The organism is Aquabacterium sp. T101 (assembly GCF_057219775.1).
Map to the genome: position 1 here is coordinate 278,177 of NZ_JBXVVZ010000002.1, position 222,923 is coordinate 501,099.

Consider the following 222,923-nt stretch of genomic DNA (forward strand, 5'->3'; position numbering starts at 1 on the left):
GCGCTGGCCGCACCGGCGCTGCAGGCTGCGGTGGCGCAGGCGATCGACAAGCCGGCGCTCTACCTCAGCGCCGGTGCCACGGTCGCCAACCGGGCGCAGGCCGAGGTGACCACGCTGGCCCTGGTGCGCATGGCCGCCGCCGAGCCCGACGTGGCCGCGGCGCAGCTGTCGGAGCGCTGGCAGCAGCGCCTGCCGCGCGACCTCGCCGCGTGGGCCTGGGCCCAGGCCGGCCGCACCGCCGCGCTGCGGCTGTCGGCCGACGCCGCCACCTACTACCGCGAGGCCTGGGCCCTGGCCGCCCAGGCCGGCGAGACCCCCGCCTGGAGCGACGAGACGCTGGCCTGGGCCGTGCGCTCGTCCCTGCGCTTGCCGCCCGGCACCGAACGCTGGCGCGCGGTGCAGCAGGCGGTGGACCACATGAGCGACGCCGAGCAACGCGACCCGGCGTGGCGCTACTGGCGCGCGCGGGCGCAGCGCGAGTCCGCCGCCGCGGGCGCGGCCGGCGACCGCCTGCGCACGCAGGCGCTGGCGGCGCTGCGCCAGCTCGGCGGCGAACTCCACTTCTACGGCAAGCTCGCGTCGGAAGACCTCGGCCGCGCCTTTGCCGTGCCGCCGCGTCCGCAGCCGCTGACCGAGACCGAGCGCGAGGCCGCCGCCGCCCACCCGGGGCTGACGCGGGCGCTGCAGCTCATCGCGCTCGGGCTGCGCGGCGAGGGCGTGCGCGAGTGGAACTTCTCCCTGCGCGGCATGAGCGACCGCGCGCTGCTGGCCGCGGCCGAGCGCGCCTGCGCGCGCGAGGTGTGGGACCGCTGCATCAACACCAGCGACCGCACTCGCCAGGAGATCGATCTGGAGCAGCGCTTCCCGACGCCGTTCCGCGCCGAGGTGGTGGCCGCGTCGCGCGAGATCGGGCTCGACCCGGCCTACGTGTACGGCCTGATCCGCCAGGAGTCGCGCTTCATCCTCGACGCCCGCTCGAGCGTCGGCGCGTCGGGCCTGATGCAGCTGATGCCGGCCACCGCGCGCTGGACCGCGAAGAAGATCGGCCTGCCCTTCACCCCCGAGCAGGTCACCGACCGCACGGTCAACCTCAAGCTCGGCACCACCTACCTCAAGCTGGTGCTCGACGACTTCGACGGCTCGCAGGCCATGGCCGCGGCGGCCTACAACGCCGGGCCGAGCCGGCCGCGCCGCTGGCGCGAAGGCGCCACGGTCGAGGCCGCGATCTGGGCCGAGAACATCCCGTTCAACGAGACCCGCGACTACGTCAAGAAGGTGCTGTCCAACGCCACCGTGTATGCGGCGATGCTGGCCGGCCAGCGCCAGAGCGCGCCGCCGCCCGTGCCCGCCACGGCGCCGGTGCCGGCCACCCCGCCTGCCACGGCACCCGCGGCAACGCCGGACGGCGCCACGGCCCCCAGGGCTGCGTCCGGCGCGTCCGGCGCGTCGGTGGCGCCCCCGTCGTCGCCGCCGTCATCGACGACGGCCCTGTCCCCGGCCTCCCCGCCGGCCTCCCCTGCGGCGCCGACGGCCCCGGCCGCCTCGGCGCCGGCCCCCGCACCGCTGCTGCTGCCGTCGCTGAAGCAGCGGCTGGGCGGCGCGATCGGCCCGCGCGACGCTGGCGCGGCCCCACCCGACAAGGAACTGCCATGAACGCCCCGTTTCCCATGCGCATCGCGGTACTGGGCGGTACCGGCTTCGTCGGCCGGTCGCTGTGCGAGCACCTCGTGCGCACGGCCGGCGCCCGGCTGCAGATCGTGGTGCCCACGCGCCGCGCCGCGCACGCCAACGCCGTGCGCCCGCTGCCGGGCCTGGAAGTGGCGATCGCCGACGTGCACGACGACCGCGCCCTGCTGCGCCTGCTGGCGGGCTGCGACGCGGTGGTCAACCTGGTGGCGATCCTGCACGGCAGCGAGGCCGAGTTCGAGCGTGTCCATGTGACGCTGCCGCAGCGCCTGGCGCGCACCTGCGCCGCCGTCGGCCTGCGCCGCGTGGTGCATGTCAGCGCGCTGGGCGTGGGCAACACGCCGCTGCCGTCGCGCTATCTGCGCAGCAAGGCCGCAGGCGAAGCGGCGCTGACGGCCGCCGCGGGCCTGGACCTGACGCTGCTGCGGCCGTCGGTGATCTTCGGCGCGCAGGACCGCTTCCTCAACCTGTTCGCCGCGATGCAGGCGCTGGCGTGGGTGGTGCCGCTGGCCGGGGCCGACGCGCGCTTCCAGCCGGTGTGGGTGGACGACGTGGCGCGCGCGATCGTGCAGTGCCTGCAGCGCCCGGACACGATCGGCCGCACCTACGAATGCGCCGGCCCTCAGGTGCTGACGCTGGCCGACCTGGTTCGCGCGGCGGGCCGCTGGTCCGGCCATCCGCGCCCGGTGCTGCCGCTGCCCGACGCGCTGGGCCAGCTGCAGGCGCTGTTGCTGGAATGCCTGCCAGGGCCGCCGCTGATGTCGCGCGACAACCTCGACTCGATGCGCGTGCCCAACGTGGCCAGCGGCACCCTCCCCGGGCTGGCCGATCTGGGCATCGCCGCCACCGCCCTGGACGCGGTGGCGCCCGGCTACCTGGGCCGCACCGACGGCCGGGCCCGGCTGGAAGCGTTGCGCGCACGCGCCGGTCGCGACGCCGGCTGACCCCCGCGAATGGGGGTGTGCCCCCCGGCCGCGGGGCAGTCAAGGTCGACCCCGGCCGATAAATTTCTCCCACGGGACGCTCCGCGCGGCCCACCGCAGATCAGAACGATCCTCAGGGAGAAAGAATGAAGAAGCTGGTCGCCGCCGCGCTCCTGGCCTTTGCATCGGCCGCCAATGCCGGCATCGCGTTCCTCGACGGGGTGCTGCAGTCCGGCAACGGTTCCGCCGCCAGCGCCTACGACTTCGGCACGCTGGACGCGTCGCCCTCGACGCTGGCGGTCACCACCTTCGGCCGGGCCGGCTCCACGTTCGAGGAGTACGCCAACTTCACGATCGCCCAACCGTCGGACCTGTCCGGCGCGGCCAACACCTACGCCCTGACTTTCATGGGCATCAACCTGCTGGACATCCACGACCTGGTGATCGACGTGTGGAACCACACGCACCCGGGCGGCAGCACCCTGCTCGGCTCGTTCTCGGGCAACAACCTGACGGCGTCGCTGGGCACCTTCGCGGCCGGCCAGTACCACCTGGACATCAGCGGCACCTTCGGCCGCAGCGCGCTGGGTGGCCAGTACTCGGTGTCGCTGGCCGCCGTGCCGGCCGTGCCCGAGCCCGGCACCTACGCGATGATGCTCGCCGGCCTGGGCGCGCTGATGTTCATGGCGCGCCGCCGCCGCCAGGACGCCTGAGCGCCAGGGCGCTACTCGCCAGGACAGGGCGGCCGACAGGCCGCCCTTTTTCATTGCGCCCCGCACGCATGGCCGCCCCCCACCGCGGCCGGCGCCCGTGCGGCGCCTGCTCCTACACTCGGGCGCATGAAGGTCTACCAGGTCGGCGGTGCGGTGCGCGACCGCCTGCTGGGCGTGGCGCCGGGCGACCGCGACTGGGTGGTGGTCGGCGCCACGGTGCCGCAGATGCTGGCCCTGGGCTACACGCCGGTGGGGCGCGACTTCCCGGTCTTCCTGCATCCGGTGACGCGCGAGGAGCACGCGCTGGCGCGCACCGAGCGCAAGTCGGCGCCGGGATATCGCGGCTTCACGGTGCATGCCGACCCGTCGGTCACGCTCGAGGACGACCTGCGCCGGCGCGACCTCACCGTCAACGCCATCGCCGAGGACGAGCACGGCACGCTGATCGACCCGTTCGGCGGCGTGGCCGACCTGCGCGACGGCGTGCTTCGCCATGTGTCGGAGGCCTTCGCCGAGGACCCGGTGCGCATCCTGCGCCTGGCGCGTTTCGCGGCGCGCTGGCCGCAGTTCCGCATCGCACCCGCGACCCAGGCGCTGTGCCGCGACATGGTGGCCGCCGGCGAGGTGGACGCGCTGGTGCCCGAGCGCGTGTGGCAGGAACTGTCGCGCGGGCTGATGGAGGCCCGGCCCAGCCGGATGCTCGACGCGCTGCGCGGCTGCGGAGCGCTGGCCCGCCTGCTGCCCGAGGTGGACGCGCTGTACGGCGTGCCGCAGCCCCCCGAGCACCACCCGGAGGTGGACACCGGCGTGCACCTGGAGATGGTGCTGGACATGGCGGCCCGGATTCAGGCGCCGCTGCCGGTGCGCTATGCGGCCCTGGTGCACGACCTGGGCAAGGGCAGCACGCCGCGCGACCAATGGCCGCGCCACGTGGCGCACGAGGCGCGCAGCGTGAAGCTGGCGCAGGCGGTGTCGCAGCGCTGGCGCGTGCCGGCCGACTGCCGCGATCTCGGCGAGATCGTCGCGCGCGAGCACGGCAACATCCACCGCAGCGCCGGCTTCGGCGCTGCGGCGGTGATGCGCCTGCTGGAGCGCTGCGACGCGCTGCGCCGGCCGGATCGCTTCGGCCAGGCGCTGCTGGCCTGCGAGTGCGACGCGCGGGGCCGCACCGGGCTGCAGGCGCAGCCCTACGCGCCGCGCCCGCGGCTGGCTGGCGCGCTGGCCGCCGTGCTGGCGGTGGACGCCCAGGCCGCCGCGGCGCAGGCCGCCGCCGCGGGTGCGCAGGGCCCGGCATTGGGCGCGGCCGTGCGCGAGGCGCGGCTGGCGGCACTGGAGCGGCACCTCGCAGCGCCCGCCGCCGCGGGCTGAGCCGTGGCGGCGCGGGAAGCCTTGTGCCACGATGCGCGTACGCATCAAGGCAGTACGCGCCAGGCAGGACGATCCCGATGAAGCTCGCCGACGGCATCCGCAAGCATGGTTTTCGCAAGTGGTACGAGCGCGAGCTGCTGCAGAGCCACGCGCATCTGGTGCTCACCTTCTTCTGCATGATCGGCGTGTTCGCCGCGGTGGAGGCCGTCCGCGACAGCGTGAACGCCGCGGACCGGCTGTTCGACGTGGCGGCCATCGTCGTGTGCACCGTCATCGGCGTGTGGGCGCTGCGCCGCTACCTGTACTTCCTGCACCATGCCGAGGCCACGGCCAACCAGGCCGACTGCCCGCAGTGCGAGACCTACGGCCGCTTCAAGCTCGAGACCGAGGACGCACGCGAGGGATCGATGCAGGTGTGCTGCAGCAAGTGCAGCCACCGCTGGACCATCTTCGACTGAGCACCGGGCACCCCGCCCGCAGTGCTCAGATCAGCGCGCCGACCCCCATCGCGATCACGCTCAGCACCACGCTGCTGGCCAGCGGCACGAAGACCTCGCGGCCGCGCCAGCGGAAGCTGAAGTCGCCCGGCAGCCGCCCGAGACCGATGCGGCGCAGCCAGCCCGCCAGCCCGTTGAAGATGACGAAGGCGAGCAGGAAGACGATGAGCCAGCGCATGCCCGATCATCGCCGCTGCCGCGCGGCGCTCACAGACGGTGGCTGCGGTCGCCCCGCACGAACCCGAGGGCATCGAAAGCCGGCGCGCCGCGCACCAGCCCCAGCACCTTGAACAGCTCGCCCATTTCGTGCTCGGCCACGAGCTTCTGCGCCGCGCCCAGCGCGGCCCAGTCGCCGCGCTGCTGCGCCGCCTGCATCGCGTCGGCCAGGCCGCAGTTGAGCAGGAAGCGCGCCTGGCTGGTGTAGCCCAGCACCTCGAAACCGGCGTCCTGCGCCGCCAGCGCGATGCCGCTGAAGTCCACATGCGCGGTGATGTCCTTGGTGCCCACGTCGACCAGCGGGTCCGGGTCGGCGCGGTGGGCCCGGTGGCACATCAGCGTGCCCTCGCGCCGCGCCGGCAGGTAGTACTCGGCGTCGGGGAAGCCGTAGTCGATGAAGAAGGCCACCCCCACGCGCAGCCGCTCGGCCAGGCTGCGCACGAAGGCCTGCGCCTGCGGGTGGATCTCGGTGGTCGTGCCGGGCACGAAGGGCGCGTCCACCGGCGGGCGCAGCGCGGTGGGCCGGTCGGCGAACACGAAGCGGCCGTCCGCCCAGGCCACGCCGCGCTCGAACCACTGCGCGCCGTCGAAGTGCAGCAGCTGCACCGGCATCGCGTCGAGCACCTCGTTGCCCACCACCACGCCGGCCATCGCGTCCGGCCACGCGTCGAGCCAGCGCACGCGGTCGCCGAAGGGTGCGAGGCGCTCGCGCTGGCGCAGCCGCAGCGTGCCCGACAGGTCGACGATCGAGTAGCGCCGCACCGTGCCGTCCAGGGCCTGCAGCAGTTGCGCGGCCAGCGCCCCGCTGCCGGCGCCGAACTCCCACACCTCGTCGGTGCCGGTGGCGGCCAGCGCCTGCGCCACCTGGCGCGCCAGCGCGGCGCCGAACAGCGGGCTCATCTCGGGTGCGGTGGTGAAGTCGCTGCCGTCGCCGGGCATCGCGCCCAGCACCGGCGTGCCGCGGGCGTAGTAGCCCAGGCCGGGCGCGTACAGCGCGAAGGCCATGAAGCGGTCGAAGGGCATCCAGCCGGGGGTGTCGGTGCCCCGGCTGCCGGGCGCGGGCCGGCCTTGGCCCTCGAGGGCCCGCCGGATCACCCCGGCCAATACACTGTCACCCTCGTCTGGCGCCTGCATGCGCCGATTGTAGGAATGCCCCTCTCCCCGACCGCTCCCACCCTGCGACCGACGGTGCTCGTCACCGGCGCGGCGCGGCGCATCGGCCGCGCCATCGCGCTGGAGCTGGCGCGCGCCGGCTTCGACCTGGCGCTGCACTACCGCCGTTCGGCCGACGAGGCGCAGGCGCTCGCTGCCGAGCTGCGCGAGCTGGGCGCGCGCGCCGAGTGCTTCGGCGCCGACCTGGCCGACGAGGCCGCCTGCCGCGCCCTGGTGCCGGCGGTGGCGCAGCGCATGAAGCGCCTCGACGCGGTGGTGAACAACGCGTCGCACTTCGCCTACGACGATGCGCGCGGCTTCAGCGTGGCGGCGATGGAAACGCACTGGCGTGCCAACACCGCGCCGGCGGTGCTGCTGGCCACCGCGCTGGCGGCGCACCTGGACGGCTGCAGCGAGGTGGGCTGCGTGGTGAACCTGTCGGACCAGAAGCTCTGGAACCCGAACCCCGACTACTTCTCGTACACGCTGTCCAAGGCGGCGCTGGACGCCGCCACCACGATGCTGGCGATGGCGCTGGCGCCGCAGGTGCGCGTGGCCGGCGTGGCGCCCGGCGTCACGCTGGTCTCCGGCGAGGCGATGGACGACGCCGGCTTCGCCGCCGCGCACCGCATGACGCCGCTGGGCCGGTCGTCCACCCCCGAGGACGTGGCACGCGCGGTGCGCTACGTGATCGAGTCTCCCGCCGTCACCGGCACCACGCTGCTGGTCGACGGCGGCCAGCACCTCGCGCGCCAGCCGCGCGACGTGGCCTTCCTCACCCCCAAGGCATAACGATGCACTCCCTTCTCGTCCACCCCGCGCTGATGAGCTGCCGGCGCCTGTTCCTGCGCGACTACGAGGTGTGGATCAACATCGGCGTGCACGACTTCGAGAAGAAGGGCGAGCAGCGCGTGCTGATCAACGTCGACCTGTTCGTGCCGCTGGCGCTGTCCACGCCGCAGGCCGACAAGCTCGACGAGGTGCTCGACTACGACTTCATCCGGCGCTCGATCGCCGAGCGCGTGTCGCGCGGGCACATCCACCTGCAGGAGACGCTGGCCGACGACGTGCTGCGACTGATGCTGGCGCATCCGCAGGTGCGCGCGGCCCGCGTGTCCACCGAAAAACCCGACGTCTACCCCGACTGCGACGCCGTGGGCGTGGAAGTGTTCGGCATCAAGGACGGCGCATGAACGCGATGAACGAACCGGTGGCCGCGGGCGCGGCCGAGCGCAAGGCGGCCTTCGAGGCCAACAAGCTGTCCAAGCGGCTGCACCGTCAGGTGGGCCAGGCCATCGCCGACTTCAACATGATCGAGGACGGCGACAAGGTCATGGTCTGCGTGTCCGGCGGCAAGGACAGCTACGCCCTGCTGGACATCCTGCGCACGATGCAGCAGCGCGCGCCGATCCGCTTCGAGCTGGTGGCGGTGAACCTGGACCAGAAGCAGCCCGGCTTTCCGGCCCATGTGCTGCCCGAGTACCTGTCGGGTCTGGGCGTGCCCTTCCACATCGAGACCCAGGACACCTACTCGATCGTCAAGCGCCTGATCCCCGAGGGCCAGACGATGTGCAGCCTGTGCTCGCGGCTGCGCCGCGGCATCCTGTACCGCGTGGCCTCGGAACTCGGCGCCACCAAGATCGCGCTCGGCCACCACCGCGACGACATCGTCGTGACGATGCTGATGAACATGTTCTTCGGCGGCCGCCTGAAGGGCATGCCGCCCAAGCTGGTCAGCGACGACGGGCGCCACGTGGTGATCCGCCCGCTGGCCTACGTGGCCGAGGCCGACCTGCAGCGCTGGGCCGACGTGCAGCGCTTCCCGATCATCCCGTGCACGCTGTGCGGCAGCCAGGAGAACCTGCAGCGCGCCCAGACCAAGGCCATGATCCACGACTGGGAGCGCCGCACCCCCGGTCGCATCGACAACATGCTTCGCGCGATGGCGCATGTGGTGCCCTCGCACCTGCTGGACCGGAACCTGCATCCCTTCGCCACGCTCCAACCCAGTGGCGTGCCCGACCCGATGGGCGACAAGGCCTTCGACGAGGACGACGCCGAGGCCTGTGGCACGCCGGCCGCGGCGGTGGTGGCGATGCCGCCATCCATCGCCCTGGCTGCCGCCCCCACCGAACCGACCCGGGAGACGTCATGACCGCATCGATCCTGCGCACCGCCGCCGTGCTGCTGGCCGGCGCCGTGCTCGCCGGCTGCGCCGCGCTCAACACCGTGACCAGCGAGGTGACCACCTTCAGCGAATGGCCTGCCGAGCGCAAGCCGGGCCGCTATGCCTTCGAGCGGCTGCCCTCGCAGAAGGCCGACGCACAGCGCCAGGCCGCGCTGGAGTCGGCCGCCGCAAGGGCGCTGGAGAAGGCCGGCTTCACGCCCGCGCCCGACGCCGCACAGGCCGACGTGATCGTGCAGATCGGCGCGCGGCTGACACGCATCGAGGTTTCGCCGTGGGATGACCCGCTGTGGTGGCGCTGGGGCACGGGCTACTGGCGCGCGCCGGCCTGGCGCTCGTCGCGCTCGGCGTTCTACGCCGGCGTGCACGCGGACTGGTCCACCCGCTTCGAGCGCAACGTGGCCTTGCTGCTGCGCGATCGCGCCGCCGGCACGCCGCTGTACGAGGCCCACGCGCAGACCTCGGGCGGCACGGTGGGCGACGCCGCGCTGCTGGGCGCGATGTTCGAGGCCGCGTTGAAGGACTTCCCCGCCACCGGCGCGAAGAACCCGCGCTCGGTGCAGGTGCAGATGCCCTGAACGGGCTGCGCGGTCGGCGGACCGTGCGCGCCGCTAGCGCGACGCCGCGGCGCCGGCTGCCCCCGCCAGCGCCCTCAGGTCGTCCTCCCACCCCTTGAGCTTGCCGCGCGCATGCTGGCGCTGCGCCGGCGTGGTCAGGTTGTGCATCGTGGCCGCCAGGGCGCAGTTCTCCTGCACCAGCCGCTCCTGGTAGGCGCGGTACTCGAGGCGCGGCGAGCGCAGCGCGCGCTCGGCGATCACGAACACCGCGGCCTGGGCCTGGGCGACGTCGCCGCCCGCGGCAGCCGCGGCCAGCGTGCGCATCATGTCGGCATTGCGCTGCTCGCGCTCGGCCAGCCAGCGGTCGGCGTCGAACGGCGACGCCTCCAGCAGCTGCGCCAGCCGCGCACGCTGCGCCTCGTCGAGTCGGCCGTACAGGTTCTCGTAGCGCTCGAGCGCACGCTTGAACGACGCGCGGGCACGCTCGGCGCGGTCGGCCTGGGCGAAGTCGGCCCGCAGCTCGGCGCCGTCCTTGGCCAGCTTGCGCTCCATGTGGCGGATCTGCTCGGGGCGCAGCGTCACGATCAGGCGGCCCAGCGACGGGGCGGCGCGTTCGAGCGCGGCGTCGACGCGACGCAGCGCCAGGTCGCGCCAGGCGCACATGGCCTGCGGGCTGATCGGCTCGGTGACCTCGCGCTGGGCGCGCACCAGCAGCGCGGCGTAGTCGGGCAGCTGCTGGCGCCGGTGCCAGTCGAACCATTGATCGAGATCGTCGCGCAGGCGCTGCGACTGGGCGTCGTCCAGGTCGACGTAGCCGTCGAGCCACCAGTGGGCCAGCGTGGGCGCCTGGCCGTAGCCCAGCCGCACCAGGCTGCCGCAGCCGGCCAGCAGCAGCGCCGCCACCACGGCGCCGATAATCGCCAGCAGCCTGGGCCGCCACCGGCCGTCGACACGGGACCTCATGAACGACAAGACTTCCCCACTTTCGGTGCTGATCATGGCTGCCGGCAAGGGCACGCGGATGAAGTCCGCGCGCCCCAAGGTACTGCATCCGCTGGCCGGCCGCAGCCTGCTGCAGCATGTGCTCAACGCGGCGGCCGGCCTGGGCGCCGACCGCACGCTGGTGATCGTAGGGCATGGCGCCGACGCCGTCCGCGCCAGCATGGCCGCGCAGGAGCATGTCCGGTGCGTGCTGCAGGCGCCGCAGCTGGGCACCGGCCACGCCGTGCAGCAGGCCGTGCCGCACCTGCCCGAAGGCGGCACCACGCTGGTGCTCAACGGCGACGTGCCGCTGATCGACCCGGCCACGGTGGCCGCGCTGGTGGCCGCCTGCGGCGGCGAGCGTCTGGCGCTGCTGACAGTGGAGCTGGCCGACCCCACGGGCTACGGCCGCATCGTGCGCGACGGCGCCGGCCAGGTGCAGGCGATCGTCGAGCACAAGGACGCCACGCCCGCGCAGCGCGGCATCCGCGAGATCTACAGCGGCATCCTGGCCGCGCCGACCGCGTGGCTCAAGCGCGCGGTGGCGGCCTTGCGCAACGACAACGCGCAGAAGGAGTACTACCTCACCGACATCGTGGCCGTCGCGGTGGCCGAGGGGCTGCCGGTGCAGGCCACGCTGGCGCGCGACGAGACCGAGGTGCTGGGCGTGAACAGCCCGGCGCAGCTGGCCGACCTGGAGCGCCGCTTCCAGCGCCGCCAGGCCGACGCGCTGATGGACGCCGGCGTGCGGCTGGCCGACCCGGCGCGGCTGGACGTGCGCGGCACGCTGCAGTGCGGCAGCGACGTCGCCATCGACGTGGGCTGCGTGTTCGAGGGCGAGGTCACGCTGGGCAGCGACGTGAGCATCGGCGCGCACTGCGTGATCCGCGACGCGCGCATCGACGACGGTGCGGTGATCCACCCGTTCACCCACATCGAGGGCGCGCATGTGGGTCCGGGCGCACTGGTGGGGCCCTACGCGCGGCTGCGCCCCGGCGCCGATCTCGGGCGCGAGGTGCACATCGGCAACTTCGTCGAGGTGAAGAACAGCACGCTGGCCGCCGGCGCCAAGGCCAACCACCTGGCCTACCTGGGCGACAGCAGCGTCGGCGAGCGGGTCAACTACGGCGCCGGCAGCATCACCGCCAACTACGACGGGGCCAACAAGCTGCGCACCGTGATCGGCGCCGACGCGCACATCGGCAGCAACTGCGTGCTGATCGCGCCGGTGAACGTGGGCGAAGGCGCCACCATCGGCGGCGGCTCCACCATCACCAAGGACGCCCCCGCGGGGCAGCTCACCGTGGCGCGCGCGCGCCAGGTGTCGATCGACGGCTGGCAGCGGCCGAAGAAGGGCGCGCGCAAGTAGCGCAGGGGCGGCGCCGCAGGGGGGCGCCGCGCGCCGGTCAGTCCGGCTTGATGCCGGCGCGCTTGATGATCACGCTCCAGGTCTTCTGCTGCTGGGCGATGAAGGCCGCGAACTCCTCCGGCGGGCCGCCGCCGCCGAACGCGCCGTCGTTGGTGAAGCGCGCCGTGACCGAGCTGCTCTTCAGCGCCTTGAGAGATTCCTCCTGCAGACGCTTGACGATGTCGCGCGGCGTACCCGCGGGCGCGAGGATGCCGTACCACTGCGAGGTCTCGAAGTCCTTGTAGCCCATCTCGGCGACCGTGGGCACGTCGGGCAGCATCGGCAGGCGCTGCGCGGTGCCCACCGCGATCGCGCGCAGCTTGCCGCTCTTGACGTGCGGGATCAGCGCCGGCAGCCCGGCCGAGCAGCACTGGGTGCGGCCGGCCAGCAGGTCGGTGAGCTGCGGCCCGGTGCCGCGATAGGGGATGTGGGTCATGAACATCCCGGTGACGAGCTTCAGATACTCCATCGCCAGGTGGCCAGCGCTGGCGTTGCCGGCCGAGCCGTAGTCGAGCTTGCCCGGGTTCCTGCGCACGTGGGCCACGAACTCCTTGAAGTCCTTGGCCGGCACGTCGGGGTGGATGACGAACATGTTCGGTACCCGCGCCAGCATCGTCACCGGGATGAAGTCGCGGTTCACGTCGTACTGCAGGTTGTCGAAGATGTACGGGTGCACGGCCAGCGAGCCGACGTGGCCGAGGATCAGCGTGTGCCCGTCCGGCGTGGCCTTGGCCACCTCGGTCATCGCGGGGATGCCGGCGCCGCCCCCCTTGTTGTCGACAAACACCGTCTGCCCGAGCTGGCGCGACAGCTCCTGCGCCACGGTGCGCGCGACGATCTCGCTGGTGCCGCCGGGCGCGAAGGGCACCACGAAGCGGATGGACTGGCGTGGCCAGGCGGTCTGGGCGCGGGCCTGCAGCGCAGGCACGGCCAGGGCGGAAGCGGCCAGGACGGCACGCCGCGTGATTCGAGCCATGTCGGTCTCCTCGTTCTCGTCGGGACGGATCACGGCGCCAGCCACTGCGTCGGCAGCTGGCGCCCTTTCGTGCCGACACACGCCCGCGCCGGCTCTCGGAGCATACGGGCCGGGCGCGGCCGCGCATCGGGCCGATCCCGGCCCTGCACGGCCAGCGGCCGGGGCGCGGGTCTACGCCGGGCTCGCGGCTCCTGCCGTGCGCAGCGCCGACAGCAGCTCGTAGGAGCGCAGCCGCGCGCGGTGGTCGTGCACCGCACCGGCCACGATCAGTTCGTCGGCGCCGGTGCGCGCCACCAGCGCGGCCAGCTGGCGCCGCACCGAGTCCGGCGAGCCGACGGCCGACGCCACCAGCATGCGCTCGACCTGGGCCTTCTCGTGCGGCGCCCACATCGCTTCCAGTTCGGCCGGGTCCACCGGGCGCGGCAGCGGGCCGCGGCGGCCGCGCTGCATGCCCAGGAAGCGCTGCTGGATCGACGTGAACAGCCGCGCCGCCTGCGCGTCGGTGTCGGCGGCCACCACGTTGACGCCCACCATGGCATGCGGCCGCGGCCATGCCGCCGACGGCTGGAAGCCGGCGCGATACAGCTCCAGCGCGTGCAGCAGCAGGTCGGGCGCGAAGTGCGACGCGAACGCGAACGGCAGGCCCAGGTGCGCGGCCAGTTGCGCGCTGTACAGGCTGGAACCCAGCAGCCACACCGGCACGTGGGTGCCCATGCCGGGAATTGCCCGCACCGCCTGGCCGGGTTGCGGCTCGCCCAGGTAGGCCATCAGCTCCATCACGTCGCGCGGGAAGCCCTCCTCCTCGCCGCTCGCGTCGAGATGGCGCCGCAGCGCGCGCATCGTGGTGCGGTCGGTGCCCGGGGCGCGCCCGAGCCCGAGGTCGATGCGCCCCGGGTACAGCGTGGCCAGGGTGCCGAACTGCTCGGCCACCACCAGCGGCGCATGGTTGGGCAGCATCACCCCGCCCGAGCCGACGCGGATCGTGCGAGTGCCGCCGGCGAGGTGGCCCACCAGCACCGCGGTGGCCGAGCTGGCCACGCCGTCCATGTTGTGGTGCTCGGCCACCCAGTAGCGCCGGTAGCCCCAGGCCTCGGCGTGGCGCGCCAGGTCCAGGCTGTTGGCCAGGGCGTCGGCGGCGCTGGCGCCCTCGACGATGGGCGACAGGTCGAGCACCGACAGCGGCGGCAGGGCGGAAACGGCTTCGGCAGCGGGCGTGGACATGGCCCGCATCATGCCGTGCAAAGCCGCACCGGCCGGGCCCCGGGGCTGTCACACTCGCCCATGCTCCAGCCCCTCCTGCAAGCGGCCGACCTGCGCGGCGCCGCACAGCTGACCACCGACGCCGTCGTCGGCCTGACCTCGCTGGTGGAGGCCCTGCACGCGCGCATCGCCTCCCTGCCCGGCGCGGCGCCCGCGCCCGACGAGCGCACGCGCGGCCTGACCGGGCTGGTCTACAAGTCGGTGCGCGGCGTCACGCGCGTGGTGGGCGGCAGCGTCGACGCGCTGTTCGGCTGGCTCGGCCCGGCGCTCGCGTCCCAGGCCGGCCCCGGGCGCCTGCCGCATGCCGAGCGCGAGGCCATCGTCGCGGCCCTGAACGGCGTGCTGGGCGACCACCTCGCCGCCACCGGCAACCCGCTGGCGATCCCGATGGCCTTCCGGTGCGGCGGCCGGCCGCTGGTGCTGGACCGCTCGGCGATGCGGGTGGCGCTGCCCGATGCGACGCCGCGCCTGCTGGTGCTGCTGCACGGGCTGTGCATGAACGACCTGCAATGGCAGCGCGACGGTCACGACCACGGTGCCGCGCTGGCGCGCGACCTCGGCTACACGCCGGTCTACCTGCACTACAACACCGGCCTGTCGCTGTCCACCAACGGCCGCGTGCTGGCGCAGCAGCTCGAACGCCTGCTCGACGCCTGGCCGATGCCGCTGGAACGGCTGGTGCTGCTGGGCCACAGCATGGGCGGGCTGGTGGCGCGCAGCGCGCTGTTCCACGGCGTGCAGGCGCAGCGCGGCGGACCGCGCTGGCCGCACCGGGTGAACGACCTCGTCTGCCTGGGCACGCCGCACCAGGGCGCGCCGCTGGAACGCGCCGGCCAGGGGGTGGACGTGCTGCTGGCGGCCACGCCCTACGCGGCGCCGCTGGCGCGGCTGGGCCGCCTGCGCAGCGCCGGCATCAACGACCTGCGCCACGGCGACATCGTCAGCCCCGACGTGGCCGGCCGCGGCACGCACAAGCGGGCCCAGGTGCCGCTGCCGGCGTCGGTGCGCTGCTACGCGCTGGCGGGTGCGCTCGGCCCGGCCGGGAGCGGCGTCAAGGCGGCCCTGCTCGGCGACGGCCTCGTGCCGGTGGCCAGCGCGCTGGGCCAGCACCGCGAGCCGCCGCGGCGGCTCGCGTTCGACGCCGACCGGCAGGCGGTGGTGGCCGACACAGGCCACCTGGCGCTGCTGGGCAGCCCGGCCGTCTACGAGCACCTGCAGCGCTGGCTGCGCTGAGGCCCGCGCGCGCCGCGGCTCAGCGCCGCGTGGACAGCCAGATGCCGCCGAGGATCGAGGCCGCCCCGACGAGGTGGAACGGCTCGACGCGCTCGCCCAGCACCAGCCACGCGATGCCCGCGCTGTAGATCGGCCCGAGGTACAGCACCATGGCCACGCGCGCGGCGCCGAGCACGCGCTGCATGAACGAGTACGCCGCATAGGCGGCGGCCCCGGGCAGCAGCGCCGCGGCCAGCACCAGGCCGACGCTGCGCCACGACAGCGTCGACGGCAGCCAGTACAGCGCCTCCCACACCGTGAACGGCACCAGCACCACCACGCCGCCGGCGGCGATCAGGGTCAGCCGCGCCAGGCCGCCGAAGGCCGAGGGCCAGGCGCGCAGCAGCAGCGAGTAGAAGGTCCAGGCGACCGCCGCGACGGCGATCCACAGGTCGCCCGGGTTGACACGCACGTCGGCCAGCGCCTGCCAGTGGCCGCGGATCAGGATGTGCACCACGCCGCCCACCGCCAGTGCCACGCCCAGCCATTGCAGCGGCCCGAAGCGCTCGCCGAGCCACCACGACGAGGCCAGCGCGATCAGCACCGGCGACATGGCGTAGATGAGCCCGATGTTCACCGCCGTCGTGTGGCGGCCGCCGATGTAGACGAAGGCGCCGCAGATCCACATGCCCAGTGCACCCAGCACGAGGAAACGCCAGCCCTCGGCGGCGATGGCCGAGCGCTTGGCATGCAGCTCGCGCCAGCAGAAGGCCCCCAGCAGCAGCGCGGCCACGCCCCAGCGCGCCAGCGCCAGCATGTGCGGCGCAATCACGCCCGGCGCCCAGCGCGCCACGAGGTAGTTCACGCTCCACAGCGCGGGGGCGAGGAAGATCAGCGCGAAGGCGAGCTGACGCTCGCCCGGCGAGGGGGCGGCCGGCGTCGTCATCGATGCGGCAGCGCGCCCGGCGTCACGGCACGGGCGCGAACGGCGCACCCTCGGTCGGGGCGCCGAACAGCAGTCCCTGCAGCTGGTGGCAGCCCAGCGCGACCAGGAAGCCGCGCTGCGCGTCGGTCTCGACACCCTCGGCCACCACCTCGCGGCCGAGGCTGGCGGCCAGCGTGATGATGGCGCGCGCGATGGCGGCATTGCCGGCGTGGTCGGGCAGGCCGTGCACGAAGCTGCGGTCGATCTTGATGCGGTCGATCGGCAGCTGGTTCAGGTGCCCGAGTGACGAGTAGCCGGTGCCGAAGTCGTCGATCGCCACGCGCACGCCCATCGCCTTCAGTCGCGCCAGCGTGTCGCGCACCGCGTCCAGGTCGTCCATCAGCATGCGCTCGGTGATCTCGACTTCCAGCGAGGTGCCGGGGATGCCGGCCTCGGCCAGCACCGCCGCCACGTTGTCGGCGAAGGCGGTGTCGCGGAACTGCAGCGACGACAGGTTCACCGACACCGGCAGCGGCCGGCCCGCGTCGCGCCAGCGCCGCGCCGCGAACGCGGCCTCGCGCAGCACCCACTGGCCGATCGGCAGGATCAGGCGCTGCTGCTCGGCCAAAGGCACGAACTGGTCGGGCTCGACCAGGCCGCGCACCGGGTGGCGCCAGCGGATCAGCGCCTCGCAGCCGGCCAGCCGGCCGTCGGCGGCGCGCACCTGCGGCTGGTAGTGCAGCACGAACTCGTTGCGCTCGATCGCGCGCGTGAGCTGGGTCTCGAGCTCCAGCGCCTCCAGCGCACGGCGGCTCATCTCGGGGTCGTACAGGTGGTGCGTGGCGCGGCCCTGGCGCTTGGCCTGGTACATCGCCGCGTCGGCATTGCGCAGCAAGTCGGCCGGCGTGTCGGCGTGCTGCGGGTACAGCGCGATGCCCAGCGACGGCGTGACCGAGATCGCGCGGCCCTCCAGCACCACGGGCGCGCTCACGGCGCCCAGCAGCTTGCGCGCCACCTCCTCCACGTCGGACAGCGGCATGGCCCCGGGCAGCAGCACCATGAACTCGTCGCCGCCGAAGCGCGCCACGATGTCGCTGGCGCGCAGCAGCGAGGTCAGGCGCTGGGCCAGGGTCTGCAGCAGCACGTCGCCGGCCAGATGGCCCAGCGAGTCGTTGACGCGCTTGAAGTGGTCGAGGTCGATGAACAGCAGCGCGCCCTGCGCGTCGCCGGCGCGGCCGCTGCCCATCAGCGCGTCCAGCCGCTCCATGAAGGCGGTGCGGTTGTACAGGCCGGTCAGCGCGTCGTGGTGCGCCAGGTGGTGGATGCGGGCGCGCGCGGCCTGCGTGGCGCGCAGGTCGCGCACCACCGTCATGCGCAGCTGCTCGCCGCCGCGCTCGATGCTGCGCACGATGAACTCCACCGGGATGCGCGTGCCGTCGCGGTGCAGGATCGCGCTCTCGTAGGCGATCTCGGCGCGCGAGGTCATCACCTCCACCACCTTGGGCACGTGCTCGGGCGCGATGAACTCCAGCGTCTTGCGCCCGCGCATCTCGTCCAGCGTGTAGCCGCTGAGTTCGAGCGCGGGCTGGTTGGCGTCGGTGACGAGGCCGTCCTTGTGGAACACGATGCCCTCGACACTGGCGTCCATGAACTTGGCCAGCCGCTCCTCGGACTCGCGCAGCGCGCGCTCGCCCTCGCGGTGGCGCGTGATGTCGTTGATGAGCACGAACGCGCCCGACAGCTCGCCGGTAGCGTCGAAGTGCGGCAGCAGCTGCACCTCGATCCAGCGCACGCCCTGCGGCGACGGCAGCTGGCGCTCGTAGCGCTGCGGCTGGTGCGTGCGCCGGATCTCGCGCACGTAAGGGTCGATCGAGCGCGCCGCGTCCGGGCCGATGATCTCCTCGAGCGTGCGCCCGAGCACGCTCTGCTCGTCGAAGCCGAAGGTGCGCGCGTAGCCCGCGTTGGCGAACAGGCAGCGCAGCGTCTCGTTGTCGTAGAACGCCATCAGCGCTGGCACGCTGTTGGCCACCAGGCGCAGCAGGCTCGCATGCTCGCGCACGCTCGGCTCGGTGCCGGAGCCGGTGCCGGGGGCGATGCGTCCGGACAGGGTGCTGTTCATTCGGTGCTCTCGAGGGTGGCGGCCGCCAGGCACAGATCGTCCCATGCCCGGGCCTTGTCGGCCAGCGTGCGTAACAGATAGGCCGGGTGATACGTCACGACCACCGGAGTGTCGCGCCAGCGATGCACCTTGCCGCGCAGCTTGCCCACCGGCTCCTCGGTGGCCAGCAGCGACTGGGCGGCGAAGCGCCCCATCGCCAGCAGCAGCCGCGGCTGCACCAGCTCGATCTGGCGCGCCAGGAAGGGCGCGCAGCGGGCAGTCTCCGACGGGTCGGGGTTGCGGTTGCGCGGCGGCCGGCACTTCAGCGTGTTGGTGATGAAAACGCGCTGCGCGGGGGGCACGTCGTCATGCCGCGACAGGCCCAGCGGCCGCAGCATGTTGTCCAGCAGCTTGCCGGCCTGGCCGACGAAGGGCTCGCCCTGCAGGTCCTCGTGCTCGCCCGGTGCCTCGCCGACGATCATCAGCCGCGCCTGCGCGTGGCCGGCGCCGAACACAGTGCGCGTGCGCGACTCGCACAGGCCGCAGGCCCTGCAGCCCGCCACCGCTTCGCGCAGCGCGTCCCAGCCCATCCCGGCGGTGCCGACCGCTGCCGCGGGTACCGGGGCCACCCGCGGCGCGGACCGCGCGGTCGGCGCGGACGGCTCGGTCTGCACGCTCTGCGCGGGGAGCACGGCCTTCGCTGACGGCGCGGCGGGCCGGCCGTCCGGCACCGGGGCCGGGCGCGGCTCGGCCTTCGCCACGGGCAGCACCGACGGCTCGCGCGCCGGCCCGTCCGACGCAGCCGGCGGCGGCTCGAGCAGCCGGATGCCCATCGCGTCGAGCATCGCGCGCTGGCGCTCAGTCCAGCGCATCTTGGCCCCCGCCGTACACCGCCAGGCGCATCACGATCGCATCCTCGCGCCGCACGGCGGCCGGGTAATAGCCGCGGCGCAGGCCGACCTCGTCGAAGCCGTAGCGCTGGTAGATGGCGCGCGCGCGCTGGTTGCTCTCGCGCACCTCGAGCCAGAGCCAGGCACGGCGCTCGTCGCGGCAGCGCGCCACCAGCGCGTCGAGCAGGCCGCGCGCCAGGCCACGCCCCTCGGCCCCGGGCGCCACCGTCAGGTTCAGCAGGTGCATCTCGTCCACGCCCGGCAGCGCCACGCTGTAGCCCAGCAGCGCACCATCGTCGCCGAACAGCACGCGGGTCACGTGTCCTGCCGCCAGCGAGTCGACGAAGTTGCCGCGGGTCCACGGGAACGGATACACCGCCTGCTCCACCGCCATCACCGCGTCCAGGTCGGCCACGGCCATGGCCCTCGCACGCACGGGCAGCGCCTGCGGACGGGGCACCGCGTTCATCGGGCCGCCCCGCGCGCCGCACGCTCGGCGGTCGTCAGCGCCACCTTGTCGCGCAGATACAGCGGCAGCGCCTGCGCGGCGTCGACGGCATTGCCGCGTGCCCAGGCGGCACGCGCCAGGCGCGCCAGCGCGTCGCCGCGGCTGGCGCAGGCGTCCATGCGGCGCGCCGTGCCGGCGTGCAGCCGGCCCTCGTAGGCCGCCAGCGCGGTGCCGGCCACGCAGCGCGGCGGCGCGTCGTCCCAGGCCGCCTGCAGCGCAGGCAGGGTCCACAGGGCGGGCTCGCGCAGCGGCTGCCAGTCGTCGGCCAGCGCCCGGTAGTGCGCGGCATAGACCTCGTCCATGCGCGCGTCCATCGCGACCCACAGCGTCGGATCGGCCGCGGTCAGCGCGACCCGCGCGTCCTCGGCCACCAGCGCCAGGCTGTCCAGCGCCAGCACCGGGCACGACCAGCCGAAGGCGAGGCCCTGCGCCACGGCACAGGCGGTGCGCAGCCCGGTGAACGCGCCGGGACCGCGCCCGAAGGCCACGGCCTGCACCGCGCGGCCGTCGATGCCGGCCTGCGCGAGGAGCCCGAAGGCCATCGGCAGCAGGCGCTCGGACGCCCGCGCGCCGCCCGGCTCCTCAGCGCACCAGTGGCGCTCGCCGAGCACCAGCGCGACCGCGACACGCTCGGTCGCGCTGTCGAGCGCGAGCAGGCAGGGGGCGTCGGACGGGGGCATGCAGCCAGTGTATCGGCGCACCCATGCGATCATTCCCGCCGATGCGACGCGCCCTGTTCCTGCTGCTGATGTGTCTGGCCGCGCCCGTGGCGGCCCAGCGCAACCTCCCGCCCGAGGTGGAGCAGGCGCTGGTCAGGGAACGCGTGCCGCAGGACGCGCTGGCGGTGGTGGTGCAGGAGGTGGGCAGCGGCACGACCCATGTGTCGCTGAACGCGCAACGGCCGATGAACCCGGCGTCGGTGGTCAAGCTGCTCACCACGTATGCCGCGCTCGACGAGCTGGGCCCGGCCTTCACCTGGAAGACGCCGGTGTGGTTCGGGGCGCCGCTGGTGGCCGGCGTGATCGACGGCCCGCTGCACCTGCAGGGCCGCGGCGACCCGAAGCTGACGCTCGAGCGGATGTGGCTGGCGATGCAGAAGCTGCGCCAGATGGGCGTCCAGGAGATCCGCGGCGACATCGTCGTCGACCAGTCGGCCTTCGTGCTGCCCGAGGGTTCGCCGGGGGACTTCGACAACGAGCCGCTGCGCCCCTACAACGTGCGGCCGCAGGCCCTGCTGCTCAATCTCGGCGCGGTGGTCTACACCTTCACGCCCGACCCGGCGCGTGGCGTGGCCACGGTGACCGCCGAGCCCGCGCTCGACGGCATCGCGGTCGACGCGACGGTGCCGCTGTCCACCGACGCCTGCGGCGACTGGCGCGGCGCGCTCAAGGCCAACCTGACCGACCCGGCACGGCTGCGCTTCGCAGGCAGCTACCCCGCCGCCTGCGGCGAGCGCGCCTGGCCGCTGGCGCATGTGGACGCGCGCACCTACACGCGGGGCCTGCTGGCCACGCTGTGGCGCGCCAGCGGCGGCAAGCTCGGCGGCGTCGTGCGCGAGGGCGCCGCCCCATCGGGCCCGCCGCTGTTCGAGCTGGTGTCGCCGCCGCTGGCCGAGGTGGTGCGCGACATCAACAAGTTCAGCAACAACGTGATGTCGCAGCAGCTCTTCCTGACGCTGGCACTGCAGCGCAGCGGCAACCTGCGCGCGTCGCCCGAGGACGCGCGCGAGGCGCTGAGGCGCTGGCTGGCCGAGCGCCTGGGCGAGTCGCTGGACGGCGTGGTGATCGACAACGGCTCGGGCCTGTCGCGCGAGACGCGCATGCCGGCTCGGCTGCTGGCGCACCTGCTGCAGCGCGCCTGGTCGAGCCCGGTGATGTCGGAGCTGATGTCCTCGCTGCCGGTGACCGGGCTGGACGGCACGCTGCGGCGCTCGCGCGCGGTGCCCGGCCGCGCGCACCTGAAGACCGGTTCGCTGCGCGACGTGGCCGCGGTCGCGGGCTACGTGCTGGGGGCCAGCGGCCGGCGCTATGTGCTGGTCGCGGTGATCAACCATCCCAACGCCAACGCGGCACGCCCGGCGCTGGACGCGCTGGTGCAGTGGACGATGAATGACCTCAACCCGCGCGCCGCCGGCGCGCGCCCCTGAACGAAGCGCCCATGATCGAGACCATCGGCTACGTGGCAGCGGCGCTCACCACGCTGAGCTTCGCGCCTCAGGCCTGGCTGGTGTTCCGCACGCGCGACGTCAGCGGGGTGTCGCTGGGCATGTACGCGGCCATGGTGTCGGGCGTGGCGCTGTGGCTGGTGTACGGCGTGCTGATCCGGTCGTGGCCGCTGGTGGTGGCCAACCTGGTGACGCTGACGCTGTCCGGCGCGATCCTGCTGATGAAGCTGCGCCTGTCGCGGCGGCACCGCCGCGACCCCTGAAGTGCAAAGGCCGGCCGTCTTGCGACGGGCCGGCCCTGGCGGCAAAGCGGCCCGCAGGCCGCCGGCAGGCAATGATCAGAGGTTCTCAGGCACCCAGCCGAAGCCCTTGATCGCGTTGATGACCTGGTCGGCCAGGACGCGATGACCACCGGTGGTGGGGTGCACGCCGTCGGCGAACAGCCAGGTGCTGGCGCTGGCGCCGGTGCGCAGGGTGTTCAGGTTGGGCACCGGGGCCACGAAGGCCGAGGCCGCCGCGGCATTGCAGAACAGCGACGAACCGTCGGTGATGCGGCCGCCGGTGACCGCGCTGACGCGGGTCGGGTCGCAGGCCGACTGGGTGACGTTGGTCAGGCCGAAGCTCGAGGGGTTGGCCATCACGGCGGCATTGAGCGCACGCACGTCGATGATGCGGGCCCCGGAACCGTCGAGCGCCGAGACCAGCGTGGTGTTGAACGCCGCCGACAGCGAGCTCAGCAGGCCGCGGCTGGTGGCGTCCAAGCCACTGAAGCCGGGTGCCACCGAGGCGTCGGGCAGCGTCATCACGGCCACGCGGCTGGCGCCGCGCCCGATGATCTGGTTGCGCACCAGCGTGGCCAGCTCGGTGGCGGCGGCCTGCACCGCCGTGGTCGCCTGCGCGGGCGTGATGGCCGCGGCGCCGACGAGGCCGAACTGCACGAAGATGTCGTTGTTGCCGCCGAACACGAACACCAGGTCGTCGCCCGTGAAGCCGTTGAAGCGGGTGTGGTGGTCGGCCACCTGCTGCACCATCGGGATCGTCATCGGCGCGGGGCTCGTGCCGTTGATGCCGTTGCCGTTGGGGTTGCCGATGCCGGCCGGGCTGGTGACGCGCGAGCCGCCCTGGGCGTAGCCCGTGCAGCTGCCGGCCAGGGCCGGGTTGCTCGCCGCCGCCGGGCACTTGACGCGGTTGGGCGTGGGACCGAAGCCCACCTCGTGCGGCGTGATCGGCACGCCCACGCGAGCGGCCACCCACTCGACCCAGGTGTTGGCCGTGCTGCTGTTGCTGGTGGCGGTATAGCCGGTATGGCTGTTGGTGGTGAACTTGCCGCCAAAGAAGGGCGGCACGCCCGCAGCCTGGCCGAGCGGGATCTGCGTGGCCGGCGTGTAGGCGCCGATGTCGCTCAGGCTGTCGCCGAACGCGATGACTCGCGAGGCAACCGGCGCATCGGCGCTGCCGCCGCCGCAACCGGCAACGACGAGCGCGGCAACCGCGGCGAGGGCGGACAGGTGCCAACGGCGACGGGTGGACATGGTGCTAGCTCCTTCGGTACGTTCTGCTTGGTGTGTGGACGGGCCGAGGTGGTCGCCGATGACGGCGGCCCAGGCCTGTGCCGAGGAACTATACGGGGGCCCGCCAGCCGCCCCGAGCCGGGTTAACCCCGTCGAATGCCCGTTTGGGGGGCGCTCTCCAGGAACGCGCTCGGCTGGTGGATGCCGCGAAGGTTCAGAAGGGGTTGGAGCGCGCGCGGGACGCTGCCACGGCGCCAAGCCGGGCCTGCCCGGTGGGCCCGAGTTGCAGCGGCCCCGCCCACAGGTACCCGGCCGAGGTGGCGCCCGTGACCAGCGTCGCGGTGGTGCACGCCGGCGGCAGCGCAGTGCCCAGGCAGGCCGAGTCGACCACGTTGGTCAGGCTGAACGTGCCGGGAAAACGCACCATGTTCTGGGTCTCGATGTCCGCGTAGACGAGGCCGATCAGCCGGCCGTCGTTGATCAGCGTCACGCTCATGCGGTTGTTGAACGCCGAGGTCAGCGCCGTCAGCAGGGCCGAGCGGGTGGCATCGCCGGTGGAGGTGTTCTGCTCCCGCGCATAGGGCGTCAGGCCCAGATCGGGCACCGTCAGCACGACCACCGCCGGGCCCGACTGGGCCAGGGCGTTGATCTGGTTGCCCAGGCTGGTGGCGCGGGCCCGCGCCTCGTCGATGAGCGTGTCGCGCGAACTGGTCGGGTAGCGCGCGTACAGCTCGAGGATGTCGTTCATGCCGATCATGACCACGGCCAGGTCGGACTCGCCGAGCGCGGCGCCCTGCACGGCCGCGATCTGGGCCGGCAGGTCGGCCACCTTGTGCCCCGGCTGCGCCAGCACCTGGCCGGACGCGGTGGTCGCGCTGCCCAGGCAGCGGTCGAAGGCTAGGCCGAAGGTGGTGGCCACGGTCTGGATCCAGATCGGGTTGCGCGTGCAGTCGGTCTCGGTCGTGCTTTCGGTGGGCGGCGTGGTGGTCGAGTCGGTGATCCGGAACGCGTTGATCGAGTACTTGTTGCCGTCGGTGCGGATCACGGACAGCTCGTCGCCGAAGGCCAGGATGCGGTCCGGGTCGAACGGCACGACCTGCCCGCCGCCGCCGCAGGAGGCGAGGCCGGCCAGCACGAACAGGGTCGCCACGGCCGCGAGGCCCTTGCGCAACGGAAGACGGAAACTCATGAGGACTCCAGTGTCAGGCAGGTCGGGCGGCGGCTGCCGCGCGCTCGAGTCGGTCGCGCACGCCGTCCCAGTCGCTGCCGGCGGGCGGCTGCTCGACCCAGATCAGGCCGACGCCCCGGGCGTCGAAATCGCGCAGCACGCCGAACAGCTCGAATGCCGCCGCGCGGGCCGTGTCGGGCATGGTGTGCCACACCAGTCCCGCGGCGGCGGCGCCGCGCGGCACGCGTACCGTGCGCGAATATACCGCCAGGGGCGACGGCGCCCCGGCGCGCTGCCCGGCCGCGGCCCGGGCCTCGACCCACAGGGCCACCGCGTCCTCCAGCGCGCGCGGCGGCATCAGACGCACCGTGGCGCGCGGCGCGTAGTGCGCCGGCAGCGTGCCCGAGGCCCGCGGCGCCTGCCCGTCCGGGTCGCCCACGGCCTCGCCGGCGGCGGCCGACAGCGCCTCGCGCGGGATCGCGCCGGGGCGCAGCAGCACCGGTCGGCCGCGCGTGCAGTCGACGATGGCCGATTCGATGCCCACCTCGCACGGGCCGCCGTCGAGCACGGCCAGTGCATCGCCGAACTCGTCGACCACGTGGGCCGCGGTGGTCGGGCTGACCCGGCCGAATCGGTTGGCGCTCGGCCCGGCCACGCCGGACACGCCGCGCTGCGCGCATTCGCGCAGCAGCGCCTGCGCCAGCGGATGCGCGGGGCAGCGCAGGCCGATGCTGCCCTGGCCGCCGGCCGCCACGCCGGCCAGGCCCTCGCGGCGCGGCACGATCAGCGTCAGCGGGCCGGGCCAGAACGCGGCGGCCAGGCGATCGGCCAGCGGCGTCCAGCCGGACTCGGCAGCGAACCGCTTGGCCTGGACCGCGTCGGCCACGTGGACGATGAGCGGGTGGTCCGCCGGCCGGCCCTTGGCCGCGAAGATGCGAGCCGCGGCCGCGTCGTCGTCGGCCCGGGCGCCCAGGCCATAGACCGTCTCGGTCGGAAACGCCACCAGCTCGCCGCCGGCCAGCAGGTCGGCGGCGCGGGCGACGGCCCCGGGGTCGCTGCCGTCCAGGCGCATGGTCAGAACGCGGGCAGGCCCAGCAGCGCCGCCGCCTGCAGCGCCACCGCGCGCGCGCCGGCCGTGTCGGCGCCGGTGACGGTGAGATGGCCCATCTTGCGGCCGCGACGGGCGCTGGCCTTGCCGTACAGGTGCAGGTGCACGCCGGGCAGCGCGAGCACCGCGGCCCAGTCGGGCGAGCGCTCGCGGCCGTCGGCACCGAACCACAGGTCGCCCAGCAGGTTGAGCATCACCGCCGGCGAATGCAGCCGCGGCACGGGCAGCGGCAGGCCGGCCAGGCAGCGCACCTGCAGCCCGAACTGCGACACGTCGCAGGCGTCGACGCTGTAGTGGCCCGAGTTGTGCGGCCGCGGCGCCATCTCGTTGGCCACCAGCGACAGTCGGCCGCCACCGGCGTCGACGACGAAGAACTCGACGCACAGCACGCCCACGTAGCCCATGCCGTCGGCAAGGCGCCGGGCCGACGCCACCGCCACGGCCTGCAGCTCGGCGTCGATGCCGGGCGCGGGCACCTCGGTCACGGCGAGGATGCCGTCGCGATGCAGGTTGCGTTGCACCGGCAGCTCGACCATGGCGCCGTCGGCGCCGCGCGCCACGATCACCGACAGCTCGGCGGCCAGCGCGAGGCGCTGCTCCAGAACGCAGGGCACCCGCCGCAGCTCGCCCCAGGCAGCGGCCAGCGCGGCCCGGTCGGCGACGCGCACCTGGCCCTTGCCGTCGTAGCCCAGGCGCGCCGTCTTCAGGATGCCGGGCAGCAGCGCGTCGGGCACCGCCGCCAGGTCGGCCTCGGTCTCGACGACGGCGAACGGCGCGCAGGGCACGCCGCTGCGCACGAAGTGGCGCTTCTCGGCGGCACGGTCCTGGCACACGGCCACGCACTCGCCGGCCGGCGCCACCGGGCGGTGCGCGCCCAGCGTCATCAGCGCAGGCGCGGGCACGTTCTCGAACTCGGTGGTGATCGCGGCGCAGCGCTGCATCAGCTGCGCCAGGCCCTGCTCGTCGGTGTAGTCGGCGTCGATGTGGTAGTGCGCCACCAGGCCCGCGGGGCTGGTCTTGTCCGGGTCGAGCACGGCGGTGAAGTAGCCCATGGCCTGCGCCGCCTGCACGAACATGCGGCCGAGCTGGCCGCCGCCCATCACGCCAAGCGTGACCGGACGGCCGTCGGGGCCGGTGGCGCCCGGCAGCAGCGGCTTCACTTGAGCTGGGCCGACATCGCCCGCGCCGCCTCGGTCTGGCGCGCGCGGAAGGCGTCGAGCTGCCCGGCCAGGGCCGGGTCGTTGACGGCCAGCATCGCCACCGCGAAAAGGGCCGCGTTGGCCGCGCCCGACTCGCCGATGGCGAAGGTGGCCACGGGCACGCCCTTGGGCATCTGCACGATGGAATGCAGCGAGTCCACGCCCTGAAGGTGCCGGCTGGCGATGGGCACGCCCAGCACCGGCACCGGCGTCTTGGCCGCCAGCATGCCCGGCAGGTGCGCCGCGCCGCCGGCGCCGGCGATGATGGCCACGAGGCCGCGCCCGCGCGCCGCCTCGGCATAGGCGAACATGTCGTCCGGCATGCGGTGGGCCGACACCACCTTGCATTCGTGCGGCACGCCGAACTCGGCGAGAATCGCCGACGCGTGCTGCAGGGTCGGCCAGTCGCTGGCCGAACCCATCACCACACCCACCCGCGGTTGCGCCTCGTTCATGGCTTGAATTGTAGGTGGCACGCTTCATCTGACCGTTTTGCCCGAAGCGCCCATGATCGACGTCACCATCCAGAACTTCCAGGACGAACTCATCGCCGCGTCGATGCAGCAGCCGGTGCTGCTGGACATCTGGGCGCCGTGGTGCGGCCCGTGCAAGGTGCTCGGCCCGGTGCTGGAAAAGCTCGAGGTCGCCTACGCCGGCCGCTTCAGGCTGGCCAAGCTCAACAGCGACGAGCAGCCCGAGATCGCCGGCCAGCTGAGCCAGGCCTTCGGCGTGCGCTCGATCCCGTTCTGCGTGCTGTTCGACCAGGGCCAGCCGGTCGACGGCTTCGTCGGCGCGCTGCCCGAGAGCCAGGTGCGCGCCTTCCTCGACAAGCACGTGCCCACCGCCGACGAAATGGAGGCCGAGGCCGAGGTCGGCGAAGCCGAGGCGCTGATCGCCGAGGGCGACGCCGACGCCGCGCTGGCCAAGCTGCAGCAGGCGGTGGCGATCGACCCGGCCAACGACGACGCCCGCTACGACTACGTGAAGCTGCTGCTCGAGCGCGGCGCGCTGGACCAGGCGCAGGCCGCGTTCGAACCCGTGGCGCGCAAGGCCGCCACCGAGGCCCGGCTCGAGGCGCTGGCGCTGTGGATCGCCGCGCAGCGCGCCGCGGCCGGCGCGCGCACGCCGCAGGCGCTGGCCGCCGCCATCGCCGCCAACAAGCGCGACTTCGACGCCCGCCACGAGCTGGCGCAGTGCCACTTCGCCGCCGGCCGCTTCACCGAGGCGATGGACGAGCTGCTCGAGATCGTGATGCGCGACAAGGCCTGGAACGACAACCTGGCGCGGCGCACCTACGTGGCCATCCTCACCGTGATGGCCAAGCCGGCGCCCAAGCCGGCCGCGGGCGACGCCAAGAGCACGCTCGAACTCACCGGCAAGGCCGCGGCGCCGGCCGGCGACCCGGTGGTCGACGCGTACCGGCGCAAGTTGAGCATGGCGTTGTTCTGACGTCCCCCCCGTTGCGCCTTCGGCGCTCCCCCCCAGGGGGGCGGCGCTGGCGGACCGGCGGAGCCGGATCCGCAGCGCCTGCTGGTTGGGGGGCCGGCTTCGCGGCCCTCGCACGCCGCGGTGCCTCGTGAGATTGGCGCGTATGCGAGCCTTGCTCGCCGACGCCTACACCTTTGTCGGATCGATGCCGGCGAGGGCTTCGTCGAGGACAGCGACGATGCGCTGCTGCTGCTCGCGGTGGGAGGCGTGCAGGCGCTGGGCTTCGGCCTGGTGCTGGGCGGCGAGGCCGGCTTCGCCGAGGGCTTCGCGCACCTGGGCCAGGCGGGCCAGGGCCATGGCGCGGTCGTCGGTGTCGCAGGGGTCGGCCAGGGCCTGCTCGGCGGCGCCGGCCAGGGCGCGCGCGCGCTCGGGCTGGCCGCGGTTGAGCTCGCACCAGGCGCGGTCGGCCAGCAGGCAGGGCGCGATGCGCTTCAGGCCCTCGGCCATCGCGGCGTCGAAGTTGGCGTCGAACAGCGCCAGCGCGTCGGCCCAGCGGCACTGCGCGGTGAGCACCTGCGCGCGCAGGATCGGCACCAGCGAGCCGAGCGACGCGGTGCCGATGCCGGCGTCGTAGTGGCCGATCGACTCGGCGCCCATCAGCGCCTGCGTCACCGAGCCCGGGTCGCGCTTCTCGCCCTCGAACAGCAGCGCCATGCGCGCGAGGCTGGCGCGCATCCAGGCCTGGTTGTGCATCAGCGCCGACAGGTGGGCCTCGTCGCCCTCGGCGATGGCATGCCGGCGCGACGCCTCGTACCAGCGCTGCGCGGCGTCGGGCTGGCCGCCGAAGTGGTAGGCGTAGCCGGCCACCAGCGCGGCGCGGGCGCGCGCGCCGTGATGGTCGGGCGCGGCACCGTCGAGCGCCTCGCGCACCAGCTCGGCCACGCGCGTGGTGCCGCCATTGGCGAACGCCATGTTGGCCAGCCACGCCGCCGCAGTGGCACGCAGCCGCGCCGCGGCCGGGCCGCCGTTGCCGGCCAGCGAGTAGGCCAGCTCGATGGTGTCCTGCGCGTCGCGGCCGATCACGCTGTAGTAGCCGTGCAGGCCCTCGGCCAGCGCGACCCAGCCGCGCAGCATGTGGTTGGCCGGCTGCCAGGCGAGCTGGGCGTTGAGCTCGTCGATCGCGCCGCGCGCGCGCTCGAGCTGCCCCTGGCGCGCCAGCAGCGCCGCGCGCTCGGCGCGCAGGCACTGCGCCTCGATCGGGTTGGCGGCGCTCTTGATGGCCGCTTCCAGGGTGGCCAGCAGGCGCGAGCGCGGGACGGTGGCCATGGCGCGGTGCGGCCTCAGCCGGTCAGGCGCTCGAGCGCCTCGCGGTACTTGGCCGCGGTGCGTGCCACCACGTCGGCGGGCAGGGCCGGCGCGGGCGCGCGCTTGTCCCAGGGCTGGCCGTCCACGCGTGCAGCCTCGAGCCAGTCGCGCACGAACTGCTTGTCGTAGCTGGGCGGGTTGCCACCCTCGCGGTAGCTTTCTACCGGCCAGTAGCGCGACGAGTCGGGCGTGAGCACCTCGTCCATCAGCGTCAGCGTCCCGTCGGCGTCCAGGCCGAACTCGAACTTGGTGTCGGCGATGACGATGCCCTTGGTCAGCGCATAGGCCGCGGCCTCGCTGTAGAGGCGGATCGACACCGCGCGCACGCGCTCGGCCAGGTCGCGGCCGATCAGCGCCGCCGCCTGCTCGAAGCTGATGTTCTCGTCGTGGGCGCCGGCCTCGGCCTTGGTGGCCGGCGTGAAGATCGGCTCGGGCAGCTTGCTCGCGTTGACCAGGCCCGGCGGCAGCGCCACGCCGCATACCGACTGCGACTGCTGGTACTCCTTCCAGCCGCTGCCGGCGAGGTAGCCGCGCACCACGGCCTCGATCGGCAGTGGCTTCAGGCGCTTGACCAGCATCGAGCGGCCGCGCACCTGGGCGCGCTCGTCGGGGGCGACCACGCTCTCGGGGTCGTCGCCGGTGAGGTGGTTGGGCACCACGTGCGCCAGGCGGCCGAACCAGAACAGCGCCATGCGCGTGAGCAGCTCGCCCTTGCCGGGGATCGGCTCGCCCATGACGACGTCGAACGCCGACAGGCGGTCGCTGGCCACCATCAGCAGCCGGTCGTCGCCGACAGCATAGTTGTCGCGCACCTTGCCGCGCGCCAGCAGCGGCAAGGACTTCAGGTTCGACTGCAGCAGGGCCTCGGGCATGGCGCCGATTCTAGTCAGCGCCCCTCGGCCCGGCCCTTGCGCGTCAGACCACCGTCTGGGCCAACGCGCCGCTGGCGTAGCGCTGTGCCACGTCGTCCAGCGACAGCGGCTTGATCTTGCCGGCCTGGCCCTCGCAGCCGAACTGCAGGTAGCGCTCCTTGCAGATGCGGTAGGCGGCCTCGCGCGCCGGCTTGAGCCATTCGCGGGCGTCGAACTTCTCCGGGTTCTCGGCCATGAACTTGCGCACCGCGCCGGTCATCGCCAGCCGGATGTCGGTGTCGATGTTGATCTTGCGCACGCCGTACTTGATGGCCTCCTGGATCTCCTCGACCGGCACGCCGTAGGTCTCCTTCATGCGGCCGCCGTACTGGCGGATCTGCTCGAGCAGGTCCTGCGGCACGCTGGAGCTGCCGTGCATCACCAGGTGGGTGTTGGGGATGCGGCGGTTGATCTCCTTGATGCGGTCGATCGCCAGGATGTCGCCGGTGGGCTTGCGGGTGAACTTGTAGGCGCCGTGGCTGGTGCCGATGGCGATCGCCAGCGCGTCGAGCTGCGTGCGCTTGACGAAGTCGGCCGCCTGCTCGGGGTCGGTCAGCAGCTGCTCGCGGGTCATCGTCGAGTCGGTGCCGTGGCCGTCCTCCTTGTCGCCCTTCATCGTCTCGAGCGAGCCCAGGCAGCCGAGCTCGCCCTCGACGGTGATGCCCAGCCGGTGCGCCATGTCCACCACCTTGCGGGTGACATCGACGTTGTAGTCGTAGCTGGCGATGGTCTTGCCGTCGGCTTCCAGGCTGCCGTCCATCATCACCGACGAGAAGCCGAGCTTGATCGCTCCGGCGCACACGTCCGGGCTCTGGCCGTGGTCCTGGTGCATCACCAGCGGCACCTGCGGGTACTGCTCCACGGCGGCCAGGATCAGGTGCTTGATGAAGGCCTCGCCGGCGTACTTGCGCGCCCCGGCGCTGGCCTGCAGGATCACCGGCGCACCCACTTCGGCGGCGGCGGTCATCACGGCCTGCACCTGCTCCAGGTTGTTGACGTTGAACGCCGGGATGCCGTAGCCCTGCTCGGCGGCGTGATCGAGCAGCTGGCGCATGGAAACGAGAGGCATGGAGGACTCCGGGAAGGGGCGGTTACGGGCCGGTTACGGATCAGGGTTTTCGAGGCCGGAGTTTAGGCGCCGGGCATCGCCTTTCACCGGAAATGGCAGGCCCTTGCCCGTGTATTCCCACTCAAGCAGGGGCCCCACGATCGCACACTGGACCCTGCATCGACCCCTGCTGCCGGGAGTTCCCATGACCGCCGCCCCCCTTGCCGACCGCTCGCCTGCCACGCTGCCCGCGCTGACGGCCTGGATCACCCGTGCCGCGCTCGACCACCCGGCCGACCTCGACCGCGTGGTCGCGCAGCGCCTTGGATGCTCGCTGCGCACCGCCCGGCAGTGGCTGGCGCGCCTGGCCGGCCTGGGCTGGCTGGAGCGCTCGGGCACGCCGCGCCGGCCGCACTGGCGCCCGGGCGTGCTGCGCCAGGTGATGCAGCGCTACCGCCTCGACGGCCTGCAGGAGGACCGGCCCTGGACGCGCGACTTCGCGCCCGCCTTCGACCTGCGGCCCAACGTGGCCCGGCTGGCCCAGCACGCCTTCATGGAACTGCTCAACAACGCCGTCGACCACAGCGGGGGCACCTGCGTGGCGGTGTCGATGCGCCAGACCGCACTGCACCTGCAGCTGCTGGTGTCCGACGACGGCGTGGGCCTGTTCCAGCGCATCGAGCAGGCGCACGGCATCGACGACGCCGCGCTGGCGATGCTGGAGCTGGCCAAGGGCCGGCTGACGAGCCAGCCCGAGCGCCATGCCGGCCGCGGCCTGTTCTACACCGCCCGCCTGGCCGACATGCTCGACCTGCATGCCAACCAGCACGGCTTCCGCCATGCGGCCGCGGCCGGCTGGCAGCCCGCCCGCGCCGCGGCCGACCGCGGCACCGCCGTGTTCGTGGGCCTGGCGCTGGACACGCCGCGCACGCTCGACGAGGTGCTGCGCTCGGCCAGCGCCGACGGCCAGGGCTATGGCCTGGAGCGCACGCGCGTGCCGCTGCGGCTGCTGTGCGACGCCGGCACCGCGCTGGACTCGCGGGCGCAGGCGCGCCGCGTGGCCGCCCGGCTGGGCAGCTTCGGCATTGCCGAACTGGACTTCGCCGGCGTGGACGCCGTGGGCCACAGCTTCGCCGACGAGCTGTTCCGCGTGCTGCCCGCGCAGCAGCCGGGCTGGAGCGCACAGGTCTGCGGCGCCGCGGCGCCGGTGGTGCGCATGATCGACGCGGTGCGCGCCGCCTGACACCCGGCTCCCCGGCCGGGGCCCACGGTCAGGCCACCCGGCAGACCTTGAGCATGTTGGTGCCGCCGGGGTAGCCCATCGGCTCGCCGCAGGTGATGGCATAGGTGTCGCCGGGCATCAGCACGCCGCGCGACACCAGGATCTTCTCGGCCGCGGCCAGCGCCTGGTCGCGGTCGCCGAAGTTGGGCATCAGCATCGGCCGCACGTTGCGGTACAGCGCCATGCGGCGCTGCGTCACCACCTGCGAGGTCAGGCCGAAGATCGGCGTGTGGCTGTTGTAGCGGCTCATCCACAGCGCGGTGGAGCCGCTCTCGGTGAGCGCGATGATGGCCTTGCAGCCCAGGTGGTAGGCGGTGAACAGCGCGCCCATCGCGATGCTCTGGTCGATGCGGCCGAACTGCTTGTTGCTGAAGTCGGCGTCCAGCCGCACCTCGTCGGCACCCTCGGCCTCGAGGCAGATCTGGGCCATGGCCTCCACCGTCTCCACCGGGTACTTGCCGGCGGCGGACTCAGCCGACAGCATCACTGCGTCGGTGCCGTCGAGCACGGCGTTGGCCACGTCGCTGACCTCGGCGCGCGTGGGCACCGGGTTGACGATCATCGACTCCATCATCTGCGTGGCGGTGATGGTGGTCTTGTCCAGCGCGCGCGCCATCTTGATCATGCGCTTCTGCAGCGCCGGCACGGCCGCGTTGCCGACCTCGATGGCGAGGTCGCCGCGCGCAACCATGATGCTGTCGCTGGCGCGCAGGATCTGCTCCAGCGCGGGGATCGCCTCGCTGCGCTCGATCTTGGCGATCAGGCCCGGCTTGTGGCGCCAGGGCTCGCCGGCCACGTTGCACAGCTGACGCGCCATCTCCATGTCGGTGGCGCTCTTGGGGAAGCTCACCGCCACGTACTCGGCCTGGAAGCTCATCGCGACCTTGATGTCCTCCATGTCCTTGGCAGTGAGCGCGGGCGCGGTCAGGCCGCCGCCCTGCTTGTTGATGCCCTTGTTGTTGGACAGCGTGCCGCCGACCTTGACGACGGTCTGCACCTTGTCGCCGGCCACGTCCTCCACCGTCAGCACCAGCAGCCCGTCGTTGAGCAGCAGCGTGTCGCCGGGCTTCACGTCGCGCGGCAGTTCCTTGTAGTCCAGACCCACGGCCTCGTTGTTGCCGAGCTCGGTGCGGTTGGCGTCGAGCGTGAAGCGCTGGCCCTGCCGCAGCATCGTCTTGTCGCCCTCGAACTTGCCGACGCGGATCTTCGGGCCCTGCAGGTCGGCCATGATGGCCACCGCCTTGCCGGCCTGGTCGGCCGCCGCGCGCACCATGGCCGCGCGGTCGATGTGGTCCTGTGCGGTGCCGTGCGAGAAGTTCAGCCGCACCACGTCCACCCCCGCGGCGATGAGTCTTTGCATCACCTCCGGCGAGGACGACGCGGGGCCGAGGGTGGCGACGATCTTGGTGTGGCGTGGCATGGCGGGCTCGTGTGGAGGACGGCCGATTATCGGCGCCGCTTCGGCCGCTGTCAGTTTCGGCTCAGTTTCATGTCAGTCGCGGTTGGTTTCGCGTCAGAGCAGGGTCAGAGCGCCGGCCAATCATGCCGCCTCGCGACGGAGTCCCCGCCGCACCGACAGGAGACGACATGAACGAAGACCTGGCAACCCGGATCGCCAGCCACCCGAAATACCAGGAACTGCGCGCCAAGCGCACCGGCTTCGGCTGGTGGCTCACGCTGGCCATGATGGTCGTGTACTACGGCTTCATCCTGCTGGTGGCCTTCAACAAGCCCTTCCTCGCGCAGCGCCTGGGCGACGGCGTGATGACCGTGGGCATCCCTCTCGGCTTCGGCGTCATCGTCTTCACCGTGCTGATCACCGCGTTCTACGTGCGCCGCGCCAACAGCGAGTTCGACGACCTGACCGAAGCCATCACGAAGGCGGTGCTGAAATGAGCCGGATCCATTCCCTGTCGCGTCAGCTGCTGACGCTGGGCACCCTGGCGGGCGTGTCCGTGGCCGCGTGGTCGGCCGGTGCCGACCTCGGACAGGCCGACAAGCAGGCCACCAACTGGACGGCCATCGGCATGTTCGGCGTGTTCGTCGCGTTCACGCTGTTCATCACCAAGTGGGCCGCCGCGCGCACCAAGAGCGCCGCGGACTTCTACACCGCCGGCGGCGGCATCACCGGCTTCCAGAACGGCCTGGCGATCGCCGGCGACTACATGTCGGCGGCGTCCTTCCTGGGCATCTCGGCGGCGGTGATGGCCTCCGGCTTCGACGGCCTGATCTACTCGATCGGCTTCCTGGTCGGCTGGCCGGTGATCACCTTCCTGATGGCCGAGCGGCTGCGCAACCTGGGCAAGTTCACCTTCGCCGACGTGGCCGCCTTCCGCTTCGAGCAGACGCCGGTGCGCATGTTCGCCGCATCGGGCACGCTGGTCGTGGTGGCGTTCTACCTGATCGCGCAGATGGTGGGCGCGGGCCAGCTGATCAAGCTGCTGTTCGGCCTGGAGTACTGGATCGCCGTGGTGCTGGTCGGCGGCCTGATGATGGTCTACGTGCTGTTCGGCGGCATGACCGCCACCACCTGGGTGCAGATCATCAAGGCGATCATGCTGCTGGGCGGCGCCTCGTTCATGGCCTTCATGGTGCTGCTGAAGTTCGGCTTCTCGCCCGAGGCGATGTTCGCCGAGGCGGTGAAGATCAAGACCGACCTCGCCACCAAGGGCGGCAAGCCCGCCGAGGAGGCGGCCACGCTCGGCCAGTCGATCATGGGCCCCGGCGGCTTCGTCAAGGACCCGATCTCGGCCATCAGCTTCGGCATGGCGCTGATGTTCGGCACCGCCGGCCTGCCGCACATCCTGATGCGCTTCTTCACCGTGCCCAGCGCCAAGGAAGCGCGCAAGTCGGTGATGTGGGCCACGGGCTGGATCGGCTACTTCTACATCCTGACCTTCATCATCGGCTTCGGCGCCATCAGCTTCGTGCTGACCAACCCGCAGTTCCTGGACTCCAAGGGCGCGCTGCTCGGCGGCGGCAACATGGCCGCCATCCACCTGGCCAACGCGGTGGGCGGCAACGTGTTCCTCGGCTTCATCTCGGCGGTGGCCTTCGCGACCATCCTCGCGGTTGTGGCCGGCCTCACGCTGTCCGGCGCGTCGGCGGTGTCGCACGACCTCTACGCCACGGTGATCAAGAAGGGCAAGGCCGACAGCAAGGCCGAACTGGGCGTGTCGCGCATCACGACCGTGGTGCTGGGCATCGTCGCCGTGGTGCTGGGCATCGCGTTCGAGAAGCAAAACATCGCCTTCATGGTGTCGCTGGCCTTCGCGATCGCCGCGTCGGCCAACTTCCCGGTGCTCTTCATGAGCGTGCTGTGGAAGGACTGCACCACCAAGGGTGCGGTGGTCGGCGGCTTCCTGGGCCTGATCAGCTCGGTGGTGCTCACGGTGGTGTCGCCGTCGGTGTGGGAAGCCACGCTCGGCAACCCCAAGGGCTCGGCGCTGTTCCCCTACACCTCGCCGGCGCTGTTCTCGATGACGATCGCCTTCGTCACCATCTGGGTGGTGTCGCTGATGGACCGCAGCGGCCGCGCCGCCAAGGACCGCGCCGGCTTCATGGCCCAGCAGGTGCGCTCGGAGACCGGCATCGGCGCCGACGGCGCGTCGGGGCACTGAGTCCCGACCCCGAACTGCATCAAGTCCGCGCACGGGACTGCAGGCACACTGCCTGCAGTCCCTTCTTGCTTGAAGAACCGCCCGACGGCCCCGCCATGTCCGAACCCACCGCACAGGATCCGCAGCGCGAGATGCTGTCGCTGGCCACGGCGCGCGTGCGCGACGCCTTCGTGCGCGCCCCCTGCTATGTCGACGGTGCGCTGGACCTGGTGTCGGTGTGCCGCGAGCTGTCGGCGCGCGGCCTGACCAACGCGCTGGTGCGCGACACCCGCGACGGCCGCGAGCGGCTGGGCATGTTCACCACCACCGACCTGCGCGACGCGCTGCTGCGCGACGTGTCGCCCGCGGCGCTGCCGGTGCGCGACGTGGCGCGCTTCGACCTGGTGGAGGTGTCGCCCGACGCGCCGCTGTACGAGGCGCTTTGGCTGATGGTGCGCCACCGCGTGCACCGCCTGCTGGTGCGCGACGGCGACCAGGTGCTGGGCGTGCTCGGCCAGCTCGACCTGGTCAGCCTGGTGGCCAACCACTCGCACCTGATCGCACTGCAGATCGACGACGCAGCCGGCCTGCCCGAGCTCAAGGCCGCCGCGGCGCGCATCGACGCCATGCTGGCCCTGATGCACGACGGCGGCATTCGCATCGAGCGCATCGCGCGCCTGGTGGGCGACCTGAACCGCCGCCTGTTCGCGCGCACCTGGTCGCTCGTCGCGCCGCCCGAGCTGGTGGCCGCGAGCTGCCTGCTGGTGATGGGCAGCGAGGGCCGCGGCGAGCAGCTGCTCAAGACCGACCAGGACAACGCGCTGCTGCTGCGCGACGGGTTCGAGGTGCCGGGGCTCGACGCCATCGCCGCGCGCTTCAACGGCGCCCTGGCCGAGCTGGGCTACCCGCCCTGCCCCGGCGGCATCATGCTGACCCACCCCCTGTGGTGCGCGCCGCTGGCGCGCTTTCGCGAGACGCTGCGCGGCTGGGTCCATGGCGCCGACCCGCAGGGGCCGATGCACCTGGCGATCTTCTTCGACGCCGCCGCCGTGGCCGGCGACGCCTCCCTGCTGGCGCAGGCACGCGACCACCTCGACCAGGTGCTCACCGGCAGCGACGCCTTCCTTGCGCGCTTCGCCGCTGCGGCGGACCAGTTCGACGAGGCCCCGAGCTGGTGGACCCGGCTGACCACGCGCGCCGAAGACCAGCCGCTGGACCTGAAGAAGCTCGGCACCTTCCCCATCGTGCACGGCATGCGCGCCCTGGCGCTGCGCCACCATGTTCGCGAGAGCGGCACCGCCGAGCGCATCCGTGCGCTGGTGGCGCTGCAGCAGCTCGACGAGCCGCTCGGGCGCGACCTGCTCGAGGCGCTGCACTACCTGATGGGCCTGAAGCTGCGCCAGCAGATGCGCCAGCGCGCGGCCGGCCAGGCGCCCGGCAATCTGGTGCGGCCGGCCGACCTGAGCACGATGGACCGCGACCAGCTCAAGGACGCGATGGCCATCGTCGGCCGCCTGCGCGCGCTGCTGCGCCAGCGCTTCCACCTCGCCTCGCTCTAGCCCCGGCCGACGGTCATGAAACCCTCCGCGCGCACGCCCCGGCTGGTGGCCCTGTTCGCGGCGGGCTGGCTGCTGCTGAACTTCCCGCTGCTGGCGCTGTGGGACCGCGGCCTGGCCGTGGGCGGCTGGCCGCTGCTGCCCACGGCGGTGTTCGTCGGCTGGGCCGTGCTGATCGCCGCCGCCGCCTGGGTCTGCGAGTCCGACGATCCCGAGGACTGACATGTCCCCCGCGCTCGTCCTGGCCGCGTCGTTCGCCTACCTGCTGCTGCTGTTCGCGGTGGCGCGCTTCGCCGACGCCCGTGCCGCGGCCGGGCGTTCGGTGATCGGCAACCCCTGGGTCTACACGCTCAGCCTGGGCGTGTACTGCACCGCCTGGACCTACTTCGGCAGCGTCGGCCGCGCCGCCACGTCGGGGCTGTGGTTCCTGCCGATCTACCTCGGGCCGACGCTGGCGATGCTGCTGGCCTGGCCGGTGCTGCGCAAGATGATCCGCATCGCGCGCCAGTACCGCATCACGTCGATCGCGGACTTCATCGCCAGCCGCTACGGCAAGAGCCGCAGCCTCGCCGCGCTGGTGACGCTGATCGCGCTGGTGGGCATCCTGCCCTACCTGGCGCTGCAGCTCAAGGCGATCGCCAGCGGCTTCGCGCTGCTGACCACCGAGCCCGGCGCGCCGCACCCGGTGCTGCCGTGGTGGCGCGACACGACGCTGTACTTCGCGCTGGCGCTGGCCGGCTTCACGGTGGCCTTCGGCACGCGCCACCTCGACACCAGCGAGCGCCACGAGGGCATGGTGGCGGCCATCGCGCTGGAGTCGGTGGTCAAGCTGGCGGCCTTCCTGGCCGTGGGCGCCTTCGTGTGCTGGGGCCTGTTCGACGGGCCGGGCGACATCTTCGCGCGCGCCGCGGCGCGCGACGACCTGCGCCCGCTGCTCGGCCTGGGCGGCGAGCAGCGCTTCGCCGGCGGCCAGTGGTTCGCGCTCACGCTGCTGGCGATGCTGTCGCTGCTGTTCCTGCCGCGCCAGTTCCAGGTGATGGTGGTCGAGAACGTCGATGAGCGCCACGTACGCCGTGCCAGCTGGGCCTTCCCGCTGTACCTACTGCTGATCAACCTGTTCGTGCTGCCGATCGCGCTCGGCGGCCTGCTGCACTTCGGCCCCGGCGGCGCCGACCCCGAGACCTTCGTGCTGTCGCTGCCGCTGGCGCAGGGCTGGCAGGCGCTGGCGCTGGCGGCCTTCATCGGCGGCCTGTCGGCGGCCACCGGGATGATCATCGTCGAGGCCATCGCCGTGGCCACGATGGTCAGCAACGACCTCGTGATGCCGCTGCTGCTGCGCAGCCGGCGCCGCGACGACCCGCGCGACCTCAGCCGCACGCCGCTGGCGGTGCGGCGCATCGTGATCGTGGCGCTGCTGCTGCTGGGCTGGCTGTACTTCCGCATCGCGGGCGAGGCCTACGCGCTGGTCAGCATCGGCCTGATCAGCTTCGCCGCGGTGGCGCAGTTCGCGCCCGCGCTGCTGGGCGGCATGTTCTGGAAGGGCGGCACGCGCGCCGGTGCGCTGGCCGGCCTGGGCGCCGGCTTCGCGCTGTGGGCCTACACGCTGATGCTGCCGTCGATCGCCAAGTCGGGCTGGATCGACGCCGGCTTCATGCACCAGGGGCCCTTCGGCATCGCCCTGCTGCGCCCGGAGCAGCTGCTCGGCCTGACCGGGCTGGACAGCCTGACCCACGCGCTGCTGTGGAGCCTGCTGGCCAACGTCGGGCTTTACGTCGCGGTGTCGCTGGCGCGGGCGCCCGACGCGCTGCAGGCGGCGCAGGCGCTGCGCTTCGTGGATGCGATGCAGCGCACGCCCGGCACCGACGCCGCAGCCGGGCCGGTGCTGTGGCGCGGCCGCGCCAGCGTGGACGCGCTGCGCCGCGTGGCGGTGCGCTTCCTCGGCGCGCCCGCCGCCGAGCGGCTGCTGGCCGACTACGCCCAGGCCAGCGGCGCCGCGCGCGTCGACCGCATCGTGCCCGACGCGCGCCTGGTACAGCATGTGGAGACGCAGCTCGCCGGCGCCATCGGCAGCGCGTCGGCGCGCGCGGTGGTGGCCTCGGTGGTCGAGGAGGAGCCGCTGGCGCCCGACGACGTGCTGCGCCTGCTGGACGAAGCGTCGCAGGTGCGCGCGCTGAACCGCCAGCTCGAGAGCCTGGACCGGCTCAAGGACGACTTCATGTCCTCGGTGACGCACGAGCTGCGCACGCCGCTGACGTCGATCCGCGCCTTCGCCGAGCTGATGCGCGACGACCCGCAGATGGACAGCGCCCAGCGCCAGCAGTTCCTCGGGCTGGTGGTGGCCGAGAGCGAGCGCCTGTCGCGCCTGGTCAACCAGGTGCTGGACATGGCCAAGATCGAGTCCGGCCAGGGCGACTGGCGCAACGACGAGATCGACCTGCGCGAACTGGTCGCGCAGGCGGTGCAGACCACGGCGCGGCTGTTCGCGGAGCGCGGCGCGCAGGTGGACGTGGACACGCCCGCGGCCGACGCGCCGCTGCCGCGCCTGCGCGCCGACCGCGACCGCCTGCTGCAGGTGCTGATCAACCTGCTGTCCAACGCGGCCAAGTTCGTGCCCGAGGGCCGCGGCCGGGTCTCGGTGACGCTGCGCACCGACGCCCGCGCGGCCACGGTGGAAGTGGCCGACAACGGCCCCGGCGTGCCGCCGGAGCAGCAGCAACTCGTGTTCGAGAAGTTCCGCCAGGGCGGGCCTTCGACGCAGCGGCCGCAGGGCACCGGCCTGGGGCTGCCGATCAGCCGCCGCATCGTCGAGCACTTCGGCGGGCGCCTGTGGCTGCGCAGCGAGCCCGGCCGGGGCGCCACGTTCGGCTTCGACCTGCCCTGGACGCCAGACCCCGAGGAGACCGCCGCATGAAGCATGTGCTGATCGCCGACGACGAGGCGAACATCGTCGTGTCGCTGGAGTTCCTGATGAAGCGCGAGGGCTACCGCGTCAGCGTGGCGCGCGACGGCGACGCCGCGCTGGCCGCGATCCGCGAGCTGCGGCCCGACCTGGTGCTGCTCGACGTGATGATGCCGGGGCGCAGCGGCTTCGACGTCTGCCAGGCGGTGCGCGCCGACGAGTCGCTGGCCGGCGTGAGAATCCTGATGCTGTCGGCCAAGGGGCGCGACACCGACCTGGCCAAGGGCAGCGCGCTCGGCGCCGACGCCTACATGACCAAGCCCTTCGCCACGCGCGAGCTGGCCGACAAGGTGCGCGAGATGCTGGGCACGCCGTGAAGATCGACCGCCGCGAATGGGCCGCCGCGCTCGCCCCGGGCGCGCTGCTGGCCGTCGTCGGCGCGGCCGGCGGCGCCGGCTTCGCGGCCACGCTGTCGGCAGGCGAGCGTGCCGCGCTGATGGCCCTGCTCGAGCCCCGCGCGGCGCTGCTGCTGCTGGGCTGGCTGCTGCTGTCGGGCGCGCTCGGTGCCGCGCTGCGATGGGCCTACCTGCGCTGGGTGGCCAGCGCCGCGCGCCTGGCCGAGCAGGCCGGCGTGGTCGTCGCCGGGTCGGGCGGCGCACTCGCCGTGGAGCCCACGGCCGGCGCCGAGACGCAGGCCCTGGCCGAGGCCTTGCGCCAGCTCGCCGGCCAGCGCGACGCGCTGCGCGCCGACATCGCAGCCCAGGTGCGCGAGGCCAGCCGGGGCGTCGAGCAGGAGCGCAACCGCCTGGCCGCGCTGATGGCCGAGCTGACACAGAGCGTGGTGGTGTGCAACCTCGACGGCCGCGTGCTGCTCTACAACAGCCGCGCGCGCACGCAGTTCCGCGCCCTGTCCAGCGCGCCGGCGCTGGCCGACGGTGCCGAGCTGCTCGGCCTGGGCCGGTCCATCTACGCCGTGCTCGACCGCGCGCTGGTGGCGCATGCGCTGGAAAGCGTGCAGCAGCGGCTGGCGCGCGGCGCGGCGCACCCGTCGGCGCAGTTCGTCACCGGCACCCGCGCCGGGCAGCTGCTGCGGGTGCAGATGGCGCCGGTGCGCGACATCGACGCCGGCAGCGACGGCGCCGCGCTGGCCGGCTTCGTGCTGATGCTGGAGAACATCACGCGCGACTTCGCCGACGAGGCCGAGCGCGACCGCCTGCTGCACGGCCTGACCGAAGGCAGCCGCGCCTCGCTGGGCAACCTGCAGGCGGCGGTGGAGATGCTCGACTACGACGACCTCGATGCCCCCACGCGCGAACGCTTCCTGGGCGTGATCCGCGACGAGGTGGGCACGATGAGCCGGCGCATCCAGCAGCTCGACAGCCACACCGCGCAGACGCTGAAGACACGCTGGCCGCTGGAGGACATGCTCGGCGCCGATCTGGTGGCCGCCGCCTGCCGCCGCATCGAGGCCGAGCACGGCTGCCGCGCCGCGCCGGCCGAGGTCGACGCCGGGCTGTGGCTGCGGGTGGACAGCTTCTCGCTGCTGCAGGCGCTGGTGCACCTGGCCGGCCGGCTGGCGCAGGAGTACGAGGTGAAGCTGGTGCAGCTGCGCCTGGCGCGCGCCGAGGGCCGCGCGCGGCTGGATCTCGTCTGGAGCGGCCCGTCGATGAGCACCGAGACGGTGATGGGCTGGGAGAACGACCCGATGCGCAGCGGCGACGCCGGCGTGACGCTGACGGTGCGCGACGTGGTCGAGCGCCACGACGGCGCGTTCTGGTTCGAGCGCGAGCGGGTGCGCCACCAGTCGCTGTTCCGTCTGCTGCTGCCGCTGGCGGCCAGCAGCGAGCAGCTCGACGCCGCGCAGTTCGTGCGCGGCGACAGCCGCCCCGAGGTGTACGACTTCGACCTCTTCGCCGCCAGCGACAGCGCGCGCGCGCTGGCCGACCGCCGCCTCGCGGACCTCGCCTACACCGTGTTCGACACCGAGACCACCGGCCTGGAGCCGTCGGCCGGCGACCAGATCCTGCAGATCGGCGCGGCGCGCATCGTGGCGGGCAAGCTGCGCCGCGAGGACCGCTTCGAGCAGCTGGTGAACCCGCAGCGCGACATCCCCGCCGCGGGCATTCCGATCCACGGCATCCGCCCCGAGATGGTGGCCGACGCGCCGACGATCGACCGCGTGCTGCCGGCCTTCCACGCCTTCGCGCAGGACACCGTGCTGGTGGCGCACAACGCCGCGTTCGACATGCGCTTCCTGCAGCTCCAGGAGGCGCGCACCGGCGTCGTCTTCGACCAGCCGGTGCTCGACACGCTGCTGCTGTCGGCCGTGGTGCATCCGCAGCAGGCCTCGCACGGCCTGGAGGCGATCGCCGAGCGGCTCGGCGTGACGGTGCTGGGCCGCCACACGGCGCTCGGCGACGCGCTGGTCACCGCCGAGGTGTTCCTGAAGCTCGTGCCGCTGCTGGCCGAGCGCGGCATCCACACGCTGGAGCAGGCGCGAGAGGCGGCGCAGAAGACCTACTACGCGCGCGTCACGTACTAGTTCGGTGGGACGCTGACGACCAAGCCCTTCGCCGGGCATCTGCGGTCGTCGGTGGTGGGTTGCGGGCCGGCGACGGCGCAAGCTCGGCCGTGCGGGGGAGGCTCCGACCTCCATGTCCCCCGCCGTCGGCCTGCGGCCGCCGGCTCCTCCTTGACTTGCGGTCGAAGCCTCCCCCGCACACCCGAGCCGGCACCACGGTGGCACGCGGATGGCGCATGCCGCCTGCCGCATGCCGCGGTGGTGGCAGGGCCGAGGGCGGCGGGTGCCCTGCCCCGCAAGTCAAGGAGGAGGCCCGGACGCCGTCCGGGCCGGGGGACATGGAGGGGCAGGGCACCCGCCGGCCTCGGCCTCCAGCGAGCGTTCGCAGGTACTGCGCAGCGGCAGCAGCGGTGGCGAGCGAAGGCTCAGACCCGCGAGTCCTGCCAGCCCGGCCCGCCCTGCTCGCCCAGCGCGATGTCGACCATCAGCGATCGCGCCAGCTCGCCCAGTTCGGCGCGCAGCGCGTCGGGGTCGAGCCGGGCCGGCACCAGCAGGTGTGCGGCCACCTTGAAGCGGGCCTTGGCCGCGCCCTCGGCACGCAGCGTCTCGGTGGCCAGGCGCTCGATGCTGATGCCGCGCTCGGCCAGCAGTCGCGTCAGGTCGGCCACGATGCCCACGCGGTCGTCGCCCACCAGCTCGAGGAAGAACGCGCGCCAGCCGGCCGGCGCCGAGGCCGCGCCCTCGCTGGTGGCCACGGCCACCTTCAGGCCGGTGGGTTCCAGGCCGCGCAGCGCGTCGGCCAGCGCCGCCGCGTTCTCGCGCGGCACTTCGAAGTGCACCATGCCGGCGAACTCGCCCGCGATGCGCGCCATCTGGCTCACGGTCCAGTTGGCGCCGTGGCGCTGCGCGCGGTCGGACAGCGAACGCACGATGCCCGGCCGGTCCGGGCCCATCACGGTGGCCACCAGCGACGCGGTGGTCGACGCCGCGTCCTCGGTCAGCACCACCGCCTTGCGCAGCATCGGCGCCTTGGTGGCGAAGCGCTGGTCCTGCATGCGCGCCGGCAGCGCGCCGTGCTCGGCGGCGTGACGCACCACCTGCGCCAGCAGACGCAGGCCCATCGGCGCCAGTTCGCGCTCCCACAGCGTGCGCGCGGTGTCGCCGCGCGCCACGAAGCACCAGTCCTGCGCTGCCACCGCGCCGGCGTCCCAGCCGTCGGCCAGGTGATAGACCGAGCCGCCGGCGATCGGGTCGCCTTCGAGGATGGTCCATTCCACCGCCGCGATGCCGCGGTGGCGCGGCAGCAGCGACGGGTGGTAGCCCACGCCGCCCAGGCGCGCGCGCGCCAGCGCCTCGTTGGTCACGCGGGCATGGGTGTGCGCGGCCACCACGAGGTCGATGCCCTCGGGCACGGCCTCTGCCGGCACGATCTTCGGATTGGCCAGCACGTGCAGCGGCACGCCCGCGGCGCGCGCGGCATTGGCCAGGCGGTCGTCCTCCTCGGGCGCGACCACGCCCGCGATCTGCACGCCCGGTTCCTTGCGCAGCGCTTCGAATACCGTCGCGCCGAAATAGCGCGACCCCACGATGGCCAGCTTCATGCGTTCCGCCTCCTCGGCGCACCCCGCGCCGGCGCGGCCATTGTCGGGCAAGCGAAGGCCGGCCCGGCCAGCCGGGATCAGCCGAGGTCGAAGCGGTGGCTGGCGAGGATGCGGCGGTGCCGCTCCACCCATTGCACCAGCGGCGCCGCATCGGCACGACCGAACTGCGCGTCCAGAAAGGCCAGCGTCAGCTCGCGCGTGGCCTGCTTGACGAGCGGATTCAGCTCCGCGCCGCCGGTGCCGGCGCGGTCGGTGAACATGCTGTGCGAGCCGCCCTCGAACACCGCCAGCGCCTTGCGGCGGCTGCCGACGGCCTCGTAGACCGCGATGCGGTCCTCGGCGCCGGACCAGTAGCCCGGAATGCGGATCACGTCGCCGGTGGCGGTGACGTGCAGCATGGGCAGGCGCACCGGCGACAGGATGCGCGCCGGGTCGGCCTCGCCGTAGAACGGCGGCGCCGACAGCACCACGGCGGCGGCGATGCGTTCGTCGTGCAGGTCCACCGTGCGGCCGTCGCGCTCGACCCGCGCGCCCGCGGCCAGCAGCGTGGTGTTGGCGCCATAGCTGTGGCCGGCCGCCGCGATGCGCTGGCGGTCGATGCGCTCGCCCAGCGGGCCGGCCAGCAGCGTGTCGAGCGCGAAGCGCAGGTCGCGCGGCCGCTCCACGGCCTCGCGCTCCTGCGCCGCGTCCTGCAGGCGGCCGACCAGGCCCAGCGGATTGCCCATCCACAGGGCGCGGTCGCTGCCCACGTGCTGCAGGTGCAGGCTGGCGATGCCATGCGACGACCAGTGCTGGCCGAGGTAGCTGTAGCCGCGCCGCGAACCGCCGATGCCGTGCGAGAACACCACCAGCGGCACCGGGCCGCCCGCGGCGGCGGCGCCGGGCCAGTACAGCCGCACCGGCACCGCGCGCTGGCGCTTCATGTCGACCCAGTCGAATTCCTGCACCTCGAACGGTGCGCCCTGCTGGGCGTAGGCGCGCCAGGAGGCGAGCGCGAGAGCGCCGCCGGCCAGCAGCGCGGAGGCAAAGGCGCGGCGCTTCATGCCCGGCCCTCCGTGCCTGCCTCGACCGCAGGCGCTGGCCGCGTGCCGCGCAGCGCATGCCAGCGCCGCACGAACCACTGCACCATGTCGTCGACGTAGGTGAACACCACCGGCACCACCAGCAGGCTGAGGAAGGTGGACGTGATCAGACCGCCGATCACGACGATGGCCATCGGCGCGCGGAAGCTCGGGTCGGTGCCCAGGCCGATGGCGATGGGCAGCATGCCCGCACCCATCGCGATGGTGGTCATGACGATCGGCCGTGCCCGCTTGTGGCAGGCGTCGAGCAGCGCGTCCCAGCGGCTCATGCCACGCTCGCGGCGCGCCATCACCGCGTACTCCACCAGCAGGATCGAGTTCTTGGTGGCGATGCCCATCAGCATGATCATGCCGATCATCGCCGGCATCGACAGGTCGGTGCGCGTGATGAACAGCGCCAGCATCGCGCCGGGGATCGACAGCACCAGCGCCGCCAGGATCGTCACCGGCTGGACCCAGGCGTGGAACAGCAGCACCAGCACGATGTAGATGCAGGCCACCCCGGTGAGCATGGCCAGCAGGAAGCTGGTGAACAGCTCGGCGAAGGCCTCGGCGTCGCCCACCACCGTCTGGCGCACGCCCGGCGGCAGGTTGGCCACCGACGGCAGCTTCTCGGCGGCGGCCTGCACCGCACCCAGCGCCTGGCCGTTGAGCTCGATCTCGAAGTTGACGTTGCGCGCGCGGTCGTAGCGGTCGATCTGCGCCGGCCCGCTCGCCAGCTCGATGCGCGCCACGTTGCCCAGCGGCACCGGCCCGTGCGCGCCGGGCACGCCCAGGCGCTCGATCAGGGCGAGGTCCTGCCGCGCGGCGTCGGCCAGCTTCACCACCACCGGCACCTGACGCTGCGACAGGTTGAGCTTGGACAGCGCCTGCTCGTAGTCGCCGGCCGTGGCGATGCGCAGCGTGTCGGCGATGGCGGCCGAGGTGACGCCCAGGTCGGCGGCGCGCGCGGCGTCGGGCCGCACCACCAGTTCCGGCCGCTGCAGGCTCGACGTGCTGGTCACCTGGCCGATGCCGGGGATGGTGCGCAGTTCCTGCTCGACGACGCGGGCATGGGCGTTGAGCACGTCGCCGTCGTCGCCGGCCAGCACCAGGATGAACTTCTCGGCCGAGCCGCCGAAGCCGACGTTGAAGCGCGCACCGGGCAGCGGCTCGAGCGCCTTGCGCAGGTCGGCCTCGATGGCCTGCTTGGTGATGCCGCGGCGCTCGCTGCGCGGCGTGAGGTTGATGGTCAGGGTGGCCTTGCGCGCCTCGGCGGCGCCGGCGGGCATGAAGGGGTCGCTGCCCGCCCGGCCGCCGCCCACCGCGGTGTAGACGAGCTTGACATGGGGATGCCGCGCCACCGCCTCGCGCGCGGCCTCGGCCACGGCCAGGGTCTGCGAGAACGTGCTGCCCGGCGGCAGCGAGATGTAGACCTGCGTCTGCGACAGGTCGTCTGGCGGGATGAAGGCACCCGCGATCTGGCCGGTGAAGACCGGCGTGCACGAGGCCACCGAGAACACGGTGGTGGCCAGCAGCGTCTTGACCCGGTGCTTCAGGCACCAGCTCACCAGCCGCATGTAGCCGGGCATCCACGACGGCTCCGGATGATCCTTGGCCGGCCGGCGCAGCAGGTAGGCCGCCATCATCGGCGTCAGCATGCGCGCCACCACGAGCGAGAAGAACACGGCGATCGCCGCCGTCCAGCCGAACTGGACGAAGAACTTGCCCGGCACGCCGCTCATGAACGCGGTGGGCAGGAACACCGCGATCAGCGTGAAGGTGGTCGCGATGACCGCCATGCCGATCTCGTCGGCGGCCTCCATCGCGGCGTCGAACGGCTTCTTGCCCTGCGCCAGGTGGCGCATGATGTTCTCGATCTCGACGATGGCGTCGTCCACCAGGATCCCCACCACCAGCGACAGCGACAGCAGGGTCACCACGTTGAGCGTGAAGCCCATCCAGTGCATGACCATGAAGGTGGGGATCGCCGACAGCGGCAGCGCCACCGCCGACACGAAGGTGGCGCGCCAGTCGCGCAGGAAGAACCACACCACGACGATGGCGAGGAAGGCGCCCTCGAGCAGCAGCGCCATCGAGCCGTCGAAGTTCTCGACCACCGGGTCGACGAAGTTGAACGCTTCGGTCACCTCCACGTCCGGGTGGGCCGCGCGCAGCTCGGCCAGGCCGACGCGCACGCCCTCGGCCACGTCGACCTCGCCGGCGCCGCGGGCGCGCGTGATCTCGAAGCCCACCACCGGCTTGCCGTTGAGCAGCGCGGTCGAGCGCTGCTCGGCCACGGTGTCGGTCACGCGGGCCACCTGGTCCAGGCGGATGCGGCGGCCGTCGGCCAGCGCGACTTCCATTGCGCCCAGCTCGGCGGCCGTCTGCACGGTGGCGATGGTGCGCACCGACTGCTCGACGCCGCCCAGGTCGGTGCGGCCGCCCGAGGCTTCCTGCTGCACGTCGCGCAGGCGGCGCGAGATCTCGGCGGCGGTGACGTTGAGCGCCATCAGGCGCGCCGGGTCGAGCTCGACATGCACCTCGCGCGTGACGCCGCCCACGCGGCTGACCGCGCCGACGCCGCGCACCGCGAGCATGCGCTTGGTGACCTCGTTGTCGACGAACCAGGACAGCGCCTCCGCGTCCATCCGCGTCGACGCCACGGTGTAGGTGAGGATCGGCGCGCCGGCCAGGTCCATCTTGGCGATGACCGGATCGCGCAGGTCGGCCGGCAGGTCGGAGCGCACGCGCGACACCGCGTCGCGCACGTCGTCCAGCGCCTCCTGCGTGGGCTTCTCAAGCCGGAACTCGGCGGTGACGGTGGCGGTGCCGTCCTGCACCTTGGTGTAGAGGTGCTTCAGACCCTGCACCGTGGCGATCGAGTTCTCGATCTTGCGCGCGACCTCGGTCTCCATCTGCGCCGGTGCGGTGCCCGGCAGCGACGCGGTGACGGTGATCGTGGGCAGGTCGATGTCCGGGAACTGCTGGATCTTCATCGCCCGGAAGCCGATCACGCCGGCCACCGTGAGCATGATGAACAGCAGGATCGACGGGACCGGGTTGCGGATCGACCAGGAAGAGACGTTCATGGTGCGTGCTCCCGGCTCAGGGCTTGGCCGGTGCGGCCTGGGCCGCGGGCGCCGCCTTGTCGACCACGCGCACGACGTCGCCGTCGGCGAGGAAGCCCGCGCCCTGCGCCACCACGCGCGCCGTGGCCGGCAGGCCGCCCGTGATCTCGATGCGCTCGCCGAAGCGGCTGCCGACGCTGACCTTGCGCTGCTGCACGCGGTTGCCGGCGCCCAGTTCGAACACCCAGTGGAAGCCGTCGCGCAGCACCACGGCGCTCTGCGGCAGGGTCAGACCCTCGCGCTCGCCGACGGCGAACTCGCCGCGCGCGAACATGCCCGCACGGGCACTGCCCGGGCGCGGCAGGTCCACATACACGAGGCCGTTGCGGGTGGCCGCGTCGACCAGCGGCGCGACCATGCGCACGGTGCCGGCGACTGCCGTGCCGCCGGCCGGCGTCACCTGCACCTTCTGCCCCGGCTGGATGCGGGCCAGCTCGGTGGCGGCCACCTCGGCACGCCACTCCAGGCGGTCCTTGCGGATCAGGCGGAACAGTTCCTGCCCCGGCTGCACCACCGCGCCGACGGTGGCGGCGCGGGCCGAGATCACGCCGTCGTCGGGCGCCACGATGCGGGTCTGGGACAGGCGCACCTCGTCGGCGGCCAGGCGGGCCTTCAGCGACGCGACACGGGCGCGCGCCGTGGCCTCGGCGGTGACGTACTGCTGGATCTGCTGCGCGCTGATGGCACCGCTGGCCTGCAGCTGGCGCGCGCGCTCGGCGTTGGCGGCGGCCTCGGCCTGCGTGGCCTCGGCCTCGGCCACGCCGGCGCGCGTGGCAGCCACGTCGGCGGCGAGGGTCTGCGCCGACAGCAGGGCCAGCACCTGGCCGCGCTTGACGCGGTCGCCGACCTGGGCCCGCACCTCGGTGATGCGCAGGCCCTGCGCCTCGGCGCCGACGCTGGCTTCCTGCCAGGCGGCCACGTTGCCGTTGGCGGCCACGGTGAGCGGCCAGCGGCCGGCGCTGGGCTGCACCGCCGTGACGGTGAGCGACGGCTTCGGCGCCGCGGCGGACGCGGCGGGTTCGCCGGCGGCGTGCACGGCGAAGGCCACGCCGAGCGCGGCGACGATGGCCGCCGAGGCGGCGATCAGGGACGGGGTCTTGGGAATGCGCATCAGGAACTCTTGGCGTTGTCCGCCGCGGCGGCGGCGGGTTTCACGGTGGTGTCGGGCGCGGGCTGCGTGGCGGACCAGCCGCCTCCGAGCGCGCGGTAAAGCGAGATCCAGGCCGCGACGCGCTCGCGCTGGGCATTGACGAGCGCATTGCTCGCGGCCAGTGCGGTGCGGCGCGCCTCCTCGCGGTCGATCAGGCTGCCGGCGCCGATGCGCCAGCGCTGCTCGGCGGCGGCGAAGTAGTCGCGAAAGCCCTGTGCCGCGCGCAACGCCTCGCCCTCGCGGCGCGTGGCGGCGTCCAGCCGCACCAGCGCCTCCTCCACGTCGGCCACGGCGCGGCGCACGCGCTCGTCCAGTGCGGCGCGGGCGGCGTCGTAGCGGGCACGGGCCGCGTCCTCGCGGCTGGCGCGGGCACCGGCGTCGAACAGCGGCAGCACGAGCGTGGGGCCGAAGCCCCAGGCGGTGCCGTCGAGCGTCGCGCCGCCCGAGCGCAGCGCCGCCGCGGCGAGGTTGCCGCTGAAGGTCAGGCGCGGATAGCGCGCCGCTTCGGCCACGCCGACGTCGGCCGCGGCGGCGACGAGCGCGCGCTCGGCCGCGGCCACGTCGGGCCGCTGCGCCAGCAACTGCGCCGGCAGCACGCCCACCGCGAAGGCCGCGGGCTGCGGCAGCGTGGCGGTGCGCGGCGCCAGTCGCGTGCGCAGGTCGGCCGCCGGCAGGCCGGTCAGCACCACCAGCCCCTGCAGCAGCACCTCGCAGTCGGCGCGCTGCGCGATGGCGCGGTTGGCGGCGTCGGCCGCGGCGCCGTCGGCCAGCGCGCCGTTGGCGGGCGCCTCGAAGCCCACGCGCACCTTCTCGCGCGTCAGTTCGGCGGTCTGGCGCTGCGATGCGGCGTCCTGCTCGGCCACCTGCCGCTGCGCCTCGCAGGCGCGCAGGCCCACGTAGGTGGCCGCCACGTCGGCCGCAAGGCTGACGCGGGCGTCATGCCAGCCGGCCGCGGCCTGCTCGCTGCGCGCCTGGGCCGCGGCCACCTGGGCCTGCGTGGCACCGAACAGGTCGATCTCCCAGGCGGCATCGAGGCCGGCACTGCCCTGGGTGGCGGGCGCGAAGGCGCTGCTGGTGCCGGCCCCGCGCGTGACCTGGGCGGCCGCATTGACCGTCGGCCGCCTGGCCGCGTCCGCGCTGCGCACGCCGGCGCGGGCTTCGGCCAGCCGTGCCAGGGCCTGTGCCAGGCCCGGGTTGCCGGCCTGGGCCGTGGCCACCAGTTCGCCCAGCAGCGGGTCGTCGAAGCGCTTCCACCAGTCGGCCAGGGCCTGCGCGTCGCCGCCATGCGGCAGCGTGGCCTGCCAGCGCGCCGGCGCGCTCTCGCGCGCGGCGGTCTCCAGCCGCGGCGTGGCGCAACCGGCCAGCAGCAGTGCCGACAGCACCAGCGCGGGCAGCCGCGCGCCAAACGCCATCGCGGGCAGCCGCGCGTCAACACCCAGCGCGGGCAGCCGCGTGTTCGCTGCCGGCGCGGGCCGGCGCGCGGGGGCTGCGGCCGTGTGGGGGGCTCGAATCGAAGGTCTCGTCATCGTCGTCATTCCTGGGCCGGCGTGGCCAGGCCGGTACGGCGTCGGCGCTCGTGCTCGACCAGGGCCACGCTCCACTGCACCAGCCGCGTGCGGGCGCGGTCCAGCGGGTCGGTGCCGGCGAACAAGCCCGGTGCCACCAGGCACATGAACTCGCGCGACATGCAGTAGTCGTTGGCCATGGCCATCAGGGCGAACGCCAGGCGGTGGATGTCCTCGTCGGGCTCGCGGTCCGGGCCCAGGCCGACGTGGCGGGCCAGCAGGCCGGAGATCGCCCGATGCACCGGGAGGATGTGCTGCGCCACGGCTGCGGCGAACATCGGCGTGGGCTCGATCATCTCGCGCAGGAACAGCCGCGCCCCTACGTCGTGGTCGGGGTGGCCGTCGCGACCGGAACCGACGAAGCCGCCGAGCAGGCGCTGCAGCGACTCTTCCAGCGTCAGGCCGGGCGCGTCGAAGCCCGCGACCTGCGAGGCCAGGGCCTCGATCGGCCCGACCAGGGCGGCCCGGTACAGCCCCTCCTTGCCACCGAAGTGATAGTGGATGGCGGCGACGTTCAGGCCGGCCGCCTGGCAGATCTCACGGGTCGAGGTGGTGGCGTAGCCCTTCTCGGCAAAGATGCGCGAGGCCTCGGCCAGCAGCCGAGTGCGCGCACGCTCACCTCGCTCGGTGACGGCTTCGGGGGGCTGCTCTCGGCGCTGGTCGGGCTGCATGGGACCCGGATCCTACGCCCCAATCAAGCGCTTGATTGAATTTCAGCCGAAAGCCCCTCGGCCTTGATGGGCCGTTGCCGACCGCGCCCGACGCGGGTTCTAGAACAGCTCGACGTCGCCCATCTGCTGGCCGTCGTCGAGTTGGCCGCCGTGCACCAGGGCTTCGTGACAGCGCACCTGGTTGCGGCCGTTGCCCTTGGCGAAGTACACCGCGCGGTCGGCGCGCTCGAAGGCGCCTGCCGGGGTGTCGTTGGCGCGGATGCGCGAGAAGCCGGCGCTGATCGTGATGTGGCCCACCTGCGGGAACGGGTACTGCTCGACGTTGGCGCGCAGGCGCTCGAAGGCAATGCCGGCGCTGTCCTCGTCGCGGCAGCGCAGCAACACGACGAACTCCTCGCCGCCGAAGCGGTAGAGCCGGTCGTGGTAGCGGAAGGTGGCGCGCATCAGGCGCGCCATCAGCAGCAGCACCTCGTCGCCGATCAGGTGGCCGTAGGTGTCGTTGACGCGCTTGAAGTGATCGATGTCGATCACGCCCATGAAGTGCAGCGAGCCGCCCGAGGCGCGGCGCTCCTCGGGCAGCGGCCCGGAGATCAGCGACGGCGCCAGGGCCAGCTTCAGGAACGCGGCGTCGAAGGTCTTGCGGTTGAGCAGGCCGGTGAGCGTGTCGCGCTCGGAATAGTCCAGCAACGACTCGAAGTTGCGGCAGATGCGCAGGATGCTGCCCACGGCGCGGCGCTCGCTGGGCAGCAGCGGGCGGTCGGTGCGCAGTTCCACCACGCCGATCGGGCCGGCGTCGGTGGCCAGCGGGAACAGCGTGGTGCACTGCAGGCCGCCGCCGTCGATCGCGATCACCTGCTGGCCCACGAGGCAGTTGCGCCACTCCGGCCGCGACTCCAGCGGCTGCAGATGCTCGATGTCGGCCAGGGTGTCGTCGGCCTGCGCGGCCACGTCGGCCTGTGCCATGCGGGCACGGGTCAGCCAGCGCTCGCCGCCGGTGTCGCCCACCGCCCGATGCACCGCCACCTGCTGCGGCAGCAGCATGTCGTGCAGCGCCGTCACCAGCGCCACGTCGAGCACGTCGCGGTCGCGGTGCGCCGTCAGCTCGGCCAGGCGGTCAACCAGCTCCGACACGTTGCCGCCCTTCCGCTGCCGTCAGGCGGCGCTCATCGACGCGGCCGACGCGGCATAGCGCGCGACCAGGCCGACGAGGTCGTCCTCGGAGTAGGGCTTGCCCAGGTAGTGGTCGACGCCGAGCTCGGCCGCGTGCTCGCGATGCTTCTGGGCAATGCGCGAGGTGATCATGATCACCGGCAGGTCGGCCAGGCGCGGGTCGGCGCGCAGGTTGCGGACCAGGTCGAAGCCGTCCATGCGGGGCATCTCGATGTCCGACAGCACCACCACGGGCAGCTCGTCGGCCAGCTTCTCGAGCGCGTCCAGGCCGTCCTTGGCCACCACCACGCGATAGCCCTCGCGCACCAGCAGGCGCTGCGTGACGCGGCGCACCGTGAGCGAGTCGTCCACCACCAGCACCAGCGGCGCCTTCTCCGCCTCGGTCACCACGGCCTGCGGCTGCTCGGGCTGCTGCTGCGTCAGGGCCTGGCGCATCGCGGCGCGGGCGCCGTCGCCGTACAGCGTGGCCAGCGCCACCGGGTTGTAGATCAGCGCCGGCGCGCCGGACGCCAGCAGCGTCACGCCGGCCAGGCCGGGCAGGCGCGCGAGCTGCGGACCCAGGTTCTTGACCACCACTTCCTGGTTGCCGACCACTTCGTCGACGTGCAGCGCCACCCGCTGGGCCGCGCTGCGCACGATGAGGATCGGCAGGTTCTTGCCCGGCGCCTCGGCGCTGCGGCCGCTGCCCTGCATCAGCGCGCCAAGCCAGAAGAACGCCACCGGGTGGCCGGCTTCCGCCTCGAACTGGCCGCTGGCATAGGCGCGCTCGACATCGGCAGCCGGCACGCGGCGCACGATCTCGATCAGCGTGGCCGGCACCGCCACCGTGACCGCTCCCGCGCGCACCATCACCACCTGCGTCACCGCGGTGGTCAGCGGCAGCACGAGCCGGAAGCTGGTGCCCTGCCCCGGCGCGCTGGCGGTCTCGATGCGGCCGCCCAGCGCGATGACCTCGCTGCGCACCACGTCCATGCCGATGCCGCGGCCGGCCAGCTCGGTCACCGTGGAGGCGGTGGAGAAGCCCGGCGTGAAGATCAGGTTGGCCAGCTCGCCGTCGCCCGGCCGGGCATCGGGCGCCAGCAGGCCCATGGCGACACCGCGTTCGCGGATGCGCGCGAAGTCCAGCCCGGCACCGTCGTCGCGGAATTCCACCGCCACTTCGTTGCCTTCCTGGCCGACGCTGACAGTGATCTGCCCCGTGGCGTCCTTGCCCTGCGACTCGCGCACCGCCGGCAGCTCGATGCCGTGCGCCACGCAGTTGCGCAGCAGGTGCTCGAAGGCGCCGGCCATGCGCTCGAGCACGCCGCGGTCGACTTCGATCGAGCCGCCGACGATGTCCAGGCGCACCTGCTTCTGCAGTTCCTTGGCGGCCTGCCGCGCAACCCGGTACAGGCGGTCGGACAGGCTCTCGAACTCCACCATGCGCGTGCGCAGCAGGTCGTCCTGCATGTCGCGCGTGAGCCGCGCCTGCGCGGCCAGGTCGTCTTCCGTGGCCTGCAGCGTGCGCTGCAGGCTGCGCTGCACGGTGGCCACGTCGTTGACCGACTCGGCCATCATGCGCGTGAGTTCCTGGAAGCGCGTGAAGCGGTCCATCTCCAGCGGATCGAAGCTCTCGCCCACGGCCTTGGCCGCTTCCATGCGCGAACTGATCTGCGACTCGGCCTGCAGCTCGATGTCGCGCAGCTGCGAGCGCAGACGCTCCAGGTTTTCCGTCAGGTCCGACAGCGAGCCCTTGAGCTGCACCACCTCGGACTCGATGCGCGAGCGTGCGATCGACACCTCGCCGGCATGGTTGACCAGGCGGTCGAGCAGCGGCGCGCGCACGCGCACCGAGCCGGCGCTCGCGGCCACGCGGTCCGGCACGGCGGCCGCGGCCTGGGCCGTGGCGGGCGCGAAGCGGCGCCAGTCGATCGAAGCCGCCTCGGCCGACCGGGACGGCGCCGGCGCCGCTGGCGGCTCGACAGGCCGCACGGCCGGCGCGCCGGCCGGCACCACCGGAGCCAGTTCGGCCAGCTCGGCAGGCACGGTCTCGGCCACGACTTCGGCGGCCGGCTCCTGTGGCGGGGCCACGGGTTCGGGCAGAGGCTCGGGCTCGACCGGGGCGGGCACCACAGGCGCAGCGGCTTGCATCACCACGGCCGGCTCGGCCGGTGCGGCCAGCGGCGCAGGCGCGGCACCGCCGCCCTGCGTGAGCGCCTCGAACGCGGCGCCGATGGCGTCGACGCGGCCGAACAGGGCCTCGACATCGGCCTCGGTGCGGTGTTCGTGCGCCGACAGGTGCTCGATCGCGGTTTCCAGGCGGTGCGCCAGTTCGCCCAGGCGCATCGCGCCGGCCAGGCGGGCACCGCCCTTGAGCGTGTGCAGCGTGCGCATGCACGCGGACGCGCCGGCCGGGTCGGACGGACGCGCGGCCCAGTCGCGCATGCGGCTGGCCAGCTGCGGCAGCAGCTCCTGCGCCTCTTCCTCGAAGATCGGGAACAGCTCGGCGTCGACGGCGTCGACGGCGTCGATGTCGTCGTCGTCCGTGGCGGCATCGGCCCGGGCCGTCACCGCGGCCAGCGGCGTCAGCGGCGCCAGCGCCGACAGCGCATGGAACTCGGCCTGGCCCAGCGGCAGCAGCAGGCTGGGCGCGGTGTCGGCGGCCTCGGCCGGCGGCGGCGCGACGTCGGGCACAGGCTCGGCCACGGGCTCGACCGGCAGCGCCGCCGCGATGGCGATCTCGGCCGGCGTCGTGACCTCGGGCTCGGGCACGGGCTCGGGCACGGGCTCCGGTTCGGGTTCGGACAGTCGCAGGGGCTCGACGACCGCAGGCTCGGCGGGTGCCGGCTCGTCCAGCCCCATCGAGGCGGTGTCGCCGGGCAGGTCGCCGCGCATCGACGCGGCGAGCAGGCGGTCGGCGGCCACGCGTTCGTGGTCGGCCAGGCGGGCCATCAGCTCCGGCGGGGCGGACTTCAGGAACCCGGCGGCGAACTGGTGCAGCAGGCGGCGGATCTCGTCGGCACTGTCGTTGAACAGCGCGGCCTCGGCCAGGTCGCCGGCACCGATGGCCTGCGAGCGCATCAGCGCATGCTCGAGCGCGCGCGCCAGGGCCGACAGGTCGGCGAAGCCGACCGTGGCCGAGTTGCCGGCCAGCGAGTGCGCCAGCGCGATGGCGGTGTCGCCCACCGGCTGCGTCACGTCGTGCGACCACTCGGCCAGCTCGGTGCCCAGGCGGCGCGACTGCTCGTCGGCCTCGTTGAGGTAGATATTGAACAGCGGGATCGGCACGCGCAGCGGGCCGATCTGGCGGAAGGCTTCGGGCTCGGGCTCGGGCACCGGCTCGGGTTGCGGCTGCGGCGCGCGTGTGGCCGCGGGCTCCGATTCGGCCGGGGCCTCGGCGAAGCTCATCGGGCCGCGCACCTGCGCCGGCTCGAGTGCCGGCGGGGCCTGCATCGATTCCTCGAACTCGAGCGACATCAGCCCCGAAGACAGGTCGGGCGCCGGCGCGTCGGCCTCGCGCTCAGGCAGGGCCAGCGCCTGCAGCGCGTCGCGGCCGCCGGTGGGCATGGCCGCGGCCTCGCCGAGGTCGAGCTCGAAGCTCATGCCCTCGTCGGCCGCCAGCATCTGCTCCAGCGGCAGCACGGCACCGGCCGGCGCGGCCGGCACAAGGTCGAGATCGGCCTCGCTGGGCAGGTCGGGCAGCGCATCGAGCGACATCGGGCGGCTGATCGACTCCAGCGCCGGCATCGCCGACGGGGCGCCGCGGCGTGCCGCGGGCGTGCTGCCGGGCAGCGGCAGGCCGTCATGGGCACCCTGCTGGCGGAACTGCTCGATCGCGCGCTGCACGTCGCGGTGCGTGTGGCCACCGTCGCGGCGCGCGCCGATGGCTTCCGTCCAGTCGGCCAGGTAGGTCAGGATGTCGCGGGTGAGCGCGATCAGGCCCGGATCAGCCGACTGCTGCTCGGCCAGGCGCGAGTTGTAGAGCTGCTCGCAAGCCCAGCCGGCCTCGCCGAAGTCGGTCAGGCCGACCATGCGGGAGCTGCCCTTGAGGGTGTGGAAGGCGCGCCGCACCGTGGTCATCTCGCCCAGGTCGTCGCTGGCACCGGCCAGCGAGGCCAGCGCCTGGTTGGCGTTGTCGATCACCTCGCGCGCTTCCTCGAGGAAGATCTCGCGCATCTCGGCGTCTTCCTCGAGACCGGTCTGGCCGGCCGGCGTGGGCGCGGCCGACAGCACCGGCATCGGGCGCGTGGCCGGGTACTCGTCGAGCGCGGCCGGCTCGGACGAGGTGTGGACGAAGTCGGCCATGGCCTGCGCCAACTCGTCGCGCACGGCCTTGCGCTCGTCGTCGTTGGAGGCGACGTCGAACGCGCTCTTGACCTGGTGCATGGTCTCGGCCAGCTCGGGCTGGTCCGCCACCATCGCCTCCTGCGACAGTCGCTCCAGTTCGTGGCGCACCTCCACCAGCGGCACCTCGGGGTGCGCGGCGGCCAGGGCCAGCGACTGGGCCTGCTCGATCAGACGCGGCTCCACCGGCGAGGCCTGCGCGTCGAGGTGGCCGAAGCCGGACGCGCGATGGCTGCCACCCGCCGCGACGGCGCGCAGCTGGCCGGTGCGCGCGTCGAAGGCGAACAGCGACTTGGCCATCGCCGGCTGCACGTTGAGCATGTCGATCAGGAAGCCCAGCGCGCCCAGGTTGCTGGCCAGGCGGTCCGTCGCCGCACCGTCCGGCGCGGGGCTGGTGGACGCGGCGAGCATGTCGACGTCGTCGCGCATGCGCACCACCGCATGCGAGGCCTGCTCGATGCCCAGCACCGAGAACACGCCGCGCATCGAATTGAGCTGGCCCGGCACCGGGTGCAGCAGCTCGCGACGCGACGGTTCGCGGAAGTACTGGTCGATCGCCTTCTCGACCTCGGCCAGCGAGCCCTTGAGCTCCTGCACCACGCTGCCCATCGTCTGGCGGTCGGACACGCGGCGGTACAGGTCCTCCATCCACGCGTCCAGCGGCTGCGGCTCGGCGCCGCCGCGCACGCGGTCGATGCGCTCGGCCAGGCGCTGCACGCGCTCGGCCTGGGTCGGATGGTCGAAGTCGGCGTCCTCGAGCGAGGCCTCCAGGTACAGCACGGCGGTGGCCACTTCCATGGCCAGGGCCGGCGCCGGCACGGCAGCGGCCTGCACCGTGTGCGCCGCCGTGGCCGACAGCGCGCTGGCCAGGCGTTCGCCCGACGGGTAGAGCTTCTTGATCGACTCGCCGACGAGATGGAACTGCTCGTTCAGCGTCGACAGGCGATGCATCTCGCCACCGGCCACCGCGGCCCAGCTCTCCTTGGCCGCATGGACACGCTTGCGGGCCTGCACGATCCACGCCGGATCGTGGCGGCCGAGCGAGGCGGACAGGTAGTCCACCGGCGCGCGGCGTGCCAGGTTCCAGGCCTGGCGCACGGCGGCCAGGCGCGGCGCCTTGCGGCCGTCGCCCGGCGACGCGGCCTGCGAGCAGAAGAACAGCAGGTCCTGCGCCAGGCGCTGCGACACCTCGTTGGCCGCGGCGGCCTCGGCGCCGGACTGTTCCGACATGCGCAGCTGCGCCAGCAGGCGCGACGCGACGCGCTTGCTGTAGACGTCCGGCTGCAGCAGCTTCTGGCCCTGCGCCTCGAAGAATGCCGCGGCGATCTGCCACAGCGTGGCCAGGTGGCGCTGCTTCGGCGGGCTGCCCGCCGCGAGCGACGCGAACAGGTCCGACAGCGCGCGCGCGGGCGCCCCGCCGCCCTGGCGCATCAGCGTCAGGGTCTGGGCTTCGACCTCGCCGCGCATCGCCGCGTCGGGCGCGCGCGGCGCGCTGCCGTCGCCCGGCACGTCGCGCCACTGCCAGTCGATCGGCCACAGGTCGGCCGGATGCACCCGGTCGGCGCCGGCCAGCTCCTGCACCGCGCGGTACTGCGGGAACAGCGCCAGCGGCGACACCGGCTTGCCCGCCAGCAGGCGGGCCAGGTAGTCGAGCAGCGCGAACGAGGCCTGCTCGATCGTGTCCACGGCGGCGGCGTCGAGCTTGACGGGCCGGCCGGTCAGCTTCTGCAGCGCGGCCTCGCTGGCGCGCAGCACCTGCGCCGCGGTGGGCAGGCCCACCAGTTCCAGTGCGCCCACGCCCTGGTGCAGTTGGGCGCGCGCGCCGCGCAGCACGCTCGGGTCGACCGCGTCGGTGTCCGAGTCGGCCACCGCCTCCGCTTCCTTGAGGTAGCGGCGCATCGCCTTGTGCGCTGCCTCGAGCGAACGGCGCAGCTCGTCATGGACCCAGGCCAGTGCCGACAGGTCTTCGATCGTCTCGGTGTCGTGCAGGAGGTCCATGGCGGGCCTTCGAAGGTGGGGCTAGCGCAGAACGCCGCCGCGCAAACAAGCAGGCGCCGCGGGTCCGGCTTCGCCGGCCCGCTGGCGACGCCCCCTTGAGGGGGAGCGGCCAAAGGCCGCAACGGGGGTGGTCGTGTTCACGAAATCTTGAACCGCGACACCGAGGCCTTCAGTTCCTCGGCGGTACGGGACAGCTCGCGCACCATCTGGGCGGTCGAGCGCGTGCCCTCGCCGGTCTGCTCGGTCACGGCGAAGATGTGCTGGATGTTGTTGGCCACCACGTTGGCCGACTGCGCTTCCTGCGACGCCTGCTGGGAGATGCGTTCGATCAGGTCGGCAAGCTGTCGCGTCACGCGATCGATGTCGCCCAGCGCGCTACCGGCGGCGTCGGACAGCCGCGTGCTCTCGACCACGCCCTGGGTGGAACGCTCCATGGCGGCCACCGCGTCCTGCGTGTCGGTCTGAATCGCCTTCACCAGCGCCGCGATCTGGCGCGTCGCGTCGGCGGAGCGTTCGGCCAGCCGCTGCACTTCCTCGGCCACCACCGAGAAGCCCCGGCCGGCTTCACCGGCCGACGCGGCCTGGATGGCGGCGTTCAGGGCCAGCACGTTCGTCTGCTCGGTAATGTCCGAGATCAGCTCCGTGATTTCGCCGATCTCCTGCGACGACTCGCCCAGGCGCTTGATGCGCTTGGCGGTGTCCTGGATCTGGTCGCGCATCGCGTTCATGCCGCCGATCGTGTTCTGCACCGCCTGGCGTCCGGACTCGGCCGCCGCCAGCGACTGGCGCGCCACCGAGGCCGTCTGCTGCGCCTGCGAGGACACCTGGTTGATTCGGCCGGCCATCTGCAGCACCGACTCGCCGGTCTCGCGGATCTCGCGCAGCTGCTCGGTGGACGCGGCCAGCAGCTCGGTCGATGTGGACTCCACCTGCTGCGTCGTGTCGGTCACCCGGCCCACCGCGCCCTGCACCTGTTCCACCAGCATGCGCAGCTCCTCCACCGTGTAGTTCACGGAGTCGGCAATGGCGCCGGTGATGTCCTCGGTCACGGTGGCGGTCTGCGTCAGGTCGCCTTCGGCCACCGTCTGCAGTTCGTTCATCAGCCGCAGAATGGCCGCCTGGTTGGCGTCGTTGACGCGCTTGGCCTCCTGCTCCTGCCGCTGGGCCTGAAGGCGCTGTGCCTCGGCGACCTGCATGCGCTGGTTCTGGTCGGCGCTGGACAGCCTCAGGAAGCCCAGACCGCCGACGCCCAGCGACGCGGCGCCCAGCAGCAGCAGGAACCAGCTGCCGCCGCCCAGGCCGGTGCCCGAGAGCTTGGCCTGCACGTCCTCGAGGCCCTGGCGCAGCGGCTCGGAATCGGCCACCACGGACGACTGCGCCTCCCGCGCGGCCACCAGGCCCTGCAGGTTGTTCAGGATCGCGCTCGCGTCGGTGCGGGTCTTCTCGTACTGCGTGATCAGCTGCTGCAGGCGCTCCTTGGTCTGCGCGTCGCGCGCGGGCGCCAGGCGCAGCTCGGCGCTGCCGCTGAGCAGGCCGTTGGCGATCTCGCGGAAGGAGTTCAGGTCCTTGCCGAGCAGGAACACGGCTTCGGGGCTCACGCCCTCGGTGGTCAGGAACTCGTTGGCGCTCTTGCCGATGCGCTGCGTCAGCATCACCAGCTGGCCCACCGCCGACAGCTCGGCCGGGCCGGCTTCCTGCTGCAGCTTCAGCGACGACACGGTCTCGGCGGTCTCCAGCAGTTCCGACGACTGGCGGTTGATGGCGCGCAGCGCCTGGCCCACCTGCGTCAGCGTCTTCTGCTGCGCCAGCACGATCGAGGCGTTCTTCTCGGCGCGGTCGATCAGCGGCATCAGCGGCTCGATCGCGCCCTGGGCCGCGAACGGCGCACGCGGGACGTCCTCACCGCCGTCCTTGAGGGCGCGCACGTTGCGCGCCAGCACCTCGGAACTCTCGCGCACCTCGCCGAAGGCGCTGGCGCTGCCCAGCAGGGCCTGCGACACCGACTTCGCCAGACGCTGCGACTGCATCAGCGCCTGACCGGTGGCACCCACCTGCGCCGCACCCCGGTTGGCACCGGTGAACGCGAACCAGGAGCCGGCCAGCAGGGCCACGACGCCCAGCGCAATGACGCCGAACAGCGTGCGTTGCTGCTGCGCCAGCGGCAGGTGGCCGATCAGCGGCAGGCCGCTGCCGCCGGGCACCTCGGCGTCGCCGGGCAGGCGCGTCTCTGTGTAGTCGCCGCCGGCCTCGGAGGGCATCACCTCGGACAGGATCGACGACTCGCCGGTCAGCGTGGTCGGCAGCGGCGAGCCGGGCGAGTTCATGTCGAGCGTGACGCCACCGTTGGCGCCGGCGCCGGCGACCACCAGGTCCTCGGGCTGCACCGGCACGACCTCGTCGAACATCGATCCGATGTCGTCGTCGTTGGCGCGCTTGCCGCCGTCACGGCCCTTGCTCTTGAACTTGTCGAGGAAACTCATGATGCCCCCTTGGAGGATCGGCGTAGGTGCTGTACTGGATGCGGCCGTGACACCAGGTCAGGCCACGATGGAGAGAAACTGCTCGTCGCGGGCCAGCGCGGCCAGGTCGAGCGACTGCCAGGTGCGGCCCGAGTCGTCGACCCAGCGCGTGGGCGCGAAGGCCGGGCGCCCGGCGTCGTCCCCGTCGCCGTCGGCGCGCAGGTTGTCGGCGCTGCGCAGGCCGGCCAGCCGGTCGACCAGCAGGGCGCAGTTCAGGCCCATGGTCTGCGAGAAGGCCACCAGGCGCGACTGCTCGCGCAGGGCTTCGTTGGCGGGCAGCTCGGGCAGGCCGAGGAAGCGCGCCAGGTCCACCACGCCGTGCAGGCCGCCGCGCAGGTTGGCCACGCCGACGAACCAGCCGCGCGTGTGCGGCACCGGGATCAGTGCAGCCGGCGGGAAGATCTCGCCCGCCTGCTCCAGCGGCAGCAGCAGGCCCTGCCCGCGGCATTCCACGGCCAGCCAGGACTGGCCGCGCTGCTCGCGGCGCGCCGCCTGCATGCGCTCGGCCAGCCGCTGCTGCAGCTCGCGAAGGGCCTCGCGGTTAGCCATAGCACAGCCCCCGCTCGCATACAGCGAGCCCAGCCAAGCAGGCGCCGCGGGACCGGCTCAGCCGGCCCGCCGGCGCCGCCCCCTCGAGGGGGAGCGGCGAAGCCGCAACGGGGGTGGTCATCACTAGTCGAAGTTCTTGATCTTGGTGATCAGCTCGTCGGTGTCGACCGGCTTGACCACATAGTCGCGCGCGCCCTGGCGCATGCCCCAGACCTTGTCGGTCTCCAGGCCCTTGCTGGTGCACATGATCACCGGCACGTCGGCGAAGCGCGGATCGCGCGTGATCGAGCGCGTGAGCTGGAAACCGTTCTGGCCCGGCATCACCACGTCCATCAGGATCAGGTCGGGCTTGTCCTCGGACAGGCGCCGCATCGCGTCCTCGCCGTTCTCGGCGGTGCGCACGGCATAGCCGCGCTTGGTCAGCACGTCGGTCAGGTGGTGCAGCTCGGTCTTCGAGTCGTCGACCAGGAGGATCTTCTGGATGGCCATCTTCGCCTCTCGCATTCAACAAATCAGGCAGACCGCATTCAACCGCGACTGAACTGCTGCACGGCCCTGAGCAGCTGTTCCTTGGTGAAGGGTTTCGTGAGGTAGTCCTCGGAGCCGACCATTCGGCCGCGTGCCTTGTCGAAAAGGCCGTCCTTGGACGACAGCATGATCACCGGCACATGCGCGAAGCGCGGGTTGCGCTTGATGATGGCGCAGGTCTGGTAGCCGTCCAGGCGCGGCATCAGGATGTCGCAGAAGATCAGCTCGGGCACGTGGTCGTTGACCTTGGCCAGCGCATCGAAGCCGTCCTCGGCCAGCACGACCTGGTGGCCGCCCTGGGCCAGGAAGATCTCGGCGCTGCGGCGGATGGTGTTGCTGTCGTCGATCACCAGCACCTTGACCCCGGTCTGGGTCGGGGCGGCCGCGGACGCTTCGGGACTTGCATTCACAAGGAGACTCCTCGGACGCTCGGGGCGCGTCGGCTGGCGGGCTCGGTCAAAGCTGGACCATCTCGAAGTCTTCCTTGCGCGCGCCGCACTCCGGACAGGTCCAGTTCATGGGCACGTCGGCCCAGGCCGTTCCGGGGGCCAGGCCATGGTCCGGATCGCCGGCGGCCTCGTCGTAGATCCAGCCGCAGATCAGGCACATCCAGGTACGCGAAGGTTCACTCACGAGCAGGTGTCGGTCACTACAATGGGAGGCGATTGTATTCATCGCTTTCGAGCGAAACTCAAGCGTTTGTAGGCCCTTACGCAACTTTCTTCACATTCCGCTGGAGGTCTCCGACGACCTGCCGCGGGGTGCTTTTCAGCCCCTTTCGCCGCGCCGGACGACGCCGCCATGACTTCCGATCCCACAGCGTCCGACCTCACCGAAGCCCCCGCCGAGGAGCCGCCCGCGCCCGCGTGCGTGATGACCTTCAATGCCAGCGACGCCTGCGGCGCCGGCGGCAGCGCCGGCGACGTGGCCACGATCGCGGCCATGGGCGCCCATGCCCTGCCGGTGATCACCAGCGTGGTGCTGCGCGACACCGCCGAGGTGTTCGACCAGCATCCGCTCGAGCCCGACGTGGTGGTCGAGCAGGCCCGCACGATCCTCGAGGACGTGACCCTGGCGGCGTGGAAGGTCGGCTTCCTGGGCAACGCCGACAACGTGGCGGCGGTGGCCGAGATCCTGTCCGACTACCCCGACGTGCCGCTGGTGGCCTACATGCCCAACCTCGGCTGGATCGACGAGGACGAGCTGCAGCCCTATCTGGAAGCCTGGCGCGAGCTGATCCTGCCCGCGGCCGAGGTGGTGGTGGGCAACCACAAGACCCTGACCGACGTGCTGCTGCCCGAGTGGGACAGCGAACGCTCGCCGTCGGCTCGCGAGCTGGCCGTGGCCGCGGGCGAGCGCGGCGCGCGCTTCGTGCTGGTCACCGGCGTGATGCTGCCGGCCAAGGGCAAGGACCAGTGGATCGACAACGTGCTGGCCTCGCCGCAGGGCGCCATCACCGGCGAGAAGTTCGAGCTGTTCGAGGCCGGCTTCGTCGGCGCGGGCGACACGCTGTCGGCCGCGCTGGCGGCCCTGCTGGCCTCCGGCGCCGAGCTGTCGGCGGCGGTCGGCGAGGCGCTGCAGTTCCTCGACCAGAGCCTGGACGCGGGCTTCCGCCCCGGCATGGGCAACGTGGTGCCCGACCGCTTCTTCTGGGCGCTGCCGCCCGCGGAGGACGGCGACGGCGCCCTGCCCGGCGAAGCCGGCCCCGACGCCGAGGGCGGCCCCGACGACAACCTTCCCCCTGGAGCCTCGCGCCGTGTCCACTGAGCCCAAGACCAACGCCGGCCTGTTCGAGCGCGCCCAGCGCGTGATCCCCGGCGGCGTCAATTCGCCGGTGCGTGCGTTCCGCGCCGTCGGCGGCACGCCGCGCTTCATCGCCCGCGCCCAGGGCCCGTACATGTGGGACGCCGAGGGCCGCCGCTACATCGACTACATCGGCTCCTGGGGCCCGATGATCCTCGGCCATGGGCACCCGGCGGTGCTCGACGCGGTGCAGCGCGCCGCCGTCGAGGGCCTGTCCTTCGGCGCGCCGACCGAGCGCGAGGTGGAACTGGCCGAGGCGATCCTGGCGCACGTGCCCAGCATGGAGCAGGTGCGGCTGGTGTCCAGCGGCACGGAGGCCGGGATGAGCGCGCTGCGCCTGGCGCGCGGCGCCACCGGCCGCGCGCGCATCGTCAAGTTCGAGGGCTGCTACCACGGCCATGCCGACGCGCTGCTGGTCAAGGCCGGCTCGGGACTGGCCACCTTCGGCCATCCCACGTCGGCCGGCGTGCCGCCGGAGGTGGTGCAGCACACCACGGTGCTGCCCTACAACGACGTGGCCGCGCTGGAGGCCGTGTTCGACGCGCACGGCGCCGAGCTGGCCTGCGTGATGATCGAGCCGATCGCCGGCAACATGAACTTCGTGCGCGCCAGCGTGCCCTTCATGACCCGTCTGCGCGAGCTGTGCACCAAGCACGGCGCGCTGCTGGTGTTCGACGAGGTGATGACGGGTTTCCGCGTCGGCCTGGGTAGCGCGCAGGCGCACTACGCCCGCCTGATCCCCGGCTTCAAGCCCGACCTCAGCGTGTTCGGCAAGGTCATCGGCGGCGGCATGCCGCTGGCGGCCTTCGGCGGCACGCGCGACGTGATGAGCCAGCTCGCCCCGCTCGGGCCGGTGTACCAGGCCGGCACGCTGTCGGGCAACCCGGTGGCCACTGCCTGCGGCCTGGCCACGCTGCGCGAGATCTCGCGCCCCGGCTTCTTCGAGGCGCTGGGCGCGCGCACGCGCTCGCTGGTCGACGGCCTGGAGCGCGAGGCGCGCGCGGCCGGCGTGCCGCTGGCGGGCGACTGCGAGGGCGGCATGTTCGGCTTCTTCTTCGCCGACACGCTGCCGCAGCACTACGCCGCCGTGATGGCCACCGACAAGGAGCGCTTCAACCGCTTCTTCCACGCCATGCTCGAGCGCGGCGTGTACCTGGCGCCGGCGCTGTACGAGGCCGGCTTCGTCAGCGCCGCGCACACCGCGGCCGACATCGACGCCACGCTGAGCGCGGCGCGCGAGGCCTTCGCCACGCTGCGCTGAGGCCCGCCGCGCCGCCGGTGGCGGCGCCGGGCCCGGCCGATGGGCCCGCTCAGGCGGGCGACGAGCGCAGGCCGGCCGTCAGGCCGCCGGCCCACAGGTACTCCACCCGCAGCAGGGCCTCGCCCTTCTCGCCGGTGAAGGTGAAGCCCAGCACCTGCACCGCGTCGCCGTTGCGGATCGGCACCACCTTCCAGGCTTCCATGCGCGACAGCGGCGCCAGCTCGATGTGCCAGCGGCGGTCCTTTCGCGTGGGCAGCTGGGCCGCCTTGAGCAGGCCGGGGCCGTCCACCGACGCCGACTGCGCCGGCAGCCTGCGCTGCGCCAGGTCGGCCGGCAGCTTCAGGTCGGCGTCCAGGTCGAGGTCCAGCTCGGCATGCGGATTGCGCCAGGCCACGTTGGCCGCCTTGCCGGACAGGAACAGCGGGCGCCCCTGGTCGAAGCTGCTCCAGCCGTGATGGGCGCGGGCGGCCAGCGGCAGCGAGGCGGCGGCCAGGACGATCAGACGACGTTGCATGGGAGGTGCTCCTACAGGTAGGCGATCCAGCGCCCGCAGATCATCGCCGCGAGCCAAAGCCCCAGCGACACGAGGGTCTGGGCCCGGGCCCAGGCGTCGAGCCGGCGCAGCCCGCCGCGCGCGTGGAACGCCGCCGCGTTGAGGCCGGCCAGCATCACGAGGCCGACCTTCAGCACGAAGGCGCGGTTGGCGATCAGGTCGGCGGGCTGGCTGGCGAACATCAGCAGGCCCGACAGCGCCACGACGCCGAAGCCCGCCAGTGCGAGGCCGAGCGACAGGCGTGCCAGCGCCTGCACGGGCAGCTCCGGCGCGGCACCCCAGACGCGCAGCTCGAACGCGACGAGGTTGCCCACCAGCAGCGCGATGCCGGCGATGTGCACGACTTCCAGCGCGGGATAGGCCCAGGCGTGTTCGGCCAGCCAGGCAAAGGGGTTGTAAGCAGGCGTGAAGCCCATGGGGGCGACGATAGCAGCGCCTTGCAGGGGGCCCCGGAAAGCGCGGCGCCGGCTCCTAGAATCGTTCGATGCACATCCATATCCTGGGCATCTGCGGCACCTTCATGGGCGGCCTCGCGGCGATCGCGCGCGAGGCCGGCCACCGGGTCACCGGCTGCGACGCCAACGTGTACCCGCCGATGAGCGACCAGCTGCGCGCGCTCGGCATCGAGCTGATCGAGGGCTACGGCGCCGACCAGATGAAGCTGGAGCCGGACATGTTCGTGATCGGCAACGTGGTCACGCGGGCCCGGGCCCAGGACTTCCCGCTGTTCGAGGCCCTGCTCGACGCCGGTGCCGACTACACCAGCGGCCCGCAGTGGCTGCACGACCACGTGCTGCGCGGGCGCCACGTGCTGGCGGTGGCGGGCACGCACGGCAAGACCACCACGTCGTCGATGCTGGCGTGGATCCTCGACTGCGCGGGCCTCGCGCCCGGCTTCCTGATCGGCGGCGTGCCATTGAACTTCGGCATCTCCGCGCGCCTGGGCAGCGGCCGCTGCTTCGTGATCGAGGCCGACGAGTACGACACGGCGCTGTTCGACAAGCGCAGCAAGTTCGTCCACTACCGGCCGCGCACCGCGGTGCTGAACAACCTGGAGATGGACCACGCCGACATCTTCCCGGACCTGGCGGCCATCGAGACCCAGTTCCATCACCTCGTGCGCACCGTGCCGGCCAGCGGCCGCCTGGTGGTGAACGCGCGCGACGAGGCGCTGCAGCGCGTGCTGGCGCGCGGCTGCTGGAGCGAGGTGCTGCGCTTCGGCACGCTGCGCGAGGAGCCCGGCGCACTGCGCGCGCGCGGCGAGCCGCAGGCCTTCGACGTGCTGCGCGGCAGCCTCAAGATCGGCCGGGTGGAATGGGCGCTGCAGGGCGAATACAACCAGCTCAATGCGCTGGCGGCCATCGGCGCGGCCGAGCATGTGGGCGTGGCGCCGCAGGCTGCGGCCGCGGCGCTGGGCCGCTTCGAGAACGCGCGCCGGCGCATGGAGCGCGTGGGCGAGGTCGGCGGCGTCACGGTGTACGACGACTTCGCGCACCACCCCACCGCGATCCGCGCCACCGTGGGCGGGCTGCGCCAGCGCGTGGGGCTGGCGCGGGTGCTCGCGGTGTTCGAGCCGCGCTCCAACACCATGAAGCTCGGCACCATGAAGGCCCAGCTGCCCTGGGCCCTGGAGGACGCGGACCTGTCGTTCTGCCTGCAGGGCAACTATGGCTGGGACGCGCGCGAGGCGCTGGCGCCGATGGGGCCGCAGGCGCTGGTGGCCGACAAGGTCGACGCGCTGGCCGCCGCGGTGGTCGACGCCGCGCGGCCGGGCGACCACGTGCTGTGCATGAGCAACGGCAGCTTCGGCGGCATCCACGGCCGCATCGTGGCCGGCCTGAAGGCGAAGTTCGGATGAGCACCGGCATCAGCCACCTGCTGTACCTGCACGGCTTCCGGTCGTCGCCGATGTCGTTCAAGGCGCGCTTCATGGCCGACTGGCTGGCGCGCAACCGGCCCGACGTGCATTGGTGGTGTCCGCAGCTGCCGCCGTCGCCGCGCGAGGCGATGGAACTCGTGTTCGCCGAGATCGGCCGCTGGCCCGCCGAGCGCATGGGCGTCATCGGCAGCTCGCTCGGCGGCTTCTACGCCACGGTGGTGGCCGAGCGCGTGGGCTGCCGCGCCGTGCTGCTCAACCCGGCCGTCAATCCGGCGCGCGACCTGGCCGGCTACATCGGCGACCTGACCTCCTTCCACGACCCGGACGACCACTTCTACTTCAAGCCCGAGTACGTGACCCAGCTGCGCGTTCTGACGCCGCGCGAAGTGACGCACCCGGAGCGCTACCTGCCGGTGATCGCCAAGGGCGACGAGGTGCTGGACTGGCGCGAGATGAGCGCCCGCTACGACAGCTCGCCGATGCGCCTGCTCGACGGCGGCGACCATGCCCTGACCCACTTCGATGACGAACTGCCGCACATCCTGAGCTTTCTCGGCCTGATCGGCCCGGGCGCGACGAGCCGCTGCACGACAATCGCGCCGTGATGTACGCCCTGTTCGACGACGCCGGCAAGTTCCACGCCGGCCGCGTGATGTCCGAGTCCGACGCCTCGATGCAGGTCGAGATGGAGTCGGGCAAGCGCGTCAAGGTGAAGGCCGCCAACGTGCTGCTCAAGTTCGACCAGCCGGCGCCGGCCGAGCTGATCAGCCGGGCGCAGGCGCTCGCCGCCGACATCGACCTGGACCTGGCCTGGACCTTCGCCCCCGACGCCGACTTCGGCTTCGCCGACCTGGCGCGCGACTACTTCGACGCCAAGGCCGGCGTCGAGAAGCAGGCCGCCGCGCTGTTCCGACTGTTCGAGGCGCCGCACTACTTCCGGCGCGTGGGCAAGGGGCAGTTCCGCAAGGCGCCCGAGGAGATCGTCAAGGCCGCGCTGCTGGCCATCGAGCGCAAGAAGCAGGTCGCCGCGCAGATCGAGGCCTGGGCGACGGAGCTGGCCGCCGGCCGTTGCCCGCCGCCGGTGCGCGAGCAGATCTACCGCATCCTGTTCAAGCCCGACAAGAACACGCCCGAGTACAAGGCCGTGGTCGAGGCGGCCAGGCGCGCCCAGCGCGCGCCGCTGGACCTGCTCAAGGCCGCCGGCGCGATCGACAGCGCCTACCAGTTCCACTGGCGCCGCTTCCTGTTCGAGCACTTCCCCAAGGGCACCGGCTTTCCCGCCGGGCTGGAGGCGCCGGCCGTGGCCGAGGCGCTGCCGCGCGCCGCGGTGCAGGCCTTCTCCATCGACGATTCCGCCACCACCGAGATCGACGACGCGCTGTCGGTGCAGGGGCTGGGCAGCGGCACCGTGGTGCTGGGCATCCACATCGCCGCGCCGGGGCTGGCGCTGGCGCCGGGCTCGCCGCTGGACGCGGTGGCCTCGCACCGCCTGTCCACCGTGTACATGCCGGGCTGGAAGCTCACCATGCTGCCGGACGCGGTGGTGCAGGCCTACACGCTGGTGGAAGGGCGCGACTGCCCGGCCGTGAGCCTGTACGTCACGCTCGACGAGGCCACGTTCGACGTGCGCGGCCACGAGACCCGGCTCGAACTCGTGCCGATCGCCGCCAACCTGCGCCACGACCGGCTCGACGCCGTGGTGACCGAGGCCTCGCTGGCCGGCGAGGCCGCGGCCGACTACCCCTTCGCCAGCGAGCTGGCCTTTCTGCACCGGCTGGCGCGCGCGCTCAAGGCGCGGCGCGAGGTGGCGCGCGGCAAGCCCGAGAACTTCAACCGGCCGGACTACAGCTTCCGCCTCGAGCGCGAGCCGGGCCACGACGGCGAGCCGCGCGGCGACGAACGCGTGACGATCAGCGAGCGCCGCCGCGGCGCGCCGCTGGACCTGATCGTGTCCGAGGCGATGATCCTGGCCAACAGCACCTGGGGCGGCTGGCTGGCCGAGCACGGCGTGCCGGCCATCTACCGCAGCCAGGCCGGCCTGGCGCCGGGCATCAAGGTGCGCATGGGCGTCAAGCCGCTGCCGCACGCCGGCATGGGCGTGCCGCAGTACGCCTGGTCCACGTCGCCGCTGCGGCGCTATGTGGACCTGGTCAACCAGTGGCAGATCATCGCGTGCGCCCGCCACGGCCGCACCGCCGCGCTGGCCGCGCCGTTCAAGCCCAAGGACGCGACGCTGTTCTCGATCATCTCGGGCTTCGACGCCGCCTATGCCGCCTATGCCGACTTCCAGCATGCGGTCGAGCGCTACTGGACCATCGTCCACCTCGGCCAGCAGGGCATCGGCGAGCTCGACGCCAGCGTCATGAAGGACGGCCTGGTGCGCGCCGAGACCCTGCCGCTGGTGCTGCGCGCGCTCGGCTGCGAGCCGCTGGCGCGCGGCTCGCGCGTGCGGGTGCGCATCACCGGCACCGACCCGCTGACGCTGGACGTGCATGCCACGCTGGTGGCGCGGCTTGACGCCGCGCCGGCCCAGCCTGCCGACGAGGCCGACGCCGAGGACGGCGCCGACGAACTGGCCGCGCCGCTGGCCCTGGCCATCGACATCGACGACGCGGCGGCCGAACCGGCGACGCCCGCGCCCGACCACGCCGCCTGAGCCCCATGCCGCGCCGCGACTACGTCAACACCAGCATCCTGACGCAGCGCGCGATCAAGCGCGCGCGCCAGCGCTGGCGCATGACGCCGCTGCACTGGGCCATCGGCGTGTCGATCGTGATCCATGCGTTCCTGCTGACGATCCGCTTCGTCGACCCCGAGCGCTTCAACCGCATCTTCCAGGACACGCCGCTGGAGGTGGTGCTGGTCAACGCGAAGTCGATGGAGCGGCCCGAGGTGGCGCAGGCCATCGCGCAGGCCAACCTCGCCGGCGGCGGCGAGGCCGCCACCGGCCGCGCGACGTCGCCGCTGCCGCCCGCACCCACGGTGGAGGTCGGCGACTCGCTGGAGGAAGCCCGGCGCCAGATCGAGAAGCTGCAGGAGGAGCAGCAGCAGCTGCTGGCCCAGATCCGGCGCGAGATCGCACTGCTGCCGCCGCCCGACCCGGCGCGCGACCCCAACGACCCCGAGGCGAAGCAGCGCGAGGACAAGCGGCGCCAGCTGCTGCGCTACCTCGCCGAGATCGAGAAGCGCGTCAACGAGGAGAACGCGCGCCCGAAGAAGCGCTACATCAGCCCGGCCACGCGCGAGGCCGACTACGCCATCTACTACGACGCGCTGCGCCGGCGCATCGAGGAGCGCGGCACGCGCGACTTCCCCGAGTTCCAGGGCCGCAAGCTCTACGGCGAGCTGACGATGAACATCACGGTGGACGCCGCCGGCCGCGTGATCGAGGCCGACATCGTGCGCACCTCCAATTCGCGCGTGCTGGACCGCCGCGCCGTGGCCATCGTGCGTGCCGCGGCCCCCTTCGGCAACTTCACCGCCGAGATGCGGCGCCAGACCGACCAGATCGTCGTCACCTCGCGCTTCCGCTTCACGCGCGACGAGGGCCTGGAGACGACGCAGCTCGGCCAGGGCACGCGATGAGCCGCATGGCCGGTGCCGCCGCGCATGTCGGCCGCCTGGCCGCGCTGGTGCTGCTGGCCGGCCTGGCGCTGCAGGTGTACTTCGTGGCGCGCATCGCGCTGATGGCCGTGGTGGACCCGCAGTCCACCACCTTCCAGCGCAGCGAGGCGTGGCGCCTGCTGGTGGAGACCGGCCGCATCCGCTGGGCCCAGCAGTGGGTGGACGACGACCGCATCTCGGCCCAGCTCAAGCGCGCGGTGATCGCGAGCGAAGACGCCACCTTCACCGACCATGCCGGCGTGGACTGGGACGCGATCGAGAAGGCCTGGGAGCGCAACCAGCGCGCCGAGGTCGCGGCCGAGCGGCGCAACGCGCAGATCGAGAAGCAGTCGGCCCGGCGCAGTGGCTCGGCCGCGGCACCGGCGCCGAACGCCGCACCGAAGGTGCAGCCCAAGGTGGTGGGCGGCTCCACCATCACGCAGCAGCTGGCCAAGAACCTGCTGCTGTCGGGCGAGCGCACGCTGCCGCGCAAGGCCCAGGAGTTCGTGCTGACGTTCGCCCTGGAGGCCTGCCTGTCCAAGCGGCGCATCCTGGAGATCTATCTCAACAACGTGGAGTGGGGCGAAGGCCTGTTCGGCGCGCAGGCCGCGGCGCGCCACTACTTCCGCGTCGACGCGGCCCAGCTCGGGCCCGGGCCGGCGGCGCGGCTGGCCGTGATGCTGCCGGCGCCCAAGCGGTTCGAGAAGCGCATGGGCTCCGGCTACCTGGCGTCGCGCGCGGGCACGGTGATGGCCCGCATGGGCGACGTGGAGCTGCCGTGAACGCCGCCACGGCGGAGATCGCCGCGATTGCCGCGCGGCTGGTGGTGGAAGAGGGCCTGGAATACGGCGAGGCCAAGCGCAAGGCCGCCCGGGCGCTGCCGCCGGCGCGCGGCGGCGCTCGGCCGGAGATGCCGAGCAATGAGGCGGTCGAGGACGAGGTGCGATCGCACCTGGCGCTGTTCCATGCCGACACCCAGCCCCAGGAGCTGGCCGCGCTGCGCCAGGTGGCGCTGCGCTGGATGGAGCGGCTGGCCGCGTTCCGCCCGCATGTCACCGGCGCCGTCTGGCGCGGCACCGCCACCCGGCTGTCGGCGGTGCACCTGGACCTGTTCGCCGACGACATCAAGTCGCCGGAGATCGCGCTGATCAACCTCGGCGTCGCCTACGACGCCAGCGACGACGGCCGTGCCGGCCGGCGTGGCGAACCCATGACCGTGCTGACGCTGGACGACCGGGCGCCCGAACTGGGCGGGCGGGTCACGATCCACCTGTCGGTGCGCGACCACGACGACCTGCGCGGCGCCCTCAAGCCGGACGCCGGCGGGCGCACCTGGCGCGGCGACCTGCGCGCCCTGCAGGACCGCCTGGCCGCCGCGGACGGTACCGAGGAGACCTCACGATGAATCGACGCACCTGGATTGCGGCCGCCGCGGGCGTGGGCGCCGCCGCGGCCGGACTCGGCACCTGGGCCTGGCGCTCGGGCCGGCTGGACCGCGGCCCGGACCTCTGGGGCCTGGAACTGGAGACCCCGGACGGTGGCCGCCTGGCCCTGGCCAGCCTGCGCGGCCAGCCGCTGGTGATCAACTTCTGGGCCACCTGGTGCCCGCCCTGCGTCCGTGAAATGCCGGCAATTGATCGCTTCTACCGCGATTTTCAGGGCCGCGGCTGGCAAGTGCTCGGAATCGCCGCCGACAACACCGCGGCGGTGCAGAAGTTCCTGGCCGCCACGCCGGTGGCCTTCAAGATCGCCGTGACGGGCTTTCCGGGGGTGGAACTGTCCCGGACCCTGGGCAACCTGAGCGGCGGACTGCCCTTCACGGTGGTGTTCAACCGTGCCGGTGCCGTGGTCCACCGCCACATGGGCGAGACCCAGTACGAGCAGCTCAGTGCCTGGGCCCAGGCTATTCAGTAGCCCAAAGTGCCTGAAATCGACGCGATCGTCCGCTAAATCGCTTAGAGTGCGGGCCTTCGCCGCCCGCTCCCGGGTGGTCCGCGGCCCCTGCGGGGGCCGTTCGTCCGATCCACGTTGGCCGCCGGAGGGCGGAATCGGGGCGTCAGACCCCACGGAGAACTATCGATGGACCTGCGAAAGCTCAAGACCCTGGTCGACCTCGTGTCGGAGTCCAACATTTCCGAACTGGAGATCACCGAAGCCGACGGCAAGGTGCGCATCGTCAAGGCGGTGCCTGGCGCCGCCGTGCCGATGGCCGCCCCGGTGGTGATGGCCGCCCCGGTGGCCGCGGCTCCGGCCGCCAGCCGGCCGGCCGACGCGGCCCCGGCGCCCGCCGGCGAGGCCCCTGCGGCGGCCGCCGACGACGGCCATGTCGTGAAGTCGCCGATGGTGGGCACCTTCTACCGCTCGGCCAGCCCGGGCGCCAAGCCGCTGGCCGAGGTGGGCCAGACGGTCAAGGCCGGCGAGGCGCTGTGCATCATCGAGGCCATGAAGATCATGAACGAGATCGAGGCCGACGAGAGCGGCACCATCACCAAGATCCTGGTCGAGAACGGCCAGGCGGTCGAGTTCGGCCAGCCCCTGTTCATGATCGACCGCCGCGGCTGACCCGGCGGCCCGACCCATGTTCAAGAAGATCCTTATCGCGAACCGCGGCGAGATCGCGCTGCGCATCCAGCGCGCCTGCCGCGAGATGGGCGTCAAGTCGGTGGTGGTCTATTCCGAGGCCGACCGCGACGCCAAGTACGTGAAGCTGGCCGACGAAGCGGTGTGCATCGGCCCGGCCCCGTCGGCGCAGAGCTACCTCAACATGCCGGCCATCATCTCCACCGCGGAGGTGACCGACGCCGAGGCCATCCATCCCGGCTACGGCTTCCTCAGCGAGAACGCCGACTTCGCCGAGCGCGTGGAGCGCAGCGGATTCGTCTTCATCGGCCCCACGCCCGAGTCGATCCGCATCATGGGCGACAAGGTCTCGGCCAAGCAGGCGATGATCAAGTCCGGCGTGCCCTGCGTGCCCGGCTCCGAGGGCGCCCTGCCCGAGGACCCGAAGGAGATCGTGCGCATCGCCCGCGGCATCGGCTACCCGGTGATCATCAAGGCGGCCGGCGGCGGCGGCGGGCGCGGCATGCGCGTGGTGCACACCGAGGCGGCGCTGCTGCACGCCGTGCAGACCACGCGATCCGAGGCCGGTGCGGCCTTCGGCAACGCGGCCGTCTACATGGAGAAGTTCCTGGAGAACCCGCGCCACGTGGAGATCCAGGTGCTGGCCGACGAGCACAAGAACGCGGTCTGGCTGGGCGAACGCGACTGCTCGATGCAGCGGCGGCACCAGAAGATCATCGAGGAGGCGCCGGCGCCGGGCATCCCGCGCCGCGTGATCGAGCGCGTGGGCGACCGCTGCGCCGCCGCCTGCAAGAAGATCGGCTACCGCGGTGCGGGCACCTTCGAGTTCCTGTACGAGAACGGCGAGTTCTACTTCATCGAGATGAACACGCGCGTGCAGGTGGAGCACCCGGTCACCGAGCTGGTGACGGGCATCGACATCGTGCAGTCGCAGATCCGCGTGGCCGCGGGCGAGAAGCTGCCCTTCACCCAGCGCCAGATCCAGATGCGCGGGCACGCGATCGAGTGCCGCATCAACGCCGAGGACCCGTACAAGTTCACCCCGTCGCCGGGCCGCATCACGATGTGGCACCCGCCGGGCGGCCCCGGCGTGCGCGTGGACTCGCACGCCTACACCAACTACTTCGTGCCGCCGAACTACGACTCGATGATCGGCAAGATCATCGTCCACGCCGACACCCGCGACCAGGCGCTGGCGCGCATGCGCACCGCGCTGTCGGAGACCGTGGTCGAGGGCATCCAGACCAACATCCCGCTGCACCGCGAGCTGATGGTGGACGCCAAGTTCGTCGAGGGCGGCACCAACATCCACTACCTCGAAGGGTGGATGGCGCAGCACAAGAGGTGATGCGGGGGCGCTGATGCACGAGCTCGTGTTGCGCGTGGGCGAGTCCCTGGTCGAGCCGGTCAGCGACGCGCTGGGCGACGAGCTGGGCGCCCTGTCGGTGTCGGTGGAAGACGCCGACGCCGACAGCGACGCCGAGCAGGCCCTCTTCGGCGAGCCGGGCCTGCCGGCGCCGCGCGGCGCGTGGCAGCGCTCCACCGTGCGCGCCCTCTTCGCCGACGAGGCCACCGCCACCGAGGCCGCAACGCTGCTGCTGGCCCAGGACTGGGCCGCCGGCGTGCAGGTGGGTGCGCTGCAGCCCGTGCCGGACGAGGACTGGGTGCGCGTGACGCAGGCCCAGTTCGCGCCGGTGCCGGTGACGCCCACGTTCTGGATCGTGCCGAGCTGGCACGAGGCGCCCGCGGCGGCCGAGCGCGTGATCCGCCTCGACCCGGGGCTGGCCTTCGGCACCGGCACGCACCCCACCACGCGCATGTGCCTGCGCTGGATCGCGGCCCACGCGGCCCCGTGGCCGCGCGTGCTCGACTACGGCTGCGGCTCGGGCATCCTGGCGATCGGTGCCGCGCTGCACGGGGCGCAGGCCATCGACGCGGTGGACATCGACACGGCCGCGGTGGAGGCGACGCGGGCCAATGCGCAGGCCAATGGCGTGACGCTGCAGGCCGGACTGCCCGACCGCGCCGCCGGCCGCTACGACCTGGTGCTGGCCAACATCCTGGCGCAGCCGCTCAAGCTGCTGGCCCCGCTGCTGGCCGGCCACCTCGCCGACGGCGCACCGCTGGTGCTGGCCGGCATCCTCGAGCGGCAGGCCGACGAGATCCGCGCCGCATACGAGCCCTGGTGCCGGCTCGACGTGTCGGACCGCGAGGACGGCTGGATCCTGATGACCGGCCGCGCCGGACGCCGCGCATGAGCCTGGCCACCCGCTGCAACGCCTGCGGAACCGTGTTCCGCGTGGTGCAGGACCAGCTCAAGGTGTCCGAGGGCTGGGTGCGCTGCGGCCGCTGCGGCGAGGTGTTCAACGCACTGGAAGGCCTGTTCGACCTCGAAGGCAGCTCGGGGCCGATGCCGCTGGGACGCGAGGCCGCGGCGCCGCTGCCATCGCCATCCGCTGCGCAGGCCTCGCCGGCCTCCCTGGCGCCGCCGGCTGCGGCCGCCGCCGCGGCGTTCGACCCGCGTCCGGCCGACCTGGCCGACCCGGAGCCGGAAGCGGTGACGCCAGGTTCCGCACCGATCGAGGTCGACTTCGACGTTGACGCCCCGGCCGCCGGCCCCGCGTCGCGCAACGAGGGCGAGCACGACTCCACCATCACCGCCATCGACACCCAGGCCGACTCGAGGGTGGAGTCCTCGTTCGCGAAGTCGTCCCCCGCCAGCGGCTACTCGCTCGACCTGGTCGACAGCCAGGTGCCCGACGAGGCGCTGGCGCTGACCGACGTGCCGGCCGAGCCGGCGCCGAGCTTCCTGCGCGAGGAGGCACGGGCGGCCCAGTGGCAGCGTCCGCGTGTGCGCCGCGCGCTGGCGGTGCTGGCCCTGCTGCTCGCGCTGATCCTGGGCACGCAGGTGGCCGTGCATCAGCGCGACGAACTGGCGGCGCGCTGGCCGGCCGCCGCGCCGCTGCTGCAGTCGGCCTGCGCCCTGCTCGGCTGCGAGATCGACGCGCCCCGGGTGCTGGAGGCGCTGGTCGTCGAAAGCAGCGGCCTGACCCGCGTCGAGGGCGCCCCGCTCTACCGTCTGCAGGTGGCCCTGCGCAATCGCGCCACCACCCCGGTGCTCACGCCGGCACTCGACCTGACCCTGACCGACCTGCGTGGCGACGTCGTGGCTCGGCGCGTGCTGCGGGTGTCCGACTTCGGCGGCCCGTCACCTCAACGCCTGGCCCCGGGCGAGGACTGGACGGCCCTGGCCGTGCTGGACCTCGGCGACACGCGCGTGGCCGGCTACACGGTCGAACTCTTCTACCCTTGAAAGCCCCTGCTCCATGCCTGCACTGATCTGCGGTTCTCTTGCCTTCGACACGATCACCAACTTCCCGGGGCGCTTCGCCCAGCAGATCCTGCCCGAGCAGGTGCACATCCTGAACGTGTCCTTCCTGGTGCCCACGCTGCGGCGCGAGTGGGGCGGCTGTGCGGGAAACATCGCCTACACCCTGAAGATGATGGGCGGCGAGCCCGTGATCCTGGCCGCGCTCGGCACCGACGGCGACGCCTACCTCGCGCGGCTGCACGCCCTGGGCATCGACACGTCGGTGGTGCTGCGCGAGCCGGACCACCACACCGCGCAGTGCATGATCATCACGGACCAGGACAACAACCAGATCACCGCCTTCCATCCGGGCGCGATGAGCCTGGCGCACAACGCCCGCGTGCCGTCGCGCGCGCAGCGGCCCGACCTGGCCATCGGCATCATCGCCCCCGACGGCCGCGACGCGATGGCGCAGCATGCGCGCCAGATGCATGCCGAGGGCATCCCCTTCATCTTCGACCCGGGCCAGCAGCTGCCGCAGTTCGACGGCGCGGAGCATCGCGAGATGCTCGGCCTGGCGCGATGGGTCGCCGTCAACGACTACGAGGCGCGCATGCTGTGCGAGCGCACCGGTGAGTCCCTGGCGCAGACCTCGATGCGGGACAACATCGAGGGCATCGTCGTGACCCTGGCCGACCAGGGCTGCGAACTCTGGCAGCGCGGCGAACGCACCCTGGTGCCGGGCGTCGCGGCGCGCGAGATCGTGGACCCGACAGGCTGCGGCGACGCGTTCCGTGCAGGACTTCTCTATGCGCTGGAGCGCGGCTGGCCGCTGGCCCGCGCGGCCGCGCTGGGCAACCGGCTGGGGGCGATCAAGATCGCCCATCGCGGTGGGCAAAATCACCGGATTGAGACTTCCGTGCTCGAGTCGTAGAGGAAGTCTCGCGCTGCGTCCGAAACACGCAGCTACATTGACGGAAACGACCTCGCATATCGACCCGTCATGGATTCGCTTCAATGGCTCTGGTTCTCCGGCGCGTCCATCGCGGGCGCCACAGCCGGCGCGGTGGCCTGCCACTGGCACATGAACCGGACCATCGACATGTTGCGTCAGCGCATCGAGCGCGCCGAGCAGGCACGCAACGGCGCCATCGAACGGTCCGCGCAGGCGCGCGAGCAGATCGCCCAGCTCAATCAGGCCATCGCGGCGATCCGTCGCACGCACAGCGTGCGCGGCAGCGCGGCCACGCCGGTGGCCGCCGCCTCGACGACAGCCGAAGAGCGACGCGAGCGCGCGGAGAAGGCCCTGGCCGACGCGCGCCCTGACGCCGCCACGCTGGTGCAGTCCGCACCCACGATGCCGATGGCGTTCCCCGACACCGAGGTGATGGCCGAGAAGTCCTGACGACCGCGGTCGTCACGGCAGCCTGCGCGTCACGGCGCGCCCCGCACAAAAAACAAACCCGGCCGAGGCCGGGTTTGTCGCTTGGCGATGAGCCGCGCCTTAGGGCTTGTTGCCCGTCGGGAACGGCCAGGCGGCCGCAGGGCTCAGGGTCGTCTTCGCCGCGGGTGCCGCAGGAGCGGCAGCCGCAGCGGCAGGCGCCGCAGGCTTCTTCGCAGCAGCAGCAGGCTTGGCCTTCTTGGCAGCCGGCTTCTTGGCAGCCTTCTTGGCAGCCGGCTTCTTCTTCGCAGCCGGCTTCTTGGCAGCCTTCTTGACGGCCTTCTTGGCAGCCTTCTTCGCCGCGGGCTTCTTCGCCGCGGGCTTCTTCGCGGCCGGCTTCTTCGCCGCCGGCTTCTTCGCGGCCTTCTTCGCCGCCGGCTTCTTCGCCGCCTTCTTGGCGGCCGGCTTCTTCGCCGCCGGCTTCTTCGCCGGGGCCTTCTTCGCCGCCGGCTTCTTGGCGGCCTTCTTCGCAGTTGCCATTTCGATCTCCTTGATCAAGTTGCAAAAACACCGCGACCGTCGAGCTCGACCTTGTCGCAGCGATTCACTGCCCTGGATTGGACGGCCTTGCGGCCGGTTTCCCGATGCAGTGAACGGGGGAGCAGTGATTGGCTTCGGCTTCTGTCGGCCTCGTGCCCCCCACTGCGGGTTCTTGATCTCTCACTTCGAGCGGAGGACTCTTCGGTCCCCGCACCCGATATTCAACAGACTCCAATCATTCCCACGAAAGCGCGCCACCCGACTGGTACTCGATCACGCGCGTCTCGAAAAAGTTGCGTTCCTTCTTCAGATCGATCATCTCGCTCATCCACGGGAACGGGTTCTCCTCGTTCGGGAAGAGCTCCTCGAGGCCGATCTGCGTGGCGCGGCGGTTCGCGATGTAACGCAGGTAGCCCTTGAACATTGAGGCGTTCAGACCGAGCACGCCGCGCGGCATGGTGTCCTCGGCGTAGCGGTACTCGAGCTCGACCGCCTTCAGGAACAGCGACTTGATCTCGGCCTTGAACGCCGCCGTCCACAGATGGGGGTTCTCGAGCTTGATCTGGTTGATCAGGTCGATGCCGAAGTTGCAGTGCATCGACTCGTCGCGCAGGATGTACTGGTACTGCTCGGCCGCGCCGGTCATCTTGTTCTGCCGGCCCAGCGACAGGATCTGCGTGAACCCGACGTAGAAGAACAGGCCTTCCATCAGGCACGCGAAGACGATCAGGCTCTTGAGCAGCGTTTGGTCGGCTTCCTGGGTGCCGGTGCGGAAGTTCGGGTCCATGATCGCGTCGATGAACGGGATCAGGAACTCGTCCTTGTCACGGATGGACGACACCTCGTGATAGGCGTTGAAGATCTCGCCCTCGTCCAGGCCCAGGCTCTCGACGATGTACTGGTAGGCGTGGGTGTGGATCGCCTCCTCGAACGCCTGGCGCAGCAGGAACTGCCGGCACTCGGGCGCCGTGATGTGGCGATAGGTGCCCAGGGTGATGTTGTTGGCCGCCAGCGAATCAGCAGTGACAAAGAAGCCGAGGTTGCGCTTGATGATGCGGCGCTCGTCCTCGGTCAGCCCGTTCGGATCCTTCCAGGTCGCGATGTCGCGCGACATGTTGATCTCCTGCGGCATCCAGTGGTTGGCGCAGGTGGCGAGGTACTTCTCCCAGGCCCACTTGTACTTGAACGGGACGAGCTGATTGACGTCCGTCTGGCCGTTGATGATGCGCTTGTCCGCGGCGTTGACGCGGCGGGAGGAGGCTGGCGCCGAAGGCTGCGCAGCGACCGATGTCGGGACGGATGAAGGTGCCACGGACCGCACGTCTGCGAGGGACGGCTCGGCGAGCCCGGAGCTCGCGGTGCGGATCGGTACGGGCGTCTTGCTGCTGACGTTGTCTTCCCAGACCAGCATGTGTTCAGGTGCTTTCTATGGTCGCGGATTATCGGAGTGTTGCGCGCGAACACCAAGCACTTCTTGACATTCGCGCGCCCACGTTGTTGCGCTCAAGCATCGTGCTCGAGCCGCGTCTTTCACTGACAGGCCTCGCAGGTCGGATCGTCGACGCCGCAGAACTTGATGTCGGTGGCCGCCGCTGCTTCGCCGACCTGCATGCGCGCCTGCGCCGCCACCGCGTCGAGCGCCGACAGGCCACCCGACGACGAGGACGACACGGCGTTGTGCGTGCTCTTGGTCACCGTGCTCATCTCGACGTGCGTGGCCGCCTTGGTGCGCAGGTAGTAGGTCGTCTTCAGGCCGCGCAGCCACGCCAGCTTGTAGGTGTCGTCGAGCTTCTTGCCCGACGCGCCAGCGATGTAGATGTTCAGCGACTGGGCCTGGTCGATCCACTTCTGGCGGCGCGACGCGGCCTCCACCAGCCACGTGGCGTCGATCTCGAAGGCGGTCGCATACAGGGCCTTGAGCGACTCCGGCACGCGGTCGATCGGCTGCAGCGAGCCCTGGTAGTGCTTCAGGTCCATGACCATCACGTCGTCCCACAGGCCCAGGGCCTTCAGGTCGCGCACCAGGTACTCGTTCACCACCGTGAACTCGCCCGACAGGTTCGACTTGACCGACAGGTTGCCGAACGACGGCTCGATCGACGCGTCGACGCCGATGATGTTGGAGATGGTCGCCGTGGGCGCGATGGCCACGCAATTGCTGTTGCGCATGCCGTGGGCGGCGATGCGCTGGCGCAGCGCGTTCCAGTCCATCGACTCGGACGAGTCCACCTCGACGTAGCCGCCGCGCTGTTCAGCCAGCAGCTTGAGCGAGTCCTGCGGCAGGATGCCACGGTCCCACAGGCTGCCGCGATAGCTGGAGTAGCGGCCGCGCTCGGCCGCCAGCTCGGTGGACGCCCAGTAGGCGTGGTAGCACACCGCCTCCATCGAGCGGTCGGCGAACTCCACCGCTTCGGCACTGGCGTAGGGCACCTTCAGCTGGTACAGGCAGTCCTGGAAGCCCATGATCCCCAGGCCCACCGGGCGGTGGCGCAGGTTGGAATCGCGCGCCTTCTTGACCGCGTAGTAGTTGATGTCGATCACGTTGTCGAGCATGCGCATCGCAGTCGACACGGTCTTCTTCAGCTTGACCTGGTCGATCTGGCCGTCCTTCAGGTGCTGGACCATGTTGACCGAGCCGAGGTTGCAGACCGCGATCTCGCTGTCATTGGTGTTGAGCGTGATCTCGGTGCACAGGTTCGACGAGTGCACTACGCCGACGTGCTGCTGCGGGCTGCGCACGTTGCAGGCGTCCTTGAACGTGATCCAAGGATGCCCGGTCTCGAACAGCATCGACAGCATCTTGCGCCACAGGTCCTTCGCGGCCATGCGCTTGAAGAGCTTGATCTCGCCGCGGTCGACCTTGGCCTCGTAGGCGGTGTAGGCGTCCTCGAAGTCCTTGCCGAACTTGTCGTGCAGGTCCGGGCAGGTGGACGGGGAGAACAGCGTCCACTGGCCGCCTTCCATCACGCGCCGCATGAACAGGTCCGGAATCCAGTTCGCGGTGTTCATGTCGTGCGTGCGCCGACGGTCGTCGCCGGTGTTCTTGCGCAGGTCGAGGAACTCCTCGATGTCCAGGTGCCAGCTCTCCAGGTAGGCGCAGACGGCCCCCTTGCGCTTGCCGCCCTGGTTGACGGCCACGGCCGTGTCGTTGACGACCTTCAGGAACGGCACCACGCCCTGGCTCTTGCCATTGGTGCCCTTGATGTACGAACCCAGGGCGCGCACGTTGGTCCAGTCGTTGCCCAGGCCGCCCGCGAACTTGGACAGCAGGGCGTTCTCCTTGAGCGCCTCGTAGATGCCGTCCAGGTCGTCCGCCACGGTCGTGAGGTAGCAGCTCGACAGCTGCGAGCGCTGCGTGCCGCTGTTGAACAGCGTGGGCGTGCTGGACATGAAGTCGAAGCTCGACAGCACCTCGTAGAACTCGATCGCCCGAGCCTCGCGGTCGATCTCGTTGAGGGCCAGGCCCATCGCCACGCGCATGAAGAACGCCTGCGGCATCTCGATGCGCACGTCGTCGATGTGCAGGAAGTAGCGGTCGTACAGCGTCTGCAGGCCGAGGTAGTCGAACTGCAGGTCGCGCTCGGCCTTGAGCGCCGCGCCCAGGCGCGCCAAGTCGTACTGGGCCAGCTTGTCGTCGAGCAGCTCGGCGGCGATGCCCTTCTTGATGAAGGTCGGGAAGTACTCGGCGTAGCGCTGGGCCATCTCGGTCTGCGTGACCTCGCCGCCGATGATCTCGCGCCGGATCGTGTGCATCAGCAGACGCGCCGTCGCCCGCGTGTAGGCGGGCTCCTTCTCGATCAGCGTGCGCGCCGCCAGGATCGACGCCTTGTAGACCTCGTCGATCGGCACGCCGTCGTAGAGGTTGCGCCGGGTCTCGGCCAGGATCGGCTCGGGCCGGACGTCGGCACCGAGGCCGGCGCAGGCCGACTCCACCAGCTCCTGCAGGCGCGCCTCGTCGAGCGGCACGCGCTGGCCGCCGTCGATCACGTGCAGCGCGGCAGCCGCCGGGCGGGCCTCGCGACCGTCCTTCTGCGCCTGCTTGGCGCGCTCCTGCGCACGACGCTCCCGGTACAGCACGTAGGCCCGCGCCACCTCGTGATGGCCGCCGCGCATCAGCCCGAGTTCGACGTGGTCCTGCACGTCCTCGATGTGGAAGGTGCCGCCACCCGGGCGCGACCGGAGCAGCGCGCGCACCACGGCTTCCGTCAGGCCCTCGACTGTCTCGCGCACGCTGGCCGACGCCGCACCCTGCGTGCCGTGTACCGCCAGGAAGGCCTTCATCAGGGCCACGGCGATCTTGTTCGGCTCGAACACGACGACCGCACCGTTGCGGCGGATGATCTGGTAGCCCTGATAGGCGCTGGTGGCGGGAGCGTCGCTGGCGGCGCCGAGGAACGGGCTTGCGAGCGTCGGGCTGGTGACGACAGTCTGCATGTGGGGGAGCTCCGGTGCGAAGAGGTGTCAGGCGCCGTTGGAGCCGGCGCAGGACGATTCAGGTCGGGAAAGGCATGCGACGCCCGAGCGGTCGACATGCGCTGACATGTGGAAAAGGTGTGGAGAGCCGGTGGAGTGCACGGGGATGACGGACACTAGATCTGGGGCCCGGCTCGTATTTAAACACTAGCGGTAGTGTAGACGCTACGGGCTTGTCCGGATGGTTCGGACAAGGGATTGAGCGTCAGCGATGGTTCGTGGCGACGCCGACCGACCAGCCTGTGCCGAGTTCGCGCGCGAGCCAGCGCCAGTCGAAGCGCTCGCCGGGGTCGCGCTTGCGTCCCGGCGCCACATGCTCGTGACCGACCGCCTCGCGCACGGGGTAGCGGGCCGCCACCGAGCGCAGCAGCCGGGCCAGCGACCGGTACTGCGCCGGCTCGAATGTCAGGCCCTCGAGACCCTCGAGTTCGATGCCGATCGACCAGTCGTTGCAGCCCTCTCGCCCCCTCCAGTGCGACGGCCCGGCATGCCAGGCCCGGTCGTCGCAGGACACGAACTGAAACACCTTGCCGCTGCGGCGCACGAAGAAGTGCGCCGACACCTTCAGGCCTTCGAGCTGCGCGTAGTAGGGATGGGCGTCGGTGTCGAGCCGGTTGGTGAACAGCTGCGCCACGGCGTCGCCGCCGTACTCGCCGGGCGGCAGGCTGATCGAGTGCACGATCGCCAGCGACACCGGCATGCCGGCCGGGCGTGGCCCGAAGTTGGGTGACGCGTGGCGGGCGGCATGTCGCCACCAGCCGCGCTGCCAGGTCGCGCGCTTCAAGGCCGGCTCAGTCGCCGTCGTTGCCGGCGACGACGACGCCGAGGCGGGCCATCCGGTAGCGCATCTGGCGCAGCGACAGGCCGAGGCTGGCGCCCGCGGCGGTGCGGTTGTTGCGGTGCCGCTCCAGCGCGCGCGACAGGATGTCGCGCTCGACCGCATCGAGGTAGGCCTCGAGGTTGTCGGGCAGCGCGCCTTCGACCGGCAGCGCCGGCGCCGAGCGCAGCGCCGCCAGGCGGGCGTCCACCTCGCCCGGGTCGGACTCGACCACCAGTTCGGTGGCCAGGCCGAGGTCGGCTCGCTCGATCACCTCGCCGGAGGACATCGCGACCGCGCGATGCAGCATGTTCTCGAGCTCGCGCACGTTGCCCGGGAAGGTGTGGTGGGTGAGATCGTCGAAGGCGTCGCGCGCCAGCACCGGCGGCGGCCACTGGCCGGCGTCGCGGGCGATGCGCTCGAGCACCGCGGCGCAGATGGGGCCGAGATCCTCGAGGCGTTCGCGCAGCGGGGGCACGCGGATCTGGATCACGTTGAGGCGGTAGTACAGATCCTGGCGGAAGCGCCCGGCGGCCACTTCCTCGGCCAGGTCCTTGTGCGTGGCGCTGACCACGCGCACGTTGATCGGCGCTTCCACCACCGCGCCCACGGGTCGGACGGACCGCTCCTGGATCACGCGCAGCAGCTTGCTCTGCATCGCCAGCGGCAGGTCTCCGATCTCGTCGAGGAACAGGGTGCCGCCGTGCGCCGCCTGGAAAAAGCCCTCGCGGTCCTCGTTGGCACCGGTGAAGGCGCCCTTGCGGTAGCCGAAGAACTCTGCCTCGAGCAGGTGCTCCGGGATCGCGCCGCAGTTCACCGCGATGAACGGGCCGGCCGCCCGCGCGCTCACGTCGTGGATGGCGCGCGCGACCAGCTCCTTGCCGGTGCCCGACTCCCCCTGCACCAGCGCGGGCGCCATGCTGCGAGCCACCTTTTCGATCAGCGTGCGCACCTGCTGCATGGCCACCGACTTGCCCGACAGGCGACGCAGGGCTGGCGGCACCGCGTCGGCGCGCGGCGCGTCGCCGCCGCGGCGCGCCGGCTCCTCGCGGACGACCCGCGCGGCCGCCGGCTGGGCGCTGGGCAGGCTGGACGGCACCACCGTCGGCGCGGACTGCGGCGCGCGCCCGAGCGCCGAGGCGACCACCGACCGGAACTGGCGCAGGTCGACCGGCTTGGTGAGGTAGTCGTAGGCCCCCGCCTTCAGCGCCTCGACGGCGTTCTCGGCCGAACCGTAGGCGGTGATGACGATGGCCTTCTCTCGCCGCGTGGCCTGCTGCTCGATCCAGGCCAGCACGTCCAGCCCGCTGCCGTCGGGCAGCCGCATGTCGGTGATCACCGCGCTGTACGTGCGGTCGCGCAGCTGCTGCAGCGCCTGCTCCACCGTGCCGGCGGTCTCGACCTCGTAGCCCTCGCGCAGCAGCGTCAGTTCGTAGAGGGTTCGCAGGTCCGGCTCGTCGTCGACGACGAGCAGGCTGTAGTGCGCGGAGGCGTTCTGGGTCACGGCAGCAGGCGGTCCTGTTTGGGAGGCAGCGCGGCACCCGACACGACGCGCATCACCACCACGAACTCGTTGCTGTGCGGGGCGCCGGCCGGGTGCTGCCAGTAGTCGATGCTGCCGCCGTAGCGTTCGCACAGCTCGCGGCAAATATACAGGCCGAGCCCGGTGCCCCGGCTGCGCGTCGAGAAGAACGGCTCGAACAGGAAGGGCTCGATGTCCGGCGGTATCGGATCGCCGTCACTGGCCACCGACAGGCGGGCCTGGCCGCCGCCGCGGTCCTCGGCCACGAGCGAGATCGCGCCCGGCCTGTCGCTGGCGTAGCGCCGCGCGTTGTCGAGCAGGTTCACGAGCACGCGGCGCAGGTGTTCGGCGTCGAACAGCACGGCCAGCGGGTCGTGCGGCAGCTGGACGCGCAGGCGGCTGCCGGTGCCCAGCGGCAGCTGGCTGGTGCGTGCCCAGTCGGACACGATGCGCCCCACTTCCGCGCCCAGGTCGATCGGCCGCGGGTTGGCACCGGGCCCGGGGGCCACCTCCATCACGTCGTCGACGATCCGCTTGAGCCGCTCGACGTTGTCGGCCACCATCGCGGTGAGCATGTCCTGCTCCGGGCTGGTGGTCTCCTCGCGCAGCAGTGCGTTGGCCTGGGCGATGGCAGCCAGCGGATTACGGATCTCGTGCGCGATGCCGGCGGACACGCGACCCATCGCGGCCAGCTTCTCCTGGCGGTTGCGCGCCTGCACGCTGCGCAGGTCCTCGAGGAACAGCACGCAGAACACTTCCTTGCCCGCGTCGCCACCGGAACGCGAGCGCGGCCGCGTGAAGCGCGCGCGCAGTCGCAGCGTGCGCACCTGACCGGCCTCGAACGGCAGCTGCACGTCGCGCGACGACTCGGGCCAGGTCAGGGACTCGAAGGCGTGGGCCACGCGCTCGGCCAGCTCCCGCCAGGCCGGCTCGTCCTGCAGCTGGAAGGGCGCCGGCTGGCCGATGCCCTGCGCCACCAGCAGGCGCCGGGCGGCGGGATTGGCGGCGCGCACGCGCGCCCGGCGGTCCACGACCATCACGCCGTCGGCCATCTCCTCGATCACCAGCCGGTTGAGCTGGGCCTGCTGGCGCGCCAGCTCGAGGCTGCCCCGCGCCGTCATCTCCTCGCGCGCCAGGCGCAGCGCGAGCTCGCCGGCCAGCAGCGTGATGACGAACAGCCCGATCCCGGTCAGCGCCGCGGGCGCCAGGGCGGTGGTCGCCTCGGAGATCGATCCGCTCCAGTACCAGGACGTGGACAGCAGCACCAGCGAGGCGGTCGCCGCCGCCGCCATGGCCGGCACGCGCGGCGTGAGCACGCCCGCCATCAGTGCGGGCAGCACGAGCAGCGGGGCGTAGTTGAAGCTGCCGGCCGCAGCCAGCCAGTGCAGCGAGGAGAACACCAGCAGGTCGAAGCCGATGGTGGCCACCCATTGCCGGCGCGACAGGCGCGTCGTCGACGCACTCGCCGGCGCGATGCGGCGAAAGCGCGGCAGCAGCCACAGCGTCAGGGCCTGTACGGCGTAGGCCAGGCTGATCACGCCGCCGGCCAGCGAGCGGGTGCCCAGCGCCAGGCCGACGATCTGGGCCCCGAGCAGAGCCAGTCCCAGGGCCGCCCGGGCGCCCAGGAAGATGGCATACAGCCGCTCGAAGCTCGAGTCCCCCGCGCCGACGATGCGCCGCGCCTGCCGAGCAAGGTAGGGGCTGTCGGCCGGCATGGAGCTGGCACCCCAGTCGGCCTCGCCCCGCGTGCCGCCGACGCTGTCGGCACCGTCCTGCGGCCGGGGAACGCCCTCGCCACCGGCACCCATGGCATCGAACAGCGACTCCTCGGTCAGGGTGGCCGAGAACTCGGGGGCGTCGCTGCGTCGGTCCGTACGGCGGCGTTCGACGCGACGCCGCTCGCGAGGCGGCGGGGACGATGTCATCGGTCGTCCGAGCGCGGCCCGGCGTCGCGATGTTCGGCGCAGCAGTACACCTGCCCGCCGGACAGCAGCGCCTCGCTGCGCGGCAGGTGCACGCCACAGCGGGCACAGCGCGTCATGGCCTCGGGCCCGGCCGCCGGACGCGACGGCTTGGCCTCGCCGCTGGAGCGCCGGGTCCGGCTGCGGCCGAACAGCATCCACAGCAGCAGCACGACCGCCAGCAGCACCAGCAAATACTTCATGCGACGGCCCCGCGCTGCAGCAGCACCTCGATCACGAAACGCGCCCCCACGTAGGCCAGCAGCAGCAGCAGGGCGCCCGCATAGACCCAGCGCGTGGCGTGCCGCCCGCGCCAGCCACGCAGGTGGCGTCCCAGGATCAGCACGGCGAAGGTGGCCCAGCCCAGCAGCGACAGCACCGTCTTGTGGTCCAGGCGCCATTGCGGCGTGAGCAGCGCACCCAGCAGCAACGCCACGCTCAGCACCGCGAAGCCCACCTCGACGAAGCGGAAGGTCAGGCGCTCGAGCTGGAGCAACGGGATCGAACCGCCGGGCGCGCGCGCGGGCATCGACCCCGCCGCGGTGCGCAGGCGCCGCTCGGCACCGTCGAGCAGCCATGCATGCAGCACGGCCACCGCGAACAGGCCGTAGGACACCACGCCGAGCAACCAGTGCAGCGGCAGCCAGGCCGCGCCCGACGACGCGTGCGGCCGGGCCTCGCCGGGATAGACCGCGGCCAGCAGCACCACCACGGCGGCCGAGGTCGCCAGCAGCAGGCGCACCGCGGGCACGGGCAGCAGGCGGCTTTCCACCGCATGCACCGCAATGACGATCCACACGGTGGCAGACAGGGCCGGGGCGAAGCCGAAGCGCGCGCCTGCGACGTCGCTGCCGAAGCCCGCCACGTCGAGCCACAGCGCGAGGCCGTGAGCGACCCAGCCGATGGCCAGCGCCGCGTCCGGCCAGCGCATCTTGACGCGCACCGGCCAGGCGGCCGCCGTGTAGGCCAGCATCGCGGCCAGACCCAGCATCCAGGGCAGGGTCAGGCCCATCGGGGTGCGGCCGGGGGGGTGGGCGTCGCTACACTCATGCGGTCAGTTTACTTTCGCCGACGTCCCGCCCGGGCACCGCGGCGAGCGATTGCATGGCCTCCGCCCTCACCGACCGCCTGTCGCGCCTCGTCAAGACGATGCGCGGCCAGGCCCGCATCACCGAATCGAACGTCGCCGACATGCTGCGCGAGGTTCGCATGGCGCTGCTCGAGGCCGACGTGGCGCTGCCGGTGGTGCGCGAGTTCGTGGCCCGGGTCAAGGACAAGGCGCTTGGCCAGGAAGTGGTCGGCTCGCTCAACCCGGGACAGGCCCTGGTGGGCATCGTCCACAAGGAGCTGGCGGCGACGATGGGCGACGGCGTCGCCGACATCGACCTGGCCACGCAGCCGCCGGCGGTGATCCTGATGGCAGGCCTGCAGGGCGCCGGCAAGACCACCACCACCGCCAAGCTGGCCCGGCACCTGATCGAGAAGCGCCGCAAGAAGGTGCTCACAGTGTCGGCCGACGTGTACCGGCCGGCGGCGATCGAGCAGCTCAAGACCGTGACGCGGCAGGCGGGCGCCGAGTGGTTCCCGTCCACGCCCGACCAGAAGCCGCGCGAGATCGCGCTGGCGGCGCTCGACCATGCACGGCGCCACTACTTCGACGTGCTGCTGGTGGACACCGCCGGCCGGCTGGCGATCGACGAAGCATTGATGGCCGAGATCCGCGAGCTTCACGCCGCGCTGAACCCGGTGGAGACGCTGTTCGTCGTCGACGCGATGCAGGGCCAGGACGCGGTGAACACGGCGCGGGCCTTCAAGGAAGCCCTGCCGCTGACCGGTGTGGTGCTGACCAAGCTCGACGGCGATTCCCGCGGCGGCGCGGCGCTGTCGGTGCGGCAGGTCACCGGCGCGCCGATCAAGTTCGCCGGCGTCTCCGAGAAGATCGACGGCCTCGAGGTCTTCGACGCCGAGCGTCACGCCGGCCGCGTGCTCGGCATGGGCGACATCGTCGCCCTGGTCGAGGAGGTGCAGAAGGGCGTCGACCTCGACGCCGCGAAGAAGGTCGCCGACAAGCTCAAGTCCGGCGACGGCTTCGACCTGAACGACTTCCTGGTTCAGATCTCGCAGATGAAGAAGATGGGCGGGCTGTCGTCGCTGATGGACAAGCTGCCGTCGCAGCTGACGGCCCGTGCCGGCCAGCTCGGTCAGGCGGACATGGACCGCGCCGAACGCGACGTGCGCCGCATGGAGGGCATCATCTGCTCGATGACGCCGCTGGAGCGGCGCAAGCCCGAGCTGATCAAGGCCGGCCGCAAGCGCCGCATCGCCGCCGGCGCCGGGGTGCAGGTGCAGGATGTGAACCGCCTGCTGAACCAGTTCGACCAGATGCGCGGCATGATGAAGAAGATGCAGGGCGGCGGGCTGGCCAAGATGATGCGGCGTTTCGGCGGCATGGGCGGCGCCGGCATGAAGGGTCTGCCGCGCTGACACCGCGCCGGAACGGGCCGGCGGCGCGTTCAAACCGTTACGTTATGGGGATGGCTGTCATCCTCGCGCCGCCGTATCGTGTAACAGTGGCGGACTGCGCCATTGCATCCTTCCGAACGGGACCATGTCACTCGATGTGTTGTTGATCGCCGGCGTCGCCGTGCTGGTGGCCCTCGTCGCCTACCTCGTGCTGCGCGGCCGGCACAAGAGTGCCGACGCGGAAGCCGGCGGCGCGCGGCGGGTCCGCGACGACGTCGACACCCTGGCCGCCTGGCCTCCCGAGGTGACGCGCCTGCTCACCAGCGGCGAACGGTCGGCGCACGACGTGCTGGCCAAGGCCCTGCCGGAGTGCATGATCTTTGCCCAGGTGCCGCTGGCGCGCTTCATCAAGGTGCCGCGGCGCCATTCGTATGCCGAGTGGCTGACCCGGGTCGGTCACCTGTGTGCCGACTTCGTCATCTGCGACCGGGCATCGCTGGTGATCGGCGCCGTCATGCTGCAGACCATCCGCGACAGCGAACGCTCGGACCGCCGGCGGGCGCGCATGACCCGTGTGCTGAAGGCCGCCGGTGTCAAGGTGTTCTCCTGGCGCGAGGAGGCCCTGCCGTCGCCCCAGGCCGCGCGAGACCAGATCCTGCAGCGCACCGGCGTGCCGACGGTAGAGGTAGCGGCCCCACCGGCGCCGGCCCGTCCGCAACGAACGGGCGCAGGACCCGTGGCGATCCCCCTGCCGGAGGTGGTGGCGATCGACGAGCACAGCCCGCGGCAGGAGCCCCCGCCCTCGACCTGGTTCGACGACCTCGACAGCGGGCGCATGCCGCTGGATCCCGCCAAGCGCCAGCAGGGCGCACGCTGAACGCGGCCGCCGATCAGGACAGCAGGGCCTGCGCGAACTCGCGCGCGGAGAAGGTCTCCAGGTCCTCGAGCTTCTCGCCCACGCCGATGTAGTACACCGGCACCGGCCCGCCCGCCCGCTCGCGGGCCCACAGCGCCACGGCGGCCAGCACGCCGCCCTTGGCGGTGCCGTCCAGCTTGGTGACGACCAGGCCCGTCAGGCCCAGCGCGTCGTCGAACGCCTTCACCTGGGCCAGGGCGTTCTGGCCGGTGTTGCCGTCCACCACCAGCAGCACCTCGTGCGGCGCGCCGTCCATGGCCTTGCCGATCGTGCGCTTGATCTTGCGAAGCTCTTCCATCAGGTGCAGCTGGGTCGGCAGGCGCCCCGCCGTGTCGGCGATGACGACATCGCAGCCGCGCGAGCGCCCGGCCACCACGGCGTCGAACACCACCGCCGCCGGGTCGCCGCCCTCCTGGCTGACGATCTGCACCTGGTTGCGGTCGGCCCAGACGGCCAGCTGCTCCCGAGCCGCGGCGCGGAACGTATCGGCCGCGGCCAGCAGCACTTTCTGCCCGCCCTCGGCCAGGTGTCGGGTCAGCTTGCCGATCGTGGTGGTCTTGCCGGCGCCGTTGACGCCGGTGACCATCATCACGGTCACTCCCTCCGGGCGCAGTTCCAGCGGGCGCTCCAGCGGCGCCAGCAGGTCGCCCAGCGCGTCGGCCAGCAGGCCCTTCACGGCGGCGGGGTCGGCGGTGCCGCTCTGGCGCACCCGCTTCTTCAGGTCGTCGAGCAGGAACTGGGTGGCGCGCACGCCGCTGTCGGCCATCAGCAGGGCCGACTCGAGATCCTCGTACAGCGCGTCGTCGATGCGCGCGCCGGTGAAGACCTGCGCGATGCTGCTGCCGGTACGGCGCAGCCCGGCCGACAGACGCGACATCCAGCCCCGGCGCTCGGGCGCCGAGGCGGGCTGTGCCGCGGCCGCCGGCGGCGCCGGTGGCGTCACGGCACCCGGCGGCGTCGGCACCGGCGGGGCGCCCTTCTTGCGGAAAAAGCTGAACATCCTGGACAGGTCCGGTCGGGCCGGCCTGCATGCGCCGGACAGCCAATTCGCCGCCGCTATAATTGCGGGCTCAGGCGCTTTAGCTCAGTCGGTTAGAGCGACGGAATCATAATCCGCAGGTCCGGGGTTCGAATCCCTGAAGCGCCACCAGACTCCCGGCCCGACGGCGCCCTGCGCCTTCGGGCCTCGCTTTTTCCACAGCCCCTGGATCCACACCATGATTCGCTGTGTCGCCGTTGCCGTGATTGCCCTGGCCGCCGCCCTGCCGGCCCAGGCCCAGCGCACCTTCGAGCGGACCGCCCTGCGCGGCGAGCTGGTCGTCGTCGCGCCGCCGGAGGCCCGCCTCAACGGCGCGCCGGTCCGGCTGGCCCCGGGAGCCCGGGTCCGCAGCGCGCAGAACATGCTGGTGCTGTCGGGCAGCCTGCTGGAGCAGAAGCTGCTGGTGCACTACACGCTCGACGGCATGGGCCAGGTCCAGGACGTCTGGATCCTGACGCCGGCCGAGGCCGCCAAGACCCCCTGGCCGCGCACGCCCGCGGAGGCCCAGGCGTGGATCTTCGATCCGACCCTGCAGCGCTGGAGCAAGCCGTGAGCGGCGGCCCGAAGAAGGTCTTCATCCGGACCTTCGGCTGCCAGATGAACGAGTACGACTCGGACAAGATGGCCGACGTGCTGCGCGAGGCCGCCGGCTACGAACCCACCACCGACGTCGAGCAGGCCGACCTGATCCTGTTCAACACCTGCTCGGTGCGCGAGAAGGCCCAGGAGAAGGTGTTCTCCGACCTCGGGCGCGTGAAGCACCTCAAGCAGCGTGGCGTACTCATCGGCGTGGGCGGCTGCGTGGCCAGCCAGGAAGGCGCGGCGATCGTCGAGCGCGCGCCCTACGTAGACCTGGTCTTCGGCCCGCAGACGCTGCACCGGCTGCCGCAGATGATCGACGCCCGCCGCGCCGCCGGGCGCGCGCAGGTCGACATCAGCTTCCCGGAGATCGAGAAGTTCGACCACCTGCCGCCGGCCCGCGTGGAAGGCGCCAGCGCCTTCGTCTCGATCATGGAAGGCTGCTCCAAGTACTGCTCCTACTGCGTGGTGCCCTACACGCGCGGCGAGGAGGTGAGCCGCCCCTTCGAGGACGTGCTCACCGAGGTGGCGGGCCTGGCCGACCAGGGCGTGCGCGAGGTCACGCTGCTGGGCCAGAACGTCAATGCCTACCGCGGGCGCATGGGCGAGGGCGCGGACATCGCCGACTTCGCGCTGCTGCTGGAGTACGTGCACGACATCCCGGGCGTCGAGCGCATCCGCTACACCACCAGCCATCCCAACGAGTTCACCCAGCGCCTGATCGACGCCTACGGCCGGCTTCCCAAGCTGGTGAGCCACCTGCACCTGCCGGTGCAGCACGGCAGCGACCGGATCCTGTCGGCGATGAAGCGCGGCTACACGGCGATGGAATACAAGAGCACGGTGCGCAAGCTGCGCGCCGTGCGCCCCGGCATCAGCCTGTCGTCGGACTTCATCGTCGGTTTCCCGGGCGAGACCGAGGACGACTTCGACCGCACGATGAAGCTGATCGAGGACGTCGGCTTCGACAGCTCGTTCTCGTTCGTCTTCTCGGCGCGCCCCGGCACGCCGGCCGCCGCCCTGCCCGACGACACGCCGCAGGCGACGAAGCTCGCGCGGCTGCAGGCGCTGCAGGCCCGAGTCGAGGAGCAGGCGCGCCGGATCTCCGCGTCGCGCGTGGGCACGGTCCAGCGCGTGCTGGTGGAAGGCCCGTCCCGCAAGGACCGCACCGAACTGATGGGACGCACCGAATGCAACCGGATCGTCAACTTCCGGGGCATGCCGCGGCTGGTCGGGCAGATGGTGGACCTGCGCATCACCGAGGCGCTGCCGCATTCGCTGCGCGGCGAGGTGGTGGCCGCGGAATCGGTGACCGCCTGAAGCGCGCGTCTCAGCGGCGCATGAAGCCGGCCCACCACAGCGCCACCGCCGTGGCCGCGACGAGCAGACCGTACGTGCCCATGCGCCCGTCTCGCCCGAAGGCCACCAGGCCCGCCACGAGGGCCGCTGCGCCCGCGCCGGACGACCAGGCGACCAGCCGCGCCACGCCCGCACCGGCCAGCTGGCGCCGCCACAGCAGCTTGGCCAGCAGGGTCGTGACTACCGCCACGCCCACGGCGGGCGCGAAGAAGTTCATCAGGTGCCAGATCGCGTCGAGCGGACCCATGGGGTGTGTCTTGATGACAGGGGCGGGCCGGATTCTAGAATCGACCCCATGGGCGTCCTGACCCTTGGCCTGAACCACACCACCGCACCGCTGGACGTGCGGGGCAAGTTCGCGTTCGAGCCACACCAGTTGCAGACGCCCCTGCGGGCCCTGACCGAACGCCTGGTGCGCGCCGGCCCGGAGGCCGCACTGCTGTCCACCTGCAACCGCACCGAGCTGTACCTGGCCGCGGACGCGCGCGAGCTCAACGAACTGGTGCAGCCGGCCACCGAGTGGCTGGCCGCCCAGGGCGGGGTGAGCCCGCAGCAGCTGGTGGCCTACACCTACACCGCCGAGAACCGGGCCGCGGCGCGCCATGCGTTCCGCGTCGCCGCCGGGCTCGACTCCATGGTGCTGGGCGAGCCGCAGATCCTGGGGCAGATGAAGCAGGCCGTGCGCGAGGCCGACGAGGCCGGCACGCTGGGCACGACGCTGCACCAGCTGTTCCAGCGCTCGTTCGCCGTGGCCAAGGAGGTGCGCACCAGCACCGAGATCGGCTCGCACTCGGTGAGCATGGCCGCGGCGGCGGTGCGTCTGGCGTCCCAGCTGTTCGAGGACCTGCGCGAGCAGCGGGTGCTGTTCGTGGGTGCGGGCGAGATGATCGAACTGGTGGCGACCCATTTCGCCGCCCGCGAGCCGAAGGCGATCGCGCTGGCCAACCGCACCCTCGAGCGCGGCGAGGCGCTGGCGGCACGCTTCGGCGCGCAGGCGATGCGCCTGGCCGAACTGCCCGACCGGCTGGCCGGCTTCGACATCGTGGTGTCGTGCACCGCCAGTTCGCTGCCGATCATCGGCCTGGGGGCCGTCGAGCGCGCGCTCAAGCAGCGCCGGCGCCGCCCGATGTTCATGGTCGACCTGGCCGTGCCGCGCGACATCGAGCCCGAGGTCGGCAAACTGGCCGACGTCTACCTGTACACGGTGGACGACCTGTCCACACTGGTCCAGACGGCCGGCGAGAAGCGCCAGGCCGCCGTGGAGCAGGCCGAGGCCATCATCGACGCGGGGGTGCAGAGCTTCGCCCACTGGCTGGACCAGCGTGCCAGCGTGCCGCTGATCCAGGCGCTGAACCGCCAGGCCGACGCCTGGCGCGAGGCGGAGCTGGCGCGGGCGCGCAAGCTGCTGGCGCGCGGCGACGACCCGCAGCAGGTGCTCGATGCGCTGGCGCGCGGCCTGACCCAGAAGATGCTGCACGGCGCGTTCGCCGAGCTGAACGCGGCCGACGCCGGCCAGCGCGAGCAGGTGGCCGACACCGTGTCGCGCCTGTTCCTGCGCCGCGCGCCCAAGGCCCCGGGCAACCCGCCCGACGCGGGCGACACCTCGCTCTAGCGACGCGCCGGCCTGCCGCGTACCGGCCTGCGCCGGCGCGGCCTGCCCCGCACGCCTGCCTCCCATGAAAGACTCCCTGCGACAACAACTCGAGCGCCTGTCGATGCGGCTGGCCGAGCTCGACGCCAGCCTGGCCGACCCGGCCACCAGCGCCGACATGAAGCGCTACCGCGCCATCGCCCGCGAACAGGCCGAAGCGTCGAACCTCGTGTCGCTGTACCGCCGGCTGGAGCAGCGCGAGCGCGACCTGGCCGACGCCCAGGCGATGCAGGACGACCCCGAGTTCGCCGAGATGGCGCGCGACGAGATCGAGCAGGCCCGCACCGAGATCGCCAGCCTGGAGGCGCAGCTGCAGACCGCCCTGCTGCCGCGCGACCCCGACGACGACCGCAATGCCTTCCTCGAGATCCGCGCCGGCACCGGCGGCGACGAGTCGGCGCTGTTCGCCGGCGACCTGGCGCGCATGTACCTGCGCTGGTGCGAGCGCAAGGGCTTCCGCACCGAGGTGTTGAGCGAGAGTGCCTCGGAACTCGGCGGCTACAAGGAGCTGGTGCTCCGGGTCGAGGGGGCCGGCGCCTATGGCCTGCTACGCTTCGAGTCGGGCGGGCACCGCGTGCAGCGCGTGCCGGCCACCGAGAGCCAGGGCCGCATCCACACCAGCGCCGCCACGGTGGCGGTGCTGCCCGAACCCGACGAGGCCGAGGAGGTGCAGATCAACCCGGCCGAGCTGCGCATCGACACCTTCCGCGCCAGCGGCGCGGGTGGCCAGCACGTCAACAAGACCGACAGCGCGATCCGGATCACCCACCTGCCCACCGGCCTGGTGGCGGAGTGCCAGGACGACCGCTCGCAGCACCGCAACAAGGCCAAGGCGATGGCGGTGCTGGTGGCGCGCCTGCGCGACCGGGACCGCAACGAGCGGGCCGCCAAGGAGGCCGCCGCGCGCAAGAGCCTCGTCGGCAGCGGCGACCGCAGCGACCGCATCCGCACCTACAACTTCCCGCAGGGCCGGCTCACCGACCACCGCATCAACCTCACCCTCTACAAGCTGCAGATGGTGATGGACGGCGATCTCGACGACGTGCTCGACGCGCTCAAGGCCGCGCGGGCCGCCGAGCAGCTGGCCGCCCTGGAGGCCGGCGAGGCCACGCGGTGACCGACGCGCCGCGCACGGTGCGCGACCTGCTGGCGCAGGCCCGGGCCCTGGGCGTGGACCGGTTGGACGCGCAGCTGCTGGCCTGCCACGGCCTCGGCTGCACGCGGGCCTGGCTGCTGGCGCACGACGACGAGGCGCTGCCGCGCGACACCGGGCGCGCGCTGCGCAGTCTTCTGGAGCGCCGGGCCTCGGGCGAGCCGCTGGCCTACCTCACCGGCGAACGCGAGTTCCACGGCCTGTCGCTGCAGGTCTCGCCCGCCGTGCTGGTGCCGCGGCCCGACACGGAAACGCTGGTGGACTGGGCGCTGGAGCTGGTGTCGGGTCGCCCGGACGCCCCTCCCGGCCCCCGTATGCTGGACCTGGGCACCGGCAGCGGCGCCATCGCGCTGGCGCTGCGCCGCGGCTGCCCGCAGGCCGAGGTCCATGCCAGCGACCGCAGTGCAGCGGCGCTGGAGACGGCGCGCCGCAACGGTCGGCGCCTGGGCCTGGACGTGACCTGGCACCCGGGCTCCTGGTGGGACGCGGTACCGGGCCGGACCTTCGACCTGGTGCTGTCCAACCCACCCTATGTCGCGCCGGGCGACCCCCATCTGCCGGCGTTGCGCCACGAACCCGTCGAGGCGCTGGTGCCGCACGACGATCCCGGCGACGGCCTGGCCGACATCCGCCGCATCGTCGGTGGCGCCCGGGCCCATCTGGTGCCCGGCGGCTGGCTGTTGCTGGAGCATGGCGCCGACCAGGCCGAAGGCGTCGCGAGCCTGCTGCGCGAGGCCGGCTTCGACCCGCCCGAGACCCGCCGGGACCTCTCCGGGCACGCTCGCGTGACGGGCGCCCGGCGTCCCGCCGACTGAGCGCAGCCGGCCGGTCACATCGCGTCACAGTGCATCCGGCGAAGACGGCAATCGTTGGCGTTCGGCATGCGCCAACGGGCGCCGCAGCGGCGTAGCATCGATTCCAGGGTGAGGCAGCGCGGTGCGATGTCGTACCGCTGCACCCGCAGGGAGACGGTCATGGGATCCACCGCCATCGAGTCCGGCCGCAGCCGGTTGTGCCGCCTCTGGACCGGGGCGCTGATCGCCGTGGTCGCCACCTCGGCGGCGGCTCAGGGCGGTCTCTCGATCGACGACCAGGCCGGCTTCGGGCCCCGACTTCAGGCCCGCGTGGGCCTCAATACCGGCCTGTCACTCGACGGCACCGGCACGTCCTGGCAGCAGCAGGCCGGCGTGGTGCTGGGCGACTACTATTTCAGCCGGGCGCGACTCGGCAGCAGCGATGTGAGCGGCGGCTTTCGCGCCACGAGCGGCCTGCTGCTGGGTCAGCGCTCCTTGGCAATGGGCACGCCAGCCCTGGCCACCGGCCAGGGCTTCACGCTGACGATGGTGCGGCAGCCGCGCTGGGCCTCGGCCGTGGGCGAATCGGTGTCGGAACACTGGAGCGCCGTGCCCTACCTCGGTGTGGGCTGGAGCGGCATGTCGGCGCGCGGCGGCTGGGGCCTGTCGGCCGACCTGGGCGTCGCCGCCCGGGCCACGACCGGCGGCCTGCGGGTGGGCAACACGATGGCGCTGGACGACCTGCTGCGCGAATGGCGCCTGACGCCGATGCTCCACGTGGGCGTGTCCTACGCCTTCTGAACGCCCTGCGGGCACGCCGCCCGGCGGAAAAGCCGTATAACCACGGCTTTCCCCGAAATCGGCCCCCCCCATGAGCGACGTTCAACAGCGCATTTCCGACCTCGTCCACCAGAACCGCGTGGTGCTCTTCATGAAGGGAACGGCCCAGTTCCCGATGTGCGGCTTCTCCGGCCGGGCGGTGCAGATCCTCAAGGCCTGCGGCGTCGACGACCTGAAGACGGTCAACGTCCTCGACGACGAGGAGATCCGCCAGGGCATCAAGACCTACGCCAACTGGCCGACGATCCCGCAGCTCTACGTCAACGGCGAGTTCGTCGGCGGCTCGGACATCATGATGGAGATGTACCAGGCCGGCGAACTGCAGCAGGCGCTGGCCAAGGCGGCCTGAGCCCGCGATGCGACGGCTGGTCGTCGGCATCACCGGGGCCAGCGGCGCCGTCTACGGCGTGAGGCTGCTGCAGCGCGCACGCGCGCTCGGCCTGGAGACCCACCTCGTGGCCACGCCGGCGGGCGTGCTCAACGTGCACCACGAACTGGGCCTGGACCGGTCGGCGCTCGAGGCGCTGGCCACCCGGGCCCATGCGCCGGGCGACGTCGGCGCCTGCATCGCCAGCGGCAGCTTCGACACGGCGGCGATGGTCGTGGCGCCCTGCTCGATGAAGACGCTGGCCGCCGTGGCGCATGGCTTCGGCGACAACCTGCTGACGCGGGCTGCCGATGTCACGCTGAAGGAACGCCGGCGACTGGTGCTGATGGTGCGCGAGACGCCGTTCAACCTGGCCCACCTGCGCAACATGGCCAGCGCCACCGAGATGGGCGCGATCGTCTTTCCGCCACTGCCCGCGTTCTATCACCGCCCAACGACGATCGACGAGCTGGTGGACGAGTCGGTGGAGCGGGTGCTGCAGCTGGCCGGCGCCGCCAGCGCCGCACCGCGGGCCTGGCAGGGCCTCTAGGGCCGCGGCCTCACGCCACGAGCCACCGGCGGCGCGCCGCGAAGACGGCGTTCGGGTACTCGGCCCGGCCGCGACTGCCGTTGTAGCGGCCGAGCGCCATGAACAGGTCGCCGCGCTCGCGGTCGAGGTAGTGGCGCAGGATCACGCAACCGAAGCGCAGGTTGGTCTGCATGTGGAAGAGGCGCGCCGGGTCGCCGTCGCCGATCAGGCGCGACCAGAACGGCATGATCTGCATGTAGCCGCGCGCACCCACCACGCTGATGGCGTACTTGCGGAAGGCGCTCTCGACCTGGATCAGGCCGAGCACCAGCGCCGGCTCCAGCCCGGCGCGCCGCGACTCGTACCAGAGCGTGTTGAGGAACTCCACGCGCGCATGGCCGTCGCTCTTGTAGCGCCGCAGCCGCTCGCTGGCGGCGCCCTGCCAGCGCAGGAACGCCAGCCGCTGCTCGATGTCGTCGAAGTGCGGTCGCGGCGGCGGCGCCGCGGAGATCGCCGCCGACAAGGCGGAGCGGACCGAATCGGCCAGCGGCTCCTCGAGCTGCGCGCCGGCCCGCGCACTGCAGGCCCAGACCGCCAGCGGCAAGCCCAGCAGCGCCCGGCGCGCGACGGTCATGCCGTGAGGCGCTCCCGGAGGAAGTCCGCCACGCTGTCCACCGGCACGGACTGCGCCGCGGCCTCGCGCCGGCCCTGCACCTCGGCCTGGCCCTCCTTCAGGCCGCGGTCGGACAGCACCACGCGCCAGGGCACGCCGATCAGTTCCCAGTCGGCGAACATCGCGCCCGGCCGCTCGCCGCGGTCGTCGAGGATCACGTCCACGCCCTGCGCCAGCAGCTGCGCATGCAGCGCGTCGGCGCGTGCCCGCACGGCGTCGCTGCGGTCGTAGCCGATCGGGCAGATGACGGCGGCGAACGGGGCCAGCGGCACCGGCCAGACGATGCCGCGTTCGTCGTGGTTCTGCTCGATGGCGGCGCCGAGGATGCGCGTCACGCCGATGCCGTAGCAGCCCATGATCATCGGCTGCGGCTTGCCCGACTCGTCGAGGTAGTTGGCGTTCATCGCGGCGCTGTAGCGCGTGCCGAGCAGGAACACGTGGCCGACCTCGATGCCGCGCTGGATCGCGAGCACGCCCTTGCCGTCGGGCGAGGGGTCGCCTTCGATCACGTTGCGGATGTCGGCCACGAGGTCGGGCTCGGGCAGGTCGCGGCCCCAGTTCACGCCGGTCAGGTGGAAGTCGGCCACGTTGGCGCCGCAGACGAAGTCGCTCATCGCGGCCACGGTGCGGTCCGCGATCACCTTCACCGGCCGGGCCGTGCCGATGGGGCCGAGGTAGCCCGGGGGCGTGCCGAAGTGCTCGACGATCTCGCCCTGCGTGGCGAAGCGCCAGCCCGCCTTGAGGCCCGGCAGCTTGCCCGCCTTGACCTCGTTGAGGCTGTGGTCGCCGCGCACCAGCAGCAGCCAGACCGTGGTGCCCACGATGTCGCCGGCCTCGTTGCGGTCGTCGGTGGCGAGCACCAGCGACTTCACGGTGCGCTGCAGCGTCAGGCCGAGCAGTGCCGCCACGTCCTCGCAGGTGCTCTTGCCGGGCGTGGGCACCTTGGCCAGGGGCTCGGCGGCGGCCGCGCGGCGGTCGATCAGCGGCAGCGCCTCGGCCAGCTCGATGTTGGCCGCGTAGTCGCTGGACGGGCAGTAGACGATGGCGTCCTCGCCGGTGTCGGCGATGACCTGGAATTCCTGCGAGACGTCGCCGCCGATGGCGCCGGTGTCGGCGGCCACCGCGCGGTAGGTCAGGCCCATGCGGTCGAAGATGGCGCAGTAGGCGTCGGACATCGCCTGGTAGCTGCGCCGGCCGGACTCCAGGTCGCGGTCGAAGGAGTAGGCGTCCTTCATCGTGAACTCGCGGCCGCGCATCACGCCGAAGCGCGGGCGGCGCTCGTCGCGGAACTTGGTCTGGATGTGATAGAAATTCTTCGGCAGTTGCTTGTAGCTGCGCAGCTCCTGCCGGGCGATGTCGGTGATGACCTCCTCGCTCGTGGGCTGGATGACGAAGTCGCGCTCGTGCCGGTCCTTCACGCGCATCAGCTCGGGGCCGTACTTCTGGAACCGGCCGCTTTCCTGCCACAGCTCGGCCGGCTGCACCACGGGCATCAGCAGCTCGATCGCGCCGGCGCGGTTCATCTCGTCGCGGATGATGGCCTCGACCTTGCGGATCACCCGCAGGCCCATCGGCATGTAGCTGTAGATGCCGGCGCCCAGGCGCTTGATCATGCCGGCCCGCAGCATCAGCCGGTGGCTGACGATCTCGGCGTCGGAGGGCGCTTCCTTGAGCGTGGCGATGAAGAACTGAGAGGCTTTCATGGGTGGCTGTGCGAGTCCCCATGCAGCGTTGCACCGACCGACCACGCTTCCGATGCGGGAAACCGAGTGATCGCGCGCCGCACCGGGCGGGTGCAAAATGAATCCAGTTCAGAAATTGGGGTCCGATTATGCTCGACCGTGACGGCTTCAGGCCGAACGTCGGCATCATCCTGCTCAACACTCGCAACCAGGTCTTCTGGGGCAAGCGGCTGCGCACGCACTCGTGGCAGTTCCCGCAGGGCGGCATCAAGCATGGCGAGTCGCCCGAGCAGGCGATGCTGCGCGAGCTGCACGAGGAAGTGGGCCTGCGACCCGAGCATGTCCACATCATCGCGCGCACCCGCGACTGGCTGCGCTACGAAGTGCCGGACCACTACATCCGGCGCGACGCCCGCGGCCACTACCGCGGGCAGAAGCAGATCTGGTTCCTGCTGCGGCTGATCGGCCGCGACAGCGACCTGAACCTGCGCGCCACCGACCATCCGGAGTTCGACGCCTGGCGCTGGAACGACTATTGGGTGCCGCTGGACGTGGTGATCGAGTTCAAGCGCGACGTCTACCAGATGGCGCTCACCGAGCTGTCGCGCTACCTGCCGCGCCCGGCGCACCAGAACCGCTACCTGCGGTCGGGTCTGCGCGGCGGCTGGCGCGACGAGGTGCCGCCCGATGGCGCCGCCGCGGCCGAGCCCGAGGCGCCCTAGCCGAGCACCAGGTTGTCGCGGTGGATCAGCTCGGGGCCGGCCGCGTAGCCGAGCGTGGCCTCGATCTGGGATGACGGCTTGCGGGCGATAAGCCGGGTCTCGGCCGCCGAGTAGTTCGCCAGGCCGCGCGCCAGCTCCACGCCGTCGGGGCCGCGCACCGCGATCACGTCGCCACGGGCGAACTCGCCTTCGACGCCGGTGACACCGATCGGCAGCAGGCTCTTGCCTTCGTCGCGCAGCTTGGCCACGGCACCGGTATCGACGCTGACGGCGCCGCGCAGCTGCAGGTGGTCGGCCATCCACTGCTTGCGTGCCGCCAGCTTCTGCGTCTGGGCCACCAGCGCCGTGCCGATCGACTCGCCCTGGGCCAGGCGCAGCAGCACGTCGGGCTCGCGGCCCCAGGCGATGATGGTGCTGGCGCCGCTGCTGGCCGCGCGCCGGGCCGCCAGCACCTTGGTCAGCATGCCGCCGCGGCCGATCGACGAACCGGCGCCGCCGGCCATGCGCTCGAGTGCCGGGTCGCCGGCCACGGCCACGTCGATGAAGCGGGCGTCGGGCACCCTGCGCGGGTCGGCCGAATAGAGGCCGCGCTGATCGGTCAGGATCACCAGCGCGTCGGCCTCCACCAGATTAGCCACCAGGGCGCCCAGCGTGTCGTTGTCGCCGAACTTGATCTCGTCGTTGACCACCGTGTCGTTCTCGTTGATGACGGGCACCACCTTCATCGACAGCAGGGTCATGAGCGTCGAGCGCGCATTGAGGTAGCGCTCGCGGTCGGCCAGGTCGGCATGGGTCAGCAGCACCTGCGCGCTGACGACGCCACGCCGGGCCAGCTGGGTTTCGTAGATCTGGGCCAGGCCCATCTGCCCGACGGCCGCCGCGGCCTGAAGCTGCGGCAGCTCGTGCGGACGCGCCGACCAGCCCAGGCGCTTCATGCCCTCGGCGATCGCGCCGCTGGACACCATGACGACCTCGCGCCCCTGCTCCGCCAGCGCCGCCAGCTGCCGGCACCACGCGCCGATGGCCTCGGCGTCGAGTCCGCGCCCTTCGTTCGTGACCAGGCTCGAGCCGACCTTGACGACGATGCGCCGGGCCTCGCGCAGCACGCGTCCGTCAGGCATCGCCCGTCTCGCCGTCGAAGCGCGCGTCGGGCACGTGCGGCACCGCCTGCCGGATCGAGGCGACATGCTCGTACACCGCCAGCGTCAGCCGGTCCAGGCCCTCGCGGGCCAGCGCGGAGATCTCGAACACCGGCCCCTTCCAGCGCAGCCGGCGCACGAAGTCCTTGACCCGTGCCGCCCGCTCGTCGGCCGGCACCATGTCCATCTTGTTGAGCACCAGCCAGCGTGGCTTGGCGGCCAGCGCCGGGTCGTACTTCTTCAGCTCCGCGACGATGGCGCGCGCCTGGGCCACCGGGTCGACGCTGTCGTCGAAGGGCGCCATGTCCACCACGTGCAGCAGCAGGTGGGTGCGCTGCAGGTGGCGCAGGAACTGATGCCCCAGGCCGGCCCCCTCGGCCGCGCCCTCGATCAGGCCGGGAATGTCGGCCACCACGAAGCTGCGCTCCGGGCCGACGCGCACGACGCCGAGATTCGGGTGCAGGGTGGTGAAGGGATAGTCGGCGATCTTCGGGCGGGCGTTGGAGATCGACGCGATCAGCGTGCTCTTGCCGGCATTGGGCATGCCCAGCAGGCCCACGTCGGCCAGGACGCGCAGCTCGAGCTTGAGCTTGCGGCTCTCGCCGGGCCAGCCCGGCGTCTTCTGCCGCGGCGACCGGTTCGTGCTGGTCTTGAAGTGGAGGTTGCCGAAGCCGCCGTCGCCGCCCTTGCAGATCAGCACCTTCTCGCCGGGATTGAGCAGCTCGGCGACCACCTCACCGGTCTCGGCGTCCTTGAGGATCGTGCCCACCGGCATGCGCAGCGTGATGTCGTCGGCAGCGGCGCCGAACTGGTCCGAGCCGCGGCCCGGCTCGCCGTTGCGGGCCTCGTGGCGGCGCGCATAGCGGTAGTCGATCAGGGTGTTGAGGTTCAGGTCGCCGACGGCGTAGATGCTGCCGCCGCGCCCGCCATTGCCGCCATTGGGGCCGCCGAACGGGATGAACTTCTCGCGCCGGAAGCTCACGCAGCCGGCGCCGCCGTGCCCAGCAGCGACGTCAATGGTGGCTTCGTCGACGAATTTCATGATGGGATGGTACGCAGCAGGGGCTCAGAAGCGAAAAAGCCCCGGGAGACCGGGGCTCGCGCGAGGATGCTGCGCTGGCGCTCAGGCCGGCAGCACGCTCACGGTCTGGTTGTTGCTGGCGCCCTTGACGTCGAACTTGACGTGGCCTTCGACCAGCGCGAACAGCGTGTGATCACGCCCCATGCCGACATTGGTGCCGGCGTGGAACTTGGTGCCGCGCTGACGAACGATGATCGAGCCCGCCGAAACGAGCTCGCCGCCGTAGGCCTTGACGCCCAGCATCTTGGGTTGGGAGTCGCGGCCGTTGCGAGTGGAACCGCCGCCCTTTTTCTGTGCCATGGTGAGTGACCTCTGCTAAGGATGGAACGGTGCCGCTCAGGCCGAGACCGAGTCGATCTGCAACTCGGTGAACGACTGACGGTGACCCTGCGACTTCTTGTAGTGCTTGCGACGGCGCATCTTGAAGATGCGCACCTTGTCATGCCGGCCTTGCGCCAGGACCGTGGCCTTGACGCTGGCGCCGGCGACCAGGGGGGTACCGACCTTGAGGTCCGCGCCGTTACCCACGGCGAGCACCTGCTCGATCACGACTTCCTGGCCAACGTCCGCAGCAATCTGTTCTACCTTGATCTTTTCGCCGGCTGCAACCTTGTATTGCTTGCCACCGGTTTTTATGACCGCGTACATATGTGCCCTTTCGAATCATGCCTCCGGCCAAGCCAGAAGGCCCTGCAGAGGAACCGCGGAGTCTAGCACAGGCCGCCCGGCTCCCCGTTGGTTCCTATAATCCACGCAACTCCTGCCATGCGCCGCCCGTGACCCCCGCTGTTGCCACCCCCCGGGCCGCGATTCCTCCGGCTGCCGATCCGATCGCCGCCCAGATGGCGCTCGTCGACGGCGTCATCGCCGAGCGACTGACCTCGGACGTGGCGCTGGTCAACCAGATCGGCCAGTACATCGTCAGCGCCGGCGGCAAGCGGATCCGGCCGCGGCTGGTGCTGCTGTTCGCCAACGCGCTCGGGCACACCGGGCCGGAACAGCTGACCCTGGCCGCCACGGTGGAGTTCATCCACACCGCCACCCTGCTGCACGACGACGTGGTCGACGAGTCGTCGCTACGGCGCGGCCGCCAGACCGCCAACGCGGCCTTCGGCAATGCCGCCAGCGTGCTGGTCGGCGACTTTCTCTACTCCCGCGCCTTCCAGATGATGGTGTCGGTGGGCGACATGCGGGTGCTACAGGTGCTTGCCGAGGCCACCAACGTGATCGCCGAGGGCGAGGTGCTCCAGCTGATGAACATGCACGACCCTGACCTGGCGGTCGAGGAGTACCTGCGCGTCATTCGGTCCAAGACGGCCAAGCTGTTCGAGGCCAGTGCCCGCCTGGGCGCCATCCTGGCGAAGGCCGACCCCGCGATCGAGGAAGCCTGCGCCGGCTATGGCCGGTCGCTGGGCACGGCCTTCCAGCTGGTGGACGACCTGCTCGACTACGACGGCGAGACCCATGAACTGGGCAAGAACGTCGGCGACGACCTGCGCGAAGGCAAGCCGACGCTGCCGCTGCTGGTGGCGATGGACCGCGGAAGCGACGAAGAGCGCGCGCTGATCCGGCATGCCATCGAGCATGGCGAGGTGACGCGCCTGCAGGATGTGGTCAAGGCGGTGCGACGCACCGGCGCCCTGGACGCCGCCCGCGAGGTGGCCCACGGCGAGGCGGACCAGTCCCGGCGCTGCCTCCAGTCTCTGCCCCCGTCGCCGTTCCGGGAGGCTCTGCTAGACTTATGCGTTCGGGCCGTGGAGCGCTCCTCGTGAGGCGCACTGCGGTACCCATCGGGGTGTAGCTTAGCCTGGTAGAGCGCTACGTTCGGGACGTAGAGGCCGGAGGTTCGAATCCTCTCACCCCGACCATTTGCCTGGATCGCGGCGCCATGCGCCGCGCCGGCCCGCCGACCTGCCGTGAAGAGTTGCCGACATGCGCAGGCGTGCAGATTTACAGTGCCCGGATGATCGGCGATGATCGTTCGGCATTTCGCACAGTGAACTGACCCGGTGGACACCCTCGCCGAAGCACCCCATTCCTCGCTGTCGGGCGTCGCCCGGGTGCTCGTGCACGCCGGCAAGCTCAATGGCAAGGCCGCCGAGGCGCTGGTCAAGCAGGCGGCCGAGCGCAAGATCAGCTTCGTCTCGGCGCTGATCGCGGCGGGCAGCGTCTCGGCCAGCGACCTGGCCCACACGCTGTCCGGGGCCCTGGCCCTGCCGGTGCTGGACCTGTCCAGCGTCGACGCAGAGCGCCTGCCGCGCAACGTCATCGACGCGAAGATGGTGAACCAGTACCAGGTGGTGGTGCTGGGCAAGCGCGGCAACCGCCTGTTCATCGGCGGGGCCGACCCGACCGACCAGGAAGCCGTCGAACGCATCAAGTTCGCCACCCAGCTGTCGCCCGAGTGGGTGATCGTCGAGTACGACAAGCTCGGCAAGCTGCTCACGGCCGCTGGCACCTCCGCCAGCGACGCGATCGAGTCGCTGGCGGACGGCGACTTCGACTTCGACGTCACCGAGGAGGCCACGGAACAGGAGAGCGCCGAGGCGACCACCGAGGTCGAGGACGCGCCGGTCGTCCGCTTCCTCCAGAAGATGCTGATCGACGCGATCAATGCCCGCGCGTCGGACCTGCACTTCGAGCCCTACGAATACAACTACCGCGTTCGCTTCCGCATCGACGGCGAGCTGCGCGAGATCACCCAGCCGCCGATCGCCATCAAAGACAAGCTCGCGTCGCGCATCAAGGTGATCAGCCGCCTGGACATCGCGGAGAAGCGGGTGCCCCAGGACGGCCGGATGAAGCTCAAGTTCGGCACGCGGGCGATCGACTTCCGCGTCTCGACGCTGCCGACCCTGTTCGGCGAGAAGATCGTCATCCGTATCCTGGACCCGTCGTCGGCCAAGCTCGGCATCGAGGCCCTGGGCTACGAGAAGGTCGAGAAGGACCGCCTGCTCAAGGCGATCGGCCGCCCCTACGGGATGATCCTGGTCACCGGCCCGACCGGCTCGGGCAAGACCGTCTCGCTGTACACCTGCCTGAACATCCTGAACCAGCCGGGCGTCAACATCTCGACGGTCGAGGACCCGGCGGAAATCAACCTCCCCGGCATCAACCAGGTCAACGTCAACGACAAGGCCGGGCTGAACTTCTCCACGGCGCTGAAGGCCTTCCTGCGCCAGGATCCGGACATCATCATGGTGGGCGAGATCCGCGACCTGGAGACGGCCGACATCGCCATCAAGGCGGCCCAGACGGGTCACCTGGTGATGAGCACGCTGCACACCAACGACGCGCCGACCACCCTGACCCGGCTGCTCAACATGGGCGTGATGCCGTTCAACATCGCGTCGAGCGTGCTGTTGATCACGGCGCAGCGCCTGGCAAGGCGGCTGTGCGAGGCCTGCAAGACCACAGTGGAGTACCCTCGCGACGCTCTCAAGCGTGCGGGCTACTCTGACGAGGACCTCGACGGCAGCTGGAAGCCCTACAAGGCGGTCGGCTGCTCGGCTTGCAACAACGGATACAAGGGCCGCGTGGGCATCTACCAGGTGATGCCGATCACCGAGGAGATCCAGCGCCTGATCTTGGGCAACGGCTCGGCGATCGACATCGCCCACCAGGCGGCCAAGGAAGGCGTGCGCGACCTGCGCCAGTCCGGCCTGGTCAAGGTGAGGGCGGGCGCGACGACCCTCGAGGAAGTCATCAGCGTGACCAACGAGTGATGGCGGCCTACAACCCGATTCGATTCACGGAATAGCCGGCCCCGGAGGCTACATGGCGACAGCAGCAGCCGTCAGAGACGTCAAGGACTTCATCTTCGAGTGGGAAGGCAAGGACAAGAACGGCAAGGTCGTTCGTGGCGAGATCCGCTCGGGTGGTGAAGCGCAGGTGAGCGCCCAGCTGCGCCGCCAGGGCGTGCTGGTCACCAAGGTCAAGAAGCGGCGCATGCGTGGCGGCAGCGCGATCAAGCAGAAAGACATCGCCGTCTTCACGCGGCAGCTGGCCACGATGATGAAGGCCGGTGTGCCACTGCTGCAGGCGTTCGACATCGTGGCCCGTGGGTCCACCAACGCCCGGCTGACCAAGCTGCTGACCGAGATCCGCACCGACGTCGAGACCGGCACCAGCCTGTCGGTGGCGTTCCGCAAGCATCCGATGCAGTTCAATGCCCTGTACTGCAACTTGGTCGAGGCCGGCGAGCAGGGCGGCATCCTGGAGCAGCTGCTGGAGCGCCTGGCGATCTACGAGGAGAAGACCCTCGCGCTGCGCAACAAGATCAAGTCGGCGCTGGTCTACCCGATCGCGGTGATGGTGGTGGCCTTCGTGGTGCTCACGATCATCATGCTGTTCGTGATCCCGGCCTTCAAGCAGGTGTTCAGCTCGTTCGGCGCCGACCTGCCGGCACCGACGCTGGCGGTGATGTGGCTGTCGGAGCAGTTCGTCGCCTACTGGTGGCTGATCTTCGGCGTGCTCGGCGGCGGCGGCTACTTCTTCATGCAGTCCTGGAAGCGCTCCGAGAAGATGCAGATCGCGCTGGACCGCCTATTCCTTCGCATCCCGGTGTTCGGCGAGCTGATCCGCAAGGCCGTGCTGGCGCGCTGGACGCGCACGCTTTCCACGATGTTCGGCGCCGGCGTGCCGCTGGTCGAGGCGCTCGACTCCGTCGGGGGCGCGGCCGGCAATGCCGTCTACGCCATCGCCACCGAGCAGATCCAGAAGGAAGTCTCCACCGGCACGGCGCTGACGATGGCGATGCAGAACACCGGCGTTTTCCCCACCATGGTCCTGCAGATGACCTCGATCGGCGAGGAGTCCGGCTCGCTCGACCACATGCTCGGCAAGGCGGCGGAGTTCTACGAGGACGAGGTCGACGAGATGGTCAAGGGTCTGTCGAGCCTGATGGAGCCCTTCATCATCGTCATCCTGGGCGTGCTGATCGGCGGCATCGTGATCTCCATGTACCTGCCGATCTTCAAGCTCGGCTCGGTCGTCTGATCCGGCGCCGATGGGCGCCGTCCCGGCCGAACTGCTGTCGCCGATCGCCCTGGGTCTGCTGGGCCTTTGCATCGGCAGCTTCCTCAACGTGGTGATCCACCGGCTGCCGCTCGTGCTCGAGCGGCAGTGGTGGGCCGAAGTGGCCCAGCACCTGGGTGACGCCGGCTCCTGGCGCCGCACGCTCGGCCTGCCCGCCGACGCCGAACTGCCCGCCGGCCGCCTCGAGCATGCCGCGGCGATCGAGCAGGCGGTCGACGGCCTGCCCCACCTGTCGGTGGTGCGCCCGCGCTCGCGCTGCCCCGCATGCGGCCACCAGATCACCTGGTACGAGAACCTGCCCCTCCTCGGATGGCTCCTGCTGCGGGGCCGATGCTCGGCCTGCGGCACTCCCATCGGCCTGCGCTATCCGCTGGTGGAAGTCGCCACCGCCGCGCTCTTCGCCGCCGTGGCGTGGCGCTTCGGGCCGACGCCCGTGGCCCTGGCGTGGTGCGCCTTCGGCGCCACGCTGCTGGCGCTGGCGATGATCGACTGGGACACCACCCTGCTGCCGGACTCGCTGACGCTGCCGCTGCTGTGGGGCGGGCTGGTCGCGGCGGCGCTCGGCTGGACGCTGCCTCTGTCCGCTTCGCTGTGGGGTGCCGTGGCCGGCTACCTTTCACTGTGGACCGTCTACCAGCTGTTCAAGCTGGCCACGGGCAAGGAAGGCATGGGCCACGGCGACTTCAAGCTGCTGGCGGCCCTCGGTGCGTGGCTCGGCTGGCCGATGCTGGTGCCGATCGTCCTGGCGGCGTCGGCACTCGGTGCGGTGGTGGGCATCGCGATGAAGCTGGGCGGCAGCCTTCGCGAGGGCCGCTACGTGCCTTTCGGACCGTTCCTGGCGGGCGCCGGCATCGTGGTCATGCTGGCCGGCGCCGAGCGGGTGCTGGGCTGGCTGGGCTGGGCTTGACGGCCCCATGCGCATCGGCCTGACCGGCGGCATCGGCAGCGGCAAGAGCACCGTGGCCGCGATGCTGGCGGCCCATGGCGCCTGCCTGGTCGACACGGATGCCATCGCCAGGGCACTCACCGGCCCGGACGGCGCCGCCATGCCGGCACTGCGGGCGGAGTTCGGTGCCGGCGTGGCCCGGGCCGACGGCGCCCTCGACCGCGACGCGATGCGGCAGCTGGCCTTCGCCGACGGCAGCGCCCGCAGGCGGCTCGAGGCCGTGTTGCACCCGATGATCGGCGAGCAGGCCCTGCGCGAGGCCGCCGCCGCCGGCGCTCGGACCGTGGTGTTCGACGTGCCCCTGATGACCGCCTCGAGCGTATGGCGCCAGCGCGCCGACCGCGTGCTCGTGATCGACTGCAGCGAGGCGACGCAGCTCGCGCGCGTGATGCAGCGCCCGGGCTGGACCGAGGACACCGCGCGCCAGGCCATGGCCGCGCAGGCATCGCGCCCGGCGCGGCGTGCGATCGCCGACGCGGTGATCGACAACGACCATGCCGATCTGGCCCGGCTGCAGCGGCAGGTCGATGCCCTTTGGAGCCTGTGGAACAATCAGCCCTGATTTCCCGACAGGCCCGGCCCGGGCGGTCGTACCGCAGCACTGCGTCTTGGTCCGCTACGAATACCCGCTCAACGAAGGCATCCGCACCATGCTGCGGCTCGAACACCTGTTCGACCGCCTGGGGCATCTGATCGCCCGCGACGCGGCGCTCGACCACCACTTCGCGCTGGCCACGCTGTTCGAGATCGTCGACGTCGCCTCGCGTGCCGACCTCAAGAGCGACCTGCTCAAGGACCTCGAGCGCCACAAGCTGGCGTACCAGGGCTTCCGGGGCAACCCCGGCGTTTCGGAGGACGCGCTGGACGCGGTGCTGGGCCGCATCGACCATGCCTTCGGCGCGCTCAACGCGCTGCCGGGCAAGGCCGGCCACACGCTGACCACCAACGAGTTCCTGATGTCGATCCGCAGCCGGATCAGCATCCCCGGCGGCACCTGCGAGTTCGACCTGCCGGCCTACTACGCCTGGCAGCAGCACGACGCCACGCGCCGCCGCGCCGACCTGATGCAGTGGATCGGCACCGTGATGCCGCTGGCCGAGGCGCTGCAGGTGCTGCTGGGCCTGCTGCGCGACTCGGGCGCGCCGCAACGCGTCGTGGCCAAGGGGGGCCAGTACCAGCAGAGCCTGCCCCAGGGGCGGACCTTCCATCTGCTGCGCCTGCGCCTCGACGACACCCAGGGCCTGGTGCCGGAGATCTCCGGCCACCGCCTGATCGTGTCGGTGCGCCTGATGCGCCCCGACGCCGACGGCCGCCTCAAGCCGGTCACCGACGACCAGCCGATCGAACTCGCCATCTGTTCATGAGCGGTCCGCCGGAGCGTCGCATCGCCTGCCCGCGCTGCGGCTCGGCGACCGTGTTCGGCCCGTCCAACCGCTGGCGCCCCTTCTGCAGCGAGCGCTGCTCGGGCATCGACCTCGGTGCCTGGGCCAGCGAGGCCTACCGGGTGCCGACCGACCCCTCCCCCGGCGACGCGGTCGACACGCCACCGGCCGATACCCCGCGTCACTGACGCGGGCCTTGAAACCGCTTCGGCGAACCCTATAATCGGTCTGCTAGCACTCGCCGCCGGTGAGTGCTAACGACGCGCCCAAGGCGCCGTCAACCCGATGTGAATGTGCGCACACTTTTGTGGCCGCATTCTGCGATTCACACCGAGACCATCCTGGAGACCTGAACATGAAACTCCGTCCGTTGCACGATCGCGTGATCGTCAAGCGCCTCGAGAACGAAACCAAGACCGCCTCGGGCATCGTGATCCCCGACAACGCCGCCGAGAAGCCCGACCAGGGCGAAGTGCTGGCCGTCGGCCCGGGCAAGCGCAACGACAAGGGCGACTTCGTCGCCCTGAACATCAAGGTGGGCGACCGCGTGCTGTTCGGCAAGTACAGCGGCCAGACCGTCAAGGTCGACGGCGACGAGCTGCTCGTGATGCGCGAGGAAGACCTCTTCGCCGTCATCGAGTCCAAGTAAGCCCCCCGCAGCAACCGAACCCTAGGAGAGAACACAAATGGCAGCAAAAGACGTTGTCTTCGGCGGCGACGCCCGCGCCCGCATGGTCGAAGGCGTGAACATCCTGGCCAACGCGGTCAAGGTGACCCTGGGCCCGAAGGGCCGCAACGTGGTGCTTGAGCGCAGCTTCGGCGCCCCCACCGTCACCAAGGACGGTGTCTCGGTCGCCAAGGAGATCGAGCTCAAGGACAAGCTCATGAACATGGGCGCGCAGATGGTCAAGGAAGTCGCTTCCAAGACCAGCGACAACGCCGGTGACGGCACCACCACCGCCACGGTGCTGGCCCAGTCGATCGTGCGCGAGGGCATGAAGTACGTGGCCGCGGGCATGAACCCGATGGACCTCAAGCGCGGCATTGACAAGGCGGTCACCGCCATGGTCGAGCAGCTCAAGAAGTCGAGCAAGGCCACCACCACGAGCAAGGAAATCGCCCAGGTCGGCGCGATCTCCGCCAACAGCGACGAGTCGATCGGCAAGATCATCGCCGACGCGATGGACAAGGTCGGCAAGGAAGGCGTGATCACGGTCGAGGACGGCAAGTCGCTCGACAACGAGCTGGACGTCGTCGAAGGCATGCAGTTCGACCGCGGCTACCTGTCGCCCTACTTCATCAACAACCCCGAGAAGCAGGCCGCGATCCTCGACAACCCGTACGTGCTGCTGCACGACAAGAAGGTCAGCAACATCCGCGACCTGCTGCCCACGCTGGAGCAGGTGGCCAAGGCCGGCCGTCCGCTGCTGATCATCGCCGAGGAAGTCGAAGGCGAGGCGCTGGCCACCCTGGTGGTCAACACCATCCGCGGCATCCTGAAGGTCGTGGCCGTCAAGGCGCCGGGCTTCGGTGACCGCCGCAAGGCCATGCTCGAGGACATCGCCATCCTGACCGGCGGCAAGGTCATCGCCGAGGAAGTCGGCCTGACGCTGGAGAAGGTGACGCTGGCCGACCTGGGCCAGGCCAAGCGCGTCGAGGTGGCCAAGGAGAACACCACCATCATCGACGGCAACGGCGCCGCGGCCGACATCGAGGCCCGCGTCAAGCAGATCCGCATCCAGATCGAGGAAGCCACCAGCGACTACGACCGCGAGAAGCTCCAGGAGCGCGTGGCCAAGCTGGCCGGCGGCGTGGCCGTCATCAAGGTCGGTGCTGCCACCGAGGTCGAGATGAAGGAGAAGAAGGCCCGCGTCGAGGACGCCCTGCACGCCACCCGTGCCGCGGTCGAGGAAGGCATCGTCGCCGGCGGCGGCGTGGCCCTGCTGCGCGCCCGCCAGGCGGCCGGCACCATCAAGGGTGACAACCCCGACCAGGAAGCCGGCATCAAGATCGTGCTGCGCGCGGTCGAGCAGCCGCTGCGCGAGATCGTCGCCAATGCCGGCGACGAGCCGAGCGTGGTGCTGGCCAAGGTGCTCGAAGGCAAGGGCAACTTTGGCTACAACGCCGCCAACGCCAGCTATGGCGACATGATCGACATGGGCATCCTGGACCCGACCAAGGTGACCCGCACGGCGCTGCAGAACGCCGCGTCGGTGGCCGGCCTGATGCTGACCACCGAGTGCATGGTCGCCGAGGCCCCGAAGGACGAGGCCCCGGCCCCGGCCGGCGGCGGCATGGGCGGCATGGGCGGCATGGGCATGGACATGTAAGTCCGCGTCCGCCGACGCCAGCGGCACTCGCCGCCAGCGTCGGCCACGGCACCCCCACAAGGCCGGCAGCGCAAGCTGCCGGCCTTTTCGTTTTGGCATCGACAATCGGCGCATGCGACGCCTGGCCACCCTGCTCGTCCTGCTGCTCGCCGCACTGCCGGTGCTGGCCCAGGACACGCGCCCGCGCGTCGGCCTGGTGCTGTCGGGCGGCGGCGCGCGCGGCCTGTCGCACGTGGGCGTGCTCAAGGTGCTGGAGGCCGAGCGCATCCCGGTGGACGCGATCGCCGGCACGTCAATGGGCGCCATCGTCGGCGGCCTGTATGCCACCGGCATGGGCGCGGCGGAGCTGGAAGCGGCCGTGCGCGCGATCGACTGGGACGGCATCTTCTCGCGCCGCGTCGACCGGCAGCAACTGTCGCAGCGGCGCAAGGAGGAGGACTTCGAGATCTCCCCGCTGATCGAGTTCGGCCTGCGCGACGGCGAGCTGCGCGCACCGGTCGGCGCAGCGTCCAGCCGGGGCCTGGAGACGCTGCTGCGGCGCTACACGCTGCCGGTGCGCCAGGTGGGCAACTTCGACAGCCTGCCGATCCCTTTCCGCGCGGTGGCGACCGACCTGGAAAGCGGCGCCGCCGTGGTGCTCGACCGTGGTGACCTCGCCCTGGCCCTGCGCTCGTCGATGAGCGTGCCCGGCGTCTTCTCTCCCACCGAGGTGGACGGACGCATCCTGGGCGACGGCGGCCTGGTCAACAACGTGCCCATCGACGTGGCGCGCGCGATGGGCGTGGACGTCGTCATCGTCGTCAACATCGGCACGCCGGTGGCCGGCCGCGAGACGCTCAACTCCGTGGTGGGCATCACCGCGCAGATGATCAACATCCTGACCGAGCAGAACGTGCAGCGCAGCCTGGCCACGTTGGGCCCGCGCGACGTGCTGGTGGCGCCGTCGCTCGGCACCCTTTCCTCGGCGGACTTCGCCAAGTCCGCCGAGGCCATCGCCGCCGGCGAGGCGGGCGCGCGCGCGGTGCTCGGCCGGCTGCAGGCGCTGTCGGTGTCGCCGCAGGCCTATGCCGAGTGGCGCGAGGCGCATCCGCGCCTGCGCCGGCCGCGCGCCCGCATCGACTTCGTCGAGTTCGACGGCACCACGCTGACCCACCCGGCGCGCTTCGCAGCCCAGCTCGAGACGCAGCCGGGCACCGACTTCGACGTCGGCCGCGCCGAACGCGACGCGCGCACGCTGGCCGCCAGCGGCGACTACCTGCGTGCCGACTACCGCCTCGTGCGTCGCGGCGACAGCGACGGCCTGGTGTTCGACCTCGAGGACAAGCCCTGGGGCCCGAACTACCTGCGCGTCGGGCTCGACCTGTCGACCGACTTCCAGGGCCGCGGCGCGTTCAACCTGAAGGTCAGCCACAACCGGCACTGGCTCACGCCCGCGGGCACCGAGTGGCGCAACCGGCTGCAGATCGGCGAAGTGCCAAGCGTCTTCACCGAGCTGTACCACCCGCTGCGCTGGACCATCGGCCTGACCAACGACTGGTTCGCGGCGGCATACGCCGGTGCCGAGCGCCAGAGCGGCACGCTCTACGACGCCGACGACGGCACCGAACTCGCGCGCTTCAAGCGCACCGCCGCCTTCGCCGGCGTGGACCTCGGCCAGACCTGGGGCCGCTTCGGCGAACTGCGCGTCGGCCTGGCCACACAGCGCCTGCGCGCCCGTCCCACGCTGGTGGCCGCGCCGCTGGCCAGCGTGGCCGGCGCCGTGGTGCAGCGCCAGACCGGCCTGCGGCTGGGCGTGGTGATCGACCAGCTCGACTACGCGAACTTCCCGACGCAGGGCTTCCGTACCGTGGCCGACCTGCGACTGGGCGACGGCAGCGACGAAGGCCGCTTCCGGGCGCTTGAAGCGGAGGCGCTCGGGGTCCGCACTGTGGGTGCCCATACGTTCAGCCTGTACGGCCTGGCCCGCGGGGCCAGCGCACAGCAGATCAACACCATCGGCCGCTACGAGCTCGGCGGCTTCCACCAGCTGTCGGGCTACCGCGACGGCCAGCTGCTGGGCAACTACGTGCTGCTGACGCGCCTGGGCTGGTACATGAAGCTGCCCTACCAGCCGGTGATCAGCCGCGCCTTCTTCGTCGGCGCCACGGCCGAGGTCGGCAATGCCTGGGCCTCGCGCCGCGAGCTGCGGCTCGGTGCCTTGCGCAGCGGCATGAGCGTGTACTTCGGCGCCGACACCGGCATCGGGCCGCTGTACCTGGCCCTCACGCACGCCCCCCGGGGCAGCTCGGGCGTGATGCTGTTCCTGGGGCGGCCCTAGGCGCTCATCCGCGCGAGGTCAGCTCGTCGATCGTGGCGGCCACCCGGGCCGGGTCCTCGTGCACCAGCCAGTGCGTCGCGTCCGGCAGGCGGCGCAGGTCGAGGTCCGGCACCCATCGCTGCAACCCGTCCAGCAGCGCTGTCGGCAGCGCGGTGTCGCCCTCGCCCCACAGCACGGTGGTGGGCACCCGCACGGTGACGGCCTCGTCGGCAAACTCCAGCGTGTGGATCGCGTCCTGCGGCCCGGTGGGCGGGCGCAGCGGCGAGGCGCGGTAGTAGTTCAGCGGGCCCTCCAGGCCCTGGCGCCAGATGTCGCGATAGCGTTCGCGCGTGGCGTCGTCGAGCCAGGCCTGGCCCCCCATGCCGGTGAAGAAGCGCCACAGCCGGGCATGGTCGTCGGCCGCCAGCAGCGCCGCCGCGTCGGGCCGGCACAGGAAGTTCATGTAGGCGCTGGCCGCCTGCTGCGCCGGGTTGTCGCGCAACTCGCGCAGGAAGGTGGCCGGGTGGGGCGAGTTCAGCATCAGCAGCCGCTGCAGCAGCGCGGGCTGCTGCGCGGCCAGGTTCCAGGCCACCGCGCCGCCCCAGTCGTGGGCCACCAGCAAGGCCACCGGCGCACCCAGGGCCTGGATCAGCGCGGCGATGTCGGCCACCAGATGCTTGGCGCGGTAGGCCTGCACCTCCGTCGGCGCGCTCGACCGCTCGTAGCCGCGCAGATTGGGCGCGACGCAGTGCAGGCGTGGCGCCAGGCGCTGCATCACGTCGTCCCAGACGAAGGCGCCTTCCGGGAACCCATGCAGCAGCACCACGCAGGGGGCGCCCTCGGGCCCGGCCTCGCGGCACGACAGCGTGATGCCGTGCGGCAGCGCCACGTCGCGCGTGCGGATCGGCTCCGTGGCAGCGGCGCTCATGGATGCGCCCAGGCGTAGAGCTGGCCCGTCACGTCCTCCACGCCGGTCTTCTTCAGCGCCGAGAACAGCACCACGCCGATGTCGGAGGACTCGCCGGCGTAGGCGCCCAGCGCCTCGGTGGTGGCGCGCAGCGAGGCGTCGGCCTCGCGCCGGGACAGCTTGTCGGCCTTGGTCAGCAGCACCAGAAGCTTGACCATGCCCGTGCCCACGCGCGGCGCGATCCACTGCAGCAGGCGATGGTCCAGCTCGGTCAGGCCCAGGCGCGAGTCGGCCAGAAGCACCACGCCGGTGAGGTCGCGCCGCTGCGCCAGGTAGTCGGCCATCACCTGCTGCCAGCGCACCTTGGCCTCGCGCTCGACCGCCGCGTAGCCGTAGCCCGGCAGGTCCGCGAAGAGCGCGTCCGGCGCCTCGGCCGGGCCGAGCTCGAACAGGTTGATGTGCTGCGTGCGGCCGGGCGTCTTGGACGCGAACGCCAGCCGCTTGTGCTGCGCCAGCGTGTTGATCGCGGTCGACTTGCCGGCGTTGCTGCGGCCGACGAAGGCGATCTCCGGCAGCTCCGGAAGCGGCATCTGGTCGAGCCGGCTGGCCGTGGTCAGGAAGCGGGCGCTGCGCGCCCAGGCCTGTGCCGTTTTCGCCGTGGAGGCGCTGTCCGAGGGGGGGTTCATGCGGCATTGTAAAATTCGCGGGTTTTTGCGCTCCGGCGTCCCTCAACCGCACAACCAAGCCAGCGACCCATGAAGGCTCGAACCCTGCTGATCGGCGCCCTGCCCCTCGTCTGCACGATGGCCATGGCCGCCACCCCGGCCCCGGCCGCGAAGCCCGACCTCGCCAAGGGACAGGCCCTCGCGACCCAGGTCTGCGCGGCCTGCCACACCGCCGACGGCTCCCGCGGCAGCCCCGCCAATCCCATCCTGGCCGGCCAGCACCCGGAGTACCTCGCCAAGCAGCTGCAGGAGTTCAAGTCCGGCAAGCGCGCCAACGCGATCATGAAGGGCTTCGCCTCCACGCTGTCGGACGACGACATGAAGAACGTCGCCGCGTTCTACGCCAGCAAGACGGCCAAGCCCGGCTTCTCGAAGGACAAGGACCTGGTCAAGCTGGGCGAGAAGATCTACCGCGGCGGCATCGCCGACAAGGCCGTGCCCGCCTGCGCCGGCTGCCACAGCCCGAACGGGGCCGGCATCCCCGCGCAGTACCCGCGCGTGGGCGGCCAGCACGCCGACTACACCGAGGCCCAACTTGTTGCGTTCCGTAGCGGTGCGCGCGGCAACAACGCGCAGATGGTCACGATTGCCGCCAAGATGAGCGACCGCGAGATCAAGGCCGTGTCCGATTACATCGCCGGACTGCGCTGATTCCCGCGCGCCCGGTGCGCGAACCCAGTACGAGAAGGCCGGTCTTTGACCGGCCTTCTGCCTTTGGGCGAGGCCCGGCCGGGATAATCCGCCGATGACCACCGACACCGCCGCATCCCCACGATCGCAGGCCGGGCGCGACGCGCTCGAGCTGCTGTCGTCGATGCGCTTCGCGATCTCGCTGCTCACGGTGATCTGCATCGCCTCGGTGATCGGCACCGTGGTCAAGCAGGGCGAGCCGGCCAACAACTACGTCAACCAGTTCGGGCCGTTCTGGGCCGAGGTGTTCGGCGCGGTGGGCCTGTACACCGTGTACAGCGCGCCGTGGTTCCTGCTGATCCTGGGCTTCCTGGTCGTCTCCACCAGCCTGTGCATCGTCCGCAACACGCCCAAGATCCTGACCGACCTGCGCGCGATGAAGGAGCAGGTGCGCGAGCAGGCACTGGCCGCCTTCCACCATCGCGCCAGCGGCGCGCGCCCGACCGAGCCGCCCGACGCGGCGCTGCAGCGCGTGTCGGCCTTGCTGCAGCGGGCCGGCTGGAAGGCCAAGGCCGAGGTGCGCCCGCACGGCACCATGGTGGCCGCGCGCAAGGGCGCGGCCAACAAGATCGGCTACCTCGCCGCGCATTCGGCCATCGTGCTGGTGTGCATCGGCGGCCTGCTCGACGGTGACCTGATCGTGCGCACGCAGATGGCCCTGCTGGGCAAGAGCGTGTATTCGGGCAGCGGCCTCGTCGGCGACGTCAAGCCCGAGCACCGGCTGTCGCCGGCCAACCCCACCTTCCGCGGCAACCTGATGGTGCCCGAAGGCCAGCGCGCCGGCACCGCCATCCTGTCGATGCCCAAGGGCGTGGTGCTGCAGGACCTGCCCTTCGACGTGGAGCTGAAGAAGTTCATCGTCGAGTACTACGCCACCGGCATGCCCAAGCTGTTCGCCAGCGAGATCGTGATCCACGATCACGAGACGAAGCAGGCGATCCCGGCCACGGTCAAGGTCAACGAGCCGGCCTTCCACCGCGGCGTGGCCATCTACCAGAGCAGCTTCGACGACGGCGGTTCGTCGCTGAAGCTGCGCGCGCTGCCGCTGGGCGCGCTCGGGCAGCCGTTCGACGTCGAGGGCGTGGTCGGCGGCAGCAGTGACCTCACCAGCGGCACCGACAAGCTCACGCTCGAATACACCGGTCTGCGCGTCATCAACGTCGAGAACCTGGGCGGCGAGACCGCGTCGTCCACCGACGTGCGCCGGGTCGACCTGGCCGCCACGCTGCAGGACCACCTCGGCTCGGGCGCCAAGTCGCGCACGAAGAAGGAACTGCGCAACGTCGGCCCGTCGGTCACCTACAAGCTGCGCGACTCGGCCGGCCAGGCGCGCGAGTTCCAGAACTACATGCTGCCGGTGGAACTCGACGGCCGGCGCGTGTTCCTGGCCGGCGTGCGCGACACGCCCAGCGAGCAGTTCCGCTACCTGCGCATCCCGGCCGACGACAAGGGCGAGCTGGACACCTGGGTCGGCCTGCGCCGCGCCCTCGACGATCCGCAGGCGCGCGCCGAGGCGGTGCGGCGCTACGTGGCGCAGGCCGCGCCGGCCGACCGCGCCGACATGGCCCAGCAGCTCGCCGCCACGGCCACGCGCGCGCTGGCGCTGTTCGCGGGCGCGGAGGCGCCGGCCAAGGACGCCGCCGCCGACGCCGCTCGCGGCGGCCTGCCCGCCCTGGGCCAGTTCATCGAGACCAGCGTGCCCGAAGCCGAGCGGGCCCGCATCTCCGACGTGCTGCTGCGCATCGTCAACGGCACGCTGTTCGAGCTGGCCAACCTCGCGCGCGAGAAGGCCGGTGCCGCCCCGATGGTGCCCGGAGACGCCGCCCAGGCCTTCATGACGCAAGCGGTGCTGGCGCTGTCGGACGCGCACTTCTACCCGGCGCCGCTGCTGTTCCAGCTGGCCGACTTCAAGCAGGTGCAGGCCAGCGTGTTCCAGGTGGCGCGCGCGCCGGGCAAGACCATCGTCTACCTCGGCTCGGTGCTGCTGATCGTCGGCATCTTCGCCATGCTCTACGTGCGGGAACGCCGCCTGTGGATCTGGATCGAAGCCGACGGCGCCGGCGGCAGCCGCCTGACCGCGGCCCTGTCGAGCAACCGCCGAACCCTCGACACCGACCTCGAGTTCGAACAGTTTCGACGGGCCCTGTGGCCCGAGGAGTCCACCGCATGAACACCACCACACTCACTCTCGGCGGCCCCGGCTACTGGGCACGCCGCACGGCCTGGGACTGGCTGTTCGCGCTGGCCGTGGTGGCGGGCGCGGGCTACGCCTTCTCCCGCTATTCCGGTTCGATGGACGGCTACGAGAAGGCCATCCTGCTGGGCGCCGTGCCCTCGGTGGTGGCACTGGGCTGGTTCTGGAGCGCGCTGCGCACGCTGTCGGTGGGCGTGGGCGCGGCAGCGCTGCTGGCCATCGCGCTGTACAGCCGCACCACCGACGGCTTCGGCGCCGACCTGGCGCAGGCCGACCACGTGTTCCTGCTCAAGTACTTCCTGTCGAGCCAGAGCGCGATCCTGTGGATGAGCGTGCTGTTCGTCATGAGCACGGTGTTCTACTGGATCGGCTTCTTCGCCAAGGCCGAGGACAACACCGCGCTGCGGCTGGGCAGCCATCTCGCCTGGGCCGCGGTGGCGATGGCGCTGGTGGGCACCCTGGTGCGCTGGTACGAAAGCCACCAGATCGCGCCGGACGTGGGCCACATCCCGGTGTCGAACCTGTACGAAGTGTTCGTCATGTTCTGCTGGATGACGGCCCTGTTCTACCTCTGGTTCGAGCAGCGCTACGCCACGCGCGCGCTGGGCGCGTTCGCGATGCTGATCGTCAGCGCCGCGGTCGGCTTCCTGGTCTGGTACACGGTGGCGCGCGAGGCGCACGAGATCCAGCCGCTGGTGCCGGCGCTGCAGAGCTGGTGGATGAAGCTGCACGTGCCCGCCAACTTCGTCGGCTACGGCACCTTCGCGATCGCCGCCATGGTGGCCTTCGCCTACCTGATCAAGCAGCAGGCCGACGAGACGCGCTGGTGGAAGCTGGCGCCGCTGTGGGCCCTGGGCGTGGTGCTGTGCTTCGAGCCCTTCGTGTTCCGCAAGGGGGGCGGCGGCATCGCCAACTACTGGGCGGTGTACTTCGGCGTGTCGGCGCTGATCGTCGGCGGCATCCTGGTCATGCGCAAGCGCATCGCGGCGCGCCTGCCGGCGTTCGACGTGCTCGACGACGTGATGTACAAGGCCATCGCGGTCGGCTTCGCGTTCTTCACCATCGCCACCATCCTGGGGGCGTTCTGGGCCGCCGAGGCCTGGGGCGGCTACTGGAGCTGGGACCCGAAGGAGACCTGGGCCCTGATCGTGTGGCTCAACTACGCCGCCTGGCTGCACATGCGCCTGATGAAGGGCCTGCGCGGCGCGGTGTCGGCGTGGTGGGCGCTGGTCGGCCTGGCCGTGACCACGTTCGCCTTCCTGGGCGTGAACATGTTCCTGTCCGGGCTGCATTCGTACGGCGAGCTCTGAAGTCCGGCCGCCGCCGGCCGACAATCCGACATGCCCTACGTGACCCGTGGCCCGGACGGCCGCATCGACGCCCTGCACCGCGACGCTCCCGGCCCCGGCGCCGAGCTGCTCGGCGCCGACCACCCGGAGGTGACGGCCTTCCTGGGCGGCGCCGACAGCGGCTTCGGCCGCCTCGACGCCGACTTCGTGCGCGTGCTCGAGGACGTGATCGACACGCTGATCGCGCGCAACGTCATCAACATCACCGACCTGCCCGATCAGGCCCAGGCCAAGCTGTTCGCCCGCAAGTCGTTCCGCGAGCGCGCGGTGCGCAACGCGCTGCGCCTGTTCGACGACGGCGGACCGGGCGACGTGATCAACGACACCCAGCTCGGCGGGCTGCGCTAGGCCGCTGCTGCTACCGCCGCCGCGACTAGGCGCGCGGCAGCACGATCATCGTCGAAGGGTCGAAGTCGACACCCACTTGCGCGCCGGCGTTCGGCGGCGCCGCGTCGTCCGGCACGAACAGCAGCAGCGTGCCCCAGGGCGTGTCGACCAGCACCTCGTGGTGGCTGCCGAGGTAGTCCACGCGATGGCAGGTGCCGTCCACGCGGCCGGCGCCGGCGGCGCACAGGCGCAGCCGGTGCGGTCGCAGCGCCAGCGTTGCCGGGCCCGTCGGCACCGGGTCGATCGCCAGGCGCACGCCGGCCGACACGAAGGTGCGGCCGCCGTCCACCACCTCGCCGTCCACGAGGTTGGCGTCGCCGATGAAGTCCGCCAGGAAGCGGCTGGCCGGGCGCTGGTACAGGTCCTGCGGCGTGCCCTGCTGCGCGATGCGGCCGGCCTCCATCACGATGATGCGGTCGGACACCGCGAGCGCCTCGGACTGGTCGTGCGTGACGTACACCACCGTGAGCTTGAGCGACTGCTGCAGCTCGCGGATCTCCTGGCGCACGCGCCGCCGAAGCTTGGCGTCCAGGTTGGACAGCGGTTCGTCGAACAGCAGCACCGCCGGCTCGAGCACCAGCGACCGTGCCACCGCCACGCGCTGCTGCTGGCCGCCCGACAGCTCGGAGGGCAGGCGCTTCTCCAGCCCGGCCAGGCCCAGCATCTGCAGCTTGGCATGCGCCAGCGCCTCGGCCTGCGCGCGCGACTTGCCCATCGACTGCGGGCCGTAGCAGGCGTTGTCCATCACCGTCATGTGCGGGAACAGCGCATAGGACTGGAACACCATGCTCACGTCGCGCTCGGCGGCCGACAGGCTGGTGACGTCCTTGCCGCCGATCAGGATGCGGCCGCCGCTGGCGGCTTCCAGGCCGGCCACCATGCGCAGCGTGGTGGTCTTGCCGCAGCCCGACGGGCCCAGCAGCGTGACCAGCGTGGCCGGCTCGATGGTGAAGGACACCGAGTCCACCGCGGTGACGCTGCCGTAGCGCTTGGTGACGTTGTCGAAGACGACGCCGCTCGGGTTCGCGTTCTTGTCGTTGCTCATGGCTCGTTTGCTTTCAGTGGCCCGTCACCAGCTCGGCCTGCGACCGGCGGCCGATTCGCACGCTGCCGGTCACCCGCTGCACCAGCAGCAGCACCAGCGACATGAAGACGATGAGCACCGTGGAATACGCGATCGCCAGCGGGTACTCGCCCGCCTCGACGCGGCCGATGATGTAGACAGTGGCCAGGTTGTACTTGGCCGTGGCCAGGAAGATCACCGCGCTGACGGCGGTCATCGCATGGGTGAAGGAGAAGATCAGCGTGGCCACGATCGCCGGCTTGAGCAGCGGCAGGATCACCTGGGTGAGCGTGCGCCAGGTCGACGCGCGCAGCGTGGCCGAGGCCTCGTCGAGCGACTTGTCGATCTGCGCCAGCGCCGCGATGCCGGTGCGCACGCCCACCGGCATGTTGCGGAACACGAAGCAGATGATCAGGATCGCGAGCCCGCCAGTCAGCTCCAGCGGCGCCACGTTGAACGCCACGATGTAGGCCACGCCGATCACCGTGCCCGGCACCGCGAAGCTCACCATCGTGAGGAACTCGAAGGCGCGCCGGCCGGCGAAGTTCTGGCGCGTGATCACGTAGGCCGACAGCAGGCCCACCACCGCCGTCAGCGGCGCGGCGATCGCCGCGACCTCCACCGTGGTGAAGAAGCTGTCCCAGGCCGAGCCCACCAGCACCGGCCAGCCGTTGCGGATCTCGATGCCGAAGCCGTCCTTGAAGTGCGCGATCACCGGGGTCATGTCGCCGCGGCCGATGTCCTTGACGAAGCCGCCCACCAGGATGACGGCGTAGCAGGCCAGCGTGAACACGATCCACGCCGTGCCGAAGGCCACGCAGCCGCGGCGCAGCCCGTCGGGCAGCGGCGCGGGCAGGCCCGAGTCGCCCTTGCCGCTGACCGTGACGTAGCTGGCCCGGCCCAGCCAGCGCTGCTGCAGCCAGAACGCCAGCAGCGTGAAGCCCAGCAGCACGGTGGCCAGCGCGGCGGCGCGACCGGGCTCGTGCTGGGCGCCGGCCACGGCGAAGAAGATCTTGGTCGACAGCACCTCGAAGTTGCCGGCCAGCACCACGGGGTTGCCGAAGTCGGCCAGGCTCTCGACGAAGCCGAGCAGGAAGCTGTTGGCCAGCGCCGGCCGCAGCAGCGGCCAGGTGACGGTGCGGAAGACTCGCGCGCGCGACGCGCGCAGGGTCTGCGCCGCCTCCTCCAGCGACGGGCTCACGGCGGCCAGCGCGCCGTGCAGGATCATGAAGGCGACCGGCGTGAAGGTGAGCAGCTGCGCGATCGTCACGCCGGTCAGGCCGTAGATCCAGCGCGAGCGCGGGATGTCGAAGGCCGCGTCGAGCCAGCCGGTGACCAGGCCGGTGCGGCCGAACAGCACCACCAGCGCCAGCGCGATGACGAAGGGCGGCGTGACGATGGGCAGCACCGCCATCACGCGGTACAGGCCCGAGAAGCGCTGCCCGCCGCGCTGCGCCGCCAGCGCCATCACCAGGCCGATGGCCGTGGTGCCGAAGCCGACGATGGTGGCCAGGATGACCGAGTTGATGGCCACGCCGCACTGCGTGCCGCCGCCCAGGCAGCCCAGGCCCCAGATGTCGGCCGCGAACAGCCGCTCCACCGCCACGCCGGGCGCGAAGCGGCCCTGCGCGTCGAGCACCGCAGCCAGCAGCGACTTGCCGACCGGGAAGAAGATGAACAGGCCGAGCATCGCCGCGATGGTCACGACGATGGTCGACACGGTCGGGTCGCTGACGAAGAAGCCGCAGCGCGCCAGGGCGCGCGCGAACATCACGGTCAGCACGAACAGCGCGGCATAGCGCACCACGCCGAAGGCTTCGCCACCGCCGACGAAGCCGTGCACCAGCAGCGCCACCGCGGCCGCGCCGGTGGCCGCGGCCACCAGGCGCCAGGGCATGGTGCCGCCGGGGACGAGTGCCGTCACTTGGGCAGCTTGCTGACCTCGTCGTCCCACTTCTTCAGCAGGCGCGTGCGCTCGGCCGACGAACCGTACTTGGCGAAGTCATAGTCGATGAGCTTGATCTGCGCCAGCTTGGGCGCCTGCTCGGGCACCGGCGCCTTCTTGTTGGACGGCACCTGGAAGCTGCGGACGCCACCACCGATGGCCTGCGCCTCGGGCGACAGCGCCCAGTCGTACCACTTGCGCGCGTTGGCCAGGTTCTTGGCGCCCTTGATGATGCTCATCGAGCCGATCTCGTAGCCCGTGCCTTCGCAGGGACTGACGATCTTGACCGGCGCGCCGCCCACGGCTTGCGTCACCGCGTCGTGCTGGAACGTGATGCCCACGAGGCTTTCGCCGGTGGCCGCCGCGCGGGCCGGCGCAGCGCCGCTCTTGGTGTACTGGTTGACGTTCCTGTGCAGCGCCTTGAGGTAGTCGAAGGCCTTCTGCTCGCCCATCAGCTGCACCAGGGTGGCCAGCATCGTGTACGACGTGCCCGACGAGTTCGGGTTGGCCACCTGCACCTCGTCCTTGAAGGCCGGTTTGGTCAGGTCGGCCCAGCACTTGGGCTCGGGGATCTTGCGCTTGGCCAGTTCCGGGGCGTTGTAGCTGTAGCCCAGCGCGCCGGCGTAAATGCCGACGGTGCGGAACTTCGACGCCTTGGCCTGGCGCACGGCCCAGTCCTGCAGTTCGTCCAGGCGCGGCGACACGTACGGGTCGGTCAGCGCCTCCTCGGCGGCCTGCAGGTGCGGGTCGCCCGTGCCGCCCCACCACACGTCGCCCTTGGGGTTGGCCGACTCAGCCTTGATCTGGGCATAGAACTCGCCCGAGCTCTTGCGCGTCATCAGCACCTTGATGCCGGTGGCCTTCTCGAAGGCGGCCACCATCGGGCGGCACCACTCTTCCTGCACGCTGCAGTACAGCACCAGCTCGCCCTGGGCCAGGGCGGGGGTGGCGGCAAACGGCGACACGGCGACAGCCGCAGCGGCCAGCCATTGACGGAACTTCATGGAGGTCTCCTGCAAGGAACTAGATCAGGGTGGCGACGCCGATGACCTGCGCCAGCGGCTGGGCCAGCGCGGCATTGGTGGCGACGAGCGGATTGCCCGAGTTCAAACCATCCCCGGCAAAGAAGTCATTGGTGAAACCCCCCGCTTCGCGCACCAGCAGCACGCCAGCCGCGCAGTCCCAGGAGTTGATGTGCAGTTCGCCATAGGCCTCGACGCGGCCGGCGGCCACGTCGGCCAGGCCCAGCGCGCCCGAGCCGGCGCGCCGCATGGCGCAGCCCGCGTCGAACACGCGGCGCACCAGGGCCAGGTAGTCGTCGGTGCTGCGGCGGGTGGACCAGCCGCACTCCACCGTGGCGGCGCGCAGATCGGCCACCGGGCTGACGCGGATGCGCTCGCCGTTCATCCAGGCGCCGGTGCCGAGACCGGCCCAGTACAGCCGGTCGTGCGACGGGTCGTGCAGTGCGCCCGCGGTGAGCACGCCGTGCGACATCAGGCCGATGGACACGCAGTAGTGGGCGATGCCACGCGCGTAGTTGGCCGTGCCGTCGATGGGGTCGACGATCCACAGGTGCTCGGCCTGCGCACCGCCGCTGGCGCCGTCCTCCTCGCCGAGCACGGCGTCGTCGGGGAAGCGTGCCGCGATGGCCTCGCGGATGAAGCGCTCGACCTTGGCGTCCATCTCGGTCACCTCGTCGTGGTGGCCTTTGTGGGACATGCCGGAGCGGCCGAAGCCGGTGTGCGCCAGCCGCCCGGCGTCGCGCGCCAGCTCGCAGCAGAATTCGAATCGGGTCATCGCCGGGCATCGTAGTGCAGGGCGCGGCCGCGGTCAGCGGGGCCAACCCGCAGCGCCGACCGCGCCGATACTCCACATCGCATGTTCGACATCCTGGCCGTCACCGGCCCGATCTTTCTGGCCATTGCCGCCGGCGCGGTCAGCACGCGCGCCGGCCTGTTCTCGCAGGACGACCTGCGCGTGATGGGCCGCTTCGTCATCAACCTGGCCCTGCCCTGCATGCTGTTCGACGCGGTGGCGCGCCAGCGCTTCGGCGACGTGCTCAACGGCAGCTACCTGCTGGCCTATGCGGCCGGCTCGCTCGCCGCGATGGCGCTGGGCTATGCGTGGGCGCGCCGCGTGGCGACGCAGGAGCCGGTCGCCGCCACCTACATGGCCATGGGCATGTGCTGTTCCAACAGCGGCTACGTCGGCTTCCCGATCCTGCTGCTGGCGCTGCCCGAAGTGGCCGGCGCGGCGCTGGCGCTGAACGTGGTGGTGGAGAACTTCCTCGTGCTGCCGATCCTGCTCGCCCTGGCCGAGCGCGGCCGGGGCCCGACCGGCCGCTGGCATCAGGCCGTGGGCCAGTCGCTGCGCCGGCTGGCGGTCAACCCGCTGGTGATCGGCCTGGGGCTGGGGCTGGTGTTCTCGCTGTTCGAGTGGCGCCTGCCCGCGCCGGCCGGGCGCACGGTCACGCTGTTCGGCCAGGCCAGCAGCGTGCTGTCGCTGTTCGTCATCGGCGGCACGCTGGCCGCGGCCCGCCTGCACGGCGTGGGGTCGATCGCCGCCACGGTGGTGGCCGGCAAGCTGCTGCTGCATCCGCTGCTGGTGACGGGCGCGCTGGCGCTGGTGGCCGCCGCCGGCATGACGCCGCTGCCGCGCGACCTGCACGCCGCGGCGATCCTGCTGGCCGGCATGCCGATGATGGGCATCTTCCCGCTGCTGGCCATGCGCCATGGCCACGAACGCATGGCCGCAGCGGCGCTGCTGGGTGCCACCGTGGCGTCGTTCTTCACGCTCAACGCCATGCTCTGGGCGCTCAGGCACGGCCTGGCTGGCTGAGCCGGCGCGCGCCGCGCCCGGTGCGCGTCAGAGCGTCACCCCGCGCCGCGCCGCCATCTCGCGTCCCATCGCAGCCTGCGCCGCGGCATCGAGCAACACTCGCGCGGGCGCGAACACCTGCGTGTCCTCGAACGCCGCATGCGCGCGATAGGCAGCGCAGAAGGCGGCCCAGCCGTCTCGTTGCGGATCAGGCACGGTGGTGCTGTCCGCCAGCGCCTGCAGCCCCGGACGCAGTGCGACCCAGGCCGCCACCAGGGCCGCGTGCTCGGCCACGACCCGATCGGCCAGCCCGCCCTGCCCCGCCGCGCGCAGCGCCGGCAGCACATGGCGCTCCTCGTCCTGGTGGTGATGCGGCGCCGCAAGGTCGAAGTAGCGCAGCACGTCGCGCGCCGCGTCGCGGGCCGCGGCGTCGGCGCCATGCGCCGGCAGGTGCGCCGCCAGGCGCTCCAGCAACGCGAGCGAGCGCTCCACGCGGTCGTGGCAGGCCGCCAGCATGTCGAACGGCGCATCGAAGCCGGCGGCGGGCGCGGCGTGGAGCATCGGCAGGGTCGGGGCCATCGCGCCACGATAGCGCGTCGGGACAGGCGCCTAGTCGCTGGTGATCTTGCGCTCGGCGATGATGCGCTTCCACTTGGCCAGGTCGTCGGCCACCATCTGCGTCATCTGCTGCGGCGTGCCGCCCACCGGCTCGATGCCGAAGGTGGACAGCCGGGCGCGCAGCTCGGGCTGCGCGATCACGCTGTTGACGGCGGCATTGATGCGCTGCACCTGGTCGGCCGGCAGGCCGCGCGGGCCGTACAGGCCGAACCAGGTGTTGGACTCGAAGCCCGGCAGCGTGTCGGCCACCGACGGCAGCTCGGGCGCCAGCGGGCTGCGCTTGAGCGAGGTGACCGCCAGCGCCCGCAGGCGCTTGTCGCGCACGTGCGCCAGCCCGGTGGGCAGCGAGTCGAACATCACGTCGAGGTTGCCGGTGACCAGGTCCGGGATCGCCAGCGCCGTGCCCTTGTAGGGGATGTGAGTGACGAAGATGCCGGCCTGGGCCTTGAACAGCTCCGCGGTCAGCTGGACGATGGTGCCGTTGCCGCTGGAGCCGTAGTTCATGCGGCCCGGCTGCCGGCGCGCCAGCTCGATCCACTCCTTGACGCTCTGCGCTGGCGAGCTGTTGGGCACCAGCATCAGGCTCGGCGCGTTGCCCACGTGCACGATGGGCGTGAAGTCGCGCACCGTGTCGTAGGGCAGGCGCACCGACAGCGCCGGGCCGATGGCATGCGTGCTCGACGTGGCCAGCAGCAGCGTCAGCCCGTCGGCCGGCGCCTTGGCCACGATGTCCGCACCCAGGCTGCCCCCGGCGCCGGGCTTGTTGTCGACCACCAGATTGGCGCCCAGCGCCTCGCCCAGCCGGGTCTGCAGCGCGCGCGCGAACAGGTCGGTCGCGCCGCCCGCCGGGAACGGCACGACCAGGCGCACGGTGCGGGGCGCCGACTGCGCCCGGGCGGGCGCGGACAAGGCGCCGGGGACGGCCGACGCGGCGAGGACTCGGAGAAACTGTTGGCGGTTCATGGCGCGAGGGCACCCGCATCGGTGCGCGGGCGGCAGGAAGCAGGGGTGCCCTGATTTGATCACGCGGTTCCACCCCCGGGATCCGCCGTCCGGCGCACGACCTGTCGATCGGTCGCATCGCGGTGCTGGCGCCGTGCGACGATGCGGCAGCATCGCGCCGCACCGGTTTCGAGCCGGCGCCACGCCCCCAAACACCCCAGGAGTGCCCTCCTTGCGACCCCATCGCCCTGCCCGACCCCTGCCCGCCCTCGCGATGCGCCCCCGCAGCCTGCCCTGGCTGCTGGCCGGCCTGCCCGTGTTGCTGGCCTGGCCCGTCCAGGCCCAGGACGTCGCCGGCCCCGGCGCCGGCGACACACCGTCGCCGCAGCCCGGCAGCGCGCAGCGCATCGAGATCAGCGGTCGGCTGAGCACCACCGAGCTGCGGCGCACCTCGCGCATCGCCAAACAGATCTACGGCCGCGAGGAGCTCGACCAGTTCGGCGATACCAATGCGCTGGACGTGATGCGGCGGCTGCCCGGCGTGAACGTCGGCGCGGGCGGCCCGCGCATGCGCGGGCTGGGTGCGGGCTACACGCAGATCCTGATCAACGGCGACCCGATGCCGCAGGGCTTCGCGCTCGACCAGCTCAGTCCGTCCCAGATCGAGCGCATCGAGGTGCTGCGCGCGCCCACGGCCGACCAGAGCGCTCAGGCCATCGCCGGCACGATCAACATCATCCTGAAGGAAGCGCCGCGGCGCTCGCAGCGCGACCTGCGCGTCGGCGTGTCCGACGGCACCGAGCGGCCGATGGGCAACGTGAACCTGACGCTGGGCGAGTCGCGCGGCGGGCTTTCCGGGTCGCTGCCGGTGTCGCTGTTCGAATGGCGGCGCGAGAACCGCAACACCATCGAGCGCCGCATGCCCGGCACCGACGGAGCCCCCGCGCAGGCCGAGCAGGAAGGCGACCAGCTCGTCTGGGGCTGGGGCTACAACCTCGCGCCGCGCCTGAACTGGAAGATCGACGACGCGCAGACGCTGTCGCTGTCGACCTTCTTCCAGAAGGGCTACTGGAACAACCGCACCGAGTACGACACGCGCGTGATCGCCGGCAACCCGGTGCTCGACGACGACCAGGCCCAGAACGGCACCTGGCAGAACCGCCGGGCCAACCTGAACTGGGTCAACCGCTTCCACCCGGACCAGAGCCTGGAGGTGCGCAGCGGCCTGTCGCAGTCGCGCTGGAACTTCGACTCGCGCAACCTGCGCCAGGGCGCGGTGTTCCAGCAGTCCGTCGGCGGCGGCGACGACGACGGCATCACGCTGAGCGGCAAGTACAGCCTGCTGCTGGGCGAGGCGCACGGCCTGACCGCCGGCTGGGACCTGGAGTCGCGCGACCGCACCGAGCGGCGCACCGTCACCGAGCAGGGGCAGCCCGTGCTGCCGTCGTTCGAAGGCCAGCCCTTCGACGCGCGCGTGCGGCGCCAGGCGTTCTTCGCGCAGGACGAGTGGGAGATCTCGCCGCAGTGGCAGGCCTACCTGGGCCTGCGCCACGAGCGCATCCGCACCGACAGCCGCGACAGCACCGCCACCGTGAGCAACACCAGCAGCGTGTTGTCGCCGCTGCTGCACCTGACCTACAAATTCGACGCCAAGGGACGCGACATGGTGCGGGCCAGCCTCACGCGCAGCTACCGGGCCCCGGGCATCGGCACCCTGCTGGCGCGGCCCTCGGTGTCGGGCCTGTACACCGACACCAACGCGCCCAACACCGAGCTGGCACCCGACCGCGTCGGCAATCCGGCACTGGCGCCCGAGCTGGCCACCGGGCTGGACATCGCCTTCGAGAAGTACCTGCCGGGTGGCGCGATGTGGAGCGTGGGCCTGTTCCATCGCCGCATCACCGACCTGATCCGCAACGTCACGACGCTGCAGACCGTGCCCTGGGCCACGGTGCCGCGCTGGGTGTCGCAGCCGCAGAACTTCTCGTCGGCCACCACCAGCGGCATCGAGCTCGAGGCCAAGGGCCGCGCCGCCGAGCTGCTGCCGGCGCTGGTGGACAAGGCCAGCCCGCTGAACCTGCGCGCGTCGCTGAACCTGTACCGGTCGAAGGTGGACGCGCTGCCCGGTCCCGACAACCGGCTCGACGGCCAGCAGCCGTGGAGCGCGACCTTCGGCTTCGACCGGCGCATCACGGGCCTGCCGCTCACCGTGGGCGGCAGCCTGAGCCTGAACCCGCCCTACGACACCCAGCTCACGCTCGACCAGACCTCGCGCCGCTCGCGCACGCACACGGTCGACCTGTACGGGCTGTGGGTGTTCCGGCCCGGCCTGTCGCTGCGCGTGGCGGTGGCCGAGGGGGCGCAGCCCTTCGGCCCGCCCAACGGCAGCACCACCACGCTGCTGACCAACGGCGACTTCTCGCGCGTCGAGCGCAAGACCGGGCCGCAGGTCAACCTGTCGATGGACATCCGGCTGTAGGCGCCGGGCGACGCCTCGGCGCGGCTCAGTCCACCTTGGCGCCCGAGGCCTTCACGACGCCGGCCCACTTGCGGGTCTCGGCGTCGATGTAGGCCGCGAACTCGGTGCTGCCGATGCCGCTCGGGATCGCGCCCTGCGACAGCAGCCGCTCCTTCAGCGCCGGCGACGACAGCGCCTTGGCGGTCTCCTGCTGCAGCCGGTCGACCACGTCCTTCGGCGTGCCCGCGGGCGCCAGCAGCCCGAACCACGACGTGGCCTCGTAGCCCTTGAGCGCGGCACCGCCGGCCTCGGCGATGGTCGGCAGCTCGGGCAGCGCGGCCGAGCGCTGCGCGCTGGTGACCGCCAGCGCCTTGAGCTTGCCCGAGCGGATGTGCGGCATCGCGCTGGGCAGGTTGTCGAACATCAGGTCCATGCTCCCGCCCATCAGGTCCAGCAGCGCCGGGCCCGAGCCGCGGTAGGGGAAGTGGACCATGAAGCTGCCGGTCAGGGTCTTGAACAGCTCGCCGGCGAGGTGGATCGACGTGCCGTTGCCCGAACTGGCCATGTTGAAGCGGCCCGGGTTGGCCCTGGCCGCGCGGGTGAAGTCGGCCACGGTCTGGATGCCGTGCTTCTGCGCGAAGGCGGGGTTGAGCACCAGCACGTTGGGCACGCCGGCCACCAGCACCACGGGCACGAAGTCCTTCACGTGGTCATAGGGCATCTTCGGGTACAGCGACGGGTTGATCGCATGCGTGCCCACCGTGCCCATCACCAGCGTGTAGCCGTCGGCCGGCGCCTTGGCCACCTCGGCGGCGCCGAGGTTGCCGCCCGCGCCGCCCCGGTTGTCGACGACGAAGGGCTGGCCGAACGCGCGCTGCAGCTCGGGCGCGAGCGCCCGCGCCAGGATGTCCGTGGTGCCGGCGGCGGCGAACGGCACGACGATGCGCACCGGCTTGTTCGGCCACGCGGCCTGGGCGGCGGCCAGGCCCGGCAGTGCGGCGGCGGCCAGGGCGAGCAGGAGGCGGCGTTGCAGGGTGGTCATCGTGGGCCTCGCGTCGATGGATGCCCCGAGTGTGCCGCCGCGGCCGCGCGGCCGCGTCAGCGCCGGTTCGGTCGTATTCACCATTGCACGATCCGCAGCGGGCCGCTAAAAGGTCGGTGCCCCTTCCAAGAAGTCACCAAGGAGACACGCCCGATGAATCGCAAGACCGACCGCCGTACCGTGCTCGGCGGCATCGCTGCCGCCGGCCTGACGTCCCTGCTGCCCGCGGCCGCGCGTGCCCAGGGCGCCTACCCGAACCGCCCCGTCACGGTGGTGTGCCCCTGGGGGGCGGGTGGCGGCACCGACGCCACCGCGCGCATCGTCGCGGCGATCCTCGAGAAGAACCTCGGCCAGCCGTTCAACGTGGTCAACCGCACCGGCGGCTCGGGCGTCGTCGGCCACTCCGCCATCGCCACCGCGCCACCCGACGGCTACACGCTGGGCATGGTCACGGTGGAAATCACCATGATGCATCACCAGGGCCTGACCGATCTCAAGCCCACCAGCTACACGCCGCTGGCCCTGATGAACGTCGACCCGCCCGGCGTGCAGGTCAACGCGGCCTCGCCGTACAAGAACGTCAAGGCGCTGGCCGACGCGATCAAGGCCGCGCCCGCCGGCAGGTTCAAGGCCTCCGGCACGGGCCAGGGCGGCATCTGGCACCTGGCGCTGATCGGCTGGCTGCAGGCGATGGGCCTGCCGGCCAACCACGTGGCCTGGGTGCCGTCCAACGGCGCCGCGCCGGCCATGCAGGACCTGGCCGCCGGCGGCATCGACATCGTCACCTGCTCGGTGCCCGAGGCCAAGGCGATGATCGACGCCGGCAAGGCCGTCAGCCTGGCGGTGATGGCACCGCAGCGCAACCCGGCCTTCAAGGACGTGCCCACGCTCAACGAGGCGCTGGGCATCAACTACTCGGTGGGCGCGTGGCGCGGCATCGCTGCGCCCAAGGGGCTGCCGGCGGACGTGGCCGCCAAGCTCACGGCCGAGCTGAAGAAGGCGTACGACTCGGCCGAGTTCCAGGACTTCATGCGCAACCGCGGCTTCGGCACCACCTGGGCCGACCCGGCGGGCTTCGCGAAGTTCATGGACGACGGCGACAAGGCCATGGGCACCGCCATGGCCGCGGCCGGCCTCAAGAAGACCTGAGCCGGCGCCGCCGATGCGCCTGCACCCCGCGTTGCTGGGGCTGTTGTTCATCGCCCTGGCAACGGCCCTGTTCGGCTACACGTACACCTTTCCCGCCTTTCCGGGGCAGAAGTACGGCCCGGAGCTGTTCCCCCGCGTGATCGCGGTGGGCATCGCCCTGTGCGGGCTGATGCTGGTGGTGCGCGGCTGGCGCGCCGGGGTGGCCTGGGTCACGCCGGACCCGGCCCTGCGCGAGCCGCGGCGCCTGGCCTCGTTCCTGGCCACGCTGAGCGCCATCGTGTTCTACCTGCTGGCCGCGCCGCGCCTGGGCTTCCTGCCGGTGGCGGCGCTGCTGGTGGGTGGGCTGGCGTGGTGGTTCGGCACGCGCGCGTGGGTGGCCGTGGTCGCCGGCGTCGTGGCGTCGCTCGTGGTGAACTGGTTCTTCGGGTCGGTGATGCGCGTGCCGCTGCCGCGCGGCCTGTTCATGCAAGTGCTGTTCGGCGGCTGACCCGATGGACGCACTCGGCACCGCCTTCGGCCTGGTCTTCGACCCTTTCGTGCTGATGGTCATCGGCCTGTCGGCCGTGTTCGGCATCTTCGTGGGCGCCATCCCGGGGCTGACCGCCACCATGGCCACCGCGCTGCTGGTGCCCATCACCTTCTTCATGCCGCCGGTGCCCGCGCTGGGCGCGATCGTCACCGCCACGGCGATGGCCATCTTCGCCGGCGACATCCCCGGGGCCATGCTGCGCATGCCGGGCACGCCCGCATCGGCGGCCTACGTGGACGAGAGCTACGCGATGGCGCGCAAGGGCCAGCTCGAGCTCAACCTCGGTGCCAACCTCGTGTTCTCGGTGGCCGGCGGCCTGGTGGGCGTGCTGTTCCTCGTCGTCGCGGCGCCGATGCTGGCCGAGGCGGCGATCAACTTCTCGTCGTTCGAGTACTTCTGGCTCGCCTGCCTGGGCCTGAGCTGCGCGACCATGATCTCCACCGGCCACCGCATGATGGCCCTGCTGTCGATGCTGATCGGCCTCGCCATCGGCTGCGTGGGCATCGACCCCGTGGCCGGCCATCCGCGCTACACCTTCGGCAGCGTGGACCTGATGGCCGGCGTGAGCTTCATCCCGACCATGATCGGCGCCTTCGCGATCAGCGAGCTGCTGCGCAATGCCACCGCCAACGACAGCGCCGGCGTCCTGGTGCAGGACAAGGTGGGGGCCCTGTTCCGCGGCATCGGCGGCGTGGCGCGCAAGTACTGGCGCAACTTCATTCGCGGCTCGGCGGTGGGCACCGCCATCGGCGCGCTGCCCGGCGCGGGCGCCGACATCGCGGCCTGGGTGTCGTATGCGATGGCCAAGCGCTTCTCCAAGGAGCCTGAGAAGTTCGGCACCGGCCACGTCGAAGGCGTGGTCGAGTCCACCTCGGCCAACAACTCCGCGCTGGCCGGCGCCTGGGTGCCGGCGCTGGTGTTCGGCATTCCCGGCGACAGCATCACCGCCATCGTCATCGGCGTGCTCTACATGAAGGGCATGAACCCCGGGCCCACGGTGTTCCTGCAGAACCCGCAGTTCATCTACGCGGTGTTCATCATCTTCGTGCTGGCCAACCTGCTGATGCTGCCGCTGGGCTGGGCCGCGATGAAGGCCGCGGGCAAGCTGCTGCGCGCGCCGCGCAAGCTGCTGCTGCCGGTGATCCTGCTGTTCTGCATCGTCGGCTCGTTCGCCATCACCAACAGCCCCTACGGCATCGTGCTGATGCTGATCTTCGGCGTGGTGGGCTGGCTGATGGAGGAAAACGGCATCCCGGTCGCGCCGCTGGTGCTGGGCCTGGTGCTGGGCGAGATGCTGGAGCAGAACTTCATGGCCTCGATGATCAAGGCCGACGGCGACTTCCTGGCCTTCTTCACGCGCCCGATCGCCGGCACGCTGGGGGCGCTGACGGTCCTGGTGTGGGGCTGGATGCTGCTGCGCGGCACGCGCGACGCGCTGGTGTCGCGGCCGGCGGCGCGCTGACGCCGCCGGCGGCCGGGGCGGTTTCCGGGACACCTCAGCGGCACGGGAGGGACGCACGGTGCTGACACAGGCGCAGAAGGACTTCTACGACACCCACGGCTACCTGCTGGTCGAGGACGCGGTGTCGCCCGGGCAGCTGGCGCGGCTGCTCGAGATCACCGACCGCCTGATCGACGCGTCGCGCGAGGTGACGGAAAGCGACGACGTCTACGACCTCGACACCGGCCACGGCCCGCAGGCACCGCGCCTGACGCGGATCAAGATCCCCCATCAGCGCGACCCCTATTTCTGGCACGTGCTGCGCCACTCGGCCATGACCGAGGTGCTGACCGACCTGCTCGGGCCCGACACCAACCTGCTGACGTCCAAGCTCAACACCAAGGCGCCGGGCGGCGGCCGCGCGGTGGAATGGCATCAGGACTGGGCCTTCTACCCGCACACCAACGACCATCTGCTGGCCTTCGGCCTGATGCTCGAGGACGTGACGCCGGACAGCGGCCCGCTGATGGTGATCCCGGGCTCGCACAAGGGGCCGGTGCTCAGCCACCACATGAACGGCGTGTTCGCCGGCGCGATCGACCCCGACGACCCGCTGTTCGACCTGAAGAAGGCCGTGACGCTGACCGGCCGTGCGGGCAGCATGACGGTGCACCATGTGCGCACGCTGCACGGGTCGGCCCCCAACCTGAGCGACCGGGCACGCAAGATCCTGTTCTACGAGATCGCCGCCGCCCACGCCTGGCCGCTGCTCGGCTCGGGCTCGTACTTCCACGCGCTCGGCCAGCGCCGGTTCTGGGACGACCTCAACGACCGCATGATCACCGGCCGGCCGTGCCTGCAGCCGCGCGTGGAGCCCGTGCCGGTGCGCATGCCGCTGCCGCCCGCGCCGGTGACCGGCAGCATCTTCAAGACGCAGGAAAGCGCCGGGGCGAAGAGCGCGTTCCGGATGTAGGCCGGGCGAGGCGCCCGGGAGCCCGGGCGCTTGCGTTCAGGCCTTCTCTCGCGTGAGGCGCTCCGCGAACGAGATGCCGATGGCCGACAGCACGAAGGTGAAGTGGATCACCGCCACCATCGTGACGATCTGGATGTTCTCGAGGCTGAGCTCGCCGCTGAGGTAGGTCTTCAGCGCGTGGACGCCCGAGATCGAGATGATCGCGAACGCCAGCTTGAGCTTGAGGTTGTAGGTGTTGACGTGGTCGAGCCAGTCGGGCTTCTTCATGTCCTTGCTGTCGAAGTGCCCGGTGGTCACGAACAGCGACACGCCCGCTAGCGCCACCACCCACACCAGCTGAGCCACCATCGTCATGTCCACCAGCTCGAGCACCTTGATGATGAGCTCGATCTTCTCGAGGTTGCCGAACATCAGCGTCTGCATCAGCTTCCAGGTCTCGAGCGCGAACTTTCCCAGGATGCCGATGATGATGGCCACCAGGCCGACGTAGAAGAACAGCATCGTGAAGCGCATGCCGTAGAGCAGCGAGCCGACGCTGGAGAGGATCTTTTCCATCAGGTTCCTTCGAAGGGTGTGGCGCAGCTCAGCCGCGCGGGCGGTCGTCGCCCAGGCGCCGGCGCAGCTCGCGCCGCCGACGTTCGCGCCGGACCAGCACGGCCCAGCCCCAGTAGACCACCGCGTAGGCGGTCACGCCCAGCACGAGGCCGGCCAGCGGGAAGCCCGCCAGCAAGGCCGGCCCCCACGAGGTGACCTGCTCCCACAGCGCGCCGGGCCATGACAGCGGATCGGTCCAGCTCCAGGCCACCGGCGCGGGGGACGCGATGCCCGGCGCGGCCCGGGGCACGACGAACGAGCCCAGCCACGCCGACAGCGCCCAGATCGGCGCCATCGTGAACGGGTTGGTCAGCCAGGTGGCCGCGGCGGCGGCGGCCACGTTGGCGCGCAGCGCCACGGCCGCCAGCATGGCCGCCGGCATCTGCAGCGGCACCGGAAACACGCCGATGCCGATGCCCAGCGCCACGCCCAGCGCCACGCCGCGGCGATGGAGCACCCACAGCCGCGGGTGCTCGCGCAGGTAGTGGCTCATCCACGCGAAGCCGCGGGTCCCTTCGAGCGTCTCGGCGGTCGGGAGCCTGCGGCGGAGGCGCTTCTTGAATTCGGGCATGAGTCCGGGCGGAGTAGCCCGGGATTCTCGGTGAATTCCCGATGGCCCCTGGAAACGCCGGGGCTGCACCCCGCGCAGACCGTTGCGTCGTCACCCGCAGCCGGTCACTCGCCCGACCGGAACGTGCGCGGGAACACCGTCGCCCGCTCGCGGTCGAGGATGCGGTAGCCCATCGCCGCGCGCCCCGAGTCGCCGCTGATCGGGCCGGCCTCGGCCAGGAATCCGGCGTCGAGCATGCGGCGGCGGAAGGCGCTCTTGTCCAGTTCGCGCCCGAGCACGATCTCGTACACCCGCTGCAGCTGCGGCAGCGTGAACGGCTCGTCGAGCAGGAAGGCCGGCAGCGAGGTGTACTCCACCTTGCCGCGCAGGCGCACCAACGCCGCGGCGAGGATGTCGGCATGGTCGAACGCGAGGCGCTTGCGCGCCGCCTCGTCGGCCTGCACCCACGACGAGTCCGCCGCGCCGCCGCCGGCCGCGGTGCCCGCCTCGCGCGGGCCGACCTTCACATCGCCCGTCACGTCGCCCGTCACGTCACCCACCAGGGCGATATAGGCGTGCGTGGCCGACCACCCGCGCGGGTCGCGGCCGGCGCTGCCCCAGCTGCCCAGCTGTTCGAGGTAGGGCGTGGCCACGCCGGTCTTGTCGGCCAGCTTGCGCGCCGCGCAGGCGTGCAGGTCGGCGTCGCGCGCGACGTCGACGAAGCCGCCGGGCAGCGCCATGCGCCCCGGGTACGGCTCTCCTTCGGCCGTGGGCCGGCGCACCAGAAGCACGCGCAGCTCTCCGTCCTGCACGGCGAAGGCCACCACGTCGACGCTGACCAGCGGGCGCTCGAACGCCAGTGCGTTGCGGGCTGCGGGGCGTTGCTTCATGGCACTGGACATGCGCTACTTGAGTTGCACTATACCACTCAGGTAAATTGAGCCATGCAAACTGCGAACGCGAGGGACGCCATGCCCGTTATCCGGTCCCGGTGGCGCATTCAGGCAGGCACGTCCTTTCCACGCAGCAGCACAAGCGCGACGAGCGCCAAGGCCCCCAGGACCGCCGAGCCGGCAAGGGCCCAATGCCCCCAGGCGTCCAGGGCCAGCCCGAAGACCCAGGGGGCGAGCGCCTGCGCGAAGCGGGCCGGCACCATCAGCAGGCCCTGCCGGTGGCCGAATCCTTGCGGGCCGAAGATCACGAGCGGCAACGTGCCTTTGGCGATGGTCAGGATGCCGTTGCCGGCGCCATGGAGCACGCCGAACAGCGGAGCCGCAACCGGCCCCAGGACGAGCAGCAGTACGGCACCGAGCGGATGCCCGACGGCCGCGAGGCGGGCCGAGAACAAGGGGTGAACCCGCTGCAGCAGACTGAACTCCAGCAAGCGTGCCGCCACCTGGGCGGGACCAATGAGGCTGCCCACGAGGATGGCCGTCGCCGCCGTGGCGCCGGCGGCCTGCATCAGGCGCGGCAGGTGCGCTGCCATGGCCGTCGCGACGAACCAGGTGGCCGCGAAGACGAACGACAGCACCAGGGTTGCAGCGAGCGACGAGGTCCCCGTCGCGTCCGGGGCCGCCGCAGGCGCCTGCGCCGGCGCATCGGCCCCCTCCGGGGTCGACGCCGCGGCCCGGGGCAGCAGCCCGTTGAGGGGCAGACCGAGCACGAGGTGCATCGCGGCCCACGCGAAGCAGGTGGCGCGCCAGCCGTAGTGGGCCTCCAGCAGCGCCGACAGCGGCCAGCCCACCGTGCTGGCGAAGCCTGCGATCAGGGTGATGCCGGTGATGCAAGCGCGCCCTTCCCGGCCATACAGGCGCACCACCGCGGCGAAGGCCGCCTCGTAGAGCCCGCTGCCCATCCCCAGGCCCAGGATGACCCAGGCCACGAAGAGACCCCGGGCGTCCTGGGCCAGGCCCAGGCTGGCGAGACCGAGCGCGAAGACGATGCTCGTCAGCATCAGCACGGGTCGCCCGCCCATGCGGTCGATCGCTGCGCCGGCACGGGGGCCCACGAAGGCCGACACGATCAAGGCCACGCTGAAGGCGGCGAAGACGGTCGGCACGTCCACTTCGAGGTCGCGCGCCATGGGCTCGGCCAGGATCGCCGGTAGGTAGTACGTGGACGCCCAGCCGAGTGTCTGTGCCGTGCCCAGTGCCACCACCAGGCCGCTGCGGCCGCCGGTCATGGGTGGCGGTCTGACGTGCGGGACCCCCGTCGCACCACGGTCATCGGCACCCGGGCCCGCCGGAGTGATTGATTCGCGATCCTTCGCATCCTGCCCGCGAACCCGTCAACGACCGACGGGTGTCGAGCCGGGCGCCGACTCACACACGCTCGGCATGAACCATGTGCCTGCGGATCAATGCGACGAGCGCCTCGCCTCCCCGCGCCAGGGGACCGTTGTTGTCGATGGTCTCGCACAGGCCATCGCTCGCTGGCGTCATGCGTGCCCGGTGCAGGCGCTTCGCGATGTCTGCGGCATCCTCGCGTCCCCGGGCCAGAAGACGCTCCTTCAATGTCCTGTCGTTCACCGAAACGGCCACGGGCAGCAACTCGGGGTAGCGCGCCCGCGCATGCACCAGGTACCCGCGCGAACCGTTCACGACCACGGTCGAGTCCTTGGCCAGCCACGCATTCAGCTCGATCCCGACGGCGTAGCACAGCCCGTGGCTTTCCCAGTCCAATGCGAAGAGCCTGGCCGCACGACGCGCGTCGAACTCCTCCCGTGTCAGCGCCACGTGGTTCTCGCCGCCGGCGCCGGCGGGCCGCGTGATGTACCGGTGGGCGAACACCACGCCGGGTTCGCCCGCCAGCTGCTGGCGCGCATAGGCGAGCAGGCTGTCCTTGCCGCTGCCGGACGGGCCGACCAGGTAGATCAGGCGGGCTTGCACGGGAATCGCCGCAGGCTCGGCTTCATGACACCCGCCGGCCCATCATCCAGGCCTCCATCACGCTGGCGTGCCCTCCGCGCCAGCGCACCCGCGCGAGGTCGGCACGCAGCCCGGGCGCGATCTCTCCGCGGTCCTCCAGCCCGATGGCGCGCGCCGGCGTGCGGCTGACCGTGGCGACGGCGCGCGGAAGCTCCCACCCCAGCTGGTTGTGCAGCGCGAACACCGACATCAACAGGCTCGCCGGCACATAGTCCGACGAGATGATGTCCAGCAGCCCCAGCTCGGCCAGGTCGGCCGCGGCGACGTTGCCGGAGTGCGAACCACCTCGCACCAGGTTCGGCCCGCCCATGATGATGGCCATGCCGGCCTCGCGCGCCGCGCGGGCGGCGTGCGTGGTGGTCGGGAACTCCGAGATGGTGATGCCTTCGCCGTGCGCCTCGACGACGTGCTCGATCTCCGTGTCGTCGTGGCTGGCCACCGGGATGCCGCGCTTGCGTGCGCCCGCGATCACCTCCTTGCGGTGTCCGGCGGCGTAGGCCAGGTGCTCGCGCTGCTGTTCCTCCAGCATCTGGCTGAACGACTCTTCGGTGTAGCGGCCGTTTCGCTCCATGTAGTGCCGGTACTTGGCCAGGTCGCGCCACTGGCGCTGGCCGGCGGTGTGGTCCATCACCGAGATCAGCCGCAGGTCCTGGCGATCGACGTGCTGGGCGAAGAGGTCGAGCACGTCGGCGGTCGCGACCTCGCAGCGCAGATGGAGCAGATGCTCGACCCGCAGCACGCCATCGTCGCGGCATCGATGCAGTGTCTCGATGGCGGTGTCCTGCATCCGGCGGCGCACGCCGCCCAGGTCGCGGCTGCCCACCATGACCGCATCCAGCACCGTGGTGATGCCGGCTGCGGCGCACTGGGCGTCGTGCACGACGGTCGCGGAGTACGGGTCCCAGAGCACGCCCGGCCGGGGAAGCATGTGCTTCTCCAGGTTGTCGGTGTGCAGTTCCACCAGGCCGGGAAGCAGGTAGTCGCCTTCGATGTCCAGCGCGCCCGTGAGCGCGGTGTCACCGCGGGCCACGTCGGCGATCACACCATCGCGCATCAGCACGTGGCCGAGGAAGCAGTCGTCGGAGGTGACGACCCGCGCGTTGCGCAGTACGGTCTCGTTCATGCGGCGTGGCTTTCGAGGGTGGGCACGGTGGCGAATGCGGTCATGTCGAAGGAGCGCGTGGCCACGGCTTCGCGCACTTCGGCGTCATGGAAGATGCCGACCATCGCCACGCCGCGCAGGCGGGCCTCCCGGATGAGCTCCATGACGACGCCGCGGTTCACGGGGTCCAGCGATGCGGTGGGCTCGTCCAGCAGCAGCAGACTGCGCGGCGCGATGAATCCGCGGGCCACGTTGACTCGCTGCTGCTCACCGCCCGAGAAGGTGGCGGGCGGCAGCGTCCACAGCCGCTCGGGCAGGTTCAGCCGGCTCAGCATCGACTGGGCGCGGTTGCGGGCCTCGCGGGCTTCCACGCCAAGTCGGCGCAGGGGTTCGGCCACGAGCTCGATCGCAGGCACGCGCGGGATCACGCGCAGGAACTGCGACACATGCCCCAGGCTGCGCCGCCGCAGCTCCGTCACTTCGCGCGACGCGGCCTCCTGCAGGCCCAGCCAGCCGTCTGCATGCCGTACCCGGATGCTGCCGGCGCTGGGGGCGTAGTTGCCGTAGAGGCAGCGCAACAGCGTGCTCTTGCCGCAGCCCGAGGGTCCTGCCAGCACCACGCACTCGCCTGCCGACACGTCGAGGTTCACCCCCGAGAACACCGGCAGGCGGGCGCCGCCCTGGTTGTGAAGGACGAAGGTCTTCGACAGGTCGCGCACCTGCAGACGCAGACCCTCGACAGCATGGGGGTGGGCAAAGCTCATGGCATCAGAACCGAGGAGACCAGCAGTTGCGTGTAGGGGTGCTGGGGATCGTCCAGCACGCGATCGGTCAGGCCCGCCTCGACCACCGCACCGTCCTTCATCACCATCATTCGGTGCGCCAGCAGCCTGGCCACGGCCAGGTCGTGTGTGACGACGATGCACGCCAGTCCCAGGTCGTCGACCAGAGACCGCAGCAGATCCAGCAGTCGCGCCTGCACGGAGACGTCGAGCCCCGAGGTCGGTTCGTCCATGAACACCAGCCGCGGCTGCGTGACCAGGTTGCGCGCGATCTGCAGCCGCTGCTGCATGCCGCCCGAGAACTGCGTGGGCCGGTCGTCCACGCGTCCTGCGTCGAGCTCCACCCGCATCATCCAGTCCAGCGCCTGGCCGCGGAGCCGGCCGTAGTGCTCCTGTCCCAGCACCATCAGACGCTCGGCCACGTTGGCTCCCGCGGACACCCCCATGCGAAGGCCGTCGCGCGGGTTCTGCTCCACGAAGCCCCAGTCGGTGCGCGCCAGCAGGCGCTGGCGGGCCTCGGACAGCACGGCGAGGTCCTGCAGGCCGCCGCGGTCGGTGCCGTCGGCGCGCAGGGCGTAGTGCACCTGCCCTTCGTCCAGCGGTGCGCGAAGCGACAGCAGGTTCAGCAGCGTGGTCTTGCCGGAACCCGACTCGCCCACGATGGCCAGCACCTCGCCGGGCCAGAGATCGAAGCTCACGTCGCGGCAGGCCCAGCGCGTGCCATAGCACTTGCCCACGCCCCGCACGCTGAGCAGGCGGCTGTCGCTCATGCCTGCGCTCCTGCGGAGCCGAATCCCTCACCGCGATGCCCCGCCGTCTGACGCTGGCCGCAATGGTCGCTGTCGGAGCAGACGAATCGACGGCGCCCCGCATCGTCGACGATGACCTCGTCCAGGAAGCTGTCGGTGGCCCCGCACAGCGCGCAGGCCTGTTCCCAGCGCTGCACCTCGAAGGGATGGTCCTCGAAGGCCAGACTCTCCACCGGGGTGTAGGGCGGGACGGCGTACAGCCGCTTCTCGCGCCCCGCCCCGAACAGCTGCAGCGCGGCGTTCATGTGCATCTTGGGGTTGTCGAACTTCGGGATGGGCGACGGCGACATCACGTAGCGACCGTTCACGCGGACCGGGTAGTCGTAGGTGCGGGCGATCGCGCCCAGATGGGCGATGTCCTCGTACAGCCGCACGCTCATGAGTCCGTACTCGGCCAACGCGTGCAGCTTCGCGGTCTGCGCCCGTCGCGGCTCCAGGCGGAACAGCGGCTCGGGCATGGGCACCTGGAAGACCAGGATCTGTCCCTCGCGCAGCGGCGTCTCGGGGATGCGATGGCGCGTCTGCACCAGGCTGGCCTCGACGGTGGCCGTGGTGGTCCGCACGCCGGTCATGCGTTCGAAGAAGCGGCGGATGTTGACGGCATTGACAGTACCGTCCGCCCCCTGGTCGATGACCTTGAGGACATCACCGCGGCCGATGACCGCTGCCGTCACCTGGATGCCGCCGGTGCCCCAGCCGTAGGGCAGGGGCATCTCGCGGCTGCCGAACGGCACCTGGAAGCCGGGCACGGCCACGGCCTTGAGCAGGGCCCGTCGGATGTGGCGTTTGGTCTGCTCGTCCAGGAACGCGAAGTTGTACTCGTCGTCGATCATGTCCGGGGCGTTCATGCGTGACCTTCCACGGCGCGGCGGGCCTGGCGCAGGCGCCGCACCAGTTCCAGCTCGGACTGGAAGTCCACGTAGTGCGGCAGCTTCAGGTGCTGCACGAAGCCCGACGACTCCAGGCTGTCGCCGTGCGACAGCACGAACTCCTCGTCCTGCGCCGGCGCCACGCGCGCTTCGCCCAGCTCGCCGGCCCTCAGCGCCCGATCCACCAGCGCCATGGACATGGCCTTGCGCTCGCACTCGCCGAAGGCCAGTCCGTAGCCCTGCGTGAACTGCGGCGGCGTCTCGCGACTGCCGCTGAACTGGTTGATCATCTGGCACTCCGTGACGCAGACGTCACCGATGTCGACGGCAAAGCCCAGTTCTTCGGGCACGATCTCCACCGCCACCTCACCCATGCGGATCTCGCCGGCAAACGGGTGGTTGTTGGCGTAGCCTCGCTGCGTCGAGTACCCCAGCGCCAGGAGCCAGCCTTCGTCGGCGCGCGCCAGCGACTGCAGCCGCGCGGCGCGCGGCGCCGGAAACGCCAGGGGCTCGCGGGTCAGGTCCATCGGCTCGATGCCGGGCTCCACTCCGGGGCCCGGGGGGCGCTCGGCCTCGATCAGGCCTTCCTGGTTCAACAGTTCCAGCACGCGCGGCATGTCGGCCGCCACCGGTTCGGCGGGGGTCGGTGCCGGGGGCGGTTCGCCGTCGGCGGCCAGCGAGAAGTCCAGCAGGCGTTGGGTGTAGTCAGGCGTGGGGCCCAGCACCTGGCCACCGGGCAGGTCCTTGAAGGCGGCCGAGATCCGGCGGCGGATGTGCATGGCAGCCGTGTCCAGCGGCAGCGCGTAGCCGAACCGCGGCAGCGTCGTGCGGTAGGCGCGCAGCAGGAACACCGCCTCGTAGACGTCGCCGCTGGCCTGCTTGAAGGCCAGGGCCGCGAGTTCGGCGTCGTAGAGCGAGCCCTCGGTCATCACGCGGTGCACCGCAAGGCGAAGTTGCTGCGCGATGGCGTCCGTGCCCAGTTCGTCCAGGGAAGGGTCGCCCCGCCGCGCCTGGGCCAGCAGCCGCCAGGAGTTCTCGATGGCGGCTTCGCCGCCCTTGACCGACACGTACATTCAGAGCACTCCCCGGGCCGCGTCGGCCACGGCCGTGGTGCGTGGCAGGCCCAGCAGCTGATCGCCACAGACGAAGATCACATCGACCCCGCTGGGGAAGCAGGCTTGGTTGTGCGCCCATTGCTTCCAGAAGTCGTCCGGCAGGCCGTCCAGGTGCAGGATGCGTGGCTCGCGCAGACCCGGTCCGAACCACTGCGAGGCCGGGCCGCCGTTCCACGACGCCAGTTCCACCAGGATCGTGGTCGATCGATCGGGCGACACATCGTTGCCCGGGTCGAACGCCACCAGCCCCGGCCATGCTTCGCCCCGGGGGCAGACGGCAAAGCTCGCGTGCGAGGGTTCCGCGGCCGTGGGTGCGCCGGTGTGGAACTGCAGCCACCGTGCCGGGCCGGGCGCGGCCCACCACACGGGTGTCTCGTGATCGGTCAGCGCCAGCAGCAGCGCCACCGTGGCCGGCATCAGACCGGGCACCTCCGGCGTCGACACGCCGCACGACACCGGCACGCCGGGCATCGACAGCGCCTGCAGCGCGGCGCGAAAGCTCATCTGCGCATCCGCGGCCGGATCGGCAAAGCCCAGGGGCAGCCGAAGCAGGTCCGCAGGGTTCAGGGCGGCAAGACTTGCGCTGCCCATCACTCGCCCCGCACCATCGTGAAGAACTCCACCTTGCTCGCGCCCGAGGCTGCGGCCTGCCCGGCCCGGACCGCCTGCTGTCGGCGGTGCAGCACCTTCACCACGCCCTCGTCCAGCGTGGCCCGGTAGGCGGGCTCCTGAAGCAGCGCGTCAAGCACGGCCACCAGTTCGGCCTTGCGCCGGTCACGGCCCAGCACATGGCCGCTGCCGACGCCCCCGTCGGCGGTGCGCACCGTGCAGCGGGTGACGGTCGCCTCGCCGAGGTTGAACACTTCCCCGGTGCCCCCCATGCGGCCGCGCAGCATCACCATGCCGCGCTCGGGCCGGCGCAGGAACTCGTAGCGCACACCGGGCGCATTCATGCTGAGCGCCGCTTCGAGTTCGTCGGTACCCGCACGCGCCAGCACCCCCAGCCACGCACGTCGCAGGTCACGCAGGTGCGCATCGGAAGGTCCGGGCGGCGGGGATTCAGCTTTTGCGACCATTGGATTGCCTGGAGGCGGGGATTGCAGGAAGGTTGGGCGTCCAACAAGTCGTTCGCATGACATGTCGAACGGGTCCGTGGGGCTGCCCGGGCCCGTGTGCCGGGAAGGCCGGGGCGAGGACGGTGTCTGTCATACGGATGTCTAGATGAGTCGCCACAGTTCGGGCACGACTCTCCGGGACCAACAAGTCGATCCGATGACAACCGAAGCCCCATCGCCCAGGACTGCACCGGGACGCCGCACCGGCGTGACGGTATGGAAGCAGATCGCCGACACGCTGGAACGCGAGATCCGCGAGCGCCGATACGTCAACACCGGCACACTGCCCAGCGAGATGGCGCTGGCCGAGCGGTTCAACGTCAATCGCCACACGCTTCGCCAGGCGCTGGCGACGCTGCAGAGCAGCGGCCTCGTGCGCATCGAGCAGGGTCGGGGTGCGTTCGTGCAGCACGACTGGCTCGACTACACCCTGGCGCGACGCACGCGCTACAGCGAGAACGTGCTGCGAAACCAGCTGCAGCCGGCGAGGCGGATGCTGGCGGGTCGCGAAGAGGCCGCCACGACCCCCGTGGCCAAGGCCCTGGGCCTGCGCAAGGGCACGCGGGTCCTCGTGGCCGAACTGCTGCAATTGGCCGGCGATCAGCCCGTCGGCACGGCAACGATGTACTTCCCCGCGCTTCGGTTCACCGGCCTGCTGGAGCATCTGGCTGCCGGCGAGACGGTCAGCAGCGCCATGCGGGCCTTTGGCGTCAACGACTACAGCCGCGTCAGCAGCCGCATCACCACCCAGCTGCCCGATGAAGCCACCGCTCGCACCTTGTGTCAGCCGATGCAGCGTCCCGTGCTGCTGGTGGAGTCGGTGGATGCCGATGCCCAGGGTACGCCGGTCAAGTACGGCCTGACCACCTTCACCGGCGACCGGGTGCAACTGGTCGTGAACACCGAGGATGTCCGTGGCTGAGACCTCGTCCCCGCGACACGCGGTGTACTTCATGCCCGCGCCCGGCTCGCCGTGGGCGGCGTTCGGCCAGCGGTGGCTGCAAGGGGCCTGGCGGCCGCCGGCACGGGACGCCGCCACCTGGCAGGGCCTGCTGCAGCAGCCGCGCCGCTACGGATTCCACGCCACCTTGAAGGCCCCTTTCCGCCTGGCACCGGGCCGCAGCCCGGACATCCTCGTGCAGCGGCTGCGGCATCTGGCCCGCGGTATCGGCAGCGTGCCCCTCGGGCCGATGGAGGCGCAATGGCTCCAGGGCTACGTGGCCCTCGTGCCCAAGGCGCCGCCGCCGGAATTGCAGGCGCTGGCCGAGCGCTGCGTGCTGGATCTGGACGACCTGCGCGCGCCGATGTCATCCGCCGAGTGGGAGCGCCGACGGCCCGAGCAACTCGACGAGCGCGGCAAGGAGCTGCTGCGAAGCCTGGGCTACCCCCACGTGCTGGAGCGGTTCCGCTTCCACATGACGCTGGCGATGGTGGCCACGGCGTCCGACGCCGAGGCCGTGCTGGATGTCGTGGCCGATCCCTTGGTGGCGGTCCAGCAACAGTCACCGCTGGTGCTGGATCGCCTGTGCCTGTGTGTGGAGCCTGCCGCGGGCGCGGACTTCCTGCGCGCGCAGGACTTCACCCTGCGCGTCTGAGCAGCGGCGGGCTCAGGCGAGCGCGCGCCGGGGCCTGGGAGGGCGGTTGATCGCGTTGGCTGGCGCCCGGCCCTGCAGCACGTCGATGATGCTGTCCGCGGCGCGCTGCTCTATGGCCAGCCGCGCACTGGCCACCGCCGAACCCAGGTGCGGGGTCAGCAGCGTGCGGGGGCTTCGGCGCAGGCGCTCGGGCACGCCGTCCGGGCGTTCGGGAAAGGCCCAGTCCTCGAACGCGAACACATCGGCGGCATAGCCGGCGATCCGACCCGACTCCAGTGCGTCGGCGATCGCTTCCTCGTCGACCACCCCGCCACGTCCGACATTGACGATGCACTGCCCGGGCTTGCTGTGCGAGAGCGCCCCGGCATCCAGCATGTGCAGGGACTCCGGCGTCAGCGGCGCAGACACAAAGACATGGTCGGCACGGGCCAGGGCGGCCTCCAGCGGCAGGCCCTGGAGGGCAGGAACACGGGGCTGCGGATCGATGCCATGGATTCGCGCGCAACCGAAGCCCGACAAGCGGGCGATGATGGCCTGGCCCACGGCGCCCAGGCCCAGCACCGCCACCTCGGCACCTGCAAGCCCACCGCCATAGAACTGTGCCCTCCAGCCCCGATGGCGACCGTCTCGGATCCATCGGTCGCCGGCGAGCACATGACGCGCCAGGCCGATGGACAGCCCGATGGCCAGCTCGGCCGTCGGCTCGGTCAGCAGGTCGGGCACGATCGAGACCCACACGCCGGCATCTGTGCACGCCGCCACGTCGTAGCTGTCGAAACCCTTCAGCGCGCAGGCCACGATGGCCAGCCGGGGTGCCGCGCGCAGCAGCTCGGCGTCGACATGGTCGGTCATGAAGCCCATCCAGGCATCCGCATCGACCAGATGGGCCAGCAAGTCGTCGCGGGGCCAGGGCTCGATGCCGGGATTCATCACCACCCGGCCCACCGTCTCGAGCCGGCGGCGCACGACGTCGTGCACCGGGTGCGTCAGTACGATCCTGGGTGACTCCGGCGTCACGCCCGCCTGCGGCGTGCTCACTTGAGCCTCCGTCTGAGCCGCGCGCCTATGCCGTCGACCACCACGACGCAGGCCAGGATGGTGAGCAGGATGGCGGCCACCTGGTCGTACTGGATCAGGCGCAATGCCGCCATCAGCTCGAAGCCGATTCCACCGGCGCCCACGATGCCCAGTACGGCCGAGGCCCGAAAGTGGTACTCCCATCGATAGATGGTGATGTCCGCCAGCTGCGGCAGCACCTGCGGCAGCACCGCATGGAAGATGACCTGCCCACGCGTGGCGCCCGCCGCGGTCGCAGCCTCCAGGGGCCGGGGGTCGACGTGCTCGATCGCCTCCGCATAGAACTTGGCCACCATGCCGACCGAGTGCAGGGCCAGCGCCAGCACGCCGGGCAACGCACCGAAGCCCACGGCAGCCACGAAGAGGATGCCCAGGATGATTTCTGGCACGGACCGCAAGGCCGCCAGCACCGTTCGCGCGACACGAAGCACCACGGCGTTGGGCGACGTGTTGGGGGCCGCAAGCAGCGACAGCGGCAACGACAGTGCCACGGCCAGCGCGGTGCCGGCGATGGACATCGCCAGCGTGTCCAGCAGCGGCCGCATCCAGCTGCGCCAGCGCGCGAAGTCGGGAGGGACCATCTCGGACATCAACTGGGCGATGGCCGGGCCACCCTCGATGAAGCGGGTGGCGTCGAAGAAACCGGTGATCGCCAGCGCCGCAGCGCAGACGCCGACCAGGACCGCCGCCAGCACGCCCATGCGCCGGCCGCGCGATCTTGCCTCGTTCAGTATCGGCGCGTAGCGCGCCGTGTGGGCACCTGCAGCGGTCGTCACTTGATCCTGGCCATGTCCAGCTTGAGTACCGCAGCGGTCTCGCGCAACACGTCGTAGGCCTTGTCGTCGGTGGCTGCAAAGCCTTCCACGCGGAAGGACTTCAGCACGTCCTTGTCCTTGGCGTTGAGGAAGGCGCTGCGGATGGCTTCCTTGAGGGCCGGTGCCAGGTTGCCCTGCATCGTGATCGGGTAGTTCGGGATGGCCGCCGACAGGTCGATCTGAACCACCTTGGCCGGGTCGATCACCTTGCGTTCGATCAGGCTGCGGTAGATCGCCTGCGACAGCGCGCCCGCAGGCACCTGGCCTGCCTGGACGGCACGCGCCACGGCGTCATGCGTTCCCAGGTGCACGACCTTGTAGTCCTTGTCGCCTTCAAGCCCCTTCTTCAGCAGGTGCGCACGCGGAGCCAGGTGGCTGGAGGTCGATGCCTGATCGCCGAAGGCGAAGGGTTTGCCCCGGATGTCGGCCACGCTCTTCACCGGGCCGTCGGCCGTGGCGATGAGGATGGAGTGGTACGTGGGAGAGCCCTTCTCGATGCCGACCGCGAAGGGCTCGATGTTCGGAGCCTTGCTCTTGGCCAGCACGTAGGAGAACGGCCCGAAATAGGCCACCTCGATGCGGCCGAACCGCATGGCCTCGATCATCGACGAGTAGTCCGTGGTGACGATGATCTCGATGTCCTTCTTCAGGGTCTCCTGGAGATACTGCTTCAGCGGCTGCGCGTTCTGGATCAGCGTGGTCGCGTTCTCGTCGGGCAGCAGTGCCACGCGCAGACGGGCCGGGTTGCGATCCTGTGCCAGCGCGAGCTGGCTCACGGACAGGCAACCGGCCAGCAACACCGGAAGGACAATCAGGGGACGGCGCTTCATGCAATGGCTCCTTGAAGTTCGAAGGCCCGTGCGGCGGGCTCGCCATCGGCCGGGCTGGTCTCGTGTGGTCCGTACAGGCGCGACACGGCGTCGCTGCCCAGCGTGGCAGGCGTACCGTCGAAGACCACGGCGCCCGCAGACAGTCCGACGATGCGATCTGCAAACTGGCGTGCGAACTCGATCTGATGGAGGCTCACGATGGCCGTCAGACCATCGGTCTTGCAGATCTCGCGCATCCGCGCGAGCAGGCGCTCGGCCGTGGTGGGGTCCAGGCTGGCCACTGGCTCATCGGCCAGCAACAGCTTCGGTGCCTGGACCAGGGCCCGCGCCATGCCCACGCGCTGCTGCTGTCCGCCGGAGAGCTGATCGGCCCGTCGCAGCGCATGCTCGATCAGCCCGACCCGGTCGATCGCCGCCAGGGCCTGCTCCTTCTCGGCCCTTGGCCAGGGCAGGCAGGTGGCCCAGGCACTGCTGTGACCCAGCCGCCCGAGGAGGACGTTGTCCAGCACCGTTCGCCGGCCGATGAGGTGGTGCTGCTGGAACACCATGCCGGTCCGGCGCCGGTGCGCGCGCAGCACGTGCCGATCGGCGATGTCGCCCAGCCCCTCCACCGTCACGCGGCCCCGGGTGGGACGAACGAGGCCGTTCAGGCATCGCAGCAGCGTGGACTTGCCTGCGCCGGACGAGCCAAGCAGCACCACGAAGTCGCCGGACGCAAAGCTGCAGCTGATGGGCTGGAGCGCGCGCGTGCCGTCGGCGTATGTGACGGCGAGCGACTCGGTGCGCAGCAAGGCAGGCGGGATCGTGAAGGTGTCGATGCCGGCGTCCATGTCAGATCCAGGGCAGACGGCGCGCCGTCATCAACGGGGCGCCACGACCGGCGGCCTCAGCGGCCCTGCCAGGCGTTCGACAAGGCCACGATAGGTCTCGAACCCGGGCACGACACGCGCCGGGTCCTTGGACAGGTCGTCCCAGCGCCGAAGCTGCACGGCCTCGGCGGCATGGGGCTGGCGAATGAAGACCTGCGCCTCATCGTCGGTGAAGGGGCCGCCTTGAAGGGCCAGGCTGCGCGTGGAGCCGGCAGACAGGGAGGACGCATAGGCAGGCTCTGTGCCGCACAGGTATCGCTTGGCGTCCACGTGCAGCTTGATCGGCTCAAGCACGGCGGGCGGCAGGTGCGGGCGCAGGAACGGCAGGGCCAGGTACTGATGCACGTCGTCGCGCTCGGCGTCGAGCTCGCCGTCCCGATCGCTGTGCAGCAGATGGCCGAGGTCGTGCAGCAGCGCAGCCGCGATCAGGGCGTCGGGAGCCTCGCACTCGACGGCCCATGCTGCGCACTGAAGCGCGTGCTGGAGCTGGGTCACGCCACCTGCGCGGCCATTGATCTCATAGCGCTGCGCGCCCCGCTCGGTGTAGAGGGTGTTCAAGTCGTCGAAGAAGCTCATGGTGCGGTCTCCCGGGTTGCGTCAGCGCACGCTCTGCAGGCCCTCGGCGGCCTTGCCGCTGATGAGCCTGGCGCGGATGGCCTTGGAAAGGCCGTCGATGAGGTAGACCGTCACCAGGATCATCAGGATGATGAAGGACGTCTCCTCCCAGTTCATGGTGCGGATGCGGTCGGACAGGAAGAAGCCGATGCCGCCGGCGCCGACGATGCCCAGGATGGTGGCCGAGCGCGTGTTGGACTCGAAGATGTAGAGGACGCTGGACATCATCAGCGGCAGCACCTGCGGCAGGATGCCGAACCGCAGCCCGAGCAGAGGCCCGCCTCCACAGGCGCGAACGCCGTCGACCGACTTGCGGTCGGTGTTCTCGACGGCCTCGGAGTACAGCTTGGCCAAAGTGCCGGTGTCGGAGACGATGATCGCCAGGATGCCGGCCAGCGGCCCCAGCCCGACAGCCCGCACGAAGATCAGCGCCCATATCAGCTGGTCCACGCCGCGCATGACGTCGCTGCTGCGCCGGAACAGGAAGCGCGCCAGCCAGTTGGGCAGGACGTTGCGCGCGCCCAGCATGCCCAGCGGCACGGCCAGGACGGCCGCCACCATGGTGCCGATGAAGGCCATGCCGACGGTCTGCGCCATCGCGGCCAGGAAGTCGCCGAGCATCTCGCCGGCGGTGGGCGGAAACATCTGCATCAGGATCGTGCCGAGCTGGCCCAGCCCGTTCCAGATCCGCAGCGGCGAGGCGTTGAACAGCCACAGGCAGTAGCCCGCCAGAACGGCCATGGCCAGGCTCACGACATGCACGCCCAGGTTGCGCCGCCACGGCGCCGTGAACACGTCGGGCGCAGCCCGACGGGCGCGCTCGATGACCTGGGCATCCACCGCGTTCAGGCGAAGCATCACGTCAGGTTCTCCTTGCCGATCATGCGGTGGCGAACCCGCTCGCAGACCATGTCGATCACGAACACCGTGCTCACCAGCAGGATCAGCATCGCGCTGATGTCCTCGTAGTAGAGCCGGCTGACCGCGGTGTAGAACTCCTGTCCGATGCCTCCGGCACCGACGAACCCGACCACCGAGGCAGCTCGCACATTGATCTCGAAGCGCCACAGCGTCACGCTGGTGAAGTTGGGCAGCACCTGCGGCAGCACCGCGAAGCGCACCGTCTGCAACCAGCTGGCTCCGGCGGCGCGCAGGCCGTCCACGGGTTTCATGTCGATGTTTTCCACCGCCTCGGCGAACAGCTTTCCGTTGCCGCCCATGCTGTGGATGGCGATGGCCAGCACGCCGGCCAGCGGGCCCAGGCCGAAGGCGAACACGAACACCAGCGCGAACACGAGTTCAGGCACGGTGCGGGACACCTCGAGCACACGGCGGCAGATCCAGTAGCTGACGCCATGGCGCTTGAGGTTGTCGGCCGCATCGAAGCACAGCGCCAGGGCACCCAGCGTGCCCAGCAGGGTGCCCAGGTAGGCGATCAGCACGGTCTCCCACAGCAGCTTCAACCACTTGGGCAGGCCCCAGAACCACTCGCCCAGGTCGTGCCACAGCGTGGCGAGGCCCAGGCTGGGCACGGTCTTCATCAGGTACTCGCCGACACGCGGCAGGCCTTCGACCACCTTGACGGGATTGAACTCACCCACCCAGGCCGACAGCAGCAGCGCCACCAGGAAGATGCCGCCATACATGAAGGTCGATCGCCGGCGCCGCGACTGCAACGCCCGGTACTGGCGCTCGAACGCGGACGAGGTATCCACCAGGCCGAGACTCGCACTCATCGCTCAGCCCGCCGTCTTGCGGTTTCGCCGCTGTTCCTGGATGACCTTGAGCAGCGGCTCGTACATCTCGTGCGTCACCGGCCGGTAGCCCAGGGTCTTGCCGCGAGCCAGCGTCTCGGCCATCTTGGGGTCGAAGCTGGCCAGATCCGTCCACAGGCGCGCGATGTCGCGCTTCATCTCGGCCGGCAGGTCCTTGCGAACCGTCAGCGGCGAGTTCGGAATCACCGGCGACTGCCAGACCACGCGGAACTGCCTGAGGTCGATCAGCTTGCGGTCCGTCATGGCGCGCAGGATGCCGCGTTGCGTGGGGTCCTTGGCCGTCCAGACGAAGGCGCAGTCGAAGGCACCCTTGTCGACGCCGATCACGCTCTGCTCATGCCCTCCGGAGAAGGCCGTGCGGCCGAAAAACTTCTCGGGCTCGACGCCTTCGGCGCGCAGCGACACCAGGGGAACCAGATAGCCGGATGCCGAGTTCGGATCAGCCCACGCAAGCGATCTCCCGCGCAGGTCATCGAGCTTGCGGTAAGGACTCTCGACCTTGACGATGAGGCTCGAGTGGTAGCCGATGTCGCCGTCGGCTTCCACGGCCGCGACCAGTGGCTCGACCTGGCCGTTGGAGTCGATCCAGGCCGTGGCATAGGCTGCCGGGCCCAGGCCGGCCAGCTGGATCTGGCCGCTGGTGAGCGCCTGGATGGTGCCGGCGTAGTCGGTGGCCGTGAAGATGCGCAGTTCGACGCCCAGCCTGTCCTTGAAGACCTTGGCGAAGTCCTTGAATCGGGCCTCGGTGGCGCCCTGGCTCTCGGAACTGACCGAGCTGAAGGCGACCACGGGAAAGCGGCTTCGCCAGTCGGCGCCCTGGGCGCGGACATGGATCGGCAGTCCCGCCAGGGCGCCCAGTGCAAGAAGCGACGTCGCAGTCGCGGCCCCACGTCGGTTCATGGCGGCGCTCAGTTCTGCTGCTTGCGCGTCTTGCGCACTTCGAGCGCCGCGTCCAGCACCGGCTTGTACATCTCGTGCGTGGCCGGCACGAAGCCGGCGGTCTTGCCGCGCGCGGCGGCTTCGGCCACCTTGAGGTCGACCTTGTGCAACTCGGTCCAGAAGGCGCGAAGCTCGCGCTTCATGTCCTCGGGCATGTCCTTGCGCACGACGACCAGGGGGTTGGGGATCAGCGGCGACTCCCAGACCACGCGGAACTGGTCCATCCTCAGCACGCCGCGGTCGACCATCGCGCGGATCTGGCCCGCGTTGTGGCCCTTGGACGACCAGGTGAACGCCGAGTCGAGCTGCCCGTTGATGACCCCCAGCACGCTCTGTTCGTGCCCGCCGGAGAACAGCGTGCGGCCGAAGTACTTCTCGGGCTCGATGCCTGCGCTGCGCAGCGACACCAGCGGGATCAGATAGCCCGACGTGGAGTTCGGGTCGGCCCAGGCCAGCGTTTTGCCCTTCAGGTCCTCGAGCTTCTGGTAGGGGCTGTCGCTCTTGACGATCAGGATCGAGTGGTAACCCAGCGCGCCGTCGAGCTCCCTGTTGGTGACCAGCGGCTCGACCGCGCCATTGGAGTCGATCCAGGCCGAGGCATAGCCGCTGGCTCCCATCTGGGCCATCTGGATCTGGCCCGATGTCAGCGCCTGCACCGTGCCGGCGTAGTCGGTCGCGGTGAAGATGCGCATCTCCACGCCCGTGCGCTCCTGGAACACGCGCGCGACGTCCTTGTAGCGGGCCTGCGTGGCAGCCTGGTTCTCGGCGCTCACCGACGAGAACGTGATGGTCTTGAACTTCTGCTTCCAGTCCTGCGCCTGCGCCGGGGCGGCCATCAGGACCATGAGGCTCAGGGCACTGGCCCAGCGGGCGATCGAGAATGACGATTGCATGGTGGTTTCCTTCAGATCGGGCTTGCGATTCGGCGGGCGATTCAGGCGGCCAGCGCGGCCGGCACGGGCTGCGGACCGGGGCGCAGGGAGGTCGACGTCGCCGACTCGCGGAAGTCGCTCGCGTCGCCGGCCACGCCATAGATCCGGCGCACCACGTCCTGGGTCAGCTCGGCGGGCGCGCCGTCGAACACCACCTCGCCCGCCGCGATGCCGACGATGCGGGTGCAGTACTCGCGCGCCGTGTCCAGCGTGTGCAGGTTGCACAGCACGGTGATGCCGTCTTCGCGATTGATGCGGCGCAGCGCATCCATCACCAGGGTGGCGGAGTGCGGGTCGAGCGAGGCGATGGGCTCGTCGGCCAGGAGGATGCCGGGTTCCTGCATGAGGGCCCGGGCGATGGCCACGCGCTGCTGCTGGCCGCCGGAGAGCGTCTCGGCGCGCTGGAACGCCAGCTGGGCACATTCCAGGCGCTCGAGGGCGAGCACGGCCATGGCGCGTTCCTGCTCCGTGAAGTGCTTCAGCAGCGCCGGCACCGCACCCTTGTACGCAATGCGACCCAGCAGCACGTTGGTCAGCACATCCATCCGCGGCACGAGATTGAACTGCTGGAACACCATCGCGCACCGCGCGCGCCAGCGGCGAAGCTCGATGCCCCGCAGCTGCGTCACGTCCCGACCATCGCACACGATGGCGCCCGATGTCGGCTCCGCAAGACGGTTGATCAGGCGCAGCAGCGTGCTCTTGCCGGCCCCGGAACGTCCGATGACGCCGACCATCTGGCCTGCCGATACCTGCAATGACACGCCCTTGAGCGCGGCGGTCGAGCCAAACGTCTTGGAGAGCGAACGGATGTCGAGCATGGCGTTGTCCTGTGCGGCGGGTTCCAGGGGGTGAGATCGACGCGCAGACCGGGTTGCGGCGTGAACTCAGGCCGGACTGTTGGTGGCCAACAAGTCAGGTTCGTGACGCGTTCCGGACCGATCGCGCGTGTTCGGCACGGGCCCGGTCTGCGGCAACGCCTGCGCCTCGACAGCAAGGTGGGCGCTGACTCGAGCGCCGAACCGGGTCGCCGTTGAGCCGGAGAGCGGCGAGCTCGGGGGCGTCTCGGGGGCCGGCGTCGAATCTCGGGTCTTAGGTAGTGGCCACGCGATGGCCGCGCCCTGATAGCGACTGCCTAACGCAGGAGTGGAGGCGGGTTGCGGGGCCTTGCCTCAAGGCACTTGACACCCGCCGCCTGAGTTGTACTATCCAACTCACGTAAGTTGTACTGTGCAACTTACGAACGAGAAGGGAAGACACCATGTTCGGCATCCGGTTCATCAAGACCCAGCCCACCACCCATCTGATGCAGTTCCGCCGCGGGCGCCTCGTGCGCGAAGGCGCGGGCCTGGCGATGTTCTATTACGGCCCCACCAGCACCCTGGTGGCCGTGCCGGTGGGCAGCCAGGACTGCGGCTTCATGCTCGAGCTGGTCACGGCCGACTTCCAGGCCGTCACGGTGCAGGGCCAGCTCACCTACCGCGTCAGCGCGCCGCAGCGCACCGCCGCGCTGATGGACTTCAGCCTCGCGGCCGACGGCCACACCTACCTGTCGGACGACCCGCAGCGCCTGCGCGAGCGCGTGGTGATGCAGGCCCAGGTGATCGTGCAGCAGGCGGTGCAGGCGCTGCCGCTGAAGGACGCGCTCAAGGCCAGCGCGACGATCGCGCGCGACGTGCAGCGCCAGCTCGCCGGCCAGGCCGAGATCGAGGCGCTGGGCCTGGAGATCCTGGGCGTGTCGGTGGGCGCGGTGCGGCCCACGCCCGACATCGCGCGCGCACTCGAGGCCGAGGCCCGCGAGGCCAACCTGAAGGCCGCCGACGAGGCGATCTACCAGCGCCGCATGTCGGCCGTGCAGAACGAGCGCTCGATCCGCCAGAACGAGCTCGACACCGAAGTGGCGGTGGAAGAGAAGAAGCGCGAGATCCAGGCGTCGCGCATGGAGGCCAAGGCCGCCCTGCTGCGACGCGAGAACGAGCTGCGCAACGAGCAGATGGGCGCCGACATCGAACTCGAGACCCAGCGCAAGAGCCTCGTTGCCGGCCAGGCCGACAACGCCCGCGCCCTGGCCGAGGCCGAGGCGCACCGCGTGCGCAGCGTGATGGCGGCCCTGCAGGCCACCGACCCGCGCATCGTCCAGGCGCTGGCCTCGTCGGGCATGCAGCCCGGGCAGCTGATCGCGCAGGCCTTCAGCGGCATCGCGGAGAAGGCCGAGCGCATCGGGCAGCTCAACGTGTCGCCGGACCTGCTGCAGACGCTGATGGACAGCACGGCACCGCGGAGCGCGCAGTGAGCACCACCGCCCGCGACCGGCGGGTGGTGCTGATCACCCGCCGCACCCGCCTGGAAGACCTGGTGGCGCGGCACAACACGCTGTCGCAGGCCCGCTTCTACGTGGAGCACCTGGGCGCGGACTTCGGCGACTACCTCGCCGAGAACGAGGCCTACGCGCGCAGCCTGCGCCAGACGGTGCAGGCGCTGGAGGCCTGGGGCCGCTACCAGATCGTCGACCGCTCGATGCTGCCCAACTTCGTGTTCGCGCCGGACGACCTCGTGGTGGCCCTGGGGCAGGACGGCCTGGTGGCCAACACGCTGAAGTACCTGGACGGTCAGCCCCTGGCCGGCGTCAACCCCGACCCGGCGCGCTGGGACGGCGTGCTGCTGCCCTTCGCGCCGACGGACCTGGCCCCGCTGCTGGCCGACGCGGCGGCGGACCGCCGCCCGTGCCGCAGCGTCACCATGGCCGAGGCCGTGCTCTCCGACGGCCAGCGCCTGCGCGCGGTGAACGACCTGTTCATCGGGCCGCGCAGTCACACCTCGGCCCTGTACGAGCTGAGCTACGCCGGCCGCAGCGAGTTCCAGTCGTCCTCGGGCCTGATCGTCAGCACGGGCCTGGGGTCCACCGCCTGGCTCAAGAGCGTGGTCACGGGGTCGGTGTCGGTGGCGGCCGCGGTGGGTGCGGTGCGCAAGGCGCCGGCCTACCAGCCGCTGGCCTGGGAGTCGCCGTCGCTGGTGTTCGCGGTGCGCGAGCCGTTTCCCAGCCGCGCCTCGCAGACCAGCCTCGTCTACGGCACGGTGGACGGGCAGCACGAGCTTCTGGTGCGATCGCGCATGCCCGAGAACGGCGTGATCTTCTCCGACGGCATCGAGGCCGACTTCCTGCGCTTCACCTCCGGCATGCAGGCGCGCATCGGCGTGGCGGCGGTGCAGGGGCGGCTGCTGCAGTAGCGCAGTCCCGCACCGCAGGGCGCAGCCCGGTCAGCCGCCGATCCGCACCAGGCCCAGCGCGCTGGCCTTGGCCACCGCCTCGGCGCGGTTGCTGGCGCCCAGGCGCACGTAGATGGCCGTCAGGTGGTCCTTCACGGTGCGCTCGCCGACGCCCAGCTCCAGGGCGATCGCCTTGCTCGGCTGGCCGGCACAGACCCGCTGCAGCACGTCGAGCTGACGTTCGGTGAAGCCCTGCACCGCCGCGCGAGGGCGATCCGGAAACCAGGTGCCGCCGGCCAGCACCCGCTCGATCGCCGCCACCATCTGCCCGGGTTCGAGCGACTTCGACAGATACCCCGCCAGCCCGGCCTGTCGCGCCTGCTGCGCCAGCCGCGCGTCGTCGGCACCCGACAGCAGCACGCCCGCGGTGCGCGGGTGCGCCACCGCCGCCTCGGACAGCAGCGTCAGGCCGTCGCCGTCGGGCAGCCGCTGGTCCGCCAGCACGAGGTCATAGCGCGTGGTGCCCGCCAGCGCACGCCGGGCGCGCGCGATGTCGGCCGCGCCGTCGCAGTGCAGACGCAGGCCGGCGCGCTCGAGCGTCGCGACGAGGCCGTCGCGGATCAGCGGGTGGTCGTCGACCACGAGTGCGTAGCGGAAGGCAGGCTGCATCGGCAGTCATGGTAGCGGCCGGGCCCGTCGGCGGCACCGCCCGAAAGGGAAGCTCGACCGCGCGCACGCCATCACGCCGATGCCTTCGCTGGTGTCGGCGACTTCCCTTTCGGGCGGTGCGCCGCGTCGCGCCGCTTCGCAGACTGGCCTGGCCTCGACAACCGAGAACCCCAAGGAGTCTGAACATGCCTCATGCATCGAACCTTCCCGCCCGCCGCCGCGCCCTGCTGGGCCTGGCCGGCGCCCTCGCGCTGGCTGCCTGCGGAGGCAGCGATCCCGACACGCCGCCGCCCCCGGCCGCAGCGGCACCGACCTTCAGCGCCCAGCCCGCGACGCTGACGGTGGGCGAAGGCGGCAGCGCCACCTTCACCGCGGGCGTCGACGGCCACCCCGCGCCCGCGCTGCAATGGCATCGCGACGGTGCCGGCGCGATCAGCGGCGCCACGAGCGCGAGCTACACGGTCGGCGCGGTCGGTCTGCTCCATGACGGTCAGCGCTTCGGCGTCACGGCCACCAACAGCGTGGGCAGCGCCAGCAGCGCCTGGGCCACGCTGAATGTCACCGAGCGCGCCTGGACCACCGCGGCACTGCCGCCCAGCGGCGTGGACGGCGACAACCCGGGCCGGTCCTTCGGCGCCACCGCGGTCGCGGTGGACAGCCGCGGCCACACCCACGCGGTGTTCAACCAGCAGGAAGCCAACGGCGGCTACAGCCTGTGGGCCGCGATGAAGCCGGCTGGTGCGAGCGACTTCTCAGGCTTCGTGCGCATCAGCGGGCCCGTCCCGGCCGAGCTGAACAACAACTTCGACCCCCGCATCGCGGTGGGCACGCAGGGCCATGTGGTCGTGGTCTGGCGACACATCGATGCGAACGACACGACGCAGGCCCGCATGGCGGCGTTCATGCCTTCCGGCGCGGCGGCCGGGGCCTGGACCGCGCCGCAGGCGGCCTGGGGCGGCGTCGTGGAGTCGCTCACCGTCGTTCCCGCGGGCGCGGACCGCTTCGAGATCGTGCTCGCCGGCGCGCCGCCGGACCAGTTCCGACGCGACGTGATCGCGGTGCGCGCGTCACTCGGCGGCGGCACGCTCGCCCTGGATGCTCCCGCGGTGCTCGACACCTCGCCCAACAACGTGGCCAACCCGCTGGCCGCCGGCCACACCGCCGGCAAGGTGGTCGTGGTCTGGAACGAGAGCGGCGAGTTCAGCCAGGCCCGCGGCGTCGTGCGCGACGGCGACGCGGCCTGGAGCGCGCCGGTGGACTTCGGCGGCCTGAGCACGACGCTGGTGCCTGCCAGCGTGGCCCTCGACGCCCAGGGGCGCGGCATGCTCGCGATGCAGTCGGACCAGACGCGCGTCTATGCGCGCGCGTTCACCGTGAGCGGCGGCGTGAGCTTCGCGGGTGACGCGGCCTATGTCAGCAACTTCACCCACTGGCATGTGCCGCCCGTCGTCGTGGCCGGCGTCGATGGACGGTTCGAGCTGCTGTCGGTGCACAACTTCGGCCTGCAGCTGTCTCGCACGGCCTACGACGGCAGTGGCTGGAGCGCCCTGCAGGAGGTGCGCCTGGTCCAGGGCGACTCCCTGGTGGACGTGTTGAGCAGGCCGCTGGCGGGGGTCGACGCGGCCGGCAACCTGATCGTGGCCTGGGCCGAGTACGACCTGCCCAGCACCTACCCCGTGTTGCGCGCGCGACGCTGGCACGCCGGCCTGAGCGAGTGGCGCTCGCAGAGCGACCTGTTCACCAACGAGCGGGTCCTGCAGCACAACGCACTCGCCGTGCAGCCCGACGGCAGCGCCCAGGCCCTGGTGGTCCAGGGCAACGGGACCGTCGCGCAAGCCGTTTTCCGCTGAACGCCGCTGGCCTACCATCGGCAGCGATGCTCGACGAACTCGACCGCGCGGCCTGGGCCCAGCAGTATCGCGACCCGTCGCTGGCCGCCGAGCGGGGTCGCGAGATGGCTGCGCACGACGACGCACGCATCGCCGCCCATGGGCACTTCCACGTGGCCTGGGCGGAGATGCGCTGGGGTTCGGCCGACGCGGCGCGGGCCGCCCATGCGAGGCTCGCCGCGCTGGCCGGCGACGACCCCGGCCTGCAGGCCCTGGAGCGCGACCTGCGGGCGGGCTGGCTGCGCCGCGAGCACCGCTTCGACGATGCACTGGCGCTGCTGCAGGTCAATCTGTTGCTCGACGAAGGTCTGCGCGCTCCGCAGGCGCACGCCTGCAGCGCCACCGGCGCCGGCATCGCGGCGTCGGCACTGCACCTGATGGACGATGCGCTGCGTGCCTTCCATCGCGCGCTGGCGATGGCCGAGGCCAGCGGCGACGCGGCGCTGATCGCCAACACCGTCGGCAACCTGGGCGCCACGCACTACGACGTCTGGAACCTCGAGGACGCCCTGCGCTTCTGCCGCGAAGCAAGGCGCATGGCCGACGCCTCGGACGCCCGCGGGGCATGGACGTCGACCACGATCAACCTCGTCCTCACGCTGGTGGGTCTGCAAAGGGCGGACGAGGCGCAGGCACTGGTGGACGAACTGCTCGCTGCGGCGCCCCGCATGCGCGACGACCGGCGCGGCAAGTACGCCACCGTGTTCGCCGAGGTGGCGCGCCAGCGCGGCGAGCTCGGCCGGGCGCAGGCGCTGCTGGACGAGGCCGTCGCGGCGCGACTGCCCGATGAAGCACCGACCCTCGAATGGACGGCAACGCAGGCCGCCGTGTTCGTGGCGGGCGGCAACGCGCAGGCCGCCCGCGCGCTGGCCGAGACGCGCCTCGAACGCCATGCGCCCCAGAACGAGAACGACCTGCCGCTGGCCGTGCTGGAGCTGCGCGAAGTGGCGGCCCGGGCCTGCGAGGCGCTCGGCGACCTGCGCGCCGCACTCGACCACCAGCGAGCGGCGACCACCTACCGGGAGCGCCTGCTCGGCCGCAGCGCGAGCGCGCGACGCATCGCGATGGAGGTCGAGCTTCAACTGGCCCTCGCCCGCCAGCAGCGCGACGCCGCCACCGCCGAGCGGGCGCGCCTGGCCCAGCTGAACGACGCGCTGCAGGCGGCCAACCGCGCCAAGAGCGACTTCCTCGCTGCTGCCAGCCACGACCTGCGCCAGCCGGTGCATGCGCTGGCCCTGCAGGTGGCGGCGCTGCACGGCGAGAGCGACGACAAGCGCCGCGCCGAGCGGCTCGCCCGGATCGACGGCTGCGTGAGTGCCCTGTCGGGGCTGTTCGACGCGCTGCTCGACCTGTCGCGCATCGATGCCGGCGTGGTGGCGCCGCAGTGGAGCGAGGTGGCCCTGGCGCCCCTGCTCGATGCCCTGGTGCACGAGCACCGCGCCGAGGCCGAACGCAAGGGGCTCTGGCTGGCGTTGCGGCTGGCCGCGCCGGCGCACCGCGCCACCGCGCGCAGCGACGCGCTGCTCCTGGAGCGCGTGCTGCGCAACCTGATCGTCAATGCCGTGCGCCATACCCTCAGCGGCGGCGTGCTGGTCACGCTGCGCCGAAGCGGCGACCGCTGGCGCATCGACGTGCGCGACAGCGGACCCGGCATCGACCCCGCGTTGCATGCACGGGTGTTCGACGAGTTCTTCCAGGTCGGCAACGGCGCGCGCGATCGGCGCGAAGGCCTGGGTCTGGGCCTGGCGATCGTGCAGCGTCTGTGCCGGCTGCTCGAGACGCCGCTGACGCTGCGCTCCGCCCCCGGGCGCGGAAGCTGCTTCGGCCTGAGCGTCGAAGCTGCGGCATCGGCGCCGCCACCGGGGCGGACGGCCGCACATGGCACGCCGGCCCTGCCGCCGCTGCGCGCCATCGTCATCGAAGACGACCCGCAGGTGCGCGAGGCCCTGTCCGACCTGCTCGGGCATTGGGGCTGCGAGGTGCAGGCGGCGCCGTCCAGCGCGGCCTTGCTGCCGGGCGCCGCGGCCTGGCAACCGGACCTGGCCCTGCTGGACCTGCGCCTGGCCGATGGCCGAGACGGCATCGCCGAAGCCGCCCGGCTGCGTGCGGCCTATGGCGCCGACCTGCCGTGCCTGCTGATCACCGGCGAGACGTCTCCCGACTGGCTGCACCGGCTCGACGCCAGCGGGCTGGCCTGGATGCACAAGCCAGTGACACCGGCGCGGCTGCGGCAGTGGCTGGCGGCCTGCCCGTCCCGCAGGGCGCGTTAACAGCCACGGAGGCGCCGATCAGCGCCCGCGCCACACCGGGCTGCGCTTCTGCGCGAACGCGGCCGGGCCCTCGCGGGCGTCGTCGCTCGCGAGCATCGCCTCCGCGCGGTCGTAGCGGGCGTGCATCGCGTCGGCCAGGTCGGGGTGGCGGGCGCTTTGCAGCATCACCTGCTTGGACGCCTGCAGCGCCAGCGGTGCGCAGCGCAGGATCATCGCGGCCACCTCGCGGGCCCGGGCCTGCAGGCGATCCTTCGGCACCACCTCGTTGACCAGGCGGATCCGCGCGGCGTCGGCGGCCGCGATCCGGTCGGCCGTGAGCACCAGCCACATCGCGTCCTTCATGGGCATCTGCCGCGGCAGCCGCTGCAGCACGCCGCCGCCCAGCGCGGCCAGGCCCACCAGCGGCTCGGGCAGGCCGAACTGCGCATCGTCCGACGCGATGGCGATGTCGCAGGCCGCCACGATCTCCACGCCGCCGCCGAGGCACAGGCCGTTCACCGCGGCGATCACCGGCTTGAACAGGTCGAACCGGTGCGTGAGGCCGGCGAAGCCGGTGTCGGGCTTGGTGTGGTCGCCCGTGGCGGCCAGCGCCTTCAGGTCGGTGCCGACGCAGAACGCGCGCTCGCCGGCCCCGGTCACTCCAGCGAGAGCTTGGCCTTCTGCGCCAGATCGCGCCAACGCTTCTGATCGCCCGCCACGAACTTCACCGTATCCAGAGGCGACGCCAGGAACGGCTCCACGCCCACGGCCAGGAAGCCCGCGACGATCTCTGGATCCTTCAGGGCTTGGTTGATCGCTGCGTTGAGCCTCTCGATCCGATCGGCGGGCACACCGGCCGCCGTCGCGACGACGAACCACTGGTTCGCATCGACGCCCGAAAGCCCACCCTCGTTCAAGGTGGGCACGTCGGGGAGTGCCGACGAGCGCGAGGACGTCGTCACGCCATACGCCTTCAGCTTGCCGGACTTGATATGCGGCAGCACGGGCGGAATCCCCAGTACGGCCAGCGGGAGCTGTCCGCCCAGCAGGTCGGCCACCGCCTGGCCACCACCCTTGTAGGGGACATGCGTCATCTTCGTGCCCGCCACCTGATTGATGAGTTCGCCGGCCAGGTGCTGACTGGTGCCGGTGCCGGACGATCCGAAGGAGTACTTCTCGGGGGTGGCCTTCGCTGCGGTCAGAAGGTCCTTCAGAGTCGGTGGCATGGCGGTAGCCGTCGTGCCGACGAGCACCATGGCCCCTGCGCCCAGGGCCGCGACGCCCGCCAGTTCCTTGCCCAGTTCCGGAACGGCCTTGGCCGGGACATCGGGCCCGGCGACGGTCACCAGCGTGTAGCCGTCCGGGGCGGCCCGGGCGACAGCCGCCATCGCGATCGCGCCGGACGCGCCGGGCCGGTTCTCGACGACGACGGCCTGTCCCAGCGAGGACTCGAGCTTCTTCGCGACCAACCTCGTCAGGCCATCTGTGCTGCCACCCGGCGCGAAGCCGACGACCCAGGTAATGGGCTTGTCCGGGTAGCGGCCCGCCTGGGCGAACGCCGCCGAGGTACCGATGCAGGCCAGGGACACCAGGACCGAGGCCGCGGTGCGCCCGAGAACTCGCCGGGCATTCATGTCGATCATGGAAGGGTCCTTTCGAGGTTGAGGTTCGTGATGCGGCCCCGGATCTGCGGGCGGGCTCATGGACTGCGGCGTCAGTCGGGTTCGCCGGGTGGCGTATTCGGGTACTTGATGCAGCTCGCCTTGAAGGCCTGCACCATGCGCTCCATCGGGCCTAGAACCCAGGTGTTGAAGACGAATACGTCGGTCTCTTCCTTCGGGTCGCGCGTCGTGTTGAAGAGATAGGGTGACTCGAGTTTTCCCTTGCCGTCGTTGACCTCCGGCTCCCAGTAGAAGTGCAGCTTCCAGTCGCGCCACTTCACCGCGCGCAGTTCGGACTTGATATGGAAGAGGAAGCCCTCGCGGGCCGAGCGCTCGGTCTGCCCGAGCAGGAAGGGCATCTGGTCGACCCCGTCGATCGGCCGGTCCGCGGGAACCGGGGCGTCCGCGGCCCGCGCCAGCGTGGTGAACAGGTCGGTCACGTGCACGATTTCGTTGCTGACACGGCCCGGCTGGATGCGTCCCGGCCAGCGAGCGATGAACGGCACGCGAAGGCTGCCTTCCATCGCCGTGTGGTAGGTGCCGCGCCAGGGGCCGGCCGTTCCCCGGTAGGGCACGCGGAACTCGGGACCGTTGTCGCTGCAGAAGATCAGCAGGGTGTCACCGGCCAGGTGCAGACGGTCGATCTGGTCGATCACCTGGCCGACCCGGTAGTCCATCTCCATCATCGAGTCGGCGAAGTCGCCATTGCCGGACCTGCCGGCGAAGTCACGATGGGGAAGCGTCGGGAAGTGCAGGTGCGTCAGCGGCAGGTAGAGGAAGAAAGGCCTGCCGGCCGCATGCTGGCGCTTGATGAAGTCCAGAGAGCGCATCACCAGCGCTTCGTCGATGCGCCGGCGCGAGTCCAGGTCGTAGACCTCGACGTTGTGCGACGGTTCGCCCGCGCGCCCCTGCATGATGTACGGCAGGTCGACCACCGACGGGTCGAAGCCGACGGTGGACGTGAACAGGCTTTCGTCGGTGGTGCGCGGGATCCCGTACCACTCGTCGAACCCCCGGTCGCTCGGAAAGCGCCCGGGGATGTCGCCCAGGTGCCACTTGCCGTAATGGGCGGTGGCATAGCCCCGACGGGACAGGACCTGGGCCAGCGTGACCTCGCTGCGCTTGAGCCCCTGCGGCATCCCCGGCGACACCGATTGCAGGGCCCCGGTGCGGATGGGGTGGCGGCCGGTCATCAAGGCCGACCGCGTGGGTACGCAGTCGCTCTCGACATTGAAGTTCTGCAGCCGCAGACCTTCGGCTGCCAGCCCATCGATGCGTGGCGTCGGTGCGCCGCGCAATGCACCGCCGCCGTAGCAGCCGAGTTCGCCCCAGCCGAGGTTGTCGGCCACGATCAGCACGATGTTGGGCAGGGCCATGGAACGACTCTAGGTACGCGACGCCGCCCGCGGTTTCCGGATGGTTGAGCTGTGTTAACTTTTGGTCATGAGCTTGTCGCTGCGGGATGTCGACTACTTTCTCGAGGTGGTCCGCCTCGGGCAGCTGACGGGCGCAGCGTCCAGCCTCGGCGTCACCCCGGCGGCGCTGTCCAAGGCGATCCGCCGGATCGAGGACGAACTCGGCCTGCAGCTCTTCGAGCGCTCCGGCAAGGGAATGCCGCTGACCCCGTTCGGCGAGTCCTTCGTGCGCCGTGCGCACCTGCTGCAGTCGGAGCACCACGACGCCCTGCGGTTCGCGGGCGAGGTGCGGGCCGGACGGGCGGGCCTGCTGCGCGTCGGCACGACGGTGGCGGTCTTCGACACCCTGCTCACCCGGATCCTGGCCGATCTGCAGCCGCGCCGACCGGGCATGCGTGTCTGGCTCAAGGTCGCCGGGTCGGACGAGGTGCTGGAGCTGACACGCCGCGGCAACGTCGATGTGTGCGTGATCCCGATCTACGAAGCGCTGCCGCACGGGCTGGCACACGTGGTGCTGGGCGCGGACGACCTGGTGGCGGTGGCGCGCGACGGACATGCCGTCCACCGACAACGCCGCTGCACGCTGGACAAGCTCGCAGCGCTGCCCTGGGTGGTGCCGGTGTCGCCCTCCGCGGCCCGCACCCGGCTGGAAGCCACCTTCACGAAGGCGGGCTCGAAGGCGCCCGAGGCCGCCATCGAGCTGGACTCGGGCCTGCCGTCGGCGCTGCCGATCGTGCGCACCACTGACCTGCTCGCCTTCGTACCGCAGTCGTCCCTGCGGACACCCGGCGCGAAAGGCGTGAAGAGAATCGAGATGGCCGAGCTTCGCGTGCCCCGGACCATCGCCCTCTTCCATCGCCAGGACGTCCATCGGTCGCCCCTGATGACCGAATTCATGCAGGTTCTCGTGGAAACTGGCAGCCAACTCGACAAGGCGGTGCGCTCGTCGCGAGAGAGCTGAGTCAGGCGTCGCAGCGGCGGCCCGCAGTCAGCGCCCGCGCCACACCGGGCTGCGCTTCTGCGCGAACGCGGCCGGGCCCTCGCGGGCGTCGTCGCTCGCGAGCATCGCCTCCGCGCGGTCGTAGCGGGCGTGCATCGCGTCGGCCAGGTCGGGGTGGCGGGCGCTTTGCAGCATCACCTGCTTGGACGCCTGCAGCGCCAGCGGTGCGCAGCGCAGGATCATCGCGGCCACCTCGCGGGCCCGGGCCTGCAGGCGATCCTTCGGCACCACCTCGTTGACCAGGCGGATCCGCGCGGCGTCGGCGGCCGCGATCCGGTCGGCCGTGAGCACCAGCCACATCGCGTCCTTCATGGGCATCTGCCGCGGCAGCCGCTGCAGCACGCCGCCGCCCAGCGCGGCCAGGCCCACCAGCGGCTCGGGCAGGCCGAACTGCGCATCGTCCGACGCGATGGCGATGTCGCAGGCCGCCACGATCTCCACGCCGCCGCCGAGGCACAGGCCGTTCACCGCGGCGATCACCGGCTTGAACAGGTCGAACCGGTGCGTGAGGCCGGCGAAGCCGGTGTCGGGCTTGGTGTGGTCGCCCGTGGCGGCCAGCGCCTTCAGGTCGGTGCCGACGCAGAACGCGCGCTCGCCGGCCCCGGTGACGATGCACACGCGAAGATCGGGGTCGTCGCGATAGCGGTCGAAGCAACCGGCGAGCTCGAAGTGCGCCTCGCGGTGCACGGCGTTGAGCACCTCGGGGCGGTCGAGCGTGATCGTCAGCAGCGGGCCGTCGACCTCGTAGCGGCAGTGGCGCAGTGGCGTGTCGCCCATGCGCGTCAGCCGGCGGCCCGGCCGCTGGAGGCGTCGGCGCGGGGCCGGCGCAACCGCGGCAGCGGCGGGGTCATGCGCTCACCACCGGGGCTTGAGCGTCTGCGTCACTTCCGGCTTGCCGTTGGTCACCCTGACGAAGAAGCTCTCGCGGTCGAGGTCGCCCTTGTCGTCGTAGCGCACGTCGAACAGCACGCCCGGATAGTCCTTGGCCAGGAATTGGGCCCCCTTCATCGCCGTGGCGAAGGCCTTGGGGTCGAGCTTGCCGACCTTGTCGTAGCCCGCCTTGGCCACGTGCATGCCGATGTAGCCCTTCATGGCGTTGTGGTCGGGCTTGATGCCGTACTCGGCCTGGTACTTCTGCGCAAAGGCCCGCACCGTCGGGTTGGGCGCGTCGGCGGTCAGGCCCACGTGCGCGATGATGCCGTTGGCCGAGTCGCCGGCCAGCTCGATCACCTTGTCGTTGGCCAGCGTGGTCTCGCCGACGACCGGCTTGTCGTAGCCCTGCTTGCGGATCTCCTTCAGCAGCCGCGCCGACTCCTCCTCGTTCAGGTAGACGAACAGCGCGTCGGCGTTGGCCTGCTTGGCCCTGAGCACCGTGGACGAGAAGTCCACCTGGCTCTGCTCGGTGGAGATGTCCACGGCCACCTTGACCCCGGCCGCCTCCATCGCCTTGGTGATGACGTCGCGGCCGCCCTTGCCGAAGTCGTTGTTGACGTAGACCACGGCGACGCTCCTGGCCTTCAGCGTCTCGGTGAAGTAGCGCACCACCTTCGGCATCGCCGCGGCCTGCGTGAACGAGCTGCGGAACACGTACGGGTTGCCCTGCTGCGTGATCGCCGCGGCCTCGCCGCCGATCACGTTGGGGATCTCCGCACGGCGCGTCTCGGCCATCGACACGAGGATCGAGCCGGAGAACACCGGCCCCACCACCAGCGGCACGCCCTGGTCCACCGCCTTGGCCGCCAGGGCCTTGGCCACGCCAGGCTGCGTCTGCGTGTCGGTGGCGGTGTAGGCGATCTGGCGCCCGAACAGGCCGCCGGCCGCGTTGATCTCCTTGACCGCCAGCCTCACGCCGTTGTTGAAGTTGGTGCCGGCGGTGGCGCCCGGACCGGACAGCTCCACGATGCCGGCCACGGGGATGGGTTGGGCCAGGGCGGTCAGTGCGCCGCCGGCCAGCAGCAGGGCCGCGGCGATGCGGCTCGGACGATTGAGCATGGGAGGTCTCCTCGGGATGGGGTCGCTTGACGCGGACCAATGTACGAACGCGCGTCGTTCGCTGTCCATCCGCGCAGGGCAATACGCGCCATTGCATTGCGCAATGACCTACGGGTCAACCCTTGCGATTCCGCGATGCAGGCGGCACGTTGCCGAGGAACAGGGTGGCGATCACGCCGCGCAGCCAGCGGTTGCCGGGCTCGTGGTGGTAGCGGGCATGCCAGTGCTGCTTGACGGTGAAGCCGGGCACGGTCACCGGGCACGGATGCAGCGTGACGCCGCTCGCCGAGGCCAGCGTCTGCCCGATGTGCTGCGGCAGCGTGGCGATCAGGTCGGTGGTCGACACGATGGCGGCCAGGCCCAGGAAGCCGGGCAGTTCCAGCACCACGCGGCGTTCGATCCGGTGCCGCTCCAGCGCCTCGGCCAGCAGCTGGGCCCCGGTGCCGCCGACGATGCCGATGTGCGCCTCGTCCTTGAACTGGCGCAGCGTCAGGTTGCGGCGGATGCGGGGGTGCTGCGCGTTGGCCAGGCACACCCAGCCCTGCGGGAACAGCGCCTGCTGATAGAAGCCGGACTCGAGCCAGGGCACGAAGCCCAGCGCCAGATCCGCGTCCCCGACCTGCAGCGCGTCGGCCGTGTCGGCGTCGATGCGCGCGGCCTCCAGGCTCACGCCCGGCGCCAGCGCACGCACATGGGCGAGCAGCTGCGGCAGCAGGGTCACGTGGCTGGCGTCCGTCATGCAGATGCGAAAGCGCCGCGTGGACGACCCCGGCTCGAAGGTCGAGCCGCGCGCCGTCAGGCTGCGCAGCGCGTCCAGGGCCTGCCGCGCCGGCTCGATCAGCTCGTCCGCGCGCGGCGTGGGCTGCATGCCGGTGGGGGTGCGCACGAACAGCGGGTCGTGCAGCTGCCGGCGCAGCTTGGACAGCCAGATGCTGACGGTGGGCTGCGACAGCCCGAGCTGTTCCGCGCTGCGCGTGACGCTGTGCGTGCTGTAGAGCAGGTCGAACAGCCGCAGCAGGTTCACGTCCGGCAGCGCACTGCCCGACGAAGGCTCGGCCGTCTTCCGCTTGTTCATTGTCAAATGCAATGTACGCCATTTCGCTCATTGCATCGACAAGCATGCGATCGCTGCCTAAGGTGCGTGCTCCTGAAGGAGGGGTGTCTTGAGAGTCTGCATCCTGGGCGCCGGGGCGCTCGGCTGTTCGATCGGCGCGGCACTGGCCGAGGGCGGGTCGGACGTGTGGCTGATCAACCGGTCCGCCGCCCATGTGGACGCCATCAATGCCCGGGGGCTCCGGGTGCGCGAGGGCGACCGGGAGCGCACCGTGCGCGTGCGTGCCGCCTGCGACACGCGGGGCCTCGAGGCCATGGACCTGGTCGTCGTCCTGGTCAAGTCGTACGACACGCGCGGCGCGATGGACGCCGCGACGGCGCTCGTGGGCGAGCGCACGGTCGTCATGTCGCTGCAGAACGGCCTGGGCCACGAGGACGAGCTGGCCGCGGCCGTGGGCCGCCCGCACGTGGTCGCCGGCAAGACCTACGTCGGCGGCGTCATGCTCGGCCCGGGCCACATCATCGGCGGCACGCGCGGCAAGAAGACCTTCGTCGGCGAACTCGACGGGACGCGCAGCCCGCGCATCGAGGCCATCGCCGCCGAGTTCAACCGGGCCGGGCTGGACACCGCCGTCACCGACAACATCGTCGGAACCATGTGGGACAAGCTGCTGGTCAACGTGGCCACCGGCGCGCTGGCCGGCATCACGCGGCTGACCTACGGCGCGCTGTACCAGGTGCCCGAGGTCGAGGCCACGGCGCTGGCGGCGGTGGCCGAGGCCATGGCCGTGGCGCGCGCCAAGGGCGTGCGGCTGTCGGTGGGCGAGCCGCGCGAGGCCTGGACCCTGGCCTCGGCCGGCCTGTCGGCCGACTTCAAGACCTCCATGCTGCAAAGCCTCGAGCAGGGCAAGCGCACGGAGGTGGACTTCATCAACGGGGCGGTCGTGCGCGAGGGCGAGCGGCTGGGCATCCCCACGCCGGTCAATCGCACGCTGGTCGCGTGCATCAAGGGCATCGAGAAGGGACTCCTGTCATGAGCACGCCCAAGGCGTACATCGAGCACGTGGCCGTGTGGGTGCGCGACATCCACTGGCACATCCGCTTCTTCCGCGAGGTGCTGGGCATGGAGATGCGCGAGCTGCAGGGCCCGCCGGACAACCCGGCGCAGTACTGGACGCTGGGCGGCATGCAGTTCATCGCGTCGCCCGACTTCGCCGGCTCGGAAGGCCGCCTGGGCCACCTGGGCGTGATGTGCGAGGACCAGGCCGCGGCGATCGCGCTCGCGCTCGATCGCGGCGCCACACCGATGCCGCAGGGCCCCAACTGGCTGCGCCTGCCCGACGGGCTGGTGCTGGAACTGATGCAGGCCAAGCCGGCCCGTGCGGTGGCGCAGGCCCTGGCCGTGAACGCGAGAGCCGAAGCATGAACGCGAAGACCGATCCGACCGACAAGTACTGGGACGACGCCGTGGTGGGCGAGGAATGCATCAGCCCCGCCTACGAGGTGACCGAGGCCCGCGTGATGGCCTACGCCGACCTGACCGGCGACCACACGCCGGTGCACACCGACGAGGCCTATGCGCGCACCACGCCGTTCGGCACGCGCGTCGCGCACGGGCTGTTCGGCCTGTCCATCGCGGACGGCCTGAAGACGAAGAGCGCGATGCGCTTCGTGCCCGGCATGTCGCTCGGCTGGGAATGGAGCTTCGTCGCGCCGATCAAGCTGGGCGACGTGGTGCGCGTGCGCTTTCGCGTCGCCAGCAAGCGCGAAAGCAACAGCAAGCCCGGCTGGGGCATCGTGATCCTGCCGTCGGAGCTGATCAACCAGCGCGACGAGGTGGTGCAGAAGGGCGAGCACCGGCTGATGATCCCGAAGCGAGGCCACTGATGCAGCAGCTTCCCCTGGCGGGCATCCGCGTCGTCGACTACTCGCACTTCCTGGCCGGCCCCTACGTCGGCCGCTGCCTGGCGGCCATGGGCGCGGACGTCATCAAGGTCGAGCGGCCGACCACGGGCGACGCGGGCCGGCAGAGCCCGTACCTGCTCCACGGCCACAGCGGCTACTTCATGCAGCAGAACATGGGCAAGCGGGGCCTGTGCCTGAACATGAAGGACCCGCGCGGCGCGGAACTGATGCGGCGCCTGACCGACGGTGCCGACGTCTTCGTCGAGAACTATCGCCCGGGCGCGCTGGCGAAGCTCGGCCTGGGCTACGAGACGCTGGCCTCGCGCAACCCCGGCCTGGTCTACGCCTCGATCTCGGCCTATGGCCACACCGGGCCGGACTCGCACCGCCCCGGGTTCGGCCTCATCGCCGAGGCCAAGAGCGGGATCATGCAGATGGTGGGCGAGCCGGGCCAGGCGCCGCCCCTGCTGCGCATCGCGCTGGGCGACATGTACACCGGCATCCACGCCGTGGCGTCGATCTGCGCGGCGCTGCTGGGGCGGGTGAAGAGCGGCAAGGGCCAGCACATCGACCTCGCGCTGTACGACTGCCTGATGTCGATGCACGAGTACGCGGTGCAGTGCTACACGCTGTCGGACGGCAAGGAAGTGCCGGTGCAGACCGGCCACGACCTGCCGACGTCGACGCTGTACGGCGTGTTCGAGGCGAAGGACGGCTGCGTGGTGATCGCCGCGCAGGTGGACGACGCGTGGAAGCGCTTCGCGCTGCTGGCCGGCGGGCCCGCCTTCGCGGGCGATACGCGCTTTCACAGCGCCCCGGGCCGCAACACGCACCGGCTGGAGATCCTGCCGGTGGCCAAGGCCTGGGTGGCGCAGCGCACGGTCGCCGAATGCCTGGCGGCGCTCGACGCCATCGACGTGCCCGCGGCCAAGGTGCAGCGGATCGACGAGGTGCTGGCCGACCCGCAGATCCTGGCGCGCGGCATGGTGATCGAGCAGACGCATCCGGTGGTCGGCAAGGTGAAGCTGCCCAACGTGCCCTTCCACTTCTCCGACTGCGACATCACCTGCACCGTGCCGGCGCCGCTGCTGGGCCAGCACAACCGCGAGATCGCCGCGGAGCTCGGGTTCGCGCCGGCCGAGATCGACGCCATGGTGGCCGACGGCGCCCTGTATGCGGAGGCCCTGCCGTGACGGACCCTGCCACGGACCGCTACGCGCTGTTCGGCAACCCGCTGGGGCACAGCAAGTCGCCGCTGATCCACAACGGGTTCGCCAAGGCCCTGGGCCACGACGTGCACTACAGCCTGATCGAGGCGCCGCCCGGCCAGTTCGCGGCCGCCGCAACCGCGTTCCGCGACGGCGGCGCCAAGGGGTGCAACATCACCGCGCCGTTCAAGCTCGACGCGTTCGCGCTGGCCACCCATCGCATGCCGCGCGCGGAACAGGCGGGCGCGGCGAACTGCCTGAAGTTCGAGCCCGACGGCCGCATCCTCGCCGAGATGTTCGACGGCGTGGGCCTGGCCCGGGACATCGAGCACAACCTCGGCGTGGCGATGAAGGGCCTGCGCGTGCTGGTGCTGGGCGCCGGCGGCGCCGTGCGCGGCGCGGTGGCGCCCTTCCTCGACGGCGGCCCGGCCCGGCTGGTCATCGCCAACCGCAGCGTCGACAAGGCGAAGGACCTCGCACGCCGCTTCGCCCGTGGCGCCACGGTGGAAGGCTGCGGCTATGCCGACCTGGCCGGCGAACGCTTCGACCTCGTCGTCAACGGCACCAGCGCGAGCCTGCGCGGCGAACTGCCCCCCGTGCCCGCCACGGTGTTCTCCGGCGCGAAGCTGGCCTACGAGCTGGCCTACGCCAAGGGGCTGACCCCTTTCCTGCGCCTGGCGCACAACGCCGGTGTCCCGCAGCTGGCCGACGGCGTGGGCATGCTGGTGGAGCAGGCGGCCGAGGCCTGGGTCTGGTGGCGCGGCGTGCGGCCGCCCACGCAGGACGTGATCCGCCAGCTGACGGTGCCCCTGCGCTGATCGCCGCCGCCGGACGGGGCTCGGGCCGACTTCGACCACCGTCACGCCCGAGGCAGCGACGTTCGTGCTGCCTCCCACGTTCGACAGAGGCGCCCCGCGATGCTTCGCGGGTAAAGTGCCTGCGGCACGGATCGATGCAGGGAGGAGCCTCATGACCATCGCCGAAGCCCCCGGGGGTCCCACGCCCTCGGAGTGGGACCGCTTGCGCACCATCGCGCCCGCACCGGCGCGCGCCGTCGAGCAGGTGTACGGGCTGGAATTCACCGGTTCGGGCAGCGAGTACTTCCGCATCTGGATCGTCAACCTGCTGCTCACGCTGGTGACCTTCGGCCTTTACTACCCCTGGGCCAAGGTGCGCAAGCTGCGCTACTTCTACGGCAACACGCGCCTGGCCAACCACGCGTTCGACTTCCACGGCGACCCCACGCGCATGCTGCGCGGCTACCTGCTGGTGGGCGCCCTGTTCGCCCTGTATGCGTTCGCGGGCCAGATCTCGGCGACCGCAGGACTGATCGCCCTGGTGATCGTTGCCGCGATCTGGCCAGCGCTGTTTCGCGCTTCGCAGCGGTTTCGCCTGGCGCAGACCAGCTGGCGCGGGCTGCGCTTTGCCTTCAGCGGCGACACGGCAGGTGCCTACAAGGCGCTGCTGCCGGGCTTCGTGGCGGCGATCGTCTTCGTCGGCTTCCTGGCCCTCGTGACGCCCGACGAGCAGGGGGCCGCACAGGGCACCGGGCAGGCCGCGAGCATGCCCGGATGGGTGATCCCTTCGATGGTGTTCGTCACCTTGCTGTTCTACGCCGCGCTGCCCTACACGATCTGGCTGCTCAAGCGCTACCAGCACGACCACTACCAGTACGCCAGCGTGCGCACACGCTTCACGGCCAGCCGAGGTTCGTTCTACCTGCTGGCGCTCAAGGCGGCGGGGTTGCTGGTCGGCGCCGTCGTGCTGGTGGGCGTGGCGTTCGGCTTCGCCTTTGCGGGCGGCCGGCCGGGCGCCGGGCGCATCGTGTTCGGCTTGCTGGTGGTGTTCGCGGTCTACGCGGCCCTGCTGCTGACGCTGCAGCCCTACATCGTCTCGCGGATGCAGAACCTGGTGTGGTCGCATACCGAAAGCCGCAGCCTCGGCTTCGCGAGCGACCTGCGCTTCCTGGCGCTGATGCGGCTGACCGCGGTCAACTGGTTCCTGATGCTGCTGACGCTCGGGCTGTACTGGCCCTTCGCCGCCGTGGCGACGGCACGCTTGCGCCTGGCGGCCGTCACGGTCACCGCTCGCACCGACCTCGACGCGCTGGTCTCGCGCGGCAACCGAACCATGGACGACGCCGCCGGCGACGCGGCGGCCGACCTGTTCGACATCGACATCGGCATGTGATCACGGTCGACTACTTCGACGGCGAGTCGGCGCGCGCGCATCCGGCGCGCCTGTCCTGGGCCGCCGACATGCTGGTCATCGCCTGGGACGGCGGCGAGCGCCAGGTGCACCCGCGCGACGTGCAATGGCCCGAGCGCCAGCGCCACGGCACGCGCATCGCCCACCTGCTGCCGCATGCGGGCGGCGGCAGCCTGCAGGGCCACGACAGCGCGGCCTGGGACGCGTTCGTACGCCAGCGCCCCGGCGCGTCGGGCGACAGCCTGGTGGTGCGTGCGCAGCAGAGCTGGCGAGGGGTGCTGGCCGCGGTGGTGCTGCTGATCGGTGTCGCGGTGTCGGCCTATGTGTGGGGCGTGCCGGCACTCGCGCGGGGCGTGGTCGCCGCGCTGCCGCCAAGCGCCGACAAGGCCGTGGGCGAGCTGGCGCTCGACAGCGTGAGAAGCTGGCTCAAGCCGACCGCGGTGGCGCCCGAGCGGCGTGCGCGCATCGAAGCCGGCTTCGCGCGCCTGGTCGAGGCGTCGTTCCCCGACCCCGCCACGCGACCGGCCTACACGCTGCGCTTCCACGCCAGCAGGATCGGCCCCAACGCCTTTGCGCTGCCCGGCGGCACCATCGTGATCACCGACGAACTCCTCGCGCTCATGCCCGACCGCGACGACGCGGTGCTCGGCGTGCTGGCCCACGAACTCGGCCATGTGCGGCTGCGCCACGGCATGCGCCTGCTGGTGCAGGTGTCGCTGCTCAGCGCGGCCACCAGCATCGCGTTCGGCGACTTCAGCAGCGTGCTCGCCGCGGCACCGGCGCTGGTGGGCCAGCTCGACTACTCGCGCGACGCCGAGCGCGAGGCCGACGCCGAGAGCGCGCGCCTGATGAAGGCCGCAGGCCTGCGGCCCGATGCGATGGTCGAATTCTTCGAGCGCGTGCAGCGCTGGAGAAACAGCGCGGAAGGCCGCAGGCTTGGCGCCGACGCCGACATGGGCATCGCCTTCTCGAGCCATCCTGCCGACGCCGAGCGCATCGCCTTCTTCCGCGCCGCCAGCCGGTGACCGGCGCGGGTGCCCAAGGGCGCCGCGCCGAAGTATGGCCTTCGACGGGTTTGCCCTAGCAGAAGCAGACCCCGGCCCCGACTTTCGTTGTGGGCCCGCGCGCCCGCCGCTGCCTAGAGTCGTCGCGTCGCACTCACGTCGAACGCATCATGACGACCGCTCCGGTGCTCCTCGAACGGGAGGGTGCCATCGCCACCCTCGTCTTCAACCGGCCCGAGCAGCTCAACGCGCTGGACCTGCCCTCGGCCCAGGCTTTCGCCGCGGCCTGCGCCGCGCTGGCCCAGGACGCCGGCGTGCGCGTGGTGGTGCTGCGCGGCGCGGGGCGCTGCTTCGGCGCGGGCGGCGACCTGCAGGGCTTTGCGGCCGGCGATCCGGCGGAACATGCCGGCCGCCTGATCGAGTCCATGCACGTCGGCCTGGCCCACCTGGCGGCGATGAACGCGCCGGTGATCGCCAGCCTGCACGGCAGCGTGGCCGGCGGCAGCATGAGCCTGGCCCTGGGGTGCGACCTGGCCATCGCGGCCGACAACGCGCGCTTCAACCTGGCCTATGCCAAGGTGGCCGCCAACTGCGACGTGGGCGGCTCCTGGTCGCTGCCGCGCCTGGTGGGCCTGCGGCGCGCGATGCAGATCGCCCTGCTGTCCGAGACCTTCGACGCCCAGGAGGCGCTGACCCTGGGCCTGGTCAACCGCGTGGTGCCGGCCGCCGAGCTGGACGCCGCCACGCGCGACTGGGCCGTGCGCCTGGCGCAGGGGCCGACGCTGGCCTATGGCCGCATGAAGCGGCTGCTGCGCAGCAGCTTCGACCATGACCTGGCCACGCAGCTGAAGCTGGAGCAGCAGGGCTTCCAGGCCAGCGCCGCCACCGACGACTTCGCCGAGGCCGTGGCGGCCTTCTTCGCCCGACGCCCCGCGCAGTTCAACGGGCGCTGACGCACCCCCCAACCGGACACCCCCGATGACCCGAGCCCTCCAGACCCGCGTCACCCAATTGCTGGGCGTGCGCTACCCGATCATCCAGGGCGGCATGCAGTGGGTGGGGCGCGCCGAGCTGGCCTCGGCCGTGTCCAACGCGGGCGGCCTGGGCATCCTGACCGCGCTGACCCAACCCTCGCCGGACGCGCTGGCCGCCGAGATCGAACGCTGCCGCGGCATGACCGACCAGCCCTTCGGCGTGAACCTCACCATCCTGCCCACGGCCAGCCCGCCGCCCTATGCCGACTACCTGGACGTGGTGATCAAGACCGGCGTCAAGGTGCTGGAAACGGCGGGGCAGAGCCCGAAGGAGTTCATCGCCCGGGCCAAGGCGGCCGGCGTCGTCATCGTCCACAAGTGCACCTCGGTGCGCCACGCCCTGTCGGCCGAGCGCAATGGCGTGGACGCCATCTCGATCGACGGCTTCGAGTGCGCCGGCCACCCCGGCGAAGACGACGTGGGCGGCCTGGTGCTGATTCCGGCGGCGGCGCGCCAGGTGCGGATTCCCCTCGTGGCCTCGGGCGGCATTGCCGACGGCCGCGGCATGGCGGCGGCCCTGGTGCTGGGCGCCGAAGGCGTGAACATGGGCACGCGCTTCTGCGCCACGCAGGAAGCGCCCATCCACGACCACATCAAGCAGGCGCTGGTGGGCGCGACCGAACGCCACACCCGGCTGATCTTCCGTACGCTGCACAACACCGGCCGCGTGCTCAAGAACGCGATCTCCGACGAGGTGGTGGCCACCGAGCAGCGCCCGGGCGGCTGCGAGTTCGGCGACGTCCGCCACCTGGTGGCCGGCGCGCGCGGGCGCGAGGCCCTGCGCACCGGCGAGGTGGACAGCGGCCTGGTGTGGGCGGGCCAGGTGGTGGGCCTGATCGACGACGTGCCCACCTGCGAGGCACTGATCCAGCGCATGGTGGCCGAGTGCCTGGAGCGCCTGGACGCCAGCCGCCGCTGCTACGCGTGACACGCGACGACCCGGGTTGAACCGATGCTCGACCTGCGCCCGCGACGCCCCTGGGAGGACGACGACGCCGCGCGGTTCCGCGCCGCGGTGCGCCGCTTCGTGGAGGCCGAGGCGGTGCCCCGCGACCCGGGCTGGCGGCAGCAGCGGTGCGTGGACCGCGAGTTCTGGCGCCAGGCGGGCGCGCTGGGGTTCCTGTGCCCGAGCCTGCCCGAGGCCTACGGCGGCAGCGGCACCAGCTTCGCCTTCGAGGCCATCGTCGACGAGGAGCTGGCCTACGCCGGCATCACGAGCTTCGCCCGCGCCGTGCACGGCACGATCGTGGCGCACTACATCCTGCGCTACGGCACCGAGGCGCAATGCCGCAAGTGGCTGCCCGGCATGGCCGACGGCACGCTGATCGGCGCCATCGCGATGACCGAGCCGGGCGGCGGCTCGGACCTGCAGGCCCTGCGCACCCGCGCGCGACGCGACGGCGACCACTTCGTCGTGGACGGCTCCAAGACCTTCATCACCAACGGCCAGAACGCCGACCTGGTGGTGCTGGCGGTGAAGACCGACCCGAGCCAGGGGGCCCGCGGCATCAGCCTGCTGGTGGTGGAGACGGCCGGCCTGGGCGGGTTCCGCCGCGGCCGCAACCTGCACAAGATCGGCATGCACGGCAGCGACACGGCCGAGCTGTTCTTCGACGAGGCGCGCGTGCCGGCAGCCCACCTGCTGGGCGCGCCGGGCCAGGGCTTCGTGCAGATGATGGAGTCCCTGCCGCAGGAGCGCGTCGCCATCGCCGTGGCCGCGCAGGCCGGGATGGAACGGGCCGTCGAAGTGACCGTGGCCTACGTGAACGAGCGCCGCGCGTTCGGCCAGGCGTTGATGGACTTCCAGAACACGCGCTTCCAGCTGGCCGACTGCCTGAGCACCGCCCGCGTGACACGCGCCTTCGTCGACCAGTGCGTGGCCCGGCACATGGCGGGCGAACTGAGCGCGGTGGACGCCTCCATGGCCAAGGCGTGGACGACCGACCGGCAGTGCGAGGTGCTCGACAAGTGCCTGCAGCTGCACGGCGGCTATGGCTTCATGGACGAATGCCTGATCGCCCGCCTGTATGCCGACGCCCGCGTGCAGCGCATCTACGGCGGCGCCAACGAGATCATGAAGGAGCTCATCGCACGCTCGCTGCGCTGAGCCGCAACCCACGGGAGCACGGACGATGGACTATTCGGGCAAGAACGCCTTCGTGGCGGGCGGGTCCAGCGGCATCAACCTCGCCATCGCCGACGCGCTGGCCGCCGCGGGCGCCCACGTGGCGGTGCTGAGCCGCCAGCAGGCCAAGGTGGACGCCGCGCTCGAGCAGCTGCGCCGCCACGGCCGGCGCGTGCTGGGCTTCGCCGCGGACGTGCGCGACGCGGCCGCGGTGCAGCAGGCCTTCGACGACACGGCGCAGGCCTTCGGCCCGATCGACGTGGTGGTCTCCGGCGCGGCCGGCAACTTCATCGCGGCGGCGCAGGCGCTGTCGCCCAACGGCTTCAAGTCGGTGATGGACATCGACCTGCTGGGCACCTTCCACGTGATGCGCGCCGCCTGGCCGCACCTGCGCAAGCCGGGGGCCGCCCTGCTCAACATCACCGCGGCCCAGAGCTGGATGCCCACGCCCGGGCAGATCCACGTGTGCGCGGCCAAGGCCGGCATCGACCAGATCACGCGCACCCTGGCCATGGAATGGGGCCCCAGCGGCGTGAGGGTGAACGCCATCGCGCCCGGGCCGGTGGAAGGCACCGAAGGCATGCAGCGCCTGGCGCCCACCCCCGAGGCCGTGCAGGCGTGGACCCAGGCCGTGCCGCTGCAACGCTTTGCCCGCAAGGACGACATCGCCCGCGCCGCCCTGTGGCTGTGCTCGGCCGAGGCGGCCTATGTCACCGGCGTGGTGCTGTCGGTGGATGGCGGGCTGGCACTGGGGGGGTCCAGTGCGGTGGTGCGGGCGATGTGGGGTTAGGGGGAGGGGTGGCTGACGAGGCGATGGGGGGTAGGCGGCTCGGAAGAGGGGCGGTGTCGGCTTGGGCTGGGCATGTGCTGTTGGGCTTGGGACGCCCTTGGAATGGCTGGTAATCGGCAGGTTCAGACTGGGTGCGGCCGCTCAGGCTCGGCAGTGGAACGGCTGCTTTGACTAGACAGGGTCACTCGCGCTCGCCGGCTGAACGGCCGGACCGGCACGAAATGGGATCGACTGCGCTCTCTGGGATCTGGAAGCCAAGCGCACGGGCATTGTCGTCTGCAACGCATCGGCCAGCCGCGACCCGGGCGCGTGCCCACCGCGATGACGATCGTGATGTCAAGCCCCGATCGCATGGCATGCGAGGCCTCGAAGCTGAGCGACTTTGCGATGGTCGAACAGCCACTGCCTGCAGGGCGTGATGCGGGCCTCGCCGGCTTGCCGGCAGCGACCGTTTTCTGCGCCGACGAGAGTTTCCACACGTCTGCAGACCTGCCGCAGGTCTCTGGCCGCTATGGCTGCATCAACATCAAGCTCGACAAGTGTGGCGGTCTCACCGAGGCCTTGCGGATCCTCGACCGCATCAGCGTTTGTTCACCCCGCCGGTCGGAGTGAACTGAGGTCCTCACGCAGGCGGTCGCTAAGCGGTTGCGGCATCTTGGACGGCCACGAGACGTATACGTGCGTCAAGCTGCCCGAGGCGAACGCGAGCCTCTCGTCGTCGCGGAACAAGCCCAACTCGTAACGCACACTCGACCGGCCGATGGCGCCAACGCGCACGCCGCAGGCCACCCGGTCCGGAAACGCTACCTCGGAGAAGTATTGGCAACTGTTGGCGACCACCAAGCCGACCACGTCGCTGCGCTGGACCGAGAGAAGACCACGCTCGATTAGCCAGCCGTTGACCGCGCTGTCGAACCACGTGTAGTGGACCGCGTTGTTGACGTGGCCGTAGATGTCGTTGTCCCGCCACTGGAGACTCACGTCTCGGAACCAGGCGTAAGCCCCGCGCGGCTCCGGCCGCGCTCGCTCGGGACTCGTCAATGCCATGCCGTCACGCCGCTGCGCCAGCGTAAGGCACCTCCTGCCGACCGTAGCGACGCACCCGCACGTTGGCCTGCTCTCCGTGAGCGATCATGCCTTCCATCGAACACAGGCGCGAGCAGTAACGGCCGATCAGCGCGCTTGCCTCGTCGGTCAGCACGCGCTGGTAGGTGCAGGTCTTGATGAACTTGCCGACCCACAGGCCGCCGGTGTAGCGCGCCGCCTTGCCGGTCGGCAGGGTGTGGTTGGTGCCGATCACCTTGTCGCCGTAGGCAACATTGGTTCGCGGGCCGAGGAAGAGGGCGCCGTAGTTCTTCATGTGGCGCAGGAAGTGATCCGGGTCGCGTGTCATCACCTGAACGTGTTCGCTCGCGATGCGGTCGCCCTCGCTCACCATCTCGGCCAGCGTGTCGCAGACGATCACCTCGCCGTAGTCGCGCCAGCTCACGCCGGCTGTGTTGGCCGTGGGGAGGATCTTCAGGATGCGTTCCACCTCGGCCATCGTCTCGTGAGCCAGCTTCTCGCTGTCTGTCAGCAGGATCGCCGGCGTGTTGTAGCCGTGTTCGGCCTGGCCGAGCAGGTCGGTGGCGCAGATCTCGGCGTCCACGGAGTCGTCCGCGATGATCAGCGTCTCGGAAGGCCCGGCGAGCAGATCGATGCCCACACGGCCGAAGAGCTGCCGCTTGGCTTCGGCGACGAACGCGTTGCCGGGGCCGACGATCACGGTCACCGGATCGATGCTTTGCGTGCCGAGCGCCATCGCGCCGATCGCCTGCACACCCCCAAGCGTATAGATCTCGTCGGCGCCGCCCAGCTTCATGGCGGCCACCACCGCGGGGACGGGCTGCCCGTTCACGGGTGGCGAACTCGCAACGATGCGCGGCACGCCGGCCACCTTGGCCGTCACTACTCCCATGTGCGCCGATGCGATGAGCGGAAACTTGCCGCCCGGGACATAGCAGGCGACGCTCTCGACCGGCATGTTCTTGTGGCCCAGCACCACCCCTGGCATCGTCTCCACTTCGACGTCCCGCAGTGCGTCCTTCTGCACCTGGGCGAAGTTGCGCACCTGCTTCTGGGCGAACCGGATGTCATCGAGTTGGCCGGCGCTCAGCGTGCGCACGCAGGCGTCGATCTCGGCCTCGCTGAGCCGAAAGCTCTCCGGCTCCCACTTGTCGAACTTGGCCGAGAGTTCGCGCACCGCGACGTCGCCGCGCGTGCCGATGTCGGCCAGGATGCCGCTGACGGTGTCGCGCACCTTCGCGGCGTCGTCGGCGGATTGGGAGGCCGTGCGGCCTGTCTTCAGGGTGCGGATCATTGAGTCAGACTCCTTGGGGACGGGGTTGATCGTTCAGTGGTGACCGGGTGCCACGCCGAGCCAGCGCTGCTGCGCGGCGCTGTCGGCCATCAGTTCGGAAGAGGCCAGCGTGGTGGCGATCCGGCCGTTGACCATCACCGCCACCGAGTCGCACACCGCGGTGGCCAGTGCGAGCTGTTGTTCGACGAGCAGGAGGGCCATGCCGTCGTCGGGCAGCTTGCGCAGCACCTGCACGAGGTGCTCGACGATGACGGGCGCCAGGCCTTCGCTCGGTTCGTCCATGATCACCAGCCTGGGGTTCATCAGCAGCGCGCGGGCGATCGCCAGCATCTGCTGTTCGCCGCCGGACAGCTGCGTGCCGCCATTGTTCTTCCGCTCGGCCAGGCGTGGGAACGTCGCGTAGACGCGGTCGATGTTCCACTTCGCTCTCGGGCCCTGAGAGACGAGCAGCAGGTGTTCGTGCACGGTCAGCGACGGGAAGCAGCGCCGGCCCTGCGGCACGATTGCGATGCCACGACGCGCGACCTGGTTCGACGGCCGGCCGGCGAGTTCCTCGCCGTCCAGCCTGACCGAGCCGCGGCTCGTCTTCACCAGACCCATCACGCTGCCGCACAGCGTGGTCTTGCCCATGCCGTTGCGGCCGACGATGGCCAGCGGTTTGATGCCGACGTCGAGCGACACGCCTTGCAGGATGTGCGCCTGGCCGTAGTGGACGTCGATGTCGCGGACTTCCAGCATGTCAGGCCGCTTTCTTGCCGAGGTAGATCTCGTGCACCCGTGGGTGATCGACGATGCGTTCCGGCGGCTCCTCGACCATCACCTCGCCGTCCTTCATCACGGTGACGATGTCGGCTATCGGCAGCGCAACGTCCATGTCGTGCTCGATCAGGATCAATGTCAGCGTTGCCGGCAGCGAGCGCAGCAGCGCACTCAATTCGGGCCGTTCGGCGGGCGACAGTCCCGCCGCAGGCTCGTCGAGCATCAGCAGGCGCGGGTTGCACGCGAGCGCCATGCCGACCTCCAACTGGCGCCGCTGTCCGTGACTGAGCGAGTCCACGGTGTGGTGGAGACGGTGCGACAGCCGAACGCGCTCGGCCAGCTCACTCACTTCTCGGGTCTGGTGATCGCTCGCGCGGGGCAACCGAAACGAAAAGCGCGCCGGCCGCGCGCCGCGAAACGCGACGAGCAGGTTGTCGGCCACGGTCAGCCCGTTGAACAGCAGCGACGTCTGGTAGGTGCGGCCGATGCCATGGCGCGCGCGCTGGTGCGCCGGCAGGTGCGTGATGTCCGCGCCGTGCAACCGGACCGTGCCCGATGTGGGCGGGAAGTCGCCGCAGATCAGGTTGAAGAGCGTCGTCTTGCCCGCGCCGTTGGGGCCAAGCACGGCGCGGCGCTCGCCCGCGGCCACCGTCATCGTCACCGACTTGACGGCCTGCAGCGAGCCGAAGCGCCGGCCGACGGCGTCCAGTTGCAGCGCGGGCATGGTCATGGCGTGCTCGGCGGTCGTGCTCAGTTCGCCGGCGGGCAGTTCGGGTTGTCGCGCGACGGCGAGCCGAGCGCGAGGAACTGGTCGCGCGGCATGCCCAGCGTCTGCGACACGGCCTCGAACTTCTGCACCTGGGTCGTGTAGAGCCTGCCGTCGCGCTCGACGATCCTGCGGATGAAGTTGTCGGCGATCGCCTGACGGTTCTCGTCGAGGCGCACCTTGCCGCCCATCGGGGTCGGCACCGTGAGCTTGGCGAGCGCGGCCTGGAAGGCCTTCTGGTCGCCCGACAGGTCGCCCTTGACCTGCTCGAGCGCCATCAGCGTCGCCTTGGCCGCGATGTAGTAGTGCACCGCATTGATCGATGGCGCCGCGAAGCCGTCGGGGAAGCGCTTCTTGTACTTGTCGACGAAGGCGGTCCACGTCGGGTCGTCGCTGTCGTCAACCAGCGGGCCGGCGGTGATGAGGCCGTTCATCAGACGGCGGTGTGGGCCGCGCGCGCTCATCACCACCTGGTCGGCCGCCACCGAACCGGCGATCAGCGGCTTGTTGGCGCCGGCTTGCGCGTACTGTGTCAGGAAGGCGAGCGCATCGGTGCCACCGTGGACCACGAGCACCGCATCCGCATTGGCGGGGATGCGCGCGATCGTGCTCGCAAAGTCGGTGGTGCCGAGCGGGCTCCACAGCTTGGTGACCTTGCCGCCGGCCTTGCAGTATTCCTGCATGAAGCCGAACACCTGCGCGTACGGGAAGGCATAGTCCCCCGCGACGATCGCCACGTGCTTGGCGTTGAGATTCTTGTACGCGTAGGTGCCCAAGCCTGCAATCCACTGCATGCCGTCGCCGTTGAAGCGGAAGAAGTTGGGGCTCGGGTCGCGCATCGTCGTGTCGGCCGCAGCCGACTGGCCGTTCACGATGGTCTTGCCCTTGAGCGTCTTCGAGTAGTCGCGCAGTGCGATGCCCTCAGCGCCGGACAGCGGGCCGATGATGATGTCGACGTTGTCCTGCTCGATCAGCTTGCGCGCGCGGGCGAGTGCCACGTCGGCCTGCGCGTTGGACGACTCCCTGATCCACTCGATCTTGCGACCGGCGACGGTGTAGTTGGCTTCCTCGAAGGCCATCGTCAGCGCACGCACGGCATCCTGGCCGCCGGTGGCGAAGGTGCCTTCGAGCGTCTTGATCGAGCCGATCTTGATCGGCGCGCCTTGTGCCATGGCTGAACTGGCGAGTGCCAGCAGTGCAGCGGCGGCCAGGGTGGCGACTTGGGTTTTGTGCATGGGTTTCATGGGCATCTGTCTCCGTGGTGGTGGATGAGGGACTTCAGGCGGCCGGTTCGGCGGCAGCCGGTTCGGGAGGCGATTCGGGCTTGCCGTGCAGGCGCTCGCGCAGGCGCTTGACGAGGCCGGTGAGCCCGTCGGGCGAGGCGAGGACGATGACCAGGAACACCAGTCCGATCAGCGTGTTGAAGCGATCGCGGTCGTAGAGACTCGCGGCGAAGGTGTCGAAGAAGACGAACACCAGCGCACCGATGAAGGCACCGAGCGGCGAAGCCAGCCCGCCGATCACGGCCATGATCAGCACGTTAATCGTCGCGCCGAGGCCGACGCTGCCCGGTGAGATGCCGATGTTGTAGATCGTCACCAGCACGCCACCGCAGCCGGCGATCAAGCCCGCAAGGCCGAAGGCGGCGATGCGGTGCAGCCCGACGTGGTAGCCGAGCGCGGCCACACGCCTCGGGTTATCGCGAATGCTCTGCAGCACCAGGCCGAAAGGCGTGCGCACGACGACGAGTACGCCGACGTAGAGCAGCAGCGCCGTGCCGAGCGCGACGTAAAAGAACAGGTAAGTGCTTCGGAACGGCAGCCCAAACAACTCGGGCCCTATCACGCCGCGGATGCCCTCGTAGCCGTTGAACCAAGCGATGTTGCTTTCGACGAAGCGGTAGAAGCCCATGCCGAGTGCGAGCGTGATCATCAGCATGTAGATCTCGCGCGTGCGAACCGCGATCGCCCCGACGAGCAGCCCGGCGAGCGTCGCTACCAGCAGCGCGAGTGGGATCGCCGCCGCGTACGGCAACCCGCCGACGATTGACGGTGTCGCGCCCTGGACGAAGACGGCGAGGACGTAGCCGGCAACGCCCGCCAACGCCATCTGAGCCAGCGAGACGAAGCCGCCGTAGGTGGCGAGGAAGGTGAGCGACAGTGCGATCACGCCGTAAACCAGCGAGCGCCCCAGGATGTTCGCGGTCCAGAAGGCGGCCTGGTTGGCCGGCAGCAGCACGGTCAACAGCACGGGCGCGAGCGCCATCAGCGCGGCGGCGATGAGGCCTGCGCGAAGCTGCGTCCGGGTTGCGTTCATGGCGCCGCCTTTCCGAGCAGCCCCTGCGGCCGCACCGCCAGCACCGCGGCCATGATCACGAAGGTGAGGATCACGGAGTAGGTCGGGAACAGCGCCTGGCCGACCTGCTCGGCCATGCCGACCAGGAGCGCGCCGACCGCCGTGCCTACGATCGAGCCCATGCCGCCGACGATCACCACCACCAGCGAGGTCAACAGGAAGCGGCCATCGACGCCCGGCGCGAGCGGCTGCGCGGTGGCCCCGATCACGCCGCCGAGGCCGGCTAGCGCCGCGCCGAGCGCGAACACCGTGATCGCGACCAGCGGCACATTGATGCCGCAGGCGGTTAGCATCGCGCGGTCGTCGACGCCGGCACGCACCATCAGGCCGAGCTTCGTGCGGTTGAGCAGCAGCCACAGGCCGATGCCGACCGCGAGCGCGAAGACGATCTGGAACAGGCGGAAGGTCGGGTAGCCGCCGACCAGCGGCAGCGTGGTCGAGCCGAACAGCGCCTCGGGCGCGAAGAACTGCCGCGGAGTGCCGCCGAACGCGGCCAGTAGCTGGTCGGCTGCGACAATCGAGATGCCGATCGTCACCAGCGCCTGGCGCAGCTCCTGGCCCTGCATCCAGCCGAGGAAGACCTTCTGCATCACGACGCCGGCCACTGCCGCTACCGCGGCCCCGACCACCATCGCCAGCGGCCACGCGTAGGCCGCGCCCTTGTCGTAGAGCGGCTCAAACACCGCGTAGGCGACGTAGGCCCCGAGCAGGAACAGCGAACCGTGCGCCATGTTCACCGTGCGCATCAGGCCGAAGATCAGCGAGAAGCCCGCGGCGACGATGAAGTACAGCGCCGCCAGCGTCAGGCCGTTGAGCAGCACGGTACCGATGACTTGAGCGGACATGGGGCTCCCGTTCCGGCCCGCGCAAGGGCGGCCGGTTGGCAGGTGGAGGGGCGGGCGGGTGGTCGGCGTCGGGCGTCAGCCGACGGCGCCTTCGGCCTTGACGATGCGCACGCGGGAGGTGTCGCGACCCTCGTGCTGCTCGGCGGCGAGACCGTTGACGTAGTCGTCGCGCACCCCCTGCGGCGCGGTCGGCACTGGCGGGAAGTCCCACCAGCCGACGACGTTGCTTGCAGCGATCGATACGTCGCGCGTGATCGGTACCTCGACCAGCGCGGGCGCGTTGGCGTCAAGCGCGCGCTTGATCGCCGGGCCGATATCTTCGACGCGCTGCACGCGCACGCCGATCTCAAGGCCGAAGCTCTTGGCCAGCGCCGGGAAGTCGGCGGAGTAGGGCTGGCCGGTGCGGCGGTCCTTGAACTCGCTGATGATGTTGCGGCCCATCAGCGCGTCCTGGCCGTCGCGGATGCTGATGTAGCCCGCGTTGTTGAGCACCAGGAAGACGACAGGGATCTGGTAGGCGACGCAGGTGGCGAGTTCTTGCACGCACATCATGAAGTCGCCGTCGCCGATTATGCAGACCACCGGCGCGTCCTTCTTCGCCAGCTTGGCGCCGATCGCTGCCGGTAGCGCGAAGCCCATCGGCGAGTAGCTGCCCGGGGTAATGTGGGTGCGCGGCTCGTAGATCGGGAAGTCCTGCTTCGTGCTCGACTGCGGATGGCCCGAGCCGACGGTGACGATGCCGTGGCGCGGCAGCACCTTGCGCAGCTCGCGCAGCGTGCGCAGCATCGTGGTGGGAATCTTGTCGTGGTTGCGGCGCGGGGCCTGGATCGCGTCCCACTCGGCCCAGCCGCGGCGCAGCTCGGCGTGGTAGGCCTCGCGCCGGCCGAGCGCGGCCTTTGCCTGGGCGTCGGAGATGCCGGCGTTCAGGTCCTCGAGCACCAGCCGCACGTCGCCGACGATGCCGACCTCGGCCGGGTAGTTCTTGCCGATCTCGCGCGCGTCGATGTCGACCTGGATCAGCTTGCTGTCGGGGATCGAGAAGCTGACGCCCTTGCGCCACGACGACGCCGACCAGTCGGTGAAGCGGCAGCCGAGCGTGAGGATCACGTCGGCCTTGGATGCGAAGCCGTTGCCGGTGAGCGAGCCGGGCCAGCCCACCGTGCCGGCGTTCATCGGGTGGTCCTCGGGCAGCGCACCCTTGCCGTTCCAGGTGAAGACGACGGGGATGCCGAGGCGCTCGACCAGCGTCTTCAGCGCCGCGCTGGCGTTGCTCGTGATCGCTCCGCCGCCGACTGCGATGCAGGGCCGCTCAGCCTTCAGCAGCAGCGCGATCGCCGCTTCAATCGCTTTCGCGTCCGCGCGCGGCTTGCCCACCGGCAGGCGCTTGTCGAGGTCGGCGACGTCGATGTCGGTGAAGGCGCTCTGCACATCCAGCGGCACTTCGACGTGCACGGGGCCTGGCCGGCCGGTGAGCATCGCGTTGAACGCGCGGTGCATCACGAAGGGTGTGTGATCGGGTCGGAAGAGGTCGAAGTTGCGCTTCGTGACCGATCGCGTGACCTGCAGGAAGTCGGGCACGTTCTCGCGGTCCATCTCCTGCATCACGCCGTGGCCGCGCATGTGGGTGCTGGCGCTGCCGGTCAACAGCAGCAGCGCGGTCGAGTCGCAGTAGGCGTTGGCCAGCCCCATCACCGTGTTTGCTGCGCCCGGGCCGATCGACGTGACCGCCGCGATCGGCTGGCCGGTGACACGGTAGTGCGCGTCGGCGATGTGCACCGCGGCCTGCTCGTGCATCACCTGCACCACCGGCACGTCGGAGCCCTTGTCGTTGAACGCGTCGAGTAGGTTCCAGTTGCCGTGGCCGGGCAGGCCGGTCACGTACGGTACGCCGTAGGCCTTGAGCGCCTTGCCGATCACGTGGCTGGTGGTGAGCTTCATCGGTGGAACCTCGGAGGGCTGGAGAGAGGGAAGTGGAGTGCGTGCAGTTTGCAACGCAAACGTATGCAATTGCAGTGCAAACATTAGGAGAAAACCCGAACGGATCGGGTGCCGCTATGGCTAATATGCGCCCTATGCCTAATGCAAAGAATGCAAAGAAGTCGAGCGGCTCGCCCGGCGGGACGCCGCGTCTGGAGGACATCGCGCATCAGCTGGGCATCTCCGTGTCGACGGTCTCACGTGCGCTGACCGGCCACAGCGCCATCAGCGCCGGCACGCGGGAGGCCGTACAGAAGGCGGCGTCCGCCGTCGGCTATCGCGTCCCGGCGCAGGGTCGGCGCTCGCGCAAGTCGGCCACGCGCATGGTCGGCGTTGTGGTCGGTGCCTTGCACAACCGATTCATGACCCTGCTGCTGGAGCATTTGCACGACGCCCTGCAGGAGGCCGGCTATCAGCTCACGCTATTCATCGACTCCATGCGCGACCCCGAGCAGCTGCTCGCCTTCCGGCCGCTGATCGACGGCTACCTCGACGGCATGATCTTCGCCACCGCCACGCTCGACTCGCCGGTAGTGGCCGAACTCAAGCGCCGCGGGATTCCTCTCGTGCTGGCCGTGCGATCGGTTGAAGACGTGGACGTGGACGTGGTTGAGGTGGATAACGTGCAGGCCGGCATCGAGGTGGCCCGACACTTCTGGGAGCTCGGCCATCGGCGCGTCGGACTCGTGATGGGCCCGCAGAACACGTCCACCAGCCGTGACCGCACACGCGGCTCGCTGCAGTTCCTCCAGGAGGCGGGAGTGCGAGTCGACGACGTGCCACTGCTGTGGGGCGACTACACGACCGAGAGCGGCTACTCCAACACCATGAGGTTGCTCGCGGCACATCCGCAGGTGACCGCGATTGCCGCCGGCAACGACACCATCGCTCTAGGTGTGCTCGAGGCAGCACGGCGGCGGGGCATCGACGTGCCGTCTCAGTTGTCGGTGATCGGGTTCGACGACATCCCGCTCGCCGGCTCACCGCTGGTGAACCTCACGACGGTGCGCCAGCCGGTGGAGGCGATGGCGCGCACGGCAGCCGCGCGGCTGCTGGAGCGGATGCGACCGGGCCACGTCGGCCAGGCGCCCGTCCGCGAAACGCTCCCGATTCAGCTCGTTCGGCGCGATACCACCGGCCCAGCCCCCCGCAAGCGATGACCTACTGCGCACGTCGATGACTGCGCTGGCATGGCGCACGAGGCCGAAAGACGGCTCTTTGATGCTTAGGGTTCGTTCGCAGCCCGATGGTCATAGGCAGCTACCGCTGCATTTCAGTCCCCCTGCAAATCACGCTCCCTTCCGCGTCGAGTCCTGCTGCGCACGGTCGCCGAAAGTCTTGACGCCTTCCGCGTCGGAGTCTGCCCGTACGGTCGCTGTCAGCGCCTACCCACCCCGCGCTCGTTCCAGCAGCCAAACTCGCACCGCTATCATGAACTCGCAGTGCCACCAGCCAAGGAGAGCCGCTTGCCAATCCTGTTCCAGCGGTGGGCCGCTCTCGTTGTGGCGCTGTGCGGCGTTACCGCGCACGCGGCTGCGCCGCTGGGCGACTACGTCGGTGTCTATGCCGACGCACGGGGCGCACAGCTGGAGCTGGTGGATGGCAAGACGCTCTTCGCCGTCATCGACGAGGCCAAGTACCCGCTGCGGCGGGTGGGCGGCGACACCTTCCTGACGCGCTCGGGCGACGAGGTGGTCTTCACCCGCAATGCGGCGGGCGACGTGGACGGCTTCGTCACGCGGGGGCAGACGCAGCGGCGCGTCTCCCGGCAGGTCAGCCCGGCCGCGGCCGACCTCGCCTGGCCCTGGCCGCATGCGCGGGGCCCGGCGCCGCGCTATCGCTATGCCGCCCCGCGCGACCTGGGCGACGGCATCGCGGCCGGTGGCGTGGCCGACGGCGAAACCACGCTGCATCGCGGCGTTCTCGAGCGCGTCGTGCAGGGGGTGCTCGACGGGGAGTGGGAGGACGTCCACGGCGTGCTCATCCATCACCGTGGGCGCCTGGTGCTGGAGGAATACTTCTACGGCTATGGCGTGCAACGGCCGCACCAGATGCGCTCCGCCACCAAGTCGGTCGTGGGCACGCTGGCGGGCATCGCCCAGGCCCGCACCGGAAAGCCGGCGCTGGACGCCCCGGTGCTGCCCCAGCTGCCCTATGCGGACTACGCCAACCCGGACGCTCGCAAGCGAGCGATCACGCTGCGCCACCTGCTCACCATGCAGCCGGGGCTGGCCTGCAACGACTGGGACGCCCAGTCGCCCGGCAACGAGTCGCTGCTGTACGAGACCGCCGACTGGGTGAAGGCCACGCTCGACCTGCCGATGGAAACCGAGCCCGGCACCCTGGGGCGCTATTGCTCCGGCGGCGTGGCGGTGGTGGGGCGCCTTACCGAGCTCGCCACGGGCCGCGCGTTGCCGGACTTCGCCCAGGAGGCGCTGTTCGGCCCGCTGGGCATTCGGCGCGACGACTGGCGCTGGAACTACGAACTCACCCAGCGCAACCGCGAGTTCTCGCAGATCCATCTGCGGCCGCGCGACCTGCTCAAGCTGGGGCTGCTCTACGCCCAGCAGGGCCGATGGCAGGGGCGGCAGGTGGTGCCGGCCGCGTGGGTGCAGGCGTCGCTGGCGCCGGCGTCGCGGCTGGGCGGCAACGGCTATGGCTTCTTCTGGTGGCAGCGCGAGCTGGACGCGGACACGCCCGGGGGCCGGCAGCGTGTGCTGTTCAGTGCGGCGCAAGGCAATGGCGGCCAGCGCATCATCCTGATGCCCGAGCACGACCTGGTGATCGTCTTCACGGGCGGCGACTACAACTCGGGCAGCGCACCGCCCAACCGCATCCTGCGCAGCGTCATCCTGCCCGCGCTGCTGGCCGCGCCGCAGCCGCCATCGCCTCGGCCACATCCTGCGCCAGCAAGGCCGTAGCGTTCCAGTCGGCCACCTGCTTCAGGCCGTCGGCCACGCGCGTGTCGCGGGCGTAGAGCAGCGCCCGCTTGGTGCCGTTCAGGGCCAGCGGCGGCTTGGCGGCCAGGTTCTCGGCGATGGCCTGCACGCCGCGGCGCAGTTCGTCCACGGTCTCGAAGACGCCGCTCACCAGCCCCATGTGCTCGGCCTCGTCGCCGCTGAACTCGCGCGCGCTGAAGGCCAGCTCGCGCGCGCGCCCGTCGCCCACCAGCCGCGGCAGGCGCTGCAGCACGCCCAGGTCGGCGGTCACGGCCATGTCCACCTCCTTCACGCACAGGCGGGCGTCGCGCGTGGCGTAGCGCAGGTCGCAGGCGCAGGCGATGTCCACGCCGCCGCCGTAGCACACGCCGTGCAGCGCCGCGATCACCGGCACCTGGCACTGCTCGATGGCGTTCACGCACCCCTGCAGCTCCACGATCCAGCGCCACAGGCGCTCGCGGTTGCGGCTGTCGGAGCCGGTGGTCGCGCGGCTGTGCGCGCGCAGGTCGGCCAGCACCGCCAGGTCGATGCCGGCACAGAAGTGTGCGCCCTCCCCCGCCAGCAGGGCCACGCGCACGTCGTCGCGCGCGTCCAGCGCACGGAAGGCGTCGCGCAGCGCAAGCCATCCGGCCACGTCCAGCGCGTTGGCCTTGGCCGGGCGGTCCAGGGTGACATGCGCCACGTGGTCGCGCACCTCGGTGCGCACGGCGGGTTGGGTGGTGCTCATGGGATGTGGTCTCCTTGGGCCAGCGCGCGCCCGATCACCATGCGCTGGATGTCGCTGGCGCCTTCGTAGATCTGGCACACGCGCACGTCGCGGTAGATGCGTTCCACCGGAAAGTCGTTCACGTAGCCGCAGCCGCCGTGGACCTGGATCGCGTCGCTGGCGACGCGCTCGGCCACTTCGCTGGCAAACAGCTTGGCCATCGACGCCTCGGTCAGGCAGGGCAGGCCGGCGTCCTTCAGCTGCGCGGCGTGCCACACCATCAGGCGCGCGGCGGCCAGCTGCGTGGCCATGTCGGCCAGGCGGAAGTTCACCGCCTGGTGCTCCACGATCGGCTTGCCGAAGGTCTCGCGCTGGCGCGCATAGTCCAGCGCGGCCGCCAGCGCGGCGCGGGCCATGCCCACGCACTGCGCCGCAATGCCGATGCGGCCGGCTTCCAGGTTGGACAGCGCGATGCGGTAGCCCTCGCCCGGCGCACCCATCAGCGCGTCGGCCGGCACGCGGCACTGGTCGAACACGATCTGCGCCGTGTCGCTGGCGTGCTGGCCCATCTTGTGCTCCACATGCGCCACCCGGTAGCCCGGCGTGTCGGTGGGCACCAGGAAGCAGGAGATGCCCTTCTTGCCCGCGCCCGGGTCGGTCACCGCCAGCACGATGGCCACGTGCGCGCGGCTGCCGGTGGTGATGAACTGCTTCACGCCGTGGATCACCCAGTGGTCGCCGTCGCGCCGCGCCGTGGTGCGCAGGGCGGCCGCGTCCGACCCCGCGTGCGGCTCGGTCAGGCAGAAGCAGCCCAGCGCCTCGCCGCGCGCCAGGGGCACCAGCCAGCGCTGCTTCTGCGCCTCGCTGCCGAACCGCAGGGTAATGCCGCAGGCCAGCGAGTTCTGCACGCTGACGATGGTGGAGGTGGCGCCGTCGGCGGCGGCCAGCTCCTCCAGCGTGAGCACCAAGCTCATCGTGTCGAGCCCGGCGCCGCCGTAGCTTTCCGGCACCGTCATGCCCAGGGCGCCCAGCGTGCCCAGCTCCTTCAGGGCGTCGGCCGGGAACGACTTCTCGCGGTCCCACTGCGCCGCAAAGGGGGCCAGCCGTTCCTGCGCAAAGGTGCGCATCGCGTCGCGAACCATCGTCTGCTCGGGCGTCAGGATCATCGGGGTGGTGGGCGGGGTGGTCGACCCCGGATGCTGCCCATGGCCGTGGCCGCGGGCCCCCGACGGAAGTCGGGTCCGCCCGCGTGTTGTCACCGCCGTGGCCCGCCCCTCCCCGCTTCGGGAGGGGACCGTCGCGGCCCCTGAGGCTATGTTTCACGGCGCTCGATCCGCAGCTGCACGCACTCCACCAAGGCCACCGCCATGACTCAACGCCCTCGCGCAGGTTCACCGCCATCGACTCGCGACCGCACGGCGCGGCCCGCCGGCGCCGGCAAGATCGTCGAGGCCGCCCAGCAGGTGCGGTCCTGGGCCGAGGCGGCGCTCAGCGTGGCGGGCAACGTGGCCGACATGTCGTTGACGATGGCCAAGGTCAAGGCCACCGACCCGCGCCACAAGGCCGCCATTGCGAAGGCGGGCCGCGCGCTGCGCCAGACGCGTGAAGCGGCCGGCCTGACCACGGCCGAGCTCGAGCAGGTGATCGGCCTGGGCGACGCGGGCCTGCTGGAAAGCGCCGAAAGCGGCAAGGCGGCGCTGCCCTTCGAGGTGATCCTGCGCCTGGCCAGCGTGCTCGGGCGGCACGACCCGATCTCTTTCGCGATGCGGCTCACGCGCTCCTACAACCCGGAGCTGTGGGGCACGCTGGACAGCCTGGGGGTGGGCCGCCTGGCCGTGCAGGCCGGGCGCGAGCGCGAGCTGGCCAACATCTATCGCGCCAACGACGCGGCGCGCGGCCTGAGCGACGAGCAGTTCGCCACGCTGCTCACCTTCATGAAGGCCAGCTTCGAGATGGCGGTCGCTTTCGCCACCGCCCAGGCCACCGCCACCGCGGGCAAGGCCCCGGGCGCCGCCAGGGGGTGAGGGGGCCGCGCAGCGTCAGGTGGCGCTGATCCCGAGCTTGCGGATGAGCTGGTTGATGACCACGTGCTCCCGGGCCAGGTTCTGCGCAAACTGCTGCGGCGTGCTCATGAAGGGCACGAAGCCGATGCCGGCGAGGAACTTCTCGAACTCCGGCGTGCGCACCGTGGCGCCGATGGCGTCGTACCAGCGCGCAACCTCGTGCGCCGGCAGGCCCTTCGGGCCGACCAGGGCGAACCAGATGCGCGACTCCTCCACCGGCCCCTTGAAGCCCTGCTCGGCCAGCGTCGGCACGTCGGGCAGCAGCGCGCTGCGCTGGCCCGTCACGGCGATCGGCGTGGCCAGGCCCTTCTGCTGGTACTGCAGCGCCACGTGGGCCGGGCCGAAGCCGAGCTGCACCTGCCCGCCCGCCAGGTCCTGCAGGGCCGGCGCCGCGCCGCGGTAGGGCACGTGGGTGAAGGTCGCGGTGCTCTGGGCTTCGATGGCACTCATCACCAGGTGCGGCAGCGTGCCCGGCCCCCAGGAGCCGTAGCCGATCGGCGGCTTGGCCTGGCGCGCCTTGCCCATCAGCTCGGCCATCGACGACGCGCCCAGCTTCGAGTGCGCCATCAGCACCACGGACGAGGCCACCATCTGCGTGATCAGGGTGAGGTCGCGGCGCGCGTCGTACGGCGGGGCCTTCACCAGCGAGGCCACGCTGATCAGCGAGTCGGGGATCGCCAGCGCGAAGGTGCGGCCGTCCGGCGCGGCGCGGGCCACCTCGGCGGTGCCGATCGAGCCGTTGGCACCGGCCTTGTTCTCGATCACGATGGTGTGCTTCACGCGCGGGCCGACCCCTTCGGCCAGCCGGCGCGCCACGGCGTCGAGCGGCCCGCCGGCGGGAAACGGCACCACCCACCGCACCACGGCATCGTTGGCAAGGGTCGGGCTCGTCCAGGCCGGCAGCGCAGCGGCAGCCAGCAGACGCGAAGTGCAGGCGCGGCGATTGATCATCTCGGTCTCCGTGTCGGGTGATGGGGCGGGTGGGACACCCGGAGCGCGAGCCTAGGCAGCGGCCTGCCGCCGGAGCCACGCCCAAAGTCGGGACGCCGATCAGGGCGAACCCGGTCCCGGGGGGCCGATTCGGACATTCCAGCCCACCGCTCCATACTTAAGTCTGGCGTGGCGGCTGGGGCCTGCGCCGACCCTCCATCAGGTATGACTGCGACTGCCGTTCCAAGAGGCAAGCTGGCGCCGCCGGAAACGGCCTTCGAGCCGCTGCTGCCGCATGCCCTGCAGGTGCTGCTGCGCAGTGCGGTGCTGGCCAAGCTGGTCGTCGTGTGCGCGCCGCCGGGCTACGGCAAGACCACGCTGCTGGCCCAGCTGCACCGCACCCTGCAGCAGCGCGAGGTGCGCTGCGCCTGGCTCACGCTGGACGACCGCGACACCAGCGTCGCGTCGCTGCTGAACTGGATGTCGGCGGCGCTGCAGGAGCGCATCGCCGACGCGGAGGGTGCCGTCCCCTCCGACGAGCGGGACACCGCCGCCGCGCCCACCATGCCGGACGACCCGCGCGAGCGCGCCGAGCGCCTGCTGACCCACATCGCCACGCTGGACAGCGCCACCGTCCTGTTCATCGACAACCTGCAGATGTGCACCGACCCGCAACTGGCGCCGATGCTGGAGCGGCTGGTGTTCGGCAGCGGGCGGATGCTGCGCCTGGTGCTGTCCAGCACCGAGGACCTGCCGCTGGACACGACACGGGCGAAGCTCGAACTGTCCACGGTGGAGGTGCGCGCGCCGCATCTGGCGCTCGACATCGAGTGCCTGCGGGGCCTGCTGCAGCAGGCCGGCCTGGCCGACCCGCCGCGGCCGATGCTGCAGCGCATGCTCGAGCAGACCGAGGGCTGGCCCGCGGCGGCGCGCCTGCTGCAGGTGCTGATGTCCCAGGACGTGGCCCCCGACGACGTCGCGCTTCGGTTCAGCGGCACCGACCACGACATCGCCCAGGTGCTGACGCGGCGCGTGCTGGCCGGCTTCGCGCCGCGGCGGGTGGCGTTCCTGATGGAGCTGGCGCTGGTGCGCGAGTTCAGCGCCGACTTCGCGGCCCACGTCACGGGTTGCGACGAGGCCGGCGAGTGGCTCGACGATCTGCTTCGCCGCAACATCCTGATCTTTCCGCTCGACCGCAGCCACCGCTGGCTGCGCATGCACACCCTGCTGCGGCAGTACCTGCTGGCCGAGGGCGCGCGGCGGCTGCCGCGTGGGCGCCGGCAGGAGGTGCTGGAACGCGCCGCGCGGTGGCATGCCGATCGCGGCGACGACGTGGCCGCGCTGGAGGCCGCGCTGGACGCGCCGGCGCCCACGCTGGCCGGCCAGCTGATCGACCGCGTCGCCAAGTCCGTGGCGGCCAACCAGGGCCAGCTGGCGCATTACGCCGGCTGGGTGGAGCAGCTGCTGTCCACCGGCGTGACGCTCTCGCCCGAGGCGCACGCGTGGTACGTGTGGTCGCTGTGCTTCTCGCTGCAGTACGAGCGCGCCTACAGCGCCCTGGAATCGCTCGACCACCGCCTGGCCGAGATCGACCCGAGCGGCGAGCGCGCGGCGTCGCTGCGCGCGCGGGTGAGCCTGCTGCACGTGGTCATCGGCGTGCATCTGGACATGATCGACCGCGCGCGCGACGAAGCGCAGCGGTGGTTGACCCATGCCAGCGACCGCGATGCGCTCGGCGTGGCCACCGTCTCCACCGCGGCCGCGGTTGCGGAGCTGACTCACGGCCGCCTCGGAGCGGCGCGGCAGTTCATGCAGGCCGCCAGCAGCGCGGTCGCCCGCAGCGACAGCGCCTACGGCCGGGGATGGGTCGCGTCGATGCAAGCCTGCGTCGACCTGGCCGACGCCGACCCCAGCGCCGCCGACAGCGTCCTGTCGCGAGAGCGACCGCATGTCATTCGCGCCGTGGGCGAGCGTGCGGCCGTCGTCTCGACCATGGACTTCGTCCATGCCCGCGCCTTGCTCGATCTCGGGCGCGAAGCCGCGGCACGCGAGATGGCCTTGCGCGGCCTGGCGCAAGCCAATGTGCACGGCGTCAACGAGACCGCGCACCACGGCCTCACGGCCTGCGTCGGCCTGTGGGACGGGCTGGCGGACAGCGCCTTCGCGCCCCAGGCCCTGGACCCCGTCGTGCGCTGCTATGCGCCGCGCACGCAGCGGGCGGTGGCGGTGCAGCAGGTGCGCCGGCTGCTGTTCCTGGGCGCGGTCGACGAGGCGCGCGACTTCGCGCACCGGCAGGCGCTGGACACGCCGCTGCTCGAAGGCGCCGAGGACCAGAACGATCCCGAGCGGGTGCTGCTCGACCTGGAGATGGCGCTGGCCGCGGGTCACGGGCGCGACGCCCTGCAGCGCATCGAGCGGCACCAGAAGGCCGCGCAGGCGGCGCAGCGCTGGCGCGACCTGCTGCATCTGCACCTGCTGGCCACCGAGGCCTGGCTGCGCTGCGGCGACGCGCAGCATGCCCAGCGCACATTGGCGCTGGCGGTGTTCGTGGCCGCGCGCCGGCGCCTGGTGCAGCCCTTGCTCGAGCGGGCGCCGCGCCTGCGTCCGATCCTGTCGCAGGCCTCCACCAAGGACTTCGGCATGGTGCGGCCGGAGGAGCTGGAACTGCTGGAGCGCCTGCGCGAGGCCAGCGGCGCGGCCGTGCCCGCGGCCGTGCAGGCCGCCGCGTCGGCCGCGGTGCCGGAGGCGGGCGCCGCCGCCGTGGACCCCCTGACGCGGCGCGAACTCGAACTGCTGGAGCTGCTGAGCCAGGGCCTGAGCAACCAGCAGATCGCCGACCGGGTGAGCCTGTCCGTGCCCACCATCAAGTGGCACTTCTACAACCTGTACGCCAAGCTGCAGGTGAAGAGCCGCGCCGCTGCGCTGGCCAAGGCGCGCTCGCTGCTGCTGCTGTCGCGCTGAGAGCCTGATACGACCGCGGGTTCGATCAAACAGAAACCACAGTCTGCTTGCTGCGGGCCCGGAGGCGACGTCCAGATCAGACAGGGGTGTCGGTGAACGTCCGGTCGTACCGCATTGCGGTCGTCGCGCGCTCCACGCGCAGAGTCATCAACCGGCCAGAAGTGGACATACAAAGGCTCGCCCACGGCAGTCGATGTGGTGGAACCCCGGTCCTCGCGGGTGCGCGCCATCGCGCAGAATCGATGCACTGCTGGGAGGTTCATTGCATGCATTGCGCACCCGCCGCAGGCGACCGGCGCTCCGTCGCGTCCGTCACTACTGCTCTCGTGATAGCGGCCGGGGCCGGCGCCTGCGCGACCGGTCCGGTGCAAGACAAGCTGGCTTTCCAGGGCACGGTCGTCGACCAGTTCGAGCACGCCAACGGCGGCCAGCGCATGACGCCCGTGCCCATGCCCGGCGGCGGCTCGATCCTGGTGCCGGTGGGCGCACCCCGCAGCTATCGGCTAACGGTGCGCGGCGACGACGGTCGCATGCGCGACGTCCTCACGTTTCGCAAGACCGACAACGGCAGCTGCATCGCGGTATTCGTGTCCGCGGTCATGCCGATCACGTTATCTCGGTACGACCTGCATGAGGCGACGGTGAAGCCAAGCTCCGGCTGCGCCACACCAGGTTGATGGGTACGCGTCAGTGGTTGTCGTGCGCCTCTGAGGCGCCGCAAGCCGCGCCAACGCTCACTTCAGCTCCGTTATCGGTGGTTCGCGCGGTGGGTCGGAGGGACGGCTAAGGGTCGTTCTGAGACGCTCGACGAATCGAGCTCTACGTCGCATTGGTAGCCAGAGCTGACGTCCGGCCCGCGCCGATCGGTGCGACAGCTTTGGGCTGCAGTCACATTGCGGTTGCTGTTCGACTGAACGCCCAGTCGCATCGGTAGTCGGGGTTGGGCCGCCCCAAGGCCCTGGGTCAACCCTGATTCGAACCCGACCGAAGTCGGGCGTGACCCCGACTTCGGCGCGCGAATCTCCAAGCTGCCCACTCGCATCGGGTGGTCGCGGTCTGGAGATCAACCATGTTCGACTACTTCAAGTACCTGCTGTCGCCGGTCATCCTGGCGATCAACGCCTATGGCCTGTGGCGCGGCGGCGACTACACGTGGCTGGGGGTCGCCACACTGGTGGCGGTGCTGCTGTTCGACGCGCTGCTGAAGAACGACTTCACGATGCGCGACCAGCGCCAGGTCTGGATCTACGACGTCATCGTCACGATGACGGTCTTCGCGGCCTTTGCCAACCTGCTGTTCTACGTCTGGCTCGTGGGGCAGGACCACTTCGCGACGACGGCGTCCGCCGCAGGGGCCTTCGTGAGCATGATCTTCCTGGGCTTCGTGGTGGGGGCGCCGCCGGTGCACGAGCTGTTCCACCGCGAGAACGCCTTCCTGCGCTGGCTGGGCCGCATGGGCCAGTGCATGATCTTCGACCCGTGGCGCGAGATCACGCACGTGATCACGCATCACATGCGCACCGCCACGCCGGACGACCCCGACTACGCGCGGCGCGGCGACACGGTCTACGGCCACTTCCTGCGCACCTTCCCGGGCCAGTTCAAGGAGGCGTACCACCTCGAGAAGATGATGTGGACCAAGCGCGGTCGCGCCTGGTGGGACGTGCGCAACCCGTGGGTCTACCGCATGGCGCAGCTGGCGGTCTTCACCGGCATCCTGGTGGCCGTCGGCGGCTGGAAGGGCGCGGCGCTCGGCATCGCCTCGTGCCTGCTCGGGCCGCGCCTGCTGCTGGAGGTCTTCAACTACGTCAACCACTACGGCCTGGTGTCGGCCACGCCGGGGCGCTTCATGAAGCGTCACACCTGGAACCACCTGACGCCGCTGGTGCGCATCCTGGCGCTCGAGATCACCAACCACGCCGGTCATCACGACGACAGCTACAAGCCCTTCTACCAGCTGGAGCCCGACCGCAACGGCCCGCTGCAGCCGCACTTCTTCCTCTGCGTGCTGGCCGCCTTCGTGCCGCCGATCTGGTTTGCCGTGATCAAGCCGCGCCTGCGCGACTGGGACGAGCGCTTCGCCTCGCCGCAGGAGCGCGAGATCGCCTGGCGCGAGAACGCGCGGGCCGGCTGGCATGACCTCAACCCTCCGGGCGCGCGCCTGCACGGCGGCTCCGCGATGGCCTGACACATCCACAGGAGACAGCGGCGTGATCACCGATTCCATCGCACCCAAGACCGACGCCATCCCGCGCGCCAGGGCCTGCCGCGTCACCGTGGCCGGCGGCGAGGCGTTCGACATCAACAAGGACGACCTGCTGCTCAAGGCCGCCATCGAGCAGGGCATCGAGTACCCGCACAACTGCCGCGTCGGCGTGTGCGGCGCCTGCAAGACGCGGCTGGTGCGCGGCAAGGTGAGCCCGATGGTCGACCTGGCGCTGTCGCCGCTGACCAACGAGCAGCTCAACGAGGGCTACTTCCTGGCCTGCCAGGCCAAGGTCCGGACCGACATCGAGATCGAGGTCAGGATGGGCCATCACCAGCAGCTGCCGGTCGAGACCGTGCCGTCGAGGGTGAGCCTGTGGCGGCGCCGGCCCGGCGATGTCGTCGAGCTGCGCCTGAAGCTCGACGCGCCGCTGCGCTTCCACGCGGGGCAGTACGCGACGATCGCCGAGTCCGGCTCGTTCATGCGCCGGCACTACTCGATCTACGACGCGCCGCCGGCCGACGGCAGCGCGGCCACGGAGATCGGGTTCCTGATCAAGCGCCTGCCGGGCGGCCGGTTCTCGGAGTGGCTGTTCGAGTCGGACCGCACGGGCACCAAGTTCTGGGTCGAGGGCCCCTTCGGCGTGATGGAGGTGGACGACCCGGACCGCGACGGCCTGTGCGTCGCCGGCGGCACCGGCCTGGCGCCGATCCTGTCCATCGTCGGCGACCGCCTGCGCAGGTCCTCGACCGCGCGCTTCACGATCGTCTTCGGCGTGCGCGGCAGTGGCGACCGCTTCGCCGAGGACCACCTGCAGCGGCTCATGGCGATGGCGCCGGGCCGCGTGCGCGTGCTCACGGTGCTGTCGCACGAGCCCGAGGGCTCGCCGTGGAACGGCCCGCGCGGGCTGGTCACGGACGTGCTGACGCCCGAGCTCGGCATCGACTTCCGCAACGTGGCGAGCTTCACCTGCGGCAACCTGGCGATGGTCGACGCGGTCGAGAGCCGCCTCGCGTCGCTCGGCGTGTCGCCGGACCGCATGCATGCCGACCGCTTCGTGCCTTCGGGCACCCAGGGCTGAGCCGCCTCACCCCACCACACCACCAGGAGACTCACGATGAATGCATTCGCTCGCCCCGCCCGCCAGGCGCTGTGCGCCCTCGGCCTCGTCGCCATCGCGGCGCCTGCCGCCCATGCAGGCGACTCGCCCTGGTCACTGCGCGTCGGCCCGGCCCAGGTCGGATGGGACGCCAGTTCCACCGTCGAGGTGGCCGGCGGGCCCGTGCCCGGCGGCTTCATCAAGGTCAAGGACAACACGGCCCTGGCGTTCGAGGTCGGCTACCGCGCCACGGACCGGTGGACCCTGCGGATGGCCTTCGGCGTGCCGCCGACCACCACCCTGTCCACCGGCGGAACGCTCAACACCCTGGTGCCGCCGCTGACCGGCACGCTCGGCAAGATCAAGTACGGCCCGGCCGTCGCGTCGGCCACGTGGAGCCTGGGCGAGTTCGGCGTCTTCCGGCCCTATGTCGGCGCCGGCGTCAACTACACGCATGTCTTCGAGACCAACGATGGCGACATTGGCGGCCTTCGCGTCAAGAGCGCCTGGGGCTCGGCGCTGCAGGCGGGCTTCGACGTGGCGATCGATCGCGACTGGTCGGTGTTCGTCGATGCCCGCAAGATCTTCATCAAGACCACGGCGACCGGGACCGTGCCCGCCCTCGGCGGCCCGCCCGCCAAGGCCAATGTGAAGCTCGATCCGCTGATCGTGCACATCGGCGCCGGCTACCGCTTCTGACCCCGCCTCGAAGGAGCCGCGACATGAGTGAAGCCACGCAAGGCCGACCGCTTCAGCAGACCTTCAAGCGACCCGTGCGCGCCGCCGTCGTGCGGCAGGTCGGCGCGCCGTTTGCGCTCGAGGATCTGCAGATCGCCGAACCGCAGCCCGGGGAGGTGCTGGTGCGCCTGGCCGGCACCGGCATCTGCCACACCGACCTCGTGGTGCGCGACGGCTTCCCGGCACCGCTGCCGATCGTGCTGGGGCACGAAGGCGCCGGCCGCATCGAGGCGGTGGGCGCCGGCGTCACGCACCTGAAGGTGGGCGACGCCGTCGTGATGTCCTTCGCGCACTGCGGCGGCTGCCCCAACTGCGCGCGTGACGAGCCCGCCTACTGCTATCAGTTCTTCCCGCTCAACTTCGCCGGCCAGCGGCTGGAGGACGGCAGCACGCCGCTGCGCAAGGGCGACGAGAAGATCCACGGCCACTTCTTCGACCAGTCCTCCTTCGCGTCGATGGCCATCGCCCGGGCCGCGAGCGTGGTCAAGATCGACGCCACCGGCCTGCCTCTGGAACTGATGGGGCCGCTGGGCTGCGGCGTGCAGACCGGTGCGGGCGCCGTCTTCAACTCGCTGAAGATGGAGAAAGGCCAGAGCCTGGTCGTCTTCGGCGGCGGCGCCGTGGGCCTGAGCGCGGTGATGGCGGCGCGCTGCATCGGCGCCGCGCCGATCGTCGTCGTCGAGCCGCAGGCCGGGCGGCGTGCGCTGGCCATCGAGCTGGGCGCCACGCATTGCATCGATCCGCGCGCGACCGACAAGGTGATCGACGCCGTCAAGGCCGCCTGCGGTGGCGGCGCCATGCGCGCGCTCGACACCACCGGCATTCCGACGGTGATCGGCCAGGCCGCGGAGACGCTGCTGCCCAACGGCCTGCTCGGCCTGCTCGGCGCGTCGCCGATGGACGCCAACCTGCCTGTGAACATCATGAGCATGATCATCCGCGGCGTCGGCATCAAGGCCATCCTCGAAGGCGACAGCAACCCGCAGGAGCTGATCCCGCGGCTGGTCGGCCTGTATCGCGAGGGGCGCTTCCCCTTCGACAAGCTGATCCGCACCTTCCCGTTCGACCAGATCAACGAGGCCACCAAGGCCTCCGAGGACGGCTCCGTCGTCAAACCCGTGGTCACCTTCTGACTTTTCCGCACGCCCCACCATGACCACCCTTGCTTCTGCCGTCACGCTGCCGCCTGCCAGGAACCACATCGGCGGCCAATGGCTCGACGACGCCGCCGCGCCGCGCCGCGCGGTGCACGACCCCGCCACCGAAGCCGTGATCGGCCACATTCCCTGCAGCACCGCGGCCACGGTCGACGCCGCCGTCACCGCCGCGCAGCAGGCCCTGAACCACCCCGCCTGGCGCGACCTGCCGCCGATCGGCCGCGAGCGGCTGCTGCACCGGCTGGCGGATCTGATCGATGCCCATGCCGGCGAACTGGCCGCGATCGAGTCGCTCGACAACGGCAAGCCCATCGCTTTCTCGAGCACGGTCGACCTGCCGCTGGGCGCGAACTGGGTGCGCTACATGGCGGGCTGGCCGACCAAGCTGAGCGGGCGCTGCATCGCACCGGCGCTGCAGCCCAACGGCAGCCACCACGCCTACACGCTGCGCGAGCCGGTGGGCGTGGTCGCCGCGATCGTGCCGTGGAACTATCCGCTCGTGCTGGCCCTGTGGAAGATCGCGCCGGCCCTGGCCGCCGGCTGCACCGTCATCCTGAAGCCGGCCGAGGACACGCCGTACTCGTCGATCCGCCTGGCCCAGCTGATCGAGCAGGCGGGCTTCCCGCCCGGGGTGTTCAACCTCGTGCTCGGTGACGGCAGCACCGGCGCCGCGCTCGTGCGCCACCCGGGCGTGGCCAAGATCAGCTTCACGGGCTCGACCGCCACGGGCAAGCGCCTGGTGGCCGAGGCGGCGCACAACATGAAGCGGCTGACGCTGGAACTCGGCGGCAAGTCGCCGTCGATCATCCTGCCCGATGCCGACCTGGCCAGCGCGATCCCGGGCGCCGCGCAGGCGGTGTTCTTCAACTCGGGGCAGGTCTGCTTTGCCGGCACGCGGCTGTTCGCGCCGCGCAGGATGATCGACCAGGTGCTCGAAGGCGTGGCCCAGGTGGCACGCGCCTTCACCATCGGGCCGGGCAGCGACCCCACCAGCCTGCTGGGCCCGGTGGTCAGCGCGCGCCAGCTCGACAGCGTGCTGTCGAAGATCTCGGCCGGCGTGTCGGCCGGCGCGCAGGTCGTGATCGGCGGAGGCCGGGTCGACCGGCCGGGCTACTTCGTCGAGCCGACGATCCTGCTCACCAGCGACCGCCAGAACCCGGCCTACCGCGAGGAGGTCTTCGGCCCGGTGCTCACCGCCACCCCGTACGACGACGTCGAGGAACTGGCCGCCTTCGCCAACGACAGCGACTACGGTCTCGCGGCGCACGTGTACACGCGCGACCTCGGCGCCGCCCATCGGCTGGCCCGCAGCATCCAGGCCGGCACCGTGTTCGTCAACACGCAGCTGTCGCCCGACCCGGCGCTGCCCTTCGGCGGCTACAAGCAGTCGGGCTGGGGCCGCGAGAACGGCGAGGACGTGTTCGCGCACTACACCGAGACCAAGTCGGTGATCGTGAAGGTGCAGTGATGTGACCGCGCGCAGCCCTGCGCCGCTGGCTTCGCTGACCAGCGACGCCGCGTTCACGCCGATCATCCGCAGCAGGCTGGCACCGCCGCGCATCAGCGGCGCCGTGGTCATGCGCGAAGGCATCATGCCCGCGCTGGCGCGCACGGCGCCGCTGACGCTGATCGTCGGTCCGGCCGGTTCCGGCAAGACCGTGCTCTGCGCGGCCTGGCGCAAGCAGCTGGCCGCCGCGGGGCATCCGGTGGCCTGGTTCAACCTCGGGCCCGAGGACGACGAGTCGCAGTTCGTCGCCTACCTGTCGGCGGCGTTCGAGACGGTCGGGCTGGCGCTGCCCGCCCGTCCTGGGGACCTGGGCTCGCACGCCGGCGCGCCGTCGTCGCTGCGCCTGTTCCTGGCCGAACTGGTCAACGGCCTGCACCGCGACGAGCGCCCGATCGTCCTCGTGCTCGAGGACTTCCACTTCGTGCGCCGCAGTGCCATCGTCGAGTTCATCGACCGCCTGCTGGAACTGGCCCCGCCGCACTTCCAGCTGGCGATCAGCTCGCGCACGCGGCCGGCGCTGAACCTGCTGCCTCTGCGCGTGCGCGACCAGCTCACCGAGATCGGCTTCGCCGAGCTGCGCTTCACGCTCGACGAGACCACGCAGTTCCTGCGCAACCAGCGCGTCGACGGCCTGAGCGCCACCCAGCTCCACACGCTGCACCAGCTCACCGACGGCTGGGCTGCCGGGCTGCAGCTGGCGGCCGTGTCGCTGCGCAAGGCGCCCGACGCCCAGGCCTACCTGCAGCGGTTCGCCCACACGCTCACCCCGAGCCGCGAGCACAGCCTGCGCGACTACCTGCAGGAGTGCGTGGCCGAGCACTTCGACGACGCGGAGCTCGACTTCCTGGTGCGGACCTCCGTCTGCCGCCGGTTCAACCGCGAACTCTGCGCGCAGTTGACGGGCCATCCGCAGGCGGCGCAGGTCCTGGCGCGGTTCGAGGCCGACAACCTGTTCGTGATCCCGATCGAGTTCGACGACACGCTGCCCTGGTACCGCTTCCACCGCCTGCTGGCCGCCTACCTGAACGAGCGGCTGGCGGCGCTGCCCCAGGCCGAGGTGGCGGCGCTGCACGACAGCGCCAGTCGCTGGTTCGCGCAGCGCGACCTGTACGCCGAGGCGATCCACCATGCGCGCGCCGCCGGCAACGAGGACCTGCACATCGAGCTGGTGGAGCGTGCGGCCCGCCCCACGCTCAACAGCGCCGGCCTGGTGCAGCTGCTCCAGTGGTTCGAGCAGGTGCCGCGCGACCGCGCCCGCCATTGCGGGGAACTGCTGCGCTGCGTCGGCTGGGCCCAGGTGATGGCCGGCGCCCTGGCCGACTTCGAGTGGTCCATCGCCGCGCTCGAAGCGCACCCGAGTGCGCGGCAGACCGACGTCGCGCTGGAGATCAAGTTGCTCAAGGCCTTCCGGCACCTGCGCCTGGACGACACGGCCGCGGCGCTGGCGCTGCTGGCGCCGTACCTGGGCCAGCCGCTGCAGGCGCGGCCGTTCGACCAGATGCTGCTGTGCAACCTGCTGGCCCACGCGCTGATCGGCGACGACCGTTTCGAGCAGGCCCGGGATCTGGTGCGCGACCGCCCGCACCGGGCCTGCGTCCAGCCCGAGCAACGGCCGACACCCTTCGTCGACGCCGTCGTCGGCATCAGCTTCCTGGCCCAGGGCGACATGCAGCAGGCACGTCTGGCCCTGGGTCGGACCCTGAACGAGGCCCGCCGCCTCGGCGTCGACCCGTCGGCCTATGTCGCGTGCTACCTCGCCGAGGCGCACTACCAGGCCGACGAACTGCCGCAGGCCGAGGCCCTGCTGGACGAGTTCGACGGCGTCGTGGACATGGTCGGCATGGCCGACAGCCTGCTGCACGCCTGGCGGGTTCGCGCTCTCCTGTGTGCTGCGCGCGGCGACCTGGACGCGGCCCTCGTGGTGCTGGACCGCATGGACGCCCTGGCGCGCGCCCACGGCGCGGACCGGCTGGCTGCGCAGAGCCTGGCGATGCGCGTGCGGTTCGAGGCGGCGCGTGGCCAGTGGCCGGCCGCCCGGGAGGCGCTGCGTCGCCTGGAAGCGCTGGCCCGGCCGTACGGCGCCGACAGCCGCGGAGCGCTTGCCGACATCGGCCGGCTGCTGGAGCTGGCACGCGCCGAGCTGGCGGCGGCGACCGACCAGCCGGAACAGGCCTGGCTCCTGCTCGAGCCGCTGATCGCCGACAGCGACCGCCGCGGCCGGCTGGCGCAGGCCACGATGCTGCGGCTGCGCGCGGCCGCGGTCCACGAGCAGCAAGGCCGTCGCGCCCAGGCGCTGGACCTGACGCGCCAGGCCCTGGCGCAGGCCCACGAGCGCCGGATGCTGCGCCTGTTCATCGATGCCGGCGCCACCGCGGCGACGCTGCTGCGCGAGCTGGTGCAGGGTGCCGGCCTGTCGGCGGCCGAGTCGGCGTTCGCGCGCGACGTGCTGCGCCGGCTGGTGACACCGGCCGACGGCGTGGCCTTCGCCGCGGCCACCGACCCGGCCGACACCGCCGCTCCCTTGGCGCCGACGCCGCAGCGTCCGGCGGAGGCGCTGTCGCTGCGCGAGACGGAGATCCTGGGGCTGCTGGCCCAGGCCCTGTCGACGAAGAGCATCGCCCGCGTGCTCGACGTGTCCGCCGGCACGGTGAAGTGGCACCTGAAGAACGTCTACGCCAAGCTCGGCGTGATGTCCCGCGAGCAGGCCGTGCTCAAGGCGCGCGGCCTGCGCCTGATCCCCTGACCCGTCGTCCTCACTTCGGCGCCATGCGGATCGCGCCGTCGAGGCGGATCGTCTCGCCGTTGAGCATGGGGTTGCGCACGATGGACTCGACCAGCTGGGCGTACTCGGCCGGCCGGCCCAGCCTGGAGGGGAACGGCACCTGCAGGCCCAGCGAGTCCTGCGCCGCCTGCGGCAGGCCCTTGAGCATCGGCGTCTCGAAGATGCCGGGCGCGATGGTCATCACGCGGATGCCGTGGCGCGCCAGTTCCCGCGCCACCGGCAGCGTCATGCCCACCACGCCCGCCTTGGTGGCCGCGTAGGCCGCCTGGCCGATCTGGCCGTCGTAGGCGGCCACCGACGCCGTGCACACCACCACCCCGCGCTCGCCCTCCTCGTTCGGCGGCATCCGACTCATCGCGTCGGCCGCCAGGCGGATCATGTTGAAGGTGCCGACGAGGTTGATCGACACCGTGCGCGCGAACAGGTCGAGCCGGTGCGGGCCGTCGCGGCCCAGCACCTTCTCGGCCGGCGCCACGCCGGCACAGCAGACCAGCCCGTGCAGCGCGCCGAAGCGCTGCAGCGCTGCGTCGACCACCGCCCTGGCGTCGTCCTCCGACGTCACGTCGGCCCGCACGAAGCACGCCGCGTCGCCCAGCTCGGTGGCCAGTGTGTCGCCGGCCGCGACGTTCAGGTCGGCCAGCACGACGCGTGCGCCGCCGGCGACCAGTCGGCGCGCCGTGGCTTCACCCAGGCCGCTGGCGCCGCCGGTGACGATGAAGGTGTGGTTCTGCAGGTCCATGGGGTGTACGGGCAGTGCGGTGCAGCGGCGCTCAGGCGCCGAAGGCGGCCGGATACAGCAGCGCGAGCCCGATCGCGGCCAGGCCGCCGTGCGCCAGGGCCAGCGGCAGGGGGCGACGATCGCGGTGGATCAGGCGGAAGAAGGTGGCGCCCCCGAGCAAGGCCGCGGTGACCACCGCGAAGCCCCAGGTCGCGCGGGCCGGGTACCCGGCCCCCTGCCCGAACAGGGCCAGGCCCATCAGCGCCAGCCCCAGCAGACCGAGCGCCCCGTGACCGGCGCCGAACCAGCGCGGGTAGCGCGTGCCCGTGATCAGCAGCAGGACGAAGAGCACTCCGCCGCTGGCGGCGGCCGCCAGTGCCACGTAGGCCGATTGGATGAGGGTCATGAAGGTTCTCCAGGGTGTCGGTATCGATCAGGCCGCGGCGAGGCCGAGGAAGTCGCCCACCAGGGTGGCGCTCTGCGCGCTCTGGGACAGCACGAAGATGTGGCCGTCGTTCATCACCTGCAGGCGTGCGTTGGGGATCAGCTGTGCCATCAGCCGGGCATTGACCAGCGGAATCACGGGGTCGTCGTCGCCCGCCATCACGAGCGTGGGCTGCTGGATCAGCGGCAGCCACGGCAGGCTGGTCCAGCCCATGATCGCCAGCTGCTGCAGCAGGTAGCCCCGGCGGCTGGTCGGCCGCATGAAGCGGCTGAACCGGGTGATCAGGCTGGGGTCCCTGGCGGCCTCGCCGCCGTAGATCAGGCCGAAGACCTTGTGCCGGTACTCGCGGTCGTTGTAGCGGCGCGGGCTCATCAGCGAACCCAGCACCGACAGCCGCCCGGGCACCATCAGCATGCCCTGGGACGTGGCCGCCAGGACGAGCCGCCGGCAGCGCCACGGGTTCTGCAGCGCGAACTGCTGGGCCAGGGCGCCGCCCCAGGACACCCCCATCGCGTCCACGCGGTCATGGCCCAGCGTGCGCACCAGCCGTGACGCCAGCGCCGACAGCATCCACATCCGGTAGGGCAGGCGCGGCGGAGGAGACTCGCCCGTGCCGGGCACGTCGAAGGCGATGACCTCGATCGCCGGGTCGAGCTCGTCGACGAAGGGCGTCACCAGCTCGAGGCTGGCGCCGATGCCGTTGAACAGCAGCAGCGGCACCTTGCTCCCGTCGCCCGGCCAGATGGCCACGCGCATCCGATGGCCCAGCACGGTGTGGTGTTCGATCCTGAACGCGCGCGGTGCCGCGGTGCTGCCTCGTGCCGCGGGACTCGGTCGCCGCGGCTTCATTGCGCACGCTCCAGGATGTAGGCGCCCGGCGCCTTGGCCAGCGGGCGATGCCGGGCATTGCCCGGCGCCTTGGGCGCGGCCACCTTCGGGCCCGAACGCTCGCCCCACCAGCCGATGACATGGTCCCACCAGGTGCCGGCGTTCTTGGTGGCCGCCGAGAGCCACTCGTCGGGCGTGTCGGGCTTGGCCGTGTTCACGTAGTACACCGACTTGGGGTTGCCCGGTGGGCAGACCAGGGTCTGCACGTGGCCGCTGTTGGCCAGCACGAACTGCGAGCGCTTGCCCAGCACCTGGGCCGAGCGGTACACCGCCCGCCAGGTGACGATGTGGTCGGTCTGGGCGCCGATGACATAGGAGTCGAAGTCCAGCTTGGACAGGTCGGCGATGGGCGTGTCGCGCAGCGTCATCGCGCCGGGCGTGGCCAGCTTGTTGCCCTCCACCAGCGCGCTGAAGTCGCGGTTGAATGCGGCGGTCATGCCGGTGCCGTCGGCGTTCCAGTACAGGATGTCGAAGGCCGGCGGGTCGTTGCCCATCAGGTAGTTGTTGACCCAGTAGTTCCAGATCAGCTCGTTGGGCCGCAGCAGCGCGAACAGCAGGGTGAACTCGTTGGCGCTGATCCGCCCCTTCTTGCCCTTGCCCGGCAGGCGCTTCATCTGCTGCTTGAGCTTCGGGTCCATGAAGGCGCCGATGCCCTGCGCCTGCGACATGGTCTGGGTGTCCAGGATCGATATCGACAGCATCACGCTGTTGATCTTGCGCTGCTTGCGCGCAGCGTAGTAGCCGGCCAGCGAGTACACCACCGGCCCGGCGCCGCAGATGGTGAAGAGGTTGGGGTCGGGCACGCCGGTGATGTCGGCCACGGCGTCGATGGCGGCGTCGATCGAGAAGCAGTAGTCCTCCATGCCCCAGTGGTCGTGCTCCTGGCCCGGGTTCTTCCACACCATCACGAACAGCGTGAAGCCGTGGCGCACGATGTGCTCGAAGAAGCTGCGGCCCGGCGCGATGTCCACCGCGTAGTACTTGTTGACGATGGAGGGCACCACCAGCAGCGGCCGCTGATGCACCTGCTCGGTCTGCGGCGCGTACTGCACCAGCTCGAACATCTCGGTGCGCAGCACCACGGAGCCGGGGGTCACGGCCAGGTTCTCGCCGACCTTGAAGGCGCGGTCGTCCACCTGCGACGGCACGGGGCGACCCTTGCGGATGTCCGACAGCAGGTTCTGCGCGCCCTTGAGCAGGCTGCGGCCGCCGGTGTCGATCGCGCGCTTCATCGCGGTCGGATTGCTGAGCAGGAAGTTGGTCGGCGCGATGGCGTCGCTGATCTGGGACATCAGGAAGCCCGCGCGCTCGGCCTCCTTGTCGGCGAGTCCGGCGCTGGCGGCGTAGCCCTTCATCGCCTCGGACAGCGCCAGGTAGGACTGCAGCAACGCGCTGTGCACGCGGCTGTCCTTCCAGGCCGGGTCCGAGAAGCGCCGGTCGGCCGGATCGGGTGCGAGCGTCGATGCACCGGTGAGCACCTGGCTCAGCTCGCGCGTCAGCCCGGCGCCCGCGCGCAGCAGGGCCAGCGGGTGCCGGGCCGCCTGCCGGCCGATCGTGCCGGCACTGTCCAGCAGGTCGCGCGGACGGAAGTCGTTCAGCACGTTCTGGCCGAACGCGTTCTCGGCGGCTGCACGGGCCAGATCGCTGCCGGCCGGTGCGGGTGCGGGCGATGGCTTGCGCGGGGACGCCTTCTCGACGACAGCCGCGTCGTGCGCGGGCCTCGGTCGGCGCGGCGCCGGGCGCTGCGGCCGCTTCTTGGCGGCGGCCGGGGTGCCCGCCCGGGTGCCCGCCTTGGTGCCCGACTTGGTGCCCGCGCGGGCGCCGGTGTCGCGTGCACGCGATGCACTTGTCTTGCCTGTGGTGGCCATGCTTGTCCGGGAGGCGCCGCGTGCGGCGCGTCGTCCCGCTCCTTGTGGTGGTTGACTTGGAAAATCCGGGAGCCGGTGGCGGCGTGCGGCGCTACATGCGGAAGCCACCACCGCAGACGACGGTCTCGCCGCTGATGTAGTTGGACTCCGGGTAGCAGAACAGCGCCACCGCGCCGGCCGCTTCGGCAGGCGTGCCGGCGCGTCCCAGCGGGATGGAACGTTCCATCGCGCTCAGCAGGTCGGGGTTGACGCCCACCTTGATGCGCTTGCCGTCGATGTCGACGCTGGCGTCCGCATTGGCCGCGGCATCGGTCAGCCGCGTCCTGATCAGCCCGAACGCCACCGCGTTGACGTTGACGCGGTAGCGCCCCCACTCTTTGGCGAGGCTCTTGGTCATGCCCACGATGCCGGCCTTGCCGGCGGCATAGTTGAGCTGCCCCGCGTTGCCGTCGAGGCCCGCGATGGACGAGATGTTGACCACCTTGCGGAAGTTCTCGACGCCGGTCTCGGCCTCGCGCTTGGCCGCTTCGCGGATGAAGCCGGCCGCCGCGCGGAAGATGCGCATCGGCGCCGTCAGGTGCACGTCGAGCATCGCGTACCACTGCTCGTCGCTCATGCGGTGGACGACGCTGTCCCAGGTGTAGCCGGCGTTGTTGACGATGATGTCGATGCCGCCGAAGGCATCGAGCGCGGTCTTGACCAGGCGCTCGGCGAAGTCGGTGGCCGTGACGCTGCCCAGGCAGGTCACCGCCTGGCCCCCGAGGGCGCGGATGTCGGCCACGGTCTGCTCGGCGGGTGCGGCGTCGAGGTCGTTGACGACGAGGGCGGCGCCTTCCAGGGCCAGCTTGAGCGCGACCTCGCGCCCGATGCCGCGCCCCGAGCCCGTGACCAGGGCCACCTTGCCGACCAGCTTGCCGGTGCCCGGCTCCTTCTCGCGGGCGGCCGTCATGGCAGTGCCACCACGGCCGAGCCGAGGATCTTCACGTCGCCGTACTGGTTGGCCATCTGCACCTCCAGGCGAACCCGCTTCTCGCCGGCTTCCTGCAGCTTCTCGACGACCCTGCCGCTGAGCACCGGCTGGTTGCCCAGGTGCGTGATGGCCATGAAGCGCACGCCGAAGCTGCGCAGCGCATCCTGCGGCACCCACTGCGTCAGCAGGCGGGCCAGATAGGCCATGCCCAGCATGCCGTGGGCGAAGACATCGGGCATGCCCGCGCGGCGGGCGAAGTCGACGTCGATGTGGATCGGGTTGTCGTCGCCGGACGCGCCGGCGAAGTAGGCCAGCGTCGTGCGGTTGATCGGGGGCAGGCGCATCTCCGGCAGCGCCTGGCCGACCGCGACGTTGTCGTAGGTCAGTGTGGTCATGTTCCCTCGGGTTGCTTGGTTCACTTCGAGTTGCGGACGACGATGACCGAGCGCATTTCCAGCACGCGCTGGTCGCGCTGGTTGGTCACGGTCGTCACCTTGGTGATGAACTCCATCGCGCCGCCCTTCTTGGCCACGATGTCGGTGACGCGCGACTCCAGCCGCAGCAGGTCGCCGGCGTGGATCGGGCCCAGGTAGGTGAACGACTGCTCGCCATGCAGGACGTTGGCGATGTCCACGCCGAGCGTCGCGAGCAGCGCCTGCGTGCTGCCCGAGTCCAGGTCGGCGCCGAAGACGATGGTCGGCGGCGCCGGCAACGATGCATGGCCGGCGTCGCGCGCCGCCGCAGCGTCGATGTACTCCGGGCGAGTCTCCCCGGTGGCCCTGGCGAAGGCGCGCAGGCGCCCCTTCTCCACCTCCCAGAGGGTGGCGGGCTGCGTATAGCCGATGAAGCGACTGTCGATCATGATGTGTCCTCGCGGCGCGGTGGCGTCGTGGCGCGTGAGGCTCACGCCGCCTTGCGGTAGAGCGTCACGACGCAGGCGCCGCCGAGCCCCAGGTTGTGCTGCAGGGCGAAGCGCGCGCCGTCCACCTGGCGCGGGCCAGCCTGGCCGCGCAGCTGGGTCACCAGCTCGGTGCACTGCGCCAGCCCGGTGGCACCCAACGGGTGGCCCTTGGACAGCAGCCCGCCGGACGGGTTGACGACGACGCGGCCGCCATAGGTGTTGTCGCCATCGGCGACGAACTTCGCGGCCTGACCCGGCGCGCACAGACCCAGCGCTTCGTAGCTGAGCACCTCGTTCTGCGCGAAGCAGTCGTGCAGCTCGACGACCCCGATCTCCGACGGGGCGACGCCGGCGCGCTCGTAGACCTGCGTGGCGGCCTCGCGCGTCATGTCCGAGCCCACGAGCTTCATCATGCTGCGCGCGCTGAAGGTGTCCGGGCGGTCGGTGGTCATCGCCTGCGCGGCGATCTCGACGCGGCGGTCGACGCCACGGCGGCGGGCGAACGACTCCGACACCAGCACGGCGGCGGCCGCGCCGCAGGTGGGCGGGCAGGCCATCAGGCGCGTCAGGCCCGCCTGCGGGAACAGCATCGGCGCGGCCAGCACCTCCTCGGCGCTGACGACCTTGCGCAGCAGCGCGAACGGGTTCTTCTCGGCATGGCGGCTCGCCTTGGCACGCACCTGGGCGAACAGCTCCGGGCCGGCGCCATAGCGGTCCATGTACTCCTTGCCGGCGCCGCCGAAGTAGCGCAGCGCCAGCGGCACCTCGGGGTACGGATTGATCTCGTCGCAAAGCTCGTCGAAGCGGTCGAACGGCGAGGGCCGGTCGGTCCAGTGCGAGCGCAGGGCGCCCGGCTGCATCTGCTCGAAGCCCAGCGCGAGCACGCAGTCCGCGGCGCCCGACTCCACGAGCTGGCGCGCCAGGAACAGCGCCGTCGATCCGGTGGAGCAGTTGTTGTTGACGTTGACGATCGGGATGCCGCTCATGCCCACCCCGTACAGCGCGCGCTGGCCGCAGGTGGAGTCGCCGTATACGTAGCCGACGAACGCCTGCTGCAGGTCGGCGAACGCGAGCCCGGCATCGGCCAGCGCGGTGCGCGCGGCCTCGGCTCCCATCGCGTCGTAGGCGTCGCTGGCGCCGGGCTTGCCGAAGGGCACCATGCCGACACCGGCGACGATCACTTGTTGACTCAAGACTGGCCTCTCAACGGTTGCACCGGGTACCCCGGCGTTTGCGCCACTGTGGCGGGGTCGGCGCGGGCCTGCCCCTCCCTTTTTGGGGAGGGGTGGCCCAGGCGGGGGGGCAGGCGGCGGCCGCGGGAGGGGTGGTGCCCTCCCGCCGCGGGAGGGGCGCGCGCGGCGGGTGCGTCCTAACGTGAGCGCCACGGGGCCTGCGCTGCACCGTTGCCGACCGCGCCCCGGCGCGAAACGAACACCTTAGGAGACCGCCATGTCGCTCTACTTGACCCAGGGACTGCACCGCGCCATCCAGCGCACGCCGAACAAGGCAGCCACGATCTGCGGCGCGCGCCGCCGGACCTATGCCGAACTCGGGGATCGTGTCGCCCGCCTCGCGGGCGCCCTGCAGATGCTGGGGATGAAGGCGGAAGACCGCATCGGCATGCTCGCGATGAACTCCGACCGCTACCTCGAGTACTTCCTGGGCGTGTGGTGGGGCGGCGGCGCGGTCAATGCCGCCAACACGCGCTGGAGCGCCGCGGAGATCGCCTACTCGCTGGACGACTCCGACACGCGCGTGCTGATCCTGGACGACACCTTCGTGCCGATGGCCGACGAGCTGCGCAGGCAGTCCAAGTCGCTGAAGACGCTGATCTATGCCGGTGACAAGGAGACGCCCGAGGGGATGCTGTCGTTCGATGGCCTCGTGGCCGAAGCGAGCCCGGTGCCTGACGCGCACCGCAGCGGCGACGACCTCGCCGGCGTCTACTACACCGGCGGCACCACGGGCTTCCCCAAGGGCGTGATGCTGACCCACACCAATCTCGCCACCACCGGCATGTCGCTGCTGGCCCACGGCCTGGCGCCCGACGACATGGTCGGCCTGCACGCCGCGCCGATGTTCCACCTGGCCGACGGCGCGATGACCCTGATGATCACCCTGCGCGGCGGCACCCATGTCTTCGTGCCGTCCTTCGCCCCCGAACCGGTGCTGCGCACCCTGAAGGACGAGGGCGTGACCACCGCGCTGCTGGTGCCGGTGATGATCCAGATGATGGTCGACCACCCTGCGGCGGCCCACTTCAAGCTGGACAAGCTGCAGCGCGTGCTCTACGGCGCGTCGCCCATCAGCGAGGCGGTGCTCGAGCGTGCGATGGCGCGCCTGGAAGGCGTGCGCTTCACCCAGTGCTACGGCATGACGGAACTGGCGGCCCTGGGCACGGTGCTTACCGACGAGTACCACACGCCGGAAGGCCGCAAGCTCGGCAAGCTCCGGTCAGCCGGCCGCGCGACCTTCCACACCGAGATCCGCATCGTCGACGCCCAGGGCGCCGAGGTGCCGCGCGGCACCGTGGGCGAGATCGCCATCCGCGGGCCGGGCGTGATGAAGGGCTACTGGGGCAAGCCCGAGCAGACCGCGGCGGCGATCAAGGGCGGCTGGATGCACAGCGGCGACGGCGGCTACATGGACGAGGACGGCTTCGTCTTCATCGTCGACCGGCTCAAGGACATGATCGTCACCGGCGGCGAGAACGTGTACTCGGCCGAAGTCGAGAACGCCATCGCCCAGCATCCGGCGGTGGCGCAGTGCGCCGTGATCGGCATCCCGAGCGACCAGTGGGGCGAGGCGGTGCATGCCGTGATCGTCCTCAAGCCGGGCGCGCAGGCCACCGCCGACGACATCAAGGAACACTGCAAGCAGCGCATCGCCAACTACAAGTGCCCGCGCAGCGCCGAGTTCCGCGACGCCCTGCCGGTGTCCGGCGCGGGCAAGATCCTGAAGAACAAGCTGCGCGAGCCCTTCTGGTCGGGGCGGGACCGGCAGGTGGCGTGAGGCGGCCGTCAACCCCCGGGGCTCGACGCGGAAGCTGCAGGCATCCAACCCGTCTCAGCCAGCCATCGCAGCGATCGTCGATGAAGTCGATGACGAAGACGCGCGCCGCCTGGCCTCGGGCGTCCGCTAGCCCGCGATCAGTCGATAGCCGACACCGGTCTCGTTGATCAGGTACGCCGGTCTTGCCGGGTCGCGTTCGAGCATCTGTATGCTCAGGACGTGTCCACGGCGCCCGCACACGCTCCACCGCTGGCTCGGGCCCTGGCCGCGCGCGGCATCCACTACGGCTGGGCGATGGCCGCCCTGACCTTCGTCTACGCCGTGTTCTCGTCGTCCGCGCTCGGGGTGCCGAGCGTGCTGATCGTGCCGATGGCCAAGGACCTCGGCTGGTCGATCGGCGAGCTGTCGGCGCCGCAGGGTCTTCGGCTGGCGCTGTTCGGGCTGGCAGCGCCGCTGGCGGGCGGGTTGATGCTGCGCTACGGACCGCGGCGGATGGTGGCGATCTCGGGCACGCTGCTGCTGATCGGCCTGGCGATCTCCGTCGCGACCACGCAGAAGTGGCAGCTCTGGCTCGGCATGGGCTTCCTGCTCGGTCTGGCGCCCGGGCTCACGGCCATGCAGCTCAACGCGGTGGTCGGCGCACGCTGGTTCGTCGCCCACCGGGGCCTCGTGCTCGGCTTGCTGGGCGGCGCCGTGGCCACGGGCACCCTGGTGTTCATGCCGCTCGCTGCCTGGGTGGCCGAACGATGGGGCTGGCGTGTCGCGATGCTGATCCCGAGCGTCGGCACCGCGGTGAGCTGGCTCCTGTTGCTGTGGCTCGCGCGCGACCGCCCGCAGGACCTGGACCTGCCCGCCGTGGGCGAGACGACCGTCGCGCCCGTCCCGCCCACACCGACCGCCAACTTCGTGGCGCTCAGTGCGCAGGCCCTCGCGCTCGGATCGAAGCGGCCCGTGTTCTGGATCCTGGCCGCGACGTTCGCGATCTGCGGCGTCTCGAGCTTCGGCATCACGCAGGCCCACCTCGTGCCCTTCTGCGGCGACCTGGGCGTGCCGCTGGGCACCGCGGCCTGGCTGATGGCCGTGATCGGCATCTGCGACCTGATCGGCACGATCGGCTCGGGCTGGCTGTCCGACCGCTACGACAACCGCTGGCTGCTGGCGTGGTACTACGCGCTGCGCGGCGTGGCGCTGCTGTGGCTGGTGAGCGTTCAGCCGACGATGGTGGGCCTGACGATCTTCGCGGTCATCTACGGCCTGGACTTCATCGCGACGGTGCCGCCGTCGGTGCGGCTGACCGTCGTGAACTTCGGCCGCGAGATGGGGCCGGCGGTCTTTGCTTGGATCTTCGCGGCGCACCATGTCGCGGCCGGCGTGATGGCCTTCGGAACCGGCGTCAGCCGGGACATGCTCGGCACCTACGAGCCCGCCTTCCTGCTCGCCGGTGTGCTGTGCTTCGTCGCCGCGTCGTGCTTCTTCGCGGTGCGGCGCCCTGCGCCCGTGGCGGCATGACCCAGGGCACCCCGGCGCAACTTCACCTCGCACGGGGCCATGCCCGCTCAGGCGTCCGCGCTTCGGCGGGCCTGCGCATCCCCTGTTCATGCAGCTGATCCCGAACGCCTGCCGTTTCGTCGCATGCCACGGGTCGCCGCTGCGTCTGCACGGGAAACTGCGCGCTTTGCTGTCCGAGTACACCCATGAACGCTCCGACCCCCTGGCCCGCGCTGACGCGCCGAATCGGCCTGTTGCTGCTGCTGTGCTGCCTGCAGCTTGGCGCGCCCGTGCG

209 protein-coding genes, 2 tRNA genes and 1 pseudogene (2 of these 212 running past the window's edge) are annotated in these 222,923 nt (G+C 71.3%); 104 read left to right on the top strand and 108 right to left on the bottom strand.

Going from position 1 to position 222,923, the window contains the following annotated elements; genetic code table 11:
* The 5 genes from AC2EAQ_RS08385 to AC2EAQ_RS08405 form a co-directional block, all read left to right on the top strand.
* On the top strand, positions 1-1,653 hold the 3' portion of the coding sequence (locus AC2EAQ_RS08385) for a lytic transglycosylase domain-containing protein (protein ID WP_484642059.1). Its footprint begins 657 nt before the window's first position; the window shows 1,653 of its 2,310 coding nt (coding positions 658-2,310); the start codon falls outside the window, past its left edge; the stop codon is at positions 1,651-1,653.
* On the top strand, positions 1,650-2,630 hold the full coding sequence (locus tag AC2EAQ_RS08390; protein ID WP_484642063.1) for a complex I NDUFA9 subunit family protein: 981 nt from the start codon (positions 1,650-1,652) through the stop codon (positions 2,628-2,630). Before AC2EAQ_RS08385 ends, AC2EAQ_RS08390 begins: the two co-directional genes overlap by 4 nt.
* Positions 2,631-2,755: 125 nt before the next feature.
* Positions 2,756-3,322 (top strand): FxDxF family PEP-CTERM protein, encoded by a 567-nt coding sequence (locus AC2EAQ_RS08395; RefSeq protein ID WP_484642066.1) that lies wholly within the window; start codon positions 2,756-2,758, stop codon positions 3,320-3,322.
* A 126-nt stretch (positions 3,323-3,448) separates the two neighbouring features.
* Entirely contained in the window at positions 3,449-4,690 is a 1,242-nt protein-coding gene (locus AC2EAQ_RS08400) for a multifunctional CCA addition/repair protein (protein ID WP_484642070.1), read from the top strand.
* 77 nt (positions 4,691-4,767) lie between these two features.
* Positions 4,768-5,148, top strand: coding sequence for a hypothetical protein (locus tag AC2EAQ_RS08405; RefSeq protein WP_484642072.1), 381 nt, complete (start codon positions 4,768-4,770; stop codon positions 5,146-5,148).
* A gap of 25 nt (positions 5,149-5,173) precedes the next feature.
* Here AC2EAQ_RS08405 and AC2EAQ_RS08410 read toward each other — a convergent pair whose 3' ends face one another.
* Both AC2EAQ_RS08410 and AC2EAQ_RS08415 read right to left on the bottom strand, forming a co-directional pair.
* Positions 5,174-5,365, bottom strand: coding sequence for a DUF2905 domain-containing protein (locus AC2EAQ_RS08410; protein WP_484642075.1), 192 nt, complete (start codon positions 5,363-5,365; stop codon positions 5,174-5,176).
* A gap of 29 nt (positions 5,366-5,394) precedes the next feature.
* A complete protein-coding gene (locus AC2EAQ_RS08415; protein ID WP_484642079.1) occupies positions 5,395-6,537 on the bottom strand; it encodes a class I SAM-dependent methyltransferase in 1,143 nt (380 codons plus the stop codon).
* A 15-nt stretch (positions 6,538-6,552) separates the two neighbouring features.
* Between AC2EAQ_RS08415 and AC2EAQ_RS08420 the strand changes: the two genes are divergently transcribed.
* The 4 genes from AC2EAQ_RS08420 to AC2EAQ_RS08435 are packed head-to-tail and all read left to right on the top strand — an operon-like array spanning position 6,553 to position 9,318.
* The gene (locus AC2EAQ_RS08420) at positions 6,553-7,347 is read left to right on the top strand and encodes an SDR family oxidoreductase (protein WP_484642081.1); all 795 of its coding nucleotides are present in this window, start codon (positions 6,553-6,555) and stop codon (positions 7,345-7,347) included.
* A 2-nt stretch (positions 7,348-7,349) separates the two neighbouring features.
* Positions 7,350-7,748 carry a dihydroneopterin aldolase gene (locus AC2EAQ_RS08425; protein ID WP_484642083.1) on the top strand — a complete coding sequence of 133 codons (399 nt, stop codon included), beginning with the start codon at positions 7,350-7,352 and terminating at the stop codon, positions 7,746-7,748.
* Positions 7,745-8,710, top strand: a complete 966-nt coding sequence (gene ttcA / locus AC2EAQ_RS08430) for a tRNA 2-thiocytidine(32) synthetase TtcA (RefSeq protein WP_484642085.1) — start codon at positions 7,745-7,747, stop codon at positions 8,708-8,710. The genes AC2EAQ_RS08425 and ttcA overlap by 4 nt, the downstream gene beginning before the upstream one ends.
* A complete protein-coding gene (locus AC2EAQ_RS08435) occupies positions 8,707-9,318 on the top strand; it encodes a DUF4136 domain-containing protein (protein WP_484642087.1) in 612 nt (203 codons plus the stop codon). Before ttcA ends, AC2EAQ_RS08435 begins: the two co-directional genes overlap by 4 nt.
* A gap of 33 nt (positions 9,319-9,351) precedes the next feature.
* Here AC2EAQ_RS08435 and AC2EAQ_RS08440 read toward each other — a convergent pair whose 3' ends face one another.
* The gene (locus AC2EAQ_RS08440; RefSeq protein ID WP_484642089.1) at positions 9,352-10,260 is read right to left on the bottom strand and encodes a DUF6279 family lipoprotein; all 909 of its coding nucleotides are present in this window, start codon (positions 10,258-10,260) and stop codon (positions 9,352-9,354) included.
* Between AC2EAQ_RS08440 and glmU the strand changes: the two genes are divergently transcribed.
* Positions 10,259-11,647: a bifunctional UDP-N-acetylglucosamine diphosphorylase/glucosamine-1-phosphate N-acetyltransferase GlmU gene (glmU, locus tag AC2EAQ_RS08445; RefSeq protein WP_484642091.1), complete on the top strand. Its 1,389-nt coding sequence runs from the start codon at positions 10,259-10,261 to the stop codon at positions 11,645-11,647. The genes AC2EAQ_RS08440 and glmU overlap by 2 nt on opposite strands.
* 37 nt (positions 11,648-11,684) lie before the next feature.
* On the opposite strand, the gene AC2EAQ_RS08450 is transcribed toward glmU, so the two are convergent.
* The gene (locus AC2EAQ_RS08450; protein WP_484642772.1) at positions 11,685-12,662 is read right to left on the bottom strand and encodes a Bug family tripartite tricarboxylate transporter substrate binding protein; all 978 of its coding nucleotides are present in this window, start codon (positions 12,660-12,662) and stop codon (positions 11,685-11,687) included.
* 171 nt (positions 12,663-12,833) lie between these two features.
* On the bottom strand, positions 12,834-13,850 hold the full coding sequence (locus AC2EAQ_RS08455; protein WP_484642775.1) for an LLM class flavin-dependent oxidoreductase: 1,017 nt from the start codon (positions 13,848-13,850) through the stop codon (positions 12,834-12,836).
* 93 nt (positions 13,851-13,943) lie between these two features.
* Here AC2EAQ_RS08455 and AC2EAQ_RS08460 point away from each other — a divergent pair, with 93 nt between their 5' ends.
* Complete coding sequence (locus AC2EAQ_RS08460; RefSeq protein ID WP_484642093.1) at positions 13,944-15,155, top strand: esterase/lipase family protein; 1,212 nt, start codon at positions 13,944-13,946, stop codon at positions 15,153-15,155.
* A 19-nt stretch (positions 15,156-15,174) separates the two neighbouring features.
* On the opposite strand, the gene AC2EAQ_RS08465 is transcribed toward AC2EAQ_RS08460, so the two are convergent.
* The 5 genes from AC2EAQ_RS08465 to tsaB are packed head-to-tail and all read right to left on the bottom strand — an operon-like array spanning position 15,175 to position 20,235.
* Positions 15,175-16,080: a DMT family transporter gene (locus AC2EAQ_RS08465; protein WP_484642095.1), complete on the bottom strand. Its 906-nt coding sequence runs from the start codon at positions 16,078-16,080 to the stop codon at positions 15,175-15,177.
* 22 nt (positions 16,081-16,102) lie between these two features.
* Positions 16,103-18,178, bottom strand: a complete 2,076-nt coding sequence (locus tag AC2EAQ_RS08470) for a putative bifunctional diguanylate cyclase/phosphodiesterase (protein ID WP_484642098.1) — start codon at positions 18,176-18,178, stop codon at positions 16,103-16,105.
* Positions 18,175-19,029 (bottom strand): uracil-DNA glycosylase, encoded by an 855-nt coding sequence (locus AC2EAQ_RS08475; RefSeq protein ID WP_484642100.1) that lies wholly within the window; start codon positions 19,027-19,029, stop codon positions 18,175-18,177. The genes AC2EAQ_RS08470 and AC2EAQ_RS08475 overlap by 4 nt, the downstream gene beginning before the upstream one ends.
* Positions 19,016-19,516 carry a ribosomal protein S18-alanine N-acetyltransferase gene (gene rimI / locus AC2EAQ_RS08480; protein ID WP_484642103.1) on the bottom strand — a complete coding sequence of 167 codons (501 nt, stop codon included), beginning with the start codon at positions 19,514-19,516 and terminating at the stop codon, positions 19,016-19,018. Before rimI ends, AC2EAQ_RS08475 begins: the two co-directional genes overlap by 14 nt.
* On the bottom strand, positions 19,513-20,235 hold the full coding sequence (tsaB, locus tag AC2EAQ_RS08485) for a tRNA (adenosine(37)-N6)-threonylcarbamoyltransferase complex dimerization subunit type 1 TsaB (RefSeq protein WP_484642106.1): 723 nt from the start codon (positions 20,233-20,235) through the stop codon (positions 19,513-19,515). Before tsaB ends, rimI begins: the two co-directional genes overlap by 4 nt.
* A 41-nt stretch (positions 20,236-20,276) precedes the next feature.
* On the opposite strand from tsaB, the gene dacB reads away from it, so the two are divergent.
* Positions 20,277-21,701, top strand: coding sequence for a D-alanyl-D-alanine carboxypeptidase/D-alanyl-D-alanine endopeptidase (gene dacB, locus AC2EAQ_RS08490; protein ID WP_484642108.1), 1,425 nt, complete (start codon positions 20,277-20,279; stop codon positions 21,699-21,701).
* Between the two features lie 11 nt (positions 21,702-21,712).
* On the top strand, positions 21,713-21,982 hold the full coding sequence (locus tag AC2EAQ_RS08495; RefSeq protein WP_484642110.1) for an SWEET family sugar transporter: 270 nt from the start codon (positions 21,713-21,715) through the stop codon (positions 21,980-21,982).
* A gap of 75 nt (positions 21,983-22,057) precedes the next feature.
* Here AC2EAQ_RS08495 and AC2EAQ_RS08500 read toward each other — a convergent pair whose 3' ends face one another.
* From AC2EAQ_RS08500 to purE, 5 genes are all read right to left on the bottom strand, one after another.
* Positions 22,058-23,251: an SGNH/GDSL hydrolase family protein gene (locus AC2EAQ_RS08500; protein WP_484642112.1), complete on the bottom strand. Its 1,194-nt coding sequence runs from the start codon at positions 23,249-23,251 to the stop codon at positions 22,058-22,060.
* A 193-nt stretch (positions 23,252-23,444) separates the two neighbouring features.
* Entirely contained in the window at positions 23,445-24,419 is a 975-nt protein-coding gene (locus AC2EAQ_RS08505; protein ID WP_484642114.1) for an SGNH/GDSL hydrolase family protein, read from the bottom strand.
* A gap of 13 nt (positions 24,420-24,432) precedes the next feature.
* Positions 24,433-25,470, bottom strand: a complete 1,038-nt coding sequence (locus AC2EAQ_RS08510) for an L-threonylcarbamoyladenylate synthase (protein ID WP_484642117.1) — start codon at positions 25,468-25,470, stop codon at positions 24,433-24,435.
* Between the two features lie 2 nt (positions 25,471-25,472).
* Entirely contained in the window at positions 25,473-26,606 is a 1,134-nt protein-coding gene (locus AC2EAQ_RS08515; RefSeq protein ID WP_484642777.1) for a 5-(carboxyamino)imidazole ribonucleotide synthase, read from the bottom strand.
* A gap of 56 nt (positions 26,607-26,662) precedes the next feature.
* Positions 26,663-27,160 carry a 5-(carboxyamino)imidazole ribonucleotide mutase gene (gene purE / locus AC2EAQ_RS08520; protein WP_484642120.1) on the bottom strand — a complete coding sequence of 166 codons (498 nt, stop codon included), beginning with the start codon at positions 27,158-27,160 and terminating at the stop codon, positions 26,663-26,665.
* Between the two features lie 52 nt (positions 27,161-27,212).
* Between purE and AC2EAQ_RS08525 the strand changes: the two genes are divergently transcribed.
* On the top strand, positions 27,213-28,154 hold the full coding sequence (locus AC2EAQ_RS08525; RefSeq protein WP_484642124.1) for a tetratricopeptide repeat protein: 942 nt from the start codon (positions 27,213-27,215) through the stop codon (positions 28,152-28,154).
* Between the two features lie 165 nt (positions 28,155-28,319).
* Here AC2EAQ_RS08525 and AC2EAQ_RS08530 read toward each other — a convergent pair whose 3' ends face one another.
* From AC2EAQ_RS08530 to fba, 3 genes are read right to left on the bottom strand one after another with little or no spacing between them, the layout of a single operon-like run.
* Complete coding sequence (locus AC2EAQ_RS08530; RefSeq protein WP_484642126.1) at positions 28,320-29,459, bottom strand: hypothetical protein; 1,140 nt, start codon at positions 29,457-29,459, stop codon at positions 28,320-28,322.
* Positions 29,460-29,473: 14 nt separating this feature from the next.
* Positions 29,474-30,370, bottom strand: a complete 897-nt coding sequence (locus AC2EAQ_RS08535; RefSeq protein ID WP_484642129.1) for a phosphoribosylaminoimidazolesuccinocarboxamide synthase — start codon at positions 30,368-30,370, stop codon at positions 29,474-29,476.
* A gap of 43 nt (positions 30,371-30,413) precedes the next feature.
* A complete protein-coding gene (gene fba / locus AC2EAQ_RS08540) occupies positions 30,414-31,478 on the bottom strand; it encodes a class II fructose-bisphosphate aldolase (RefSeq protein WP_484642132.1) in 1,065 nt (354 codons plus the stop codon).
* Between the two features lie 184 nt (positions 31,479-31,662).
* Between fba and AC2EAQ_RS08545 the strand changes: the two genes are divergently transcribed.
* Positions 31,663-32,700, top strand: a complete 1,038-nt coding sequence (locus AC2EAQ_RS08545) for an STAS-like domain-containing protein (protein WP_484642135.1) — start codon at positions 31,663-31,665, stop codon at positions 32,698-32,700.
* Between the two features lie 28 nt (positions 32,701-32,728).
* On the opposite strand, the gene pyk is transcribed toward AC2EAQ_RS08545, so the two are convergent.
* A complete protein-coding gene (pyk, locus tag AC2EAQ_RS08550) occupies positions 32,729-34,159 on the bottom strand; it encodes a pyruvate kinase (protein ID WP_484642138.1) in 1,431 nt (476 codons plus the stop codon).
* A 167-nt stretch (positions 34,160-34,326) separates the two neighbouring features.
* Here pyk and AC2EAQ_RS08555 point away from each other — a divergent pair, with 167 nt between their 5' ends.
* The 7 genes from AC2EAQ_RS08555 to AC2EAQ_RS08585 all read left to right on the top strand — a co-directional run bounded on the left by AC2EAQ_RS08555 (position 34,327) and on the right by AC2EAQ_RS08585 (position 43,335).
* Positions 34,327-34,635 carry a DUF485 domain-containing protein gene (locus tag AC2EAQ_RS08555; RefSeq protein ID WP_484642141.1) on the top strand — a complete coding sequence of 103 codons (309 nt, stop codon included), beginning with the start codon at positions 34,327-34,329 and terminating at the stop codon, positions 34,633-34,635.
* Positions 34,632-36,359: a cation acetate symporter gene (locus tag AC2EAQ_RS08560; RefSeq protein WP_484642144.1), complete on the top strand. Its 1,728-nt coding sequence runs from the start codon at positions 34,632-34,634 to the stop codon at positions 36,357-36,359. Before AC2EAQ_RS08555 ends, AC2EAQ_RS08560 begins: the two co-directional genes overlap by 4 nt.
* A 95-nt stretch (positions 36,360-36,454) precedes the next feature.
* Complete coding sequence (locus AC2EAQ_RS08565) at positions 36,455-37,897, top strand: putative nucleotidyltransferase substrate binding domain-containing protein (RefSeq protein ID WP_484642147.1); 1,443 nt, start codon at positions 36,455-36,457, stop codon at positions 37,895-37,897.
* A 15-nt stretch (positions 37,898-37,912) separates the two neighbouring features.
* Complete coding sequence (locus AC2EAQ_RS08570) at positions 37,913-38,116, top strand: hypothetical protein (protein ID WP_484642151.1); 204 nt, start codon at positions 37,913-37,915, stop codon at positions 38,114-38,116.
* A 1-nt stretch (position 38,117) separates the two neighbouring features.
* Complete coding sequence (locus AC2EAQ_RS08575; RefSeq protein ID WP_484642156.1) at positions 38,118-40,805, top strand: sodium:solute symporter family transporter; 2,688 nt, start codon at positions 38,118-38,120, stop codon at positions 40,803-40,805.
* On the top strand, positions 40,802-41,170 hold the full coding sequence (locus tag AC2EAQ_RS08580) for a response regulator transcription factor (RefSeq protein ID WP_484642158.1): 369 nt from the start codon (positions 40,802-40,804) through the stop codon (positions 41,168-41,170). The genes AC2EAQ_RS08575 and AC2EAQ_RS08580 overlap by 4 nt, the downstream gene beginning before the upstream one ends.
* Positions 41,167-43,335 (top strand): exonuclease domain-containing protein, encoded by a 2,169-nt coding sequence (locus AC2EAQ_RS08585; RefSeq protein WP_484642161.1) that lies wholly within the window; start codon positions 41,167-41,169, stop codon positions 43,333-43,335. The genes AC2EAQ_RS08580 and AC2EAQ_RS08585 overlap by 4 nt, the downstream gene beginning before the upstream one ends.
* A gap of 404 nt (positions 43,336-43,739) precedes the next feature.
* Here AC2EAQ_RS08585 and AC2EAQ_RS08590 read toward each other — a convergent pair whose 3' ends face one another.
* The 13 genes from AC2EAQ_RS08590 to AC2EAQ_RS08650 all read right to left on the bottom strand — a co-directional run bounded on the left by AC2EAQ_RS08590 (position 43,740) and on the right by AC2EAQ_RS08650 (position 64,189).
* Entirely contained in the window at positions 43,740-44,915 is a 1,176-nt protein-coding gene (locus tag AC2EAQ_RS08590) for a formyltransferase family protein (RefSeq protein ID WP_484642164.1), read from the bottom strand.
* 77 nt (positions 44,916-44,992) lie between these two features.
* Positions 44,993-45,958 (bottom strand): alpha/beta hydrolase family protein, encoded by a 966-nt coding sequence (locus AC2EAQ_RS08595; protein ID WP_484642166.1) that lies wholly within the window; start codon positions 45,956-45,958, stop codon positions 44,993-44,995.
* The gene (locus tag AC2EAQ_RS08600) at positions 45,955-49,068 is read right to left on the bottom strand and encodes an efflux RND transporter permease subunit (RefSeq protein WP_484642170.1); all 3,114 of its coding nucleotides are present in this window, start codon (positions 49,066-49,068) and stop codon (positions 45,955-45,957) included. Before AC2EAQ_RS08600 ends, AC2EAQ_RS08595 begins: the two co-directional genes overlap by 4 nt.
* Before the next feature lie 16 nt (positions 49,069-49,084).
* Positions 49,085-50,218 carry an efflux RND transporter periplasmic adaptor subunit gene (locus AC2EAQ_RS08605; RefSeq protein WP_484642174.1) on the bottom strand — a complete coding sequence of 378 codons (1,134 nt, stop codon included), beginning with the start codon at positions 50,216-50,218 and terminating at the stop codon, positions 49,085-49,087.
* Positions 50,218-51,783: an efflux transporter outer membrane subunit gene (locus tag AC2EAQ_RS08610; RefSeq protein ID WP_484642176.1), complete on the bottom strand. Its 1,566-nt coding sequence runs from the start codon at positions 51,781-51,783 to the stop codon at positions 50,218-50,220. Before AC2EAQ_RS08610 ends, AC2EAQ_RS08605 begins: the two co-directional genes overlap by 1 nt.
* Positions 51,784-51,788: 5 nt before the next feature.
* A complete protein-coding gene (locus tag AC2EAQ_RS08615; RefSeq protein ID WP_484642178.1) occupies positions 51,789-52,493 on the bottom strand; it encodes a TetR/AcrR family transcriptional regulator in 705 nt (234 codons plus the stop codon).
* Between the two features lie 99 nt (positions 52,494-52,592).
* Entirely contained in the window at positions 52,593-53,624 is a 1,032-nt protein-coding gene (locus AC2EAQ_RS08620) for a GGDEF domain-containing protein (protein WP_484642180.1), read from the bottom strand.
* Positions 53,625-53,645: 21 nt separating this feature from the next.
* Positions 53,646-59,984, bottom strand: a complete 6,339-nt coding sequence (locus tag AC2EAQ_RS08625) for a hybrid sensor histidine kinase/response regulator (protein ID WP_484642182.1) — start codon at positions 59,982-59,984, stop codon at positions 53,646-53,648.
* A 137-nt stretch (positions 59,985-60,121) separates the two neighbouring features.
* On the bottom strand, positions 60,122-62,464 hold the full coding sequence (locus tag AC2EAQ_RS08630) for a methyl-accepting chemotaxis protein (protein WP_484642185.1): 2,343 nt from the start codon (positions 62,462-62,464) through the stop codon (positions 60,122-60,124).
* Between the two features lie 57 nt (positions 62,465-62,521).
* Positions 62,522-63,052 (bottom strand): chemotaxis protein CheW, encoded by a 531-nt coding sequence (locus tag AC2EAQ_RS08635; RefSeq protein WP_484642187.1) that lies wholly within the window; start codon positions 63,050-63,052, stop codon positions 62,522-62,524.
* A gap of 123 nt (positions 63,053-63,175) precedes the next feature.
* Positions 63,176-63,541 carry a response regulator gene (locus AC2EAQ_RS08640; protein WP_484642189.1) on the bottom strand — a complete coding sequence of 122 codons (366 nt, stop codon included), beginning with the start codon at positions 63,539-63,541 and terminating at the stop codon, positions 63,176-63,178.
* A 38-nt stretch (positions 63,542-63,579) separates the two neighbouring features.
* Entirely contained in the window at positions 63,580-63,990 is a 411-nt protein-coding gene (locus AC2EAQ_RS08645; RefSeq protein WP_484642191.1) for a response regulator, read from the bottom strand.
* A 46-nt stretch (positions 63,991-64,036) separates the two neighbouring features.
* Entirely contained in the window at positions 64,037-64,189 is a 153-nt protein-coding gene (locus AC2EAQ_RS08650) for a rubredoxin (protein ID WP_484642779.1), read from the bottom strand.
* A 192-nt stretch (positions 64,190-64,381) separates the two neighbouring features.
* On the opposite strand from AC2EAQ_RS08650, the gene thiD reads away from it, so the two are divergent.
* Positions 64,382-65,347 carry a bifunctional hydroxymethylpyrimidine kinase/phosphomethylpyrimidine kinase gene (thiD, locus tag AC2EAQ_RS08655; RefSeq protein WP_484642195.1) on the top strand — a complete coding sequence of 322 codons (966 nt, stop codon included), beginning with the start codon at positions 64,382-64,384 and terminating at the stop codon, positions 65,345-65,347.
* Positions 65,337-66,644, top strand: a complete 1,308-nt coding sequence (gene hemL, locus AC2EAQ_RS08660) for a glutamate-1-semialdehyde 2,1-aminomutase (protein WP_484642198.1) — start codon at positions 65,337-65,339, stop codon at positions 66,642-66,644. The genes thiD and hemL overlap by 11 nt, the downstream gene beginning before the upstream one ends.
* A 49-nt stretch (positions 66,645-66,693) precedes the next feature.
* Here the strand turns inward: hemL and AC2EAQ_RS08665 are convergent, their stop codons facing one another.
* Together AC2EAQ_RS08665 and AC2EAQ_RS08670 are read right to left on the bottom strand one after the other, a co-directional pair.
* Positions 66,694-67,158 carry a DUF6152 family protein gene (locus AC2EAQ_RS08665; RefSeq protein WP_484642202.1) on the bottom strand — a complete coding sequence of 155 codons (465 nt, stop codon included), beginning with the start codon at positions 67,156-67,158 and terminating at the stop codon, positions 66,694-66,696.
* A gap of 11 nt (positions 67,159-67,169) precedes the next feature.
* A complete protein-coding gene (locus AC2EAQ_RS08670) occupies positions 67,170-67,613 on the bottom strand; it encodes a hypothetical protein (protein WP_484642206.1) in 444 nt (147 codons plus the stop codon).
* Between the two features lie 68 nt (positions 67,614-67,681).
* On the opposite strand from AC2EAQ_RS08670, the gene mpl reads away from it, so the two are divergent.
* From mpl to AC2EAQ_RS08735, 13 genes are all read left to right on the top strand, one after another.
* Positions 67,682-69,055, top strand: a complete 1,374-nt coding sequence (gene mpl, locus AC2EAQ_RS08675) for a UDP-N-acetylmuramate:L-alanyl-gamma-D-glutamyl-meso-diaminopimelate ligase (protein WP_484642210.1) — start codon at positions 67,682-67,684, stop codon at positions 69,053-69,055.
* The gene (locus tag AC2EAQ_RS08680; RefSeq protein WP_484642214.1) at positions 69,052-69,681 is read left to right on the top strand and encodes a YqiA/YcfP family alpha/beta fold hydrolase; all 630 of its coding nucleotides are present in this window, start codon (positions 69,052-69,054) and stop codon (positions 69,679-69,681) included. The genes mpl and AC2EAQ_RS08680 overlap by 4 nt, the downstream gene beginning before the upstream one ends.
* Positions 69,681-71,732, top strand: a complete 2,052-nt coding sequence (locus AC2EAQ_RS08685; protein ID WP_484642217.1) for a ribonuclease catalytic domain-containing protein — start codon at positions 69,681-69,683, stop codon at positions 71,730-71,732. The genes AC2EAQ_RS08680 and AC2EAQ_RS08685 overlap by 1 nt, the downstream gene beginning before the upstream one ends.
* Before the next feature lie 80 nt (positions 71,733-71,812).
* On the top strand, positions 71,813-72,661 hold the full coding sequence (locus AC2EAQ_RS08690; protein ID WP_484642781.1) for a TonB family protein: 849 nt from the start codon (positions 71,813-71,815) through the stop codon (positions 72,659-72,661).
* A gap of 5 nt (positions 72,662-72,666) precedes the next feature.
* Positions 72,667-73,461 carry a transglycosylase domain-containing protein gene (locus AC2EAQ_RS08695; protein ID WP_484642783.1) on the top strand — a complete coding sequence of 265 codons (795 nt, stop codon included), beginning with the start codon at positions 72,667-72,669 and terminating at the stop codon, positions 73,459-73,461.
* A complete protein-coding gene (locus tag AC2EAQ_RS08700) occupies positions 73,458-74,084 on the top strand; it encodes a hypothetical protein (protein WP_484642219.1) in 627 nt (208 codons plus the stop codon). Before AC2EAQ_RS08695 ends, AC2EAQ_RS08700 begins: the two co-directional genes overlap by 4 nt.
* Complete coding sequence (locus AC2EAQ_RS08705) at positions 74,081-74,593, top strand: TlpA family protein disulfide reductase (protein ID WP_484642221.1); 513 nt, start codon at positions 74,081-74,083, stop codon at positions 74,591-74,593. Before AC2EAQ_RS08700 ends, AC2EAQ_RS08705 begins: the two co-directional genes overlap by 4 nt.
* Before the next feature lie 165 nt (positions 74,594-74,758).
* Positions 74,759-75,241 carry an acetyl-CoA carboxylase biotin carboxyl carrier protein gene (gene accB, locus AC2EAQ_RS08710; RefSeq protein ID WP_484642225.1) on the top strand — a complete coding sequence of 161 codons (483 nt, stop codon included), beginning with the start codon at positions 74,759-74,761 and terminating at the stop codon, positions 75,239-75,241.
* Positions 75,242-75,257: 16 nt separating this feature from the next.
* The gene (gene accC / locus AC2EAQ_RS08715; RefSeq protein WP_484642229.1) at positions 75,258-76,607 is read left to right on the top strand and encodes an acetyl-CoA carboxylase biotin carboxylase subunit; all 1,350 of its coding nucleotides are present in this window, start codon (positions 75,258-75,260) and stop codon (positions 76,605-76,607) included.
* 13 nt (positions 76,608-76,620) lie between these two features.
* Positions 76,621-77,517 carry a 50S ribosomal protein L11 methyltransferase gene (gene prmA / locus AC2EAQ_RS08720; protein ID WP_484642231.1) on the top strand — a complete coding sequence of 299 codons (897 nt, stop codon included), beginning with the start codon at positions 76,621-76,623 and terminating at the stop codon, positions 77,515-77,517.
* Positions 77,514-78,572 carry a zinc-ribbon and DUF3426 domain-containing protein gene (locus AC2EAQ_RS08725; protein WP_484642234.1) on the top strand — a complete coding sequence of 353 codons (1,059 nt, stop codon included), beginning with the start codon at positions 77,514-77,516 and terminating at the stop codon, positions 78,570-78,572. Before prmA ends, AC2EAQ_RS08725 begins: the two co-directional genes overlap by 4 nt.
* A gap of 13 nt (positions 78,573-78,585) precedes the next feature.
* On the top strand, positions 78,586-79,503 hold the full coding sequence (locus tag AC2EAQ_RS08730) for a carbohydrate kinase family protein (RefSeq protein ID WP_484642236.1): 918 nt from the start codon (positions 78,586-78,588) through the stop codon (positions 79,501-79,503).
* A gap of 69 nt (positions 79,504-79,572) precedes the next feature.
* Positions 79,573-79,974 carry a PilN family protein gene (locus tag AC2EAQ_RS08735; protein WP_484642239.1) on the top strand — a complete coding sequence of 134 codons (402 nt, stop codon included), beginning with the start codon at positions 79,573-79,575 and terminating at the stop codon, positions 79,972-79,974.
* A gap of 99 nt (positions 79,975-80,073) precedes the next feature.
* Here AC2EAQ_RS08735 and AC2EAQ_RS08740 read toward each other — a convergent pair whose 3' ends face one another.
* The 8 genes from AC2EAQ_RS08740 to AC2EAQ_RS08775 form a co-directional block, all read right to left on the bottom strand.
* The gene (locus tag AC2EAQ_RS08740) at positions 80,074-80,490 is read right to left on the bottom strand and encodes a histone (RefSeq protein WP_484642787.1); all 417 of its coding nucleotides are present in this window, start codon (positions 80,488-80,490) and stop codon (positions 80,074-80,076) included.
* 235 nt (positions 80,491-80,725) lie between these two features.
* A complete protein-coding gene (locus tag AC2EAQ_RS08745; RefSeq protein ID WP_484642240.1) occupies positions 80,726-81,901 on the bottom strand; it encodes a ribonucleotide-diphosphate reductase subunit beta in 1,176 nt (391 codons plus the stop codon).
* A gap of 119 nt (positions 81,902-82,020) precedes the next feature.
* Positions 82,021-84,924: a ribonucleoside-diphosphate reductase subunit alpha gene (locus tag AC2EAQ_RS08750; RefSeq protein ID WP_484642244.1), complete on the bottom strand. Its 2,904-nt coding sequence runs from the start codon at positions 84,922-84,924 to the stop codon at positions 82,021-82,023.
* Positions 84,925-85,168: 244 nt separating this feature from the next.
* Positions 85,169-85,747: a 1,6-anhydro-N-acetylmuramyl-L-alanine amidase AmpD gene (ampD, locus tag AC2EAQ_RS08755; protein ID WP_484642246.1), complete on the bottom strand. Its 579-nt coding sequence runs from the start codon at positions 85,745-85,747 to the stop codon at positions 85,169-85,171.
* A gap of 7 nt (positions 85,748-85,754) precedes the next feature.
* Positions 85,755-87,284 carry a sigma-54-dependent transcriptional regulator gene (locus tag AC2EAQ_RS08760; RefSeq protein WP_484642250.1) on the bottom strand — a complete coding sequence of 510 codons (1,530 nt, stop codon included), beginning with the start codon at positions 87,282-87,284 and terminating at the stop codon, positions 85,755-85,757.
* A complete protein-coding gene (locus AC2EAQ_RS08765) occupies positions 87,281-89,227 on the bottom strand; it encodes a sensor histidine kinase (RefSeq protein WP_484642254.1) in 1,947 nt (648 codons plus the stop codon). The genes AC2EAQ_RS08760 and AC2EAQ_RS08765 overlap by 4 nt, the downstream gene beginning before the upstream one ends.
* Positions 89,224-89,466 (bottom strand): PP0621 family protein, encoded by a 243-nt coding sequence (locus tag AC2EAQ_RS08770; protein WP_484642257.1) that lies wholly within the window; start codon positions 89,464-89,466, stop codon positions 89,224-89,226. Before AC2EAQ_RS08770 ends, AC2EAQ_RS08765 begins: the two co-directional genes overlap by 4 nt.
* Positions 89,463-90,275, bottom strand: coding sequence for a cytochrome C assembly family protein (locus tag AC2EAQ_RS08775; RefSeq protein ID WP_484642261.1), 813 nt, complete (start codon positions 90,273-90,275; stop codon positions 89,463-89,465). Before AC2EAQ_RS08775 ends, AC2EAQ_RS08770 begins: the two co-directional genes overlap by 4 nt.
* A 92-nt stretch (positions 90,276-90,367) precedes the next feature.
* Between AC2EAQ_RS08775 and ffh the strand changes: the two genes are divergently transcribed.
* Together ffh and AC2EAQ_RS08785 are read left to right on the top strand one after the other, a co-directional pair.
* A complete protein-coding gene (ffh, locus tag AC2EAQ_RS08780) occupies positions 90,368-91,747 on the top strand; it encodes a signal recognition particle protein (RefSeq protein ID WP_484642263.1) in 1,380 nt (459 codons plus the stop codon).
* 124 nt (positions 91,748-91,871) lie between these two features.
* Entirely contained in the window at positions 91,872-92,603 is a 732-nt protein-coding gene (locus AC2EAQ_RS08785) for a DUF2726 domain-containing protein (protein ID WP_484642268.1), read from the top strand.
* A gap of 13 nt (positions 92,604-92,616) precedes the next feature.
* On the opposite strand, the gene ftsY is transcribed toward AC2EAQ_RS08785, so the two are convergent.
* Positions 92,617-93,642, bottom strand: coding sequence for a signal recognition particle-docking protein FtsY (gene ftsY, locus AC2EAQ_RS08790; RefSeq protein ID WP_484642270.1), 1,026 nt, complete (start codon positions 93,640-93,642; stop codon positions 92,617-92,619).
* Positions 93,643-93,715: 73 nt separating this feature from the next.
* Here ftsY and AC2EAQ_RS08795 point away from each other — a divergent pair.
* The 3 genes from AC2EAQ_RS08795 to miaB all read left to right on the top strand — a co-directional run bounded on the left by AC2EAQ_RS08795 (position 93,716) and on the right by miaB (position 95,580).
* A tRNA-Met gene (locus AC2EAQ_RS08795) sits at positions 93,716-93,792 on the top strand.
* Between the two features lie 67 nt (positions 93,793-93,859).
* Entirely contained in the window at positions 93,860-94,234 is a 375-nt protein-coding gene (locus AC2EAQ_RS08800; RefSeq protein ID WP_484642272.1) for a hypothetical protein, read from the top strand.
* Complete coding sequence (gene miaB, locus AC2EAQ_RS08805; RefSeq protein WP_484642274.1) at positions 94,231-95,580, top strand: tRNA (N6-isopentenyl adenosine(37)-C2)-methylthiotransferase MiaB; 1,350 nt, start codon at positions 94,231-94,233, stop codon at positions 95,578-95,580. Before AC2EAQ_RS08800 ends, miaB begins: the two co-directional genes overlap by 4 nt.
* 10 nt (positions 95,581-95,590) lie before the next feature.
* On the opposite strand, the gene AC2EAQ_RS08810 is transcribed toward miaB, so the two are convergent.
* Complete coding sequence (locus tag AC2EAQ_RS08810) at positions 95,591-95,866, bottom strand: hypothetical protein (protein ID WP_484642277.1); 276 nt, start codon at positions 95,864-95,866, stop codon at positions 95,591-95,593.
* A 48-nt stretch (positions 95,867-95,914) separates the two neighbouring features.
* Between AC2EAQ_RS08810 and hemA the strand changes: the two genes are divergently transcribed.
* From hemA to prmC, 3 genes are all read left to right on the top strand, one after another.
* Positions 95,915-97,231: a glutamyl-tRNA reductase gene (gene hemA / locus AC2EAQ_RS08815; protein ID WP_484642281.1), complete on the top strand. Its 1,317-nt coding sequence runs from the start codon at positions 95,915-95,917 to the stop codon at positions 97,229-97,231.
* A gap of 64 nt (positions 97,232-97,295) precedes the next feature.
* A complete protein-coding gene (gene prfA / locus AC2EAQ_RS08820; RefSeq protein WP_484642283.1) occupies positions 97,296-98,387 on the top strand; it encodes a peptide chain release factor 1 in 1,092 nt (363 codons plus the stop codon).
* The gene (gene prmC, locus AC2EAQ_RS08825) at positions 98,384-99,238 is read left to right on the top strand and encodes a peptide chain release factor N(5)-glutamine methyltransferase (protein WP_484642286.1); all 855 of its coding nucleotides are present in this window, start codon (positions 98,384-98,386) and stop codon (positions 99,236-99,238) included. Before prfA ends, prmC begins: the two co-directional genes overlap by 4 nt.
* Positions 99,239-99,252: 14 nt before the next feature.
* Here the strand turns inward: prmC and AC2EAQ_RS08830 are convergent, their stop codons facing one another.
* Positions 99,253-99,399: a hypothetical protein gene (locus AC2EAQ_RS08830; RefSeq protein WP_484642288.1), complete on the bottom strand. Its 147-nt coding sequence runs from the start codon at positions 99,397-99,399 to the stop codon at positions 99,253-99,255.
* Here AC2EAQ_RS08830 and AC2EAQ_RS08835 point away from each other — a divergent pair.
* The 3 genes from AC2EAQ_RS08835 (at position 99,398) to AC2EAQ_RS08845 (ending at position 100,974) form a co-directional block, all read left to right on the top strand.
* The gene (locus AC2EAQ_RS08835; protein ID WP_484642290.1) at positions 99,398-100,018 is read left to right on the top strand and encodes a hypothetical protein; all 621 of its coding nucleotides are present in this window, start codon (positions 99,398-99,400) and stop codon (positions 100,016-100,018) included. The two genes, AC2EAQ_RS08830 and AC2EAQ_RS08835, sit on opposite strands and share 2 nt — an antisense overlap.
* Positions 100,019-100,088: 70 nt before the next feature.
* Positions 100,089-100,406 carry a Grx4 family monothiol glutaredoxin gene (gene grxD, locus AC2EAQ_RS08840; RefSeq protein ID WP_484642292.1) on the top strand — a complete coding sequence of 106 codons (318 nt, stop codon included), beginning with the start codon at positions 100,089-100,091 and terminating at the stop codon, positions 100,404-100,406.
* 7 nt (positions 100,407-100,413) lie between these two features.
* The gene (locus AC2EAQ_RS08845; RefSeq protein WP_484642296.1) at positions 100,414-100,974 is read left to right on the top strand and encodes a UbiX family flavin prenyltransferase; all 561 of its coding nucleotides are present in this window, start codon (positions 100,414-100,416) and stop codon (positions 100,972-100,974) included.
* A 10-nt stretch (positions 100,975-100,984) separates the two neighbouring features.
* Here AC2EAQ_RS08845 and AC2EAQ_RS08850 read toward each other — a convergent pair whose 3' ends face one another.
* Together AC2EAQ_RS08850 and AC2EAQ_RS08855 are read right to left on the bottom strand one after the other, a co-directional pair.
* Positions 100,985-101,587: a lytic transglycosylase domain-containing protein gene (locus tag AC2EAQ_RS08850; protein WP_484642299.1), complete on the bottom strand. Its 603-nt coding sequence runs from the start codon at positions 101,585-101,587 to the stop codon at positions 100,985-100,987.
* The gene (locus AC2EAQ_RS08855; RefSeq protein WP_484642302.1) at positions 101,584-103,329 is read right to left on the bottom strand and encodes a proline--tRNA ligase; all 1,746 of its coding nucleotides are present in this window, start codon (positions 103,327-103,329) and stop codon (positions 101,584-101,586) included. The genes AC2EAQ_RS08850 and AC2EAQ_RS08855 overlap by 4 nt, the downstream gene beginning before the upstream one ends.
* Positions 103,330-103,457: 128 nt before the next feature.
* On the opposite strand from AC2EAQ_RS08855, the gene AC2EAQ_RS08860 reads away from it, so the two are divergent.
* Complete coding sequence (locus AC2EAQ_RS08860) at positions 103,458-104,030, top strand: RNA pyrophosphohydrolase (RefSeq protein ID WP_484642305.1); 573 nt, start codon at positions 103,458-103,460, stop codon at positions 104,028-104,030.
* Here AC2EAQ_RS08860 and proB read toward each other — a convergent pair.
* The 4 genes from proB to rplU form a co-directional block, all read right to left on the bottom strand.
* Entirely contained in the window at positions 104,027-105,151 is a 1,125-nt protein-coding gene (proB, locus tag AC2EAQ_RS08865) for a glutamate 5-kinase (RefSeq protein ID WP_484642307.1), read from the bottom strand. The genes AC2EAQ_RS08860 and proB overlap by 4 nt on opposite strands.
* Positions 105,144-106,211, bottom strand: a complete 1,068-nt coding sequence (gene cgtA, locus AC2EAQ_RS08870) for an Obg family GTPase CgtA (protein WP_484642310.1) — start codon at positions 106,209-106,211, stop codon at positions 105,144-105,146. Before cgtA ends, proB begins: the two co-directional genes overlap by 8 nt.
* A gap of 81 nt (positions 106,212-106,292) precedes the next feature.
* Positions 106,293-106,550: a 50S ribosomal protein L27 gene (gene rpmA / locus AC2EAQ_RS08875; RefSeq protein ID WP_484642312.1), complete on the bottom strand. Its 258-nt coding sequence runs from the start codon at positions 106,548-106,550 to the stop codon at positions 106,293-106,295.
* Between the two features lie 36 nt (positions 106,551-106,586).
* Positions 106,587-106,898, bottom strand: a complete 312-nt coding sequence (rplU, locus tag AC2EAQ_RS08880; protein WP_484642315.1) for a 50S ribosomal protein L21 — start codon at positions 106,896-106,898, stop codon at positions 106,587-106,589.
* A gap of 194 nt (positions 106,899-107,092) precedes the next feature.
* Between rplU and ispB the strand changes: the two genes are divergently transcribed.
* The 11 genes from ispB (at position 107,093) to AC2EAQ_RS08935 (ending at position 118,262) form a co-directional block, all read left to right on the top strand.
* The gene (gene ispB, locus AC2EAQ_RS08885) at positions 107,093-108,022 is read left to right on the top strand and encodes an octaprenyl diphosphate synthase (protein ID WP_484642318.1); all 930 of its coding nucleotides are present in this window, start codon (positions 107,093-107,095) and stop codon (positions 108,020-108,022) included.
* Positions 108,023-108,041: 19 nt separating this feature from the next.
* Positions 108,042-108,118 (top strand) — tRNA-Pro (locus tag AC2EAQ_RS08890).
* A 141-nt stretch (positions 108,119-108,259) separates the two neighbouring features.
* The gene (gene pilB / locus AC2EAQ_RS08895) at positions 108,260-109,975 is read left to right on the top strand and encodes a type IV-A pilus assembly ATPase PilB (RefSeq protein ID WP_484642320.1); all 1,716 of its coding nucleotides are present in this window, start codon (positions 108,260-108,262) and stop codon (positions 109,973-109,975) included.
* Between the two features lie 52 nt (positions 109,976-110,027).
* Positions 110,028-111,248, top strand: coding sequence for a type II secretion system F family protein (locus AC2EAQ_RS08900; protein WP_484642324.1), 1,221 nt, complete (start codon positions 110,028-110,030; stop codon positions 111,246-111,248).
* 10 nt (positions 111,249-111,258) lie between these two features.
* Positions 111,259-112,194 (top strand): prepilin peptidase, encoded by a 936-nt coding sequence (locus AC2EAQ_RS08905; protein WP_484642327.1) that lies wholly within the window; start codon positions 111,259-111,261, stop codon positions 112,192-112,194.
* A gap of 7 nt (positions 112,195-112,201) precedes the next feature.
* On the top strand, positions 112,202-112,795 hold the full coding sequence (coaE, locus tag AC2EAQ_RS08910; RefSeq protein WP_484642332.1) for a dephospho-CoA kinase: 594 nt from the start codon (positions 112,202-112,204) through the stop codon (positions 112,793-112,795).
* A gap of 46 nt (positions 112,796-112,841) precedes the next feature.
* The gene (zapD, locus tag AC2EAQ_RS08915; RefSeq protein ID WP_484642333.1) at positions 112,842-113,597 is read left to right on the top strand and encodes a cell division protein ZapD; all 756 of its coding nucleotides are present in this window, start codon (positions 112,842-112,844) and stop codon (positions 113,595-113,597) included.
* Entirely contained in the window at positions 113,594-113,803 is a 210-nt protein-coding gene (locus AC2EAQ_RS08920; RefSeq protein ID WP_484642336.1) for a DNA gyrase inhibitor YacG, read from the top strand. Before zapD ends, AC2EAQ_RS08920 begins: the two co-directional genes overlap by 4 nt.
* A gap of 167 nt (positions 113,804-113,970) precedes the next feature.
* Complete coding sequence (gene groES / locus AC2EAQ_RS08925) at positions 113,971-114,264, top strand: co-chaperone GroES (RefSeq protein WP_484642339.1); 294 nt, start codon at positions 113,971-113,973, stop codon at positions 114,262-114,264.
* A gap of 37 nt (positions 114,265-114,301) precedes the next feature.
* The gene (groL, locus tag AC2EAQ_RS08930) at positions 114,302-115,945 is read left to right on the top strand and encodes a chaperonin GroEL (RefSeq protein ID WP_484642341.1); all 1,644 of its coding nucleotides are present in this window, start codon (positions 114,302-114,304) and stop codon (positions 115,943-115,945) included.
* Positions 115,946-116,057: 112 nt separating this feature from the next.
* The gene (locus tag AC2EAQ_RS08935; protein WP_484642344.1) at positions 116,058-118,262 is read left to right on the top strand and encodes a patatin-like phospholipase family protein; all 2,205 of its coding nucleotides are present in this window, start codon (positions 116,058-116,060) and stop codon (positions 118,260-118,262) included.
* 4 nt (positions 118,263-118,266) lie between these two features.
* Here the strand turns inward: AC2EAQ_RS08935 and AC2EAQ_RS08940 are convergent, their stop codons facing one another.
* Together AC2EAQ_RS08940 and yihA are read right to left on the bottom strand one after the other, a co-directional pair.
* Positions 118,267-119,169: an alpha/beta fold hydrolase gene (locus tag AC2EAQ_RS08940; protein ID WP_484642347.1), complete on the bottom strand. Its 903-nt coding sequence runs from the start codon at positions 119,167-119,169 to the stop codon at positions 118,267-118,269.
* Positions 119,166-119,834: a ribosome biogenesis GTP-binding protein YihA/YsxC gene (yihA, locus tag AC2EAQ_RS08945; protein ID WP_484642349.1), complete on the bottom strand. Its 669-nt coding sequence runs from the start codon at positions 119,832-119,834 to the stop codon at positions 119,166-119,168. Before yihA ends, AC2EAQ_RS08940 begins: the two co-directional genes overlap by 4 nt.
* A 69-nt stretch (positions 119,835-119,903) precedes the next feature.
* On the opposite strand from yihA, the gene AC2EAQ_RS08950 reads away from it, so the two are divergent.
* The 4 genes from AC2EAQ_RS08950 to AC2EAQ_RS08965 all read left to right on the top strand — a co-directional run bounded on the left by AC2EAQ_RS08950 (position 119,904) and on the right by AC2EAQ_RS08965 (position 124,454).
* On the top strand, positions 119,904-120,524 hold the full coding sequence (locus AC2EAQ_RS08950; RefSeq protein ID WP_484642351.1) for a c-type cytochrome: 621 nt from the start codon (positions 119,904-119,906) through the stop codon (positions 120,522-120,524).
* Positions 120,525-120,618: 94 nt separating this feature from the next.
* Entirely contained in the window at positions 120,619-122,733 is a 2,115-nt protein-coding gene (locus tag AC2EAQ_RS08955; RefSeq protein WP_484642353.1) for a cytochrome c biogenesis protein ResB, read from the top strand.
* Positions 122,730-124,067: a c-type cytochrome biogenesis protein CcsB gene (gene ccsB / locus AC2EAQ_RS08960; protein WP_484642355.1), complete on the top strand. Its 1,338-nt coding sequence runs from the start codon at positions 122,730-122,732 to the stop codon at positions 124,065-124,067. Before AC2EAQ_RS08955 ends, ccsB begins: the two co-directional genes overlap by 4 nt.
* 30 nt (positions 124,068-124,097) lie before the next feature.
* A complete protein-coding gene (locus tag AC2EAQ_RS08965; RefSeq protein WP_484642357.1) occupies positions 124,098-124,454 on the top strand; it encodes a hypothetical protein in 357 nt (118 codons plus the stop codon).
* Between the two features lie 25 nt (positions 124,455-124,479).
* Here the strand turns inward: AC2EAQ_RS08965 and AC2EAQ_RS08970 are convergent, their stop codons facing one another.
* Genes AC2EAQ_RS08970 through AC2EAQ_RS08985 form a run of 4 tightly spaced genes read right to left on the bottom strand, consistent with a single transcriptional unit; the run spans position 124,480 to position 129,298 of the window.
* On the bottom strand, positions 124,480-125,538 hold the full coding sequence (locus AC2EAQ_RS08970; protein ID WP_484642359.1) for an ABC transporter ATP-binding protein: 1,059 nt from the start codon (positions 125,536-125,538) through the stop codon (positions 124,480-124,482).
* 13 nt (positions 125,539-125,551) lie between these two features.
* Positions 125,552-127,480: an ABC transporter permease gene (locus AC2EAQ_RS08975; protein ID WP_484642362.1), complete on the bottom strand. Its 1,929-nt coding sequence runs from the start codon at positions 127,478-127,480 to the stop codon at positions 125,552-125,554.
* Positions 127,477-128,505, bottom strand: a complete 1,029-nt coding sequence (locus AC2EAQ_RS08980; RefSeq protein WP_484642364.1) for an ABC transporter substrate-binding protein — start codon at positions 128,503-128,505, stop codon at positions 127,477-127,479. Before AC2EAQ_RS08980 ends, AC2EAQ_RS08975 begins: the two co-directional genes overlap by 4 nt.
* A gap of 19 nt (positions 128,506-128,524) precedes the next feature.
* On the bottom strand, positions 128,525-129,298 hold the full coding sequence (locus tag AC2EAQ_RS08985; protein WP_484642366.1) for an inositol monophosphatase family protein: 774 nt from the start codon (positions 129,296-129,298) through the stop codon (positions 128,525-128,527).
* Positions 129,299-129,379: 81 nt separating this feature from the next.
* On the opposite strand from AC2EAQ_RS08985, the gene AC2EAQ_RS08990 reads away from it, so the two are divergent.
* Positions 129,380-130,339 carry an AEC family transporter gene (locus AC2EAQ_RS08990; protein WP_484642368.1) on the top strand — a complete coding sequence of 320 codons (960 nt, stop codon included), beginning with the start codon at positions 129,380-129,382 and terminating at the stop codon, positions 130,337-130,339.
* Positions 130,340-130,366: 27 nt separating this feature from the next.
* Here AC2EAQ_RS08990 and AC2EAQ_RS08995 read toward each other — a convergent pair whose 3' ends face one another.
* Together AC2EAQ_RS08995 and AC2EAQ_RS09000 are read right to left on the bottom strand one after the other, a co-directional pair.
* Positions 130,367-130,897: a hemerythrin domain-containing protein gene (locus AC2EAQ_RS08995; protein ID WP_484642370.1), complete on the bottom strand. Its 531-nt coding sequence runs from the start codon at positions 130,895-130,897 to the stop codon at positions 130,367-130,369.
* 30 nt (positions 130,898-130,927) lie between these two features.
* Positions 130,928-131,899, bottom strand: a complete 972-nt coding sequence (locus AC2EAQ_RS09000) for a Bug family tripartite tricarboxylate transporter substrate binding protein (protein WP_484642372.1) — start codon at positions 131,897-131,899, stop codon at positions 130,928-130,930.
* Positions 131,900-132,152: 253 nt separating this feature from the next.
* Here AC2EAQ_RS09000 and AC2EAQ_RS09005 point away from each other — a divergent pair, with 253 nt between their 5' ends.
* Entirely contained in the window at positions 132,153-134,357 is a 2,205-nt protein-coding gene (locus tag AC2EAQ_RS09005; protein WP_484642374.1) for a TonB-dependent receptor plug domain-containing protein, read from the top strand.
* A 25-nt stretch (positions 134,358-134,382) separates the two neighbouring features.
* Here the strand turns inward: AC2EAQ_RS09005 and AC2EAQ_RS09010 are convergent, their stop codons facing one another.
* Positions 134,383-135,378: a tripartite tricarboxylate transporter substrate binding protein gene (locus AC2EAQ_RS09010; protein WP_484642377.1), complete on the bottom strand. Its 996-nt coding sequence runs from the start codon at positions 135,376-135,378 to the stop codon at positions 134,383-134,385.
* A 153-nt stretch (positions 135,379-135,531) separates the two neighbouring features.
* Between AC2EAQ_RS09010 and AC2EAQ_RS09015 the strand changes: the two genes are divergently transcribed.
* From AC2EAQ_RS09015 to AC2EAQ_RS09030, 4 genes are read left to right on the top strand one after another with little or no spacing between them, the layout of a single operon-like run.
* On the top strand, positions 135,532-136,527 hold the full coding sequence (locus tag AC2EAQ_RS09015) for a Bug family tripartite tricarboxylate transporter substrate binding protein (protein WP_484642379.1): 996 nt from the start codon (positions 135,532-135,534) through the stop codon (positions 136,525-136,527).
* A 13-nt stretch (positions 136,528-136,540) separates the two neighbouring features.
* Positions 136,541-137,014, top strand: coding sequence for a tripartite tricarboxylate transporter TctB family protein (locus AC2EAQ_RS09020; protein ID WP_484642381.1), 474 nt, complete (start codon positions 136,541-136,543; stop codon positions 137,012-137,014).
* 4 nt (positions 137,015-137,018) lie between these two features.
* Positions 137,019-138,518, top strand: coding sequence for a tripartite tricarboxylate transporter permease (locus AC2EAQ_RS09025; RefSeq protein ID WP_484642383.1), 1,500 nt, complete (start codon positions 137,019-137,021; stop codon positions 138,516-138,518).
* 58 nt (positions 138,519-138,576) lie between these two features.
* Positions 138,577-139,470: a phytanoyl-CoA dioxygenase family protein gene (locus tag AC2EAQ_RS09030; RefSeq protein ID WP_484642390.1), complete on the top strand. Its 894-nt coding sequence runs from the start codon at positions 138,577-138,579 to the stop codon at positions 139,468-139,470.
* Between the two features lie 36 nt (positions 139,471-139,506).
* On the opposite strand, the gene AC2EAQ_RS09035 is transcribed toward AC2EAQ_RS09030, so the two are convergent.
* The 12 genes from AC2EAQ_RS09035 to phnG form a co-directional block, all read right to left on the bottom strand.
* Entirely contained in the window at positions 139,507-140,025 is a 519-nt protein-coding gene (locus AC2EAQ_RS09035) for a YqhA family protein (RefSeq protein WP_484642392.1), read from the bottom strand.
* Between the two features lie 28 nt (positions 140,026-140,053).
* Complete coding sequence (locus AC2EAQ_RS09040) at positions 140,054-140,635, bottom strand: DUF2062 domain-containing protein (RefSeq protein WP_484642394.1); 582 nt, start codon at positions 140,633-140,635, stop codon at positions 140,054-140,056.
* Between the two features lie 104 nt (positions 140,636-140,739).
* Positions 140,740-141,504, bottom strand: coding sequence for an NUDIX hydrolase (locus tag AC2EAQ_RS09045; protein WP_484642396.1), 765 nt, complete (start codon positions 141,502-141,504; stop codon positions 140,740-140,742).
* Positions 141,505-141,614: 110 nt separating this feature from the next.
* Positions 141,615-142,796: an MFS transporter gene (locus tag AC2EAQ_RS09050; RefSeq protein ID WP_484642398.1), complete on the bottom strand. Its 1,182-nt coding sequence runs from the start codon at positions 142,794-142,796 to the stop codon at positions 141,615-141,617.
* 139 nt (positions 142,797-142,935) lie between these two features.
* Positions 142,936-143,502 (bottom strand): phosphonate metabolism protein/1,5-bisphosphokinase (PRPP-forming) PhnN, encoded by a 567-nt coding sequence (gene phnN, locus AC2EAQ_RS09055; protein WP_484642400.1) that lies wholly within the window; start codon positions 143,500-143,502, stop codon positions 142,936-142,938.
* A gap of 22 nt (positions 143,503-143,524) precedes the next feature.
* Positions 143,525-144,664, bottom strand: a complete 1,140-nt coding sequence (locus tag AC2EAQ_RS09060) for an alpha-D-ribose 1-methylphosphonate 5-triphosphate diphosphatase (RefSeq protein ID WP_484642402.1) — start codon at positions 144,662-144,664, stop codon at positions 143,525-143,527.
* Positions 144,661-145,407, bottom strand: coding sequence for a phosphonate C-P lyase system protein PhnL (gene phnL / locus AC2EAQ_RS09065; RefSeq protein WP_484642404.1), 747 nt, complete (start codon positions 145,405-145,407; stop codon positions 144,661-144,663). Before phnL ends, AC2EAQ_RS09060 begins: the two co-directional genes overlap by 4 nt.
* Positions 145,404-146,195, bottom strand: coding sequence for a phosphonate C-P lyase system protein PhnK (gene phnK, locus AC2EAQ_RS09070; RefSeq protein ID WP_484642406.1), 792 nt, complete (start codon positions 146,193-146,195; stop codon positions 145,404-145,406). The genes phnL and phnK overlap by 4 nt, the downstream gene beginning before the upstream one ends.
* On the bottom strand, positions 146,192-147,082 hold the full coding sequence (locus AC2EAQ_RS09075) for an alpha-D-ribose 1-methylphosphonate 5-phosphate C-P-lyase PhnJ (protein ID WP_484642409.1): 891 nt from the start codon (positions 147,080-147,082) through the stop codon (positions 146,192-146,194). The genes phnK and AC2EAQ_RS09075 overlap by 4 nt, the downstream gene beginning before the upstream one ends.
* Entirely contained in the window at positions 147,079-148,176 is a 1,098-nt protein-coding gene (locus tag AC2EAQ_RS09080; protein ID WP_484642412.1) for a carbon-phosphorus lyase complex subunit, read from the bottom strand. Before AC2EAQ_RS09080 ends, AC2EAQ_RS09075 begins: the two co-directional genes overlap by 4 nt.
* A complete protein-coding gene (phnH, locus tag AC2EAQ_RS09085) occupies positions 148,177-148,809 on the bottom strand; it encodes a phosphonate C-P lyase system protein PhnH (protein ID WP_484642789.1) in 633 nt (210 codons plus the stop codon). It lies immediately after the preceding gene.
* Positions 148,809-149,294, bottom strand: a complete 486-nt coding sequence (gene phnG / locus AC2EAQ_RS09090) for a phosphonate C-P lyase system protein PhnG (RefSeq protein ID WP_484642414.1) — start codon at positions 149,292-149,294, stop codon at positions 148,809-148,811. The genes phnH and phnG overlap by 1 nt, the downstream gene beginning before the upstream one ends.
* Before the next feature lie 145 nt (positions 149,295-149,439).
* On the opposite strand from phnG, the gene phnF reads away from it, so the two are divergent.
* Both phnF and AC2EAQ_RS09100 read left to right on the top strand, forming a co-directional pair.
* A complete protein-coding gene (gene phnF, locus AC2EAQ_RS09095) occupies positions 149,440-150,255 on the top strand; it encodes a phosphonate metabolism transcriptional regulator PhnF (protein ID WP_484642416.1) in 816 nt (271 codons plus the stop codon).
* Positions 150,248-150,928: a DUF1045 domain-containing protein gene (locus AC2EAQ_RS09100; protein ID WP_484642417.1), complete on the top strand. Its 681-nt coding sequence runs from the start codon at positions 150,248-150,250 to the stop codon at positions 150,926-150,928. The genes phnF and AC2EAQ_RS09100 overlap by 8 nt, the downstream gene beginning before the upstream one ends.
* Positions 150,929-150,940: 12 nt before the next feature.
* Here AC2EAQ_RS09100 and AC2EAQ_RS09105 read toward each other — a convergent pair whose 3' ends face one another.
* The 10 genes from AC2EAQ_RS09105 to phnC (AC2EAQ_RS09150) are packed head-to-tail and all read right to left on the bottom strand — an operon-like array spanning position 150,941 to position 159,601.
* The gene (locus AC2EAQ_RS09105) at positions 150,941-151,966 is read right to left on the bottom strand and encodes an NAD(P)-dependent oxidoreductase (RefSeq protein WP_484642418.1); all 1,026 of its coding nucleotides are present in this window, start codon (positions 151,964-151,966) and stop codon (positions 150,941-150,943) included.
* Entirely contained in the window at positions 151,963-152,781 is an 819-nt protein-coding gene (gene phnE, locus AC2EAQ_RS09110; protein WP_484642420.1) for a phosphonate ABC transporter, permease protein PhnE, read from the bottom strand. The genes AC2EAQ_RS09105 and phnE (AC2EAQ_RS09110) overlap by 4 nt, the downstream gene beginning before the upstream one ends.
* Entirely contained in the window at positions 152,778-153,650 is an 873-nt protein-coding gene (gene phnD / locus AC2EAQ_RS09115; protein WP_484642422.1) for a phosphate/phosphite/phosphonate ABC transporter substrate-binding protein, read from the bottom strand. Before phnD (AC2EAQ_RS09115) ends, phnE (AC2EAQ_RS09110) begins: the two co-directional genes overlap by 4 nt.
* The gene (gene phnC / locus AC2EAQ_RS09120) at positions 153,647-154,480 is read right to left on the bottom strand and encodes a phosphonate ABC transporter ATP-binding protein (RefSeq protein WP_484642424.1); all 834 of its coding nucleotides are present in this window, start codon (positions 154,478-154,480) and stop codon (positions 153,647-153,649) included. Before phnC (AC2EAQ_RS09120) ends, phnD (AC2EAQ_RS09115) begins: the two co-directional genes overlap by 4 nt.
* Before the next feature lie 30 nt (positions 154,481-154,510).
* Positions 154,511-155,095 carry an HD domain-containing protein gene (locus tag AC2EAQ_RS09125; RefSeq protein WP_484642426.1) on the bottom strand — a complete coding sequence of 195 codons (585 nt, stop codon included), beginning with the start codon at positions 155,093-155,095 and terminating at the stop codon, positions 154,511-154,513.
* Positions 155,096-155,116: 21 nt separating this feature from the next.
* Complete coding sequence (phnE, locus tag AC2EAQ_RS09130) at positions 155,117-155,992, bottom strand: phosphonate ABC transporter, permease protein PhnE (RefSeq protein WP_484642791.1); 876 nt, start codon at positions 155,990-155,992, stop codon at positions 155,117-155,119.
* Entirely contained in the window at positions 155,992-156,870 is an 879-nt protein-coding gene (phnE, locus tag AC2EAQ_RS09135; protein ID WP_484642428.1) for a phosphonate ABC transporter, permease protein PhnE, read from the bottom strand. Before phnE (AC2EAQ_RS09135) ends, phnE (AC2EAQ_RS09130) begins: the two co-directional genes overlap by 1 nt.
* Positions 156,871-156,873: 3 nt before the next feature.
* Positions 156,874-157,809, bottom strand: a complete 936-nt coding sequence (gene phnD / locus AC2EAQ_RS09140; RefSeq protein ID WP_484642430.1) for a phosphate/phosphite/phosphonate ABC transporter substrate-binding protein — start codon at positions 157,807-157,809, stop codon at positions 156,874-156,876.
* Positions 157,810-157,817: 8 nt separating this feature from the next.
* The gene (gene phnD, locus AC2EAQ_RS09145; protein ID WP_484642432.1) at positions 157,818-158,741 is read right to left on the bottom strand and encodes a phosphonate ABC transporter substrate-binding protein; all 924 of its coding nucleotides are present in this window, start codon (positions 158,739-158,741) and stop codon (positions 157,818-157,820) included.
* A 41-nt stretch (positions 158,742-158,782) separates the two neighbouring features.
* Positions 158,783-159,601: a phosphonate ABC transporter ATP-binding protein gene (gene phnC, locus AC2EAQ_RS09150; protein ID WP_484642434.1), complete on the bottom strand. Its 819-nt coding sequence runs from the start codon at positions 159,599-159,601 to the stop codon at positions 158,783-158,785.
* 440 nt (positions 159,602-160,041) lie between these two features.
* Here phnC (AC2EAQ_RS09150) and AC2EAQ_RS09155 point away from each other — a divergent pair, with 440 nt between their 5' ends.
* Both AC2EAQ_RS09155 and AC2EAQ_RS09160 read left to right on the top strand, forming a co-directional pair.
* Positions 160,042-161,073, top strand: a complete 1,032-nt coding sequence (locus AC2EAQ_RS09155; protein WP_484642436.1) for an SPFH domain-containing protein — start codon at positions 160,042-160,044, stop codon at positions 161,071-161,073.
* Positions 161,070-162,008, top strand: coding sequence for a diacylglycerol kinase catalytic domain-containing protein (locus tag AC2EAQ_RS09160; RefSeq protein WP_484642438.1), 939 nt, complete (start codon positions 161,070-161,072; stop codon positions 162,006-162,008). The genes AC2EAQ_RS09155 and AC2EAQ_RS09160 overlap by 4 nt, the downstream gene beginning before the upstream one ends.
* A gap of 30 nt (positions 162,009-162,038) precedes the next feature.
* On the opposite strand, the gene AC2EAQ_RS09165 is transcribed toward AC2EAQ_RS09160, so the two are convergent.
* Positions 162,039-162,656, bottom strand: coding sequence for a response regulator transcription factor (locus AC2EAQ_RS09165; RefSeq protein ID WP_484642440.1), 618 nt, complete (start codon positions 162,654-162,656; stop codon positions 162,039-162,041).
* Positions 162,657-162,841: 185 nt separating this feature from the next.
* On the opposite strand from AC2EAQ_RS09165, the gene AC2EAQ_RS09170 reads away from it, so the two are divergent.
* Both AC2EAQ_RS09170 and AC2EAQ_RS09175 read left to right on the top strand, forming a co-directional pair.
* Entirely contained in the window at positions 162,842-164,506 is a 1,665-nt protein-coding gene (locus AC2EAQ_RS09170; protein WP_484642442.1) for an immunoglobulin domain-containing protein, read from the top strand.
* A 26-nt stretch (positions 164,507-164,532) separates the two neighbouring features.
* Positions 164,533-166,815, top strand: coding sequence for an ATP-binding protein (locus tag AC2EAQ_RS09175; protein WP_484642444.1), 2,283 nt, complete (start codon positions 164,533-164,535; stop codon positions 166,813-166,815).
* Between the two features lie 18 nt (positions 166,816-166,833).
* Here the strand turns inward: AC2EAQ_RS09175 and AC2EAQ_RS09180 are convergent, their stop codons facing one another.
* The 3 genes from AC2EAQ_RS09180 to AC2EAQ_RS09190 all read right to left on the bottom strand — a co-directional run bounded on the left by AC2EAQ_RS09180 (position 166,834) and on the right by AC2EAQ_RS09190 (position 169,831).
* Positions 166,834-167,454: an enoyl-CoA hydratase-related protein gene (locus tag AC2EAQ_RS09180; RefSeq protein WP_484642446.1), complete on the bottom strand. Its 621-nt coding sequence runs from the start codon at positions 167,452-167,454 to the stop codon at positions 166,834-166,836.
* On the bottom strand, positions 167,451-168,437 hold the full coding sequence (locus tag AC2EAQ_RS09185) for a Bug family tripartite tricarboxylate transporter substrate binding protein (RefSeq protein ID WP_484642449.1): 987 nt from the start codon (positions 168,435-168,437) through the stop codon (positions 167,451-167,453). The genes AC2EAQ_RS09180 and AC2EAQ_RS09185 overlap by 4 nt, the downstream gene beginning before the upstream one ends.
* 71 nt (positions 168,438-168,508) lie before the next feature.
* Entirely contained in the window at positions 168,509-169,831 is a 1,323-nt protein-coding gene (locus tag AC2EAQ_RS09190; protein WP_484642451.1) for an arylsulfatase, read from the bottom strand.
* Positions 169,832-169,898: 67 nt separating this feature from the next.
* Here AC2EAQ_RS09190 and AC2EAQ_RS09195 point away from each other — a divergent pair, with 67 nt between their 5' ends.
* Positions 169,899-170,831, top strand: a complete 933-nt coding sequence (locus tag AC2EAQ_RS09195) for a LysR family transcriptional regulator (RefSeq protein ID WP_484642453.1) — start codon at positions 169,899-169,901, stop codon at positions 170,829-170,831.
* A gap of 27 nt (positions 170,832-170,858) precedes the next feature.
* On the opposite strand, the gene AC2EAQ_RS09200 is transcribed toward AC2EAQ_RS09195, so the two are convergent.
* The 3 genes from AC2EAQ_RS09200 to AC2EAQ_RS09210 all read right to left on the bottom strand — a co-directional run bounded on the left by AC2EAQ_RS09200 (position 170,859) and on the right by AC2EAQ_RS09210 (position 173,937).
* Entirely contained in the window at positions 170,859-171,647 is a 789-nt protein-coding gene (locus AC2EAQ_RS09200; RefSeq protein WP_484642455.1) for an enoyl-CoA hydratase-related protein, read from the bottom strand.
* A gap of 78 nt (positions 171,648-171,725) precedes the next feature.
* Positions 171,726-172,862 (bottom strand): ABC transporter substrate-binding protein, encoded by a 1,137-nt coding sequence (locus tag AC2EAQ_RS09205; RefSeq protein WP_484642457.1) that lies wholly within the window; start codon positions 172,860-172,862, stop codon positions 171,726-171,728.
* 115 nt (positions 172,863-172,977) lie between these two features.
* Positions 172,978-173,937, bottom strand: coding sequence for a LysR family transcriptional regulator (locus AC2EAQ_RS09210; protein WP_484642459.1), 960 nt, complete (start codon positions 173,935-173,937; stop codon positions 172,978-172,980).
* A gap of 88 nt (positions 173,938-174,025) precedes the next feature.
* Here AC2EAQ_RS09210 and AC2EAQ_RS09215 point away from each other — a divergent pair, with 88 nt between their 5' ends.
* The 13 genes and pseudogenes from AC2EAQ_RS09215 to AC2EAQ_RS09275 all read left to right on the top strand — a co-directional run bounded on the left by AC2EAQ_RS09215 (position 174,026) and on the right by AC2EAQ_RS09275 (position 184,801).
* Positions 174,026-174,952: a ketopantoate reductase family protein gene (locus tag AC2EAQ_RS09215; RefSeq protein ID WP_484642461.1), complete on the top strand. Its 927-nt coding sequence runs from the start codon at positions 174,026-174,028 to the stop codon at positions 174,950-174,952.
* Positions 174,949-175,341, top strand: a complete 393-nt coding sequence (locus AC2EAQ_RS09220; protein ID WP_484642466.1) for a VOC family protein — start codon at positions 174,949-174,951, stop codon at positions 175,339-175,341. The genes AC2EAQ_RS09215 and AC2EAQ_RS09220 overlap by 4 nt, the downstream gene beginning before the upstream one ends.
* Positions 175,338-175,802, top strand: coding sequence for a MaoC family dehydratase (locus AC2EAQ_RS09225; RefSeq protein ID WP_484642468.1), 465 nt, complete (start codon positions 175,338-175,340; stop codon positions 175,800-175,802). Before AC2EAQ_RS09220 ends, AC2EAQ_RS09225 begins: the two co-directional genes overlap by 4 nt.
* Positions 175,802-177,013: a CaiB/BaiF CoA transferase family protein gene (locus tag AC2EAQ_RS09230; RefSeq protein WP_484642471.1), complete on the top strand. Its 1,212-nt coding sequence runs from the start codon at positions 175,802-175,804 to the stop codon at positions 177,011-177,013. The genes AC2EAQ_RS09225 and AC2EAQ_RS09230 overlap by 1 nt, the downstream gene beginning before the upstream one ends.
* Positions 177,010-177,846 carry a shikimate dehydrogenase gene (gene aroE / locus AC2EAQ_RS09235; protein ID WP_484642473.1) on the top strand — a complete coding sequence of 279 codons (837 nt, stop codon included), beginning with the start codon at positions 177,010-177,012 and terminating at the stop codon, positions 177,844-177,846. The genes AC2EAQ_RS09230 and aroE overlap by 4 nt, the downstream gene beginning before the upstream one ends.
* Positions 177,847-177,997: 151 nt before the next feature.
* Positions 177,998-179,218: a YjgN family protein gene (locus AC2EAQ_RS09240; protein ID WP_484642476.1), complete on the top strand. Its 1,221-nt coding sequence runs from the start codon at positions 177,998-178,000 to the stop codon at positions 179,216-179,218.
* Positions 179,215-180,261: a M48 family metallopeptidase gene (locus AC2EAQ_RS09245; RefSeq protein ID WP_484642478.1), complete on the top strand. Its 1,047-nt coding sequence runs from the start codon at positions 179,215-179,217 to the stop codon at positions 180,259-180,261. The genes AC2EAQ_RS09240 and AC2EAQ_RS09245 overlap by 4 nt, the downstream gene beginning before the upstream one ends.
* 149 nt (positions 180,262-180,410) lie before the next feature.
* Positions 180,411-181,193: an enoyl-CoA hydratase/isomerase family protein gene (locus AC2EAQ_RS09250; protein WP_484642481.1), complete on the top strand. Its 783-nt coding sequence runs from the start codon at positions 180,411-180,413 to the stop codon at positions 181,191-181,193.
* A gap of 25 nt (positions 181,194-181,218) precedes the next feature.
* Positions 181,219-182,202 (top strand): NAD(P)H-dependent flavin oxidoreductase, encoded by a 984-nt coding sequence (locus tag AC2EAQ_RS09255; protein ID WP_484642486.1) that lies wholly within the window; start codon positions 181,219-181,221, stop codon positions 182,200-182,202.
* A gap of 24 nt (positions 182,203-182,226) precedes the next feature.
* Positions 182,227-183,381 (top strand): acyl-CoA dehydrogenase family protein, encoded by a 1,155-nt coding sequence (locus tag AC2EAQ_RS09260; protein ID WP_484642488.1) that lies wholly within the window; start codon positions 182,227-182,229, stop codon positions 183,379-183,381.
* Between the two features lie 25 nt (positions 183,382-183,406).
* Entirely contained in the window at positions 183,407-184,189 is a 783-nt protein-coding gene (locus AC2EAQ_RS09265) for an SDR family oxidoreductase (protein ID WP_484642490.1), read from the top strand.
* 217 nt (positions 184,190-184,406) lie between these two features.
* Positions 184,407-184,514: pseudogene (locus tag AC2EAQ_RS09270) on the top strand (hypothetical protein); the annotation flags it as partial.
* The gene (locus tag AC2EAQ_RS09275) at positions 184,499-184,801 is read left to right on the top strand and encodes an enolase C-terminal domain-like protein (RefSeq protein ID WP_484642493.1); all 303 of its coding nucleotides are present in this window, start codon (positions 184,499-184,501) and stop codon (positions 184,799-184,801) included. The pseudogene AC2EAQ_RS09270 and the gene AC2EAQ_RS09275, both read left to right, overlap by 16 nt.
* On the opposite strand, the gene AC2EAQ_RS09280 is transcribed toward AC2EAQ_RS09275, so the two are convergent.
* The 8 genes from AC2EAQ_RS09280 to AC2EAQ_RS09315 all read right to left on the bottom strand — a co-directional run bounded on the left by AC2EAQ_RS09280 (position 184,781) and on the right by AC2EAQ_RS09315 (position 193,211).
* On the bottom strand, positions 184,781-185,170 hold the full coding sequence (locus AC2EAQ_RS09280) for an acyl-CoA thioesterase (protein ID WP_484642496.1): 390 nt from the start codon (positions 185,168-185,170) through the stop codon (positions 184,781-184,783). The two genes, AC2EAQ_RS09275 and AC2EAQ_RS09280, sit on opposite strands and share 21 nt — an antisense overlap.
* Before the next feature lie 70 nt (positions 185,171-185,240).
* Positions 185,241-186,548 (bottom strand): histidinol dehydrogenase, encoded by a 1,308-nt coding sequence (gene hisD / locus AC2EAQ_RS09285; RefSeq protein WP_484642498.1) that lies wholly within the window; start codon positions 186,546-186,548, stop codon positions 185,241-185,243.
* A gap of 33 nt (positions 186,549-186,581) precedes the next feature.
* Positions 186,582-187,286 (bottom strand): ABC transporter ATP-binding protein, encoded by a 705-nt coding sequence (locus AC2EAQ_RS09290; RefSeq protein WP_484642500.1) that lies wholly within the window; start codon positions 187,284-187,286, stop codon positions 186,582-186,584.
* Position 187,287: 1 nt separating this feature from the next.
* Positions 187,288-188,037 carry an ABC transporter ATP-binding protein gene (locus tag AC2EAQ_RS09295; RefSeq protein WP_484642504.1) on the bottom strand — a complete coding sequence of 250 codons (750 nt, stop codon included), beginning with the start codon at positions 188,035-188,037 and terminating at the stop codon, positions 187,288-187,290.
* Positions 188,038-188,057: 20 nt separating this feature from the next.
* On the bottom strand, positions 188,058-189,308 hold the full coding sequence (locus AC2EAQ_RS09300) for an ABC transporter substrate-binding protein (RefSeq protein ID WP_484642509.1): 1,251 nt from the start codon (positions 189,306-189,308) through the stop codon (positions 188,058-188,060).
* A gap of 43 nt (positions 189,309-189,351) precedes the next feature.
* The gene (locus tag AC2EAQ_RS09305) at positions 189,352-190,389 is read right to left on the bottom strand and encodes a branched-chain amino acid ABC transporter permease (RefSeq protein WP_484642512.1); all 1,038 of its coding nucleotides are present in this window, start codon (positions 190,387-190,389) and stop codon (positions 189,352-189,354) included.
* Entirely contained in the window at positions 190,386-191,273 is an 888-nt protein-coding gene (locus tag AC2EAQ_RS09310) for a branched-chain amino acid ABC transporter permease (RefSeq protein WP_484642514.1), read from the bottom strand. The genes AC2EAQ_RS09305 and AC2EAQ_RS09310 overlap by 4 nt, the downstream gene beginning before the upstream one ends.
* Before the next feature lie 75 nt (positions 191,274-191,348).
* Positions 191,349-193,211, bottom strand: a complete 1,863-nt coding sequence (locus AC2EAQ_RS09315) for a thiamine pyrophosphate-binding protein (protein WP_484642517.1) — start codon at positions 193,209-193,211, stop codon at positions 191,349-191,351.
* 134 nt (positions 193,212-193,345) lie between these two features.
* Between AC2EAQ_RS09315 and AC2EAQ_RS09320 the strand changes: the two genes are divergently transcribed.
* Both AC2EAQ_RS09320 and AC2EAQ_RS09325 read left to right on the top strand, forming a co-directional pair.
* Positions 193,346-194,410, top strand: coding sequence for a LacI family DNA-binding transcriptional regulator (locus tag AC2EAQ_RS09320; protein WP_484642520.1), 1,065 nt, complete (start codon positions 193,346-193,348; stop codon positions 194,408-194,410).
* 306 nt (positions 194,411-194,716) lie between these two features.
* On the top strand, positions 194,717-196,171 hold the full coding sequence (locus AC2EAQ_RS09325) for a serine hydrolase (protein ID WP_484642522.1): 1,455 nt from the start codon (positions 194,717-194,719) through the stop codon (positions 196,169-196,171).
* Here the strand turns inward: AC2EAQ_RS09325 and AC2EAQ_RS09330 are convergent.
* A complete protein-coding gene (locus AC2EAQ_RS09330) occupies positions 196,098-196,916 on the bottom strand; it encodes an enoyl-CoA hydratase-related protein (protein WP_484642524.1) in 819 nt (272 codons plus the stop codon). The genes AC2EAQ_RS09325 and AC2EAQ_RS09330 overlap by 74 nt on opposite strands.
* Complete coding sequence (locus AC2EAQ_RS09335; protein ID WP_484642526.1) at positions 196,913-198,061, bottom strand: acyl-CoA dehydrogenase family protein; 1,149 nt, start codon at positions 198,059-198,061, stop codon at positions 196,913-196,915. The genes AC2EAQ_RS09330 and AC2EAQ_RS09335 overlap by 4 nt, the downstream gene beginning before the upstream one ends.
* Before the next feature lie 201 nt (positions 198,062-198,262).
* On the opposite strand from AC2EAQ_RS09335, the gene AC2EAQ_RS09340 reads away from it, so the two are divergent.
* On the top strand, positions 198,263-198,919 hold the full coding sequence (locus AC2EAQ_RS09340) for a helix-turn-helix domain-containing protein (protein ID WP_484642529.1): 657 nt from the start codon (positions 198,263-198,265) through the stop codon (positions 198,917-198,919).
* Between the two features lie 15 nt (positions 198,920-198,934).
* On the opposite strand, the gene AC2EAQ_RS09345 is transcribed toward AC2EAQ_RS09340, so the two are convergent.
* Positions 198,935-199,909: a tripartite tricarboxylate transporter substrate binding protein gene (locus AC2EAQ_RS09345; RefSeq protein WP_484642533.1), complete on the bottom strand. Its 975-nt coding sequence runs from the start codon at positions 199,907-199,909 to the stop codon at positions 198,935-198,937.
* 204 nt (positions 199,910-200,113) lie between these two features.
* Here AC2EAQ_RS09345 and AC2EAQ_RS09350 point away from each other — a divergent pair, with 204 nt between their 5' ends.
* From AC2EAQ_RS09350 to AC2EAQ_RS09385, 8 genes are all read left to right on the top strand, one after another.
* Positions 200,114-202,849: a helix-turn-helix transcriptional regulator gene (locus AC2EAQ_RS09350; RefSeq protein ID WP_484642536.1), complete on the top strand. Its 2,736-nt coding sequence runs from the start codon at positions 200,114-200,116 to the stop codon at positions 202,847-202,849.
* A gap of 365 nt (positions 202,850-203,214) precedes the next feature.
* The gene (locus AC2EAQ_RS09355) at positions 203,215-203,526 is read left to right on the top strand and encodes a hypothetical protein (protein WP_484642539.1); all 312 of its coding nucleotides are present in this window, start codon (positions 203,215-203,217) and stop codon (positions 203,524-203,526) included.
* A 392-nt stretch (positions 203,527-203,918) separates the two neighbouring features.
* Positions 203,919-205,037 (top strand): fatty acid desaturase, encoded by a 1,119-nt coding sequence (locus tag AC2EAQ_RS09360; RefSeq protein WP_484642541.1) that lies wholly within the window; start codon positions 203,919-203,921, stop codon positions 205,035-205,037.
* Positions 205,038-205,059: 22 nt separating this feature from the next.
* Positions 205,060-206,136, top strand: a complete 1,077-nt coding sequence (locus AC2EAQ_RS09365) for a 2Fe-2S iron-sulfur cluster-binding protein (RefSeq protein ID WP_484642543.1) — start codon at positions 205,060-205,062, stop codon at positions 206,134-206,136.
* Between the two features lie 36 nt (positions 206,137-206,172).
* A complete protein-coding gene (locus AC2EAQ_RS09370; RefSeq protein WP_484642545.1) occupies positions 206,173-206,853 on the top strand; it encodes an OmpW/AlkL family protein in 681 nt (226 codons plus the stop codon).
* Positions 206,854-206,876: 23 nt separating this feature from the next.
* The gene (locus AC2EAQ_RS09375) at positions 206,877-208,025 is read left to right on the top strand and encodes an NAD(P)-dependent alcohol dehydrogenase (RefSeq protein WP_484642547.1); all 1,149 of its coding nucleotides are present in this window, start codon (positions 206,877-206,879) and stop codon (positions 208,023-208,025) included.
* 19 nt (positions 208,026-208,044) lie between these two features.
* Entirely contained in the window at positions 208,045-209,517 is a 1,473-nt protein-coding gene (locus AC2EAQ_RS09380) for an aldehyde dehydrogenase family protein (protein WP_484642549.1), read from the top strand.
* 1 nt (position 209,518) lies between these two features.
* Positions 209,519-212,299 (top strand): winged helix-turn-helix domain-containing protein, encoded by a 2,781-nt coding sequence (locus AC2EAQ_RS09385; RefSeq protein ID WP_484642553.1) that lies wholly within the window; start codon positions 209,519-209,521, stop codon positions 212,297-212,299.
* A 10-nt stretch (positions 212,300-212,309) separates the two neighbouring features.
* On the opposite strand, the gene AC2EAQ_RS09390 is transcribed toward AC2EAQ_RS09385, so the two are convergent.
* From AC2EAQ_RS09390 to AC2EAQ_RS09425, 8 genes are all read right to left on the bottom strand, one after another.
* Positions 212,310-213,077 carry a 3-hydroxyacyl-CoA dehydrogenase gene (locus AC2EAQ_RS09390; RefSeq protein ID WP_484642555.1) on the bottom strand — a complete coding sequence of 256 codons (768 nt, stop codon included), beginning with the start codon at positions 213,075-213,077 and terminating at the stop codon, positions 212,310-212,312.
* A gap of 31 nt (positions 213,078-213,108) precedes the next feature.
* Positions 213,109-213,462: a hypothetical protein gene (locus AC2EAQ_RS09395; protein WP_484642557.1), complete on the bottom strand. Its 354-nt coding sequence runs from the start codon at positions 213,460-213,462 to the stop codon at positions 213,109-213,111.
* Positions 213,463-213,489: 27 nt separating this feature from the next.
* On the bottom strand, positions 213,490-214,350 hold the full coding sequence (gene phaZ / locus AC2EAQ_RS09400; protein ID WP_484642559.1) for a poly(3-hydroxyalkanoate) depolymerase: 861 nt from the start codon (positions 214,348-214,350) through the stop codon (positions 213,490-213,492).
* The gene (locus AC2EAQ_RS09405) at positions 214,347-216,257 is read right to left on the bottom strand and encodes an alpha/beta fold hydrolase (protein WP_484642561.1); all 1,911 of its coding nucleotides are present in this window, start codon (positions 216,255-216,257) and stop codon (positions 214,347-214,349) included. The genes phaZ and AC2EAQ_RS09405 overlap by 4 nt, the downstream gene beginning before the upstream one ends.
* 91 nt (positions 216,258-216,348) lie before the next feature.
* Entirely contained in the window at positions 216,349-217,206 is an 858-nt protein-coding gene (locus AC2EAQ_RS09410; protein WP_484642563.1) for an SDR family NAD(P)-dependent oxidoreductase, read from the bottom strand.
* Positions 217,203-217,622, bottom strand: coding sequence for a MaoC family dehydratase (locus AC2EAQ_RS09415; RefSeq protein WP_484642565.1), 420 nt, complete (start codon positions 217,620-217,622; stop codon positions 217,203-217,205). The genes AC2EAQ_RS09410 and AC2EAQ_RS09415 overlap by 4 nt, the downstream gene beginning before the upstream one ends.
* A gap of 20 nt (positions 217,623-217,642) precedes the next feature.
* Entirely contained in the window at positions 217,643-218,089 is a 447-nt protein-coding gene (locus tag AC2EAQ_RS09420) for a MaoC family dehydratase N-terminal domain-containing protein (protein ID WP_484642567.1), read from the bottom strand.
* Between the two features lie 41 nt (positions 218,090-218,130).
* On the bottom strand, positions 218,131-219,321 hold the full coding sequence (locus AC2EAQ_RS09425) for a lipid-transfer protein (RefSeq protein ID WP_484642570.1): 1,191 nt from the start codon (positions 219,319-219,321) through the stop codon (positions 218,131-218,133).
* Between the two features lie 256 nt (positions 219,322-219,577).
* Between AC2EAQ_RS09425 and AC2EAQ_RS09430 the strand changes: the two genes are divergently transcribed.
* From AC2EAQ_RS09430 to AC2EAQ_RS09440, 3 genes are all read left to right on the top strand, one after another.
* Positions 219,578-221,140, top strand: coding sequence for an acyl-CoA synthetase (locus AC2EAQ_RS09430; RefSeq protein ID WP_484642576.1), 1,563 nt, complete (start codon positions 219,578-219,580; stop codon positions 221,138-221,140).
* Positions 221,141-221,359: 219 nt separating this feature from the next.
* A complete protein-coding gene (locus AC2EAQ_RS09435; protein ID WP_484642579.1) occupies positions 221,360-222,649 on the top strand; it encodes an MFS transporter in 1,290 nt (429 codons plus the stop codon).
* Positions 222,650-222,834: 185 nt separating this feature from the next.
* On the top strand, positions 222,835-222,923 hold the beginning of the coding sequence (locus AC2EAQ_RS09440) for a M48 family metalloprotease (protein WP_484642581.1). The gene runs 1,273 nt beyond the window's last position; only the first 89 of its 1,362 coding nucleotides appear in the window; it begins with the start codon at positions 222,835-222,837; its stop codon lies off the right edge, out of view.

Bases quoted from the DNA above. Each gene is read 5' to 3' on its own strand.
- AC2EAQ_RS08390 (WP_484642063.1), top strand. From the start codon at position 1,650: ATGAACGCCCCGTTTCCCATGCGCATCGCGGTACTGGGCGGTACCGGC.
- AC2EAQ_RS08395 (WP_484642066.1), top strand. From the start codon at position 2,756: ATGAAGAAGCTGGTCGCCGCCGCGCTCCTGGCCTTTGCATCGGCCGCC.
- AC2EAQ_RS08400 (WP_484642070.1), top strand. From the start codon at position 3,449: ATGAAGGTCTACCAGGTCGGCGGTGCGGTGCGCGACCGCCTGCTGGGC.
- AC2EAQ_RS08405 (WP_484642072.1), top strand. From the start codon at position 4,768: ATGAAGCTCGCCGACGGCATCCGCAAGCATGGTTTTCGCAAGTGGTAC.
- AC2EAQ_RS08410 (WP_484642075.1), bottom strand. From the start codon at position 5,365: ATGCGCTGGCTCATCGTCTTCCTGCTCGCCTTCGTCATCTTCAACGGG.
- AC2EAQ_RS08415 (WP_484642079.1), bottom strand. From the start codon at position 6,537: ATGCAGGCGCCAGACGAGGGTGACAGTGTATTGGCCGGGGTGATCCGG.
- AC2EAQ_RS08420 (WP_484642081.1), top strand. From the start codon at position 6,553: ATGCCCCTCTCCCCGACCGCTCCCACCCTGCGACCGACGGTGCTCGTC.
- AC2EAQ_RS08425 (WP_484642083.1), top strand. From the start codon at position 7,350: ATGCACTCCCTTCTCGTCCACCCCGCGCTGATGAGCTGCCGGCGCCTG.
- ttcA (WP_484642085.1), top strand. From the start codon at position 7,745: ATGAACGCGATGAACGAACCGGTGGCCGCGGGCGCGGCCGAGCGCAAG.
- AC2EAQ_RS08435 (WP_484642087.1), top strand. From the start codon at position 8,707: ATGACCGCATCGATCCTGCGCACCGCCGCCGTGCTGCTGGCCGGCGCC.
- glmU (WP_484642091.1), top strand. From the start codon at position 10,259: ATGAACGACAAGACTTCCCCACTTTCGGTGCTGATCATGGCTGCCGGC.
- AC2EAQ_RS08440 (WP_484642089.1), bottom strand. From the start codon at position 10,260: ATGAGGTCCCGTGTCGACGGCCGGTGGCGGCCCAGGCTGCTGGCGATT.
- AC2EAQ_RS08450 (WP_484642772.1), bottom strand. From the start codon at position 12,662: ATGGCTCGAATCACGCGGCGTGCCGTCCTGGCCGCTTCCGCCCTGGCC.
- AC2EAQ_RS08460 (WP_484642093.1), top strand. From the start codon at position 13,944: ATGCTCCAGCCCCTCCTGCAAGCGGCCGACCTGCGCGGCGCCGCACAG.
- AC2EAQ_RS08465 (WP_484642095.1), bottom strand. From the start codon at position 16,080: ATGACGACGCCGGCCGCCCCCTCGCCGGGCGAGCGTCAGCTCGCCTTC.
- AC2EAQ_RS08470 (WP_484642098.1), bottom strand. From the start codon at position 18,178: ATGAACAGCACCCTGTCCGGACGCATCGCCCCCGGCACCGGCTCCGGC.
- AC2EAQ_RS08475 (WP_484642100.1), bottom strand. From the start codon at position 19,029: ATGCGCTGGACTGAGCGCCAGCGCGCGATGCTCGACGCGATGGGCATC.
- rimI (WP_484642103.1), bottom strand. From the start codon at position 19,516: ATGAACGCGGTGCCCCGTCCGCAGGCGCTGCCCGTGCGTGCGAGGGCC.
- tsaB (WP_484642106.1), bottom strand. From the start codon at position 20,235: ATGCCCCCGTCCGACGCCCCCTGCCTGCTCGCGCTCGACAGCGCGACC.
- dacB (WP_484642108.1), top strand. From the start codon at position 20,277: ATGCGACGCGCCCTGTTCCTGCTGCTGATGTGTCTGGCCGCGCCCGTG.
- AC2EAQ_RS08495 (WP_484642110.1), top strand. From the start codon at position 21,713: ATGATCGAGACCATCGGCTACGTGGCAGCGGCGCTCACCACGCTGAGC.
- AC2EAQ_RS08500 (WP_484642112.1), bottom strand. From the start codon at position 23,251: ATGTCCACCCGTCGCCGTTGGCACCTGTCCGCCCTCGCCGCGGTTGCC.
- AC2EAQ_RS08505 (WP_484642114.1), bottom strand. From the start codon at position 24,419: ATGAGTTTCCGTCTTCCGTTGCGCAAGGGCCTCGCGGCCGTGGCGACC.
- AC2EAQ_RS08510 (WP_484642117.1), bottom strand. From the start codon at position 25,470: ATGCGCCTGGACGGCAGCGACCCCGGGGCCGTCGCCCGCGCCGCCGAC.
- AC2EAQ_RS08515 (WP_484642777.1), bottom strand. From the start codon at position 26,606: ATGGGCGGCGGCCAGCTCGGCCGCATGTTCGTGCAGGCGGCGCAGGCC.
- purE (WP_484642120.1), bottom strand. From the start codon at position 27,160: ATGAACGAGGCGCAACCGCGGGTGGGTGTGGTGATGGGTTCGGCCAGC.
- AC2EAQ_RS08525 (WP_484642124.1), top strand. From the start codon at position 27,213: ATGATCGACGTCACCATCCAGAACTTCCAGGACGAACTCATCGCCGCG.
- AC2EAQ_RS08530 (WP_484642126.1), bottom strand. From the start codon at position 29,459: ATGGCCACCGTCCCGCGCTCGCGCCTGCTGGCCACCCTGGAAGCGGCC.
- AC2EAQ_RS08535 (WP_484642129.1), bottom strand. From the start codon at position 30,370: ATGCCCGAGGCCCTGCTGCAGTCGAACCTGAAGTCCTTGCCGCTGCTG.
- fba (WP_484642132.1), bottom strand. From the start codon at position 31,478: ATGCCTCTCGTTTCCATGCGCCAGCTGCTCGATCACGCCGCCGAGCAG.
- AC2EAQ_RS08545 (WP_484642135.1), top strand. From the start codon at position 31,663: ATGACCGCCGCCCCCCTTGCCGACCGCTCGCCTGCCACGCTGCCCGCG.
- pyk (WP_484642138.1), bottom strand. From the start codon at position 34,159: ATGCCACGCCACACCAAGATCGTCGCCACCCTCGGCCCCGCGTCGTCC.
- AC2EAQ_RS08555 (WP_484642141.1), top strand. From the start codon at position 34,327: ATGAACGAAGACCTGGCAACCCGGATCGCCAGCCACCCGAAATACCAG.
- AC2EAQ_RS08560 (WP_484642144.1), top strand. From the start codon at position 34,632: ATGAGCCGGATCCATTCCCTGTCGCGTCAGCTGCTGACGCTGGGCACC.
- AC2EAQ_RS08565 (WP_484642147.1), top strand. From the start codon at position 36,455: ATGTCCGAACCCACCGCACAGGATCCGCAGCGCGAGATGCTGTCGCTG.
- AC2EAQ_RS08570 (WP_484642151.1), top strand. From the start codon at position 37,913: ATGAAACCCTCCGCGCGCACGCCCCGGCTGGTGGCCCTGTTCGCGGCG.
- AC2EAQ_RS08575 (WP_484642156.1), top strand. From the start codon at position 38,118: ATGTCCCCCGCGCTCGTCCTGGCCGCGTCGTTCGCCTACCTGCTGCTG.
- AC2EAQ_RS08580 (WP_484642158.1), top strand. From the start codon at position 40,802: ATGAAGCATGTGCTGATCGCCGACGACGAGGCGAACATCGTCGTGTCG.
- AC2EAQ_RS08590 (WP_484642164.1), bottom strand. From the start codon at position 44,915: ATGAAGCTGGCCATCGTGGGGTCGCGCTATTTCGGCGCGACGGTATTC.
- AC2EAQ_RS08595 (WP_484642166.1), bottom strand. From the start codon at position 45,958: ATGAAGCGCCGCGCCTTTGCCTCCGCGCTGCTGGCCGGCGGCGCTCTC.
- AC2EAQ_RS08600 (WP_484642170.1), bottom strand. From the start codon at position 49,068: ATGAACGTCTCTTCCTGGTCGATCCGCAACCCGGTCCCGTCGATCCTG.
- AC2EAQ_RS08605 (WP_484642174.1), bottom strand. From the start codon at position 50,218: ATGCGCATTCCCAAGACCCCGTCCCTGATCGCCGCCTCGGCGGCCATC.
- AC2EAQ_RS08610 (WP_484642176.1), bottom strand. From the start codon at position 51,783: ATGACGAGACCTTCGATTCGAGCCCCCCACACGGCCGCAGCCCCCGCG.
- AC2EAQ_RS08615 (WP_484642178.1), bottom strand. From the start codon at position 52,493: ATGCAGCCCGACCAGCGCCGAGAGCAGCCCCCCGAAGCCGTCACCGAG.
- AC2EAQ_RS08625 (WP_484642182.1), bottom strand. From the start codon at position 59,984: ATGGACCTCCTGCACGACACCGAGACGATCGAAGACCTGTCGGCACTG.
- AC2EAQ_RS08630 (WP_484642185.1), bottom strand. From the start codon at position 62,464: ATGAGTTTCCTCGACAAGTTCAAGAGCAAGGGCCGTGACGGCGGCAAG.
- AC2EAQ_RS08635 (WP_484642187.1), bottom strand. From the start codon at position 63,052: ATGGCTAACCGCGAGGCCCTTCGCGAGCTGCAGCAGCGGCTGGCCGAG.
- AC2EAQ_RS08640 (WP_484642189.1), bottom strand. From the start codon at position 63,541: ATGGCCATCCAGAAGATCCTCCTGGTCGACGACTCGAAGACCGAGCTG.
- AC2EAQ_RS08650 (WP_484642779.1), bottom strand. From the start codon at position 64,189: ATGTGCCTGATCTGCGGCTGGATCTACGACGAGGCCGCCGGCGATCCG.
- thiD (WP_484642195.1), top strand. From the start codon at position 64,382: ATGACTTCCGATCCCACAGCGTCCGACCTCACCGAAGCCCCCGCCGAG.
- AC2EAQ_RS08665 (WP_484642202.1), bottom strand. From the start codon at position 67,158: ATGCAACGTCGTCTGATCGTCCTGGCCGCCGCCTCGCTGCCGCTGGCC.
- AC2EAQ_RS08670 (WP_484642206.1), bottom strand. From the start codon at position 67,613: ATGGGCTTCACGCCTGCTTACAACCCCTTTGCCTGGCTGGCCGAACAC.
- mpl (WP_484642210.1), top strand. From the start codon at position 67,682: ATGCACATCCATATCCTGGGCATCTGCGGCACCTTCATGGGCGGCCTC.
- AC2EAQ_RS08680 (WP_484642214.1), top strand. From the start codon at position 69,052: ATGAGCACCGGCATCAGCCACCTGCTGTACCTGCACGGCTTCCGGTCG.
- AC2EAQ_RS08685 (WP_484642217.1), top strand. From the start codon at position 69,681: ATGTACGCCCTGTTCGACGACGCCGGCAAGTTCCACGCCGGCCGCGTG.
- AC2EAQ_RS08690 (WP_484642781.1), top strand. From the start codon at position 71,813: ATGACGCCGCTGCACTGGGCCATCGGCGTGTCGATCGTGATCCATGCG.
- AC2EAQ_RS08695 (WP_484642783.1), top strand. From the start codon at position 72,667: ATGGCCGGTGCCGCCGCGCATGTCGGCCGCCTGGCCGCGCTGGTGCTG.
- AC2EAQ_RS08705 (WP_484642221.1), top strand. From the start codon at position 74,081: ATGAATCGACGCACCTGGATTGCGGCCGCCGCGGGCGTGGGCGCCGCC.
- accB (WP_484642225.1), top strand. From the start codon at position 74,759: ATGGACCTGCGAAAGCTCAAGACCCTGGTCGACCTCGTGTCGGAGTCC.
- accC (WP_484642229.1), top strand. From the start codon at position 75,258: ATGTTCAAGAAGATCCTTATCGCGAACCGCGGCGAGATCGCGCTGCGC.
- prmA (WP_484642231.1), top strand. From the start codon at position 76,621: ATGCACGAGCTCGTGTTGCGCGTGGGCGAGTCCCTGGTCGAGCCGGTC.
- AC2EAQ_RS08725 (WP_484642234.1), top strand. From the start codon at position 77,514: ATGAGCCTGGCCACCCGCTGCAACGCCTGCGGAACCGTGTTCCGCGTG.
- AC2EAQ_RS08730 (WP_484642236.1), top strand. From the start codon at position 78,586: ATGCCTGCACTGATCTGCGGTTCTCTTGCCTTCGACACGATCACCAAC.
- AC2EAQ_RS08735 (WP_484642239.1), top strand. From the start codon at position 79,573: ATGGATTCGCTTCAATGGCTCTGGTTCTCCGGCGCGTCCATCGCGGGC.
- AC2EAQ_RS08740 (WP_484642787.1), bottom strand. From the start codon at position 80,490: ATGGCAACTGCGAAGAAGGCCGCCAAGAAGCCGGCGGCGAAGAAGGCC.
- AC2EAQ_RS08745 (WP_484642240.1), bottom strand. From the start codon at position 81,901: ATGCTGGTCTGGGAAGACAACGTCAGCAGCAAGACGCCCGTACCGATC.
- AC2EAQ_RS08750 (WP_484642244.1), bottom strand. From the start codon at position 84,924: ATGCAGACTGTCGTCACCAGCCCGACGCTCGCAAGCCCGTTCCTCGGC.
- AC2EAQ_RS08765 (WP_484642254.1), bottom strand. From the start codon at position 89,227: ATGACATCGTCCCCGCCGCCTCGCGAGCGGCGTCGCGTCGAACGCCGC.
- AC2EAQ_RS08770 (WP_484642257.1), bottom strand. From the start codon at position 89,466: ATGAAGTATTTGCTGGTGCTGCTGGCGGTCGTGCTGCTGCTGTGGATG.
- AC2EAQ_RS08775 (WP_484642261.1), bottom strand. From the start codon at position 90,275: ATGGGCCTGACCCTGCCCTGGATGCTGGGTCTGGCCGCGATGCTGGCC.
- ffh (WP_484642263.1), top strand. From the start codon at position 90,368: ATGGCCTCCGCCCTCACCGACCGCCTGTCGCGCCTCGTCAAGACGATG.
- AC2EAQ_RS08785 (WP_484642268.1), top strand. From the start codon at position 91,872: ATGTCACTCGATGTGTTGTTGATCGCCGGCGTCGCCGTGCTGGTGGCC.
- ftsY (WP_484642270.1), bottom strand. From the start codon at position 93,642: ATGTTCAGCTTTTTCCGCAAGAAGGGCGCCCCGCCGGTGCCGACGCCG.
- AC2EAQ_RS08800 (WP_484642272.1), top strand. From the start codon at position 93,860: ATGATTCGCTGTGTCGCCGTTGCCGTGATTGCCCTGGCCGCCGCCCTG.
- AC2EAQ_RS08810 (WP_484642277.1), bottom strand. From the start codon at position 95,866: ATGGGTCCGCTCGACGCGATCTGGCACCTGATGAACTTCTTCGCGCCC.
- hemA (WP_484642281.1), top strand. From the start codon at position 95,915: ATGGGCGTCCTGACCCTTGGCCTGAACCACACCACCGCACCGCTGGAC.
- prfA (WP_484642283.1), top strand. From the start codon at position 97,296: ATGAAAGACTCCCTGCGACAACAACTCGAGCGCCTGTCGATGCGGCTG.
- AC2EAQ_RS08835 (WP_484642290.1), top strand. From the start codon at position 99,398: ATGGGATCCACCGCCATCGAGTCCGGCCGCAGCCGGTTGTGCCGCCTC.
- AC2EAQ_RS08830 (WP_484642288.1), bottom strand. From the start codon at position 99,399: ATGACCGTCTCCCTGCGGGTGCAGCGGTACGACATCGCACCGCGCTGC.
- grxD (WP_484642292.1), top strand. From the start codon at position 100,089: ATGAGCGACGTTCAACAGCGCATTTCCGACCTCGTCCACCAGAACCGC.
- AC2EAQ_RS08845 (WP_484642296.1), top strand. From the start codon at position 100,414: ATGCGACGGCTGGTCGTCGGCATCACCGGGGCCAGCGGCGCCGTCTAC.
- AC2EAQ_RS08850 (WP_484642299.1), bottom strand. From the start codon at position 101,587: ATGACCGTCGCGCGCCGGGCGCTGCTGGGCTTGCCGCTGGCGGTCTGG.
- AC2EAQ_RS08855 (WP_484642302.1), bottom strand. From the start codon at position 103,329: ATGAAAGCCTCTCAGTTCTTCATCGCCACGCTCAAGGAAGCGCCCTCC.
- AC2EAQ_RS08860 (WP_484642305.1), top strand. From the start codon at position 103,458: ATGCTCGACCGTGACGGCTTCAGGCCGAACGTCGGCATCATCCTGCTC.
- proB (WP_484642307.1), bottom strand. From the start codon at position 105,151: ATGCCTGACGGACGCGTGCTGCGCGAGGCCCGGCGCATCGTCGTCAAG.
- cgtA (WP_484642310.1), bottom strand. From the start codon at position 106,211: ATGAAATTCGTCGACGAAGCCACCATTGACGTCGCTGCTGGGCACGGC.
- rpmA (WP_484642312.1), bottom strand. From the start codon at position 106,550: ATGGCACAGAAAAAGGGCGGCGGTTCCACTCGCAACGGCCGCGACTCC.
- rplU (WP_484642315.1), bottom strand. From the start codon at position 106,898: ATGTACGCGGTCATAAAAACCGGTGGCAAGCAATACAAGGTTGCAGCC.
- ispB (WP_484642318.1), top strand. From the start codon at position 107,093: ATGGCGCTCGTCGACGGCGTCATCGCCGAGCGACTGACCTCGGACGTG.
- AC2EAQ_RS08900 (WP_484642324.1), top strand. From the start codon at position 110,028: ATGGCGACAGCAGCAGCCGTCAGAGACGTCAAGGACTTCATCTTCGAG.
- AC2EAQ_RS08905 (WP_484642327.1), top strand. From the start codon at position 111,259: ATGGGCGCCGTCCCGGCCGAACTGCTGTCGCCGATCGCCCTGGGTCTG.
- coaE (WP_484642332.1), top strand. From the start codon at position 112,202: ATGCGCATCGGCCTGACCGGCGGCATCGGCAGCGGCAAGAGCACCGTG.
- AC2EAQ_RS08920 (WP_484642336.1), top strand. From the start codon at position 113,594: ATGAGCGGTCCGCCGGAGCGTCGCATCGCCTGCCCGCGCTGCGGCTCG.
- groES (WP_484642339.1), top strand. From the start codon at position 113,971: ATGAAACTCCGTCCGTTGCACGATCGCGTGATCGTCAAGCGCCTCGAG.
- groL (WP_484642341.1), top strand. From the start codon at position 114,302: ATGGCAGCAAAAGACGTTGTCTTCGGCGGCGACGCCCGCGCCCGCATG.
- AC2EAQ_RS08935 (WP_484642344.1), top strand. From the start codon at position 116,058: ATGCGACGCCTGGCCACCCTGCTCGTCCTGCTGCTCGCCGCACTGCCG.
- AC2EAQ_RS08940 (WP_484642347.1), bottom strand. From the start codon at position 119,169: ATGAGCGCCGCTGCCACGGAGCCGATCCGCACGCGCGACGTGGCGCTG.
- yihA (WP_484642349.1), bottom strand. From the start codon at position 119,834: ATGAACCCCCCCTCGGACAGCGCCTCCACGGCGAAAACGGCACAGGCC.
- AC2EAQ_RS08950 (WP_484642351.1), top strand. From the start codon at position 119,904: ATGAAGGCTCGAACCCTGCTGATCGGCGCCCTGCCCCTCGTCTGCACG.
- AC2EAQ_RS08955 (WP_484642353.1), top strand. From the start codon at position 120,619: ATGACCACCGACACCGCCGCATCCCCACGATCGCAGGCCGGGCGCGAC.
- ccsB (WP_484642355.1), top strand. From the start codon at position 122,730: ATGAACACCACCACACTCACTCTCGGCGGCCCCGGCTACTGGGCACGC.
- AC2EAQ_RS08965 (WP_484642357.1), top strand. From the start codon at position 124,098: ATGCCCTACGTGACCCGTGGCCCGGACGGCCGCATCGACGCCCTGCAC.
- AC2EAQ_RS08970 (WP_484642359.1), bottom strand. From the start codon at position 125,538: ATGAGCAACGACAAGAACGCGAACCCGAGCGGCGTCGTCTTCGACAAC.
- AC2EAQ_RS08980 (WP_484642364.1), bottom strand. From the start codon at position 128,505: ATGAAGTTCCGTCAATGGCTGGCCGCTGCGGCTGTCGCCGTGTCGCCG.
- AC2EAQ_RS08985 (WP_484642366.1), bottom strand. From the start codon at position 129,298: ATGACCCGATTCGAATTCTGCTGCGAGCTGGCGCGCGACGCCGGGCGG.
- AC2EAQ_RS08990 (WP_484642368.1), top strand. From the start codon at position 129,380: ATGTTCGACATCCTGGCCGTCACCGGCCCGATCTTTCTGGCCATTGCC.
- AC2EAQ_RS08995 (WP_484642370.1), bottom strand. From the start codon at position 130,897: ATGGCCCCGACCCTGCCGATGCTCCACGCCGCGCCCGCCGCCGGCTTC.
- AC2EAQ_RS09000 (WP_484642372.1), bottom strand. From the start codon at position 131,899: ATGAACCGCCAACAGTTTCTCCGAGTCCTCGCCGCGTCGGCCGTCCCC.
- AC2EAQ_RS09005 (WP_484642374.1), top strand. From the start codon at position 132,153: ATGCGCCCCCGCAGCCTGCCCTGGCTGCTGGCCGGCCTGCCCGTGTTG.
- AC2EAQ_RS09010 (WP_484642377.1), bottom strand. From the start codon at position 135,378: ATGACCACCCTGCAACGCCGCCTCCTGCTCGCCCTGGCCGCCGCCGCA.
- AC2EAQ_RS09015 (WP_484642379.1), top strand. From the start codon at position 135,532: ATGAATCGCAAGACCGACCGCCGTACCGTGCTCGGCGGCATCGCTGCC.
- AC2EAQ_RS09020 (WP_484642381.1), top strand. From the start codon at position 136,541: ATGCGCCTGCACCCCGCGTTGCTGGGGCTGTTGTTCATCGCCCTGGCA.
- AC2EAQ_RS09025 (WP_484642383.1), top strand. From the start codon at position 137,019: ATGGACGCACTCGGCACCGCCTTCGGCCTGGTCTTCGACCCTTTCGTG.
- AC2EAQ_RS09035 (WP_484642392.1), bottom strand. From the start codon at position 140,025: ATGGAAAAGATCCTCTCCAGCGTCGGCTCGCTGCTCTACGGCATGCGC.
- AC2EAQ_RS09040 (WP_484642394.1), bottom strand. From the start codon at position 140,635: ATGCCCGAATTCAAGAAGCGCCTCCGCCGCAGGCTCCCGACCGCCGAG.
- AC2EAQ_RS09045 (WP_484642396.1), bottom strand. From the start codon at position 141,504: ATGAAGCAACGCCCCGCAGCCCGCAACGCACTGGCGTTCGAGCGCCCG.
- AC2EAQ_RS09050 (WP_484642398.1), bottom strand. From the start codon at position 142,796: ATGACCGGCGGCCGCAGCGGCCTGGTGGTGGCACTGGGCACGGCACAG.
- AC2EAQ_RS09060 (WP_484642402.1), bottom strand. From the start codon at position 144,664: ATGAACGAGACCGTACTGCGCAACGCGCGGGTCGTCACCTCCGACGAC.
- phnL (WP_484642404.1), bottom strand. From the start codon at position 145,407: ATGAGCTTTGCCCACCCCCATGCTGTCGAGGGTCTGCGTCTGCAGGTG.
- phnK (WP_484642406.1), bottom strand. From the start codon at position 146,195: ATGAGCGACAGCCGCCTGCTCAGCGTGCGGGGCGTGGGCAAGTGCTAT.
- AC2EAQ_RS09075 (WP_484642409.1), bottom strand. From the start codon at position 147,082: ATGAACGCCCCGGACATGATCGACGACGAGTACAACTTCGCGTTCCTG.
- AC2EAQ_RS09080 (WP_484642412.1), bottom strand. From the start codon at position 148,176: ATGTACGTGTCGGTCAAGGGCGGCGAAGCCGCCATCGAGAACTCCTGG.
- phnH (WP_484642789.1), bottom strand. From the start codon at position 148,809: ATGGGCAGCGCAAGTCTTGCCGCCCTGAACCCTGCGGACCTGCTTCGG.
- phnG (WP_484642414.1), bottom strand. From the start codon at position 149,294: ATGGTCGCAAAAGCTGAATCCCCGCCGCCCGGACCTTCCGATGCGCAC.
- phnF (WP_484642416.1), top strand. From the start codon at position 149,440: ATGAGTCGCCACAGTTCGGGCACGACTCTCCGGGACCAACAAGTCGAT.
- phnD (WP_484642422.1), bottom strand. From the start codon at position 153,650: ATGAAGCGCCGTCCCCTGATTGTCCTTCCGGTGTTGCTGGCCGGTTGC.
- phnC (WP_484642424.1), bottom strand. From the start codon at position 154,480: ATGGACGCCGGCATCGACACCTTCACGATCCCGCCTGCCTTGCTGCGC.
- AC2EAQ_RS09125 (WP_484642426.1), bottom strand. From the start codon at position 155,095: ATGAGCTTCTTCGACGACTTGAACACCCTCTACACCGAGCGGGGCGCG.
- phnE (WP_484642791.1), bottom strand. From the start codon at position 155,992: ATGCTTCGCCTGAACGCGGTGGATGCCCAGGTCATCGAGCGCGCCCGT.
- phnE (WP_484642428.1), bottom strand. From the start codon at position 156,870: ATGAGTGCGAGTCTCGGCCTGGTGGATACCTCGTCCGCGTTCGAGCGC.
- phnD (WP_484642430.1), bottom strand. From the start codon at position 157,809: ATGAACCGACGTGGGGCCGCGACTGCGACGTCGCTTCTTGCACTGGGC.
- phnD (WP_484642432.1), bottom strand. From the start codon at position 158,741: ATGCAATCGTCATTCTCGATCGCCCGCTGGGCCAGTGCCCTGAGCCTC.
- phnC (WP_484642434.1), bottom strand. From the start codon at position 159,601: ATGCTCGACATCCGTTCGCTCTCCAAGACGTTTGGCTCGACCGCCGCG.
- AC2EAQ_RS09155 (WP_484642436.1), top strand. From the start codon at position 160,042: ATGTTCGGCATCCGGTTCATCAAGACCCAGCCCACCACCCATCTGATG.
- AC2EAQ_RS09165 (WP_484642440.1), bottom strand. From the start codon at position 162,656: ATGCAGCCTGCCTTCCGCTACGCACTCGTGGTCGACGACCACCCGCTG.
- AC2EAQ_RS09170 (WP_484642442.1), top strand. From the start codon at position 162,842: ATGCCTCATGCATCGAACCTTCCCGCCCGCCGCCGCGCCCTGCTGGGC.
- AC2EAQ_RS09175 (WP_484642444.1), top strand. From the start codon at position 164,533: ATGCTCGACGAACTCGACCGCGCGGCCTGGGCCCAGCAGTATCGCGAC.
- AC2EAQ_RS09185 (WP_484642449.1), bottom strand. From the start codon at position 168,437: ATGATCGACATGAATGCCCGGCGAGTTCTCGGGCGCACCGCGGCCTCG.
- AC2EAQ_RS09190 (WP_484642451.1), bottom strand. From the start codon at position 169,831: ATGGCCCTGCCCAACATCGTGCTGATCGTGGCCGACAACCTCGGCTGG.
- AC2EAQ_RS09195 (WP_484642453.1), top strand. From the start codon at position 169,899: ATGAGCTTGTCGCTGCGGGATGTCGACTACTTTCTCGAGGTGGTCCGC.
- AC2EAQ_RS09200 (WP_484642455.1), bottom strand. From the start codon at position 171,647: ATGGGCGACACGCCACTGCGCCACTGCCGCTACGAGGTCGACGGCCCG.
- AC2EAQ_RS09205 (WP_484642457.1), bottom strand. From the start codon at position 172,862: ATGCTCAATCGTCCGAGCCGCATCGCCGCGGCCCTGCTGCTGGCCGGC.
- AC2EAQ_RS09210 (WP_484642459.1), bottom strand. From the start codon at position 173,937: ATGAACAAGCGGAAGACGGCCGAGCCTTCGTCGGGCAGTGCGCTGCCG.
- AC2EAQ_RS09220 (WP_484642466.1), top strand. From the start codon at position 174,949: ATGAGCACGCCCAAGGCGTACATCGAGCACGTGGCCGTGTGGGTGCGC.
- AC2EAQ_RS09225 (WP_484642468.1), top strand. From the start codon at position 175,338: ATGAACGCGAAGACCGATCCGACCGACAAGTACTGGGACGACGCCGTG.
- AC2EAQ_RS09230 (WP_484642471.1), top strand. From the start codon at position 175,802: ATGCAGCAGCTTCCCCTGGCGGGCATCCGCGTCGTCGACTACTCGCAC.
- AC2EAQ_RS09240 (WP_484642476.1), top strand. From the start codon at position 177,998: ATGACCATCGCCGAAGCCCCCGGGGGTCCCACGCCCTCGGAGTGGGAC.
- AC2EAQ_RS09250 (WP_484642481.1), top strand. From the start codon at position 180,411: ATGACGACCGCTCCGGTGCTCCTCGAACGGGAGGGTGCCATCGCCACC.
- AC2EAQ_RS09255 (WP_484642486.1), top strand. From the start codon at position 181,219: ATGACCCGAGCCCTCCAGACCCGCGTCACCCAATTGCTGGGCGTGCGC.
- AC2EAQ_RS09260 (WP_484642488.1), top strand. From the start codon at position 182,227: ATGCTCGACCTGCGCCCGCGACGCCCCTGGGAGGACGACGACGCCGCG.
- AC2EAQ_RS09265 (WP_484642490.1), top strand. From the start codon at position 183,407: ATGGACTATTCGGGCAAGAACGCCTTCGTGGCGGGCGGGTCCAGCGGC.
- hisD (WP_484642498.1), bottom strand. From the start codon at position 186,548: ATGATCCGCACCCTGAAGACAGGCCGCACGGCCTCCCAATCCGCCGAC.
- AC2EAQ_RS09290 (WP_484642500.1), bottom strand. From the start codon at position 187,286: ATGCTGGAAGTCCGCGACATCGACGTCCACTACGGCCAGGCGCACATC.
- AC2EAQ_RS09295 (WP_484642504.1), bottom strand. From the start codon at position 188,037: ATGACCATGCCCGCGCTGCAACTGGACGCCGTCGGCCGGCGCTTCGGC.
- AC2EAQ_RS09300 (WP_484642509.1), bottom strand. From the start codon at position 189,308: ATGCACAAAACCCAAGTCGCCACCCTGGCCGCCGCTGCACTGCTGGCA.
- AC2EAQ_RS09305 (WP_484642512.1), bottom strand. From the start codon at position 190,389: ATGAACGCAACCCGGACGCAGCTTCGCGCAGGCCTCATCGCCGCCGCG.
- AC2EAQ_RS09310 (WP_484642514.1), bottom strand. From the start codon at position 191,273: ATGTCCGCTCAAGTCATCGGTACCGTGCTGCTCAACGGCCTGACGCTG.
- AC2EAQ_RS09315 (WP_484642517.1), bottom strand. From the start codon at position 193,211: ATGAAGCTCACCACCAGCCACGTGATCGGCAAGGCGCTCAAGGCCTAC.
- AC2EAQ_RS09320 (WP_484642520.1), top strand. From the start codon at position 193,346: ATGCCTAATGCAAAGAATGCAAAGAAGTCGAGCGGCTCGCCCGGCGGG.
- AC2EAQ_RS09330 (WP_484642524.1), bottom strand. From the start codon at position 196,916: ATGAGCACCACCCAACCCGCCGTGCGCACCGAGGTGCGCGACCACGTG.
- AC2EAQ_RS09335 (WP_484642526.1), bottom strand. From the start codon at position 198,061: ATGATCCTGACGCCCGAGCAGACGATGGTTCGCGACGCGATGCGCACC.
- AC2EAQ_RS09340 (WP_484642529.1), top strand. From the start codon at position 198,263: ATGACTCAACGCCCTCGCGCAGGTTCACCGCCATCGACTCGCGACCGC.
- AC2EAQ_RS09345 (WP_484642533.1), bottom strand. From the start codon at position 199,909: ATGATCAATCGCCGCGCCTGCACTTCGCGTCTGCTGGCTGCCGCTGCG.
- AC2EAQ_RS09350 (WP_484642536.1), top strand. From the start codon at position 200,114: ATGACTGCGACTGCCGTTCCAAGAGGCAAGCTGGCGCCGCCGGAAACG.
- AC2EAQ_RS09360 (WP_484642541.1), top strand. From the start codon at position 203,919: ATGTTCGACTACTTCAAGTACCTGCTGTCGCCGGTCATCCTGGCGATC.
- AC2EAQ_RS09370 (WP_484642545.1), top strand. From the start codon at position 206,173: ATGAATGCATTCGCTCGCCCCGCCCGCCAGGCGCTGTGCGCCCTCGGC.
- AC2EAQ_RS09375 (WP_484642547.1), top strand. From the start codon at position 206,877: ATGAGTGAAGCCACGCAAGGCCGACCGCTTCAGCAGACCTTCAAGCGA.
- AC2EAQ_RS09380 (WP_484642549.1), top strand. From the start codon at position 208,045: ATGACCACCCTTGCTTCTGCCGTCACGCTGCCGCCTGCCAGGAACCAC.
- AC2EAQ_RS09390 (WP_484642555.1), bottom strand. From the start codon at position 213,077: ATGGACCTGCAGAACCACACCTTCATCGTCACCGGCGGCGCCAGCGGC.
- AC2EAQ_RS09395 (WP_484642557.1), bottom strand. From the start codon at position 213,462: ATGACCCTCATCCAATCGGCCTACGTGGCACTGGCGGCCGCCGCCAGC.
- phaZ (WP_484642559.1), bottom strand. From the start codon at position 214,350: ATGAAGCCGCGGCGACCGAGTCCCGCGGCACGAGGCAGCACCGCGGCA.
- AC2EAQ_RS09405 (WP_484642561.1), bottom strand. From the start codon at position 216,257: ATGGCCACCACAGGCAAGACAAGTGCATCGCGTGCACGCGACACCGGC.
- AC2EAQ_RS09410 (WP_484642563.1), bottom strand. From the start codon at position 217,206: ATGACGGCCGCCCGCGAGAAGGAGCCGGGCACCGGCAAGCTGGTCGGC.
- AC2EAQ_RS09415 (WP_484642565.1), bottom strand. From the start codon at position 217,622: ATGACCACACTGACCTACGACAACGTCGCGGTCGGCCAGGCGCTGCCG.
- AC2EAQ_RS09420 (WP_484642567.1), bottom strand. From the start codon at position 218,089: ATGATCGACAGTCGCTTCATCGGCTATACGCAGCCCGCCACCCTCTGG.
- AC2EAQ_RS09430 (WP_484642576.1), top strand. From the start codon at position 219,578: ATGTCGCTCTACTTGACCCAGGGACTGCACCGCGCCATCCAGCGCACG.